This window comes from Glutamicibacter sp. X7 (assembly GCF_054889245.1).
In genome coordinates, this window is the sequence record NZ_CM142678.1 from 503,357 (window position 1) to 734,042 (window position 230,686).

Annotated in this window: 198 protein-coding genes, 12 tRNA genes, 7 rRNA genes, 1 pseudogene and 4 riboswitches (2 of these 222 cut by a window edge); of the genes and pseudogenes, 126 read left to right on the plus strand and 92 right to left on the minus strand. The window is 60.6% G+C overall.

From position 1 onward, the window contains the following. The 4 genes in view from ACYU0X_RS02620 to ACYU0X_RS02635 are tightly spaced (at most 9 nt apart) and all read left to right on the plus strand, a layout consistent with a single transcriptional unit that may run on beyond the window. A protein-coding gene (locus tag ACYU0X_RS02620; protein ID WP_461902073.1) for a tape measure protein crosses the window boundary here: on the plus strand, positions 1-406 show its end. It extends 2,306 nt beyond the left edge of the window; 406 of the gene's 2,712 nt are visible here — the last part of the coding sequence; its start codon lies off the left edge, out of view; its stop codon occupies positions 404-406. Continuing rightward, positions 403-1,167 (plus strand): hypothetical protein, encoded by a 765-nt coding sequence (locus ACYU0X_RS02625; protein WP_461902074.1) that lies wholly within the window; start codon positions 403-405, stop codon positions 1,165-1,167. Before ACYU0X_RS02620 ends, ACYU0X_RS02625 begins: the two co-directional genes overlap by 4 nt. A 9-nt stretch (positions 1,168-1,176) precedes the next feature. Continuing rightward, complete coding sequence (locus tag ACYU0X_RS02630; protein ID WP_461902075.1) at positions 1,177-3,831, plus strand: phage tail spike protein; 2,655 nt, start codon at positions 1,177-1,179, stop codon at positions 3,829-3,831. An 8-nt stretch (positions 3,832-3,839) separates the two neighbouring features. Continuing rightward, positions 3,840-4,628 (plus strand): phage tail fiber repeat family protein, encoded by a 789-nt coding sequence (locus tag ACYU0X_RS02635; protein ID WP_461902077.1) that lies wholly within the window; start codon positions 3,840-3,842, stop codon positions 4,626-4,628. A 27-nt stretch (positions 4,629-4,655) separates the two neighbouring features. On the opposite strand, the gene ACYU0X_RS02640 is transcribed toward ACYU0X_RS02635, so the two are convergent. After that, positions 4,656-4,862 (minus strand): hypothetical protein, encoded by a 207-nt coding sequence (locus ACYU0X_RS02640; RefSeq protein WP_461902078.1) that lies wholly within the window; start codon positions 4,860-4,862, stop codon positions 4,656-4,658. A 74-nt stretch (positions 4,863-4,936) separates the two neighbouring features. Between ACYU0X_RS02640 and ACYU0X_RS02645 the strand changes: the two genes are divergently transcribed. The 6 genes from ACYU0X_RS02645 (at position 4,937) to ACYU0X_RS02670 (ending at position 9,749) form a co-directional block, all read left to right on the plus strand. Continuing rightward, positions 4,937-5,407 (plus strand): hypothetical protein, encoded by a 471-nt coding sequence (locus ACYU0X_RS02645; RefSeq protein WP_461902079.1) that lies wholly within the window; start codon positions 4,937-4,939, stop codon positions 5,405-5,407. A 2-nt stretch (positions 5,408-5,409) separates the two neighbouring features. After that, positions 5,410-7,494, plus strand: coding sequence for a glycosyl hydrolase family 18 protein (locus tag ACYU0X_RS02650; RefSeq protein WP_461902080.1), 2,085 nt, complete (start codon positions 5,410-5,412; stop codon positions 7,492-7,494). 1 nt (position 7,495) lies between these two features. Then, entirely contained in the window at positions 7,496-7,906 is a 411-nt protein-coding gene (locus tag ACYU0X_RS02655) for a hypothetical protein (protein ID WP_461902082.1), read from the plus strand. 97 nt (positions 7,907-8,003) lie between these two features. Next, positions 8,004-8,837, plus strand: a complete 834-nt coding sequence (locus tag ACYU0X_RS02660; protein WP_461902083.1) for a M15 family metallopeptidase — start codon at positions 8,004-8,006, stop codon at positions 8,835-8,837. A 13-nt stretch (positions 8,838-8,850) separates the two neighbouring features. Then, complete coding sequence (locus ACYU0X_RS02665; RefSeq protein ID WP_461902084.1) at positions 8,851-9,264, plus strand: hypothetical protein; 414 nt, start codon at positions 8,851-8,853, stop codon at positions 9,262-9,264. Between the two features lie 83 nt (positions 9,265-9,347). After that, entirely contained in the window at positions 9,348-9,749 is a 402-nt protein-coding gene (locus ACYU0X_RS02670) for a peptidoglycan-binding domain-containing protein (protein WP_461902085.1), read from the plus strand. A gap of 72 nt (positions 9,750-9,821) precedes the next feature. Here ACYU0X_RS02670 and ACYU0X_RS02675 read toward each other — a convergent pair whose 3' ends face one another. From ACYU0X_RS02675 to ACYU0X_RS02700, 6 genes are all read right to left on the minus strand, one after another. Beyond that, the gene (locus ACYU0X_RS02675; protein WP_461902086.1) at positions 9,822-10,283 is read right to left on the minus strand and encodes a hypothetical protein; all 462 of its coding nucleotides are present in this window, start codon (positions 10,281-10,283) and stop codon (positions 9,822-9,824) included. 57 nt (positions 10,284-10,340) lie between these two features. Next, entirely contained in the window at positions 10,341-10,535 is a 195-nt protein-coding gene (locus ACYU0X_RS02680) for a hypothetical protein (protein WP_461902088.1), read from the minus strand. Beyond that, positions 10,528-10,704 (minus strand): hypothetical protein, encoded by a 177-nt coding sequence (locus ACYU0X_RS02685; protein ID WP_461902089.1) that lies wholly within the window; start codon positions 10,702-10,704, stop codon positions 10,528-10,530. The genes ACYU0X_RS02680 and ACYU0X_RS02685 overlap by 8 nt, the downstream gene beginning before the upstream one ends. Positions 10,705-11,041: 337 nt before the next feature. Beyond that, entirely contained in the window at positions 11,042-12,172 is a 1,131-nt protein-coding gene (locus ACYU0X_RS02690) for a tyrosine-type recombinase/integrase (RefSeq protein WP_461902091.1), read from the minus strand. A 125-nt stretch (positions 12,173-12,297) separates the two neighbouring features. Beyond that, positions 12,298-12,385: transfer RNA gene (locus ACYU0X_RS02695), tRNA-Ser, on the minus strand. 66 nt (positions 12,386-12,451) lie between these two features. Continuing rightward, positions 12,452-12,928 carry a nucleoside deaminase gene (locus ACYU0X_RS02700; RefSeq protein WP_309408943.1) on the minus strand — a complete coding sequence of 159 codons (477 nt, stop codon included), beginning with the start codon at positions 12,926-12,928 and terminating at the stop codon, positions 12,452-12,454. 135 nt (positions 12,929-13,063) lie between these two features. On the opposite strand from ACYU0X_RS02700, the gene upp reads away from it, so the two are divergent. Beyond that, on the plus strand, positions 13,064-13,711 hold the full coding sequence (upp, locus tag ACYU0X_RS02705) for a uracil phosphoribosyltransferase (protein ID WP_309408941.1): 648 nt from the start codon (positions 13,064-13,066) through the stop codon (positions 13,709-13,711). An 8-nt stretch (positions 13,712-13,719) separates the two neighbouring features. On the opposite strand, the gene ACYU0X_RS02710 is transcribed toward upp, so the two are convergent. Beyond that, entirely contained in the window at positions 13,720-15,222 is a 1,503-nt protein-coding gene (locus tag ACYU0X_RS02710) for a sensor histidine kinase (protein WP_418908324.1), read from the minus strand. Next, complete coding sequence (locus ACYU0X_RS02715; RefSeq protein WP_309408938.1) at positions 15,219-15,959, minus strand: response regulator transcription factor; 741 nt, start codon at positions 15,957-15,959, stop codon at positions 15,219-15,221. Before ACYU0X_RS02715 ends, ACYU0X_RS02710 begins: the two co-directional genes overlap by 4 nt. Before the next feature lie 593 nt (positions 15,960-16,552). On the opposite strand from ACYU0X_RS02715, the gene ACYU0X_RS02720 reads away from it, so the two are divergent. Beyond that, entirely contained in the window at positions 16,553-17,338 is a 786-nt protein-coding gene (locus ACYU0X_RS02720) for a winged helix-turn-helix domain-containing protein (RefSeq protein ID WP_418908325.1), read from the plus strand. A gap of 99 nt (positions 17,339-17,437) precedes the next feature. Continuing rightward, positions 17,438-17,959, plus strand: a complete 522-nt coding sequence (locus ACYU0X_RS02725; RefSeq protein ID WP_418908326.1) for a SixA phosphatase family protein — start codon at positions 17,438-17,440, stop codon at positions 17,957-17,959. Positions 17,960-18,034: 75 nt separating this feature from the next. Here ACYU0X_RS02725 and ACYU0X_RS02730 read toward each other — a convergent pair whose 3' ends face one another. From ACYU0X_RS02730 to ACYU0X_RS02740, 3 genes are read right to left on the minus strand one after another with little or no spacing between them, the layout of a single operon-like run. After that, the gene (locus ACYU0X_RS02730; protein ID WP_418908327.1) at positions 18,035-18,637 is read right to left on the minus strand and encodes a TetR/AcrR family transcriptional regulator; all 603 of its coding nucleotides are present in this window, start codon (positions 18,635-18,637) and stop codon (positions 18,035-18,037) included. A gap of 2 nt (positions 18,638-18,639) precedes the next feature. Continuing rightward, positions 18,640-21,012, minus strand: coding sequence for a YhgE/Pip family protein (locus ACYU0X_RS02735; protein ID WP_418908328.1), 2,373 nt, complete (start codon positions 21,010-21,012; stop codon positions 18,640-18,642). After that, on the minus strand, positions 21,009-21,893 hold the full coding sequence (locus tag ACYU0X_RS02740) for an ABC transporter ATP-binding protein (protein WP_418908329.1): 885 nt from the start codon (positions 21,891-21,893) through the stop codon (positions 21,009-21,011). Before ACYU0X_RS02740 ends, ACYU0X_RS02735 begins: the two co-directional genes overlap by 4 nt. A 146-nt stretch (positions 21,894-22,039) precedes the next feature. On the opposite strand from ACYU0X_RS02740, the gene ACYU0X_RS02745 reads away from it, so the two are divergent. Further along, positions 22,040-23,995 (plus strand): ExeM/NucH family extracellular endonuclease, encoded by a 1,956-nt coding sequence (locus ACYU0X_RS02745; RefSeq protein ID WP_418908330.1) that lies wholly within the window; start codon positions 22,040-22,042, stop codon positions 23,993-23,995. 68 nt (positions 23,996-24,063) lie between these two features. Here ACYU0X_RS02745 and ACYU0X_RS02750 read toward each other — a convergent pair. After that, positions 24,064-24,137 (minus strand) — tRNA-Arg (locus tag ACYU0X_RS02750). 138 nt (positions 24,138-24,275) lie between these two features. Between ACYU0X_RS02750 and ACYU0X_RS02755 the strand changes: the two genes are divergently transcribed. Further along, positions 24,276-25,541 carry an MFS transporter gene (locus ACYU0X_RS02755; protein WP_418908331.1) on the plus strand — a complete coding sequence of 422 codons (1,266 nt, stop codon included), beginning with the start codon at positions 24,276-24,278 and terminating at the stop codon, positions 25,539-25,541. A 79-nt stretch (positions 25,542-25,620) separates the two neighbouring features. Here the strand turns inward: ACYU0X_RS02755 and ACYU0X_RS02760 are convergent. After that, positions 25,621-25,697: transfer RNA gene (locus ACYU0X_RS02760), tRNA-Arg, on the minus strand. 303 nt (positions 25,698-26,000) lie between these two features. On the opposite strand from ACYU0X_RS02760, the gene ACYU0X_RS02765 reads away from it, so the two are divergent. Then, positions 26,001-27,833, plus strand: coding sequence for a phosphoenolpyruvate carboxykinase (GTP) (locus tag ACYU0X_RS02765; protein WP_418908332.1), 1,833 nt, complete (start codon positions 26,001-26,003; stop codon positions 27,831-27,833). Between the two features lie 73 nt (positions 27,834-27,906). Here ACYU0X_RS02765 and ACYU0X_RS02770 read toward each other — a convergent pair whose 3' ends face one another. After that, complete coding sequence (locus ACYU0X_RS02770) at positions 27,907-29,130, minus strand: multidrug effflux MFS transporter (RefSeq protein ID WP_461902095.1); 1,224 nt, start codon at positions 29,128-29,130, stop codon at positions 27,907-27,909. A 120-nt stretch (positions 29,131-29,250) separates the two neighbouring features. On the opposite strand from ACYU0X_RS02770, the gene ACYU0X_RS02775 reads away from it, so the two are divergent. Next, entirely contained in the window at positions 29,251-29,778 is a 528-nt protein-coding gene (locus ACYU0X_RS02775) for a PadR family transcriptional regulator (protein ID WP_309408920.1), read from the plus strand. After that, the gene (locus ACYU0X_RS02780) at positions 29,775-30,695 is read left to right on the plus strand and encodes an alpha/beta fold hydrolase (RefSeq protein ID WP_461902097.1); all 921 of its coding nucleotides are present in this window, start codon (positions 29,775-29,777) and stop codon (positions 30,693-30,695) included. The genes ACYU0X_RS02775 and ACYU0X_RS02780 overlap by 4 nt, the downstream gene beginning before the upstream one ends. Here the strand turns inward: ACYU0X_RS02780 and ACYU0X_RS02785 are convergent. From ACYU0X_RS02785 to ACYU0X_RS02800, 4 genes are all read right to left on the minus strand, one after another. Beyond that, positions 30,692-31,864, minus strand: coding sequence for an FAD-binding oxidoreductase (locus ACYU0X_RS02785; RefSeq protein ID WP_418908335.1), 1,173 nt, complete (start codon positions 31,862-31,864; stop codon positions 30,692-30,694). The two genes, ACYU0X_RS02780 and ACYU0X_RS02785, sit on opposite strands and share 4 nt — an antisense overlap. 128 nt (positions 31,865-31,992) lie before the next feature. Then, positions 31,993-32,442, minus strand: coding sequence for an RrF2 family transcriptional regulator (locus ACYU0X_RS02790; RefSeq protein WP_418908336.1), 450 nt, complete (start codon positions 32,440-32,442; stop codon positions 31,993-31,995). 3 nt (positions 32,443-32,445) lie between these two features. Continuing rightward, positions 32,446-32,925 (minus strand): hypothetical protein, encoded by a 480-nt coding sequence (locus ACYU0X_RS02795; RefSeq protein ID WP_418908337.1) that lies wholly within the window; start codon positions 32,923-32,925, stop codon positions 32,446-32,448. Between the two features lie 6 nt (positions 32,926-32,931). After that, a complete protein-coding gene (locus ACYU0X_RS02800; protein WP_418908338.1) occupies positions 32,932-34,362 on the minus strand; it encodes a phosphomannomutase/phosphoglucomutase in 1,431 nt (476 codons plus the stop codon). Between the two features lie 145 nt (positions 34,363-34,507). Here ACYU0X_RS02800 and ACYU0X_RS02805 point away from each other — a divergent pair, with 145 nt between their 5' ends. Next, entirely contained in the window at positions 34,508-36,628 is a 2,121-nt protein-coding gene (locus ACYU0X_RS02805) for a RecQ family ATP-dependent DNA helicase (RefSeq protein ID WP_461902099.1), read from the plus strand. A gap of 30 nt (positions 36,629-36,658) precedes the next feature. Next, the gene (locus tag ACYU0X_RS02810; protein WP_418908340.1) at positions 36,659-37,630 is read left to right on the plus strand and encodes a hypothetical protein; all 972 of its coding nucleotides are present in this window, start codon (positions 36,659-36,661) and stop codon (positions 37,628-37,630) included. Positions 37,631-38,055: 425 nt separating this feature from the next. Here the strand turns inward: ACYU0X_RS02810 and ACYU0X_RS02815 are convergent. Both ACYU0X_RS02815 and ACYU0X_RS02820 read right to left on the minus strand, forming a co-directional pair. Further along, positions 38,056-38,147: transfer RNA gene (locus tag ACYU0X_RS02815), tRNA-Ser, on the minus strand. Between the two features lie 64 nt (positions 38,148-38,211). Further along, positions 38,212-40,302: a prolyl oligopeptidase family serine peptidase gene (locus tag ACYU0X_RS02820; protein ID WP_418908341.1), complete on the minus strand. Its 2,091-nt coding sequence runs from the start codon at positions 40,300-40,302 to the stop codon at positions 38,212-38,214. 38 nt (positions 40,303-40,340) lie between these two features. Here ACYU0X_RS02820 and ACYU0X_RS02825 point away from each other — a divergent pair, with 38 nt between their 5' ends. Continuing rightward, positions 40,341-42,386, plus strand: a complete 2,046-nt coding sequence (locus ACYU0X_RS02825; protein ID WP_418908342.1) for an FAD/NAD(P)-binding protein — start codon at positions 40,341-40,343, stop codon at positions 42,384-42,386. 57 nt (positions 42,387-42,443) lie between these two features. On the opposite strand, the gene ACYU0X_RS02830 is transcribed toward ACYU0X_RS02825, so the two are convergent. Continuing rightward, positions 42,444-42,531 (minus strand) — tRNA-Ser (locus ACYU0X_RS02830). Positions 42,532-42,593: 62 nt separating this feature from the next. Here ACYU0X_RS02830 and ACYU0X_RS02835 point away from each other — a divergent pair. The 3 genes from ACYU0X_RS02835 (at position 42,594) to ACYU0X_RS02845 (ending at position 45,043) form a co-directional block, all read left to right on the plus strand. Further along, positions 42,594-43,577, plus strand: a complete 984-nt coding sequence (locus tag ACYU0X_RS02835; protein WP_418909290.1) for an NAD(P)H-quinone oxidoreductase — start codon at positions 42,594-42,596, stop codon at positions 43,575-43,577. Between the two features lie 97 nt (positions 43,578-43,674). Further along, on the plus strand, positions 43,675-44,127 hold the full coding sequence (locus tag ACYU0X_RS02840; protein WP_309408902.1) for a hypothetical protein: 453 nt from the start codon (positions 43,675-43,677) through the stop codon (positions 44,125-44,127). Between the two features lie 73 nt (positions 44,128-44,200). After that, the gene (locus ACYU0X_RS02845; protein WP_461902100.1) at positions 44,201-45,043 is read left to right on the plus strand and encodes an aldo/keto reductase; all 843 of its coding nucleotides are present in this window, start codon (positions 44,201-44,203) and stop codon (positions 45,041-45,043) included. A gap of 77 nt (positions 45,044-45,120) precedes the next feature. On the opposite strand, the gene ACYU0X_RS02850 is transcribed toward ACYU0X_RS02845, so the two are convergent. From ACYU0X_RS02850 to tmk, 4 genes are all read right to left on the minus strand, one after another. Next, positions 45,121-45,192 (minus strand) — tRNA-Thr (locus ACYU0X_RS02850). A gap of 84 nt (positions 45,193-45,276) precedes the next feature. Beyond that, complete coding sequence (locus tag ACYU0X_RS02855; RefSeq protein WP_418908344.1) at positions 45,277-46,815, minus strand: alpha/beta hydrolase; 1,539 nt, start codon at positions 46,813-46,815, stop codon at positions 45,277-45,279. 35 nt (positions 46,816-46,850) lie between these two features. Continuing rightward, positions 46,851-48,002, minus strand: coding sequence for a DNA polymerase III subunit delta' (locus ACYU0X_RS02860; RefSeq protein WP_418908345.1), 1,152 nt, complete (start codon positions 48,000-48,002; stop codon positions 46,851-46,853). Further along, positions 48,002-48,655 (minus strand): dTMP kinase, encoded by a 654-nt coding sequence (gene tmk / locus ACYU0X_RS02865; protein ID WP_418908346.1) that lies wholly within the window; start codon positions 48,653-48,655, stop codon positions 48,002-48,004. Before tmk ends, ACYU0X_RS02860 begins: the two co-directional genes overlap by 1 nt. A gap of 117 nt (positions 48,656-48,772) precedes the next feature. Here tmk and ACYU0X_RS02870 point away from each other — a divergent pair, with 117 nt between their 5' ends. From ACYU0X_RS02870 to ACYU0X_RS02885, 4 genes are all read left to right on the plus strand, one after another. Further along, entirely contained in the window at positions 48,773-49,936 is a 1,164-nt protein-coding gene (locus ACYU0X_RS02870; RefSeq protein ID WP_418908347.1) for a trans-sulfuration enzyme family protein, read from the plus strand. 17 nt (positions 49,937-49,953) lie between these two features. After that, positions 49,954-50,265 (plus strand): DUF2516 family protein, encoded by a 312-nt coding sequence (locus ACYU0X_RS02875; RefSeq protein ID WP_309408892.1) that lies wholly within the window; start codon positions 49,954-49,956, stop codon positions 50,263-50,265. A gap of 66 nt (positions 50,266-50,331) precedes the next feature. Then, positions 50,332-51,078 carry a phosphoglyceromutase gene (locus ACYU0X_RS02880; protein WP_309408889.1) on the plus strand — a complete coding sequence of 249 codons (747 nt, stop codon included), beginning with the start codon at positions 50,332-50,334 and terminating at the stop codon, positions 51,076-51,078. A 190-nt stretch (positions 51,079-51,268) separates the two neighbouring features. Continuing rightward, positions 51,269-51,571, plus strand: coding sequence for a DUF4193 domain-containing protein (locus ACYU0X_RS02885; RefSeq protein ID WP_309408888.1), 303 nt, complete (start codon positions 51,269-51,271; stop codon positions 51,569-51,571). A 115-nt stretch (positions 51,572-51,686) separates the two neighbouring features. Here the strand turns inward: ACYU0X_RS02885 and ACYU0X_RS02890 are convergent, their stop codons facing one another. Further along, positions 51,687-54,254 carry a hypothetical protein gene (locus tag ACYU0X_RS02890; RefSeq protein ID WP_418908348.1) on the minus strand — a complete coding sequence of 856 codons (2,568 nt, stop codon included), beginning with the start codon at positions 54,252-54,254 and terminating at the stop codon, positions 51,687-51,689. Positions 54,255-54,437: 183 nt separating this feature from the next. Then, positions 54,438-55,091, minus strand: coding sequence for a phosphate signaling complex protein PhoU (gene phoU, locus ACYU0X_RS02895; protein WP_418908349.1), 654 nt, complete (start codon positions 55,089-55,091; stop codon positions 54,438-54,440). 195 nt (positions 55,092-55,286) lie between these two features. Here phoU and ACYU0X_RS02900 point away from each other — a divergent pair, with 195 nt between their 5' ends. Together ACYU0X_RS02900 and ACYU0X_RS02905 are read left to right on the plus strand one after the other, a co-directional pair. Beyond that, entirely contained in the window at positions 55,287-56,501 is a 1,215-nt protein-coding gene (locus tag ACYU0X_RS02900; RefSeq protein ID WP_309408882.1) for a sensor histidine kinase, read from the plus strand. Further along, positions 56,498-57,178 carry a winged helix-turn-helix domain-containing protein gene (locus tag ACYU0X_RS02905; RefSeq protein ID WP_418908350.1) on the plus strand — a complete coding sequence of 227 codons (681 nt, stop codon included), beginning with the start codon at positions 56,498-56,500 and terminating at the stop codon, positions 57,176-57,178. Before ACYU0X_RS02900 ends, ACYU0X_RS02905 begins: the two co-directional genes overlap by 4 nt. A gap of 148 nt (positions 57,179-57,326) precedes the next feature. Here ACYU0X_RS02905 and ACYU0X_RS02910 read toward each other — a convergent pair whose 3' ends face one another. Next, positions 57,327-57,866, minus strand: a complete 540-nt coding sequence (locus ACYU0X_RS02910) for a hypothetical protein (RefSeq protein WP_418908351.1) — start codon at positions 57,864-57,866, stop codon at positions 57,327-57,329. A gap of 352 nt (positions 57,867-58,218) precedes the next feature. On the opposite strand from ACYU0X_RS02910, the gene ACYU0X_RS02915 reads away from it, so the two are divergent. From ACYU0X_RS02915 to rrf (ACYU0X_RS02990), 16 genes are all read left to right on the plus strand, one after another. Next, on the plus strand, positions 58,219-58,704 hold the full coding sequence (locus ACYU0X_RS02915; protein ID WP_309408876.1) for a CarD family transcriptional regulator: 486 nt from the start codon (positions 58,219-58,221) through the stop codon (positions 58,702-58,704). An 83-nt stretch (positions 58,705-58,787) separates the two neighbouring features. After that, on the plus strand, positions 58,788-60,014 hold the full coding sequence (gene ispD / locus ACYU0X_RS02920; protein WP_418908352.1) for a 2-C-methyl-D-erythritol 4-phosphate cytidylyltransferase: 1,227 nt from the start codon (positions 58,788-58,790) through the stop codon (positions 60,012-60,014). 39 nt (positions 60,015-60,053) lie between these two features. After that, entirely contained in the window at positions 60,054-61,508 is a 1,455-nt protein-coding gene (gene cysS / locus ACYU0X_RS02925; RefSeq protein WP_418908353.1) for a cysteine--tRNA ligase, read from the plus strand. Between the two features lie 42 nt (positions 61,509-61,550). Continuing rightward, positions 61,551-62,540 carry a 23S rRNA (guanosine(2251)-2'-O)-methyltransferase RlmB gene (rlmB, locus tag ACYU0X_RS02930; RefSeq protein ID WP_418908354.1) on the plus strand — a complete coding sequence of 330 codons (990 nt, stop codon included), beginning with the start codon at positions 61,551-61,553 and terminating at the stop codon, positions 62,538-62,540. 564 nt (positions 62,541-63,104) lie between these two features. Beyond that, positions 63,105-64,632, plus strand: a 16S ribosomal RNA gene (locus tag ACYU0X_RS02935). Positions 64,633-65,172: 540 nt separating this feature from the next. Then, a 23S ribosomal RNA gene (locus ACYU0X_RS02940) occupies positions 65,173-68,303 on the plus strand. Positions 68,304-68,442: 139 nt separating this feature from the next. Then, positions 68,443-68,559 (plus strand): 5S ribosomal RNA (gene rrf / locus ACYU0X_RS02945). Together the 16S, 23S and 5S rRNA genes form the textbook arrangement of a ribosomal RNA operon. Before the next feature lie 1,420 nt (positions 68,560-69,979). Further along, the gene (locus ACYU0X_RS02950; RefSeq protein ID WP_461902101.1) at positions 69,980-71,377 is read left to right on the plus strand and encodes an FAD-binding oxidoreductase; all 1,398 of its coding nucleotides are present in this window, start codon (positions 69,980-69,982) and stop codon (positions 71,375-71,377) included. Positions 71,378-71,492: 115 nt separating this feature from the next. Further along, a tRNA-Pro gene (locus ACYU0X_RS02955) sits at positions 71,493-71,566 on the plus strand. A gap of 198 nt (positions 71,567-71,764) precedes the next feature. Then, positions 71,765-71,836 (plus strand) — tRNA-Gln (locus ACYU0X_RS02960). A gap of 43 nt (positions 71,837-71,879) precedes the next feature. Further along, a tRNA-Glu gene (locus ACYU0X_RS02965) sits at positions 71,880-71,952 on the plus strand. 911 nt (positions 71,953-72,863) lie between these two features. Continuing rightward, positions 72,864-74,391, plus strand: a 16S ribosomal RNA gene (locus ACYU0X_RS02970). A 540-nt stretch (positions 74,392-74,931) separates the two neighbouring features. Next, positions 74,932-78,062: ribosomal RNA gene (locus tag ACYU0X_RS02975) — 23S ribosomal RNA — on the plus strand. 139 nt (positions 78,063-78,201) lie between these two features. Next, positions 78,202-78,318, plus strand: a 5S ribosomal RNA gene (rrf, locus tag ACYU0X_RS02980). Between the two features lie 664 nt (positions 78,319-78,982). After that, positions 78,983-80,713, plus strand: coding sequence for an ABC1 kinase family protein (locus ACYU0X_RS02985; RefSeq protein WP_418908356.1), 1,731 nt, complete (start codon positions 78,983-78,985; stop codon positions 80,711-80,713). Positions 80,714-80,854: 141 nt separating this feature from the next. Next, positions 80,855-80,971 (plus strand): 5S ribosomal RNA (gene rrf / locus ACYU0X_RS02990). A gap of 138 nt (positions 80,972-81,109) precedes the next feature. On the opposite strand, the gene ACYU0X_RS02995 is transcribed toward rrf (ACYU0X_RS02990), so the two are convergent. The 3 genes from ACYU0X_RS02995 to ACYU0X_RS03005 form a co-directional block, all read right to left on the minus strand. Then, a complete protein-coding gene (locus tag ACYU0X_RS02995; protein ID WP_418908357.1) occupies positions 81,110-82,177 on the minus strand; it encodes an ABC transporter ATP-binding protein in 1,068 nt (355 codons plus the stop codon). A 66-nt stretch (positions 82,178-82,243) separates the two neighbouring features. Beyond that, on the minus strand, positions 82,244-83,023 hold the full coding sequence (gene otsB / locus ACYU0X_RS03000) for a trehalose-phosphatase (RefSeq protein ID WP_461902102.1): 780 nt from the start codon (positions 83,021-83,023) through the stop codon (positions 82,244-82,246). Beyond that, entirely contained in the window at positions 83,020-84,501 is a 1,482-nt protein-coding gene (locus ACYU0X_RS03005) for an alpha,alpha-trehalose-phosphate synthase (UDP-forming) (protein WP_461902103.1), read from the minus strand. Before ACYU0X_RS03005 ends, otsB begins: the two co-directional genes overlap by 4 nt. A gap of 332 nt (positions 84,502-84,833) precedes the next feature. On the opposite strand from ACYU0X_RS03005, the gene ACYU0X_RS03010 reads away from it, so the two are divergent. The 3 genes from ACYU0X_RS03010 to ACYU0X_RS03020 all read left to right on the plus strand — a co-directional run bounded on the left by ACYU0X_RS03010 (position 84,834) and on the right by ACYU0X_RS03020 (position 87,082). Next, positions 84,834-85,697 carry a DsbA family protein gene (locus ACYU0X_RS03010; RefSeq protein WP_461902104.1) on the plus strand — a complete coding sequence of 288 codons (864 nt, stop codon included), beginning with the start codon at positions 84,834-84,836 and terminating at the stop codon, positions 85,695-85,697. Positions 85,698-85,865: 168 nt separating this feature from the next. After that, a tRNA-Thr gene (locus tag ACYU0X_RS03015) sits at positions 85,866-85,939 on the plus strand. 198 nt (positions 85,940-86,137) lie between these two features. Continuing rightward, positions 86,138-87,082 (plus strand): DUF808 domain-containing protein, encoded by a 945-nt coding sequence (locus tag ACYU0X_RS03020; RefSeq protein WP_461902105.1) that lies wholly within the window; start codon positions 86,138-86,140, stop codon positions 87,080-87,082. Position 87,083: 1 nt separating this feature from the next. Here the strand turns inward: ACYU0X_RS03020 and ACYU0X_RS03025 are convergent, their stop codons facing one another. Further along, positions 87,084-87,620: a GNAT family N-acetyltransferase gene (locus ACYU0X_RS03025; RefSeq protein ID WP_461902106.1), complete on the minus strand. Its 537-nt coding sequence runs from the start codon at positions 87,618-87,620 to the stop codon at positions 87,084-87,086. Between the two features lie 341 nt (positions 87,621-87,961). Here ACYU0X_RS03025 and ACYU0X_RS03030 point away from each other — a divergent pair. Beyond that, positions 87,962-88,035, plus strand: a tRNA-Val gene (locus tag ACYU0X_RS03030). A gap of 217 nt (positions 88,036-88,252) precedes the next feature. Here ACYU0X_RS03030 and ACYU0X_RS03035 read toward each other — a convergent pair. Further along, positions 88,253-88,633: a hypothetical protein gene (locus tag ACYU0X_RS03035; protein WP_461902107.1), complete on the minus strand. Its 381-nt coding sequence runs from the start codon at positions 88,631-88,633 to the stop codon at positions 88,253-88,255. 328 nt (positions 88,634-88,961) lie between these two features. Between ACYU0X_RS03035 and ACYU0X_RS03040 the strand changes: the two genes are divergently transcribed. Continuing rightward, positions 88,962-90,647 carry a threonine/serine exporter family protein gene (locus ACYU0X_RS03040; protein WP_309408859.1) on the plus strand — a complete coding sequence of 562 codons (1,686 nt, stop codon included), beginning with the start codon at positions 88,962-88,964 and terminating at the stop codon, positions 90,645-90,647. Here the strand turns inward: ACYU0X_RS03040 and ACYU0X_RS03045 are convergent. After that, on the minus strand, positions 90,644-91,414 hold the full coding sequence (locus ACYU0X_RS03045; protein WP_461902108.1) for a uracil-DNA glycosylase: 771 nt from the start codon (positions 91,412-91,414) through the stop codon (positions 90,644-90,646). The genes ACYU0X_RS03040 and ACYU0X_RS03045 overlap by 4 nt on opposite strands. Positions 91,415-91,603: 189 nt before the next feature. On the opposite strand from ACYU0X_RS03045, the gene ACYU0X_RS03050 reads away from it, so the two are divergent. The 3 genes from ACYU0X_RS03050 (at position 91,604) to groL (ending at position 94,430) form a co-directional block, all read left to right on the plus strand. Further along, positions 91,604-91,861 (plus strand): DUF3263 domain-containing protein, encoded by a 258-nt coding sequence (locus ACYU0X_RS03050; protein ID WP_309410470.1) that lies wholly within the window; start codon positions 91,604-91,606, stop codon positions 91,859-91,861. 51 nt (positions 91,862-91,912) lie between these two features. After that, on the plus strand, positions 91,913-92,509 hold the full coding sequence (locus tag ACYU0X_RS03055) for a LytR C-terminal domain-containing protein (protein WP_418908365.1): 597 nt from the start codon (positions 91,913-91,915) through the stop codon (positions 92,507-92,509). A gap of 283 nt (positions 92,510-92,792) precedes the next feature. Then, on the plus strand, positions 92,793-94,430 hold the full coding sequence (gene groL, locus ACYU0X_RS03060) for a chaperonin GroEL (protein ID WP_418908366.1): 1,638 nt from the start codon (positions 92,793-92,795) through the stop codon (positions 94,428-94,430). 77 nt (positions 94,431-94,507) lie between these two features. Here the strand turns inward: groL and ACYU0X_RS03065 are convergent, their stop codons facing one another. From ACYU0X_RS03065 to ACYU0X_RS03085, 5 genes are all read right to left on the minus strand, one after another. Beyond that, positions 94,508-95,413, minus strand: a complete 906-nt coding sequence (locus ACYU0X_RS03065) for a DUF4031 domain-containing protein (protein ID WP_418908367.1) — start codon at positions 95,411-95,413, stop codon at positions 94,508-94,510. Between the two features lie 37 nt (positions 95,414-95,450). Then, complete coding sequence (locus tag ACYU0X_RS03070) at positions 95,451-95,741, minus strand: WXG100 family type VII secretion target (RefSeq protein WP_309408850.1); 291 nt, start codon at positions 95,739-95,741, stop codon at positions 95,451-95,453. Positions 95,742-95,846: 105 nt separating this feature from the next. Then, entirely contained in the window at positions 95,847-97,343 is a 1,497-nt protein-coding gene (locus ACYU0X_RS03075; protein WP_418908368.1) for a sensor histidine kinase, read from the minus strand. Between the two features lie 42 nt (positions 97,344-97,385). Beyond that, on the minus strand, positions 97,386-98,093 hold the full coding sequence (locus tag ACYU0X_RS03080; RefSeq protein ID WP_309408848.1) for a response regulator transcription factor: 708 nt from the start codon (positions 98,091-98,093) through the stop codon (positions 97,386-97,388). An 89-nt stretch (positions 98,094-98,182) separates the two neighbouring features. Next, the gene (locus tag ACYU0X_RS03085; RefSeq protein ID WP_418908369.1) at positions 98,183-98,401 is read right to left on the minus strand and encodes a hypothetical protein; all 219 of its coding nucleotides are present in this window, start codon (positions 98,399-98,401) and stop codon (positions 98,183-98,185) included. Between the two features lie 248 nt (positions 98,402-98,649). Here ACYU0X_RS03085 and ACYU0X_RS03090 point away from each other — a divergent pair, with 248 nt between their 5' ends. Beyond that, entirely contained in the window at positions 98,650-99,033 is a 384-nt protein-coding gene (locus ACYU0X_RS03090; RefSeq protein WP_309408846.1) for a cold-shock protein, read from the plus strand. 3 nt (positions 99,034-99,036) lie between these two features. After that, the gene (locus ACYU0X_RS03095) at positions 99,037-99,681 is read left to right on the plus strand and encodes a DUF3027 domain-containing protein (protein WP_418908370.1); all 645 of its coding nucleotides are present in this window, start codon (positions 99,037-99,039) and stop codon (positions 99,679-99,681) included. Between the two features lie 76 nt (positions 99,682-99,757). Here ACYU0X_RS03095 and serC read toward each other — a convergent pair whose 3' ends face one another. Beyond that, positions 99,758-100,879 (minus strand): phosphoserine transaminase, encoded by a 1,122-nt coding sequence (serC, locus tag ACYU0X_RS03100; protein WP_418908371.1) that lies wholly within the window; start codon positions 100,877-100,879, stop codon positions 99,758-99,760. Between the two features lie 274 nt (positions 100,880-101,153). Here serC and ACYU0X_RS03105 point away from each other — a divergent pair, with 274 nt between their 5' ends. The 5 genes from ACYU0X_RS03105 to ACYU0X_RS03125 all read left to right on the plus strand — a co-directional run bounded on the left by ACYU0X_RS03105 (position 101,154) and on the right by ACYU0X_RS03125 (position 106,944). Then, positions 101,154-101,852: a metal-dependent transcriptional regulator gene (locus tag ACYU0X_RS03105; RefSeq protein WP_309408842.1), complete on the plus strand. Its 699-nt coding sequence runs from the start codon at positions 101,154-101,156 to the stop codon at positions 101,850-101,852. A gap of 104 nt (positions 101,853-101,956) precedes the next feature. Beyond that, positions 101,957-102,113: riboswitch (cyclic di-AMP (ydaO/yuaA leader) on the plus strand. Between the two features lie 5 nt (positions 102,114-102,118). Beyond that, positions 102,119-103,126: a M23 family metallopeptidase gene (locus ACYU0X_RS03110; protein WP_461902109.1), complete on the plus strand. Its 1,008-nt coding sequence runs from the start codon at positions 102,119-102,121 to the stop codon at positions 103,124-103,126. A 122-nt stretch (positions 103,127-103,248) separates the two neighbouring features. After that, a riboswitch (cyclic di-AMP (ydaO/yuaA leader) is annotated at positions 103,249-103,417 on the plus strand. Positions 103,418-103,420: 3 nt separating this feature from the next. Then, entirely contained in the window at positions 103,421-104,287 is an 867-nt protein-coding gene (locus tag ACYU0X_RS03115; protein WP_418908373.1) for a C40 family peptidase, read from the plus strand. A 421-nt stretch (positions 104,288-104,708) separates the two neighbouring features. Then, positions 104,709-105,005, plus strand: coding sequence for an HNH endonuclease (locus tag ACYU0X_RS03120; protein WP_418908374.1), 297 nt, complete (start codon positions 104,709-104,711; stop codon positions 105,003-105,005). Between the two features lie 70 nt (positions 105,006-105,075). Then, entirely contained in the window at positions 105,076-106,944 is a 1,869-nt protein-coding gene (locus ACYU0X_RS03125; protein ID WP_418908375.1) for an ABC transporter ATP-binding protein, read from the plus strand. Between the two features lie 68 nt (positions 106,945-107,012). On the opposite strand, the gene ACYU0X_RS03130 is transcribed toward ACYU0X_RS03125, so the two are convergent. Next, positions 107,013-107,438: an NUDIX hydrolase gene (locus tag ACYU0X_RS03130; RefSeq protein ID WP_418908376.1), complete on the minus strand. Its 426-nt coding sequence runs from the start codon at positions 107,436-107,438 to the stop codon at positions 107,013-107,015. Between the two features lie 189 nt (positions 107,439-107,627). Between ACYU0X_RS03130 and ACYU0X_RS03135 the strand changes: the two genes are divergently transcribed. Beyond that, complete coding sequence (locus tag ACYU0X_RS03135; RefSeq protein ID WP_418908377.1) at positions 107,628-108,857, plus strand: ROK family transcriptional regulator; 1,230 nt, start codon at positions 107,628-107,630, stop codon at positions 108,855-108,857. Between the two features lie 141 nt (positions 108,858-108,998). Here the strand turns inward: ACYU0X_RS03135 and ACYU0X_RS03140 are convergent. Both ACYU0X_RS03140 and ACYU0X_RS03145 read right to left on the minus strand, forming a co-directional pair. Beyond that, positions 108,999-109,072, minus strand: a tRNA-Arg gene (locus ACYU0X_RS03140). Between the two features lie 66 nt (positions 109,073-109,138). Then, complete coding sequence (locus ACYU0X_RS03145) at positions 109,139-109,771, minus strand: hypothetical protein (RefSeq protein ID WP_418908378.1); 633 nt, start codon at positions 109,769-109,771, stop codon at positions 109,139-109,141. Positions 109,772-109,832: 61 nt separating this feature from the next. Between ACYU0X_RS03145 and pcrA the strand changes: the two genes are divergently transcribed. The 3 genes from pcrA to sucD all read left to right on the plus strand — a co-directional run bounded on the left by pcrA (position 109,833) and on the right by sucD (position 114,533). Continuing rightward, on the plus strand, positions 109,833-112,202 hold the full coding sequence (gene pcrA / locus ACYU0X_RS03150) for a DNA helicase PcrA (protein ID WP_461902110.1): 2,370 nt from the start codon (positions 109,833-109,835) through the stop codon (positions 112,200-112,202). Positions 112,203-112,437: 235 nt separating this feature from the next. Continuing rightward, positions 112,438-113,610, plus strand: a complete 1,173-nt coding sequence (sucC, locus tag ACYU0X_RS03155; protein ID WP_309408831.1) for an ADP-forming succinate--CoA ligase subunit beta — start codon at positions 112,438-112,440, stop codon at positions 113,608-113,610. Positions 113,611-113,624: 14 nt separating this feature from the next. Further along, on the plus strand, positions 113,625-114,533 hold the full coding sequence (sucD, locus tag ACYU0X_RS03160; protein ID WP_309408829.1) for a succinate--CoA ligase subunit alpha: 909 nt from the start codon (positions 113,625-113,627) through the stop codon (positions 114,531-114,533). Positions 114,534-114,765: 232 nt separating this feature from the next. Here sucD and ACYU0X_RS03165 read toward each other — a convergent pair whose 3' ends face one another. After that, complete coding sequence (locus ACYU0X_RS03165; protein ID WP_309408828.1) at positions 114,766-115,050, minus strand: hypothetical protein; 285 nt, start codon at positions 115,048-115,050, stop codon at positions 114,766-114,768. A 161-nt stretch (positions 115,051-115,211) separates the two neighbouring features. Next, positions 115,212-118,583, minus strand: a complete 3,372-nt coding sequence (locus ACYU0X_RS03170) for an SNF2-related protein (protein WP_418908380.1) — start codon at positions 118,581-118,583, stop codon at positions 115,212-115,214. 87 nt (positions 118,584-118,670) lie between these two features. On the opposite strand from ACYU0X_RS03170, the gene ACYU0X_RS03175 reads away from it, so the two are divergent. Next, a complete protein-coding gene (locus ACYU0X_RS03175) occupies positions 118,671-119,864 on the plus strand; it encodes an LOG family protein (protein WP_418908381.1) in 1,194 nt (397 codons plus the stop codon). Between the two features lie 108 nt (positions 119,865-119,972). Further along, a complete protein-coding gene (locus tag ACYU0X_RS03180) occupies positions 119,973-120,770 on the plus strand; it encodes a 5'-nucleotidase, lipoprotein e(P4) family (protein WP_418908382.1) in 798 nt (265 codons plus the stop codon). 2 nt (positions 120,771-120,772) lie between these two features. Here the strand turns inward: ACYU0X_RS03180 and ACYU0X_RS03185 are convergent, their stop codons facing one another. The 4 genes from ACYU0X_RS03185 to ACYU0X_RS03200 all read right to left on the minus strand — a co-directional run bounded on the left by ACYU0X_RS03185 (position 120,773) and on the right by ACYU0X_RS03200 (position 124,500). Next, on the minus strand, positions 120,773-121,879 hold the full coding sequence (locus ACYU0X_RS03185; RefSeq protein ID WP_418908383.1) for a VIT1/CCC1 transporter family protein: 1,107 nt from the start codon (positions 121,877-121,879) through the stop codon (positions 120,773-120,775). Between the two features lie 55 nt (positions 121,880-121,934). After that, positions 121,935-122,201 (minus strand): hypothetical protein, encoded by a 267-nt coding sequence (locus ACYU0X_RS03190; protein WP_418908384.1) that lies wholly within the window; start codon positions 122,199-122,201, stop codon positions 121,935-121,937. A gap of 15 nt (positions 122,202-122,216) precedes the next feature. Next, positions 122,217-122,327: riboswitch (SAM riboswitch) on the minus strand. A gap of 44 nt (positions 122,328-122,371) precedes the next feature. Further along, positions 122,372-122,896, minus strand: coding sequence for a DinB family protein (locus ACYU0X_RS03195; RefSeq protein WP_418908385.1), 525 nt, complete (start codon positions 122,894-122,896; stop codon positions 122,372-122,374). Positions 122,897-122,985: 89 nt separating this feature from the next. Next, the gene (locus tag ACYU0X_RS03200; protein ID WP_418909291.1) at positions 122,986-124,500 is read right to left on the minus strand and encodes a sodium:solute symporter family protein; all 1,515 of its coding nucleotides are present in this window, start codon (positions 124,498-124,500) and stop codon (positions 122,986-122,988) included. Positions 124,501-124,675: 175 nt separating this feature from the next. Between ACYU0X_RS03200 and ACYU0X_RS03205 the strand changes: the two genes are divergently transcribed. From ACYU0X_RS03205 to ACYU0X_RS03220, 4 genes are all read left to right on the plus strand, one after another. Next, positions 124,676-125,239 (plus strand): helix-turn-helix domain-containing protein, encoded by a 564-nt coding sequence (locus tag ACYU0X_RS03205; RefSeq protein ID WP_309408817.1) that lies wholly within the window; start codon positions 124,676-124,678, stop codon positions 125,237-125,239. A gap of 86 nt (positions 125,240-125,325) precedes the next feature. Beyond that, positions 125,326-125,751, plus strand: a complete 426-nt coding sequence (locus ACYU0X_RS03210) for a hypothetical protein (RefSeq protein ID WP_418908386.1) — start codon at positions 125,326-125,328, stop codon at positions 125,749-125,751. Between the two features lie 150 nt (positions 125,752-125,901). Then, entirely contained in the window at positions 125,902-126,891 is a 990-nt protein-coding gene (gene speB / locus ACYU0X_RS03215) for an agmatinase (protein WP_309408814.1), read from the plus strand. A gap of 5 nt (positions 126,892-126,896) precedes the next feature. Next, positions 126,897-128,558 (plus strand): thiamine pyrophosphate-binding protein, encoded by a 1,662-nt coding sequence (locus ACYU0X_RS03220; protein WP_418908387.1) that lies wholly within the window; start codon positions 126,897-126,899, stop codon positions 128,556-128,558. Between the two features lie 100 nt (positions 128,559-128,658). Here ACYU0X_RS03220 and ACYU0X_RS03225 read toward each other — a convergent pair whose 3' ends face one another. Both ACYU0X_RS03225 and ACYU0X_RS03230 read right to left on the minus strand, forming a co-directional pair. Then, entirely contained in the window at positions 128,659-128,871 is a 213-nt protein-coding gene (locus ACYU0X_RS03225; RefSeq protein ID WP_309408810.1) for a hypothetical protein, read from the minus strand. Positions 128,872-129,259: 388 nt separating this feature from the next. Beyond that, on the minus strand, positions 129,260-130,117 hold the full coding sequence (locus ACYU0X_RS03230; RefSeq protein WP_418908388.1) for an inositol monophosphatase family protein: 858 nt from the start codon (positions 130,115-130,117) through the stop codon (positions 129,260-129,262). 96 nt (positions 130,118-130,213) lie between these two features. On the opposite strand from ACYU0X_RS03230, the gene ACYU0X_RS03235 reads away from it, so the two are divergent. The 3 genes from ACYU0X_RS03235 to ACYU0X_RS03245 all read left to right on the plus strand — a co-directional run bounded on the left by ACYU0X_RS03235 (position 130,214) and on the right by ACYU0X_RS03245 (position 133,527). Continuing rightward, a complete protein-coding gene (locus ACYU0X_RS03235) occupies positions 130,214-130,693 on the plus strand; it encodes a MarR family winged helix-turn-helix transcriptional regulator (protein ID WP_418908389.1) in 480 nt (159 codons plus the stop codon). Next, positions 130,694-132,241, plus strand: a complete 1,548-nt coding sequence (locus ACYU0X_RS03240; protein WP_418908390.1) for an MFS transporter — start codon at positions 130,694-130,696, stop codon at positions 132,239-132,241. Positions 132,242-132,351: 110 nt separating this feature from the next. After that, entirely contained in the window at positions 132,352-133,527 is a 1,176-nt protein-coding gene (locus tag ACYU0X_RS03245) for a CaiB/BaiF CoA transferase family protein (protein ID WP_418908391.1), read from the plus strand. Here the strand turns inward: ACYU0X_RS03245 and ACYU0X_RS03250 are convergent. Then, the gene (locus ACYU0X_RS03250) at positions 133,524-135,062 is read right to left on the minus strand and encodes a PucR family transcriptional regulator (RefSeq protein WP_418908392.1); all 1,539 of its coding nucleotides are present in this window, start codon (positions 135,060-135,062) and stop codon (positions 133,524-133,526) included. The genes ACYU0X_RS03245 and ACYU0X_RS03250 overlap by 4 nt on opposite strands. Before the next feature lie 115 nt (positions 135,063-135,177). Here ACYU0X_RS03250 and ACYU0X_RS03255 point away from each other — a divergent pair, with 115 nt between their 5' ends. Both ACYU0X_RS03255 and ACYU0X_RS03260 read left to right on the plus strand, forming a co-directional pair. Further along, on the plus strand, positions 135,178-136,350 hold the full coding sequence (locus ACYU0X_RS03255; RefSeq protein WP_418908393.1) for an acyl-CoA dehydrogenase family protein: 1,173 nt from the start codon (positions 135,178-135,180) through the stop codon (positions 136,348-136,350). A gap of 24 nt (positions 136,351-136,374) precedes the next feature. Next, the gene (locus ACYU0X_RS03260; RefSeq protein ID WP_418908394.1) at positions 136,375-137,832 is read left to right on the plus strand and encodes an aldehyde dehydrogenase family protein; all 1,458 of its coding nucleotides are present in this window, start codon (positions 136,375-136,377) and stop codon (positions 137,830-137,832) included. Between the two features lie 13 nt (positions 137,833-137,845). Here the strand turns inward: ACYU0X_RS03260 and ACYU0X_RS03265 are convergent, their stop codons facing one another. Continuing rightward, on the minus strand, positions 137,846-138,280 hold the full coding sequence (locus ACYU0X_RS03265; protein ID WP_461902111.1) for a pyridoxamine 5'-phosphate oxidase family protein: 435 nt from the start codon (positions 138,278-138,280) through the stop codon (positions 137,846-137,848). Positions 138,281-138,375: 95 nt separating this feature from the next. Here ACYU0X_RS03265 and ACYU0X_RS03270 point away from each other — a divergent pair, with 95 nt between their 5' ends. From ACYU0X_RS03270 to ACYU0X_RS03280, 3 genes are all read left to right on the plus strand, one after another. Next, the gene (locus tag ACYU0X_RS03270; RefSeq protein WP_418908396.1) at positions 138,376-139,461 is read left to right on the plus strand and encodes an App1 family protein; all 1,086 of its coding nucleotides are present in this window, start codon (positions 138,376-138,378) and stop codon (positions 139,459-139,461) included. Between the two features lie 29 nt (positions 139,462-139,490). After that, entirely contained in the window at positions 139,491-139,925 is a 435-nt protein-coding gene (locus tag ACYU0X_RS03275) for an acyl-CoA thioesterase (protein ID WP_418909292.1), read from the plus strand. A gap of 61 nt (positions 139,926-139,986) precedes the next feature. Beyond that, positions 139,987-140,835 carry a siderophore-interacting protein gene (locus ACYU0X_RS03280; RefSeq protein ID WP_418908397.1) on the plus strand — a complete coding sequence of 283 codons (849 nt, stop codon included), beginning with the start codon at positions 139,987-139,989 and terminating at the stop codon, positions 140,833-140,835. A 324-nt stretch (positions 140,836-141,159) separates the two neighbouring features. Here the strand turns inward: ACYU0X_RS03280 and ACYU0X_RS03285 are convergent, their stop codons facing one another. After that, positions 141,160-141,768, minus strand: coding sequence for a DNA-3-methyladenine glycosylase I (locus tag ACYU0X_RS03285; RefSeq protein WP_418908398.1), 609 nt, complete (start codon positions 141,766-141,768; stop codon positions 141,160-141,162). Between the two features lie 57 nt (positions 141,769-141,825). Here ACYU0X_RS03285 and ACYU0X_RS03290 point away from each other — a divergent pair, with 57 nt between their 5' ends. The 4 genes from ACYU0X_RS03290 (at position 141,826) to ACYU0X_RS03305 (ending at position 146,474) form a co-directional block, all read left to right on the plus strand. Further along, positions 141,826-142,179 carry an ArsR/SmtB family transcription factor gene (locus tag ACYU0X_RS03290; RefSeq protein ID WP_418908399.1) on the plus strand — a complete coding sequence of 118 codons (354 nt, stop codon included), beginning with the start codon at positions 141,826-141,828 and terminating at the stop codon, positions 142,177-142,179. 2 nt (positions 142,180-142,181) lie between these two features. Continuing rightward, positions 142,182-143,105, plus strand: a complete 924-nt coding sequence (locus ACYU0X_RS03295; protein ID WP_309408784.1) for a cation diffusion facilitator family transporter — start codon at positions 142,182-142,184, stop codon at positions 143,103-143,105. Positions 143,106-143,232: 127 nt separating this feature from the next. Further along, the gene (locus tag ACYU0X_RS03300; RefSeq protein WP_309408783.1) at positions 143,233-143,982 is read left to right on the plus strand and encodes an ABC transporter ATP-binding protein; all 750 of its coding nucleotides are present in this window, start codon (positions 143,233-143,235) and stop codon (positions 143,980-143,982) included. 5 nt (positions 143,983-143,987) lie between these two features. After that, a complete protein-coding gene (locus ACYU0X_RS03305) occupies positions 143,988-146,474 on the plus strand; it encodes an ABC transporter permease (RefSeq protein ID WP_418908400.1) in 2,487 nt (828 codons plus the stop codon). 281 nt (positions 146,475-146,755) lie between these two features. Here the strand turns inward: ACYU0X_RS03305 and ACYU0X_RS03310 are convergent, their stop codons facing one another. The 3 genes from ACYU0X_RS03310 to ACYU0X_RS03320 are packed head-to-tail and all read right to left on the minus strand — an operon-like array spanning position 146,756 to position 152,208. Then, complete coding sequence (locus tag ACYU0X_RS03310) at positions 146,756-150,085, minus strand: ATP-binding protein (RefSeq protein ID WP_461902112.1); 3,330 nt, start codon at positions 150,083-150,085, stop codon at positions 146,756-146,758. A 3-nt stretch (positions 150,086-150,088) separates the two neighbouring features. Beyond that, complete coding sequence (locus tag ACYU0X_RS03315) at positions 150,089-150,754, minus strand: DUF4194 domain-containing protein (protein WP_418908402.1); 666 nt, start codon at positions 150,752-150,754, stop codon at positions 150,089-150,091. Next, the gene (locus ACYU0X_RS03320) at positions 150,751-152,208 is read right to left on the minus strand and encodes a DUF3375 domain-containing protein (protein WP_461902113.1); all 1,458 of its coding nucleotides are present in this window, start codon (positions 152,206-152,208) and stop codon (positions 150,751-150,753) included. Before ACYU0X_RS03320 ends, ACYU0X_RS03315 begins: the two co-directional genes overlap by 4 nt. A 293-nt stretch (positions 152,209-152,501) precedes the next feature. On the opposite strand from ACYU0X_RS03320, the gene ACYU0X_RS03325 reads away from it, so the two are divergent. Then, complete coding sequence (locus tag ACYU0X_RS03325; RefSeq protein WP_418908404.1) at positions 152,502-153,770, plus strand: polysaccharide deacetylase family protein; 1,269 nt, start codon at positions 152,502-152,504, stop codon at positions 153,768-153,770. Positions 153,771-153,780: 10 nt separating this feature from the next. On the opposite strand, the gene ACYU0X_RS03330 is transcribed toward ACYU0X_RS03325, so the two are convergent. Further along, entirely contained in the window at positions 153,781-157,242 is a 3,462-nt protein-coding gene (locus ACYU0X_RS03330; protein WP_461902114.1) for a TM0106 family RecB-like putative nuclease, read from the minus strand. Between the two features lie 84 nt (positions 157,243-157,326). Further along, on the minus strand, positions 157,327-157,638 hold the full coding sequence (locus ACYU0X_RS03335; RefSeq protein WP_309408773.1) for a hypothetical protein: 312 nt from the start codon (positions 157,636-157,638) through the stop codon (positions 157,327-157,329). Positions 157,639-157,754: 116 nt separating this feature from the next. Between ACYU0X_RS03335 and ACYU0X_RS03340 the strand changes: the two genes are divergently transcribed. After that, positions 157,755-158,486 (plus strand): M50 family metallopeptidase, encoded by a 732-nt coding sequence (locus tag ACYU0X_RS03340; protein ID WP_418908406.1) that lies wholly within the window; start codon positions 157,755-157,757, stop codon positions 158,484-158,486. Here the strand turns inward: ACYU0X_RS03340 and ACYU0X_RS03345 are convergent. From ACYU0X_RS03345 to ACYU0X_RS03365, 5 genes are all read right to left on the minus strand, one after another. Beyond that, complete coding sequence (locus tag ACYU0X_RS03345) at positions 158,466-159,650, minus strand: YihY/virulence factor BrkB family protein (RefSeq protein ID WP_461902115.1); 1,185 nt, start codon at positions 159,648-159,650, stop codon at positions 158,466-158,468. The two genes, ACYU0X_RS03340 and ACYU0X_RS03345, sit on opposite strands and share 21 nt — an antisense overlap. Before the next feature lie 100 nt (positions 159,651-159,750). Beyond that, on the minus strand, positions 159,751-160,578 hold the full coding sequence (gene phnE / locus ACYU0X_RS03350) for a phosphonate ABC transporter, permease protein PhnE (RefSeq protein WP_461902116.1): 828 nt from the start codon (positions 160,576-160,578) through the stop codon (positions 159,751-159,753). Then, positions 160,575-161,351 (minus strand): phosphonate ABC transporter ATP-binding protein, encoded by a 777-nt coding sequence (locus tag ACYU0X_RS03355; RefSeq protein ID WP_461902117.1) that lies wholly within the window; start codon positions 161,349-161,351, stop codon positions 160,575-160,577. Before ACYU0X_RS03355 ends, phnE begins: the two co-directional genes overlap by 4 nt. After that, the gene (locus ACYU0X_RS03360) at positions 161,351-162,274 is read right to left on the minus strand and encodes a phosphate/phosphite/phosphonate ABC transporter substrate-binding protein (protein WP_461902118.1); all 924 of its coding nucleotides are present in this window, start codon (positions 162,272-162,274) and stop codon (positions 161,351-161,353) included. Before ACYU0X_RS03360 ends, ACYU0X_RS03355 begins: the two co-directional genes overlap by 1 nt. Before the next feature lie 43 nt (positions 162,275-162,317). Beyond that, positions 162,318-163,499 carry a TIGR03364 family FAD-dependent oxidoreductase gene (locus ACYU0X_RS03365; RefSeq protein WP_461902119.1) on the minus strand — a complete coding sequence of 394 codons (1,182 nt, stop codon included), beginning with the start codon at positions 163,497-163,499 and terminating at the stop codon, positions 162,318-162,320. Between the two features lie 164 nt (positions 163,500-163,663). Between ACYU0X_RS03365 and ACYU0X_RS03370 the strand changes: the two genes are divergently transcribed. The 3 genes from ACYU0X_RS03370 to ACYU0X_RS03380 all read left to right on the plus strand — a co-directional run bounded on the left by ACYU0X_RS03370 (position 163,664) and on the right by ACYU0X_RS03380 (position 166,178). Further along, on the plus strand, positions 163,664-164,419 hold the full coding sequence (locus tag ACYU0X_RS03370; RefSeq protein ID WP_461902120.1) for a GntR family transcriptional regulator: 756 nt from the start codon (positions 163,664-163,666) through the stop codon (positions 164,417-164,419). Positions 164,420-164,449: 30 nt separating this feature from the next. Further along, positions 164,450-165,133: a phosphonatase-like hydrolase gene (locus ACYU0X_RS03375; protein WP_461902121.1), complete on the plus strand. Its 684-nt coding sequence runs from the start codon at positions 164,450-164,452 to the stop codon at positions 165,131-165,133. A gap of 313 nt (positions 165,134-165,446) precedes the next feature. After that, on the plus strand, positions 165,447-166,178 hold the full coding sequence (locus ACYU0X_RS03380) for a transglycosylase family protein (RefSeq protein WP_461902122.1): 732 nt from the start codon (positions 165,447-165,449) through the stop codon (positions 166,176-166,178). A 53-nt stretch (positions 166,179-166,231) separates the two neighbouring features. Here the strand turns inward: ACYU0X_RS03380 and ACYU0X_RS03385 are convergent, their stop codons facing one another. Together ACYU0X_RS03385 and kynA are read right to left on the minus strand one after the other, a co-directional pair. Next, positions 166,232-167,077: a PaaX family transcriptional regulator gene (locus ACYU0X_RS03385; protein ID WP_461902123.1), complete on the minus strand. Its 846-nt coding sequence runs from the start codon at positions 167,075-167,077 to the stop codon at positions 166,232-166,234. Next, positions 167,064-167,915, minus strand: coding sequence for a tryptophan 2,3-dioxygenase (kynA, locus tag ACYU0X_RS03390; protein WP_461902124.1), 852 nt, complete (start codon positions 167,913-167,915; stop codon positions 167,064-167,066). The genes ACYU0X_RS03385 and kynA overlap by 14 nt, the downstream gene beginning before the upstream one ends. 138 nt (positions 167,916-168,053) lie before the next feature. Between kynA and ACYU0X_RS03395 the strand changes: the two genes are divergently transcribed. From ACYU0X_RS03395 to ACYU0X_RS03415, 5 genes are all read left to right on the plus strand, one after another. Beyond that, a complete protein-coding gene (locus tag ACYU0X_RS03395; RefSeq protein ID WP_461902125.1) occupies positions 168,054-168,737 on the plus strand; it encodes a CE1759 family FMN reductase in 684 nt (227 codons plus the stop codon). A gap of 90 nt (positions 168,738-168,827) precedes the next feature. Further along, positions 168,828-169,040, plus strand: a complete 213-nt coding sequence (locus ACYU0X_RS03400; protein ID WP_461902126.1) for a hypothetical protein — start codon at positions 168,828-168,830, stop codon at positions 169,038-169,040. A gap of 624 nt (positions 169,041-169,664) precedes the next feature. Then, positions 169,665-170,450 (plus strand): 2-oxo-hept-4-ene-1,7-dioate hydratase, encoded by a 786-nt coding sequence (gene hpaH, locus ACYU0X_RS03405; RefSeq protein WP_418908413.1) that lies wholly within the window; start codon positions 169,665-169,667, stop codon positions 170,448-170,450. After that, positions 170,435-171,244 carry an HpcH/HpaI aldolase family protein gene (locus ACYU0X_RS03410; protein WP_461902127.1) on the plus strand — a complete coding sequence of 270 codons (810 nt, stop codon included), beginning with the start codon at positions 170,435-170,437 and terminating at the stop codon, positions 171,242-171,244. The genes hpaH and ACYU0X_RS03410 overlap by 16 nt, the downstream gene beginning before the upstream one ends. Before the next feature lie 77 nt (positions 171,245-171,321). Beyond that, positions 171,322-172,620, plus strand: coding sequence for a cell division protein PerM (locus ACYU0X_RS03415; protein ID WP_461902128.1), 1,299 nt, complete (start codon positions 171,322-171,324; stop codon positions 172,618-172,620). A gap of 99 nt (positions 172,621-172,719) precedes the next feature. Here ACYU0X_RS03415 and ACYU0X_RS03420 read toward each other — a convergent pair whose 3' ends face one another. After that, complete coding sequence (locus tag ACYU0X_RS03420) at positions 172,720-173,244, minus strand: DinB family protein (RefSeq protein WP_418908416.1); 525 nt, start codon at positions 173,242-173,244, stop codon at positions 172,720-172,722. Between the two features lie 71 nt (positions 173,245-173,315). On the opposite strand from ACYU0X_RS03420, the gene purN reads away from it, so the two are divergent. After that, complete coding sequence (gene purN, locus ACYU0X_RS03425) at positions 173,316-173,897, plus strand: phosphoribosylglycinamide formyltransferase (RefSeq protein WP_418908417.1); 582 nt, start codon at positions 173,316-173,318, stop codon at positions 173,895-173,897. 74 nt (positions 173,898-173,971) lie between these two features. Here purN and ACYU0X_RS03430 read toward each other — a convergent pair whose 3' ends face one another. After that, complete coding sequence (locus ACYU0X_RS03430; RefSeq protein ID WP_418908418.1) at positions 173,972-175,480, minus strand: nucleobase:cation symporter-2 family protein; 1,509 nt, start codon at positions 175,478-175,480, stop codon at positions 173,972-173,974. A gap of 270 nt (positions 175,481-175,750) precedes the next feature. Here ACYU0X_RS03430 and ACYU0X_RS03435 point away from each other — a divergent pair, with 270 nt between their 5' ends. Beyond that, on the plus strand, positions 175,751-177,109 hold the full coding sequence (locus tag ACYU0X_RS03435) for an 8-oxoguanine deaminase (protein ID WP_461902129.1): 1,359 nt from the start codon (positions 175,751-175,753) through the stop codon (positions 177,107-177,109). On the opposite strand, the gene ACYU0X_RS03440 is transcribed toward ACYU0X_RS03435, so the two are convergent. The 4 genes from ACYU0X_RS03440 to ACYU0X_RS03455 form a co-directional block, all read right to left on the minus strand. Continuing rightward, complete coding sequence (locus ACYU0X_RS03440) at positions 177,106-178,188, minus strand: lysylphosphatidylglycerol synthase transmembrane domain-containing protein (RefSeq protein WP_461902130.1); 1,083 nt, start codon at positions 178,186-178,188, stop codon at positions 177,106-177,108. The two genes, ACYU0X_RS03435 and ACYU0X_RS03440, sit on opposite strands and share 4 nt — an antisense overlap. Beyond that, a complete protein-coding gene (locus ACYU0X_RS03445; protein ID WP_418908421.1) occupies positions 178,185-179,021 on the minus strand; it encodes a glycosyltransferase family 2 protein in 837 nt (278 codons plus the stop codon). The genes ACYU0X_RS03440 and ACYU0X_RS03445 overlap by 4 nt, the downstream gene beginning before the upstream one ends. 83 nt (positions 179,022-179,104) lie before the next feature. Continuing rightward, positions 179,105-182,104, minus strand: a complete 3,000-nt coding sequence (locus ACYU0X_RS03450) for an alpha-mannosidase (protein ID WP_461902131.1) — start codon at positions 182,102-182,104, stop codon at positions 179,105-179,107. A 131-nt stretch (positions 182,105-182,235) separates the two neighbouring features. Beyond that, positions 182,236-183,573 (minus strand): MFS transporter, encoded by a 1,338-nt coding sequence (locus tag ACYU0X_RS03455; protein ID WP_418908423.1) that lies wholly within the window; start codon positions 183,571-183,573, stop codon positions 182,236-182,238. A 129-nt stretch (positions 183,574-183,702) separates the two neighbouring features. Here ACYU0X_RS03455 and ACYU0X_RS03460 point away from each other — a divergent pair, with 129 nt between their 5' ends. Next, on the plus strand, positions 183,703-184,446 hold the full coding sequence (locus tag ACYU0X_RS03460) for a hypothetical protein (RefSeq protein ID WP_418908424.1): 744 nt from the start codon (positions 183,703-183,705) through the stop codon (positions 184,444-184,446). A 161-nt stretch (positions 184,447-184,607) separates the two neighbouring features. Next, positions 184,608-186,278, plus strand: coding sequence for a bifunctional phosphoribosylaminoimidazolecarboxamide formyltransferase/IMP cyclohydrolase (gene purH, locus ACYU0X_RS03465; RefSeq protein ID WP_461902132.1), 1,671 nt, complete (start codon positions 184,608-184,610; stop codon positions 186,276-186,278). 73 nt (positions 186,279-186,351) lie between these two features. On the opposite strand, the gene ACYU0X_RS03470 is transcribed toward purH, so the two are convergent. Beyond that, entirely contained in the window at positions 186,352-186,963 is a 612-nt protein-coding gene (locus ACYU0X_RS03470) for a TetR/AcrR family transcriptional regulator (RefSeq protein ID WP_418908426.1), read from the minus strand. Positions 186,964-187,064: 101 nt separating this feature from the next. On the opposite strand from ACYU0X_RS03470, the gene ACYU0X_RS03475 reads away from it, so the two are divergent. The 6 genes from ACYU0X_RS03475 to ACYU0X_RS03500 all read left to right on the plus strand — a co-directional run bounded on the left by ACYU0X_RS03475 (position 187,065) and on the right by ACYU0X_RS03500 (position 191,473). After that, complete coding sequence (locus ACYU0X_RS03475; protein WP_418908427.1) at positions 187,065-187,850, plus strand: SDR family NAD(P)-dependent oxidoreductase; 786 nt, start codon at positions 187,065-187,067, stop codon at positions 187,848-187,850. A gap of 146 nt (positions 187,851-187,996) precedes the next feature. Beyond that, the gene (locus ACYU0X_RS03480; protein WP_418908428.1) at positions 187,997-188,479 is read left to right on the plus strand and encodes a universal stress protein; all 483 of its coding nucleotides are present in this window, start codon (positions 187,997-187,999) and stop codon (positions 188,477-188,479) included. Next, positions 188,476-188,910, plus strand: coding sequence for a fluoride efflux transporter FluC (locus tag ACYU0X_RS03485; protein ID WP_418908429.1), 435 nt, complete (start codon positions 188,476-188,478; stop codon positions 188,908-188,910). The genes ACYU0X_RS03480 and ACYU0X_RS03485 overlap by 4 nt, the downstream gene beginning before the upstream one ends. Then, positions 188,907-189,284 carry a fluoride efflux transporter FluC gene (locus ACYU0X_RS03490; protein WP_418908430.1) on the plus strand — a complete coding sequence of 126 codons (378 nt, stop codon included), beginning with the start codon at positions 188,907-188,909 and terminating at the stop codon, positions 189,282-189,284. Before ACYU0X_RS03485 ends, ACYU0X_RS03490 begins: the two co-directional genes overlap by 4 nt. Positions 189,285-189,415: 131 nt before the next feature. Then, positions 189,416-190,636 carry an NRAMP family divalent metal transporter gene (locus ACYU0X_RS03495; protein WP_418908431.1) on the plus strand — a complete coding sequence of 407 codons (1,221 nt, stop codon included), beginning with the start codon at positions 189,416-189,418 and terminating at the stop codon, positions 190,634-190,636. A 27-nt stretch (positions 190,637-190,663) separates the two neighbouring features. Then, positions 190,664-191,473, plus strand: coding sequence for a putative hydro-lyase (locus ACYU0X_RS03500; protein ID WP_418908432.1), 810 nt, complete (start codon positions 190,664-190,666; stop codon positions 191,471-191,473). A 47-nt stretch (positions 191,474-191,520) separates the two neighbouring features. Here ACYU0X_RS03500 and ACYU0X_RS03505 read toward each other — a convergent pair whose 3' ends face one another. The 5 genes from ACYU0X_RS03505 to ACYU0X_RS03525 all read right to left on the minus strand — a co-directional run bounded on the left by ACYU0X_RS03505 (position 191,521) and on the right by ACYU0X_RS03525 (position 197,306). Then, positions 191,521-192,195 (minus strand): GntR family transcriptional regulator, encoded by a 675-nt coding sequence (locus ACYU0X_RS03505; protein WP_418908433.1) that lies wholly within the window; start codon positions 192,193-192,195, stop codon positions 191,521-191,523. Positions 192,196-192,250: 55 nt separating this feature from the next. Beyond that, on the minus strand, positions 192,251-193,990 hold the full coding sequence (locus ACYU0X_RS03510; protein ID WP_418908434.1) for an acetyl/propionyl/methylcrotonyl-CoA carboxylase subunit alpha: 1,740 nt from the start codon (positions 193,988-193,990) through the stop codon (positions 192,251-192,253). Positions 193,991-194,001: 11 nt separating this feature from the next. Beyond that, on the minus strand, positions 194,002-195,627 hold the full coding sequence (locus ACYU0X_RS03515) for a 5-oxoprolinase subunit B/C family protein (protein ID WP_461902133.1): 1,626 nt from the start codon (positions 195,625-195,627) through the stop codon (positions 194,002-194,004). Beyond that, positions 195,624-196,382, minus strand: coding sequence for a LamB/YcsF family protein (locus ACYU0X_RS03520; RefSeq protein WP_418908436.1), 759 nt, complete (start codon positions 196,380-196,382; stop codon positions 195,624-195,626). Before ACYU0X_RS03520 ends, ACYU0X_RS03515 begins: the two co-directional genes overlap by 4 nt. Positions 196,383-196,511: 129 nt before the next feature. Continuing rightward, positions 196,512-197,306 carry a class I SAM-dependent methyltransferase gene (locus ACYU0X_RS03525; protein WP_418908437.1) on the minus strand — a complete coding sequence of 265 codons (795 nt, stop codon included), beginning with the start codon at positions 197,304-197,306 and terminating at the stop codon, positions 196,512-196,514. A gap of 185 nt (positions 197,307-197,491) precedes the next feature. Between ACYU0X_RS03525 and ACYU0X_RS03530 the strand changes: the two genes are divergently transcribed. Next, the gene (locus ACYU0X_RS03530) at positions 197,492-198,271 is read left to right on the plus strand and encodes a helix-turn-helix domain-containing protein (protein ID WP_418908438.1); all 780 of its coding nucleotides are present in this window, start codon (positions 197,492-197,494) and stop codon (positions 198,269-198,271) included. A 96-nt stretch (positions 198,272-198,367) separates the two neighbouring features. Here ACYU0X_RS03530 and ACYU0X_RS03535 read toward each other — a convergent pair whose 3' ends face one another. Continuing rightward, positions 198,368-199,798, minus strand: a complete 1,431-nt coding sequence (locus ACYU0X_RS03535) for an MDR family MFS transporter (RefSeq protein WP_461902134.1) — start codon at positions 199,796-199,798, stop codon at positions 198,368-198,370. A 107-nt stretch (positions 199,799-199,905) separates the two neighbouring features. Here ACYU0X_RS03535 and ACYU0X_RS03540 point away from each other — a divergent pair, with 107 nt between their 5' ends. Together ACYU0X_RS03540 and ACYU0X_RS03545 are read left to right on the plus strand one after the other, a co-directional pair. Continuing rightward, on the plus strand, positions 199,906-200,523 hold the full coding sequence (locus tag ACYU0X_RS03540) for a TetR/AcrR family transcriptional regulator (RefSeq protein ID WP_418908440.1): 618 nt from the start codon (positions 199,906-199,908) through the stop codon (positions 200,521-200,523). Positions 200,524-200,720: 197 nt separating this feature from the next. Beyond that, entirely contained in the window at positions 200,721-202,943 is a 2,223-nt protein-coding gene (locus ACYU0X_RS03545) for an NADP-dependent isocitrate dehydrogenase (RefSeq protein ID WP_418908441.1), read from the plus strand. Positions 202,944-203,018: 75 nt separating this feature from the next. On the opposite strand, the gene ACYU0X_RS03550 is transcribed toward ACYU0X_RS03545, so the two are convergent. Next, complete coding sequence (locus ACYU0X_RS03550) at positions 203,019-203,597, minus strand: hypothetical protein (protein ID WP_418908442.1); 579 nt, start codon at positions 203,595-203,597, stop codon at positions 203,019-203,021. A 122-nt stretch (positions 203,598-203,719) separates the two neighbouring features. Between ACYU0X_RS03550 and ACYU0X_RS03555 the strand changes: the two genes are divergently transcribed. The 5 genes from ACYU0X_RS03555 (at position 203,720) to ACYU0X_RS03575 (ending at position 207,563) form a co-directional block, all read left to right on the plus strand. Then, positions 203,720-204,322: a hypothetical protein gene (locus tag ACYU0X_RS03555; protein ID WP_418908443.1), complete on the plus strand. Its 603-nt coding sequence runs from the start codon at positions 203,720-203,722 to the stop codon at positions 204,320-204,322. Positions 204,323-204,356: 34 nt separating this feature from the next. Beyond that, entirely contained in the window at positions 204,357-204,836 is a 480-nt protein-coding gene (locus tag ACYU0X_RS03560) for a GNAT family N-acetyltransferase (protein ID WP_418908444.1), read from the plus strand. Positions 204,837-204,929: 93 nt separating this feature from the next. Beyond that, positions 204,930-205,253 (plus strand): hypothetical protein, encoded by a 324-nt coding sequence (locus tag ACYU0X_RS03565; RefSeq protein ID WP_461902135.1) that lies wholly within the window; start codon positions 204,930-204,932, stop codon positions 205,251-205,253. 140 nt (positions 205,254-205,393) lie between these two features. Continuing rightward, positions 205,394-206,824: an APC family permease gene (locus tag ACYU0X_RS03570; RefSeq protein ID WP_459274946.1), complete on the plus strand. Its 1,431-nt coding sequence runs from the start codon at positions 205,394-205,396 to the stop codon at positions 206,822-206,824. A gap of 160 nt (positions 206,825-206,984) precedes the next feature. Beyond that, a complete protein-coding gene (locus ACYU0X_RS03575; protein ID WP_461902136.1) occupies positions 206,985-207,563 on the plus strand; it encodes an LOG family protein in 579 nt (192 codons plus the stop codon). Between the two features lie 24 nt (positions 207,564-207,587). Here ACYU0X_RS03575 and ACYU0X_RS03580 read toward each other — a convergent pair whose 3' ends face one another. Continuing rightward, a complete protein-coding gene (locus ACYU0X_RS03580; RefSeq protein ID WP_461902137.1) occupies positions 207,588-208,301 on the minus strand; it encodes an ArsR/SmtB family transcription factor in 714 nt (237 codons plus the stop codon). Between the two features lie 67 nt (positions 208,302-208,368). On the opposite strand from ACYU0X_RS03580, the gene ACYU0X_RS03585 reads away from it, so the two are divergent. After that, entirely contained in the window at positions 208,369-209,040 is a 672-nt protein-coding gene (locus ACYU0X_RS03585) for a flavin reductase family protein (protein WP_461902138.1), read from the plus strand. Here the strand turns inward: ACYU0X_RS03585 and ACYU0X_RS03590 are convergent. Together ACYU0X_RS03590 and ACYU0X_RS03595 are read right to left on the minus strand one after the other, a co-directional pair. Then, the gene (locus ACYU0X_RS03590; protein ID WP_461902139.1) at positions 209,037-210,569 is read right to left on the minus strand and encodes a deoxyguanosinetriphosphate triphosphohydrolase family protein; all 1,533 of its coding nucleotides are present in this window, start codon (positions 210,567-210,569) and stop codon (positions 209,037-209,039) included. The genes ACYU0X_RS03585 and ACYU0X_RS03590 overlap by 4 nt on opposite strands. Positions 210,570-210,636: 67 nt before the next feature. Then, positions 210,637-211,212, minus strand: coding sequence for a YdeI/OmpD-associated family protein (locus ACYU0X_RS03595; protein ID WP_461902140.1), 576 nt, complete (start codon positions 211,210-211,212; stop codon positions 210,637-210,639). Between the two features lie 124 nt (positions 211,213-211,336). On the opposite strand from ACYU0X_RS03595, the gene ACYU0X_RS03600 reads away from it, so the two are divergent. Together ACYU0X_RS03600 and ACYU0X_RS03605 are read left to right on the plus strand one after the other, a co-directional pair. Continuing rightward, positions 211,337-211,486: a hypothetical protein gene (locus ACYU0X_RS03600; RefSeq protein WP_461902141.1), complete on the plus strand. Its 150-nt coding sequence runs from the start codon at positions 211,337-211,339 to the stop codon at positions 211,484-211,486. Positions 211,487-211,893: 407 nt separating this feature from the next. After that, the gene (locus ACYU0X_RS03605; RefSeq protein WP_461902142.1) at positions 211,894-212,388 is read left to right on the plus strand and encodes a hypothetical protein; all 495 of its coding nucleotides are present in this window, start codon (positions 211,894-211,896) and stop codon (positions 212,386-212,388) included. A gap of 512 nt (positions 212,389-212,900) precedes the next feature. On the opposite strand, the gene ACYU0X_RS03610 is transcribed toward ACYU0X_RS03605, so the two are convergent. Continuing rightward, positions 212,901-213,878, minus strand: coding sequence for an SMP-30/gluconolactonase/LRE family protein (locus tag ACYU0X_RS03610; RefSeq protein WP_418908454.1), 978 nt, complete (start codon positions 213,876-213,878; stop codon positions 212,901-212,903). 138 nt (positions 213,879-214,016) lie between these two features. On the opposite strand from ACYU0X_RS03610, the gene ACYU0X_RS03615 reads away from it, so the two are divergent. The 6 genes and pseudogenes from ACYU0X_RS03615 to ACYU0X_RS03640 all read left to right on the plus strand — a co-directional run bounded on the left by ACYU0X_RS03615 (position 214,017) and on the right by ACYU0X_RS03640 (position 217,921). Further along, positions 214,017-215,207 carry a sensor histidine kinase gene (locus tag ACYU0X_RS03615; RefSeq protein WP_461902143.1) on the plus strand — a complete coding sequence of 397 codons (1,191 nt, stop codon included), beginning with the start codon at positions 214,017-214,019 and terminating at the stop codon, positions 215,205-215,207. After that, positions 215,204-215,827, plus strand: a complete 624-nt coding sequence (locus ACYU0X_RS03620) for a response regulator (RefSeq protein ID WP_461902144.1) — start codon at positions 215,204-215,206, stop codon at positions 215,825-215,827. The genes ACYU0X_RS03615 and ACYU0X_RS03620 overlap by 4 nt, the downstream gene beginning before the upstream one ends. 124 nt (positions 215,828-215,951) lie before the next feature. Further along, on the plus strand, positions 215,952-216,131 hold the full coding sequence (locus tag ACYU0X_RS03625; RefSeq protein WP_461902145.1) for a hypothetical protein: 180 nt from the start codon (positions 215,952-215,954) through the stop codon (positions 216,129-216,131). A 311-nt stretch (positions 216,132-216,442) separates the two neighbouring features. Further along, complete coding sequence (locus tag ACYU0X_RS03630) at positions 216,443-217,039, plus strand: hypothetical protein (RefSeq protein WP_461902146.1); 597 nt, start codon at positions 216,443-216,445, stop codon at positions 217,037-217,039. Positions 217,040-217,093: 54 nt separating this feature from the next. Beyond that, a pseudogene (locus ACYU0X_RS03635) lies at positions 217,094-217,452 on the plus strand (integrase core domain-containing protein); the annotation flags it as partial. Positions 217,453-217,546: 94 nt separating this feature from the next. Beyond that, entirely contained in the window at positions 217,547-217,921 is a 375-nt protein-coding gene (locus ACYU0X_RS03640; RefSeq protein ID WP_461902147.1) for a hypothetical protein, read from the plus strand. A gap of 521 nt (positions 217,922-218,442) precedes the next feature. On the opposite strand, the gene ACYU0X_RS03645 is transcribed toward ACYU0X_RS03640, so the two are convergent. From ACYU0X_RS03645 to ACYU0X_RS03655, 3 genes are read right to left on the minus strand one after another with little or no spacing between them, the layout of a single operon-like run. Further along, complete coding sequence (locus ACYU0X_RS03645; RefSeq protein WP_461902773.1) at positions 218,443-218,973, minus strand: flavin reductase family protein; 531 nt, start codon at positions 218,971-218,973, stop codon at positions 218,443-218,445. Positions 218,974-219,007: 34 nt separating this feature from the next. Further along, positions 219,008-220,048, minus strand: coding sequence for a methionine synthase (locus tag ACYU0X_RS03650; RefSeq protein ID WP_461902148.1), 1,041 nt, complete (start codon positions 220,046-220,048; stop codon positions 219,008-219,010). Positions 220,049-220,065: 17 nt separating this feature from the next. Next, on the minus strand, positions 220,066-221,058 hold the full coding sequence (locus tag ACYU0X_RS03655; RefSeq protein WP_461902149.1) for a DUF1852 domain-containing protein: 993 nt from the start codon (positions 221,056-221,058) through the stop codon (positions 220,066-220,068). A gap of 123 nt (positions 221,059-221,181) precedes the next feature. Here ACYU0X_RS03655 and ACYU0X_RS03660 point away from each other — a divergent pair, with 123 nt between their 5' ends. The 4 genes from ACYU0X_RS03660 (at position 221,182) to ACYU0X_RS03675 (ending at position 227,012) form a co-directional block, all read left to right on the plus strand. Next, on the plus strand, positions 221,182-222,123 hold the full coding sequence (locus ACYU0X_RS03660) for a LysR family transcriptional regulator (protein WP_418908468.1): 942 nt from the start codon (positions 221,182-221,184) through the stop codon (positions 222,121-222,123). A 233-nt stretch (positions 222,124-222,356) separates the two neighbouring features. Further along, positions 222,357-222,447: riboswitch (SAM riboswitch) on the plus strand. 283 nt (positions 222,448-222,730) lie between these two features. Beyond that, positions 222,731-224,056: an O-acetylhomoserine aminocarboxypropyltransferase/cysteine synthase family protein gene (locus tag ACYU0X_RS03665; protein ID WP_418908469.1), complete on the plus strand. Its 1,326-nt coding sequence runs from the start codon at positions 222,731-222,733 to the stop codon at positions 224,054-224,056. After that, positions 224,053-225,255 (plus strand): cystathionine gamma-synthase, encoded by a 1,203-nt coding sequence (locus ACYU0X_RS03670; protein ID WP_461902150.1) that lies wholly within the window; start codon positions 224,053-224,055, stop codon positions 225,253-225,255. Before ACYU0X_RS03665 ends, ACYU0X_RS03670 begins: the two co-directional genes overlap by 4 nt. Before the next feature lie 89 nt (positions 225,256-225,344). Then, positions 225,345-227,012: an HNH endonuclease signature motif containing protein gene (locus tag ACYU0X_RS03675; RefSeq protein WP_461902151.1), complete on the plus strand. Its 1,668-nt coding sequence runs from the start codon at positions 225,345-225,347 to the stop codon at positions 227,010-227,012. Positions 227,013-227,033: 21 nt separating this feature from the next. On the opposite strand, the gene ACYU0X_RS03680 is transcribed toward ACYU0X_RS03675, so the two are convergent. Further along, complete coding sequence (locus ACYU0X_RS03680) at positions 227,034-227,552, minus strand: gamma carbonic anhydrase family protein (RefSeq protein WP_461902152.1); 519 nt, start codon at positions 227,550-227,552, stop codon at positions 227,034-227,036. Between the two features lie 129 nt (positions 227,553-227,681). Between ACYU0X_RS03680 and ACYU0X_RS03685 the strand changes: the two genes are divergently transcribed. Next, positions 227,682-228,164 (plus strand): GtrA family protein, encoded by a 483-nt coding sequence (locus ACYU0X_RS03685; RefSeq protein WP_461902153.1) that lies wholly within the window; start codon positions 227,682-227,684, stop codon positions 228,162-228,164. 6 nt (positions 228,165-228,170) lie between these two features. Here the strand turns inward: ACYU0X_RS03685 and ACYU0X_RS03690 are convergent, their stop codons facing one another. Continuing rightward, positions 228,171-228,458, minus strand: coding sequence for a hypothetical protein (locus ACYU0X_RS03690; RefSeq protein WP_461902154.1), 288 nt, complete (start codon positions 228,456-228,458; stop codon positions 228,171-228,173). A 585-nt stretch (positions 228,459-229,043) separates the two neighbouring features. Between ACYU0X_RS03690 and ACYU0X_RS03695 the strand changes: the two genes are divergently transcribed. Next, the gene (locus tag ACYU0X_RS03695) at positions 229,044-229,649 is read left to right on the plus strand and encodes a hypothetical protein (RefSeq protein ID WP_309408653.1); all 606 of its coding nucleotides are present in this window, start codon (positions 229,044-229,046) and stop codon (positions 229,647-229,649) included. 7 nt (positions 229,650-229,656) lie between these two features. Here ACYU0X_RS03695 and purU read toward each other — a convergent pair whose 3' ends face one another. Together purU and ACYU0X_RS03705 are read right to left on the minus strand one after the other, a co-directional pair. Then, positions 229,657-230,502 (minus strand): formyltetrahydrofolate deformylase, encoded by an 846-nt coding sequence (gene purU / locus ACYU0X_RS03700; RefSeq protein WP_461902155.1) that lies wholly within the window; start codon positions 230,500-230,502, stop codon positions 229,657-229,659. Positions 230,503-230,598: 96 nt separating this feature from the next. Then, positions 230,599-230,686, minus strand: the end of a protein-coding gene (locus ACYU0X_RS03705) for an NAD(P)-binding domain-containing protein (RefSeq protein ID WP_461902156.1). The gene runs 1,025 nt beyond the window's last position; 88 of the gene's 1,113 nt are visible here — the last part of the coding sequence; its start codon lies beyond the right edge, outside the window — the gene reads right to left on this strand; its stop codon occupies positions 230,599-230,601.

The window sequence follows — 230,686 nt, forward strand, 5'->3', positions numbered from 1 at the left end:
GTTCAGCCCGGCCAAGGAAGGCCCGTTCTCTGGCCGTGGATGGGTCGCGTACTCGGGCTTGTCTGTCGGTAAGACGTTCAGCGAATCGGTGGCTGGCGCGCTCCATGACGGGCGTAAGAGCATCGGCAATGAAATGTCGGGCATTCAAGACGAGATCAACGGTCTAGACGAGCCGCAATTCAGTGTCGGTGCTGCCGTCCCTGAGTTTGCCAGCGATCTGTCTACCGGTGGTGGTTCAGGCGACATGTCTCCTGTCGATCGCATCATCGAGGCGCTGCGTGAGCTTGCCGACCGGCCGGTGTTTGCGGAAGTCAGCGTGGGTGAAATGTCTCGCGGGCTTCGCGCTCGTTCCGGGCGCACGGGCCGCGCTAATGGGCGACCAGATCTAGGAGGGCCGACCGCATGAGCTTCGTCTTTGGCGGCGTAAACTCGGGCAGCCTCGCTGGGGTGACGGCCACGCTTACCGCGTGGCCGTCGCTCGGAGGATTAGCGCTGGATGCCGTAGACCTTCCACGCGGTGGACGGTTTTTCGCACAAATCCGGCAGACACACAGTACATTCGTGTTCGACGTGATCATTCAGGGTCCCACTCCTACGGAAACGGCGATGCGGCGCGATAACTTCGTCGGAATGATCGACCCTAGCGTCGGGCCGCGAGATCTGGTTGTGGAAACCGATCAAGACTGGAAGTTCCCCGATGTTGTGGTGTCTGGTCAGGTTGATTGGTCTCGGATGGGCTGGCAGCGCGATATCGGGTTCACGTTTCGGGCGGAGGTCACGTTCGAAACCACCAGCAAACCCCACGCGGTCGAGGTGGCGCCGGAGGTTTCAGCTTTCGTCGATAACGTGACCTTCACGCCGACCCGCGGTAACACGTCGTGTTTTCCTCGCGTTGAGTTCCCGGCCGGAGAAGAAACACTAGTCAAGATCGGTACGTGGCAGGTCGTTGTAGCGAAGCCGCGCACCGCATCGGGGACTGCGGTACTGGACTATTCCACGTGGGACTTCTACATCCACGATGGCTCAGGCAACAAGGTGGAATCTTTGGTTCCCCACATGTCGCACTTTGACCGGCCGGTGCTTCGGCAGGGCGTGCCGGTGGTTGTGTCCTGCGCTGGTGCGCCGACTGGTACGCGCCGCTTGTATCCGAACTACTGCCGCATCTAGGAGGTTCGCGTGTTTGATAACCGGTTCATGTTTTCGGGAGAGATCCCGCTGAACTTCCCGGGCTTGAACCCGGTCGCGCTCCAGCGCATCACGCCGGACACCGGGGCGTTCTACGCTGACTCCGTGGATCCGTCGCGGATGTGGGAGCGTATCCCGGGCGGCGCGAACGACGGATACCTGGCGGGCCAGTGGGGCAAGCAGATGGGCTTGAATACCGTCAACCCTGCCACTGATAAGGGCCGGTTCGAACTACCGCACTTCGCCGGACTCTGGCCCACCTCGGGGAAGTTGCTCATGGGCTTGTGGGTGAAGCAGGCCTACACCATGAGCTTCAATCCGCTCATGTCTACCCGTGGCGGCTCTGACCCGGTGGCGTATATTTCCACCGCGTCATCCTCCCAGCGCATCCGACACAATGTCTACGGTGCCGGTGGTGCCTCGGTGCTGGATCAGTACGAGACCACACCGTGGACCGGCACTCTCGGGTTCCAGTTCGTCGGCGTGCTGGTGGACTATGCCGCTCTGACGAGCCAGATGTTCAGTGTCAACGCTGACACGAAAGCCTCATGGGTCGGGCCAGCGCGGGCACTCTCCGGCGCACCGAACACGGCCAGCACAGCGAACCTTGACATTTTCAGCTTGCAGACCGCTGGCTACTGGACGGGCGGAACCTTTGACGAAGCGATCGTGGCCCACCCGGGCACAAGCTTCGACCTCGCCGGGTTCGCCGATGCCATGGCCCGCGGTCTCTGGGCGGACGGGCAAGCGGCCGGGCAAGAAGCCTACTTCGCAGTGTCCGACACGTCGGTGACTGCGCTCAACTCCCGCACCCTGAACACCGGCGCCGAACATGTCTCATGGACGATTGACCCTGTGGTGCAGGGCGCGCCGGCGGGCACTACCGCGCACTGGTCCTCCGATGGTGGGGCGACATGGACGAGCGGGGCCACGCTGCCGTCGAGCTTCACCGGCCTGCTGCGCTGGTCGATCCCGTTGGAATCCGGAGAGGTATTCACCGGCATCGAGATCACCGAGCCGACCGGACCACCGCCCACACTGGAGCCGATCGCCGCGCAGAACATGGAGCAAGGCGAGCTGGTCAATGTGCCGCTGACTTTCACAGTGGAGGGCGCCCCGCGCTGGCAGGTGGACGCGCCGGATCTGGTGACCGGGCAGGTGACCAATGGCAGCCTATCGCTAGCGGCTGGATTCAAGACCGGCACCGGCCTTGTGACCGTGACGCTCTACGACGATCTGGACCGATCGGCCACACAGACCGTTGAGGTCTACGTGAACCCGCGAGAGTATCCGGAGCCGCAGACACCACAGTATGCTGAGGCACCGATTATCCTGTGGGACGATGCCCTGCCCAATGCTGTGCTGGCCGATCCGGTGGCCGCTGTGGTCACTAACGAGGTCAACGGCGAGCAGTTCATCGAGTTCGCGATCCCGTCCGGGCACAAGCACGCGCACCTGATCCAACCTGAACGCGTGGTGCAGGTTGCGGGCGAGCCGTACCGTATTCGACGGATCACCGATGAACGCACCGGTGGGCTGGTGCTGAAACAGGTGTATGCGGAGGCGCGCTTCTATGATCTGGCTTATGCGGGGCAGATCCCGGCGCAGGAGTTCCGGCAGGTTGCCGCGGGTGACGTGATGATGCTGGCGCTACAGGGCACCGGTTGGACGCTCGGCGTCGCCAACGTGACCACGTTGCGCACCTACAGCATTGAGGACACTAACCCGCTGGCGTTGTTACGCACTGTGCAGTCCGCGCATGGTGGAGATCTGATTTTCGATAACAAGGCCAAAAAGGTTTCGCTGGTCACCAAATCCGGGCGAGACCAGGGCGTGGGGTTCTTCTACGGTAAGAACCTTACCGAGGCGAAGCGTGTTGTGGACACCACGAGCCTGATTACCCGGATCTACGCCCGTAACGCGGACGGTTTGACGATCGCCAGCGTGAACGGCGGCAAGGACTACGTGGAGGACTACAGCTACACCACCGAGTTGCGTGTGGCCGTGTATGACTTCAAGTCTGGAACCTCGCCGTTCACGATGCTGGCGATGGCGAACGCGACGCTGGCGAACCGGTCTAAGCCGTCGTACTCCTACGAGGTGACCGTGGCGGACATGTCCGCTAAGACCGGCTCGGATCTTGACCGGTTCGACGCCGGCGACTTCGTGACGGTGGTCGATTCTGAGGTAGGCATCAGCGAGAAGCAACGCATCGTAAAGCTGGAGTACGACCTGATGCGCCCGGAGAACTCGGGCATCACCCTCTCGGCGAAGCTGCGCGAGCTGGGCGGCGGATCTGGCGAGGAAGCCGGGAGTTTGGAGACCGGCGCCGGGGTCGGAACCTTCGACCTGGTGCCGTTCAATCTCCTGCTCAACGGGCGCTTCGATAATGACCGGGCGCACTGGGCACACTTTGGTGCCGAGATCGTACCGGGCAACGGTACCGGCGATTACGCGGTCGAGTTCTCTGGAGCTGGCGAGCGGTGGATCGAGCAAACCGTCCAACCCGATAACCGGACCGCCTACGCGTTCAGCATGGACGTGGAATCGGACGGGCCAGCCGGGTGGGTGCCAGACCTCGCCGTCATCGCCGAGATCACCTATGAGGACGGCACTACGGAGACCGTCACCCTAGAAATCACTTAGGAGGTGCCGTGCAAGGATCGCTGAATCTTTCGGGGCGTCCGGCCAAGGTGCGGTTGCGGGTGCGTGTGCGAGATCTTCCGGCTGGGGCATCGGTTCGGGTAACTGATCTGATGCTCCAGCCGGGGGCCGCAACCTCTGGATGGCTCCCACATACTACTGAACTGCCGTGGGCGGCGGGCATGACCAGCGACAACACGGGAGGGAGCACGCCAGTGTATTGGGACGAGATTCTGGGCAAACCTAGCCTGTTTCCGCCTACGTCGCATCAGCATTCGATCGGTGACGTGTCCGGCCTACAAGCCGCCCTCGACGGCAAGGCCTCGGCCAGCCACACCCACGCGATCGGGCAAGTCACCGGGCTACAGAGTGCGCTCGACGGGAAGTCCAACACCGGACATACCCACGCGGTCGGGGACGTGAACGGGCTTCAAACCGCGTTGGACGGGAAATCGAACACGAGCCACACTCACGCGGTGGCCACCCAATCGGCAGCGGGGTTCATGTCGGCCGCAGACAAAACGAAGCTGGATAAGACCGATCTCGGGTATCGGCAGAAGGCGGGCACTGATGCGCCCTCAACTTATCCGGGCGGCGTGAGCGTAGGTCTTGTGTCCCGCTCTGATGGCTGGCCCGCGGCTACATCATTCTGGACGCTGGTCAACTTCGGTTCCAGTACATTCGTTGCGGCCAAGGTGCAACACCTGTACCCATACAATGACCCGACGATTGCCCCGCTATATCGGATGGCGCAGACCGATGACACGTGGTCGGCCTTCGAACCTCTGCGGGGCGCATAGTCTGCCGGTCTGCGTATCTATTGCATGTTATGCAATCACGGTTACCCACCTGTCGCCAACAAGCGCCTGCGTGACATAGGCGTCGAACCATTTCTCAACTCTCAACGTTTCCAATGCTTTTCGCGCAGATATACGTCGTAGGCGAGACAACTCAATTGGTTCACCTCTCGTGTCGATCTCGAACTCTTCGCCGTAGACCTCACCGGTGGCATTAGAAACATTTCTATATTTCATTATTTGTTCCTTTAGTTTTCGTATATTACCTAACAATTATAGCATTAACTAAACAGGTTAGAATTGGCGGATTAATGCGTCTCCAGCAACCGATCTTCGCATCTAAGCCACTCGCCTCGATCAAGCTGCGCATCGTGGCCACCGATGTTCCGGACTCGGCCGCGGTGCGCATCACCGACGTGCAACTACAGGCGGGGGAGCAGGCCACCGGCGTGGTGCCGAACCCCGTCGAGGTGGCGACCACTCGTAACCGGGCGCAGTACCGCAACGGTGTGGTGAACCCGGGCATGGACGTAGTGGCCCTATCCAACGGGGATAAGGCCGCGCCGGTCCGGATGCGCGTTCTCGACGCGCAAGGCCAGACGCGCATCGGTTCGTACCGGTTCGGGCGGCTCAACGGATCAGCCACGGCCGACAGTGGGGCGCACGCCGCCACCGCTGGATGGGGCCGCGCTCCGATCATCACCGAGCGTCAAGACCTCGCCCTCGAAACCGAGATCGAGAACCGGCTACACCTTCGGCTGATGTGGAACGAAAGGACCTAACAATGGCGAACGTATGGTGCTGGGTCGGCCTCAGCTGGACCGAACGAATCCGGATGGTGCTCCAGGAGTTTGGGGATCGGATCACTGATATTTCGATCTTTGGCTGGTCAGTCTCCGCTGACGGCACGCTGACGCAGACGTTCGATCCGGCACTGCTCGACCAGTACCGGGAGAAGTGGCCACACATCCGCTTCTGGGGATGCTTCCGCAACCTCGATGACCCGAACGACGGGCCGCACGCCATCTTCGAAGCGTTGCGCGATTCCGCGACCGCCCGGGCGCACCTCGCCGACGAAGTGGCTGCGAAGATGTTCGGACTCTACCCGTGGCTGCACGGCGTGGATATCGACATGGAAGGCGGCGGAAACTTCCGCTCGGCCGACTCCGAGGAAATTTTCCGCATCGTCTCCGACCGGGCGCACGCCCTTGGCAAGAAGTCGAGCGGCGCACTGCCGGCACTCACGGCCACCGGCTCGGTCGGCGGCGAGAACTGGGTCCGCTACAAACAGCTTGGCGAGATCCTCGACCACGTTTCGGTCATGTCCTACGATTTCGCGTGGTCCGGCTCCGCGCCCGGCCCAGTTAGCCCGGGGTTTTGGCTCGAGCAGGTGTACGACTGGGCGGCCTCGCAGATCACGCCCTCCAAGATCAGCATGGGCCTACCGCTCTACAGCTATTTCTGGCAGATCTACGACTACCCGAGCAACCTCGGCGAAACCCGCCGCGGCGTGTCCGGCACCTACTATGCGGCGTGGCAATACTTCACCGGCGCCCGCGCATGGTCCGATTCCGGCACACACCACCCCATCGGGTGGATCTGCTACCGCGAACCGTCCAGCAAGTCGATCTGGGGATTCTTGGACGTATACGACTGGCTGGAGCCTACCCAGTGGGCGGCCGCATCCGGTGTAGCCTCCGGGATCTTCCAGAACCGGAAGTACGCGGTCCGCTACGGACTACCGGCCGGCACTCCGCAGTGGTCGATCGCCGACAACAGTGTGGGCAGCTCGCATATCGATTATGCGATGAACCCGGCCATGGTCATGAGCGCGGAAGGAAACCTGGTCTCACCCAAGAAGGGCTTCACTCTCACGGCTGAGATCATCCAGCGCGACCCGGTGGCCGCGACCATCATCGATGACTACGCCACCAGCCAAGCCCAGCTCGATCAGATCTACACGCAGTCCGGGGGATGGAAGCACCACGACGTGACCGACACCTACCGGCAGTATCGCGGCTCGGATGCGCTGACATTCAACAACAACTTCGGCAGCCAAGGCCTCTACGCGATGGCGCGGTTCCAGTTCGCCACCGTGGGCACGTTCTCGATCACCTCGCAGGGCATCACCGCAGAACTGACCAACGGCGGCGCGCTCCGACTCAAGCGCGGCTCCACGGTGCTGGCGTCGAAGAACGTCGGCGGGCAGATCGTCGGCGGTGCCCCGCAGGTCGGCCGGTGCGTGCTCGCGTTGCGTGTGCGTGAAGGCTCCGCCCGCGTGTACTTCTCCAACGCGGAAACCAGCGTGCCGTTACAGCTTGAGGCGCAGACCACGCCGCCGGGTGGGCCGACCGGGTACAACTCGACCGGCACCGCATGGATCGATCACGTCTACCTCGGCGATGCGTGGTGGTACATGCCGCGTGAAGCCATCGAGGTGGAAATCAACGGGCAGACTCGGGTGCTTGGCCGCATCGAACGAACCGGTGTCACGTGGGACGCCAAGAACCGGTTCCGGCCCACCACGGACGTGGACGAGCGCGCCACCCGCACAACCGGGATCGCGCTCGACTGGGTTTACGCGCACTGGAAAGACGTTCCCGTGCTGCCCGACAACGACGTGACCGTGCGCGTCCGTCCACTCGATCATGACCTGTGGCTCGGACGCATTCACCTGCTCGACCGCGACGGCGCATCCATCGTCTACATGACCGACGCAACCACGATCACACACTGGCTCTCCCGCGCCCGCCTCGACTGGGGACTACAAGGCATCGCCATGTGGTCACTCGGACAAGAAGATGTACGCGCATGGTCGGCCATCGCAGGCGGAGAACTCACCCCAGACACCAAACGATTGGATTCATGACATGCCCGGATGGGTGACAGACCTACTAGTACCCGAGCGGATGTTCACCGCCGCGTTGGTGATCTTCGTGCTGTGGCTGTGCGTGCGAACGCTTTTCAAGTCGTGGCCGTTCATCCGAAAGTTCGTCGGCCTCGTGAACGCGCTGGTCGGCACCGACGAAGAGCCAGGTATCGCCAAGCGCATGGACGCCCAAGCGGACAAGCTCGGCGAGTTGCAAGAGCGGGTGGAGAAGATCCACCACGAAGTGACGCCGAACCACGGCGGATCTATGAATGACGCCCAGCGCCGAACTGAGGCGAAAGTTGGGAGGCTTGCTGACGCGCTCGATAAGCACATCAGCGAGACCGCCGAATGGCAGCCGATGCTTCGCGAACTACATGCAACGTGGCGCACTAAGCCCCGCAACAACTGACAACCACCCAACCCACGCCCCGGATCTCACGCCGGGGCTTTTTCTATGCCCTTAGGAGGGGATCACTATGGCGGTAAGTCGCCTTGGCTGGGACGTAATGACCAGCTCCGACACTCGGCTTGTCAGCTTCGAATGGATCACCGGCAAGGTACGCGGCGGCGACCACGCTGTCGTGCTCGATTACATCTGCGCCCGGTGGGACGCCGAAGTGGAGCCGATCAAGCCGTGGCAGTCATGGGGCTTCGCATCCCGTGACGTGCGCGGCAACGCTGGAATCATCTCCGAGCACGCCACCGGCTGCGCGGTCGATATCAACGCGCCACTGCATCCGCTTGGCGTGGCCACCAACAAGACTCTGACTCGAAAGCAGATCCGCACTATCCGCCGCATCATCAAGGACGTGGACGGCGCGGCCCGCTGGGGCGGCGAGTGGTCGCGCCCGGACGCGATGCACATCGAGCTGATGGGCGGCAACGCGAAGATCAAGCAGGTGGCGGACAAGATCCGCGCCGGTGCTCTCGGCAACGTGAAGCCGACCGGTGGCAAGTCCAGCCCGAGCCAGACCAAGCCTTCCACGAAGCCAACCGACTTCAAGGATCTGGCCGTGGACGGCGTGATGGGCAAGCAGACCGTGAAGGCCGTTCAGATCGTGATGACCGCGATTGACGAGTATCACCGAGCGATCGACGGAAAGGCCGGCTACTACACGTGGGCTGCTGTTCAGAACTGGCTGCGCGGCCTCGGCTATTATCCGCAGGATCAGTGGCGCATCGACGGCGATCCCGGCCCGGCCACGATTCGCGCTCTCCAGCAGTTCCTCGCGAAGAAGGGCCACCTGGACACCCGCAAGTGGCTGATTGACGGGAAGCTCGGCCCGGCAACGATCCGAGCGTTCCAGAGCTACCTCAACACCCAGAACCACATGAAGTAAAGGAGCCAATCACATGGCTAAGCACGAAGCAACCACAACTCAGGGCACACACCCGTGGCGCGCCACCGTCCGAACCCTGTTCGCCGCAGTGATCGCGCTGGCCGGACTGGCACCGCTGATCTATGAAGCGGCCGCCCAGCAGTTGCCTGAGATGGCCACCGGAGCCGTAGGTGGCGTGCTGCTGGTCGCCGGTGCGATCACCCGCATCATGGCGCTGCCCGGCGTCGAGGCGTTCCTCCAGCGGTTCCTACCGTTCCTCGCGGCCGCGTCCCGTGACGAGCCTCTGACGTTCGATCAGGCCGTGCAACGCGCCGCCCGAGCTGCACGCACCGCGCACCCTATCAGTGGCCCTCATGCGCCCACACAGGCCGACCCGGGACGCTACGAACCTGGCGACGGTGAACCTACGGAGTACACGCACAAGTAGGACACCTCCAAAAAACCAGCCCCGCAAGAAAGTCTTGCGGGGCTTTTACATGCCCACGAACGGGCAGAAAGGAGCCATAACCCATGGCTAACTATCTCCCTCGAAAGACTTCTGTCGATGGCACATGGAGCTTCGGCGATACCGTCAACCTGCAAAACTATCTGAAGGATGTCGGTTATTACTCAAAGTCCCGGGAAGCGGACGGCGTATGGGGATATTGGACAACCCTTGCGCTTCAAGGATTCCTGCGGGAAAAGCGCAAGCACTTCTACCCCTATGACCGCTACTACGAAGGCTTGGTAGACGGCCAATTCGGCAACATGACCAAGGCGGCCATGGGTGACGCGGCTTACTACCTGCTCGGCAGTGGTAATTACATGATTGGCTACTGCGCCGGCGGTAGCTGCACAATTGGCTGGGCGCATACCGCCGTAGTCAAGACTTGGCAACTGTACCTGAATCGAAACTACGGATTCGCCAGCTAGCCATTGAGAAAACGAGGGCAACCACCTGAAACATCGGGCGGTTGCCCTCGTTTCTTACGTTACAACACGAATCTATTTGATATCCGAAATGGTTCGCGTTGCTCCCCAGCTATCCTCATTGAGGACAGTCGCACTGTAAAGATCGTTCTCATAGAACGTGCGTTCAAGAAAATCTTCCGCCAGCCAGCTAAAGCGGTTTGCGTCGTTCGAAACCACGATAACGAACGTCTTGCCGTCCGACTTCAAGTACCAATCTTTGATTAGCTGATGTGGGGTACCGTCTGAGAACTGGTCAAAACTGGTTCGATCGTAGGAAGCCAGGAACTGGTCCATGATCTTGTCGGCGCGCTCCTGCGAATCGTCTACCGAGGTTTTGGCCTTTGAGGCTGGCTCGGCCACGGGCTTACTGGCCTTCGGCGCGTCGCTGGGGACGGCTGGGGCGGTCTCTGGGGCTGGCTCGACCTCGACGGGCGTGCACCCGGTGAGCGCGAGTCCAGCAGCCACCACAGCGGCGGCGATCTTCCAATGCTTCATGACGTGCCTTTCTGGGGGGATCGAGTCTGAGTCTAACCGAGACGGTGGACGAAATAACTACCTGCGACGGTCGCGAATCTGATAGATACGCGGCTTCGAAATGCCAGAGTGCTTAGAGACCGTCGCAACCTCAACACCGTTTGCGAGCGCATCACGAATCGCGTCGTGCAATTCTTCGCGGGCGGACTCATGCTCTGCGCGCCGAACCGCCAGCTGATCCGCTAGCATTCGCAGTCGATCCAGATCACTCATGGCGACCTGCTAAGCGATAGGCAACGATTACAGCGACGGCAACGACACCTAGGACTGACCACAGGGCAACGAGTAGCCCCGGTGCTGTGCTTGTGCCCCAGGTTGCGTAGGCGGCGAGAATTAGCACCACAACCGAACCGCCTAGTAGGTTCTTCTGTTTCTTGTTCATAGCTTCACCTTTGCTTGGTAACCTAGAGGGGATTCCCCCTAACCGTGGTAGCTGGAGCACCACGGGTAGGGGGTTTCCTTATTTCGCCTTACGCTTCCCGTTTCCGTTCCTTGGCCAGTCTTTGAAGATTTCGAAGATGACCTTGATTCCGTAGAACCCTGCGGTAACGATTGCCGCGATTCCTGCTAGGTTTTCAATGATAGTTCCCTTTCTGTTGTGCTTACATAAATATTATAGCGCGCTATAAAACGTAGAGCAAGCCCACAAGGGAGAAATTTAGCAAAAAACTTTACTCGCCCACCTCACGACGAGGTGGGCGGCATTTTTGCGTTAACACCTAGTCCAGCGCGTCGGCGGCGTTGGCGTCTGCGTCGAACCTTAGATGCCCGTAGGTGCCGATCGTCGTAGTGATCGACTCGTGCCCGAGACGCTCTTGAATGGTCGGCAGATCGACACCTGCCTCGATCAGCATGGAAGCGTGCGTGTGTCGCATGTCGTGCGGTGTAGGCCGTGCGTGAAGCTTCGGCTTGCCACCCTCGGCGGGCTTCATGAGAGTGTCGATAGTAGGCCGCCAAATGATCCGAGAAAAGTAGGAGCTGGTGATCTGCGACCCGGTGGACGGCACTGTGAAAATCAGATCGTCACCCTTGACCTTTTCCAGCCATGGCACGAACCTCTCCGCCGCGGCCTTCCCGAGCGTGACTGTGCGTGTGCCCTTACTGGTTTTAGGGGCGCCGAGGGGCTGGCCGTCCTCTTTCCCTGCGTGACGCTTCCACGCTTCGCGCACATCGATCAGGTATCGTCCGCGCACGAATCGCACGTGACTTCGGCGCAGAGCGGTGATTTCCCCAAAACGCAGCCCAGTGTACGCTTTCAGGTCAATCATGCGTCGGTAGACCTCGGACGGCAGCGCGTCGATTAGCGTTTGAAGCTCGTCCTTCGATAGGAATACGGGGTCGCGGGTTTTCTTCGTGGACTTTGGCGTGCGGATGCCCTCGGCGACGTTTGCTTCGATCCATGAGTCTTTGCGCCGTAGCTCGGTGCGCAGCGCGGCAGATAGGAGCGCGTGGACGTTCTTCTTCGACTTCGGGGCCAGTGCCATAGCGTCAAACCACGTGCGCACATGCGACGTGGTGAGCTGGTCCACCGGGATCCCGCCTAGATCGGTGAAGTGCCGGCGAGCAAAGGACCGGTAATCGCGTGCGGTACCCGGCTCGATATTGCCGCCGAGTCCGTCAATGTGGCGATCGATGATCTCGCGCACGGATGGTGCCTTGGACTTTACTCGTCCCTTGGCTTCGTTTGCGAGCTTGAAGCTGTTCCCGTTCGCGTTGAGGAACGCTTGCAGATCCTTCGCCTTGTCTGGATCAGGGAAGGTTCGCGACATGAGACCTTCGTCGGGATCGCGCCATTGAACGCGATATGAGACGGCACCAGACTTCTGTTTTCGTTCGCTGATGGTTGCCATAGCTCGATTTTGCCTTTCGTATCCGACGTTTTGCCGTGGCAACAAATTCGCGCTTCACGGCAACAAGGGGATTTTCGAGCAAAGAAAAACCCCGGAATCACAAGGATTCCGGGGTTTAATCTACGCGGTGACGGTGGGATTTGAACCCACGGTACGGGGTTACCGTACACAACATTTCGAGTGTTGCACCTTCGGCCGCTCGGACACGTCACCAGACCTGATTACTCTATACCGGTCATGGTGCGAACACCAAAACGAGTGGCCGGTAACACATTCGGGTTAGTGGCGCTTGCTCTGGAAGAAGCTTTTTAGGAGTTCGGCACATTCGGCTTCGCGTACCCGCGGGTACACCTCGACGAGGTGATTTAGCCGTGGTTCACGCACGATGTCGAAAACCGAACCGCAGGCACCAGCTTTCTCATCCCAAGCCCCGAACACCAGCTTCGGAATGCGAGCCAGGACGATGGCTCCGGCGCACATGGCGCAGGGTTCGAGAGTCACCACGAGGGTGCAGTCCGCTAGCCGCCAACCATCTTCTTGCCCACGGCGCTGTAATTCCTGCACGGCGTTACGGATAGCCACCACTTCGGCATGCGCCGTGGGATCGAAGCCTGCTTCTCGTTCGTTCCGTCCGGTGGCCAAGACGGTGCCGTCGGGGGAGAGAATCACCGCGCCAATGGGGACATCGTCGGTCGCCAACGCGGCGCGTGCCTCGTCGAGCGCAAGTTGCATCCACTGATCCATCACATCGGCCATAGTTCACTACTTTAGGACGAACTGCGCTGCGGGCGGCTCGGCGGCTGTTTCGCTGGGCACAATTCTTGGCGGTGAGCCGCGAATTTTCGCGCTAGGAGCGCTGTGCAGCTGGTAACCGGCTGGTAGATTTTAGGCATGCGCGTACAGGTAGTTGACCACCCACTGGTGGCACACAAGGTTTCGGTTCTTCGAGATAAGAACACCCCGTCCCCGATTTTCCGCCAGTTGACCGATGAGCTGGTCACCCTGCTGGCCTACGAGGCAACTCGTGAAGTTAAAACCGAGCAGGTTGAGGTCATCACGCCGGTTGCGACGACAATCGGTACCGCTTTCGCCAAGCCGACCCCTCTTGTTGTGCCGATCCTGCGAGCCGGTCTGGGCATGCTCGAAGGGATGACGCGGCTGGTGCCGACCGCCGAGGTGGGTTTCCTCGGGATGGCGCGTAATGAAGAAACGCTCGACATCATCACCTATGTTGACCGCCTGCCCGATGACTTGACCGGCCGTCAGGTCTTCATTCTGGACCCGATGCTGGCTACCGGCGGAACCTTGGCCGAAGCCATCAAGTTCATTTTCGACCGTGGCGCCGACTCGGTGACCTGCATCTGCCTGATCGGTGCTCCCGAAGGCATCGAACGCCTTCGCAAGAGCCACGGCGACGATGACCGCGTGCACCTGGTGCTCGCTTCTCTCGATGAGCGGCTGAACGAGAAGTCCTACATCATCCCCGGCCTGGGAGATGCCGGTGACCGCCTGTATGGCGTGACCCCGCCACTGGTCTAAATCCCGAGCTAGTTCCGCGCCGGGCCGGTCGAGGCTGGCCCGGTGGAACGCTCGGTCGGCCCAGAGGCCACCGGCAGGCGCACCTCGAAGGTGGTATCCCCGGGGCGGGAAGACACCGTGATGGTGCCCGAGTGCGCCTCGACAATACTTTTCGCGATGGGCAGACCCAGCCCGGTGGTGCCATCAGACCCCGAGCGTGCGGTGTCGGCGCGGGTAAAGCGCTCGAAAACGCGGGGGAGGAAGTCCTCGTCGATGCCTTCCCCGGTGTCATGCACGCGCACGATGGCCTGATCGGTGGCCGCGTCCCGTGCCACGGTGACGGTCACCGTATTGCCCGCCGACGTATGTTTGCGCGCGTTGGCCAACAGATTGGTGATCACCCGGCGAAGCGACGCGGCATCCGCGTCCACGTACAGTTCCTCGGCCTGGCATTCGAAATCCCAGTTGTGCTCCGTCGCGGTGATCTTGAAATCCTCGGTGATATCCGCCGTCAGCAGGCCTAGATCCACCCGTTCGAGGGTGAAGCCTTCGCGTTCATCCAGGCGAGCCAACAGCAAGAGGTTTTCCACGAGGGTGCTCATCCGGTTGCTCTGCTGGAGCACGCGGTCCACCGACCGGCGGCCGTCTTCGGAGAAGTGCTCGGTGGCCGAGAGCAGTTCGGTGTAGCCGCGGATCGCCGCCAGTGGGGTCCGGAGTTCATGTGAGGCGTCGGCGACGAATTGGCGCATTTGCGCCTGAGACTTTTCACGTGCGGTCAACGCGGTGGAGACGTTATCGATCATGGCGTTCAACGCCCAGCCCACGTTGCCCACCTCGGTACCAGGAATGGCGTCCTCGCTGGATACCTTGTCCATCGGCGCCACGGTGCCGGTCTTCAAATCTTCGCTGGCCACCGAGGCGGCGACCGAGGCAACACGCTTGAGCGGCGCGAAGGAACGGGTGATCCACCAGGAGCCAGCCAACCCGGCCCCCAGCACACAGAACAAGGCGATAAACAAGGTCAGCCACGACATGCGGAGCAGCGCCGCATCGGTGGTGTGCAAGGGCAATCCGACGATCAGGGTTCCACCCGAGCCGGGGTCCTTGGTGGCCAGCAGCAGGTAATCGCCGATGGAAAGGTGTTTGCGCACCGGTTCGTCGCCCACCTTGAGGGTGACCAGCGGGGTGGTGTCGGCCTGCGTAATCTCCACGCGTTCCCCGGAGGAATCATCCAGAATCGCGCCGGAGAAGATGTACGGGTAGATGTAGCGGGCCGTGAGGGTGCCCGGGCCCTGACCCGGGGCAAAGAGCTTGTCTCCGGGCTTGTTCAAGTTATCCGAGTACGCCGCGGCTCGGGCAGCTGTTTGGTAAAGCTGCTCGTTGAGCTGGGCCATCAGGGTTTGCCGCACGCCGGCGTTGTAGAGCAACCCGAGGAGCACCGCCACGGTGGTCAGCGAGCCGAGCAGGATTACCAGCAGGCGCCGTTGCAGCGCATGCGGATTTCCTCGCAGGGTGCTGTTGAACAGACTCATGCCGCCGGCTTCAGCACGTATCCCACGCCACGGACGGTGTGAATCATCGGTTCGGCATCGACGTCGATCTTCTTGCGCAGGTAGGAAATGTACAGTTCCACGATGTTGGCCTGGCCATCGAAGTCGTAGTGCCAAACGTTATCGAGGATCTGCGACTTGGACACGACGCGGCGAGCGTTGCTCATCAGATAGCTCAGCAGGTCGAACTCTGTGGCGGTCAGGGAGATCTGGCGTCCGGCGCGTGAAACATCGTGCGAGTCCATATTCAGCACGAGATCGCCGACGACCAGTTCGGAGGTATCGGCGCTGGTAGCACCCGAGCGTTCCACAAGTCGATGGAGCCGAATGAGAACCTCTTCGAGGCTGAAGGGTTTGGGCACATAATCGTCGGCTCCGGCGCCGAGGCCTTCGATGCGGTCCTCCACGGCGTCCTTGGCGGTCAAGAAGAGCACCGGAACTTCCGGCAGGTAGGTGCGGACCTTGCGGAGGACCTCGGGACCGTCGAAGCCCGGAAGCATCCAGTCCAGTACCAGCACGTCGGGGGAGAGGCTGCGTGCGGTGGCAACCGCCTGCGGCCCGTCGTGGGCGATTGTGGCCTCCCAGCCGAGCATGCGGGTACCCATGGAGACCAGTTCGGCCAGCGACGGCTCGTCGTCGACCACCAGCACCTTGATGGGAGTGCCATCCGGGTGGGTAAGACGTGGCAGCTGCGAGGGGGAGAATCGGGAATCGCTCATGTTTACCAGCTTCCGCTATTGCTTTGAGGTGTCTTTGTGATTTACCTGTGCAGACCCTATGTGCGTTAGCGATGATTTTATGCGGCTTCCGCGTCTACAACCAGTGAATTATTTGGTCAAGGTAGGACTTATGCGAATGTTTGAGGGGTGGACTCGGGTTAACTGTGAATGAATATTCATAGGCGTGAATGGTGTGGTCAGATTGATCGATTGTTTTGGAATCACTGCTCACTGCGCATAGTTAAGCGCTTGATGTTTGTAGTTTTGACTAAAGTGTCACTCGTCACAAATGGACACATCTGTCTCACATTATGGACGCCTGTGGTTTATGTTACTTGCAAGTTGTGAATGTTACGGGGAAACTAGAAGAGTGAGTACAGCGCAAAACACCGAAATCGGCGGAAATGGCACCGACGTGCACACCGCAATGCGGTGTTGCCGAATGCTCGGCGCCAACGGATCTCATCATTCGTAGATGATTCGTTGGCGGGACACCCAACTGTTGTTCGTGGAAGAAGGCCGCGGGCAACGCAAGTAAAACCCGAAGCATCGGCGCCAAGTCACTTGGCCTTCGCAGCAAAAGAGGAAAAAATATGTCGGCAGGATCCGGATACGTCCACGTTTCAATTCGCAACGCACAGAATCGTGCCGCGGCGGCGCAGCGCGCAGCCGCCGGTAACTATGCACCGGCCGGTTATCGTCCGCTGCGTGCCGTATCGAATATTCATGAAACTCGTGAGGCCGCCGGCGCAAGTACCCCGGCACCGGTACAGAACGCCCCGGCACCTGCTGCCGATACTTCGGCTCGTGGCTTCGTGCTCTACGTCGGTCTGGATGAGACCGTAGCCCAAGAGCAGGGCACCTCGCTGGGTAAGCTGGCCACCCAGGTACGTTCCTTCCTCGCAACGCTTTCTCCGCAGGCGCAGACCCACGCTGCCGTGGCGCTGGCCCCGGCGAGTGCGCAGGGTGAGCCTATCGATGTAGTGCGTCAGGCTCTGGGTGATCCGACGCTGACCCGCCGTAACCGCGTCGAGAACCGCCCGAGTGCTCCGCGTCCCTCCGGTGTGCTGATCGACCTGTCTCGCCGCGAGGTATACCTCGATGGTGAAACGCTGAACTTGACCTTCAAGGAGTTCGAACTGCTGAACTTCCTCGTTGAGAACGGTACGCGCACCGTGGGCCGTGATGAGTTGCTGGAAAACCTGTGGCGCAATGCCGAAGAGGTTCCCAACGAGCGCACCATTGACGTGCACATCCGTCGCCTGCGTTCGAAGCTGGGCCGTCTGGCCAACACCGTGCGCACCGTGCGCGGTCAGGGCTACCGCTTCTACGAGCACCCCGAGGTCGTCGTCTGGGCCGCCCCGGAATACTCCATCTAAAGCATCTGCCGCGGAAGCGGCACCCGAAGGGGACGTTCGAATCGCAGTGCGCGAGGCGGGCGTCCCCTTTTTGTTGGCTGGCGATGGCATGCTTGAGATATGACAGTGCACACTCGCCGCCTCATCCTCATGCGTCACGCTAAAAGCGACTATCCCTTGGGAGTTGACGATCACGACCGGCCGCTGGCTGCCCGCGGGGACCGGGAGGCCCCGGCGGCCGGACGCTGGCTCGTCGAGCACAATCTAATACCCGACTACATCATTTGCTCGGATGCGCTACGGGCGCGTTCCACCTGCGCCTGGGTGCTTTCGGAACTCGGGGAGCAGGGGCCAACGCCCTATATCGACACGCGTATCTACCGCGCCGGGGTCAGCGAGCTCTGTTCGATCATCAACGAAACTCCCGCTTCTGTTTCCACCTTGTTGGTGATCGGCCACCAGCCGATCCTGCAAGATCTCGCGTTGCGCTTGGCCTCGGCCGACTCGGATCAGGAGGCAGTGTATGAGCTGGCTATGAACTACCCGACGCTGGGGACCACCGTGTTGGAAACCGAGCATCCTTACTCGCATCTGGACGCGCGGGACGCCCGGGTAACATTCTTCGCCGTGCCACGCGACTAGCCGGGCGCCCGGTTTACACCCGTGCAGATTCCGCCCCTCAGGTCTGCCGCTACACGGCGCCAGTGGCGGATCTGGTCAACGGGTCGTGCCGCCGGCCATCAGCCCGTCGATGATCAGCATTGTGGCCCGCACCGCAGAGTCCTTGTCGCCGGGGCGTTGCGGGCTGGCGCTTTGCCGCACGGCGAAGAGCGCCGCACCAAATAGGGCTGCGGACACCGTGCTGCGCAGTTCGCTGGGCAACTCGACCAAACGCACCAGCACCCGCTCGATCACCTCGACGACCTGGGTGTGCAAAACCTGTAATTGCATCGCCCACCGTTCGGTACGTCGCTCGTTGAGCAACAGCTGAGCGTAGGCCGGGTAGCGTTCGATGAAGTCGACCGCTACCTCGATCATCAGACGCAGGGCCTGATACGGGTCCTCATGCGAGGCAGCCTCGTGTAGCGCCGAAAGCAGCGTCTCGGTACCAAAGTCCAGCATTGCCTCCAACATCTGGTCCTTCGACCCGAAGTTGTAGTACACGGTGCCTTTGGAGACTCCGGCGCTGGCGGCGATCTCATCCACGGTAACCGACTGCGGGCCGTGCACGCCCATCAGCTGCATGCCGGCGGCGAAGAGCCGCTGCTTGGAAGCGGTGGCGCGAACCCGCTCACGTGGGGTAGGGGCTTCGGCGACCATGCTCATTCCCCTAGCTCCGGCTGCAGCGCCTTCAACGTCCACGTCTTGTGCTTACGTACCGCCAGAGTGGAGAGCACTAGACCAAGGATGGTGTATCCGATCAGACCCAGAATAACCTCGCTGAGCACGCTCAGGTCAGCCCCGTACATCAAGTGCCGCATACCCACGACCACATGCCCCATGGGCAGAATGCGGTGCAGCACATGCAACGGTTCGGGCAGGGTTTCCCACGGGAAGGTGCCGCCGGCGGTCACCAGCTGCAGCACCATCAGCACGAGCACCACGAACTTGCCTGCTGTGCCCAGCAGCGCGCAGATGCCTTGAATGAGCGCGGTAAAGGCCATCGAGGCGAGGAAGAACAGTCCCCAGGTCATCCATGGGTGGGCGGTATTCAGGCCGAGCCAGAAGATCACCACGCAGTACAGAATCGAGGACTGGATCACCGAAATCAGGAAGAAGGGTAGCCAGCCGCCAATGGCGATCTTCCAATTCGGGGCGTTCGAGGCCAGCGCACGCTTGGTGATTGGGCGCATCACCTGGGTGAGAATGAAGGCACCAATCCAGGTGGCCAGAGTCATGAAGAACGGGGCAAGACCCTCACCGTAGGCCATGGCCTTGGTCTGGTCCGTGCGGGTGACCTCGACTGGGTCACCGATGACCTCGGAGAGCTTTTGCTTGGTCTGGTCATCCGGGTTCGGTACCTTCTTGGTGCCGTCGCTGAGCCCATTGGCAAGCGTGTTGGAGCCGTCGGAGAGCTGGCCTGCGCCATTGGCCAGGTCGCCTACACCGTCGCGCAGGGTGTGTAGCCCGGTGGAGAGGGTGCCAGCACCCTTCTCGAGCTTCGCAGCACCGTCGTCGAGCTTGGCGGCCCCCTTGTCGAGCTTGGCGGCACCATCGTTGAGCTTAGCGGTTCCCTCCACGGCGCTCTTCTCACCCTTGTAGAGGGTGTTGGCGCCACTGTCGAGCTTGGCCGCGCCCGTTGCCAGTTGCTTACCACCATCGGCGGCCGAGGCGATGCCGTTGACCAAGGTCGGAACCGAGGCGTTGAGCTGGGCGGTGCCATTGGCCAGCGTGCCTAGGCCGCCGGAGAGCTGCTTGGCACCCTTGGCCACCGCCTCGGAGCCGTCGGCCAGCTGTTGGATTTGCCCCTGCGCCGTCTTCAGCTGGGTCTTGACCTTTTTAGCCTCGGCGACCACCTTGGAATCGGCCGCCGCGCTATCGATGGCGGCGGAGACCTCCGAGGTAATCGAATCGGCCTGGTCCTGGGTGATGACCCCGTCGGCTACAAGCTTGTCGAGGCGCACGGTGGCCTGGGATTCGGCCGTATCGAGTCGGTCGGCGGCGTCCTGCTCGAGAGCGGTGATCACCCCGGCAGCGTCCTGAACCTTTGCATTGAGGGCCGCGTTTCCGTCGGCCACCTGGCGGGCACCGGAGGCGAGCTGCTTGGAGGCGTCGGAAGCCTTGGCGGCCCCGTCGTTCAACGCCTTGGCGGCAGCTGGCAGCTTCGCGGTCTTCTGCTTCATTTCGGACAGCCCATTGGACAGCTTGTTGGCGCCCGTGGACAGCTCACCGGTGCCGGATGCCAACTGCTTGGAACCATCGCGCAGCTTCTTCTGCCCGGCGAGTAGTTCGCCCGTGCCGGAGTGCAATGTTGACGTACCCGAGTGCAATTCTCCGGTACCCGAATGCAGATCGCTGGTGCCCTGGGCGAGCTGGTCGCCTCCGTCCACGAGCCTGTTCACGCCGTCCGACAGCGAGCCGACACCGTCCACAAGTTTGACCGATCCGGTGTAGAGATCACCGGCTCCGTCGGCCGCTTTTTTCATGTTCTTGTGAATGTCGACAAACCCGGTCAGCAGTGCATCGGCGGTCTGGGTGCCGACTTCGGTGGCCACCGAGTCGTGCACTGTTTTCGCGAGCTTATCGGCGAAGGTACCGACCATGTAGTTGTTGGCATCGTTGGTGGTGATCTTCAGAATGCCTTGTTTGGCCTTCTCGAAGTCGGCCGGTGAAGCGAGATTCTTCGAGAAGTCCTTGGGGATGGTCATGGCAAAGGAATAGTCGCCGCTGGCAACCCCGGCTTCGGCCTCTTCCTCGGTGTCCACCACAACCCAGCCGAAGGTACCGTCCTCGAGTAGCGACTCGGTGACGTCGTCGCCGACCTGCAGCTTCTTACCGGACTTTTCGGCCCCTTCGTCGAGGTTGACCAGTGCTGCCTGCACTCCGGAAAGGTGCGATTGTGGATCCCAGTTGGCGTAGAGATAGAGGGCACCGTAAATCAGCGGAACACAGCTCAGGGCGATAATCGCCAACTTGGGCAGGGTGCCGCGGGTCATGCGCTGAAGTTCGGAGAGCGCTAACCGAAGCGTGGTCATGAATTGTCCTTTGCGCGGGTCGTCTCGCTGGGTTGGTCGGGCGCCGCCGGAAGCGGTGTGGTGCCTTGCTCCGCGGACTCGCCGTCCGCGACCTGCTCCTGCTCGGCCTCAAGGTTTTGGGGTGATTCAACGTTTTCGTCCGTGGTGTCAACCGGTGCTGGGGTGGCGGCCGGGGGCGCCTCGGGCGTTGGGGTGGGTGGCAATACGATGGCTTCGGTAGCGGCCGCCGGTTCTTCGGAAGGCAGAGACATTTCGAGTACTGGTTCACGCTGGCCCATGACGACCGCCGGTCCTTGCCAGCAGTCCGGGATGCGGGAGACCACCGCGACCACGGCGAAGGTTTCGTCGTCCTGAGCGATCCCCTCGAGGAGTTCGAGCCAGTCCGCGTCATCTAATCCGTGTCGTTCCGGGGAGTCGAAGACGGCTAGGCGAACTTCGTGATATTCCGCGGCTAGTCGGGCCATGATCTGGAGCCGGATAAGCGGGTCGAGGCTGTCGAGCCACTCGTTGGCGACCTTGCGAAAGCCATTGCGGTCGAGCCAGTCATCGATACTGCGTTTGCGCCAGAGCGGTACGGGGACGAGCGAGAGGTCTTCAGCCACCAGATCGCGAACCTTCAAGTGCTGTTCCGGGGCATTGATTTCGGGGGAATCGACCAGTGCGCTGTGTTTGCGCAGGGAGGCGAGCTTATTCGAGTGATTCCATGCCACGCTGCCGGTGGAAGGGGCCATTCGACCGGAGAGTACTAGGCTCAGCGCGGTCCGGGAAATTTGGGTTCCGGCCTGCACCACAAGTAATTCGCCGAGCTTCACCTGCAAAGAGGTGGGGTCGACAAGCTGTCCGTGGCGTCCGGCGACGGTGATCTGGTCTGCAACTAGCACACTTCCACACTAATTGAACTGACCGGTCAGTTCAATTAGTGTGTCTGTTCTTCTGATCACCTCTCGTTTTGGTAGACCGAGCCGAATTCACGTGTCGTTTACCAAAGTGTGGGGAAAGCCACCTAAGATCGGTAAATCATTCATCCATGACTACGATCACAAGGAACCTTATGGGTAAGCACCCCACACGCACCTTGGCTACGGCTGGCATCACCGCCGTGGCACTGGGACTCGGCTTCGCTCCGGTGGCTACCGCTACCGGAACCGAACCCACCTTGACCGAAATTTCCGCCGTGCAAGGCACCGGGGAGAGCACTCCCATGGACGGCGCCGAAGTTACCGTGCGCGGTATCGTAACTGCCGCTTATCCCACCGGTGGGATCAACGGTTTCTACTTGCAAACTCCTGGAACGGGCGGTGACGAGCTTCCGGAGGCCAGCGAAGGCATCTTCATCTATGCCCCGGGTCAAACAGAAAAGGTCAGCACCGGTGACTATGTTCAAGTCACCGGCGAAGCCACCGAATATCACGGGCTGACCCAAATTCGCGCAGCACGCTCTACCGTTGCGGTGCTCGACGAACCTACCGAAGCGGTCAAGCCGTTGGATATTGAACTTCCAGCGGGCGCTGCTGAGCGCGAGGCACTTGAATCAATGCTGCTGGCCCCCTCCGGCAATTGGACCTTGGCCGATAATTACTCGGTAAACCAATACGGTGAGCTCACACTGGCTTCCGGCACCAGCGAAATCTTGCCCGGTGAAAAAGCACTACGTCAGCCCAGCGATGTTTTTGCTCCGGGAAGCAGTGACGCCCTAGCCCTGGAAGCTGAAAATAGTCGCCGCTCCATCACTCTGGATGACGGTGCGACCCTTAATTTCATGGGGGCAACTTCGTCGAAGAACAATCCGCTACCGTACCTTGAGGCTGGGACCGCATTGCGGGTCGGGGCGCCGGTGAACTTTCAGACCGGTGTCATTCTGGACTACCGCTACGATCAGTGGCGCTTGCAGCCCCTCGGGCAGGTTAGCGGGACCCAGCGCAATAACCCGATCAGCGTCGGGGATACCCGTAGCGAACAGCCCGAGGATGTGGGCGGGAATGTCACTGTCGGCACCTTCAATGTGCTGAATTACTTCACCACCACCGGCGACAAGCTTCAGGGTTGCAACTACTACACCGATCGCGAGGGGAACCCGGTGACCGTGCGACGTGGTTGTGACGCGCGTGGTGCGGCCAATGCTGAAAACCTCGAGCGACAGGAAGCCAAGATTGTCTCGGCGCTGAACGCCATGGATGCTGACGTTGTCATGCTTCAGGAAGTCGAGAATTCTGCACACTTCGGTCAGCCACGGGATACCGCCTTAGCAACACTCGTCGATGCGCTGAATGAAAAGGCCGGGGCGGGCCGTTGGGCCTATGTGCCAAGCCCCGAGGAACTGCCTGCCTCTGAAGACGTGATCCGGAGCGCCGTGATCTATCGCCCTTCGAGCGTCAAGCCCATTGATGAGTCCATCATCGATGATCATGAGGCTTTTTCTAATGCACGCCAGCCGCTAGCGCAGGCATTCCAGCAAGTGGGTGGAAACTCCAAGACGCGATTTGCTGTCATCGCGAACCACTTCAAGTCCAAAGGCTCGGCACCCAGCGACCCCAATGATCCGAATGCAGATCGCGGCGATGGGGCAGGGGCCTGGAACCAAGCGCGAGTTGAGCAGGCCTCCGAACTTGTCTCCTTTGCCCAACGTGTGAGCAAGGAGCGCAACACCGATAAGGTATTGCTCGGTGGCGACTTCAACTCCTATGGTGCCGAGGATCCGCTACGCGTCTTGGCTCAAGCCGGCTACTCCGATATCACCGCCGCTAGTGGCAAGCACAGCTACCTCTATGGCGGCCGGGTGGGTTCGCTCGACCACGTCTTCGCCTCTCCGGGCGCGGCCGAAGTCGTCACTGGCAGCGACGTTTGGCAGATCAACGCCAATGAACCAGTAGCGCTGGAATACAGCCGCTTTAACTACAACGCCACCGACCTGTACGTGGCCGATATGTTCCGTGCCTCGGACCACAACCCGGCCGTGGTGGGTTTGCAGTTGAGTAAGCGCTAGGCGCGAACCGAGTGCAAAGCAAAGATCCCGGAACATTTGGGTAAGTGTTCCGGGATCTTCGTGATTTGTGCGCCCAAAGGGATTCGAACCCCTGACCTTCTGTTCCGTAGACAGACGCTCTATCCAGCTGAGCTATGGGCGCATATTTAGTTTTCATCGTCGTGACGACTCGTATAACTATACACAGCGCGCCGGGGGCCGTCGAACCGAAATTGCCAAAAGTGGCTCGATTCACATTATGGTGGGCTCAGTAGGAGGTTCGTCCGGTGAAGGAGGCGCAGTGCCAGTAATCGAAAGCCTGAAGGCTCAGCGCCGCCTACTGTTCTCAAATGCTTTCGATGCGGCGGGTCGCTCGGTGGCAGACTTCGCCGCCGACTTGATCTTCGTCCTGTTACTTGGAGCGAATGCCTTCCAAATGGGCTTGCTCAATGCCTTGGGCTCGGTGGCTTTCGTGGTCGTGGGAATTCCATTGGGCCACGCGGTGGACCGTTTTACGCCCTTGCGGACCTTGCGGGTCGGACTTGCCGCGAAGTTCTTTCTGTTGCTGGCGATGGTATTGCTGCTTATCTTTGGGGCCTTACAGATACCCATAGCGTTACTGCTGGCCACCTTGCTTGGAGTCTGTAACGCCCTTAGTGAGACTTCGCAGGTTAGTCTCGCCCCCGCATTGAGCGCAGCGGAAGGAACCGACCGCGAACGAGAACTGGCGCCACTACTGGCCAGATTGGCCGCGGCGGATCAGTCATTGGCCATCATTATTCCGGCAGCCGCCGGAATCGGATTCACCATACTTGGGGCACCGGCACTCTTGACCGTGGCGATCGCACTGCTGGCATTGGCGCTGTACTTCGCCTTATTGCTCAGTGTGCCGTCTCGAGGCGAAGGCCACGAGGTGCCGGAAGAGCATCATGAAGTTGGTTCCTTTATGCGCCGAGCTCTGGCCGGCTTCTCCTACTTGGGGGCACAGCGGCCGCTTCTGATGATCACGCTGATCGCAGCCTGCTCGAATCTGGGATTGGCCATCGGGTCCTCGGTGGAAGCGATTTTCGTGTTGAACTATCTGGACTTAGGTCCTGCCTGGTTTGGTGTACTCGGGGCCGTTGGCGGAGTCGGCGGAGTCGGCGGCGCCTGGCTGGCCCCACGGATCGCCCAGCGCTACCACGCCGTTGGCCTCGTTCGTGGAACGACGGTGCTTCAGGCAGCGCTTGCCGGACTAGTATTCCTCGCCGCATTTCTACCGCCGTGGGCGGCGTTGAGCCTCCTGGCCGTACATAGCTTGTTCTGGGGAGTGGCGGTTATTGCCATGAATGTTGCGGTGACGACATGGTCGAGCCTGTTGACGCCCGAACGACTGCTTGGCCGCGTGGTGAGTGCCCGCCGCACGCTGACTTTTGGGGTGGTTCCGCTGGGAAGCTTGCTCGGGGGCTGGGTAGGGTTGCACTTCGGGGTCCCCGTCGCTCTTGGCGGGTGGGTCGTGGCTACCCTCTGTGCCGCTGGGTTTGCTGTCGGAGGTTTGCGAAGCGGGGCGCAAGAGGTTGCCAGCTGATCCCGCCAGCGGAACCGGTGAGCTGAAAACTTTGCGGATAACAAAAATTCCCCCGGCCTGTGACCGGGGGAATTTTATTTGGTGCGCCCAAAGGGATTCGAACCCCTGACCTTCTGTTCCGTAGACAGACGCTCTATCCAGCTGAGCTATGGGCGCATCTTCAGTTTTCGGCTCGCCGTGACGAACCTCGAATAACTATACAGAGATTTTCGCGCCCGTCAAAATCCATCCTGCGGCCCATACGAGGGAGCCGGGTAGCACCAGAAAAAGTATACCGGTCTACGTGACCTTAATCACAGAAAGTCGATGTTGATTAGTTCGAAATCCCCGAGATTTAGCGGAACTCAGATTCTCGAGCGGTCCAAGGCCGGTCCGCTGAGGTTTGTGTCACAGAATCCGTCGGAGCCCACCACCTAGCCTTGATTTATTGCTAGTTCAGCCCAATGGAGGGAATGGATAATGAGCCCGAGCTCGGATCAGAACGTTATCGACGCAGCGCCAACCACGCACGCCAAGCTGGTGTCGTGGGTCGAGGAAGTCGCCGCACTGACGAAGCCGGACCGGGTTTATTGGGTTGATGGTTCCGCCGAAGAGAACGACCGCCTGTGCGCGGAACTCGTCGAGGCCGGAACGCTGATCAAGCTGACCGATCCGAACTTCCCGAACTCCTACGCGGGTTTTTCTGACCCCAAGGACGTGGCCCGCGTCGAAGAGCGCACCTTCATTTGCTCCAAGGAGAAGAAGGACGCCGGCTTCACCAACAACTGGGAAGACCCAGAGAAGATGAAGGCCAAGCTCGATGGTCTTTTCGACGGGGCCATGCGCGGTCGCACCATGTACGTTATTCCGTTCGTGATGGGCCCCCTAGACGCCGAGAACCCCGCCTACGGAGTCGAGATTACCGACTCTGCCTACGTGGTCGCCTCGATGCGCATCATGGCCAAGATCGGCACCGAGGTGCTGCGCAAGATGGAAGCCGAAGAAGCCTTCTTCGTCCCAGCGTTGCACTCTGTCGGTGCCCCGCTTCAGCCGGGCGAAGAGGATGTTCCGTGGCCGTGCAACGAGGATAAGTGGATTGTGCACTTCCCCGAAGAGCGCGCCATTGTTTCCTACGGTTCGGGATACGGCGGCAACGCGCTGCTGGGCAAGAAGTGCTACTCGCTGCGTATTGCTTCGGCGATGGCTCGCGACGAAGGCTGGTTGGCTGAGCACATGCTTATTCTGAAGCTCACCAGCCCACAGGGTAAGGCTTACAACATCGCTGCGGCCTTCCCGTCGGCCTGCGGCAAGACCAACTTGGCCCTGCTGGATCCGACCATTGAGGGTTGGAAAGCCGAAACCTTGGGCGACGACATCAACTGGATGCGCATCGGCGCCGATGGGGAACTGCGTGGCCTGAACCCGGAATACGGCCTGTTTGGTGTTGCTCCCGGCACCGGCTGGTCCACCAACCCCAACGCAATGCGTGCCATCGCCAAGGGTAACTCCATCTTCACCAACGTCGCGTTGACCGATGAGGGTGGCGTCTGGTGGGAAGGCATGACCGACGAAGCGCCGGCGCACCTGACCGACTGGCTTGGTCAGGACTGGACCCCGGAGTCCGGCACCCCGGCCGCTCACCCGAACTCGCGCTTCTGCACGCCGATCGACCAGATCGACATGCTGGCCGACGAGTACTACTCGCCTAACGGTGTGAAGATCGACGCGATCCTCTTCGGCGGACGACGCAAGACCACCATCCCGCTGGTCACCGAGGCGCGTAGTTGGACCAACGGTGTGTTCATGGGTTCGACGCTTTCCTCGGAGACCACCGCGGCCGCTGCCGGCGCCACCGGTGTGGTCCGTCGTGACCCGATGGCGATGCTGCCATTCATTGGTTACAACGCCGGTGACTACCTCAACCACTGGGACAAGATTTCGGCGAAGCTCAATCCCGAGCAGGCTCCGAAGGTCTTCCTGGTCAACTGGTTCCGTCGCACCCCGACCGGTGGATTTGCGTGGCCAGGCTTCGGTGACAACTCGCGCGTGCTCAAGTGGGTTATTGAGCGCATCGAGGGTACCGCCGAGGCTGCCGAGACCCCGATCGGCAATGTGCCCACCGGTGAGTCGTTGGACCTGACCGGCCTGGAGAACTTCACCCCCGCCGATGTCGAGGTTGCCGTGAACGTCGATAAGGATGAATGGTTGGCCGAAGTTGCCAGCATCGAGGAATGGTACGCGAACTTCGGTGAGGCCCTGCCCGCTGCCCTACGCGCTGAGCTCGATGGCCTGAAGCAGCGCTTGAGCGCCTAGTCGCACAGGATCGCGAAGGCACCCAAGCTCCCCGCACCACCTCGTGGTGCGGGGAGCTTGCTTTAACCGAACCTTAGGAACGCGCCGGGAGAGTGAGCCCGGCGGAGTCTGAGTGGAAGCGATCGGCCGTGTAGATCAAGGCTGCGAATGACACTGCGGCGCAGCAGAGTAGCACCACGGCCAAACCCAGCGCCGAGTTCTCCCCGCGCATGCCGACCAGCGGCGTCGCCATCGCACCCACCGCGAACTGCGCCGCGCCGAGTAAGGCCGAGCCGGATCCGGAGACTTCGCGGACCTCGGCCAGCGCGAGTCCGGTGGTGTTACCCGTGGTGAAACCGATGCTCGCCACCAAAATAAAAATCACCGCCGCCAAGGCCAGCGAGCGTACGCCCAGTAAGACGAGGATCAGTAACAGTAGGCTCGCGCCAAGCATGACGCTCAGCGCCACGCTGATGGTACGGCGCAATGGAACGCGCGTGGCCAAGCGAGCCGAGGTGAAACCAGCTGCAATCAAGCCCAGGGCATTGACGCCGAAGGCAAGGGCATAGAGCCGAGGGCTGAGCCCCATCACATTCTGGTAGACGAAGGGGGAGGCCGAAACATAGGCCATCATGCAGGCGAACCCGAAGGCGAACTGGATCATGTAGCCCACAAAACGAGGACGTGAGATGGCCTGTCGCAAAGGAGCGAGATACCTTCCCGAGCTACGAGCCGTGAGCGGAAGTGTTTCCTTATAGAACGCCAGACAGCCGGTGCACATGATCGCGGCAACTGCGGCCAAGGTCCATAGCACGGCACGGAATCCGCCGATCTGGGCAATGAAAGAGCCGAGAATTGGCGCGACAGCCGGTGCAACACCACCGATAGTCATCAGGATGCTAAACATCCGTGCGGTGCGTACACCGCTGGTGGTGTCGGCGACGATGGCCTTGGAGATCACCAGACCGGCGGCGGCTCCTAGTCCCTGCAGGGCACGGGCGGCAATCAGTGATTCCAGGGTCGGGGCCAGCGCCGCGCCGACACTTGTCAAAACGAACAGGCCGGTGCCTAGGCGCAGCGGCAGGGCGCGCCCCAAGCGGTCGGACAGTGGCCCCCAGAGGAGCTGACCCGCTGCCATTCCCAGCAGAAAAGCTGTGAGCGTTAGCTGAATCCGCGTGGCCGAGGCGCCGAATTGGGTTGCCATCGCTGGAAACGAGGGCAGATACATGTCTACTGCCAGTGGGCCCGTGGTGCCCAACACCACCAGCAAGATGAACAATATGGGGGTCAGTTTCGAATGTTCAGCGCGGGCGGACATGCTCCCATTCTAGATTCCATAACAGGCGAGCTCCTGCGGCCGATCGCTCGAACCGGAATTGCTCCCCGTAAACGCAGGTCGGGTGGGTGTGTTATCCACTATCTGTGACAAGATGTGATTATGGTTTTGGCACGATTAATCTTGGGTCTGCTCTGTTTATCGCCGATGACAGGCTATGAATTGAAGAAGCATTTTGACTCGTCGATTAACCACTTTTGGAATGCGGACAAGGCGCAGATTTACCGAACCCTGGCCCAACTGGTTGACCAGGGCTACGCGACTGTGCGTACGGTAGAACAGAGCAACTACCCGGATCGTCAAGAGCATCACATCACCTCTGCGGGCCGTCAGGCACTGGTCGCTTGGCTTTCTCAAGGCCCGGCGAGCGGTACCGAGCGTGATCCCTTTATGGGACAGGTATTTTTTGCCGCAGAGCTTGGTAAGGAACAAATTCAACAGTTACTCACCGAGCGGAGGAACGCGACCCAACGTGTGCTCGACGACTACCTGTCGCAACGGGAAGGGATCGATATGCGTGCCGCAGCCGACCGGCGCAGCTTTCTGATGGCTGCCACCCTTGATCATGCCATTCGGCAGCAGGCCGCCGAGTTGGACTGGCTTGACGCGGTCATGGAGTATCTCCCATGAGCGGCGATCAGCGGAACGAAGCGCTAGACCCTAACGGCTATGCTCAAGTGCACCCGGCTTCCTCCGGCTCGGCCGCTAGCGGTTCCGAACAGACCCTGGTTCTGTTGCACGGTGGCTCGGTGGGCAACTGGGTATGGGAACCGCAGGTACGTGCCTTCGCACGAGCCACCGTGCTCACCCCGCATCTGCCTTCCTTTGGCGCGCGAAGCGACGAGGACTGGGCCGGGCTGCAATCTGCGGCCGACGACGTTGCCGCGCTGATCGCAGAAGAAGTTCCCAGTGGTGGCGTCCACCTCGTCGGGATGTCCGTGGGAGGGCTTATCGCCGCCCACGTGGCCGCGCGGCATCCCGAGCTCGTGCAGAGCCTTCTGCTCAGCGGCACCCCCGCCTCGGGTGTCCCGACGTTGGCTCGCAACCTGAACCGCTGGCAGCTGAAGCTAGCCGGCAGCCCCTGGTATTGGCGGTTCCAGGCCGGGGCCTATGGGATGGTCGACGACGAAAAGGAGCTTTTCGCGCGGCATGGGGTAACGCTGAAAGAGCATAACCTGCGAGCAATTACCGAAGAACTGGCCGCGGGCGGACTGCCCGAAGATCTGAACAACTACACGGGTTCCGCCTTGGCGCTGGCCGGGGCGCTCGAACCAAAGCTCGTGGCCTCCTCTTTCCCCGCTCTACAGGCCAAGCTTCCGCAAGTAGCGACCCGACTCGTTCCCGGTGTGCACCATCAATGGAATATTGAAACTCCGTTGCTGTTCAATGCGGTTCTGCGCCAATGGGCATTTGAAGGCAGGATTCACTCGAAGCTTACCGAAGCGCCCGCACGGGCGGGTAAGAGTTCGTCCCTGGGGGCCAAGTTCGGCAAACGCCCTGCCACCGACCCGGCCCCTGGAACTGAAACGCAAAAGCCAGAGGACTAGGCGGCCAACCAGACATCTGGGCCGAAGACTTCATAGTGAATCTTCTGGGCCGGTACCCCAAGGCTCAGTGCCTGCGAGCGCAGCGCATGCATGAAGGGCAAGGGTCCGCAGAGGTACAGTTCGCTGTGTTCATCAACGTGTCCGGTCAGATCCATGAGTCCCTGACGCGACTGGTAGGCCTCGGGCAATGGTCCGTGCTCGAACCACGTGCGGAGCGTCGCCTGCGGAAGTTGCCGCAGCGAATCGAGCATCTGGTGTTGTAGCGCCCACGCCTCGACGCTAGCCTCCGCATGCAGGATGCTCAGGCGTCGTACTGAACCTGCGGCAGCGAGGCTGGAAAGCGCCGCGGCCGCCGGAGTGCACCCAATGCCAGCGGTGGCAATTACGAGTGGTGTGCCCTCGGCATCAATGACCAAATCTCCGTAAGGGTTCGACAGCTCCACCACGGCCCCCGGCTGCAAGCTATGCAGGGTCGTGCTCACCTCTCCGTCGACATCCAGCTTGACCGTGATATGGCGACGGCTCGTTGCTTCCGGTTGCTGACTGAGTGTGTATTGACGTACCTGACGGGTGCCATCGGCGACCGGCAGGCGTAGGGAGACGAACTGTCCTGGACGTGCCGCGGCCACGGGGGTTTCGTCGAGCGGTTCGAAGCTAAAGCTTACGCAGTCGGTGCTTTCGGTCTGTCGCCGCACGAGTCGCCAGGCACTGTAATCGACGCTATTGGGTTGCGCCGCGTAGAGCTCACGCTCCAACTTGATCAGGGCGTGTGCCATGAGCCAATAAACCTCGGTCCAGGCCGCCGTGATTTCTGAAGTCAGGGTATCGCCTAAGTCTTCGGCAATGGCGGCGAACAGGTGCTCGTAAACCACCGGATATTGCTCCTCGCGGACGCCGAGCGAGGCATGCTTATGGGCGATGCGCGAAAGCAGGGTTTCGGGAAGTGCCTGCGGGTTGGCCAGCAGGTAACTGGCGAAGGTGGCGATGGAACCGGCGAGGGCCTGCTGCTGTCGTCCATTGCGCTGATTCGAGCGGGAGAAGGTTCCGTCGAGCAATTCGGGGTGGGCGGCGAAAAGCCGGCGGTAGAACACCGGGGTGATCTGCCCAATGCGCTCGCCGATCAGCGGCAAAGTGGCTTCGATGAGCGGGCGGGATTGGGTGGACAGCATGGGAACCTCCGGAACACAGGGATTTACTTGCATTTGATATGCAAGATTTACACTATAGTTCTACGCCTTGTAGAAGAGATGTGCAAGTGCCTCGAATGCCGCTCGGGTGCCACGCCTCGGCGGCGGCGCTAGTTGGGAAGGCGCGGCGAGGGGAAGGGGAGCGTCTGCAAGGCTGGTGAGGTGCAGACTTCGCGGACGGTCAGTTCGTCCAGACTGGCGTAAAAGGCTTCACGGGCCGCGCGCAACGCCTGGCGCAGACGGCAACCGGCGGCTAAGGGACACGCGCCCGCGTTGGTGCTGGGGGAGCAGTCGACAACATCTTCACGCCGGTCGAGGTGGCGTAGCAGGGTGCCCACGGAGCTGTTCAGGCCGGCCTCGGTGATGCTGGCGCCCCCGGAGCGCCCGCGCGTCACCTCGATCAGGCCGAGCGTTCGAAGTTCGAGGACGGCCTTAGTGACGTGGTTGTACGGGGTATTTATCAGCTCGGCAATTTGCCGACTGGTCAGCTGACCCGCGGACGGTGCCCCGAGCACCATGATGGTGCGCAGGCACACGTCCGCGAAGGCTGACAGACGCATGAGCTAGTTAGCGTCCTGCGACCAGATCGAGGCGGTGGCAGACTCTGCGGACGGATCCTCGAACTGCCACGGGCCACCTGGCTCTTCAGGCATGGCGTAAGGCTGAACAATTGCCAGCGCTAGGCCCTGACGATGCTCGGCAACCACATGGATTGCGTCGCGCTCATCTTCCTGCAACAACACATCGGAGGCGATGGCTACGGCGCTGAAATCGGTACCTTGCTGGTTAAGTACTTGCACCAGATCGGCTGCCATGCTCTCGGTGTCGATGTCGGCCTCCGGGTCCTCCGGATCATCCGTCGGTGGCACCGCGATGAGACGCAATTCGCCGTCCTCGCCCTCGGTGCCGGGCTCCAAACCGATGGCGAAGGGCAGGAATACTCCCTGCTCCTCGAGCTGTTCGCGGGCCACACCCAGTGCGGTACCCAGGACCTTATTCAGATCATCCTTGACCTCGTCGGTCATGTCCTCAACGTTCATCATGGCTCCTTAGGAGTTGGGGTCGGTGTCGCGAACGATCCCCAGCACGCTATCACGGACCGGCTCAATGATCGCCGCAGTGAGACCCTCACCATTGAAACGCAAGAACGGCTCGGTATTCGACGGACGGAGGTTAAACCACCAGCTACCATCCTCTGCGCTAAACGTCGTGCCGTCCATGGTGCTCACGCTCACCGGCTGACCCGCGAAATGCGCCGCCACACGGGCGATCGCCGCATCCTTATCCTCGACCCGGGAGTTGATCTCCCCAGTGGCGGTGTACGGCTCAAAACGAGCCCCCAGTTCCGAAAGCGGCAACGTGCTCTCACCCAACGCGGCCAACACATGCATCGCCGCCAACATCCCGGTATCAGCGTTGTAAAAATCACGGAAATAGTAGTGCGCCGAGTGCTCACCACCGAAAATCGCCCCATGCTCGGCCATCTTGGCCTTAATGAAGGAATGACCCACACGTGTCTGCACCGGCACCCCGCCGACCTGCGTGACGAACTCCGGCACCGCCCGCGAGGTAATCAAATTATGAATCACCACCGGGCTCGACTCCCCAGCAGCCTGAGCCCGCGCAATTTCACGCACCGCAACCAGCGCGGTCACCGCCGAGGGAGACACCGGGTTACCCCGCTCATCGATCACAAAGCAACGATCAGCATCCCCATCGAACGCCAAACCAATATCCGCCCCGTGCTCACGCACCGCGGCCTGCAGATCCTTAAGATTCTCCGGCTCCAACGGATTCGCCGGATGATTCGGGAAAGTCCCATCGAGATCGAAATACAGATCCACAATCTCCAACGGCAACCCGGCCAACACACTGTCACCCAGCACGGCAGGAGTCGTCAGCCCGGCCATACCGTTACCGGCGTCCACGACCACCTTCAACGGCCGAATCCCCGACAGATCAACCAAGGAACGCAGGTAGGCCGCGTAATCAGCCAAAACATCCAACTCACGCACCGTACCGGAGGGGGCCTCGGTCGAAACCGGCAGCCCCTCGGCCAGATAGCTCTGCGCGAGATCACGAATATCGAACAGGCCAGTATCCGACGAAATCGGCACGGCCCCGGCCTTGGCCATCTTCAACCCGTTGTATTCCGCCGGATTGTGGCTAGCGGTAAAAACTACACCAGCGGCGTCGTAGCGGCCCGCCGCGAAGTACAGTTCGTCGGTGGAGATCTGGCCCAACAACACCGCGTTCGCCCCGCGATAAGTCACGCCACGGGCGAAAGCCTGAGCGAAGTCGGCGCTCGAAGGCCGCATATCTCCGCCAATGAGCACATCCTTGCCGGAAAGCGCCAGCACATCGACAAAGGCAGCTCCAATAGCCTCGACGGCTTCGGCGTTCAATTCCTGCCCAACGATGCCACGCACGTCGTAGGCCTTGAAGCTCTCGTGTAGATCAATATCAACAGTCACGTCCATCAGCCTACCGGGTTCATCTGCCGGAGCGCCGTTGCCGGGGGCGTAAAGACGGTAGGAGCTGGCTAACATTTTCTTCCCACGGACAGCGCCCACAGCCCGAGAGCGCGGTGTCGAACTGTCCGAAGCGACTGCAATACTTGGGTACATGAACGCCACTGGGAACCAGCCGTTGTATCAGGAGGCCCTAGCTAAGCTCCGGGCTCTCGTGCAACGCGAGGACGCGCATTTTCACGACGGTCAGTTCGAAGCCATTGAGGCGCTCGTAGCACATCGCCGGCGTGCGCTGGTGGTGCAGCGCACCGGCTGGGGAAAGTCCGCCGTGTACTTCATTTCCTCTCTGTTGCTTCGAGCCCAGGGACGTGGGCCGACACTAATCGTCTCCCCGCTGCTGGCGCTTATGCGCGATCAGGTGGCTGCAGCCGAGCGTGCAGGAGTGCGCGCCGCGGCCATTAACTCAGCGAACGTTCTGGAATGGCGTGAAGTACTTGCGAAGCTGCAACGCGATGAGATTGACGTGCTGCTGGTCTCACCCGAACGTCTGAACAATCCGTCCTTCCGCGAGGAGCAGCTGCCACTGCTGCTGGATCGTCTCGGGCTGCTGGTGATTGACGAGGCTCATTGCATATCTGACTGGGGCCACGACTTCCGTCCCGATTACCGCCGAATCCGCGAGCTGATCAACCGGTTGCCGGCCAGCCTACCGGTATTAGCCACCACGGCCACGGCCAATTCGCGGGTCGTTGAGGATGTGGCGGAACAGTTGGCCGCCGATGGCGCCGAGGTCTTCACCCTGCGCGGATCGTTGGCCCGGGACTCTTTGCGGTTGGGTGTGTTGAAGCTCGCTTCACCACGCATGCAGTTAGCTTGGCTACTTAGCCATATCGAGAGCTTTACCGGTTCCGGGATCATCTACACGCTCACCGTCTCGGCGGCTGAAGATGTGGCCCGGCTGCTTTCCGAGGCCGGTCACCGAGTAGCCGCGTATACCGGACGGACCGATATCTCTGAACGCGAGCAACTTGAATCCGCGTTGAAGAACAATGAAGTCAAAGCCCTCATCGCCACTAGTGCGTTGGGGATGGGATTCGATAAGCCGGATCTGGGGTTCGTTGTCCATCTCGGCGCGCCAAGTTCCCCGGTGGCCTACTACCAGCAGGTCGGTCGTGCCGGTCGTGGAAGTATCAATGCCGACGTGTTGCTACTGCCCGGGCCCGATGACTCGGAAATCTGGCAGTATTTCGCCACCAGCTCGATGCCCGACGAGCAGCGTGCGCGGCAGGTGCTCGACGCTCTTGCCGCGGTGGATGGCCCGGTCAGCGTGCCCGCACTAGAGAGCGCGGTCAACCTCCGACGTTCCCCCTTGGAACTGTTATTGAAGGTGCTTGCGGTGGATGGGGCGGTGCAGCGTGTCGCGGGAGGTTGGATCCGCACCGATATGCCGTGGGTTTATGACGCGGACCGTTATCGCCGGGTCGCGCAGAGCCGAATTCATGAGCAGAACCTCATGATCGATTACGAGAATACCGCCCGTTGCCGGATGGAATTCTTGACCCAGACACTCGACGACCCGCAGGCGGGCCCGTGCGGAAAGTGCGACAACTGTGCCGGGGCGTGGTACGACGATCACATTCCGCAGGAGTCTAAGGACAGCGCACAGGCCGCGCTGGTCAAGGCCGGTGTCCGGATTGAACCTCGTAAGCTCTATCCTTCGGGTCTCAACAAACTCGGTTATTCCCTCAAGGGCAAGATCCCCGAGGACGAGCAGATTCTTGAAGGACGTGCACTGGCGCGCTTAACGGATCTGGGCTGGGGAAATAGACTGCGCCAGCTCTTTGCGGACCCGACCGATGCTCCCGTGCAGCAAGCCATGCTCGACGCATGCGTCAAAGTGCTCGCCGAATGGCAGTGGCCGCAACGACCCGTGGCGGTGGTGGCTATGGCTTCAGCCCACCGTCCGCAACTCATAGAATCGCTAGCGCAGTCCCTGGCCAGCGTTGGCAGGCTGCGTTACCTCGGAGCGCTGCAGTATCGGATGGGCCCGCCGGAGGGCGGACCCGGTGGAAACTCGGCTTTTCGCCTCGCAGCGGTGGCTGATGCTTTTGAGATTCCGCCGCAGATGGAGGAACTCTTGGCTAATGCTCCTGGGCCCGTGCTTCTCGTGGATGACCTAGCTGATTCCCGGTGGTCTTTGGCCATGGCTGGACGAGCCTTGAGGATCGCGGGGGCACCGGGTGTGTTGCCTTTCACCTTGGGCTTAGCTGGGTGATCATTCAGTTAAAAGAAGTAGGCTGGAGGTATGGAGTTTCTCATCATTATCGGCGTTGTTGTGCTCGTCCTTGGCGCGGGCTACTGGTGGCTGCAGTCACTGCGTAAGCGGAACAGCGCCGAAATCTCTAAAGCAGTGAGTCGTGAGGCCGCGCAGGCGGCCAGCGCCAAGCTTGATGAGGCTTCCCGGAAGGCCATTTATCGTAATCTCGCCAAGGGAGACGTCTTGGCGGCCGTGCAGAATTATCGTGCGGTGACCGGAGATCCTGTCAAGGATTGCGTTATCGCAATTCGTTCCTTAGACGCGTACCCGCAGGTGGCTGAGCAGCAGAAGCCGCAACCGGTCAGTGAAGAGGATATTCAGGCGCTGCGCGCAAAACTGGAATCACACGGTAATGACGGTGAAGAAGAGCCTCCACAGTCTGAGAAGGATTCGGAGCCCGCCTCCAAAGACCCCGAGCCGTCGCCAGCGCCAGCCAGCGGTGAAATTCAAGCCATGCTACCGAAGGATGATGCGTGGGTCGTGCCCGAAGAATGGAGCGAACAGTTCGGGTCGCAGAACGAGCCAAGCTCGACACACTTCAAACTTGCTTACGAGGTTGAAGGTGTACAGCATGAGTTCTCGAGCGAACAATTGCCACCCAACGAGTACGATCAACTGTTCTCGATGCTTCGCGACGAAAACTATACGGAGGCAGCGCAGATCCTCAACACCCATACCGGGTTGCCGGTTGAGGATCTAGAGCGCATGATTTCCACCTCCCCGATGGCTGCCCACGGCGGTAATGCAAATGTGGCGGACTTTCGCTTCGAGGGGCAGGGGCCCGATGGCCCGGTGAGTTTTGACGCGGCGGAATTGCCGGAGGCCGAACGTGCCGAACTCTTTGCCGCCATTGCCGACACCGATTTAGACCGCGTGGCGGCCATCGTGGTCCGGCATACTAACCTTCCCGAAGATATGGTGCGCAACATGTTGCGCAACTTCGTCGAGCGCGACAAGTAGAGTCGCGGGGCACTACCGGCAGACCACGACGCCGGCGCGTATGGAAGTGCTAAATACCAAGGGTAGTTAGTCGTCAGGATCGGGTCATTGCGCTGGCGTGTGCTGTGCCAGCGCAATCCTCAATTGCTAAAGTGCGGCCGTCATGACTTGTCCTCGGAGTGCGGAAACCCCTATTTGAGTAGGGGTTTTTGGAGTATGCGGGGATACGAGCCGCCCGCTTTCCCCACGTGAATCCGTGACTTACCGTATCTAAGTGCTCGCAATAGAGGTTATTACGCGTAGCTCTCGGCAACTTCTGAGACAAGTTCGGTCACTATGACAACCGCTCGGAACCTTGGCGGAGCATCGAGTCGACCGTGCATGAGCACGATGGGGGGGATTTCATGACTATGCAAATAAAAAACCCCTACCTGAGTAGGGGTTTTTGGCGGACACGGGGGGATTTGAACCCCCGGTCGAGTTTAACCCCGACCCTTCATTAGCAGTGAAGTCCATTCGGCCGCTCTGGCACGTGTCCATCCGCTGTTTCCAGCGTTAATAAGCCTACCCGAACTTCCCTCCGTGTTCCAAAACGGGGCACGCTAGCGAATTTGGCGCCAAAGATATTCGTAGCTTGTGGCCAGCATGCGTGCGGTGGATTCGTTGTCAGTTGAACCAGCGTGGCCCCCGTCCTGCGGCTCGTGGTAACGAACATTGGTGATACCGCGATCCATCATGGCTGCGGCCAGCTTGCGAGCCTGTGAAGGTCCCACCCGGTCATCGGTGGTAGTGGTCCAGATGAGGCTCGCAGGGTAGCTATCAGGATGCTGTGGCTCGTCGAAAATGCGGTGAAGCGGTGAGAAGGTGCGTACGTACTTCCACTGTTCTGGGATTTCGGGATCGCCATACTCGGCGATCCAGGAGTGCCCGGCCGCCAGTCGGGTGTAGCGGCGCATGTCCAGTAGTGGGACCCCGCAGGAGATAGCACCAAAAAGCTGCGGGTAGCCGGTGATCATATTGCCCATCAGCAACCCACCATTGGATCGTCCGGTGGCCGCCAAGTGTTCGCGACTGGTGACCTGCCGTCTGACGAGGTCCTCCGCGATCGCTGCGAAATCCTCATAGGCACGGTGCCGGTTGGCCTGCAGCGCGGCCTGATGCCATCGTGGTCCGTATTCTCCGCCGCCACGAATATTAGCCAGTACATAGCTGGCACCACGCCCGTCGGCGGTACGACGTTCAAGCCAGCCCCGCCCAAGGGCCGGAGAATACCCCGGGGTCATACTGTGCTGGAAGCCGCCGTATCCGTCCATGAGCACTGGATTTCGTCCATCTAACACTAGGTCGCGGGGCGAGACTTGGAAATACGGTATTCGGGTCCCATCGGCCGAGATCGCGAAGTGCTGGCTCACTTCGAGATCGTCCGCCGAAAAACGAGCCGGGGATGACTTTACGGGAGTGAGCTGAGCTCCTACTGGCCCACGCGACAATATGGTCGGCGTGGTGAAGCCGGTGGAGGTCATCCAGATCTCGTCGGCGCAACTTTCATCTTCATCATCCACAGCGGATACCGAAACGCTACACAAGGGGTCATCCAACGTGAGGCGCTGCGGCTCGGAGTTAGAGTGCAGATCCAATACGTGAACTTCGCTACGCACATCGGTCAGTAGCGTGAGTAATAGGTAGTTGGCCGTGAAGTCCATCCCCTGCAACGAGGAGTTCGACTGCGGCGTGAACACCACGCGGTCTATAGTGCCCGATTCCAAAAACCTGTCCACCGTCGTCATAATCAGGCTTCCGGCCGGGTAGGTATTTCCCGCGTGTTGCCAATCGGTGCGTGGGGCAAACAGGAACCATTGACGATGCAGAAAGACATTGACGTCAGTAGGAACGTCCACCGCGATGTTCTTTCCGGCGATCTGTAGATAGGTGCGGCTGTTGTAAAAATCGAGCACGTCGGTGAAAATCGTGCGTTCAAAACCCGGAGTGGAATCGACTTGAACCCCGGCCAACACGTGCTCAGCGTCCACCTCGAAGACCACCGGAGCGTCGCGTAGCTCGGCTCCTCGGGTGAGCGAGCGGACGGTGCGGGCATACGTTGAACGCGTGGTGTCCAACGGATTTGTCGCGCTAGCTACCAATAGGGTGTCGGCATCTAACCAACTTGCGGAGGTCTTGGCCACCGGAAGTTGGAATCCTTCGGGCACAAAGACTTGGTTCTCTAGGTCGAACTCGCGGATTGCGACTTGGTCACCACCGTCGGGGCTGAGCCGCACTAGCGCTTGGCGATAAGGCTCTCCGGGTGCCGGTCGCAGGAGCTGGGCGCCGGCGAAGTGCCAGTCCTGGCCTTCTTTGACTGCGAGATCGTCGAGATCTAGCAAAATTTCCCAGTCGGGATTATCCGTGCGGTAGGACTCCCACGTGGTCCGTCGCCATTGGCCCAAACGGTGCGCGGCGTCTTTCCAGAAGTTGTAGTAGTGCTCGCCGCGCTTGGTCACCATCGGTATGCGATCAGGTGAATCCAGTACCTCGCGGATCCGGTCGACTGTGGTGTGGAACTGCGCGTCGTAGAGTTCGCGCTCCGTGCGCTCGGTGTGCTCGCGCACCCAAGCTAGGGCAGTGTCCGATTGAACCTCGTCGAGCCAGTCATATTCTTCGGTTGGGTCGCTGGTCTGTACCGATGTTTCGCTCATAAGCCACAGTCTAGGGCCCGAGGCATTAATCTTGGATGGTGAGCAGCGCAACAGATACCTCGGATCCCCAGTTCAGCGTCGCCGTCGTGGGTGCAGGCCCACGCGGGACAAGCATCGTGGAGCGGATGGCAGACCTGCTGCGACGTAGCACGCGAGTGCCGGTTCAATTGCAGGTGACCATCTTTGACCCTTACCCCGGTGGCTCGGGCATGGTGTGGGACCCTGGGCAATCGCCAAACTTCTGGATGAACACACCAATGTCCTACCCTACAGTGGCCCCCGAACGGACGGGTGATGGTCCTGGGCTGAGCTTCGAACAGTTCGTGACTTCCGGAGGCGACGGGGCACCTCTTACCGCACGGGAGGCCGAGGAAATTTCCTCGCTTGGACCCGGTAGTTACCCCACCCGAGCGTTGTATGGCAGATATTTGCAGCATGTCTTTCAGCGCAGCGTGGCGCAGCTAGCAGCGCATCCGCAAGTCAACGTCGCGCAGATTCAGTCCGAGGTGCTTGCGGTTCGTCCGGAGCTCACCGGCTATCAAGTGGAATATCGCCATCCAGACTCGGAGGCTTCTGCCACGGCACGGTTATCGGTGGATTGCGTGGTGCTGGCCCTAGGCCACCAAGATTCGGCCGTGAATCCGTGGCAACGACAGCTCGCGGAGGCGGCCGATCGCAACGGGCTGACCTACCTGCCCCCGAACATTCCAGCGAACGTCGATTACGCTCAATTTCCGCCTGGAGAGCCGGCTTTGATTCGCGGGCTAGGCCTGAACTTTTTCGACGCCATGGCAGAGCTCAGCCTGGGCCGCGGTGGTCGGTTCGTGACCGATCTCGATGTGCCCGGACACCGACTTCGCTATGAGCCCTCGGGCGAAGAGCCACGCCTGATGGTGGCCTCACGCCGCGGCACCCCGTACTGGGGGAAGCCGGTGGCCGACGCGTTTATCCCCGAGCAGATACAGCTCGAGTACATGGACGCCGAGGAACTGATGGATTTGGTCGTGGAGGCACGGACCTCGGGCAACCCAAACGCGTCCTTGAGCTTTTCACGGCATATATGGCCACGTTTGCACCGCGATATCCTGCTGGCCTACTACAGCCAAAGTGCGCGAGTATATGAGGATCAGCTACCGCAAGGAAGCGAAGCATTCATCGCGAAGGTTCGAGAGATCCTTGATGCCGAGCACCATGAAGGTGTCCAGGTTTGGTTGAGTCAATTGCATGAATACATTGACCGGTTCCCACGCATTGGGTGGCTGGACGTTCCCTTGTTGGCCCACCCTTTCGACCAAGTTGGCTTTGAGTCCCACGCGCACTACCAACAGGCGGTTCGTGACTACCTGGTGCACAATGCCCAACGCAGTGAGCCAGGGATCGAAGATCCGCTATCACGCGCCATCATGACGATGAATGCTGGGCGCATGATAATCAAGGAACTCATTGCCCGGAATCTGGTAGACGAGCAGTCCCGTATTACCGAAATACAAGGGAAATTTGAGCCCCTGGTCGAAGGTCTGTCTTCCGGGCCACCCCTTGAACGTATCGAGCAGCTCTTGGCGCTTTCACGGGCAGGATTGGTCGAATTTATTGGTCCGGACCCACAGTTTGGCTTCGACGAAATTACTGGACTGTTCACCGCCTCCTCCCCGTGGGTCGACGCCGACGAGTTCACCGCCAAGGTGCTTTGCGAAGCGATGATGCCAGCCAACCGGGTGCTACAGAACAAGACACCACTGATGCGGCAGCTGCTTGGGGAGTCTGTGGCTCGAGTGCACACATGGACCAATGATGATGGAGAAACGGTACCCGGTTCCGGCTTTGAGGTTCGTGGAACACCCTATCGACTCGTCGACGGCCAAGGCCTGGCGCACCGCGGTCTCTTTGTCCTCGGTCTGCAATTGTCCTCGGCACAGTGGGGTACGGCAATTGCCGGTCAGGCTGGCGATCTCGCACGGCCGGGCGCGCGGACCCTACGCGATGCACAGGACATTGTGAAGGGAATTGCCCGACTGGCGGGCATTGAAATTCCGGAAACACCGACCGAATTCGACCGGGTGGATCGCATCGGCGGGCGGGTCTAAGCTGAAAATAAAGCTAGGCGGCCTCCCCGAAAATTCGAGAAGGCCGCCTAGTCAACGCGGATGGTATGGGATTTGAACCCATGAGACGGGGTTACCGCCTACTGGTTTTCAAGACCAGCTCCTTCGGCCGCTCGGACAACCATCCAACCCGAACGAGTATACGGCATCGATACCTGCACAGGAGAATCAGCAATGACCGGAGAACAGATGGACGCCTATATTTATCGCGGTGCCGGTGGGACCGAGGTTATTGAGCAGACGCGTCGCGAAGTTCCCGAACCAGCCGCCGGAGAGGTCCTGGTTCGTACCGCCGCCTTTGGTCTTAATCGGGCGGATGTACAGCAGCGCCGTGGATACTATCCGCCGCCTCCGGGAGCCAGCGACATTCCGGGACTGGAAGCCTCAGGAACCATCGTAGGAGTAGGTCCGGGCGTCACTCGATGGCAGATCGGCGATCGTGTGGCGGCGCTGCTTAGCGGAGGCGGGTATGCACAATATATTGCAGTGCCCGAGGGCCAACTACTTCCGGTTCCCGAAGGAATAGATCTGGTTGCTGCCGCCGCGGTACCTGAAGTGACGTGCACTGTGGTGTCTAATCTGTTTCTCGAGGGCGACCTGAGAAACGGTCAGAGCGTTCTAATTCATGGCGGGGCCGGAGGGATTGGCTCGATGGCCATCCAGCTGGCCAAGGACGCCGGGGCGACGGTCTACACGACAGCATCCGATGCAGGGAAGCTGCAACATTGCCACGCGTTAGGTGCGGATCATGGCATCAACTACCGCGCCGAGGACTTCTCAACCGAGATTGAACGACTGACCGAGGGGAGGGGAGTTGACCTCATTCTCGATGTCGTGGGGGCCAAATATCTAACACAGAACGTTAGCGCGCTCGCCGAAGGTGGCCAGTTAGTCATCATTGGGCTACAAGGCGGGGCCAAGGCCGAGCTGAATATTGGCCAGCTGATGAGTAAGCGTGCCCGGATTATCGGAACTACCTTGCGTTCGAGGAGCGTGGCGGAAAAGTCTGAGATCGTCCGACACACCATTGACCGGATCCGCCCACTGCTTGAAACAGGCACTCTAGATATGAGCGTCGGTGCGACCTTTGAATTCGACGAGCTTCGAGAAGCTCAGGATTATTTCGATTCCGGTGAGCATCGCGGGAAAATCTTGGTACGAGCTCCTCGCTGAGTGCACGGTAATTCGGCTTTTACGGCGGTGGCGCGAAGTGCTACTCGCAGGCCGTAAGGTAATAAGTGGCAGGCACCATCGACCCGTAAAGAGTGCAATGGTCTTTTTCTCTAGGCTCCGTGCCGAACGCGCGGCCAACCGCGACCTCGGCAATGGCGTGTGGCGTCGCGCCCATGACCGGTTCAATCGCTCGCTTGATCGCGTCTTTCAGGTCATTGAGGGTATCGAGGATGATCGGCTACATAACGAGTTCGTGGCCCGAGCCAATGACCTTGCCGAACTACTGCCTGTCGTGCGCGAAATATGCCGCGAAGCTCAGGCGCTGACTCCTAGCGAAGACGAACAGATTCCGCAGCGAACAGCTCGGATACATCGGGCCCTGACTAAGTCGGCCAATGACCTGGCAACCACCGCTCAAGCTATGGCGATGCTTCGGATTCAGGCCGAAGCAGGAGGGGCGGACATGCTCTTTGCTGTAGATAATCGTGCGCGCATCGTCACCGAGGAAGTAGGCCAAGCTCAGCGGCTCCTGCGCGAATTATTCGACTAGGGTTCATTACGCGTTGGGCGCAAGGTGGCTGAAGTCACCCCATCTGTCACCTTCGGGCAATAGAGTATGTCTTATGACTTATTTCGTACCCGAAAAAGTGTTCCGTGATGGAAACTCCATCGACCAGCTCGGCTACGGCGTGTGGCAGGTCGCCGATGACGAAGCAGAAAAGGTGGTTGGGCTAGCCCTCGAAACGGGCTATCGCCACATCGATACCGCCATGATCTATGGCAATGAGGCCGGTGTGGGACGCGCTGTAGCTGCCAGCAGCGTGCCGCGTGAAGAAATCTTTGTGACCACCAAGGTGTGGAACGCGGATCAAGGCTACGAGCAAACACTTGCCGCGATGGACGCCTCCCTTGAGCGCCTCGGCCTCGATTACGTGGATCTCTACCTGATTCACTGGCTTCAGCCGAAACGGGGCAAGTACGTTGACACGTGGAAGGCACTCATCGAGCTGCAGAAAGCTGGAAAAGCCAAGTCCATTGGTGTCTGCAACTTCACCATCGAAGCTCTCGACGAACTGTACGCCGAAACCGGGGTGCGGCCAGTAATCAACCAAGTTGAAACGCACCCCTACTTCCCGCAGAACGAATTGCGTGAATACGAAGCCGCGCACGGGATTCTGCACGAGTCGTGGTCGCCGCTGGGACAGGGTGGTGAGGTGTTGGAGGATGAGGCCGTAGTCGCTGTGGCCCGTAAGCACAACGCGAGCCCGGCGCAGGTCATCATCGCTTGGCACTTAGCCAAGGGCAATGTCGTGATCCCGAAGTCGGTCACGCCGGAGCGTATCGAAGAGAACTTCAATGCTCTAGGCGTCACATTGGATGCCGAAGATCTGGAAAAGATTGACGCTCTGGACCGAGGTGCGGAAGGTCGTATTGCGGCCGATCCCGCCACCGCTGACTTCCAGTAACCATTTCGGTGGTTTACTAAATGCGAAAATCCCCCGGTATCGCGCAGTGCGATACCGGGGGATTTTCTTCACATCGGAGCCCCCGGCCGGATTTGAACCGGCGACCTGCTCTTTACGAGGGAGCTGCTCTACCCCTGAGCTACGGAGGCCTGCGCCCGTTACCGGGCACCACGTTAATCTATCCGAGGTGGCAGATGAACGTCAAAACGAGCACGAAACGGTGTGCGCGAAAGCTAGCAGCGAGTACCTTCTGCTGGCAGGGTACCCTCGAGCAGGTAGTTATCGACAGCCTCATTAATGCAGTCACTACCTCGTCCGTACGCGGTATGGCCCTCGCCCTCGAAGGTTAGCAACCGGGCGTTATCTAGTTGCTTGGCCAGCGACTGTGCCCACGCATAGGGCGTGGCTGGATCGCCGGTGGTCCCAACAACCAAAATCGGGCCCGCGCCCGTCGCCGATAGGTTCGCAGGTTTTCCGGTCGGTTCATATGACCACGTATCGCATCCGATGGCACCGTAGGCAAGGTACTTGCCGATGGTAGGAGACGCCTCGGACAATCGCTGTGCTTGTTTCTCCATGGCCGCCTCGGATGCATCCATCGGGCGGTCAAGGCAATTGATCGCGGTGAACGCATCCATCGAGTTTGAAAGGTACTTGCCCTCTTCGGTGCGTTCGTTCGATAGATCCGCGAAGAACAGGATGCCATCCACATCACCGTTCATGGCTCGTTGCATGGCGGTACGCAACAACGGCCACGAACTATTGTCGTAAAGCGGGACGATAAAGCCAGTAACGAAGTCAACCACCGGCACCTGACGTCCGTCAGAGGAAGTCATGGGTGTGCCTTCGAGGCGGGAGAAAAAGTCCCGCAATTCGGTCTTGGCTTCGTCAAGGGTTCCGGAGAACGGGCAGTCCTCGTATTCCAGGCAGTCGGTCAACCAAGCATCGATCGAATCTTCAAAACCCTTGGCCTGTCCCAGCGTGACTTCTTCTTCGGACAGTGCAGGATCCATAGCACCATCGAGAACCAATCGTCCGGCGCGCTGCGGGAAAAGATCGGCATAGGTTGCCCCAAGGAAAGTTCCATAGGAGAAACCGAGATAATCTAACTGCCGGTCACCGAGTAGCGCCCGAATAATATCCATGTCGCGGGCGGCCGAGATGGTGTCGACGTGACCAAGCAATTCGCCGGTGTGCTGCGCACAGTCTTGAGCATATTTTTTGCCTTCGGCGACGATTTGCTCACGGTCGGCTGGATCCCAAGCATGGAGGTTCGATTGGCGGGAGTCATCCTTTTCCGCATCGCTTTGACAAGTAATGGGGCTGCTTTCGCCCACACCCCGGGGGTCAAAACCAATCAGGTTGTAGGACCTTTGTAGTTCGGGGGTAAACATTGACGTGGCGGACTGGGAGACCAGCGTTAGCCCAGAACCACCGGGGCCGCCCGGATTAACTAATAGATTTCCCTTAGCGTTCTGCGCCTTGCGCCGGTTCAACGTTAGCTCGATGCGTTCGCCATCGGGTTTCGCGTAATTCAGTGGTACCTCAACCGTGGCGCACTCCAAGGTGCTACCGCAGGCCTCCCACTTCACGCTCTGCGTGTAATAGTCTGCTAGCTCGGCGGGAAGGTTCGCGTCGAGGACCGTGGATGGTTCCGTGGCCGACGGCGAGCTCTCATCGTTCGTGACAGCAGTGCAGGAAGTCAGTAGCAGCGTAGCCGCCATGGCAAGGGCCGTTGCTTTGCTCAGCGAACGACTCACGGTGTAAGGCACGAAAGGGTACTCCTAAGGTAGGTGCGTCGACTGCTTCAGCGACGTGCCGGGTTAGCCAGCAGACGCGTCATGAGAGCCTCTAAAGCGAGCAAGGGGGCGACGTTGGCGCTCAAGCGGCGCCGTGTCTCATTGATGGCATCGATCTGTGACAGGGTCTTTTCACTTCGCTGGGCTCGAGCATAGTGCTCGATGTCCTCGCGGCGATGCTCATTGACCAACTCCACCTGGCTGCCCAATTGGATGCTGAGCACATCACGAAAGAACGTGGTCAAATCGATCAAGGTGCGATCCAGCGCATCGAAGGTGGCGCGCCGTGCCTGGCGTTTGGCCGTTTCTTCGAGCGCTTTAAATTGACTACGCAGATTTGGCGGAATCGGCTCGTCTTCGCTCAGGCCCGTGGTGTGTCGCAGCGCGGCGGTCTGTTGCGCAAGTTGCTCACCGGTGATGGCCTCGGCGTTTTCATTGGCTAGTGCAACAATGTCGGCGGCGGCACTCATCGCTTGGGGGAGGGTGCTCATCCGTAATGGGAGGAAGACCGCCTTTTCGCGTCGGTCGCGGGCGGCAGGATCGCGCGCAAGCAACCGGGCTACGCCGATATGTGACTGTGCCGCGCGTGCAGCAAACTCCGCCAACTCCGGGGCGACACCGTCGCGTTCGATTAGCAGGCTCGCGACTTCGGCGGTCGAAGGAATGGCAAGGCCCACCGAACGGCAACGAGAACGGATAGTGACCAGCACATCTGCAGGGGAAGGCGCGCACAACAACCAAATCATGCGTTCGGGCGGTTCCTCAATCGCCTTCAGCAGCACGTTTGTGGTGCGCTCGGTCATTCGGTCGGCGTCTTCAATGATGATGATGCGCCACCGCCCTTGGCCGGCCCGTTCTTGGGCGCGACCAATGAGTTCGCGAACGTCATCAATCTGGTAAGCGACCTTCTGGGTGCTGACGAAAGTGACATCTGGGTGGCGCCCCTCGAGTACTGAGACGCATCCTTGGCAACTTCCACAACCGGCCGGCGAACTCGTGCATTCGAGTGCTGCCGCGAAGGCGCGGGCGGCCGTACTGCGTCCCGAACCAGGAGGGCCGGTAAACAGCCAGGCATGCGTCGGGTTTCCGGCGTCGACTTCACGGGTAAGTGCGTCGATGACGCGCTGTTGCCCGGCGAGCGAAGCAAATACAGGGCGCATTAGAGCAGCTCTTCCAGACGCTCGCGAATTAGATCCTGTAGCTGTTCGGCCGAAGCGGTGGCGTCCAGCACGAGATAGCGTTGCGGGGCTGCCTTGGCCAGCTCGAGGAAGGCGTGACGGATGCGTTCATGGAAATCGTCGGGTTCGGCTTCGAGACGATCCGAATCATCCACGCCACCGGTGTGCGTCAGTCGGCGCAGCCGGCCTTCTGCCGCCGAAATATCTAACAGGATCGTCAGATCTGGGCGCAGGCCGTCCGTGGCGAATTCGTTGATCGCGGCCACTTTCTCCACGCCCAAGTTGCGCCCGACTCCCTGATAAGCCAATGAGGAGTCAACGAAGCGGTCGCAGAGCACATGCCGGCCGGCCTGCAGGTTAGGTGCGATGAATTGCTGAACATGCGCTGCTCGAGCAGCGGCGTACATCAGCGCCTCGGTTCGCTCATCGATGGTGCCATGCCCGTGCTCCAGCACAAGCGAACGTAGCTTCTCACTGATCTCGGTCCCACCTGGTTCGCGAGTACTGAGCACTTCACCGCCGTTGCGCTCCAACAGTTGGCGCGTCAGACGTACCTGGGTAGATTTGCCGGCTCCATCGCCGCCTTCGAAGACAATAAACAGACCGCGCGCAGGCGTTGATGCATCGCTATTCACATGCTCTAGCCTAGCGAAGAGCTGGCCCGAAACCGGCACCGTGCCCGCGGTGTACCGCCATGAAATCTTTGGAAATCGACAGCGGCGCTTTGCCTACCGAGGCGTAAGGTTTTGGCTATGACTAGCACCGCATCACCCGTGGGTGGCCCTGACCGCCTAGACCCGAAGACTCTTGTCGTGGCGGGCGGCCGCCCAGCCCATGGGCACGATGGTGCCGTAAACCACCCGGTGACTTTTACTTCGACCTATGCCTATGCGCCGGAGCGTAACGACCCGGCGCGCACGTACGCGCGATTCTCCAATCCCACGTGGGATCCGTTCGAAGAGGTACTGGCCACGCTCGAAGAAGCCGAGCTTCCGGGTCTGTTGTTCGGTTCGGGGATGGCGGCGATTGCTGCGGCACTGAATCTCGTGCCTGCCGGTGGTCTTATGGTGATGCCACGTCACTCCTACAACGGCTCACTAGCGCTAGTGCAGGAGCTTGAAGCTGCTGGCCGGCTTCGGGTGCAGTTGGTTGATGTCGCCGATACCGACCAGGTAGTGCAGGCACTTGAGCAAGCAGATGTGTTGTGGATTGAGTCGCCGACGAACCCAATGCTTGAGGTAGCAGATGTGCCCCGCTTGCTCTCGGAAGCCCGTGGGAAGGGTGTGCTCAGCGTCGTTGACAACACCTTCGCCACCCCACTGCTTCAGCGCCCGTTGACGCTGGGAGCCGATGTAGTGCTGCATTCGGTGACCAAATATCTTTCCGGACATTCGGACGTCATTCTCGGTGCGGTGCTGACGAGCAATGAGGAGCTCCACGCGAAACTGCACGGTTACCGCACCCTGCACGGGGCAATCGCTTCGCCCATGGATGCGTTCTTGGCTCTGCGCGGGCTGCGAACGCTTTCGGTTCGGTTGGAGCGCTCGCAGGCCAACAGTCAGTTCTTGGCCGAGGAGTTAGCGAAGCACCCAGCCGTGGGTGAGGTCCGCTACCCGGGACTCGTAGAAGACCCGGGCCATCAGCGCGCTGCCGCCCAGATGCAGGGCTTTGGCTCGGTCATTTCCTTCACCGTAGGGGACAGCGCCGCCGACGCAGATCAAGTCGTTGCCGCATTCGGGCTGATCACTGCGGCCACCTCGCTTGGTGGTGTCGAATCGTTGGCCGAACGCCGGGCACGCCATGCCTCTGAACCACAGTCGGTGCCGGAGAATCTCATTCGTCTTTCCGTCGGCATCGAAGCCGCCACTGACTTGTGGGCCGATCTGGCCCGTGCCTTGGACACGCTCAAGCGGTAGGGACGTAGGATAGAACTATGCAGTGGGCGATAACGATTGAGCACTTTCTCTACTACGGGCTGTCGTTGGTGATCCTTGGACTGGCAGTGTGGGCGCTTCTGGACGCTTTGCGGCACGGTGCGCAACGCTACCTCGAGGAAGGCAAACGCACGAAGGGCTGGTGGCTAGGCTTAACTGGCGCGAGTACCTTTGTCGCGCTGCTTTCGGCACTACCGTCGATGATCGGTGGTCCGCTGTTCCTCCAGCTCATTGCCGCATGTATCGCCTGTGTCTACCTCGCCGATGTCCGCCCGGCGGTCAGCGGCAAGAGCGGAAACTGGTACTACTAGCTCTTACTGGCGACATACTTTGACGCGACCCGAAGGCTGAGGACCCAGTTCGCTAGGATGGACTGTATGAGCCATACTTTGATTTTGCTCCGCCACGGGCAGAGCGAATGGAACGAAAAGAACCTATTCACTGGTTGGTACGACGTTTCTCTCACCGAGAAGGGACGCGCGGAAGCTACGCGCGGCGGTGAGCTGATGGCAGAGGCCGGCTACAAGCCGCAGGTTTTGCACACCTCACTGCTAACCCGCGCGATCACCACCGCAAATCTTGCACTCGAGGCCGCAGGCCGTTCGTGGATCCCGGTGAAGCGCGACTGGCGTTTGAACGAGCGCCACTACGGAGCCCTGCAGGGCAAGGACAAGGCAGAAACCTTGGCCGAGTTTGGTGAAGATCAGTTCATGCTGTGGCGCCGCAGCTACGACACCCCGCCACCAGCGTTGGACGACAACTCGGAGTTTAGCCAGATCGGTGAGGAGCGCTACGCCGACTTGGGAGATTCCGCCCCGCGTACCGAATGCCTGAAGGACGTGCTTGAGCGCATGCTTCCTTACTGGGAATCGGACATCAAGGCAGACCTGTCGGAGGGCAAGACCGTCCTGGTCACCGCTCACGGTAACTCCTTGCGTGCGCTGGTTAAGCACCTTGACGGAATCAGCGATGACGATATCGCCGCGCTGAACATTCCTACCGGCATCCCGCTGGTCTACGAACTGGACGAGAACTTTGCCCCGATCACCCCGGGAGGCACTTACCTCGATCCGGAAGCCGCCGCCGACGCCATCAAGGCAGTGGCCAACCAGGGGCGCAAGTAGTCTGTAGCTCTTTGCGGCGTGGGCTGGGAACGGCATGTTCTCCGGCCCACGCCGCCGCTACTTTAACAGGAAGTTGCCGGGAAATAACCGCTGTGAGCGAAATTATGGAAACGGATTGTATTTTCTGCCCTCGTATGCTGTAATCTCCTATCTCGAATAGGCTCAATGGCTCACGTTAGGAATGCAATTCGTGGCAACTGATTACGATGAAGTCCGCCCGGATGTTGCCGAGGCGCGTAAGGCTTCACTAGACGCGGTAAAGTCCGCTAATGCACCGGACGCCAAGAGCGTTGTGCGAGAAATGGACGAGGCCGACCACACCGACGGCATGGATCTGCCGGGTGCGGACCTGTCCAACGAGGAACTGACCGTGACCGTCGTCCCGCAGAAGGACGATGAGTTTATCTGTGGTTCTTGCTTCTTGATCCGCCACCGTTCGCAGCTGGTGCACGAAGACGGCGGAATTGGTTACTGTGTGGAGTGCGAGGGCTAAGACCCACTGACACTTCGCCACCGAAGATCTGCGGCGCCCAAGTGGCGCCACAAAGCGGGGGTCTTGACCAAACACAGTGTGTTTGGTCAAGACCCCCGCTTTTTATGAGCCGGTTCTAGAACCAGCCGGTCCTAATATTCTGAACTCGGGGCTCGCCTTCTTCCCACTGAATTTCTCCACGGAAAGTCACGCTGATTTCATGTGGGTCAAACTCGAGAGTGCCCAGATCGCTCTTCTTATATCGAAAGGTCACCTGTCCGGCGGTGAAGGAGTCCTTATCGAGATCGATCACCTCGGTCGCACGCTCCACTACGGAGAAGGATTCAAGGTCGGACTGCCGCAACTGGTATGGGCAATAGGCTTCGGTGTTGCTAGGTACTTCTACACAGGCCTCGGCTGCTTGGTTGACGGCATCTAAGACCACCTTTTCTAGGGCATCCGTCGGTTGGGTTTTGACATCGGCCCTGAGCACTCCGGTGGTGGGATCCAGCACGCGCAACTGAGCATTTGAAGCTTGCTCATACTTTGTTGACTCGCCTGTGACCTCGTACAAACCCGGGTACGCGTAGAACGTACCGCCGTAGCCCTGCCCACGATGTAGGAGGCCACCGCTGTCTTCCCGCAACGGAATCTGGGTGCCCGAGACCTTAACCGTTTGTTGCCCGGAGCGTAGCTGAACTTCGGCGATCAGCGGATCCTGAATGTGCCACGTCGTCAGTAGGCCGTACTCTTTCGGCCCGCGCGCCACTTGAAAGCGGTGAGTTGCTTGCTGGCCGTTGACCGAATAGACCGCCTCGACGCTCGCCGCGCGAGCCGTTTCGGATACCAGACGTACCGATTGCGGCTCGAGGCGAGCTTCACTGGCCTGAAGTACCTCATCGCTGAGTAGCACACGCTGGCCGTAATCGACCCCGGGATCGACCATATCGCCGGCCTGCGTGGCGTGCCCCTCGGAGAGCAACTGTAGGTAGCGTTGCACCTCGGCCTCGGGCTTACGTTGCGAATTCAAGAAGGCGACCGCCCCGAAGCCCAGCGCTAGCAAGATAATCACGACCAACAGACCGATACCGGCGAACCGGAGTTTCTTTTTGGTCGTCGCCGAGAGGGGCTGGTCCGGCACTACATCGTGAGGCACCGGCGAGGGCGAGACCGCTGAGCTAGCGTCCTTCGTTTGGTCGCCGGCAGGGTGCTCGCCGGTCACCGGATCGGGGGTGGCGAAGCCAGCAGGCCGCGCGGCAGGTTGGATCATCCAGACGGTGGGTGTGCCGGCGGCCCAACTGGCGGTGGCTTTCCGCCCACCACACAGGGTCAGCACCCAGGGTGCAAAGCGGTAGCACCAGTACGGTGCGAATTCTGCGAGCACCGAGATAAGTGCGGCAGCTAAGGTCAGGAAGATCGGCGTGAACCACAGTAAGCTCATCCGGAAACCCAGCTCCGGCAAAATAGAGCCAGCGGGAGACGGATCGCCGCCCCAGACGCTGAGCGCCGAAACGTTGATTAGGACGAGCCACAGGATCAGCACCCCTGCTGGAAGCTGCCAGATGCGCCGCGGATTGAACCGCTGCTGCGTACGTCCTCGGCGCACCCCCAGGGCAATGGAAGCGATAACCACCGATAGCGCGGTCGCAACCAGGAGCCAAGCTCCCAGCCCGCTACCGAGATCGAACATGTCGATATTCTGTGCGGCATCTGCATCCGTTGCTTGAACATCAAGCGGCCGATAGAGCTGGGCTAGTTCGGGAGGGACGTAAATTGACAGCTGCCCGAAGAAACCTAGGCCACAAAGGATCACCGCAGCATTGATGAGCAGGGCGAGAAGCAGCAGTAGATACTCGAGACTTTCACTGACCGAAAGTGAGCCCTTGACCGAGAGCACCACGAAGAAGACGAACGCTGCAACCGAGAATAGGCACAACGCAATACTGGTGAACACGGTAGTTTCTCGAATGAGCGCGGTGAGGGCTGTCCATCGACTCGCTGAGCGGGCTGGAAGAGCTAGAAAGGTGCCGATGGCACTGCTGATAAAGACGGCGAGAAAGACCGTCCCGAAGTTTCCGGAGATCATCACCTGGTTTCGCTCATCACCCAGGCGTATCTGGCCAATCAACGAGAGCGCCGCAAAGACCAAGGCAAGTATCACGGAGTTTGCTAGGGCAAACCAGCGAGGAGCGATACCGGCCAGACGTCGGCGGGCATGCCAGCGGTAGAGCCCGAAGACTCCCACACCCACGAGGGCCAAGAAGGTGAATTGGCTCAGCCCCAGACCGAGGTCAAAGGAGAACGGTCCGGTAAAGAAGACTTCGGCTCTAAGTACAACGTCGAGTCGACCACCGAGCACAAAAGAGCACAGCAGCAGAAAACTTTCGAAGCTATTCGCGATGGAAGTCGTCTCGGAACCGAACAGCTGCTCGCTGACGAGGTTATCGATCGCGCGCCCGAAAAATTGCTGATAGCACAGCGCGAGCAGAGCGGTCGCCAGCGCAACGAATGCGGCATGCAACGCGAAAAGTCGTAGGCCGGGTCCGGAGAGCAGGAAGCGAAAATAGCCTTGCAGGATCGTACCGGCTCGAGCCCCGATGGCACCGTGCTCCGTGGAGACGGGCACCGGCGGCTCATGGGCTTTGCCCGCCGGAGCGCTGGTTGGCGGAGTCTTCTCGGATTCGGGTTGCTGGTCGGAGCCCATAGGTCCTCTCCTGAATGGTTGTGGCACACAAATCGCCACATCACACCCGCACGTGTCGGTGCCTTACCACTACAGGTTAGTCGAGCTATACGATCATTTCCTGACTGAAAGCTTCCGGGCACAAAGAAAACCCCGCCGATGCGTAGTGGCATCGACAGGGTTTCTGCTTTGTTCGGTGCAGCCCTACAGGCTGGTCGGCTCCCATTCGCCGGTGACCAAGTAGGTCACCTTGCGGGCCACGGATACCCCGTGGTCGCCGAAGCGCTCTAGGTACCGGCTGGTGAGCGAGACATCCACGGTCGTCGGTGCATCGGCACTCCACGACGGATCGGCCACGGCGGTGAAGACCGATGCATGCAACTTATCGACCTCATGGTTCAGGCCGATAATTCGCGAAGCAATGGACAGATCGCGGGTGTCCAGCAGTTCGCCGACCGCCTGGGCGATCTGGATATCAAGCTGGGCCATTTCGTTGAAGACGCCGCTGATTTCCGAGGGCAGTGCCCGCTTCGGGAAGCGCAGGCGCGTTAGCTGTGCCAGGTGGCGGGCCAGGTCGCCCATGCGCTCGAGTGAGGCGGACATCCGCAAGGAGCCGACGATCATGCGCAGATCGCTGGCCACGGGGCCCTGCAAGGCTAGGGTGTCAATAGCTCGTTCGTCGAGCTGGTTCTGCAGGAAATCGATTTTGGCGTCGGCGGCGATAACCTCTTGGGCAATCTCCACGTCGGCGTTGGCCAGCGACTCCCAGGCCCGGTCCATGGCGACTGCTACGAGATTGGACATCTCGATCAGTTCTTCGCCAATCTGCTGCAGATCGGCCTGAAATACCTTGCGCACTCGGCAGTCCTTTCGAATGTTTACGGATCGTCCCCACCTGATTTCGGGCAGGGCGGAGGGTCGATCTCAAGCTTGTCAGCCTAGCGTAAACGAGGGGGAGGGGAAAAGTGAACGTTCGGTGAACAGCGTGTTGAATTGGGCGCTTTGCGGTCATTTCGTCCATCGTCGGGGCGCAAACACCGATACGCTAAAAGGGTGAACGACGTCTTCTCGATCATCATCGCCGGGCTGATCGGCCTCCTGCTGGGTGTGGTGGGTGTAGCCGCCTACCGATACTCCCAGTCGCGCGCCGCGAAGCTCCCCGCGGTCGACGAGCCCGTGTTGCCCGAAGGAGCAGCCGCAGTGCTCTCCGTGATCGGTCGCGCTTTCGTGATCCTCGATGACGTCGACGGCGTGGTGCGGGCCAACCCGTCCTCTTACGCCTACGGGTTGGTGCGCGGGCATACCCTGGTGCACGACCAGCTCCTGGATCTGGTGCGCCGGGTCAGGGCCGACGGGGTGATCGCCGAAGCGCAGTTCGAGCTGCAGCGTGCCACCTTGGGCGCCGGGCAACTCATTGTGCACGTGCGCGTCGCACCGCTGGGTGACGAGTACATCCTGTTGTTGGCCGACGACCGGACGGAAATTACCCGCACCGAGGCCATGCGCAACGACTTCGTGGCCAACGTGTCCCATGAACTGAAAACCCCGGTCGGTGCCATCTCGCTGCTGGCCGAGGCCATTACCGATGCCGCCGATGATCCGGTGGCCGTACGCCGGTTTTCCACCCGCATGGACAAGGAATCGCGACGGCTGGCCGCGCTGGTGCAGGACATCATCGAACTTTCGCGCTTGCAGTCCAGCGACGCCATTGTGCACGGACACGAGGTGAATATGGACTCGGTGATTGCCGAGGCCGTGGACCGCAACCAGCTACTGGCCGAAGAGAAGGCAATCCGCATCTCGGTCGGCGGCTCGCTTGAGGCCCCGATCCACGGTGACGCCGACCTATTGATGACCGCGGTGCGCAACCTCATCGACAACGCCATCCGCTATTCGCCACCGAACACCGCGGTCGGCGTCGGATTACGTCAGCGCGATGGGTACGCACAAATCTCCGTGACCGACCAGGGTCCGGGTATTTCCCTTGAGGAGCAAGAACGCGTCTTCGAACGTTTCTACCGGGTGGATGCCGCCCGCTCCCGCTCTACCGGCGGCACCGGCCTGGGTTTGAGCATCGTGAAACACGTGGTGGCCAACCACGGCGGTGAGGTGACCCTGTGGTCGCAGCCCGGACAGGGCTCGACCTTCACCCTAAGACTTCCCCTAGTGGATGAGGAAGAGACCGCGCTGTCTCGCGCGGACTCGCAGACGACAAAGGACAAGACGGAATCCGCCTCCGCGGCGGACCGTGAAGGAGGACGCCGATGACCCGGATTCTGATCGTCGAGGACGAGGAATCGCTCTCTGACCCGCTCTCATACCTTCTGGAGCGCGAGGGTTTCGAGGTGAATATCGCCGACGATGGCATCGTAGCGGTCACCGAATTTGAACGCCATGGCGCCGATCTTGTGCTGTTGGACCTGATGTTGCCGGGGCAACCCGGTACCGAGGTCATTCGCCAGATTCGAGCTACCAGCCAGGTGCCGGTCATCATGCTGACCGCGAAAGACTCGGAGATCGATAAGGTCGTGGGTTTGGAGCTTGGCGCCGACGACTACGTCACCAAGCCCTACTCCTCGCGGGAACTGCTGGCGCGCATTCGTGCCGTACTCCGCCGTCAAGGCGAGAGCGACGAGTTGATCAGCAACGTCGTAACCGCCGGTCCGGTGCGGATGGACGTCGAGCGTCACGTGGTCTCGGTGCATAACACCGAAATCGCCATGCCGCTGAAGGAGTTTGAACTGCTTGAAATGCTCCTGCGCAATGCCGGACGTGTGTTGACCCGCGGACAGCTCATCGACCGGGTATGGGGCAGCGACTACGTCGGTGATACCAAGACGCTCGACGTCCACGTCAAGCGGCTACGTTCGAAGATCGAAGCCGATCCGGCGGTACCCGAGCACCTGGTCACCGTGCGCGGACTGGGCTACAAGTTCGTCGCCTAGGGCCGACTGAGCCGAGGCCGACCCCGCCACCGCTTCGCTTTGCCGGAGGGGTGGCGGGGTTTTCGATTCCTGAACATGCAAAACGACGCCCGTCGCACCCCAACTGGGGCGACGGGCGTCGTGATGTTGCGCGAAATGAGCGCTGAGTTTAGTGGTGTGCCTCTTCGCTCTTCGGCGACGGAGTCAGGTGGTCACGCACGTGCGGATCGGAACCGCCCGGCACGAAGTCGCGGTACTCGGGAAGGGTGCCGTCAACCACCGGAATGCTGGATTCAACGCTTTCGCCACCTACGCTCAAGGTCACGTCGATGTGCTCACCGGGAGACTTGGTCAGGTTGCTAACCAGCTGCTCGTTCGCATCGTCTTCGAGCTTCAGCGCGGTATCGGCCGGAACGTTCAGGCGAATGGGAGCCAAGCCCTCCGGAGCGATGCTCAAGGACAACGCGGAATCGCTTCGGTTGACGACCGAACCAATGAGGCGTGCTTCGTTGCTCTCGTCGTTGACGACGAGCAGGATGTTGCGGGCCTTCGCCTCGGCAACGGTGATGTTCGAGCCATCGCTGGCGGCGTAGTTGGTGGTGGTTGCCTGCTGGTTGATGGCACCACAGCCAGTGGCGCCGAAAGCCAAAGCAGTCAGAGCAATAGACGCGGCGATCCGGCGTCCAGCGGTCATGCGTGCGGTGATCACGACACTAACTCCTCGGTGAGACTAGGAAAGTTGCATGGTTTCGTGGCGGCCTGCGGGCTGCACTCAGCGCGGGGCACGGGGCACACGAGGACCACGACTAGTACCTAGCCTAACTGTTCTGGCCCGAAAAACATGATTTCGCGACCTGCGCCACAAACTTTTCGACAGGCCGTAGAGGATTTGGGAGTGGAAAGGGGTGCAGGCTCCGCCGCACTTGCCCTCCTTTCTTACCACGTTTCTCTCCCATTTGGAAGAGGTAGTTCCCCGTGATTTCGCGGTTATTTGGGGCACATGAAGGTCGTGGGCAAAAACGCCCGTGGTAGACTTAATACTGGGAAAGGGGTTAATTCACATGGTTTTTGAGGTTGGCGAGACTGTTGTCTACCCGCACCACGGCGCAGCAATGATTGAGGAAATCAAGATGCGCAAGATCAAGGGCGAAGAGAAAATGTATCTCAAGCTCAAGGTGGCGCAGGGTGACCTGACCATTGAGGTCCCGGCCGAGAATGTCGATCTAGTCGGCGTTCGTGACGTGGTGGGCCAGGAAGGCCTAGATCACGTCTTCGATGTACTGCGTGCGGAGTTCACCGAAGAGCCGACCAACTGGTCGCGCCGTTACAAGGCAAACTTGGAAAAGCTTGCTTCGGGCGATGTTATCAAGGTCGCTGAGGTCGTTCGCGACCTGTGGCGTCGCGAAAATGACCGAGGCCTGTCTGCCGGAGAAAAGCGGATGCTTTCCAAGGCGCGCCAGGTACTCATCAGCGAATTGGCCCTGGCCAAGGATCTCGATGAGGTCAAGGCCGAAGGCTTGCTTGACGAGGTTCTGGCTTCGGCATAACGACGCAGCGGCATTAACTGGGACCGTGGGACGCTTAGCGGCCCACGGTTTTTGCTGTTAAATCCCACGATAAGCTGTAGGGCGTGAGTACAGAGCAGAAAAGCGCCGCCGTCATATTGGTAGCTGCCGGCCAAGGAACTCGGCTGGGCGCGGGTATGCCCAAAGCCCTAGTGAAAATTCACGGCACCTCGCTGGCGGATCACGCACTGGCTCGCATCTCGCAGGTTTCGCGCGTGGAGCACGTGGTGGTGGTGTGCCCCGCAGGGGATAACCGCTTGGCTCGGGAATTAGACACCTGTGGCGTCTCGGTGAGCTTTGTTGACGGAGGTACGAGCCGCGCTGCCTCGGTACGGGCCGGTCTTGCGGCGGTACCGGAACGATTCCCGCACGTACTCGTGCACGACGCCGCACGCGCTTTCACCCCGCCTGAGGTCTTTAACCGCGTGCTTGACGAACTGGAACAGGGTGCCGCTGCGGTCATCCCCGCGCTCGACGTCACCGACACCATCAGCGAAACCGAACTCGGTGCCAACCAGGTACGGCGGATTGTCCGGACTCCGGCTCGCGCGAACCTCCGTGCCGTGCAAACACCGCAGGGGTTCAATTCGCAGCTACTTTCCGCGGCCCATGCGGCGTTGGGGGAGCTGTCCGAGCCGGAGCTCGAAGCCCTGACGGACGACGCTTCGGTGGTGGCAAATCAGGGTCACCCGGTGCACGTCGTGTCCGGCGCGCCACAAAGCCTGAAAATCACCCGCCCCGAGGATCTGCGGGGCATCGAACAGTTACTTGGTCTATCTCAGGAGCGCACCATGGATCAGCACCCCCTTATCCCGCGGGTGGGCAACGGTGTCGACATCCACCAGGTGTCCACCGACCCGAACCGCCCAATGTGGTTAGCTGGCTTGCACTTCCCCGACGATATTGGACTGGCGGGGCACTCCGACGGCGATGCCGTGGCCCACGCCGCCTGTGACGCCCTTTTCGCCGCCGCCGGAATCGGCGACCTCGGCACGCATTTTGGGGTCGATCGGCCCGAATTCGATGGCGCCAGCGGGGTGAGCCTGCTATCCGAGGCCGGACGCCTGGTCCGCCAAGCGGGATTCGAGATTGGCAACGTGAGCGTGCAGTTCGTGGGTCGCCGGCCACGCTTTGCCGAGCGTCGTCTCGAAGCGAACCAGGTACTGAGCGCCGCGCTCGGCGCCTCGGTGGACGTAAGTGCCACGACGAGCGATGGCCTGGGCTATGAAGGAGAGGGCACAGGAATCACGGCCTACGCCACAGCCCTGGTGTATCCAGTTCCACGCAACTAGGCGGGTGTAGGGCAGCGATCTTCAGCTAACCTTAAAGACGTGAGCCTGCGATTTTATGACACCAAGACAGCTACCATCCGAGACTTCAAGCCCCTGAGCGAGGGCGAAGCGTCGGTGTACTACTGTGGTGCCACAGTTCAGGGCATGCCGCACGTAGGGCACGTACGCAGTGCAATCGCCTTCGATATCCTGACGCGCTGGCTCGAGTACCGCGGCTTCAAGGTCACCACGGTTCGCAACGTAACCGACATCGACGACAAGATCCTGCAAAAGTCTGCGGCCTCCTTCGCAGAGGACTTTGTTCCGACCGAGGACTACCCGAGCGAGGAACCGTGGTTCGCACTGGCCTACCGCTTTGAACAAGAATTTGCGAAGGCCTACGAAGTTCTTGGCGTACGCCGCCCGACCTATGAGCCGCGAGCTACCGGCCACGTCCCGGAAATGCTGGAGCTTATCGAGCGGTTGATCGAGCGGGGCCATGCCTATCCGGCCACCGATGGCTCGGGAGACGTATATTTCGACGTGCGCTCCTTTGCCGGCTACGGGGAACTGACGCGCCAGAAAATCGATGACATGCAGGCGGCGACCGATGCCGACCCGCGGGCGAAGCGCGATCCGCGCGACTTTGCGCTGTGGAAGGGGCATAAGGAGCAAGATCCGCAGACCGCGTCCTGGCCTAGCCCTTGGGGACGCGGGCGCCCGGGGTGGCATTTGGAATGCTCGGCCATGGTCACCAAATACCTGGGCACGACTTTCGATATTCATGGTGGTGGCCTCGATCTTCGGTTCCCGCACCATGAGAACGAACTCGCGCAGTCCGCGGCTGCGGGACATGGCTTTGCCAACTACTGGATGCACAACGGCATGGTGACCTATGCTGGCGAAAAAATGAGCAAGTCGATCGGCAATACGATCTCGCCTGCCGAAATGCTGGAGCTAGCCGCACCTCGTGTAGTGCGCTACTTCCTCGGGCAAGCGCAGTATCGATCGCAACTGGACTACCGCCCAGATTCGTTGGCCGAGGCGGGCGCCGCTGTGGAACGGATCGACACCTTCCTGACGAACGCCCGTTTTGCCTTGGACGCTGCGGCGCGTGAGTTGCCCTCGGCCTCCGACGTACCTGCAGGTTTCGGTGAGGCCATGGACGATGACCTCAACGTGCCAATGGCCTTGGCGGTACTGCACGATACGGTGCGCCAAGGGAATACCGCCCTGGATGCAAGGGATCTTGACACGGTCGCATCTGCCTATGCTCAAGTTAGTGCGATGACCCGGGTCCTCGGGCTCGACGACGCTGGCGCGGACACCCACAGCCAAGACGATGAACTTACCAATGTGCTTGATGCCCTCGTACAGGCGCAGCTAGCCGAAAGGGCCGAGGCGCGCGCCGCAAAAGACTGGGCCCGTTCGGACGCAATCCGTGACGCGTTGGCCGCCGTCGGTATTACGGTCCTCGATTCGGCCGAGGGCGCGCGCTGGACTCTCAACAAGTAGCCTCACGGCGAACCTAAACTCAGACCAAAGGACAATGAACTCATGAGCACTTCCAAGGGACGGCCCGGAGCCGTACGGAAAACTAAGAAGGGCCCGACCAAGGGTAGTGGCGGCAAGGGCCGCGCCTCGCTGGAAGGCCGCGGACCTACGCCTAAGGCTGAAGACCGCCCGTACCACAAGGCCTACCGCGCCAAGCAGCTGGCCGAACGTTCGGCCGCGAAGCACTCCGGCAATCGTCGTAGCGATCGACCGAAGGTCAATGCCGAAATGGTTACCGGGCGCAACTCGGTTCTTGAGGCACTACGGGCTGGGGTGCCTGCAAAGGCCCTGCATGTGGCAATTCGAATCGACGTGGACGACCGCGTGCGCGAAGCCCTCAAGCTTGCCGCCGAGCAGGGCATTCCATTGATGGAAGCTAGCCGACCAGAGCTGGACCGCATGACCGATGACGCGATCCACCAAGGTTTGGCGCTACAGATCCCTCCCTATGAGTACCAAGACGCAGTGCGACTGGCGCTGAAAACGGTTAAGGACTACGACAAGGGCTACCGGCGCACGCAGCCACTGCTTCTAGCCCTAGATGGAATTACCGATCCGCGTAACCTCGGCGCGATCGTCCGCTCGGCTTCCGCCTTTGGCGCAGATGCCGTGATCATTCCGGAACGTCGAAGCGTCGGTATGACGGCTTCGGCGTGGAAGACTAGCGCCGGTGCCGCCGTTCGCGTTCCAGTTGCCAAGGCCGGCAACCTTACGAGCGCCTTGAAGGAAATTAAGGCTGCAGGCGTATTCGTCGTTGGATTGGATGCCGGCGGGGATATGCAATTGCCGAATTTCGAATTGGCTACCGGTCCGCTGTGCATTGTGGTTGGTTCGGAAGGCAAGGGACTTTCCCGTTTGGTTCGCGAGAACTGCGATGCGATCGTGTCGATCCCAATCGATTCCGCGATGGAATCACTGAATGCATCGATGGCCGTGGGCATCACTCTCTATGAGGTTTCGCGGCTGCGAGCCGAATCCGGCACGTCCAGCTGATAACCGCACAAGCTCCTCGTCCGATCCATCGGGCGGGGAGCTTGCTGTTTGTGCCCCGCTTCACATCAGTTGTTTTTGGGGGCCACGGTCCCGCTGATACGTGGCAGATTGGGAAAACCCTGATGTTTTCGGGGATTTCTGGGGGTCGCTCGGCGAGCCTGCCCGATTTTGCGTTGCTCTGGAATCCGTGTATAGTTTTTCTCTGTCGCCGGAACGGCCACCACGGATTTCACGAGGTGTTCACCGGTTGATGAGCTTCCAGTCAGGAACTGCTCACCGGTTCGGATTTGCGTCCGACTCGGGGTGGTGGTAGGCTAGGAAAGTTGCTCCGAAGCGAAGCAGTCACCCGTGATAGTGGGTGGGTGTGGTGTCGAGAGTGTTTGTTGTTTGAGAACTCAATAGTGTGCCAAGTTTGTTGATACCGAATGTTTATTTATTTGGTGAATACATAACATTTTGCTTGGAATGATGCACCCCCGTGTGTTGTTCCGAGTGTTTTTTATTCGCCAGGATGTACGCTGGTTCGCCTTTATTTTCCGAAGGGTTCTAGCGGCTTTTTATTTTTTTATGGAGAGTTTGATCCTGGCTCAGGATGAACGCTGGCGGCGTGCTTAACACATGCAAGTCGAACGATGAACCAGGTGCTTGCACTTGGGGATTAGTGGCGAACGGGTGAGTAACACGTGAGTAACCTGCCCCTGACTCTGGGATAAGCCCGGGAAACTGGGTCTAATACCGGATATGACTGTTCACCGCATGGTGGGTGGTTGAAAGATTTATCGGTGAGGGATGGACTCGCGGCCTATCAGCTTGTTGGTGAGGTAATGGCTCACCAAGGCGACGACGGGTAGCCGGCCTGAGAGGGTGACCGGCCACACTGGGACTGAGACACGGCCCAGACTCCTACGGGAGGCAGCAGTGGGGAATATTGCACAATGGGCGAAAGCCTGATGCAGCGACGCCGCGTGAGGGATGACGGCCTTCGGGTTGTAAACCTCTTTCAGTAGGGAAGAAGCGAAAGTGACGGTACCTGCAGAAGAAGCGCCGGCTAACTACGTGCCAGCAGCCGCGGTAATACGTAGGGCGCAAGCGTTATCCGGATTTATTGGGCGTAAAGAGCTCGTAGGCGGTTTGTCGCGTCTGCCGTGAAAGTCCAAGGCTCAACCTTGGATCTGCGGTGGGTACGGGCAGACTAGAGTGATGTAGGGGAGACTGGAATTCCTGGTGTAGCGGTGAAATGCGCAGATATCAGGAGGAACACCGATGGCGAAGGCAGGTCTCTGGGCATTTACTGACGCTGAGGAGCGAAAGCATGGGGAGCGAACAGGATTAGATACCCTGGTAGTCCATGCCGTAAACGTTGGGCACTAGGTGTGGGGGACATTCCACGTTTTCCGCGCCGTAGCTAACGCATTAAGTGCCCCGCCTGGGGAGTACGGCCGCAAGGCTAAAACTCAAAGGAATTGACGGGGGCCCGCACAAGCGGCGGAGCATGCGGATTAATTCGATGCAACGCGAAGAACCTTACCAAGGCTTGACATGTGCCAGACCGCCTCAGAGATGGGGTTTCCCTTCGGGGCTGGTTCACAGGTGGTGCATGGTTGTCGTCAGCTCGTGTCGTGAGATGTTGGGTTAAGTCCCGCAACGAGCGCAACCCTCGTTCCATGTTGCCAGCACGTAATGGTGGGGACTCATGGGAGACTGCCGGGGTCAACTCGGAGGAAGGTGGGGATGACGTCAAATCATCATGCCCCTTATGTCTTGGGCTTCACGCATGCTACAATGGCCGGTACAATGGGTTGCGATACTGTGAGGTGGAGCTAATCCCTAAAAGCCGGTCTCAGTTCGGATTGGGGTCTGCAACTCGACCCCATGAAGTCGGAGTCGCTAGTAATCGCAGATCAGCAACGCTGCGGTGAATACGTTCCCGGGCCTTGTACACACCGCCCGTCAAGTCACGAAAGTTGGTAACACCCGAAGCCGATGGCCTAACCACCTTGTGTGGGGGGAGTCGTCGAAGGTGGGACTGGCGATTGGGACTAAGTCGTAACAAGGTAGCCGTACCGGAAGGTGCGGCTGGATCACCTCCTTTCTAAGGAGCTAAACCATTATGGTTGCCTGTTTCTGTCACGAGTGTTGGCAGGCGGGTTGCTCATGGGTGGAATATCAATGAATCGCGGCATCCTGTGGCGCCCCGTTGGTGGGGTGGTGTGGGGTGTTGGCTGTGCTTGGTGCTGTTGGTTGATGCGTGCGTAGTACGCCGTGCCGTTGCTTCGCTCCACTGTGGTGGGGTGTGGTGGTGGTGTGGTTGGAATCGTGGTGTTGGCCGGTGGTGCTGGTGTGGTTTGGCATGCTGTTGGGTTTTGAAGCAACAAGCCTTTGGGTTTGGTGTTTCGGTGTTTCCTGTGTCTGTTGGACGCGTACCCCTTGGTGGGTGTGTGGTCGGTGGGTGTGGGGTTGTTGTTTGGGAACTGTATAGTGAACGCGAGCATCTTATAAGATGACCCTTTTTCCTGCCCCCTTTGTGTGGGTGGGTTGCTGATGGCACTGTTGTCCTGATGGTGTTGTTGGTGGGTTGTTTTGTGATTTTGTTGATTGTTTTTGTTGCTCATTTTTGAGGACTTTGATTTGTGTTGAAGTTTTTAAGGGCGCACGGTGGATGCCTTGGCATCAGGAGCCGATGAAGGACGTGGGAATCTGCGATAAGCCTGGTGGAGTCGATAACCGGACGTTGAGGCCAGGATTTCCGAATGGGGAAACCCCGCACCATGTTATGTGGTGTGACCTGCAGCTGAATGTATAGGCTGTGTGGAGGGAACGCGGGGAAGTGAAACATCTCAGTACCCGCAGGAAGAGAAAACAATAGTGATTCCGTTAGTAGTGGCGAGCGAACGCGGATGGGGCTAAACCGGTTGGTGTGTGATAGCGGATAGGCGTTGCATCATCGGTGTTGTGGGGTCCGCACGTTACCAGTTCTATCTACGCTGGTGGGATGAGGTGCAGGCGTATAGGTGAATCGGTTGGAATGCCGGACCATAGAGGGTGATAGTCCCGTAGGTGTAATGCGTGCTGCCGTTCTTGTGTGGATGCCCGAGTAGCACGGGGCCCGTGAAACCTTGTGTGAATCTGCCAGGACCACCTGGTAAGCCTGAATACTACCTGATGACCGATAGTGAATCAGTACCGTGAGGGAATGGTGAAAAGTACCCCGGGAGGGGAGTGAAATAGTACCTGAAACCGTGTGCTTACAATCCGTTAGAGCAAACTTGTTTTGTGATGGCGTGCCTTTTGAAGAATGAGCCTGCGAGTTAGTGCTGTGTCGCGAGGTTAACCCGTGTGGGGTAGCCGTAGCGAAAGCGAGTCTGAATAGGGCGTTTGAGTGGCACGGTCTAGACCCGAAGCGAAGTGATCTACCCATGGCCAGGTTGAAGCGCGTGTAAGAGCGTGTGGAGGACCGAACCCACTTCAGTTGAAAATGGAGGGGATGAGCTGTGGGTAGGGGTGAAAGGCCAATCAAACTTCGTGATAGCTGGTTCTCCCCGAAATGCATTTAGGTGCAGCGTTACGTGTTTCTTGCCGGAGGTAGAGCTACTGGATAGGCGATGGGCCCTACAAGGTTACTGACCTTAGCCAAACTCCGAATGCCGGTAAGTGAGAGCGTAGCAGTGAGACTGTGGGGGATAAGCTTCATAGTCGAGAGGGAAACAGCCCAGAACGCCAACTAAGGCCCCTAAGCGTGTGCTAAGTGGGAAAGGATGTGGAGTTGCTGTGACAACCAGGAGGTTGGCTTAGAAGCAGCCACCCTTGAAAGAGTGCGTAATAGCTCACTGGTCAAGTGATTCCGCGCCGATAATGTAGCGGGGCTCAAGCACACCGCCGAAGTTGCGTCATTCAAATATTTGCTTGGTTTCGATCGAGCGTTTGGATGGGTAGGGGAGCGTCGTATAGCGGGTGAAGTCGCGGTGTAAACCAGCGGTGGACGCTATACGAGTGAGAATGCAGGCATGAGTAGCGAATGACGGGTGAGAAACCCGTCCGCCGAATGATCAAGGGTTCCAGGGTCAAGCTAATCTGCCCTGGGTTAGTCGGGACCTAAGGCGAGGCCGACAGGCGTAGTCGATGGACAACGGGTTGATATTCCCGTACCGGCGAAGAACCGCCCATACCGTAGCGACGGATGCTAACCACCTCTGAGACCGTGCTCAGTGCCTTTCGAGGTGCTGGTGTGGTGGATGGGCTGGGAACCGATGTTGTGAGGTCAGCGTATTAACAGGTGTGACGCAGGAAGGTAGCCGAGCCAGGCAATGGAATTGACCTGGTCCAAGGGTGTAGGAAGAGTGGTAGGCAAATCCGCCGCTCATTGATTCTGAGACCTGATAGGCGCCCCTTTGGTGGGGTGATTCGGTGATCCTATGCTGCCTAGAAAAGCATCGGCGCGAGGTTCAAGTCCGCCCGTACCCTAAACCGACACAGGTGATCAGGTAGAGAATACTAAGGCGATCGAGAGAATCATGGTTAAGGAACTCGGCAAAATGCCCCCGTAACTTCGGAAGAAGGGGGGCCTGCCTCGTGACGGAGATTTACTCTCTTGAGCGGGTGTGGGCCGCAGAGACCAGGGGGAAGCGACTGTTTACTAAAAACACAGGTCCGTGCGAAGTCGCAAGACGATGTATACGGACTGACTCCTGCCCGGTGCTGGAAGGTTAAGAGGACTCGTTAGTGCTTTGGCGCGAAGCGGAGAATTTAAGCCCCAGTAAACGGCGGTGGTAACTATAACCATCCTAAGGTAGCGAAATTCCTTGTCGGGTAAGTTCCGACCTGCACGAATGGAGTAACGACTTCCCCGCTGTCTCAACCATGAACTCGGCGAAATTGCAGTACGAGTAAAGATGCTCGTTACGCGCAGCAGGACGGAAAGACCCCGAGACCTTTACTATAGTTTGGTATTGGTGTTCGGTGCAGCTTGTGTAGGATAGGTGGGAGACTGTGAAGCTCAGACGCTAGTTTGGGTGGAGTCATCGTTGAAATACCACTCTGGCTGTATCGGTCACCTAACTTCGGACCATGATCTGGTTCAGGGACAGTGCCTGATGGGTAGTTTAACTGGGGCGGTTGCCTCCCAAAATGTAACGGAGGCGCCCAAAGGTTCCCTCAGCCTGGTTGGCAATCAGGTGTTGAGTGTAAGTGCACAAGGGAGCTTGACTGTGAGAGTGACAGCTCGAGCAGGGACGAAAGTCGGGACTAGTGATCCGGCGGCACCTCGTGGAAGGGCCGTCGCTCAACGGATAAAAGGTACCTCGGGGATAACAGGCTGATCTTGCCCAAGAGTCCATATCGACGGCATGGTTTGGCACCTCGATGTCGGCTCGTCGCATCCTGGGGCTGGAGTAGGTCCCAAGGGTTGGGCTGTTCGCCCATTAAAGCGGTACGCGAGCTGGGTTTAGAACGTCGTGAGACAGTTCGGTCCCTATCCGCTGCGCGCGTTGGAAATTTGAGAAGGGCTGTCCTTAGTACGAGAGGACCGGGACGGACAAACCTCTGGTGTGTCAGTTGTACTGCCAAGTGCACCGCTGATTAGCTACGTTTGGAAGGGATAACCGCTGAAAGCATCTAAGCGGGAAGCCTGCTTCGAGATGAGATTTCCATGCACCTTGAGTGTGTGAGGCCCCCAGCTAGACCACTGGGTTGATAGGCAGGATGTGGAAGCAAGGACTAAAGACTTGTGTAGCTGACCTGTACTAATAGGCCGATGACTTACAACACACAACATAACGATCCTTTGAAAAAGACAAGGTTTTGTTCGCGTTCACTATACGGTTACGAGACAACAACCCCCTCAAACACACGCGTGTGCGTGTGTGGGGCAGGTTGTATCGGTAACACATTTTTGCTTCGAGACTGTTACGGCGGTCATAGCGTGGGGGAAACGCCCGGTCCCATACCGAACCCGGAAGCTAAGGCCCACTGCGCCGATGGTACTGCACTCGTGAGGGTGTGGGAGAGTAGGACGCCGCCGGACTAAACTTATGATGTGGTTTGAGGCCCTAACACACAGTGTGTGTTAGGGCCTCACCCGTTTAACCACACAACCCACACAGGTGCCCGCGACTACCCACGGGGGCGGCACCATCGGAGGTTGGGGTGGACGCCCGTGGTGGGTCAACCGCGGACTAGACGCCAGCGAACCACGATTGCTTCGACCTGGATCACTTCTACGGGGAACTTACTTACTGCAAACGTGGCATCACGCTCATGCGCGGGGCCGAGGTCGCGGACGACTTCCATTCGATAACACGCCTTGAGAACAGCGCGGGCGCGTGAGCCGGACGTGTAGGGAATTAGTTTCTATCGAGTACCAGTTTCCGCACGTCATAGCAGGTAGCACCGCAGAGTACGGCTAATAGCAGTCGGCATCGTTTGCTCATCTGTATGGCCATGATGCCGGGTCAGGCGATAGCCGGCTACCGTCAGAAACTATCGGCCTGAGAAGCGGCCCATGTGCATCGTTATGATGGGCCGCGTTCAAGCCAGAAATTAAGCAGTCGTCGCTGTGTCTATACAGTCGCCGTTTGGGATAGGCACCCCACGATGTCAATTGCAGCGCTGGCGAGTAGGTTCGGTAGTTCCGGAAGTTGCTCGGGCGCATCGCACGATAGCTTGCCAAGATGGCTATACCGCTTGTTTGGCGCGCATCACTTTGAGTTTCGCCGGCAACTGGAACGCGAGGGCCGGTCTCGTGGAAGTCATAACAGAGTCATTGTGAGTTAAAAGCGCTTGGTAGCGTGGCTCAAATCGCGGTGGAAGCCGCAACAACGAGTCTAAGAGAGCTGGAAGTGGTCGATGACCACAAGCTCTCGGCGCCCGAAGGCCTATAACCCTTCTCCAACGGGATGCTGCAGACCTAAGAGCTGGCCACGCATGGTTGTGAACTGTCCCGCGCGTGGGATTGCAACGGCTGGACTAGCCAATGTAGCGACAACGACCTCTTAGTGCCTCATTCTCGTATTTGAAGCATCAGGAACCACCACAAGCTATTTGCAAAACCTGCCACCGTGGCGATCGTTGCCATCACGCTCTTCTTGGATGCTGTCAGTACGACGTCGATTCCGGCTTGTTGTTTTGGTACTCAGTCTCTTTCACCCATGGACTTCTTGCGGACTTAGTCAGGACGGACGACGAGACGGAACTTTCAGCTGAGAATGGTCCAGGGTCAATGGCTGCGCTTCGAAGCAGACGGCAGAGGAATCCGCGCACAGATCATGTCATGTTTTGACCGCTTCTGCCTACCGCTGTACTCGCCTAAACGGCATTTCCATCTGGCTACCGGGCGGTACCGATACGCATTCGAGCAGTTGAAGAGTAATCGTCGTGGAGAAGTGCACTGATGTAGATAACCTGTCAGTAGGCTTGGACAGGACGGAAGGCGAGTAATGAGGGCTATGGCCTCTGACAGTTTTGCTGAATTTCTAGAAACCCTGCGAGGTGCACTTCCAGCAAACCGCATCGAGAGCAATCTCCAGACGTTGCGTGAGAATGCGCGTGATCTTGGCCAGCTAATCGGAGAAGCCATACCGCCACGTGCCGTCTTGTATCCGGAGTCGGTTGAGGATGTACAAGAAATTATGCGGACCGCTACTCGGTATCGCGTCCCAATTATTTCGCGTGGCGCGGGATCTGGCGTTTCGGGTGGGGTACATGTGCTCGGGCCGGCCGTGGTTCTCAACCTGAGCAGAATGAATCGAATCCTGAATGTCAGCCCGGAGAACGAAACGGCGACCGTCGAGCCAGGAGTTATCAACCATGACCTAAATGCAGCGGTTGAAGAATTCGGGCTTATGTATGCACCCGATCCTGCAAGCTACCGGATCTCGACGATAGGTGGGAATATCGCCACCAATGCTGGTGGACTGAGATGCGCTAAGTACGGCGTCACTCGCGAATCAGTGCTTGCCCTAGATGTAGTACTCAGCGATGGTCGGCTTATCCATGTGGGGCGCAAAAGCTTTAAGGGCGTTGCCGGATATGATCTCGTGGGTTTGTTTACGGGGTCAGAAGGCACATTAGGCGTCGTGGTCGGGGCTACCGTCAGACTCCGATACCTACCGGTCCAACAGCGAGACCTTTTCTGTGTGTTCGACTCAGTCGAGACTGCAGTACGTGGCCTCCAGCATATTGCCCAAGCACGCGTTCAACCAGCAATTCTTGAACTTGTAGACGGAGCGACGATGAGAGTTCTGGATCAGTCTTATGGAACAAGTGTCTCGCGTGAGGGCGGTGCGCTCCTCTTGATTCGTCTCGATGGCTACGGTGCAGAGGCCGAAGAACAAGCGATTCGTCAGGTGCTTGGGGCGGTTGCGTTGCGTCTGTCCGTGGCAGAGGATGAGTTCGCCACAACTTTGATTGAGATGCGGCGAACCAGTCGTGGTGACACCCAGGACGATGCTTATCGGATGGGCGAGGACGTGGCCGTTCCTAAGGGAGAGATGCTCAGGTTTGTGCGCCAGCTCAACAGCATTGCGCTCCGAAATGAAGTGAACCTACGGCTTATCGCCCATGCCGGCGATGGTAACTTCCATCCGACATTCTTCGTTGATCCCAGCACCGGGCAGGCAGGGTTATCCAGGCTGAATGCTGCACTAGAAGAATCGGTACGGGAAGCGCTGAGACTTGGTGGAACGATCACCGGCGAGCACGGTGTTGGATCGGTGAAATTACCATGGCTTGAGTGGGAGCAAGAGCCGGATGTTATCTCGCTACAGCATGCTCTTAAAGAAGTCTTAGACCCACTGGGGATTCTCAACCCGGGCAAGGCAATTCCAGATCTTTCAGCTCGATAATCGTGCCGGCAAGGGCTGATCCGTGAATGCACGATGTACGGAAATGTCGCGACGACGGCTTCTCGATTATGCGATCTGAAGGCACTCGGTGTAGAGTATTCACGTTGGCCGATCACGGGATATGGCGCAGTTTGGTAGCGCGCGTCGTTCGGGACGACGAGGTCGCAGGTTCAAATCCTGTTATCCCGACTCAACACAAAAGAGGGAACCGATAGGTTCCCTTTTTTGCTTTAACTAGTTACGGGCTGCTCCTCCAAGAGAGGCGTAGATCACGCATCCATGGGCGTCTTTCGATGTGGCAGTTCGGCGAAAATTCTGTATAGTTAATTCCTGTGCTGAGGTGTTCAGCCGATGAACCTTAGTTCAACGGAAGGCATCTAGACACTTTGGGATATGGTGTAATTGGCAACACAACGGTTTCTGGTTCCGTCATTCTAGGTTCGAGTCCTGGTATCCCAGCGCTTCGCTGACGAAAGTTAGCGAGCTGAGTAAGTCAGCATACGGCCCCATCGTATAGCGGCCTAGTACTCCGCCCTCTCACGGCGGCAACGCGGGTTCGAATCCCGCTGGGGTCACATTTACAAGATCCTCCCTGATTCAGGGAGGATCTTTTTGTATCTGCTGTTGGGCACTCCCATATTCTCTTTCGCCCCCGCCGCCTGGCTTGCGGCCTCTGCCCAACTCCCTCTCCGTTGCCAGGCATCAGGGGGCAGGTTCTATATATGGAGACGTGTCACCGCAGCACCGGGGACATGCCAAGTACTGAACGGGTAGTGGCAGCATTTGGTTCACCCTCTTTTCAATGGACAACTAGCTCTGCCTCTCGTTAGGCATCGGATCTTCAACTGCGACCAGGCAGCAACGTTCAAACTCGAATTCCAGTGGACATGGTGCGCGTCCGGTTGTTCTCGGGTAACGCTTGGATAGCTCGCCCCGCGCTGTATGGGGAGGCAGAAGACGGTCGATACCTACCTCGGCTATCACTGGATGACATGTAACGACGATCACGGTCATAAAGTACCCCACCGATTTGCACGACCCCCCAAACCCCTGTATAGTTTTTCTTCGTTGCCGCAAACAGGCCGGACAAAAAACCGGTACAAAAAGAGGCAACAAAACCCCAGAAAAACAACGCTTTTACACAGGTCACTGTGGAAAAGAATTGAAAGAATGGGACCCGAAAATACGGTTCAGATCACAAAGAAACGATTTGACACCGACGAAATAATCGGGATAAGATAAATGAAGAACGCTGGACGAAACGCCGCCGAAGATAACGGTGGTTGCGGAACCGGTAAGTGTTTGTTGTTTGAGAACTCAATAGTGTGCCAAGTTTGTTGATACCGAATGTTTATTTATTTGGTGAATACATAACATTTTGCTTGGAATGATGCACCCCCGTGTGTTGTTCCGAGTGTTTTTTATTCGCCAGGATGTACGCTGGTTCGCCTTTATTTTCCGAAGGGTTCTAGCGGCTTTTTATTTTTTTATGGAGAGTTTGATCCTGGCTCAGGATGAACGCTGGCGGCGTGCTTAACACATGCAAGTCGAACGATGAACCAGGTGCTTGCACTTGGGGATTAGTGGCGAACGGGTGAGTAACACGTGAGTAACCTGCCCCTGACTCTGGGATAAGCCCGGGAAACTGGGTCTAATACCGGATATGACTGTTCACCGCATGGTGGGTGGTTGAAAGATTTATCGGTGAGGGATGGACTCGCGGCCTATCAGCTTGTTGGTGAGGTAATGGCTCACCAAGGCGACGACGGGTAGCCGGCCTGAGAGGGTGACCGGCCACACTGGGACTGAGACACGGCCCAGACTCCTACGGGAGGCAGCAGTGGGGAATATTGCACAATGGGCGAAAGCCTGATGCAGCGACGCCGCGTGAGGGATGACGGCCTTCGGGTTGTAAACCTCTTTCAGTAGGGAAGAAGCGAAAGTGACGGTACCTGCAGAAGAAGCGCCGGCTAACTACGTGCCAGCAGCCGCGGTAATACGTAGGGCGCAAGCGTTATCCGGATTTATTGGGCGTAAAGAGCTCGTAGGCGGTTTGTCGCGTCTGCCGTGAAAGTCCAAGGCTCAACCTTGGATCTGCGGTGGGTACGGGCAGACTAGAGTGATGTAGGGGAGACTGGAATTCCTGGTGTAGCGGTGAAATGCGCAGATATCAGGAGGAACACCGATGGCGAAGGCAGGTCTCTGGGCATTTACTGACGCTGAGGAGCGAAAGCATGGGGAGCGAACAGGATTAGATACCCTGGTAGTCCATGCCGTAAACGTTGGGCACTAGGTGTGGGGGACATTCCACGTTTTCCGCGCCGTAGCTAACGCATTAAGTGCCCCGCCTGGGGAGTACGGCCGCAAGGCTAAAACTCAAAGGAATTGACGGGGGCCCGCACAAGCGGCGGAGCATGCGGATTAATTCGATGCAACGCGAAGAACCTTACCAAGGCTTGACATGTGCCAGACCGCCTCAGAGATGGGGTTTCCCTTCGGGGCTGGTTCACAGGTGGTGCATGGTTGTCGTCAGCTCGTGTCGTGAGATGTTGGGTTAAGTCCCGCAACGAGCGCAACCCTCGTTCCATGTTGCCAGCACGTAATGGTGGGGACTCATGGGAGACTGCCGGGGTCAACTCGGAGGAAGGTGGGGATGACGTCAAATCATCATGCCCCTTATGTCTTGGGCTTCACGCATGCTACAATGGCCGGTACAATGGGTTGCGATACTGTGAGGTGGAGCTAATCCCTAAAAGCCGGTCTCAGTTCGGATTGGGGTCTGCAACTCGACCCCATGAAGTCGGAGTCGCTAGTAATCGCAGATCAGCAACGCTGCGGTGAATACGTTCCCGGGCCTTGTACACACCGCCCGTCAAGTCACGAAAGTTGGTAACACCCGAAGCCGATGGCCTAACCACCTTGTGTGGGGGGAGTCGTCGAAGGTGGGACTGGCGATTGGGACTAAGTCGTAACAAGGTAGCCGTACCGGAAGGTGCGGCTGGATCACCTCCTTTCTAAGGAGCTAAACCATTATGGTTGCCTGTTTCTGTCACGAGTGTTGGCAGGCGGGTTGCTCATGGGTGGAATATCAATGAATCGCGGCATCCTGTGGCGCCCCGTTGGTGGGGTGGTGTGGGGTGTTGGCTGTGCTTGGTGCTGTTGGTTGATGCGTGCGTAGTACGCCGTGCCGTTGCTTCGCTCCACTGTGGTGGGGTGTGGTGGTGGTGTGGTTGGAATCGTGGTGTTGGCCGGTGGTGCTGGTGTGGTTTGGCATGCTGTTGGGTTTTGAAGCAACAAGCCTTTGGGTTTGGTGTTTCGGTGTTTCCTGTGTCTGTTGGACGCGTACCCCTTGGTGGGTGTGTGGTCGGTGGGTGTGGGGTTGTTGTTTGGGAACTGTATAGTGAACGCGAGCATCTTATAAGATGACCCTTTTTCCTGCCCCCTTTGTGTGGGTGGGTTGCTGATGGCACTGTTGTCCTGATGGTGTTGTTGGTGGGTTGTTTTGTGATTTTGTTGATTGTTTTTGTTGCTCATTTTTGAGGACTTTGATTTGTGTTGAAGTTTTTAAGGGCGCACGGTGGATGCCTTGGCATCAGGAGCCGATGAAGGACGTGGGAATCTGCGATAAGCCTGGTGGAGTCGATAACCGGACGTTGAGGCCAGGATTTCCGAATGGGGAAACCCCGCACCATGTTATGTGGTGTGACCTGCAGCTGAATGTATAGGCTGTGTGGAGGGAACGCGGGGAAGTGAAACATCTCAGTACCCGCAGGAAGAGAAAACAATAGTGATTCCGTTAGTAGTGGCGAGCGAACGCGGATGGGGCTAAACCGGTTGGTGTGTGATAGCGGATAGGCGTTGCATCATCGGTGTTGTGGGGTCCGCACGTTACCAGTTCTATCTACGCTGGTGGGATGAGGTGCAGGCGTATAGGTGAATCGGTTGGAATGCCGGACCATAGAGGGTGATAGTCCCGTAGGTGTAATGCGTGCTGCCGTTCTTGTGTGGATGCCCGAGTAGCACGGGGCCCGTGAAACCTTGTGTGAATCTGCCAGGACCACCTGGTAAGCCTGAATACTACCTGATGACCGATAGTGAATCAGTACCGTGAGGGAATGGTGAAAAGTACCCCGGGAGGGGAGTGAAATAGTACCTGAAACCGTGTGCTTACAATCCGTTAGAGCAAACTTGTTTTGTGATGGCGTGCCTTTTGAAGAATGAGCCTGCGAGTTAGTGCTGTGTCGCGAGGTTAACCCGTGTGGGGTAGCCGTAGCGAAAGCGAGTCTGAATAGGGCGTTTGAGTGGCACGGTCTAGACCCGAAGCGAAGTGATCTACCCATGGCCAGGTTGAAGCGCGTGTAAGAGCGTGTGGAGGACCGAACCCACTTCAGTTGAAAATGGAGGGGATGAGCTGTGGGTAGGGGTGAAAGGCCAATCAAACTTCGTGATAGCTGGTTCTCCCCGAAATGCATTTAGGTGCAGCGTTACGTGTTTCTTGCCGGAGGTAGAGCTACTGGATAGGCGATGGGCCCTACAAGGTTACTGACCTTAGCCAAACTCCGAATGCCGGTAAGTGAGAGCGTAGCAGTGAGACTGTGGGGGATAAGCTTCATAGTCGAGAGGGAAACAGCCCAGAACGCCAACTAAGGCCCCTAAGCGTGTGCTAAGTGGGAAAGGATGTGGAGTTGCTGTGACAACCAGGAGGTTGGCTTAGAAGCAGCCACCCTTGAAAGAGTGCGTAATAGCTCACTGGTCAAGTGATTCCGCGCCGATAATGTAGCGGGGCTCAAGCACACCGCCGAAGTTGCGTCATTCAAATATTTGCTTGGTTTCGATCGAGCGTTTGGATGGGTAGGGGAGCGTCGTATAGCGGGTGAAGTCGCGGTGTAAACCAGCGGTGGACGCTATACGAGTGAGAATGCAGGCATGAGTAGCGAATGACGGGTGAGAAACCCGTCCGCCGAATGATCAAGGGTTCCAGGGTCAAGCTAATCTGCCCTGGGTTAGTCGGGACCTAAGGCGAGGCCGACAGGCGTAGTCGATGGACAACGGGTTGATATTCCCGTACCGGCGAAGAACCGCCCATACCGTAGCGACGGATGCTAACCACCTCTGAGACCGTGCTCAGTGCCTTTCGAGGTGCTGGTGTGGTGGATGGGCTGGGAACCGATGTTGTGAGGTCAGCGTATTAACAGGTGTGACGCAGGAAGGTAGCCGAGCCAGGCAATGGAATTGACCTGGTCCAAGGGTGTAGGAAGAGTGGTAGGCAAATCCGCCGCTCATTGATTCTGAGACCTGATAGGCGCCCCTTTGGTGGGGTGATTCGGTGATCCTATGCTGCCTAGAAAAGCATCGGCGCGAGGTTCAAGTCCGCCCGTACCCTAAACCGACACAGGTGATCAGGTAGAGAATACTAAGGCGATCGAGAGAATCATGGTTAAGGAACTCGGCAAAATGCCCCCGTAACTTCGGAAGAAGGGGGGCCTGCCTCGTGACGGAGATTTACTCTCTTGAGCGGGTGTGGGCCGCAGAGACCAGGGGGAAGCGACTGTTTACTAAAAACACAGGTCCGTGCGAAGTCGCAAGACGATGTATACGGACTGACTCCTGCCCGGTGCTGGAAGGTTAAGAGGACTCGTTAGTGCTTTGGCGCGAAGCGGAGAATTTAAGCCCCAGTAAACGGCGGTGGTAACTATAACCATCCTAAGGTAGCGAAATTCCTTGTCGGGTAAGTTCCGACCTGCACGAATGGAGTAACGACTTCCCCGCTGTCTCAACCATGAACTCGGCGAAATTGCAGTACGAGTAAAGATGCTCGTTACGCGCAGCAGGACGGAAAGACCCCGAGACCTTTACTATAGTTTGGTATTGGTGTTCGGTGCAGCTTGTGTAGGATAGGTGGGAGACTGTGAAGCTCAGACGCTAGTTTGGGTGGAGTCATCGTTGAAATACCACTCTGGCTGTATCGGTCACCTAACTTCGGACCATGATCTGGTTCAGGGACAGTGCCTGATGGGTAGTTTAACTGGGGCGGTTGCCTCCCAAAATGTAACGGAGGCGCCCAAAGGTTCCCTCAGCCTGGTTGGCAATCAGGTGTTGAGTGTAAGTGCACAAGGGAGCTTGACTGTGAGAGTGACAGCTCGAGCAGGGACGAAAGTCGGGACTAGTGATCCGGCGGCACCTCGTGGAAGGGCCGTCGCTCAACGGATAAAAGGTACCTCGGGGATAACAGGCTGATCTTGCCCAAGAGTCCATATCGACGGCATGGTTTGGCACCTCGATGTCGGCTCGTCGCATCCTGGGGCTGGAGTAGGTCCCAAGGGTTGGGCTGTTCGCCCATTAAAGCGGTACGCGAGCTGGGTTTAGAACGTCGTGAGACAGTTCGGTCCCTATCCGCTGCGCGCGTTGGAAATTTGAGAAGGGCTGTCCTTAGTACGAGAGGACCGGGACGGACAAACCTCTGGTGTGTCAGTTGTACTGCCAAGTGCACCGCTGATTAGCTACGTTTGGAAGGGATAACCGCTGAAAGCATCTAAGCGGGAAGCCTGCTTCGAGATGAGATTTCCATGCACCTTGAGTGTGTGAGGCCCCCAGCTAGACCACTGGGTTGATAGGCAGGATGTGGAAGCAAGGACTAAAGACTTGTGTAGCTGACCTGTACTAATAGGCCGATGACTTACAACACACAACATAACGATCCTTTGAAAAAGACAAGGTTTTGTTCGCGTTCACTATACGGTTACGAGACAACAACCCCCTCAAACACACGCGTGTGCGTGTGTGGGGCAGGTTGTATCGGTAACACATTTTTGCTTCGAGACTGTTACGGCGGTCATAGCGTGGGGGAAACGCCCGGTCCCATACCGAACCCGGAAGCTAAGGCCCACTGCGCCGATGGTACTGCACTCGTGAGGGTGTGGGAGAGTAGGACGCCGCCGGACTAAACTTATGATGTGGTTTGAGGCCCTAACACACAGTGTGTGTTAGGGCCTCACCCGTTTAACCACACAACCCACACCACCGTCAGAATCCGCATGAGTGGCGGAGCTACGCATCTCGGCGGGATCACCGCAACCTATACGCGGAAGTAGGAGCTGGCGGACCTAGACTCTGCGCGTTCCTGCGGAACAAGGGTTGCGGATTCTGCAGACGTGCCCGTTACCGAAGGCTAGGGGGCAACCGCTCGCAGCTTTCCCTAGACACTACTGGGGTTGCGTTGTCGCTGGACTGGGATTGCGGCGTTGCCGCTGGCCAGCATTCGGCCGTTCCGGCACGGCTCATCCTGTCGATATCATCCTTTTGACGGTCACTATTGGCCTGGAGCGCCCCCAGAATAGAGTCATGGCGTCCTTGTCTACAGCAGTTTTCGTATTAGTGACCACCCTGCTTACGGCGTGGGCCGTAGGCATCGGTATGCGAAGGATCCTTGGGCAGCCAGTAGGACGGCCACGAACCTATCTCCTGTCACTTCTCTTGGTTTCGCTAGGCGGAAGCGCAGTCACGTCCATTGCCTCAAGCATGGGACTGAAGAATTCCGAGGATTTCGTAGACCTTGGCTGGGGTCAGATTCTCATGTTGAGTTCAGTGTGGCCGTGGATTTTCGTGGTGACGCTGGCGGTACTGCTCCTTCTTGAAGTTCTATTCCCCACAGGAAGTATTGCGCCTCCCTGGATGGCTGTACGTTCTCTTCGCGAGGGAATGCGGAACCTGCGACGCTATTTCCACATCATCTGGATTCTTGCGAAGCATGGGCTGCTGGGTTTTCTTGGACGAGGTTCGGGGCGGCGCCGGGCCCGGTCGTTCCGGAACGCGGAGTTGTTTCGCTCCTTAGCGGTGAGTTTGCGATCGGCACTGACCGAGGCCGGCGTCGTTTACGTCAAACTCGGACAGATGTTGGCCACGCGCATCGAGCTCTTTCCTCCCGCGTTCCGTGAAGAGCTCGGGAAACTGCACAGCGGCGTACAGCCCATGGGGGAGACGGACGTGCAGTCAGTACTGGAACACTCGTACAAACGCCCCGTTTCGGAAGTTTTCGCATCCTTTGAGAGCACACCACTGGCTGCCGCTTCCATCGGGCAGGTACATCGAGCACGATTACACGACGGCACCCAGGTCGTGGTCAAGGTGCAAAGGAGGCAGGCTCGTGCCCAGCTCGTACGCGACACGTCCATCATTCGCTCGCTCGCCCGCCGAATGGAACGAGACACCGTATGGGGACGCGAGATGGGAGTTGAGGAGCTTGGTCGTGGTTTCAGTGACGCGTTGATGGAAGAACTGGACTTCACGCACGAAGCGGCAAACACGATGCTGCTTCGCTCTGAGAAACAGGATGCGGATCTCCTGCGTATTCCTAAGGTCTATCCGGCGCTCAGCAACTCGAATGTACTGGTGATGGAATGCCTACAAGGAGTAGCGCTCGACGCGGCAGCCTCGAGGCTACGCAACCATACTCCCGAGCGCCGGCGGGATTTGGCGGCTGGTTTGGTGGCCGCAGTGATGGACCAGGTGGTGCTGCGCGGAGTATTCCACGCTGACCTGCATCCTGGAAATATCATGTTGCTCGATCAGGGAGGCCTAGCTCTCTTGGACTTCGGTTCCGTTGGGAGGCTGTCACGCGCCGAGCGGCATGGAATTCTAGCGCTGATGATGTCGACCAAAACCGGCAATGAAGTTGCTGCAGTTCAGGCCATGAATGAACTATTCGGAAGGAGCGAGCAACTTACGCAGATCGAGTTGGAACGACTGGTAGGTCGCATGTTGACCAAGTACCAACCGTCAGCATCGTTTTCAGCTGAGATATTCGCAGACATTTTTGAGATCGCCAGCGTTGCCGGCTACCGTGTGCCGGATCAACTGGGGGCGCTCTTCCGTACTTTTATTGCCCTGCAATCTTCGCTTGAGGTTCTGGATCCCGGCCATGACCTCGTTGCCAGCGTGACTTCACATGCGCCCAGTCTGATCGCCCATCTGACGAATGTCCGTCGTCTCACAGATGACGTTACGAGCCAAGCGCTGTCGCTACTACCCGAAGCCCAGCGGATGCCCGGGCGGCTCGCCTCGCTACTGGCCGACCTTGAAGCAGGCCAGCTCAAGGTAGCTGTGCAAATGGGACCAGATGAAGTTACGAGCCGAACGGTGGGGCCGGTGGCCCGTCTGGTGGTGACAGCGCTCTTCGGTAGTCTGTTTCTCATCGCAGCAGTGTTCTTGCTAGCAACCCCGGGGGTAGCCGTAGCTGGTGGCGTCCCCTTGAATTGGCTCATCGCGTCGCTGACAGGGTTACTCGGTTCGGTACTGGCCGTACGGGCCCTGTTTCACGTGGTGCATCGAAGCCGATAACGTATCCAAGTGTGGCGGACGGCACGTCTAGGGCAGGCTCATCGATTCGTCTTCTCGCGCGGGACGATGCTATATTTAAGTAGTTGCCGCGAAAGCGATCGACACCGTAGTTTTCCCACGGTTTACCGTGCGGGTTAGAGTTACGGCGATCATAGCGTGGGGGAAACGCCCGGTCCCATACCGAACCCGGAAGCTAAGACCCACAGCGCCGATGGTACTGCACTCGGGAGGGTGTGGGAGAGTAGGACGTCGCCGAGCATATTTGCCAGAGGCCCCGAGATTTTCTCGGGGCCTCTGATGTTTAAGATTTGGCCCTTGCGCACCAGCTAAGCACGCAAAAGGTAATGCCCGGTTAGTCTCGAACTGAGACCAACCGGGCAGGAGCCTTACAGCTTATTAGTCGGCCAAACGCAGTCCGGACTCGGTATCGAACAGGTGGATGTGGCGGAGTTCCGGCACAATCTTCAGCAAGTCGCCGCGCTGCGGGGGAGTGCGCCCGTCCACACGAACGACAATCGTCTGAGCCTTGCCGGCCAGCTCAGCGGTTGCGTAGATGTATGCGTCGGCGCCCAATTCCTCAACCACGTCGACGGTGAGAGTCACGCCTGGATCGCCAGGCTCTGCCATCTGGATGTCTTCCGGACGAATGCCCAGAGTGACCTTACCTGATGCGCCAGGGGCTGCGATGATCAGTTCGCCAAGCTGCACCTGGCCGTTTGCGGAATCCAGCTCAACCAAGTTCATGGCCGGCGATCCGATGAAGCCTGCGACGAAGACGTTGTTCGGGCGGTCGTACAGTTCACGCGGAGTGCCGACCTGCTGCAGAAGCCCATCCTTGAGTACCGCTACGCGGTCACCCATGGTTAGCGCTTCGACCTGATCGTGCGTCACGTACACGGTCGTCACGCCCAAGCGGCGGGTCAACGACGCGATCTGAGTACGGGTCTGCACACGCAACTTGGCGTCCAAGTTCGACAGGGGCTCATCCATCAGGAAGACCTGAGGGGAGCGGACGATGGCTCGTCCCATGGCTACACGCTGACGCTGACCGCCGGAGAGCGCCTTGGGCTTGCGGTCGAGGTACTTTTCCAGGTCCAGAAGCTTCGCGGCTTCACGCACGCGTTCGTTGCGCTCTTCCTTGCTGACACCGGCGATTTTCAGGGCGAAGCCCATGTTTTCGGCGACCGTCATGTGCGGGTACAACGCGTAGTTCTGGAAAACCATTGCGATGTCGCGGTCCTTGGGAGGAACGTTGGTGACGTCGCGGTCGCCAATGAGAATACGACCCGAGTTAATCTCTTCGAGACCTGCGAGCATGCGCAGGGTGGTCGACTTGCCGCAGCCCGATGGGCCAACAAGTACGAGAAACTCGCCATCCTTGATCTCAAGGTCGATTGCATCGACGGAAGGAACGAGTGCGCCAGGATAGACGCGGGTGGCCTTTTCGAAGGTCACTGATGCCATGATGACATTCCTTTCACGGGCAGGTACGTGCCCGACGATCCGTAGTGAAAGTGAAGTGGAACACAACTATCCTCGCATGAAAATCAGCGATTCCAAAAGTGCAGGTAGGTCGGCAGCCTCGTCGATGCGGAATTGCGCGGCTGTTTCTCCCGCTCCGACCTTCACGCCGAGATCATCCCCGGTAAGCACCTTAAAGCCGTCCTCATCTGTAACATCGTCACCCACGAACAACATTGCCGGAACGTCCAGAGCCTCCTTGAGCCAGCGCAGCGCAAGACCTTTATCCGCTTCGTGCACCGAAGCTTCAATCACGGACTTTCCTCGTAATAGTTTCACGCCATCGAAGGATGCGAGGGCGCTGAGGGCCTGCTCGGTCGCCCGTTGCGCGTCACCGGCATTGGCTTGGCGTGTATGCAACACCGTGGATGCCGGCTTGAACTCCAACGTGACGCCCTCAAACCGATCACTGACTTCACCGAGGGCCTCGGTGATGGAAGCTAGAAGGCTCGCCGCGTGCTCGTCGAGGGCTATGTGCAGTTCGGACTCCTCTGCCAAATGCGGTACCACACGCTCGGCTCCGTGAGAGCCAATGAGATTATCCGGACGACCTTGCGGGTAGACCTCGGCAAGGGAGTCAAGGTTTCGGCCCGACACGAGGGCCGTATGTACGCCCGGTAGCCGTCCGAGTCGAGTCAGCGCGCTGGCCGTTGCCGGCAACGGCCGCGCGTTCTCTGGCCGGTCGACCAGGGGTGAAACGGTGCCATCAAAGTCGAGAGCTACCAGAATTTGCGCATGCGCCGCAAAGGTAGCTAGCGCCTTATGCAACTCCGCGTTGAGTTCACTCATACTTCGGAAACCTTCGTGGGGGAGGTCGGGCGGTGGGTTTCGGCAAGCTCATTGAGATCATCGAGGAAATGCCGTGACCAGTGCTGAACGTCGTTGTGTTCCAGATGCTGAATCATTCGCTGCATTCGTTCTGACTGTTCCGACTCATCCATCGTCACGGCGGCAATGATCTTCCGCTTCATGCCGGCAATGTCATGGGGATTGACCAAGACGGCATCATTGAGCTGGTCGGCAGCGCCGGTGAATTCGGAGAGCACGAGTACGCCACGGCCGTCCTGATGACTGGCAACGTACTCCTTAGCCACTAGATTCATGCCATCGCGCAAGGCCGTGACGAGCAGAACATCCGCAGCCAGGTAGAGCGCGATCATTTCGCGCAACGGATATGAATGGTGCAGGTAGCGCAGCGTTGTGTGGCTAATCGTGTCGTGTTGCCCGGTGATTTGCCCGACCATGAGCTCGACCTGATTGCGCAATTGCATATATCGACCGACGTTCTCGCGGCTCGGGCTGGCGACCTGGATCAGGCACACCTCGCCGGCTTGAAGTGCCTGATCGGAGAGCAGTTCCCCGTAGGCCTTGAGGCGGTGGCGAATACCCTTGGTGTAGTCCAGCCGATCCACGCCAAGCATCACAGTTTTGGGATTGCCCAGCTCATGTCGAATTTGTGCCGCACGCGCGATGATTTGCGGGTCACGGGCCAGGCGGGCTACTTCACTGGTGTCAATGGAGATCGGGTGCGGGGCTGCGGTGCAGATGTTCTGGGTGTCATGTTCGAACGGCGGTGTCGCTTCGAACCCTTGGATTGAGTAATCCGTGAAGTTCTGCAGGCAGTTCATGAAGTTATCGGCATCGTCCTTACGCTGGAAGCCCACGAGATCGGCGCCGGCCAGGCCCTCGAGGATTTGCGTGCGCCAAGGAAGTTGGGCGAACAAGCTCATGGAGGGGAAGGGGATGTGATTGAAGAAGCCGATCTTCAGATCTGGGCGTGCCATCCGCAAGATGCGCGGTACTAGCTGGAGCTGATAATCGTGCACCCAGACCGTGGCCCCGGGGGCAGCAACGCGGAGGGTGGCATCGGCAAACCGTTGGTTGATGGCCTTGTAGGCGTCCCACCACGTTCGATGGTACTCAGGTGGAACGATGACATCGTGGTAGAGCGGCCAGAGAGTGGAGTTCGAAAAGCCTTCGTAGTAGAGCTCGACGTCCGCTTCGCTTAGGGCGACGGGAACCAAGTGAATACCGTCATTGTCGAAATCTTCGAGAGTCTCGTCGACTGCTCCATGCCAGCCTACCCAAGCGCCGCTCGAGGCCGACATGATGGGGTGAAGGGCGGTAACGAGACCGCCGGGAGCCCGCCGGAATCCGCTGGTCCCATCCTCGTTAGTGACGCGGTCGACCGGTAGTCGGTTGGCTACTACAACAAAGTCGTACTGTCCGGTTTCGGTGGTCGCGGAACCGGGTCTGTCGGTATTCACGATGAACCTCCTTTAGTCTGCCGCTATTGGCCGTTTTATTAGGCCCTCCAGCGGCTGCTGGCGAATATTTCGGTGGTTGCTCGGTAACCTCTGTTACTCATGACACTAGTTGACACGGGCTCACAGGCAGAATAAACCGTAATTATTGTTTCGGCTTGTATTTACGCGGTGCCGCTACCGTACCGCGGACTTTGCTAGCAGTTGGCGAATCTTATGTAGCTGCTGTGAAGGTGCGCTTTTCACAAGATTCCGGGGCAATGACACCAGGTCTTTGGCTAAGCTTGAAGAAAGCTTTCTGATTATCGTTATATTCCAAAGGACCGTATACACCTATGGCATCGAACAACGAGCGCCCGTCCAAGGCCGAGCGCAATGCGAACGCACGGGCCCAGGCCGCGGCGCGGCAGGCGCAACTCGAGGCTTCACAGAAGCGCAAATCGCTGATGGTAAAACTCGGCGTACTGGCCGCAGTGGTTGTGGTTATCGCTCTGGTGGTGGCGCTGATCGTGCAAAACAACAATGGCAAGATTGCCGAAGAGGGTGCCATCCCCAGCGGTGGAACCAACGGAGGCGGTATTCTCGTTACCTCTGCCACCACCTTAGGCGGAACCGGTAGCGGCATGGTCAAGGCATCGGACGAAGATCCTGCTTCGCCGAAGAATCCGGCAGATCCTCGTGACCTTGTCGTTGGTAAAAAGGGTGAACCGGTTAACATCACCATGTACGTGGACGTGAATTGCATTCACTGTGCAGAATTCGAAGCGAAATACGGTGAGCAGATCAACAACTGGCTGGCAGATGGCAAGGTAACTGTCGAGTACCGTAACGTCGGCTTCCTGGACGGCGGTTCACCGACCAATTACTCCTCGCGTGGAGCTAACGCACTGGCCTGCGTGGCCGATAAGTCGCCTGAGTCCTACACGAAGTTTGTGTCGGCGCTCTGGGGACATTACAGCCAGGGAGAAATGAAGAACTCCGAGCTGATCAAGATGGCTCACGACAGCGGAGCCAGTGACGCGGTGGACTCTTGCATCAATAAGGGCGACTACCGTCCGTTCGTCGCATACACAACCGCTGCCGCCCAGGCCGATGGTGTACGCGCTACGCCGACCATCTACATTCAGGGCAAGGAATTCCAGCTGGGAACCGATGACTTCGTCACCGAGGTTGAGGCCGCGATCAAGGCGAATGCCTAAGTTTCAGTTGAAATATCTGTAGCAAGCGGGTGGGCGTCGGGTAAAATATCGCTCATGATCTCGCACCCTAGCGATGGGGGAGGCCACCGGTGAAGGTGTCCTTCCCCATCGCTATTTAAGCTCACCGATTCGCGGAGTCGCGGGGCGTCCGATATTCTTAGAGGGCTTGCCTCCTTAGCTCAGCTGGCCAGAGCAGCTGTCTTGTAAACAGCAGGTCACCGGTTCGAATCCGGTAGGGGGCTCGGAGTGAGAGGTCCTACATCCGAGATATGGATGTAGGACCTCTTTTTGTCTTCTTTGGCTGTAAACGCTGTGAATGTCATTGGATGAGCCCTGGGCAGAGAGCTTTGGCGCGTGTTGTTTCACGTTAGTGACACCTTGACCCGCAGACGGCCACGTACCATTGGACCAACGAGTCGACTTTATGAAAAGGAACGCACATGGCCGGTGGTCTAGTAGCACTGCTTGACGATATTGCGGCGCTAGTGAAAATCACTGCCGCTTCCATCGACGATATTGCCGCTGGCGCGGGACGGGCCAGTACGAAGGCGATGGGCGTGGTTATCGACGACGCAGCAGTGACGCCGCAATACGTCGAAGGAATATCGCCCAAACGAGAACTTCCGATTATCTGGAAGATTGCCGTTGGGTCGATCCGCAACAAGCTGGTTTTCATCCTTCCCTTAGCGTTGCTGCTGTCGCAGTTCGCACCGTGGGCGTTGACCCCGATTCTGATGCTCGGCGGTTGTTACCTCGTCTTCGAGGGCGCCGAGAAGCTATTGGAAGCCGCAGGAATCTTACGTCACCACGCCGAACACGGGGAGGCAGTGCGCGATGAGAAGTCCATAATTGGGGCCGCCGTGCGCACGGACCTCGTGCTCTCGGCTGAAATCATGGTGATTTCACTGAACGAAGTCGCTGACCAGCATTTCTGGATGCGCACCGCGATCCTTGTTGTCATCGCACTGCTAATGACCGTGGTTGTGTATGGAGCCGTGGGGCTGATCGTCAAAATGGATGATCTGGGTCTGCGGTTGGCTCAGCGCGACTCGAAGGCCTCACAAAGCTTTGGTCGAGGACTGGTCAAGGCGATGCCAATTATCATGTCGGTGCTGAGCAAGGTTGGGGTTATCGCAATGTTGTGGGTGGGCGGCCACATACTGCTCACCGGGCTCGATGAATTAGGTTGGCACGCTCCTTATGGGTTCGTGCATCACCTTGAGGACCTCGTCCATCACGCCACCGGTGCATTTGGTGCGTTTCTTGGCTGGTGCGTCAACACGGCGTTCTCATGTATCGCGGGAATCCTCGTAGGCACCGTGCTGGCGTTCGCCATTACGGCCGTGAAGAAGGCCCGGGCCAAGGACGGCGCTACCAAGCACTAGCTCAGAGCGCTGGCACGGCAAGGACTTGTGAGTCCACTTGCGGAGCGACGCTCGAGGACGGTACGAGAATCGGCGCAGGAGCCCTCCGTGGCTCACGTAGGGCACGGTAGATGAACTTGGTGGTCTCATCTTGCTCAAAGACTCGCTCGCGTTCCCAGGCATCACTTCGTTCATAGAACGCCCACGAGGCAGGGTTAGCCGCGTCGATGACCGTGATCGGAGTACCACCCAGCGCTCGCGCACGTTCGAGGCGCAGCGCTGTTACGCGTTCACGGATTCCCAACTTACGAAAGGCCGGGTGCACCGCCATGCACCCCAACTCGAGGGCATCCATCGATTCTGTGGGAGCCAGAACTGAATCGTGAACGATGCCGGCCGCTATGAGTCTTCCCTCATGGCGGACGGTGACAAGGCAGAGGCAGCGGTCCATCTTCTGATGCCAGCGCTCGCCGGTGTGTGGGTAGAGTGAGGCCAGCTCTTCACGAGCGAGCCCCGCAGGGGAGGAAGAAGCCACGGCAAAGCTGAGGGAAGTGCGCACTGGGGACGGTCCTAAAAATCAGAACGAACGAAAGGGTCGTGATGCCCGGGACGCCGGGCGGTTTCGTTGGCCTTGAGGGGACCGTTGTCAGTGGATTCCGACAGCTTCCTTGTAGGGCCCAGTTTTTGGCTCTGTGAGCTAAGAAAATTATGAGGTTCCGACGGGTGCGGCACAAGAGGGAAATTCGGCTTTTTTGTGAACACTCGGAGAATATTTTGCCGCCCTTGAATGGACATGTGGTGACGCGGCTAACAAGCGGTGCCGAGTCCTCGATTTGGCGCTGGACGAGGATTGCCGCTAAGATCATTTAGGTGCTGAACCGCGAGGTCGGCATCGAAAATGGATCTTTAGCTCAGTTGGTTAGAGCGTTCGCCTCACACGCGAAAGGTCGCTGGTTCGAGTCCAGTAAGATCCACCCATTGCGTCTTTCGGGAACACGCGACATAACAAAATGTTGCGGGTTCCCGTTTGTCGTTTCCGGGGTCCTCACCAGCGCTGGTCGAAGCCCAGCTGGCAGCAGAAGTAGATTCGGTAATCTGCCGGCGAACGCGTGCCAGGGCTCTGCGCATCGTCTGGGCAGGGCACCACTCGAAGCGCTCCCCTCCGGTTGGACAGAACTCGGAATCCGAGCCCTATTTCTCAAGAACGCGCCGTATGGCTTCGAGCGTCGTTTCGGGCGAATCGTTGAAGCAGAACAGCGTGCCCGGCTGCAGGGCGTTCACCACGTTGATGACCCGTTCGAAGATGGCCGTGAACTCTGTGGAGGTCCGCACGCCGGCTCCGACCTCGACCACGTCGAATCGGGCTCCGGCCAAGAAGGTCTTCAAGGTTGGCTCCACATCGTCGGGGCCATCAGACAGCAGGCAGACCGTCACATCGAAACCGTTGGTTTGCAGCAGTGTGGCCGCGTCGTTGATCCGCGCGCGAAGGTGGTCGGCATCTTGCCCGGGCCACGGCGAGAAATCGATGACCGCTGGGTCCATCCCGACCTGGAGCACACGTAGCTTCCTCATGTACCAACAGTAGTCCCGCAAGCTTCTGGCTAGAGCATGCTCACGTCTTCGCCTGCCCCTGCCTTGGTGAACCGAGAGAACCGGCGCGATGGCCGCCCCTTGCACCCACTAAACGCAAATGCGCCGAGAGTCCTCGGACGTTTCGCGGCCTTCTGCAATTCACAAGCGGGGCACCTTTCGGTTCTCCCGGTACGTAGCGGGGGAGTAGTGCTAACAAGTGTGTGCGGCGTGACGTCTTCTCTGCCGATATTTTGCCTCCTTCGGCGAAGACTCCGTTGTATCGTGAAGCAAGAGGAGTAGTTATCGGGTGTGAGAGGGGGAAATCGCCGTGGCGCAACAGCAGTCGGACGAACCGGAGGGCCAGGTGGAGCAGTCCGCCGGTCAGGACCCGGCGCCCGCCGTTAGCGCCCTACCACTAGTGACGACGAACCAAATCAACGTGAATGTGGGTAGTCAAGAGCCCGACCCAGAACCGGCTCCTGAACCGGTGCGTGCTTCGGCCCTACCACCAACTACGGCACTTAGCGCCACACTGACCACGGCCGACGCCGATGATGCCGGTTCGTGGCTCGGACAAATGTCGATCACCGACGAGGGCGTGACGGTTTACCCGCAACGCGCCAACCCGGTGGCTCGTCGTTTGCTGGCCAAGATTTGGGTGTCCGATGCGCCCCCGACTCAAGCCCTCAATTTGGTTGATCGGCTCCAGGGCACGCCCTATGCCAATCCCAAGGTCAACGAGGAGCATGACGCGTCGACGCGCCGTACCATCGAGTTTGCGCTGGATCTGGGCGAGACGCTTATCCGCTACGGGGCAGGGGCCCTGGAGGTAGAAACCAGCGTCATTGCGGTGACTGCCGCCCTTGGGGTCAGCCACTTGGATATGGACACGACCAATCAGTCCTTGCACCTGAACTACAGCCCACCTGATGCAGAGAGTTTCTCCGTACTGCGCGTCGTTCGCTCGTCTACGGCCAACTACGCCGGTCTGGTGTTGCTCCACGAACTAGTTTCGGACATTATCGCCGGTGGCGTCTCGCGACAGACTGCGGTGTCCCGGCTGAAGAAAATCCAGCGTCAGCCTAAGCCGTTTCCGCGTTGGTTGGTCGCCACCGGACGCAGCGTCTTCGCGGCCGCCTTCGTGTTGTTCATCGGAGGTACTTGGCTTGGTGCCCTGATCGCGATGGCCTCGTCCGTCTTGGTCTCGGAAATCGGCAAATACGGTAGTCGGTGGCGCGTGCCCGAATTCTTCACCATATCCGCTTCGTCCTTTGCGGTGACGGCCATTGCGCTACTTGGCTTTCAGGCCAACGCGCCGCTGGATCCGGCCCTGGTCGTCTCGGGCGGTATCTTGCTGCTCTTACCCTCGGGCAAGTTCGTTTCGGCTCTACAAGATGCGATCAACGGATTCCCGGTGACAGCGATCGGGCGCCTGTTCTCGGCGGGTTTGACCTACATGGCCATAGTTGTGGGTATTTCCGCGGCTCTGGTGGTGTTTTCATTATTTGATGCTTCGGCCGTTGACGTTCATGAGATCAAGACCATCGACTACCCCATCTGGTTCATGGCTCTGCTGGTGGTCATTGCCATTATTGCCGGCGCCGTCACCGAACAAACGGCGCGGCGACTGTTGCTGCCCACAGCCGGGATCGCGTTGCTTGGCTATTTGGTGTTCGTCGTGATGGAGGCAGTGGGCATGGGTGAGCGTGGTACCCCCGCGGTTGTTTCAACCGTCATTGGCTTCGCGGCACGCTATTTGACCGACCGGCTCAACAGCCCCCAACTGGTTCTGGCAGCTCCGGCGGTCATGTTCATGTTGCCCGGTCTGATGATCTTCCGTGCCATGTATGTGATCGTTTTTGAGACAACGAACATGTCGGGTGGTCTGGTTGAGATGTTCAACGCTTTGGGCATCATGCTTGCGATCGCCGGCGGCGTGGTCTTGGGCGATACGCTGTGTCGCCCGTTGACCTCCAGCGCACGGCGCGAACGTCGCCGGATTCGCCGCCGCTAGGCCGGAATCTTCCAGTCAATCGGTTCGCGTCCGAGCCGGGCCAGTGCCTGATTCGTGGCGGAGAAAGGGCGCGAGCCGAAGAACCCGCGTGAGGCCGAGAGCGGTGAAGGATGCGCGCTACGAATCTGAATAGACCGCGAGAGCATCGGAGCAAGGGTTTGTGCCTTCGCGCCCCAGAGGATGGACACCACCGGCTCCGCGCGTTCGTTCAGCGCCCGCAGGATCGCCTCCACAATGGGTTGCCAACCGAGCTTTTGATGTGAGCCGGCCTCTCCGGCCGTGACGGTCAATACCTGGTTCAGGAGTAAGACGCCACGCTGGTGCCACACACTGAGATCGGGGTGTGCTGCCGGTGGAATGCCTAGATCTGACTCGAGTTCCTTATAAATGTTCGACAGGCTGCGTGGAAGTGGGCGGACATGGCGTTCGGCGGCGAAAGCCAAGCCGTTGCCGTGCCCCGGAGTGGGGTACGGGTCCTGGCCCAGGATAAGTACCTTTACCTCGTGGAGTGGCAGTTGCAGGGCCCGCAGGATGTTCTCAGGCCTCGGAAGGATGCGCTCGCCGGCGGCGGAGCGCTCCGCTAACGCCGTGGCTAGTTGCCGTAATTGCGCATCGACCGCACGCAGCGCAGGAACCCAATCGGCCGCGATGAGCTGCAGCTCAGCGAGGTGCGCAACACCGTAATAGAACGGGAAGTCGGTGGCCTGCAACGGGTTGTTCGGCGAGAAATCTGCCTGGTCGAAGAGCGTCTGCTGCGGGTTGTCCATACATTCAATTGTGCCTTTGCGCGCCGACAGGGTGTAGCTCACACGGCGTTTTGGGACGCCAATGGGTAGAATATCTGTGGCGTCCCGGCTGCACGCTGGGTCACCATGAACGAGTAGAAGCCCACAGGCGAGAGCAGAGGAATCGAGGTGAGCGTGGTGTCAGAGCAAGAGTTCTTAGCTGATTTCGTGATGAATCCGGACAGCGAATTAGACGAGCGCTCGCAACAGATTCTTTACATGGAGCGCCTGTGGTGGAAGTACGCCGGTGCCAAGGAACAGGCCATTACGCAGCAGTTTTCGATGTCCGCGACCCATTACTATCAGCTGCTCAACCAGCTGATCGACACGGACGCTGCGTTGGCCTATGACCCGATGCTGGTCAAGCGGTTGCGTAGACTACGAACTACGAGGCGACGCGTGGGCGGCGCCGTCGGACAGGGACGTTGAGTCACTCCCGCACACCGACCGCCGCCAGTTATCCATCGAACAAGGACGAGAATGACCAACTACCCGCGTGATGAGTTTGATCGCGTTCCGGAGTTCAACACCCGAGTGGGATCGCACCATGCCCATGGATGGGCGCAATCTGCTGCGGCAAAGTCCGCGGGCGGGTCGCTACGCTGGGTGATTATCGCCGCGGTGTCCGTGCTGATCATTGGAGCCATATCGTTCTTCGTCTTTAACCAGCAGCCTGCCTCGCCTACCGCTACGGAGCCGACCGCGACGACAACGGCAAGCGAGGAGACGAGTTCCTCGCCAACCCCGAGCGAAACCGAGGAGCCCTCGCCCAGCTTTAGCATCGACGACTCCGAAGTGCTCTACGGGCAGCGCGTGGGTATCTACAATGCGTCCGGGGTACGCGGATCGGCCGGAACTGCGCAAGAGCAGTTGCTCGAAGAGGGCTTCACGAATCTGCGCACCGGCGATTGGTCGCGACTGGAAACCGAATCCGCCGTTTACTACGCGTCTAACGCGTACGAGATGACTGCTCAGAAGACGGCGGCTGCGCTCGGTATTGAGGCGGTACTGCAAACCAGCAATATTCCCGACCGAATCTCGATCGTTATAGGTAGCGATGTGACCGAGGAACAGTAGCCTCGAATAAGTCTTCGCCTAGAGCCGACCGGCTTGCACTCGCACCGCGAGAGTGCCAATATTTGTATTAGCACTCGCGCGTCGAGACTGCTAATTCCGGTCGGTTTCCGGTTTAACCGTTTCCTTCCGGAAGCACGGTCACGTTGCGCCGAGGCGAATTACCTCAGATAGCGAGAGCTGGTTCGTCTCCGGTCCGATGCCGGAAACGGAACACTCGTCCGTCGCGGGCGCTGTCTGTCGGTTGAACTTTCGCATGATTGTCCCGAAAGGACCGTAAGCCACTATGGCCAAGATGATTGCATTTGACGAGGAAGCACGCCGCGGCCTCGAGCGCGGCCTGAACACCCTGGCCGACGCCGTGAAGGTTACCCTGGGCCCGCGTGGGCGCAACGTCGTACTTGAAAAGAAGTGGGGCGCACCGACCATCACCAACGACGGTGTCTCCATCGCCAAGGAGATCGAGCTCGAGGATGCCTACGAGAAGATCGGCGCCGAGCTGGTCAAGGAAGTAGCTAAGAAGACCGACGACGTCGCAGGTGACGGTACCACTACCGCAACCGTGCTGGCTCAGGCACTGGTCAAGGAAGGCCTGCGTAACGTTGCCGCAGGCGCCGACCCGATCGCACTGCGCCGCGGCATCGACAAGGCCGTTGAGGCCGTCACCGCCGAGCTGTTCACCGCTGCCAAGAAGATCGAGTCCAAGGAGCAGATCGCTGCTACCGCGTCGATCTCCGCTGGCGACACCGAAATTGGTGGTCTGATCGCTGAGGCTTTGGATAAGGTCGGCGAGCAGGGCGTTATCACCGTCGAGGAATCCAACACCTTCGGCCTCGAGCTTGAGCTCGCTGAGGGTATGCGTTTCGACAAGGGCTACATCTCGGCCTACTTCGTCACCGACGCGGAGCGCCAGGAAACCGTCCTGGAAGACCCTTACATCCTGATCGTCAACTCGAAGATCTCCAGCGTCAAGGACATGGTTTCGCTGCTGGAGAAGGTCATGCAGTCGAACAAGTCGCTGCTGATCATTGCCGAGGACGTCGAGGGCGAGGCTCTGGCAACCCTGATCCTGAACAAGATCCGTGGTCTGTTCAAGTCCGTCGCCGTCAAGGCTCCGGGCTTCGGCGATCGTCGCAAGGCCATGCTGACCGACATCGCTATTCTGACCGGTGGCCAGGTTGTTTCCGAGGAAATCGGCCTGTCGCTGGACAACGTCGGCCTTGAGGTCTTGGGTACCGCCCGTAAGGTGGTTATCACCAAGGACGAGACCACCATCGTGGAGGGCGGCGGCGACGCCGACGCCATCGAGGGTCGCAAGAGCCAGATCGCTGCCGAAATCAAGAACACCGATTCGGACTACGACCGCGAGAAGCTGCAGGAGCGCCACGCAAAGCTCTCCGGTGGTGTGGCCGTGCTGAAGGCCGGCGCCGCTACCGAGGTGGAGCTCAAGGAGCGCAAGCACCGCATCGAGGATGCCGTGCGTAACGCTAAGGCAGCCGTGGAAGAGGGCATCGTCGCCGGTGGTGGCGTGGCTCTGATCCAGGCTGGCGAAGCCGCCTTCGGCAAGCTCTCCCTCGAGGGTGACGAAGCCACCGGTGCGAACATCGTACGCGTGGGTATCGAAGCTCCGCTGAAGCAGATCGCCCTGAACGCTGGTCTCGAGCCGGGCGTCGTTGCTGACAAGGTCAAGGGTCTGCCTGCTGGCCACGGTCTGAACGCCGCCACCGGCGAGTACGTTGACCTGCTGGACGCTGGCGTCAACGACCCGGTGAAGGTTACCCGTTCGGCACTGCAGAACGCCGCCTCGATCGCTGGTCTGTTCCTGACCACCGAGGCGGTTGTGGCAGACAAGCCGGCTCCGGCTGGCGCTGCCGCTCCGGGCGGCGATGAGATGGGTGGCATGGGCGGAATGGGCGGCTTCTAAGCCTGACCCGTTTGGCTCAATAGGCCTCAAGGCGCGGGGTCGTATCCTTTGATGGATACGGCCCCGTGCCGTTTCATTTAACGCTCTGCTGTGGAGCTCAGTCCGCTATTCAGTCGTCGAATCTCGCGCTCGATATTGGCTCGAGCCGCGGACTCCCAACGTTTTTGGGCCTCTGGCGTGGCGTAGATTGCCGGACGTTGCAGAAAATCGTCGAGTATACGTAACCGCCCCTGAGCGAAGAGCACGGGGTCCAAGTGGGCGTATTCTTCGGCTATGGCAGCTACGTAGCGATCGTAGGCAGGTTGGGGACGGGCAAGAACCTCAAGATCCGCGTCGCAGAGCGACATGGCCACATTGTCCGAAGGGCTGGCGCGATGTGTGGCGGTCACTAACACCAGGGCACTGACCCTTTGGCGCTCTTCCACAGGCAGGATCCCCGCCAACAATGATTCGGCCAGTTCTGCCGATTCCTGCTCGTCGCTCGGGCTTCCGTTATAGACGGCGTCATGAAACCAAGCGGCCAAGTATGCCGCCCGGCGTTCGCTGTGCGATATGCCCTCCGGAAGCAACAGATCGAGTCCCTCGAGTATTGCCAGTAGATGCACGCGATCATGGTAACGCCGATGAGGCTCACTCCACCGGGTCAATAGAGCTCGTCCCAGGGCCAGCTCTAAACCGACCTCACGTTGCCATCGGTCGAGCAACACCCGATCCAACTTCTCCGGTCGATACCGCGCCGGAACCCTTAGCCCGGATGTCATCAAGGCGCGGACCAGTTCCGTGCCGCTCACTTCGTGGGCACCGGCTTCAACTAGCTGCTGGTACCGTCGGGCAGGAACATCGTAATGATCTCTGTCGAAGGCACGGGCATCGATGCCATTGGCGGCGGCGAATGCGTGGAGCTCTGCGAGCGACTGATCGGAGATCAAGTGGGAGAACTCGGTGCCGTGGGCGGGCCAGCGTGGCGGGTCAATCAGGATCATCGCCTCAGCGTACCTAATTGACCCGCCCGGTGGGATATCAGTACCGGAAGAGCGAGGCGTTGACTTGCTCGACTTCCTCATACTGTTGCGAGGCGTGGGTCAAAGCACCTGCGATGTTGCTGAGCGCTTCTTCGATCTTGATATGGGTTCCCCGCCATTCGGCCACGATGGCATGGAAGGAAGCGGCCGCCGAGCCCTGCCATGTGCCCTGCAACTGGTCGAGGTTCATTTGCATGGCGGCGACCTCGCTGCGAAGCCGATCGATGGTGCTCAATACGGCTTGCGATTTAACCTGCATGTCGCCGGTGTCGGTGGAAAATGTACTCATAGTGCCCTCCTAGGCCGTGGTGATGTCGATGGTCAACTCACCCTAGGGGGCATGGAGGTACTCGTAGGTCGAGATCGGCGGATTGTGGATAGCTGCCGATTGGTGTCAGTTTTCTGGGGGAACGAAGGGCAGCGAGATGCTCATCGTGGTCCCGCCGCCAGGCGTTTCGCTGACCGCGACGGAACCGCCATGCTGTCCGGCGATCGCCGAGACAATCGCCAGCCCGAGCCCCGAGCCGCCCGTCTCGCGCTGACGTGAGGAGTCGGCGCGGTAGAAACGTTCGAAAACGCGTTGGGCGTCTTCTTCCGGTATGCCGGGCCCATGGTCGCGGACTTCGAGTACGGCGTCGCTGGCACCAGCCACGAGCGAGCGTACTCCTACCGCAATTTCGATTGGGCTTCCCTCCGGGGTATAGCGCAGCGCGTTTGTCAGCAGGTTGGCAATGATCTGGCGGATCCGCGCATCATCACCAGTGGTAGAAGCCGGCGCGGGCATGGGGCCATCGAGACCGACGAGCGTTACCGTGCGTTCCGGGGCACGTACTCGAGTATCTTCCACGGCGTCCTGGCCGATGACCAACAGGTCCACCGGGTTCATCTCTAGCGGGCGCTGTTCATCAAGTCGCGCCAACATGAGCAGGTCTTCGACCAACTGCGCCATTCGCTTCGATTCCGCCTCGATGCGGCCCATGGCGGAGCCCACGGCTTCCTCACTGGCAAGACCGCCATGACGATAGAACTCGGAGTACCCCTGGATGGTGACCAGCGGTGTGCGCAGCTCGTGCGAAGCGTCTTGGATAAAGCGTCGCATTTTGCGTTCGGATGCTTCGCGATCCTTGAACGCGCGTTCGATCTGCGCCAGCATGGCATTCAGTGAACGGGATAGCCGTCCTACCTCGGTCTCTGGCGGGTAATCTTGCACGCGTTGCGTCAGATCTCCGTCGGCGATGAGCGAAGCCGTGCGCTCTACCCGCAAGAGCGGAGCTAACGCGCGCGTGGTAACCCCGTAAGCGATCATGGACATCAGCAGAGTCGCCAATAGGCCGGTGGAGAGCACGAGTGCGGCAGTCTTTTGCACGGTGTCACTGACCGTGTCCAAGGGCAGGGCAAGATAAAAATGTAGACCGCTGGTTTTGAGGTCCAAGGAGATCGCACGCCAGCCTGCTGACCCGGTGTAGCTACCGGGCACCGTGATCGGTGTGCGGGGATTCGCGTTGAGTTCGGCGATCTGTTTAGGGCCCAGCAACGGAAGCATCGAATGCTCGCTGGCCACACGGTTGGTGGGCATGATGTATTCGATGGTGCCCTCGGCATCACGAATATCGGCGTAGGCGCGGTTGAGCCCTAGCAGGCTCGGATCGACGCCACCGGTATTGCCGTTATCGGCGTCCAACGAATACAGGTAGGCCTTGTTCAGGCCATAGCCGAGGGGAGGAGCAGCACTAATTAATTGCTCATCGAGCTGCTTCGTCAGTGAAATGCGCAAGGTATGTGCCGAACCGACTGCGGTGGCCAGCACTCCAATTGTCATCAGCGCACACATGAGCATGACCAGCTTGGTGCGCAACGAGGTACGCCGCCACGATCTTCTCAGTGCCTGCATCTGAAGATTCTCTGTTCCTTCCCTCGGGTGGTGCGATCGTGATTAGCGACGGTCTGGGGTGCGCATCAGGTACCCGACGCCTCGTTTGGTTTGGATCAGCGGCGTCCACTCCGGTCGATCGACCTTGCGGCGCAGGTAGGAGATGTAGGACTCGACGATCGAAGCATCGCCGTTGAAGTCGTACTCCCAGACGTGGTCCAGAATCTGCGACTTGGACAGTACTCGATTTGGGTTCATCATCAGGTAGCGAAGTAGCTTGAACTCGGTCGGGGAGAGGTCGATGATCTCACCGGCACGACGGACCTCATGCGCGTCATCGTCGAGTTCCAGATCGGCCACGACGATCGAGGCGTTTTCTTCCTCGCCAGAGGCCGTGCGCCGAAGTACGGCACGAATGCGCGCGACGACCTCGTCGAGGCTGAAGGGCTTGGTGACGTAGTCGTCGCCACCAACGGTTAGTCCCGTGACCTTGTCGCTGGTGTCATCACGTGCGGTAAGGAAGAGCACCGGGAAGTGTCGGCCCGCGGCGCGCAGCTTACGGGTGATGGTAAAACCATCCATATCCGGCAACATGACATCCAGGACGGCGAGGTCTGGTTCTTCGTTTTCTACGGCGGCTAAGGCTTCACGACCATTGGCCGCGGCCGTTACCTCGAAGCCGGCGAAACGCAGAGAAGTTGAAAGCAACTCGCGGATATTCGGCTCGTCGTCGACAACCAGCAATTTTGCTTCAGGGCTTTTTGCATTCATGCGTCTCAGTCTGCACGCGTTATCTGGGAGTCTGCTGAGCGCGTCCTGTACAGGGTAGCGTCGGAAGAAGCAGTGTGGTTGCAGAAACCTCAGCTGTTGCGGCGTTGAAGAATATTGTTGACCACCACGACGCCTCCCAGAATGAAAGCGATGGGGAGCCCGAAGATGCCAATGGCCATCACGACAGCAGGGATCGACATTTCGGCGAAGTAGAGGACGAGAATCGCGATAAGTGAGACGGTCGAAAGAGCCGCGATGACAATGGCGGTGCGGGAAATCACTGAAATGACGGTCGAAGAAGTGCTCACGGAGTCCAACTTTACCCGGCTTTGGAGCGTTGTCTGTCGGAGCGGTGAACATCCAACTGTGAACAATCTAGCGCTGGATGACATAATCTAAGGTATTCGACTTGATTCGTGCCCAGTGGTAGAGCACCCGGATGAATGAAATGTAGATTCCCGGTTGGATGCTCCCTGCGGCTCGAACGCCTGAGCACGCGCCGGTCACCGCGAACGCGGAGCGCGATAGATACGAGAAATGAACGAGGAGACCGATCATGCCTACCGGCAAGGTTAAGTGGTATGAGAAAGCCAAAGGTTTTGGCTTCATCACCGCCGAGGACGGTAAAGAAGTGTACTTGAACGCCGCAGCATTGCCTGCCGGTGTGCAAGATTTGCGCGCGGGAACGCGCCTGGAGTTCGGCGTTGCAGATGGTCGCCGCGGTCCGCAGGCACTGGGTGTGCGCATTCTTGAGGCTGCCCCTTCCGTGGCCCGGGCCAAGCGCAAGAAGCCAGAACAGGAAGCGGCGCTGATCGAGGACCTGATCAAGTTACTGGACTCGGTGTCGAACACGTTGCGCAAGGGGCGTTATCCTGATCAGGCACACGGAAAAAAGGTTGCCACCGTGCTGCGCGCAGTGGCCGACGATCTGGACGTATAAAACATGCCCCGTAAACCCAAGCTGGATCAAATCCTGGCAGATGCCGTGGCCGAGGCTCGAGCTGCCCTTGTTGAGGTGACCGAAGAAGGCGAACTCGGCGAGCATGTGGCAGCCGAAGCGACTGGTGAGCGATTAGTCACCCATCGATTTGTCTCCCATAAGCGTGGGTACCGGGGCTGGACGTGGTTCGCAACTCTGGCACGTGTGCCACGGGCTAAGGCTAAGGATTTGACCGTCTGCGAGGTAGGGATCATCCCCGGGGAAGACGCACTGCTCGCGCCGGCCTGGGTTCCGTGGGCCGAACGTCTGGAAAAGGAAGAACTAGAAAAGGCCCAGCGGGAGCAAGAAGACGAAGCTAACGCCGAAGAAGCCGCCGAGCCAGGCGCTACGGCCGATGCCACGCCCGACGCAACCGAGGAAGCCGCACAGGATTCCGTTGAGTCCGAAGCAGCTGCACGTTCGGTAGCCGAAGACACGACCGAAACGTCAGATACCGATACGCCGAGCACTCAGGAGCCGGATATCGGTCAAGCGCAGACGGTAACGGCTCGTAAGAGCACGCGTCGTCCCGTGCGCCGCCGCCGCACGGCGCAACGCACGGCAGCGCGCCGCCGCGCGGCACAGCGTCAGCGGGGCAACGATTCCTAGCTGCTAGATGCCTTAACGCACTGATGGCATCGAACCAATTGGTTCGATGCCATCAGTGCGTTAAGCCCAGCTGTGATTAGAGCTGCTCGATCACGTAGTCAATGCAATTCAACAAGGCCGCAACATCGGAGGGTTCGATGGCTACAAAAGTCGCGATGCGCAACTGATTCCGGCCAAGCTTGCGGTAGGGCTCGACATCAACGACACCGTTGGCGCGAAGCGCCTGAGCGATGGCGTTGGCATCAATTGAGTCATCAAAGTCGATCGTGGCAATCACATTGGAACGGTGCTCCGGATTGCTCACGTAGGGCGCCGTTGCTTCGTTGGCCTCGGCCCAAGCATAAATCTGACCGGCGCTCTGAGCGGTACGTTCCGCGGCCCACTTCAGTCCGCCATTGGAATTCAGCCACTGAATCTGCGCATCGAGCGACACGAGCGTTGTGAGCGAGGGCGTGTTGTAGGTCTGATTCTTCAGCGAGTTATCTAGTGCGGTCTTCAGATTCAGGAAGTCAGGAATCCAACGGTCCGAGGCCGCAATTTCCTCGATGCGTGCAATCGCCGCGGGGGACACCATGGCGATCCACAAGCCCCCGTCGGAGGCGAAGTTCTTCTGAGGCGCAAAGTAGTAGACGTCGGTTTCGCTGAGGTCGACATCCAGGCCGCCGGCGCCGCTGGTAGCGTCAACGACAACGAGGGCGTCCTCGTTAGCGCCAGCAACGCGCTTTACCGGAGAGGACACACCGGTGGAAGTTTCGTTGTGCGGCCAAGCGTAGACATCAACGTCGGATTCGGCGACGGGCGCTGGTAGCGAGCCGTTCTCCGAGGTGATGATGCTGGAAGGAGCGAGGAAAGGCGCCTTGTCCGTAGCCTTGGCGAACTTCGAACCGAACTCGCCGAAGGAGAGGTGCTGAGCCTTGTTGCGCACTAAGCCGAAGGCAGCAGCGTCCCAAAACGCGGTGGAACCACCTACGCCAAGCAACACTTCGTAGCCTTCAGGAGCATTGAAAAACTCTTTCAGGCCGTTTTGTACCGATGCCACAAGGTTTTTCACCGGGGCCTGGCGGTGCGAAGTGCCGAGGAGGGTCGATCCAGCATCGACAATCGCCTGTACCTGCTCCGGGCGGACTTTAGAAGGACCTGCACCAAATCGACCGTCTGCGGGCAGTAGGTTTTCCGGAATGATGATTGCTGTGCTCATCGCGCTCCTAAGCGTTTTAGCGACTGGGTCAAAACCTTGCCCCTGGCGCTCGCCGAGTTACGGCGGGCGGAGGAATAAACCAAACAAGGTTTTGCGTTGCAACTACCATCTTCGCAAATAGCGGTGGCCGTTGGGGAAAACGGGAGCTTGGGTTACGCCGGTGCAACATCGAGCGTTGAAAGGCGAGCTGGCGGTCTAAGCAAGTAGAGTGGACTATGACGTCTCGTTTTCCTAAGCGACCTTGAACTGATGTTAATTCCCAGGAGCGACTACCGTGTCTGACCTCATCGATACCACAGAGATGTACCTGCGTACCATCCTCGAATTGCAGGAAGAGGAGATCGTCGCGCTGCGTGCACGTATCGCGGAGCGTCTTGGCCATTCGGGACCAACTGTTTCCCAGACCGTGGCGCGTATGGAACGTGACGGTTTATTAGTCGTGTCATCGGATCGTCACCTTGCCTTGACCGAAAAAGGTCACGAATTGGCAACGAGCGTGATGCGCAAGCACCGACTCGCGGAGCGACTCCTAGCGGACATGATCGGCTTGGATTGGGAATACATCCATGAGGAAGCGTGCCGTTGGGAACACGTGATGAGTGAGCGCGTCGAACGTCGCCTTTACGAGTTGTTGGGCAACCCGACGGTTTCGCCGTACGGTAACCCGATTCCGGGTCTCGAGGTTCTCGGTGGCCCCAATGTGAGCAAAATCTCAGTTGACGTGCAGAATCTAGATACCGCGCTACTCGAGGGCAATCACGGGCCGGTTACCATTGAGCGTCTGGCCGAGCCCATTCAGACCGACCCAATCCTGCTCGGACAACTGAATGAAGGTGGAATTACTCCGGGTGCGGTCGTCACCCTGGAGCGCGCGGATGACTATGTCGTGGTCCGTGTGGATGGCATCGAAGGGGCTCTGGAGCTACCGGTAGAGGTCAGTAGCCACGTCTTTGTGCGCTCTCTCAAAAGATAACGAAATTGTAACTTTACCGTTCGACCGGTAGGCTAGATATGGCTCCGCACGTCTGTGTGGACTGCTAATTCCGGACACTACCGCCGAGTATTGCCCTGTGTCCGGATGCGTTAGGGACAAAAGTAGGGCAATAGCGGGGGACCCACATCTTTTGGCGCGACTGCGTCTTGGGGTGAAGCCATGTTCTTGGGGGATCATGGCAGGCCTTTTCTCAGGGGCCGAACCCGACAGCTAACTTCGCAGGCGCGAACGTGAGAGGGAAAGTTTTGGCAGAAACCAACGTTTCGGGGCGCCGTGCTGCGGCGACCAAGGTAGACGAGGTGCAAGAAATTGCCGCGGCCGCAACCGAGCAGGTTGGCGGACGTCGTGCGCGACGCGTAGCCGAGGTCTCCATGGAGGCGCCTGCGCCCACCCATGCCAATTATGTCGGCCGCCGTTTCGAAACGGTGCGTCGATACGGTGTTGCTCCTCGTCAGGCGGATCTGCATGCCGCAGAATCGGTTGAAGGCAATGTCATTGCCTTCCCGGCGCCGACGCCGAGTGTCAATGAAGCTAATGGTGCTCTGGTTCAGGAGCTCAAGCTAGCTCCGAAGAAGAGCCTCAACCTAGGATTTACGCACAAGGTTGCCGCAGTGGCCGCCGTGTCCGGTCTTGCCCTAGCCGCGGTGAGTCCGCAATTGGCAAGTTCGGTAGACAAGCAAGAACATACTGTCCAGGCTGAGCGCGCTGCGAACTCGGCGGTTGTTGACGTCAAGGCTCCAAATGCTGGTGGGCTTGACGTTCAGCGAGCTTCCTTTAAGTCTGAGCGCAATCCGGAAGTTGCCGCTGAGGAGAAGTTCTCCGAGGTCATGTCCGCTTCAGGTGGCGATGTAACGGCTATTGAGTCGGCTGGTCTGCTAAATGCGCCGGTGAACTCAAACCGCATCACTTCTCCCTTTGGACACCGCAAGAACCCGACCGGACCCGGTTACATGATTCACAGCGGCATGGATTACGGCGTAGCGTGCGGCACCGAGGTGCGGGCTTCTGCGGCCGGAACTGTTACCGTTGCGGGCTGGGCTGGTCACTCCGGCAAGCGCGTGACAATCGAACATGGCAACGGTCTTGAGACTGGGTACAGCCACAACTCGCAGCTTTTGGTCAATGTGGGGGATAAAGTCGAGCGAGGCGATCTCATTGCATTGAGCGGTACTACCGGCAATTCGACGGGGTGCCATGTGCACTTCGAGGTCATCGTCGATGGTGACTTCAAGGACCCGCGCGGCTGGTTATAACGATCTTGGTCACCAATTCGTGACCAAAATGTGACAATTGGAGTTCGCTCCTATAGACTTGAACTCGTGCCCAGGGAATCGCTGGGCAACATCGCGTGAGAACCGAGCACTGTCAACACGCGGTGGTAGTTATACACAACTCGTACGGCAGTGGCGGGGGAACCAACATCGGGTGATTGGCTAGGCCAATAACCCTAGGGGTGAAGTGGAAGAGAAGGAAACTTCGAATCCACCGAGGTAACTCCACTTCGAACCCGACAGCTTACCTCGTAGGTATCAAGGAGAGGCTTTATCGTGACCAAGCGCCAGTCGCAGGGACGCCACCGCGCCCCATCGGCAAGCACCAACCCGCTTGAGGTTATCTCTCAGGCAGTGTCCTCGAATGCAGGATCGGTTGGACGCCAGGCAGCAGTAGTAGCTGCCGCATCCGGTTTGATCGTCGCATTGGGTGTGCCAGGCCAGGCCACCGCACCGCGCGATGTTTCCGCATCCCCGGTTGACACCATTAACCCGGAACGAGTTTCCGTCAAGGCAGTGAAGGTTGCCAGCGACAAGTCTGAGAAGGTTCAGATTGAACGCGCCGGCTTCACCGCTGAAGCGAAGCCGGAGCCTGTAGTCGTGGCCGTGGCCAACGACATCACTCCGACGACTCGTCAGAACCGTAGCGGTGGGTCCACCACCACTACCACCAGCAGCAACTCCAACGGTGGCGGAAGCTTGGCTCCGACCACCCGCCAGAACCGCAACGGTGGCCAGGACACTTCCGGAACCACGCAGAGCACTGTGACGAAGGAAGAATCCAGCGTCCAGACTTCCAGCCTGTCGGGTATTGCTGCGACCGCAGCCAAGTACGTCGGCGTTCCTTACGTGTGGGGCGGTTCCTCGCCTTCCGGTTGGGATTGCTCGGGCTTCGTGAAGTACGTTTACGCTCAGCACGGCATCAACATCGCCCGTGGTACCTCGGCAATTCTGGGCTCCGGCCAGTTCAAGCGCACCAGCAGCCCGAAGCCGGGTGACCTTGTCTTCCAGAACGGTGGCGGTCACGTTGGCATCTACCTAGGTGGCGGCAAGATGATTGGCGCGCAGAACCCGACTGTGGACACCATGATCCACTCGGTGACCCGTAACCCGCTCTACGGTTACTACACCCTGGCTCGCTAGAATCATAGCTTTGACGCGGCCCCCGAAACCTCACGGTTTCGGGGGCCGCGTCTTTTCTACGGTGAACTTTTGTCCTAACGTAGGTGAAATGTTCTTTGTCAGGGACCGTATCGCTGACATTAGTACTAGTCTTCGCCTAGGCTACAAGTGGAATGAGTAGACGAAGCGAAACAGGCACTGCACTGAAAGAGGTGCACAGCAGACGCCGGAAAGAAGCACGCGCATGAGAACACTGGTTTTGAACGCAGGGTACGAGCCACTCGCCGTGGTTACCTTTCGTCGAGCGCTCCTTCTTGTGCTAGCCGAGAAAGCTAGCATCGTGGTCGAGGATGTTGCAGCACCTGTGCGGAGCACGCACGGCCAGCTGCCGCGGCCCACAGTTATAGTTCTCAAGCGTTATGTTAGACGCCCCTACAGGAGCATGAACCATGTCTCCCGTAGGGGCGTTCTTCGTCGAGACCACTTTCGTTGCGCCTATTGTGGACGCGCGGCGAACACCATAGACCACGTGATACCGCGGTCGCGCGGCGGGCTCAATACGTGGGAGAACCTGGTAGCAGCCTGTCTGCCTTGCAACAGCCGTAAGGCGGACAAGACGCTGGCCCAGCTGGGGTGGAAACTCAAATTTACCCCGCGTGAGCCCAGCTACGGTGGGCATTTGATCAGCGGCCTGGACCGCATCGATGAGACGTGGAACGAGTACTTGCAGGCTAGTTGAGAAATAGAATCGCCGCCTAGAGAGTTATGCCTAGGGATCTTGGCCTAGGTAGGAAGCGGGTGCGGCGATTATGAGCATGGAACATGCGGCGTGGAGTTCTTTGTGGAAACTTCAGCACGAAGGTTCCGAACGGGCGTACGACGAGCGGACTCCGCGACGTGTGCTACGTTTTGCCGCCGCCTACAAGCCTCGCCTGGTCATCTTCGTCCTATTTTCGATTATTTCTGCTGGGCTCGCGGTGATCACCCCGGTGTTGGCCGGCCGAGTGGTTGATGCGATTGTTGGGCAAGACAGTTGGGAGACCATACGCAATCTGGCGATGATCATCGCGGGTGTTGCGGTGCTCGACGCCGTTGTGTCGATGTTGGTGCGCTGGCAGTCCTCCAACCTTGGCGAACGCATTATCTTTGACTTACGCACTCAGGTGTTCGATCACGTGCAACGCATGCCGGTCGCGTTCTTTGCTAGGACGCGGACCGGGGCCCTGATCTCTCGTCTTAATTCCGATGTGATTGGCGCGCAAGCGGCCTTCGCGGGAACGCTGTCGGGTATCGTCTCCAACGCGGTTTCACTGGTGTTAACGGCGGTTGTCATGTTCACCACCTCATGGCAGGTTACCCTGCTGGCCTTGCTGTTGTTTCCGATTTTTGTGCTTCCAGCTCGCCGCTTCGGTCGGTCACTCGCTGGGCTGCGGAAGCAATCTGCAGACCTGAATGCGTCTATGAGTACGCAGATGACCGAGCGTTTTTCTGCGCCAGGTGCCACCTTGATCAAGCTGTACGGTCGTCCCGCCGAGGAGTCCGCACAGTTTGCTTTGCGCGCAGATAAGGTGCGCGATATCGGCGTGAAGATGACCATCCGCCAGTTCGCCTTCGTTACCGCGTTGAGCCTCGTGGCCGCCCTGTCGCTGGCCATGGTGTACGGACTTGGCGGGTTCTATGCGCTGCGCGGGCAGATGGCCGCAGGCGACGTCGTGACACTAGGCATGCTCATCGTGCGCCTTTACACACCGCTGACGGGACTGGCCAATGCTCGAGTCGAGATCACGAGCGCGTTGGTGAGTTTCGATCGAGTCTTCGAGGTGCTTGATCTTGAGCCGCTAATCAAAGACCGCGATGATGCGCGCGAGCTTCCTGCCGGGGAACTCAACGTGCGGTTCAACCACGTGAATTTCGCGTACCCCAGTCCCGAGGAGGTGTCGCTTGCGTCGTTGGAAGATACTGCGGTGCTCGACACTCGCGGGGGCGAGCAGGTGCTCCATGACATCGACTTTGAGGTGCCCGCTGGACACACGGTGGCATTGGTCGGTTCCTCGGGAGCCGGAAAGTCCACGATTGCCCAGTTAGCGTCACGGCTCTACGACGTGAGCTCCGGAAGCGTGGAGATTGGTGGCCGCGACGTTCGAGAGGTGACCTTGCAGTCGCTGCACGCCGCCTTGGGCGTCGTCACGCAGGATGGCCACCTGCTTCATGAGACGATCCGAGCAAATCTCCTGCTAGCAAACCCCGAAGCAAGTGAGCAAGAGTTGTGGGAGGCGTTGAGCGATGCCCAGCTTCGGGCGCATGTGCAGAGCCTGCCCGACGGTCTCGATACTGTCGTGGGGGAGCGCGGTTACCGACTGTCGGGCGGGGAACGGCAACGACTGACTATCGCCCGTATGATTCTGTCGAACCCACGCTTCGTGATTCTGGACGAAGCGACCGCCGCGCTCGATTCGCGGAATGAGCGACTTGTGCAGCAGGCACTCACCCGTGCCCTGGAGCGGCGCACCGCGCTGGTGATTGCCCATCGGCTTTCAACCATCCGTGATGCGGACGAAATTCTCGTGGTGCACGATGGGCGTATCGTCGAACGCGGTACCCATGAGCAGTTGCTTGCCGTAGGAGAGCACTACGCTCAGTTCTATCGCACCCAGTTTCAGGAATCCGGCTCGTCCTAGGCAGTGCTCGAGTTCGCCGCGACGAGGCATCAGAAAGTATTTACACGGAGAAAAAACTTATTGAGGGGTTAGCGGCTCGTTGCCTGCTGTCGTTGCTCGGCAATGAGGTTGGGAAGAACTCGGTCGCGGAGCAACGGCGCAATATCATCGCGAGCGAGCGCCAACTCTGGGCTTATCCAGAGAACTTCTTCCAGCTCAGCTTGCGGTTTTACCTGACCGTGGAATGCTGACTTGAATAGGTGAGCCACGATTGAGGTGTCCAATTCATTGGCGGCAGGTCCTTCCCAAAGGCCCCAATTTTCGAGATCAGCCTCCTCGAAGCAAAGGCCCAACTCCTCCTGGATTTCGCGTCGCACGGCCGATCGAGCCGATTCGCCTCGTTCTAGCTTGCCGCCAGGCTGCATGAAATACGACGTGCCGCGTTTGCGGACGAGAAGGATTTGCCCATCATCATTCACTAAACATGCGGCCGCGATAGTCAAAATGTTTTCCACTTAATCAGCATATCGCGTGTGATTATGTGTCAGAGGTGGTAACGTGCTGAGGAGGATCTCCAACGTTTTTAGTTGAGACGAATTCTGGCCCACGACTCGCACTCAGGGGCCGCATAGAGCTCGCCAGCAACCAAGAGCATTGGAACGAAAGATCGATCCATCTAATTTAGAGACCAATGGAGCAGTCATATGCAACGGGGTACCAACCTAGGCCGTCTTGGGGACTTTAACCAGGCCGTAATTTTGGAATCCATCCGCCGAGCACCGGACGGGATCAGCCGAGTTGAACTCGCTGGATCCACCGGACTCTCACCACAGACCATTTCGAATGTTGTGCGTCGACTTCTGGACGATGGAATCGTCCGCGAGGATCGCACCATCGTTTCCGGTCCAGGCAAACCACGTACCGTACTGGAGCTTGAAGGCAATCGCCTGATCTCCATCGGCATCCACCTGGACCCAAGTGTTATCACCTTCGTGGTGATGAACCTGCGCGGCGAAGTGATTCGCCAGCGCAAGATTGAAACCCCGAACCTGGAGGTCATTTCCGAGACCATCCAGACCATGGCGACCAACGTCAAGGAGCTCATCGCAGAGATCCGAGTGCCGAAGAAGCACGTGGTCGGCGTCGGAATTGCCGTACCTGGCCCGGTGAACGTTGAAGACGGCATCGTACTGAACCCACCGCTGCTGGACGGCTGGGCCGACGTTGAACTTGTCGCACCGTTGCGTAAGCTGCTACGCCTGCAGGTAATCATCGAGAAAGACACCATCGCCTCGGCTGTTGGGGAACTCTGGCACGCACGTGAAGATCAGGAGCAGGATTTCGTCTTCGTGTACTGCGGCCATGGCTTCGGCGCTGGCCTCGTGCTCGGCTCGGACGTGCACCGCGGCTCGAGCAACAACGCCGGTGAGATCGGGCACCTGTCCACCGGGTACAAGTCCGTACGCTGCGAAGAGTGTGGCGCGGATGACTGCCTCGCGGCAGGAACCTCCTACGAATACCTCGCCAAGGTGGGTAACGAACGCGGACTGAACCTGCCTACCCCTGAGGTCATGGGCCCCGAGCAGCGCGCCGAAGGCATGAAGCAGCTCGTGGAACTGGCCAAGGACGGCAACGCTGTAGCCAAGGAAGTTCTTGTGGACTGCTTAGTCAAGGTCGGCGAAGTCGCCGGTCAGCTGGCAAACACTTTCGACGTGCGTGAAGTCGTCTTTGGTGGGCCCCAGTGGGATGTCGTACGAGAGCTTGTTGAGGACGAAGTGAACGAGGCAGTTCAGCGTCGTTTCGCGCTGCGCGGTGTGCATGATGTCACCACTCGCACCTCTACCCTCGGGTCGCAGGTCGGCGCCGTTGGCGGTGCCTGCGTCGTGATGGACGCGTCGTTGTCGCCAAAGGCAACCGCGTTGCTTCTGCGCTAATAGCCGGAAAGCAAAGCGTGAGGTCCCGCCCGGGAATTCCTGAGCGGGACCTTTGCGCCATATGCCCTAAGTGGTCGTTATCTACAACAAAAAGCGCCGCTTGACTGGAGAATCCAGCGCAAGCGACGCCCGTAGTGAGTGTGCCCCTGGCCGGAATCGAACCGACGGCCTACCCTTTAGGAGAGGGTCGCTCTATCCTACTGAGCTACAGAGGCAACGGCCCCGAAGAGCCGTTTTAACAGTATCCTATTGCGCTCCTAGGCCGTGAATTAGACCCGAACCTAGCCCTGGGCCTCGGCGATTTTGGATCTAACCGTCGCAAGAATACGGCGAATAGCGAATCCAACCACTAGGGCCGCGGTAATCAGCAGGGTTACCCAGCGAACCGTCGTGAGCAATGAAGCGACAAACACCGCACCGGCCGTGGGATCGCCGGTGAACAACGCATCGATCACAAAGTTTTCGATGATATCGCTGACGGCAAAAAGTAGCGGGGCGCTAAAAGCCAGCCAGCGTTGCTTCCGCACCGGTATCCAGCGAGCCAGCGCAAGCATCGAAAACAAGGCCGCGATCAACGGGAAGAGCAAGCCGGCCGTCTTGTGCAGGTAATTCAACTGCCCGATGGCATCGTCATCCATGACCGACTTCAACGCCTGGATATCGGAGAGGGTGTACCCGAAGATACGCTGATCGGGCATGGCTAACCCGTTGCTGAGGTCTGTCATTTGGTTCAACGTCAGCACGTGATAGTAGACGAAGAGAAACACAGCGGTAAAAAGACCGGCGGAGATCAGCAACATCGGGTTGGACTTAGCGTCGCTGCTCGGGGAGGGAGTCGGCGCCGCCGCTGGCTGCGTCGGCGCGGTGTTGTCCGGGCGACGGTACACTTTGCTCTTCTTGATCTTTTTAGCCATACCCCCATTATGGTGGCTCGGGAGGCCAACTGTCCGACGCCCCACGTAGACTGTCAGGACCATGGATTTCCTTTTCGATGACTTTTCCCAGGCTCCTAAGGCACCAGTGATGCCCACCGCCGACGAGTTGCTCGTAGGCATGAATCCGCAGCAGGAAGAAGCCGTGCGCTATCAGGGCGGCCCCCTTTTGATTGTTGCGGGAGCGGGATCGGGCAAGACTCGTGTGCTTACCCACCGCATCGCCTATCTCTTAGCGACGGGGCGAGCACGGCCACATGAAATTCTTGCTATTACCTTTACCAACAAGGCGGCAGCGGAAATGCGCGAACGCGCTTCCGAACTGATCGGTGAAACGAACGCGAATAAGATGTGGATCTCCACCTTCCACTCCTCCTGCGTGCGAATTCTGCGTCGTGAAGCCTCCGCCATCGGTCTGAAATCCAATTTCTCCATCTACGATTCGGCCGATTCATTGCGCCTGATCACGATGGTGGCCAAGGGCCTCGATATCGACCCGAAGCGGTTTACTGCCAAATCCATGGCACACAAGATTTCCTCGCTCAAGAACGAGCTCATTGACGAGGAAGACTATGCGGCGACGATCAATGAGAACGACCCATTTGCCCGGGCCGTCGCCCAGGTCTACCGGGGATACGCTCAACGAATGCGCTCGGCCAACGCGCTGGACTTCGATGACCTGATCGGCCAAGTCGTGTACATGTTCCGCGCCTTCCCGGCCGTGGCCGACAACTACCGGCGGCGTTTCCGGCACGTGCTGATTGACGAATATCAAGATACGAACCATGCGCAATACGCTCTGGTGCGTGAACTTACCGGCCCAGACGGCCTGACTCCGCCCGGTGAGCTCACCGTGGTGGGTGACTCGGATCAGTCGATCTATGCATTCCGCGGGGCCGATATTCGCAACATTGTGGAGTTCGAGAAAGACTACCCCGACGCGGCCACCATCAAACTCGAGCAAAACTACCGGTCTACGCAAACCATTCTGACCGCGGCGAATGAGGTCATCAAACGCAACCCGGATCGCAATGACAAGCGGCTTTGGACCGCAAGCGGTGAGGGCGAGAAAATCGTCGGTTACGTCGCCGAGAACGAAAGCGACGAGGCACGTTGGATCGCCGAAGAGATTCTGCGGCTCAACGACGAAGAGCAGATTCGCCCCGGCGATGTAGCGGTGTTCTACCGCACCAATGCGCAGTCGCGCGCCTTGGAAGAACAGCTGATGCGCGTGGACCTGAAGTATCGGGTTGTCGGTGGAACCAAGTTCTACGACCGTAAGGAAATCAAAGACGCGCTGGCCTACCTGCGCGTCCTGGTCAACCCCGATGATGACATCAACGTCCGCCGAATCCTCAACGAACCCAAACGCGGCATCGGTGATCGTGCGGAAGGTGCCGTGGCAGCGCTCGCCGAACGCGAACGCCTGACATTCATGCAGGCACTACGCCAAGCCGACCAAGCGCCGGGCTTAGGAACCCGTGGCATCAAAATGGTCGGGGCCTTCGTTGAACTCATCGACGACCTGCACACCGTGGCCGAAGGATCGGGTCCGGCCGAGGCACTCGAGGCTGTACTGGAGCAGACCGGGTATCTGGCGACCTTGCGCAGTTCCACCGACCCACAAGACGAGTCGCGCGTGGAGAACCTGGCCGAACTGGTGGCCGTTGTGCGTGACTATGTCAAGGACGAACCGGAAGGCGGGCTTGAAGGATTCCTCGAGCGTGTTGCGCTGGTCGCTGACGCAGACCAGATTCCGGAACAGCCTACCGACGCCGAAGGTGCCGATATGGCCGCACAGGAGGGCATGGTCACGCTGATGACCTTGCATACCGCCAAGGGCCTGGAATTCCCGGTGGTATTCCTGACGGGCATGGAGCACGGGGTGTTCCCGCACCAGCGTTCGATGACCGATGAGAAGGAGCTCGCCGAAGAGCGGCGACTGGCCTACGTGGGGCTGACCCGGGCGCGCCAGCGGCTCTACCTCTCCAGGGCTGAGCAACGCAGTCTGTGGGGGCAGTCGCAGTACAACCCGGCGAGCCAATTTCTCGGGGAAGTGCCCGAGACGTTGATCGATTGGAAGCGAGAAGGTTCGGCCACTAGCTGGTTGAGTACGGGTGCGTCGAATTTCACTTCCAGCCGTTTCGACGGCGGATCGCACTGGGGTGCAAGTGCCGGCGGGAACACCCGATCCGTCACTCGTCCGGGGCTGACCGTGTCCAAACAACGTGTCCAACAGCAAAAGGAAATCGTCATTCCCAAGGTTGGGCAGCAGGTCAAACACGCTAGTTTTGGCCAAGGCGTGGTCATTGCGCTGGAAGGGGCAGGCGACAAGACTGTGGCGAAAGTCCAATTTCCCGAGGCGGAGAAGCGACTGCTACTACGCTACGCCCCGTTGGAAATCATAGACTGATCCGCACCTTTAGCTTCGGTCTCGGTGTCCGCCGGGCGCATTTTTAGCGCGTTTGAGCTTTCTCTACACGCTGTAAAACTGGGAACTTGCGGGATGAAGGGCTAGTCTGAGAGGTGCGCACGGGCTACGGCGCTTGAACATGGCCGTTCAGTTGCGTGCGCTCTCTATGGCGTGGCATGTTTTGGCATGTTCGCGCCACGAGTCAGCATGAACTTCGAACGAAGGACACAAACCCGTGGACCTGTATGAGTACCAGGCGCGCGATCTATTCGAGGCACACGGCGTTCCCGTGCTCGCCGGAATCGTCGCCTACACCCCTGAAGAAGCCAAAGCAGCAGCCGAGAAGATCGGCGGCGTAGTTGTCGTCAAGGCTCAGGTCAAGGTGGGTGGACGTGGCAAGGCTGGCGGCGTGAAGGTCGCTAAGACTGCCGACGAAGCCTTCGAGCATGCCAGCAACATCCTCGGCATGGATATCAAGGGCCACACCGTCAACAAGGTGATGATTGCTCAGGGCGCCGACATTGCCGAGGAGTTCTACTTCTCGGTGCTGCTGGACCGCGCAAACCGTAACTACCTGGCCATGTGCTCCGTTGAGGGCGGCATGGAAATCGAGCAGCTGGCAGAGGAGCGCCCGGAGGCGCTGGCCCGCGTTGCCGTTGACCCGCTGGTGGGCATCGACGCAGCGAAGGCAGCCGAAATCGTTGAGGCCGCAGGCTTCGCCGAAGAGCTGCGTGGCAAGGTTGCCGAGACCCTGCAGACCCTGTGGACGGTATTCAAGGAAGAAGATGCCACCCTCGTCGAGGTCAACCCGCTGGTGAAGACCGGCGCCGGCGACATCGTGGCGCTGGACGGCAAGGTCTCCCTGGACGACAACGCCTCCGAGGTGCGCCACCCGGCTCACGAGGAACTCGAGGACAAGGGCGCAGCCGATCCGCTGGAAGCCAAGGCCAAGGAAACCGGCCTGAACTACGTCAAGCTCGACGGCGAAGTCGGCATCATCGGTAACGGCGCCGGTCTGGTTATGTCCACCTTGGACGTAGTGGCCTACGCGGGCGAGAACCACGGCGCAGTCAAGCCAGCGAACTTCCTGGACATCGGTGGCGGCGCCTCGGCCGAGGTCATGGCCAACGGTCTGGACGTCATCCTCAACGACCCACAGGTCAAGAGCGTATTCGTTAACGTCTTCGGCGGTATCACCGCATGTGACGCAGTAGCCAACGGCATCGTCGGTGCGCTGAACACCCTGGGTGACTCGGCCAACAAGCCACTCGTGGTCCGTCTAGACGGCAACAATGTCGAAGAGGGTCGCCGCATCCTCTCCGAGGCCAACCACCCGCTGGTGACCCTGGCCGCAACCATGGATGAGGGCGCCGACAAGGCCGCCGAGCTGGCCTACGCAGCGAAGTAAGAGGATACGCGAAAATGAGCATTTACCTGAACAAGGACTCCAAGGTCATCGTCCAGGGCATCACCGGCGGTGAAGGCACCAAGCACACCGCACTGATGCTCAAGGCTGGCACCAACATCGTCGGCGGTGTCAACGCCCGCAAGGCCGGCACCACCGTGACCCACGGTGACAAGGACATCAAGGTGTTCGGCACCGTAGCCGAGGCTAAGGCCGAGACCGGCGCCGACGTATCCATCGTCTTCGTTCCGCCGAAGTTCACCAAGGACGCCGTCATCGAGGCCATCGAGGCCGAGATCGGTCTGGTCGTTGTCATCACCGAAGGTGTGCCGGTCCAGGATTCGGCCGAGTTCTGGGCATTGGCCCAGTCCAAGGTTGACGCCAACGGCAAGCAGATCACCCGCATCATCGGGCCGAACTGCCCAGGCATCATCACCCCGGGTGAGGCACTGGTGGGTATCACCCCGGCCAACATCACCGGTAAGGGCCCCATCGGCTTGGTTTCCAAGTCCGGCACCCTGACCTACCAGATGATGTACGAGCTGCGTGACCTCGGCTTCTCCACCGCCATCGGTATCGGCGGTGACCCCGTCATCGGTACCACCCACATCGACGCCCTGGAAGCCTTCGAAGCTGACCCGGAGACCAAGGCCATCGTGATGATCGGTGAAATCGGTGGCGACGCCGAAGAGCGCGCGGCCGAGTACATCAAGGCCAATGTCACCAAGCCGGTCGTCGGCTATGTTGCCGGCTTCACCGCTCCCGAGGGTAAGACCATGGGCCACGCAGGCGCCATCGTTTCGGGTTCGGCCGGTACTGCGCAGGCCAAGAAGGAAGCTCTCGAAGCCGCTGGCGTGAAGGTGGGCAAGACCCCGTCGGAGACCGCGCGCTTGCTGCGCGAGGTTTTCGCTTCGGTTTCCGCTTAATCGCGAAACGCAAAGAAAGGCTCTCCTCGCCGTGGGCCGGTGCCATCATTGGCATCCGGGCTGTGGCGAGGGGAGCCTTTCTCGTTAGTTTCTAGGTGATGCCAAGGCCGAACCTCGGTGTGTGTCCGGCTCGGGGAGGCCCCACGGACCTTCGCAGGAGCGAAAGTCCGCTAGGGCTAAGGAAACATTCTCTGGGGCCGATAAAGGGCCGCAGGATGGCGGTAGGACCTTATTAGTCCCGTAACCCGCCCGCAGCGTCCGAGTCGACGCGCAGGAAGGACGAGCCGATTACCGCGAACGCTCCAGGGATGAGGAGCATGCGGTGCTTGGGATTGTAGAAGATCTCCTCCAGCGGCGAAGCGATGATACGCCTGATTTTCTGGAGCAGCGGCTCGTTCTGCAGGGTAATGCGTCCCTGCTCAGTTTCAATCACTACCCGATCCACGTCGGTGCTGATCTGAGCATCCAACCAGTCATCGCTGTCGGTACCCACGGCCTCCGATTTGATCAGTGACACGGTTATCCACCTTAGTTGTGCGTTGCGTCTGTCGCAGAAGTCCCGCGACAAACGGGCTGGAATACCAGCGATCCGTCGTGGAAAGCCAGTATGTCAGCCATATCGAATATAACCCCCGGGGAGGGAAATATGCTCCCTTTGGCCCCGCATTAATCAAGCTGTTACTCGAGCAGCTCTCGAATATCTTGCGCCGAAAGTGCCTTGGCAAAGCCATCTCCGTCGTCCATAACCGTGGAAATCAGCTCACGCTTGGCCTGTTGCAGGGCCACGACCTTCTCTTCAATAGTGCCCTTGGAAATCATCCGGTAGACCATTACATGACGTTTTTGACCAATGCGGTGCGTACGATCGACGGCCTGGGCCTCGACGGCAGGGTTCCACCACGGGTCCAGCAGGAAGCAGTAGTCCGCTTCGGTGAGGTTTAGACCGAACCCACCGGCCTTCAACGAAATCAGGAACAGCGGTGCCCGCCCCTCCTTGAACTGGTTGATGACCTCGGAACGATTGCGCGTATTGCCATCGAGGTAGACAAAGTCGATGCCGCGTTCTTCGAGCTGCCGGGCAAAGACCTTTAGGTACGAGGTGAATTGCGAGAACACCAACGCGCGATGCCCCTCGCTGAGTACGTCCTCTAACTGCTCGAACAGTGCGGCGAGCTTCGACCCGGGAACACTGGCCAACTCGGGGTCAACCAGCGACGGTTCCAAGGCCAACATGCGCAGATGGGTGAGCGACTGGAAAATGGTGAACCGGTTCTTATCCAGATCGTCAATGAGACGCAGGATCTTCTGCCGTTCACGGTTCAGATGGGTGTCGTAAACATGCTGATGCTCTTCGGTCAGCGTGACCAGCACTTGCTGCTCCTGCTTGGCTGGGAGGTCGAGCACCACCGATTCCTTGGTGCGGCGCAACATGAAGGGTTTGATTCGCCGCTGCAACAAGTTCAGGGTATCGGTGTCGCCGAGCACCTCGATGGGCCGGGCGAACTGCCGGTTAAACTTCGCGGTGCTAATAAACAGCGCCGGGGCGATCAGGTGCAGTAACGAGCCCAGCTCGGTGAGGTTGTTCTCCATCGGGGTACCGGTGACCGCGAGCTTGAACGGGGCGTCTAGATTGCCAGCGACCCGGTAGGCCTTGGTGGAGCGGTTCTTCACGAACTGTGCCTCATCCAGCACCAGACCAGCGAAGCGCTGACCTTCGTAGAGTTCGTCGTTGAGCCGAAGCAGCGTATAGGTGGTCAAGACGATGTCATTGCTCGCACAGAGTTGTGCAAGGTCTTGGGCCGAGGCAAGGGTGCCTTCCACGCTGGCCACATCGAGCCCCGGGGCAAAACGGCGAATTTCGGTTTCCCAGTTGGAGACCACCGAGCTGGGAGCCACCACCAAGAACGGGGCACGCTGCCGCTGGGCGGCAGGTAGCTGTTTCTTGGCCGTCGCGTCGGCCCAGACCTCGTGGACGTGCAGAATCAGGGCGATGGTCTGCAGCGTTTTACCCAACCCCATGTCGTCGGCCAGAATTCCGCCGAAACCACCGTGGTAGAGCCTGGTCAGCCAGGCGTATCCCTCGCGCTGGTAGGGGCGCAACGTGGCATCTAGCGCCGCCGGGACCTCCGGGTCGGGCGCTTCGGCGATGTTCAATAGCGCACGCATGCGCGCAATGAACAAGTCCGCCCCGTCCACCCCTTCGGCCAGCTCGTCGAGTTCGCCGAAGAGCGAGACCTGCATCAAGGTGACGCGGAGGTCTCCTTCCGGAGGCACATCGTTGAGCCGCTGTGCCTCGTCGACAAGGGCCTTAAGCTTGGCAAAGAGCGGCTGGTCCAAGGAGAACCAGGTGTCATCGGGCAGTTTGACCTTCATCGCTCCGGTGCTCAGCGCCTTCACAATGGTGGCGAAGGGCACCTCATAGGAGCCAATCGTGATCAACAGCCCCAGATCTAGCCAGTCGTTTTGTTCGGAGGGGACCGCGTTAATTTTCAACTGCGGCAGCTCGGAGAGCTGACGAAAAACCGGTCGGGTTCCGCGTTCGACAACCTCGATACGTTCGGTGCTCTGTAGCGCCGGCAGAAGCGAGGAGACGAAGTCAATGAGCTGTTCACCGGTAAAGAAGCGTGGCGAGAGATCCGCGTTGTGCAGACCGGTCTGCTCGGTGAACAGGTCGTCGACCAGCGCAATTAGTTCACGTTCGGCGGCGGCATCATGAACATCGTGGCGTTCATCGATCCCCGGGTACTTGATGGTGAAGGACAGCTCGGCCGTATCTTCGGTGCTACCGCTGGCGGTACTGCGCTTATAGTCCACCCGGGCACGCACCACCGGGGGTTGCAGCTCGGGCAGTTGCAGCTGCTCATCGATGCTGCGCACCGCGAAACGGCGAGCGAGTAAGGGGTAGCTGTCGGCGAGGAAATGCTCGCGGTCATCCTGCGGAATCTGAAGTGGCTCGCGGTGGGTGAACCAACGCCGCGTCTCGGTCGGCAGGGGTTCCCGGCTTGGGGCCAACAGGATCTGCGATGGCTGCTGACGTTGTAGGTAGTAACCGTGGTTGCCGATGGTCCCTGCGGGGGTGTCGGCGGAGAGCGGGATGATCTCCTCGCCCAGCCGCAAGGCACCGGTCAAATGTATATCACCGGTCTCATCGCAATGCGCCTGAAGTTCATGGGTGGCTGGCTCGAGCAATGCGATGCTGGTCTCTGCGCGCATCGGCAAGAGCTCGATGCCCAGCGCCGAGGTTTCCTCGAGCATCGACCACAGTAACGGCGAGGAATACTCGTCGAGGTACAGCCAGTCCTCATCCACCTTGAACTGCAGCTGCGTGTTGGCATGGGCCAGCGCCGCAAAACGGGCGAACCAGTGATGCTGGGTGCGCAACAGGTTCCAGCCGAAGGTTTTGTACACCAGCGTGGTCCAGCGCAGTTGGCCGCGCACCCAGCGACCTTCGGCGTTGCGCACCATGGGGCGTACGCCGAGGCGGAAGCGCTGATGGCGCACCGCGGCCGGCAGCTGATGCCCGGTCGGCGCCCACTGGGTGGCGGAGGCGTCATGCGCGTCGAAAAGCATGACCTGCAATGCCATCGGTGTGACCGGATCATTGGCCGAACCGGTCAACCCCGCTTCCGGATCGTTTTCCAGTGGCTCATACCAGGAGTTAATGGTTTCTTCCCAAGCCGCGTGGGAACGTTCGACGGTTGCCGGGGTGCCGGTCGCGGGGGTGGCGCTGGCCTGCTTGCCACTGGCGATGGCCAAGGCGGCGACATGCTTGCATTTCGGGGCTTGCTCGCAGTCACACCAGGCTTCGTCTATCTGCCAGCCGCTACCAGAACGCACCAATTTCAGGCCCGGCTCGGCCAGTAACTGAGGCTCTTCTTGCTCCTCGGCGGTCTCCAGAATCCGCCCCGTGATGGTGTGCTTCTCGTTGTCGAACTCGCAGGAGATCGTCACGGCCTCCTGCGCCGCTAACTGCTGGCCATAGAAATAGGGCGCATTGCCCAAATAAGCCAGAAGCACTCTGGAATCGAGGATCGGTGCGGCATCGTTCATCCGTATATCGTTTCACGATCCGCGCCGGGGCCGAAATTTCGGTGTCGTCTTGATGCGTTCGGCCTCCGGGGCGCGTAGCGTAGTGCCATGTCGCAGTCCTACTCACTGTTGCCCTCACGGGCCGTGAACATCACGAGCCTGGCCGAGTTCGATCGGTTGGCCACTACCGCGGTGGAAACCGATGCAGCATTGGCCCGCAATTGGCGGGTTCATCAGCTCGACTTGCGCGAGCGTACCGGGATGTTACGTCGCTTGGACTACACGGGGTGCCTTTTCATCGGGTGCACCTTCGCCGACGGGGTGCAAGAACAGGTGCAACTGCACGGGGCACTCTGTCTGGGGCAGTCGACCGAGGTCGCACCCTTCAACGCCCAACGCCGTGCGCTGTACACCGCCGAGGAGCTGTATGCCGGAATTGAACAACTCCGGTACCGGCAGGTGCCCGACGCGCTGATCTACGCCTTTGCCCAACAACAGGCGGTGCCCGGCCGGCCGACCGAGGAATTCGCGCTGGCCACAACCTTGCATGATCACCACGTCGCTCGAGCATTGGAGCACGAGGTGTATGAGGGCAGGTTTTCGCGCTCGCCGATCGTTGGGGTGATGGGCGGACATGATTGTGTTCGCGGAAGCGAGAGCTACGCCCAAGCAGTACGCCTCGGCGCGTTGCTAACACGTAGCGGGTATAGCGTGGCCACCGGGGGAGGCCCGGGTGCGATGGAGGCGGCGAATGCCGGAGCCTGGCTCGCGGGGTACGAAAACCCGCAAATTGATCAGGCCATCGACATGTTGGCCGAGGCACCCCTGGCACAGGATAGTCGCACCGCATGGGCGCGGAGCGCGCTGGCGGTGCAACAACGTTTTGCCCGGACGGGCTGTTCGCTGGGCATACCGACCTGGTTTTATGGGCACGAGCCACCGAACTTGTTTGCCAGCCACATTGCGAAGTTCTTCGCCAACTCGATGCGTGAATCGATCCTTCTCGAGCAGTCCAACGGCGGGATCATCGTGCTACCCGGATCCGCCGGTACGGTGCAGGAGATTTTCCAAGATGCGTGCGAAAACTACTATGCCCCCTCGGCCCGCGTGACCCCGATCGTCTTGGTCGGCGTCGAACATTGGACGAAAACCCTGCCGGTGTACCCCCTGCTCAAAGCGCTGTCCGCCGGTAAAGCAATGCGCTTCCGGATTGCCCTGGTGGACTCGGGGGCCGCGGCCGTGGAGTTCCTGCAGTCGGTCCAACCGCTACGCCGTCGTACCCGTGCGACGCTGCAAAGCTAGCGCGTGTACACATCACGGAACGCCCTGTGACGTGGGCAACTATCTTTGCTAGCGTAGGCGCGGTCAGGCCGGTCGGAGTACCGGTTCGTACCGCATGGAGGAAACGATATGAAGAAGATGATTGCTGTGGCAGCCACCCTCGCCATTGGTGGTTTGGGCGGGTACGCGCTAGCCAGCGGTGAGCCGGCCGCCGCGGGAGCCGAGTCTCACTGTGAGGTCGCGGAATATGCCATGGGGTTGCGCTGGCAACAACAATCGGCCGAGGCCATGGCCTTGCAGGGACAAACCTACGCGTTGGCCACGCAGCAACTCGAAAAAGTGGTCCAACAGGCCTCCAAGGGACGAAGCGGCAAACTCCGCGAAGACCTGGCCATCATCACCGACCTCGATGAGACCGCCATCGATAACAGCGCCCTGCTAGCGCGCGATCTAGAAAACTGCCACGACTACAGCACCTGGGACACCTGGGACCATTGGGAACGCGAAGGCGATCCCACGCTCATCCACGGGGCCCTGGACTTCTTTAAACGAGCCGACGAGCTCGGGGTGCACATCTACTACATTTCCGATCGGACCGAAGCGAACCTCGACGATACGTTGGCGGACCTGCAGCGCCTGGGCCTACCGCAGGCCGTTGAAGACCAGGTGCTGTTGCTCGGGCCTCCCAAGGAGGAACGACGCGCTGCGGTAGAGAGCGAGCACCGTGTGGTCATGCAACTGGGCGACACGATGCATGACTTCGACGCTGCCTATGCCGGAAGCGATCTGGAAACCCAGCATGAACTGGTGCAGCAGCAAGCCGACAAGTTCGGCCGGGAATGGTTCGTCTTACCGAACCCAACCTACGGCAGCTGGTCCAAGGCCACGCTCGAGAGCTGGGATGTGGAGCCAAGCGAAGGCCGGTGAGGTTAGACGGCGGTGGTCCCGAAGAGCAGACCAAGGCAGTAGGTGACCGCCGCCGCCCCCAACCCGATGCCGAGCTGACGCAAGCCGCGCTTGAGCGGAGAGGCGCCGGAGAGCAGCCCCACCACGCCGCCGGTACCAAGCAGCGCCAACCCGACGAGGACCAGCGAGAGCACGACCGCGCCGGTGCCCGACAGACCGAAGATATACGGCAGGATCGGGATGACGGCGCCGGAGGCGAAAAAGGCGAAGGAGGAAGCTGCCGCGCCCGGGGCCGAGCCAAGCTCCTCGTGCTCCTTCTCAAGTTCTTCGGCGCGAGCCTCTGGATGCAAGGAGAAGGAAGGGTTGCAGTCACAGGTAAAAAGGCCCATGCGTTCGGCAACTCGGTGCTCGGCATCTTCGTCGCTCATGCCGCGCGCCTTGTAGATCAGCACAAGCTCATTTGCATCGAGGTCCAGGTTCGGGGCCGCCGCGAGAGTGACCTGTGTGGGCCGCGAGGCGGTCAGCAGCTCGCGTTGCGACCGTACCGACACATACTCACCGGCTGCCATGGACAGCGCGCCGGCCAAAAGGCCCGCGATACCCGAGAACAGCACGAAACCAGAGGCCACGCCGGTGGCCCCGACGCCCATGACGAGGGCCAAGTTGGAGACCAAACCGTCGTTGGCCCCGAAAACCGCGGCCCGGAAATTGCCCGAGAGGCGTGCCCGTCCCGCCGTGGCTAGCGCCCTGATGACTTCCTCGTGTACCTGTTCGTCCGCCGCCATCTGTGCGGTGGCGTCGGCATCCTTTTCGTAGGGGGAGCTACTTTCCGCGCGCTGAGCCAAGGCCAGCACGAAGACCGACCCGAAGTGACGTGCCAACCAGCGCAGGAACATGCGGCGGGTCGACGGACGCACATGGCGTGCATGCTCGCCGAGTTTGGTCCGCCAATAGGCCTCATGCCGTTCTTCGGCCTCCGCGAGCCCCAGCAGGATCTGCCGTTCTTGCCCTGTGCGGCGTTCGGCCAGCTCTCGATAGATGGCGCCTTCGGCGATTTCATCGGCCAAATAGCGCCGCCAACGGCGGATCTGTGCCGAGGTGGGCTGTGCTGACGAGCTGTCGCTACTCATGCGTTGTTGCTCCTGGGGCAAAGCCGGGCTGCTACGCCCGGCGAAGGCGAACTTCTCAGCTCCCCACACTAGCCAGCGAAGCGGGACTGGGGAATTTGGCAAGACTAAATACGCGCAGCCGGCCTCCGCGGGCTCCACGCGCGGCGGTGCGGATCAACAATTGCTGTGTTTCGGCGTCGAAGCGTGGCCGATCGACCGCGCGCGAGAGCGTACCTAGCAGTTCGTCGGGATTGGCTATGCCCCATTCTTCCCAGCGGCCCTGTCTCCGGAATCGGACAACATTGGCATGGGTATCGATCAAGGGAAACACGGCGTCGGCCATGGGCGATCCTTCGCGCTTAAGCTCTTGCCCGTGGCAATGGCACACGGACCGCTTCCTCATCCGAACCACCCATGAACTTGGGGTTGGTGTGTGGCCAGTCGGAGCTTGGCGCCACATCTCGTGAAGCTACACGGCCGATATTACCGTACGGCGTGGCCTACCGAATTCTGTTACGGCAGATTCGGGGCATGGGCGTACAGTCCGGCGAAGCCGTCGAGCTGTTCTCGCAAGATGTCGATATGACCGGCATGGCGGGCTGTTTCGCCGAACATGTGAGTGACGAGGCGGGCCAGATTGGTGTGCCGGTGTGTGACCCACCAGGTTACTTCGGCCGCGGTGGTGGGCTCGAGCTCGTCGCAGGCGGCTTCGGCGAAAGCGATGGCGCGGCGGTAGCTTTCGCAGACCTCGCGCAGGGTCAGCTCCTTTGGGACGGTGAATTCTGCCTGTGGGTCGTCGCTGGCCAGCACCTGACGCATGTGTTCGTCCTGCGGAGTTCTGCCCAGGCATTCGCCGAAGTAGGCGTACTCCGTTGCCGTCAAATGATGCACGATCCCGATGATGCTACTTCCGGTGGCGGTCATTTCCTGCCGGGCGTGGGCCTCCGACAGGTCGGCGCATTTCCATAACACTGCTTCTCGCGCCTCGTTGAGGTACTCTCGAACGCGCTGCGCGCCTGGATCCTGACTAAGACTCATGGTCCACAGCCTAGGAAGATCTCCAGCAAAAGAACAGGGGCCGCGAACCAAGTGGTTCGCGGCCCCCTGCCGGTCAGCGGGTGCCCCGGCTAGCTGCGGCGCACGCCTTCCTCGGTCGAGCGACCGGACAAGCGTTCGCTCCAGTGTGCGAGAACCGAGTCATCGGTCGGCTTGGTGGCCAAGGAAACGACCACGTAAACGATGGCGGAAATGGCCAGGCCGTAGTAGATCGGTTCGTTGGCGTACACGCCTGCGAAGGGCGCTTCGGCCTGAATCTCGAGGTAGATCATGGTGCCAAGGGTCACCAGTGCCCCGGCGGCCATGGAGGAGGCCGCACCGATTCCGGTGCCGCGGCGCCAGATCAGTCCGCCGAGGATCGAGACCAGTAGACCGCCGACGAGGATGTCGTAGGCAATGGTCAACGCGGCCACCACGTCGGTAAAGACGATGGCCAGCAACATGATCAGCACGCCGAGCCCCAGCACCCAGTAACGGTTGGACTTCACGTCTTCTTCCGGGTTGCTCTCGTGATCCACCTGCACCGTGCGACCGAATAGGTTGGCCACGACAGGCAACACGTCGTTGCGAGCAACGGTTGCCGAGGCAATCAGGGCGCCGGAGGCGGTGGACATCATGGCAGCCAAGGCGGCGGCCAGCACGATGCCGCCCAGACCGATGGGCAGCAGGTCGCTGGCCACGGTACCGAAGACAACGTCCGGGTTGTCCTTCGCGGTTTCGGCCAGTCCCGGTAGCGCCACACGAGCGCCCATACCCACCATCGCGCCGGCGACGCCGTAGATGATGCAGTAGATTCCGGAGGTCAGCCCACCCCATTGGGCGACCTTGTCGGTACGGGCGGTGAAGACGCGCTGCCAGATGTCCTGGCCGATCAACATGCCAAGGCCATAGACGACGAAGTAGGTGATGATGGTCTGGGTGCCAATGCCGTCCCAGGTGAAGAACTCGGCTTCGAGGCGGTCGCGAATAGCTGAAAGTCCGCCGGCCGACGACAGCGTGAAGGGCAACATCAGGGCAAAGACACCAACGGTGGTGATGAAGAACTGGACCTGATCAGCCAGGGTAATCGACCACATGCCGCCAATGGTGGAGTAAATCAGCACAATGGCGCCGCCGATGAGGATCGCCAGCCAGCGGTCCCAACCGAAAATGACGGTGAAGACCGTGGCGTAGGCGCCGGTGGAGGTAGCGGCCAGCATCAGCGTGTAGCCGAGCATCACCACGCCAGAGCCGTTCGTGGCCGTCTTCGAGCCATAACGCAGGCTCAGCATCTGCGAAACGGTAAAGATCTTCAAACGCTGGATTTTTGGCGCGAAGAAAAGCGATAGGGCGGCCACGCCGATACCGATGGCCGCAACGAGCCAGGCACCGGAGAGGCCAAATTTGTAACCGAGTCCGACGCCGCCGACGGTGGAGGCGCCCCCGAGCACGAGGGCTGACATGGTGCCGGTGTAGAGCACGGGGCCGAGTCGACGGCCCGCGACGAGGAAGTCCGAATTGGAGTGCGTGCGGGTCTTGCCCCACCAGCCGAAGGCGAGCATCCCTAGGAGATAAATGATGACGATGGCGCCATTGACGATTTCCATCATGGTCCCTAACTTACGAGTGCGAGTGTGTCTCCGCGTGGATGATTGCGGAAACAAAATATTTCTATTGGTAAACGAATGGTAGTTTACGATGCGTGGGCATGTAACCCCTTCCGGCGAAAATTACGTTGGATTGAACCTGGGGCACCCACCCGAGGAAAGGGGAACTGCCCGAATGAAGGCGTTGCCGGTTGAGCCGAGTGGCTCGGCCATCAATATTGGATCCCGACTGCGAGTCGCACGTCAGGCTCGTCGCCTGACCATTGAGCAGGTTGGCGAAATGACGGGCCTGACCAAGGGCTTTCTTTCGCGCGTCGAACGCGATCTCACCAGCCCGTCGGTCGCTACGTTGCTTTCGCTGTGCGAGGTGTTGGGTATCGAGGTCGGGGAGCTGTTCAGCGTGCCCGAGACGCAGATCATTCGGCTGGCCGATGCTCCGCGAATTTCCTTGGGCGGCGAGGGCATTACCGAGCAGTTGATTACGCCGGGAACCGAAAAACGAGTCCAGGTTATCCGTGCGGAGATCGCTCCACACGGAGCCGGCGAGGACGATCTGTACTCGATGGATTGTCAGGTCGAGATTCTGCATGTGCACTCGGGAAAGTTCATCCTCATTCTTCCGGAGCGACGCATTGAGCTCAGCGCCGGAGACACCGTCACCTTCCCGGGCCGCGAACCGCATAGCTGGATCAATCCCATCGATGAGCCCTGCGTGGTCACCTGGACAATGGTGCTCTAGCCTCCGCTGACCGCGTATTCTTAAAGTCGGTGTCCTCTGTGTTGACTACGGCGGAGGAAAAGTAGCGGCGCGGGAGGGAGGAATGCGTGAGCAAGGATAAATCCAACTCGACCCCGAAGAGTATTGGCTGGGGGTTGGCGTTATTCACCGGCCTGTTGGTTGGCGTGACCTTCACATTCCTGCGCACGCAACGAAACTTCTTCATTATCGGGGCGGCTATTTTGGCCGTCGTGATTATCGCCCTCGGAGTGGCTACGGTGCGCCGCAGGGCGCGGTACCCGCAGCTCTTTGGGGCACATACCTCCGCGATGTATCTGCTCTGGAGCATGTTCATTCTCGTGCTGGCCGGACCGGTGCAACTGGTCTGGGTGGCGTACTCGCTGGAGCAACTGATGATTAAATCTCTGGCGGTGTCCCTGGCCTTTGGCATAGGGATCCATGAGGTCGACAGGGCGTTGGTCCGCGGGGCTCGGCCCCCTGTGAGTGCCGCAGATGGCCGAGTCGACGGCTAAAAATTAACCCGGGTTCGCCCGGGTTTTTTCATGTCTTGGCGGCGTAGCCTTGACGTGACCCTGCCCTCTAAATAGCATGGTAGAAAACCTACGTTTCATATTTGACAACTCACCGTGGAGTGTCAGATCGACAGTGAAAGGATCTTCGCCATGGAAGAAATTCGCATCGAAGACAACGGCAACCTTGGCCCAATCAACGCCGCGCTCACCCCGCGCTACGCCGGCCTGGGAACCTACGCCCGCCTGCCACGTTTGGACCAGGTAAAGCAGGCCGACGTAAAGATCGTCGGCGTACCCTTCGACTCCGGCGTCTCCTACCGCCCCGGAGCCCGCTTCGGCGCCAACCACGTGCGCGAAGCCTCGCGTTTGATCCGCCCATACAACCCGGCCACCGACGTTTCCCCGTTCGCGTTGAGCCAGGTCGCGGATGCCGGCGACATGTCGGTCAACCCCTTCAACATCAATGAAGCCATCGAAACCATCCAGCAGAACGCCCTGGACCTGACCGCCGATGGCTCCTCGCTGGTCACCATCGGTGGCGACCACACCATCGCCTTGCCGCTGTTGCGTGCGGCCACCGAGCGTGCCGGCCAGCCGGTCGCCATGCTGCACTTCGATGCCCACCTCGACACCTGGGACACCTACTTCGGTGCCGAATACACCCACGGCACCCCGTTCCGCCGCGCCGTCGAAGAAGGCATCCTGGATACCGAGGCGATCAGCCACGTGGGTACCCGCGGTCCGCTCTACGGCAAGAAGGATCTCGAAGACGACAAGCGTTTCGGCTTCGGTATCGTGACCAGCTCGGATGTCTACTACCAGGGCGTGCGCGAAATCGTCGACAAGCTGCGCGATCGCATTGGCAACCGCCCGCTGTACATTTCCATCGACATCGACGTCTTGGATCCGGCCCACGCACCGGGCACCGGCACCCCGGAAGCTGGCGGCATCACCAGCCGTGAGCTGCTCGAAATCCTGCGCGGCCTGCGCGGCATGAATGTGGTCGGCGCCGACATCGTTGAAGTTGCCCCGGCCTATGACCACGCCGAACTGACCGGTGTGGCCGCCTCGCACGTCACCTACGACCTGATCTCCCTGATCAGCGAGTTCCGTCAGAACAACGGCAAGAACAAGCGGTAGCGGTTATGGCACAGCGCAACGGCGGCGACCTCGTCGTCGAAACACTGTCGGCACTCGGCGCCAAGACCGTCTTTGGCATTCCCGGGCAGCATGCCCTGGGGCTCTTTGACGCGCTCTCGCGTTCCGAGCTGCAGTTCATTTCCTCGCGCGTGGAAAACAACTCGGCCTTCGCCGCCGACGGCTATTCACGAGCGACCGGGGAAGTGGGCGTACTCTTCCTCTCCACCGGTCCCGGCGCCTTGACCTCATTGGCCGGTTTGCAGGAAGCCTACGCCACCGGTGTGCCCATGGTCGTGGTCGCCAGCCAGATCCCATTGGATGGACTCGGCGCCCGCCGCAAGGGGATGCTGCACCAGCTGGATGACCAGAAGGCTTCGGCCGCGAACGTCACCAAGTCGCAGCGCACCGTGCACCACGCCTCGGGTATTCCCTCGGCCATCCAGGATGCGTGGGCGGATGCCATTACGGTACCCATGGGCCCAGTGTGGGTCGAGGTTCCACAGGATGTGCTGTTGGCACCGGTTATGGTGCCACCGGTGCGCGATGCGCTAGCCGAGGCCTATGAGCATCCGCCGCGGGTGGAGCTCGTGGCCGAGGCCGTACGCTGGCTCGCCGAGGCCAAACGCCCGGCCGTCGTTGCCGGTGGCGGCGTGCGCCGTGCAGGGGCCAAGCAGGCGTTGCTCGAGGTCGCCGAACTGCTACAGGCCCCGGTGCTGTGCTCACCCGGCGGCAACGGCGCGTTCCCGTGGAACCATGAGCTATCCCTGCAGTCCTGGGTAGAGGACCGCTACGTGACCGAGGTGCTCGAGGACGCCGATGCGCTCATCGTCATCGGCTCCTCGTTGGGCGAAGTGACCAGTAACTACTTCACCCTCACCCCGCGCGGCAAGATGATCCAGATCGACGCCGAACCCCGGGTGCTTGAGTCGAATACCCCGGCCTTGGGTATCCGCGCCGATGCGCGCGCCGCACTGGAGTACCTGGCTCAGGCGCTTCGGGATGCCGAGCATCAGGCGGCCGTGGACTGGCATGGGGAATCGGCGGCCGAATTGGTCGCGAACACGCTGGATAAGGTCAAGGGCCGCCTCGATGCGCAGGATCTGGCCAAGGAACGTAAGTTCATGGCCGACATCCGCGAAGCCGTTCCATCGACCATGCAGACCTACTGGGATATGACCATTGCCGCCTACTGGGGTTGGAGCTGCTGGGACTCGCGCGAGGGTGAATTCCACTCCGCTCAGGGTGCCGGTGGACTTGGCTATGGATTCCCTTCGGCGATCGGCGGTGCCATTGGCCTCGAGGTCGCCGGCGCGTCGCACAGCGACGCGCGCGTCTTGGCGGTCTCGGGCGACGGGTCGTCGATGTACTCGATCGCGGAACTGGCCACTGCCAAACAGCACAACGCGCCGGTGACTTGGCTGATCGTCGATGACGGCGGTTACGGGATCTTGCGTGAGTACATGGAAGGCGCCTTCGGTAAGGCGACGGCAACCGAGCTGTCCCGCCCCGACTTCGTCGCCTTGGCCCAGTCGTTCGGGGTGCCTGCCCGTAAGGTGGCCCCGGAAGACATCGGTCCCGCGCTGCGCGAATCCTTCGCCGCAGACGGCCCGAACGTCATCGTCGTGGAAACGCTACTGAAGATGTTTGCTCCGACGCATTTGGACTAAGCGCCACCTGAGCTAAAGTCTCGGGACAAAGATGTGGCCCGCTGCCGTGAGAACCTGTTTCTCATTGGCGGCGGGCCGCGTTGCGCTCACCTTCTCGCCGTTAGTGCGTGAAGTGGTAGACCGTGCCGAAGAGCACGGCGGAAATACCCATCGATACTCCGATGAGCATTGGCTCCCAATCCAGGGCTCGGGTAGCCAACATCACCGCGAAGACACCGAAGAGCAAAATTGCTCCGATGCCGCCGAGGATCACCCCTCCGCCTCCATGGTGCCGCACGGCGGAGTGTGCGGTCCGATGAAATAGTGGTGCCATACCGCGGATGATACGCCGATCTGCGCGAAGTGCAAGGGGTGCTGACGCTACGGCCAATCACCGGTGCCCAGCGACCTTGTCGTCGTCAGGACGTAAAGAGTTCATTCGGTACCTCCAGAGATTGCCCTCAGGCCCAAGAAGGCTCGACCGTTGCGACGGATCCACCGAATATACCGAGGTCACAGGGGGATTATTGCGAGGTCGGCGCAGTAGGTGGGCTGTGGATCGTCTGCGGAGTGGGCGTAGATTTCTTTCCTTGCGCCGGTAGGAATATCGAGTCTGGGCCCTAGCGTTGGCCGAGCCTGCGCAGCACGTGGCCGCTGGCGACGAAGTGTGAACTATCGTAGGCGATGTGCCCGCAGACGGATGCTGGGGTGATGCGACCTGCTCATTGAGCGTCGCGTCGTGCGGCGATGATGCGATCGGCCGCGCGCGCCAGCGAGGGATAGTTAGCTCCCGGTCCTTGGGCGATGAAGCCGGGGGCGGCGTGGGCCGGTCCCTTCGTATCGTCATAGCGCAACCCACGGTAGCTACCGCCGGTGACCGTCACTAGGTGCGCTCCGGCGGCCACATCCCAAATTTTGGTGTCGAAGCCGATCACCGCATCGCACCAACCGGCGGCCACATGGGCCAAGGAGAGTGCGGCGCACACCTTGCGTCGAACGGTGGCGAAATCAACGATCCACTGTCCTAGTAGTTCCAAGGCGAGCGTCCCGTCGACTCCGATGGATTCGGCTCCCGGGTAGTCCGTCATGAGATTCGCCCTGGTCTGCTCCGGGCGAGGGCTCGGGTGAAGCGGCTGGTCGTTGAGGAATGCGGTGTCGAGGTTTGCGCTGAATTCGTCCTGCGAGATGGGATCCACAATAGCCGCAGCGATGAGCTGACCGTCGACTGCGGCAGCGATCGAGATTGCGAAGAACGCCACGCCATGGACGAAATTGCTGGTGCCGTCGATGGGATCGACAATCCACTGCACCGCACCGGCGGCATGGTTTTGCGTGCTGTCATCGCCTTCTTCGCCCAGAACCCACGAACCGGGCAGGCTCCGTAGCAAGTGGTCGGTGATTATCTCTTGGCTCTGGCGATCGACCGAGGTCACCAGGTCGTGCGGATTGCTTTTCTCATCGGCGTGCACGCCGAGCCGGAAGTTCTGATTGACCACGAGGGCCGCGGCCCGAGCCGCCTGTAGCGCATCGAGGCGACGATGTTCGGCGAATTCGGGCGTGACGTTCGGTGGAATGCTCACGACAATAAGCCTATCCGGTGCCCGGTGGCGATTTAGTTGACTAGGTCAACGAATCGCCATACTGTTGACCTAGTCAACAGTTGGGAGTTTCAACTAATGGAGTCACGCAGCTCGGCCGCACGACTGATCGAGGAATTATCCCGTGGATCTCGTTTGCTCCACGTGCTCGCGCAGCTAGACACCACCGCTCAGGCCGTGTCCAACGGGGCCTTTCACGTGTTGCACGTGATCTCGAAGAAGGAACCCACCCACGCAGCCGACGTAGCTTCCGTCATGGGCATTGGGACGGCAGCCGTGAGTCGCCACTTGACGGAGCTCGAAGGAGCCGGGCTGATCGCTCGACACACCTGCTTCGATGACGCGCGTCGGGCCATCCTGGCTTCGACTGAGGCCGGTCGCACCGCACTGGCCACGCGCGAAGCCCACCGCGCCCAGCGTTTGACGGCCGCGTTACCTCAGTGGTCTGCGGAGCAGATGAACGCTTTGGGGCAATCGTTGGGTGAGCTCAACGACGCGCTGCGTGAGGCGATTGATGACTATCGGCTACGAACGACGGACCAGGAGAAGCAGGCGTAGATGAACCCATCAGAGAAACCGGTCGATCGCACTGAACGCACCGCGGACAAGGCGCAAATGAATCAGCGCGAAGTTTTGCGTTCGATCGCCGGGGTGCTGGCCTCGTTTTTTGCGGCCATGCTGGCTACGACCATTGTTTCTATTGCCCTTCCCACGATCATGGACGAGCTGGGCGGATCACAGACCGACTTTAACTGGGTGCTGACGACCACACTGTTGGCTAACGCTGCGACCACTCCCATATGGGGGAAACTGGCCGACCTCTTCGATAAGAAAAAGCTCCTGCAAGGCGGCATTCTTCTTTTCGTGCTCGGATCGGTCCTGGCCGGGTTCGCGATGAACATTCCCATGCTGCTATCCGCCCGTGTCATCCAAGGCATTGGAATGGGTGGGCTGACCGCGATGGGAATGGCGGTTATCGGCACCGTGATCGCGCCGCGCGAACGAGGCCGTTATTCGGGGTACTTCGGCGCAGTGATGGCAGTGTCCACAGCGACCGGTCCGCTCCTCGGCGGGCTATTGGTCGATTCACCGCTGGGCTGGCGGTGGTGTTTCTTCTTTGGCGTACCTATTAGCTTGTTCTCGATATGGCTTATTCATCGCACGTTGCACCTCAAGCACCTCAAACGCAAAGTGCATATTGACTGGTTAGGTGCGATTTTGCTGACCGTCGCCGTCAGCGTGTTGCTGATCTGGGTTTCTTACGTTGGCAAACCCACAGCCTTCGGATGGAATTCGTGGCAGACCTACACCATGGTGTTTGGGGCGTTGTTCCTCGCGGTCTTTTTCGTGCTGGTCGAGAGACGAGCCATTGAGCCCATTATTCCGTTGAACATTATCGTTACTCGCACCACGGCGCTGGCCATTGTGGCCTCAATCGCCATCGGCGTGGGGATGTTCGGTTCCGGTGCCTTTATCGGTCAATACTTCCAGATTGCCCGCGAAGCCAGCCCTACGCTGGCCGGGCTCATGACCCTGCCGATGATCGTCGGAAACTTTACTGGTTCGGTGACCTCCGGACAGCTGATTTCCCGCTTCGGTCGCTGGAAAGTATTTCTGGTGATCGGTTCGGTCACCAACGTGCTGGGACTCGGACTGCTGGGCAGCATGAATGCGGACACCGCGTATCCGCTGTTGGCCGTTGGCATGTTCCTCAACGGAGTAGGGATGGGGTTCATGTTGCAGAACCTCGTGTTGGCGGTGCAGAACACCGTAAAGGTCACCGATATCGGTGCGGCCAGTTCTTCGGTGGCCTTCTTCCGTTCGGTGGGAGGATCCGCTGGTGTGGCGGTACTCGGCGCGATGCTCTCGGACCGGGTGACAGATTTGGTGGCCGCGGGCCTGAACCGCCAAGGAGTCGGCGGGATACCGGTCGGTGGCGGTGATTCGTTGAACCTTTCGGCCATGCCCGAGCCGGTGCGGCTGATTGTGGAGAACGCTTATGGTCAAGCAACCGGCACCGTTTTCATGGCTTCGGCCGCGGTGGCGGCCGTTGCGATCCTCTGCGTGCTGCTCATCAAGGAAGTGCCCCTGCGTCAGTCGGTGTAAGCCACCGGTTTTCGTACAGTTCGCACAATAAGTTGGTCGGGGCCGCGAACTCTCCGGAGCTGAGAGCACGTAGGGTGGCATTGACACATTGACGTGGGAAGGCTGTGCAGATGACCGGGATTCGGCCGCTTGAAGGGCTCGTCGTCGCGGATTTTTCGCGGGTGCTGGCTGGACCATTGTGCACGATGACGCTTGCGGATCTGGGCGCTACCGTTATCAAGGTGGAGCGTCCGGAAACCGGGGACGACACGCGCAGCTGGGGACCGCCCTTTTCCGCGACGGGCGCGACCTACTTCGAATCGGTCAATCGCAACAAGCAGTCCATCGCTCTTGACCTTCAGGATCCCGCCGATGCTGCAATCGCCCGTGATCTCGCGCTACGAGCCGACATTCTGGTCGAGAATTTTCTCACCGGCGGTATGGAGAAACTGGGGCTTGGTTATACCCAACTTAGTGAGCAGAATCCGGGGCTGATCTACGCGTCAGTGACCGGGTTTGGGTCGGCGGCCGGGGCGCAGCTCCCCGGCTATGACTTCATTGTCCAAGCGCTGGGTGGGCTGATGTCCATTACCGGTGCCCCGGAAGGGGAACCGATGAAAGCTGGAGTGGCGCTGGTCGATGTACTCACCGCGAAGGACGCCACGATCGCGATTCTCGCTGCGGTGCGTCACCGAGAACAAACGGGAAGCGGTACCCACATCGAGGTGAACCTGCTCTCGAGTCTGCAGGGGGCCTTAGTCAACCAGGGGCAGGCCTACCTCGGCGCCCAATCGGTGGCGCAACGGATGGGAAACGAACATCCCTCGATCGTCCCCTATCAACTTCTGGACGCCGCCGATGGACCGGTGGCCGTCGCATGTGGCAACGACCGGCAATTTGCCCGGCTCTGCGCCGAACTGGGTGCCCCCGAGCTAGCCTTAGACACGAAATTTGCCACCAACACGCAACGCGTTGCCCATCGCAGGGAACTGGTGGACCTCTTGGAAGGTCTGCTTCAATCCGACACCGCCGCAAACTGGCAGCACCGGTTGACCGCCGTCGGTGTTCCTGCCGGCAAGGTGGCGAATATCGCCGAAGGTCTGGCCTTCGCAGACTCGCTCGGGCTGGATCCTGTCATGGATGTCCTCGACGCTGATGGTGGGATCGTCGGTCGTCAGGTACGCCATCCGGCCACCTGGTCACCGCCACTGGATAGTCCGCGCTTGGCACCACCAAAGCTGGGAGAGCACAACCAGGCGGTGCGTAGCTGGCTCGCAGCGCAGACCGAAGACGTGGGGCGAGGCTAAACGGATTCGCGGTGACGGGCCAACGCCAGCCAAAGATGTGCGGCGACATCGGGGTCATCCAGGTCAACCTCCAGCAGGCTTTGGGCCAGTTGAATGCGGTAGCGCAGCGTATTGCGGTGTACACCCAAATGTCGAGCGGCTTGATCCCACACGCCTCGACAACGCAGATACCCGGTCACCGCTCCGAGCAGATCTGCACGCTGATAGCTGGATAAGGTGAGCACCCACGCATCCGCCTGGGCCTGCGAGGACGCGGCCAGCAGATGCACGCAGCCGGCCGGTACGTGAACTAGGTCGGCCGCGAGAGTCGCGAACTTCTCCGCCACGTTGCTTGCATCGCATCCAGTGGCGAGCATCGCCGTAATGCCGGCACCGCCCAGCGGAATGGAACCGGCGTCGGGTGGCGAAGTATTCGGGCTGGTGTCTGCTCCGTCGGTGGTGGCGGACACGGTGAGTAGGGATTCGTCCAGAACGTAATAGGCGGCATCGTCGGTGCCAAAGTATGGCGCACCCGCGGCCAAGGCCTGCGTGAAGTGCAGTTGGTCGCAGGCCGGCAGCGTCTCGAGTATGCCCCCAAGCTCGGCGGGGGATAGCTCTGTTGGTGCGCCGCGGACCCCGAGGATTGCCACGCGGGCGGGAATATCCCCCAGACCGGCGTCCGCCGCAAGCAAGCGAGCCGCCTCCAGGTGGCCGTTGACCACTAGTTTTGCTGCGGCGGCTGCCAACGTGGCGTGAGTTTGAACCTGCTGTTCATGGTTGCGCGCTCGCAGGGTGAGCAGCACCGTTACCGTCAGGAGCACCTGGCGATCCGCGGGAGTCAGGCGGCGACCGGGGCCGATGCCGAGTACGCCATGCACCTTAGCGCCTAGGTGAATTGGATAGAGCACCGCCGGATGGTTCTGCAACTGGAAGGTCGCCGCCGATGGCGCGGCGTTGCGGCTGAGCCGCTGTGCTTCGGCGCGCAAGGTTGGCAGGTAACCCTGTGCGGTCTCGGGCCAGACCAGGTCACGACCGTTCTCGTCGGAAAGGTAGGCGGCCCAGCCGCCCAATGCTTGGGCCAGCGCCTTCAGTACGGCTAATCCGGCATCGGGGCGTATGGCGGCGCGGGCCAAGGCGGTTTGGGTGCCCACCAGTCCGGAAATTCCCTCGCTTGAGCCGGCCATTGATAACGACCAGAATCGGCGGGTTACTTCTTGGAACGCGGCTTGTTCCGGAATGAGCACGAGATCGAGTTCGTACTTCTGGCATGCCTCGAGCAACGCCGTGGGTACTTCACGAAGGCTCGGGCCTAGTCCCAGCCCTAAGGCGGCCACACCGTGGTCCTTCAGGCGTTGAACGTAGGGCCCGGGGCTTAGCTGACCACTGGCCATGAGTAATCCAGTGGTGAGCAGCAGCTCTCCACCATCTAAGTAGTCGGTGGGATCGGCAAGTTCGGAAATATGCACGCCGCCGATTTCGCTAGCTGAATAGCTCTCCGGGCTCAACGGTTCAAGGGAATCGCCTAGGGCTTCGCCCAGTTGCCGCAAGGTGATCATGGTGAGAGTGTCCGATTCGTTCCAGGTTTTAGGTCAATGTGTCTAATGTTCTCATGTGCTTGAGGTCATAAGTTAGAGAGGTAGCCTCGCCGAACCTGACAAAGGAGCCAGAACCGTGACCGAACAACTGCTGGACCCCTCGGACCTGATTAATCTCGATTCGTTGCTCACCGAACAGGAGCTGAGCTGGCGGGCCACGGTGCGTGAATTCGTCACGGAGCACATCAAGCCGAATATTGCCGCCTGGTACGAGAAGGCCTACTTTCCCCGCGAAATCGTTCCTGAGCTGGGCTCTCTTGGAGTCCTAGGCATGCACCTGGACGGACATGGTTGCGCCGGGCGAACGGCGGTTGAGTACGGGCTGGCTGCAGCGGAGCTCGAAGCGGGGGATTCGGGTCTCAGGACCTTCGTCTCCGTGCAGGGCTCACTGGCCATGAGCGCGATCCATAAGCATGGATCAGAAGAGCAGAAGTCACGCTGGCTGCCAGCCATGGCCGCCGGTGAAGCGATCGGCTGTTTCGGGTTGACCGAGCCGACCGCTGGCTCAGATCCCTCGAGCATGAAGACCTTTGCGCGCCGCGACGGCTCGGATTGGGTGCTCAACGGAGCCAAACGATGGATCGGTTTGGCGACGCTTGCCGACGTTGCGGTCATCTGGGCGCAGACCGAGCAAGGGGTGCGGGGATTCTTGGTACCCACCGAAACTCAGGGATTTAGCGCCACACCCATTGAGCCGAAGCTCTCCATGCGTGCCTCGATCCAATGTGACATCGAACTGACCGAGGTGCGGCTACCCGCCGACGCGGTACTGCCGGATGTGACCGGACTCAAGGGTCCCTTCAGCTGCCTCAACGAGGCGCGCTACGGCATCATTTGGGGATCCATGGGGGCTGCCCGCGACGCATTTGAGGATGCTTTGGCCTACGCGCAGCAACGTTTGCAGTTCGATAAGCCGTTGGCCGGATACCAGCTGACCCAGCAGAAGCTCGTGGATATGGCCCTGGAGATCAATAAAGGATTCTTGCTGGCCGTGCACATCGGGCGACAAAAGGATGCTGGGACTCTGGACCTGCACCAAATATCTGTCGGCAAACTCAATAACTGCCGGGAAGCCATTGAGGTCTGCCGGGAGGCCCGCACCATTTTGGGTGGAAACGGCATCACCATGGACTACTCGCCGCTGCGTCATGCCAACAACTTGGAGTCGGTTCGCACCTACGAAGGCACCGATGAGGTGCACACCCTAATCCTGGGGCAACGACTCACCGGTGTCCCGGCCTTTCGCTAGGCCGTTAGAGGAAGGAACACGACCATGAGCACCTCGCCGTCCGCAACAGAGCTGCGTCATTACCTTGATGGGCGTTGGCTCCACGGATCGGGGCCTGTCATTGAGTGCCGCTCGGCCGTCGACCCGGACCGGGTCCTTGCCGTGGGCCGCTCGGCCGATACCCAGCAGATCGATGCGGCGTTTGCCGCGGCCGGAAAGGCCGCGGGAAGCTGGGCGGCGCTGCCCATGGCGGAGCGGGCCACCTATCTGTTGCGAGCGGCGGATCAACTCACCGGACAAGCTGACGCGCTGGGTGCGGAACTCGCCGTGGAAGAGGGGAAAACCATTGCCGAAGGCATTGCCGAGGTACATCGGGCGGCACAGGTCTTGAACTATGTGGCGGGCGAGGCGCAACGTGAGGCGGGAAGCATCTATCACTCCCCGCGAGCCAATGAGCAAATTATTGTCGGATATCGCCCACTGGGAGTAGTTGCAGTAATTACCCCGTTCAATTTTCCCATCGCCATCCCCGCCTGGAAGATCGCTCCGGCGCTCATCTACGGCAATACCGTCGTGTTCAAGCCGGCGAGTGCCGTGCCGCTGCTGGCTACCCGACTGGTACAGGCTCTCGAAGCCGCTGGTTTGCCGCACGGAGTGCTGAATATGGTGTTGGGTCCCGGCTCCCTGGGCGACGAGCTAATGGCGCATCCGCGACTACGGGGCGTCAGCTTTACCGGATCCACCGAGGTGGGGCGCCAGCTCTGTGCCGCGGGCGCGGCGCGTGGAATTCCGGTGCAAGCAGAAATGGGTGGGAAAAACGCGGCCGTCGTGCTCGCGGATGCCGACCTCGAGATGGCCTGCGAGCAGGTGCTCTTGGGCGCCTTTCGTTCCGCCGGCCAAAAATGTACGGCAACGTCGCGCCTCATCGTCGATCACCGAGTAGCCGACGAGTTGATTGAACGCCTCTGTGACCGCCTCGAGACATGGGTTACCGGGGATCCGCTGGCCGCGGACGTGCACATGGGCCCGTTGGTCGATGAGCGTGCGGCATGTTCGGCGCGGGACCGCCTCGCCCGTGCGTTGGCCTCCGGAGCCACCGAAGTGTTCCACGGGACGGCACCTGCGGGGAAGAACTTTTTGCCTCCGACGCTGTTGGAAGTGACGAATGATGCCGTGGGCCGTGCGAATCCGGCATGGAATGAGGAGTTCTTTGCCCCGGTGCTCACGATCGTGCGCGTGGATGGTGAGGCGCAGGCCTTCGCGGCGGCCAACGACGGTGAATATGGCTTGAGCCTTGCCCTCTTCACCAAAGACCTCGGGGCGGCATTGCGTGCGCAACGCTCGGTCGATGTCGGAATCTTGCATGTGAATTCCGAATCGGCAGGTGCCGAGGTGCACGTGCCCTTTGGTGGCGCAAAGTCCTCGGGTTACGGTCCGAAGGAGCAAGGGCGGGCGGCGCGTGAATTTTTCACGCACAGCACCACCGTTTATTTGCGGGCCTAGCGCGTAGCGGAGCTTAGACGTCCATCTCTGGCTGGGCACCAAGCTGGAAATGCCTGCCGTGAATTTCGGCCACGGTGATACGCACCCATACTTCCTTCAAGGTAGGAATCCAGGGGCTTACACCGCTGGAACGGGCTTCGTTGACGTCGGCCTCGTGCTCGAGAATTTCGGCGCGGCCACGGACCACTACGGACCAAGCCTCGTCGGAGAGGATGCCATCGGCCTCGAAAGCCACTGAGTCGTTGATATTCAGCGCCGCAAGCTTGTTTCCCGGGGCGGTGCGCAGGTAGAGAACGCGCTCCTTGACGCCATAGTTGACCGGGACGATGTCGATAAATCCCGCGGCACTTGTCGCCAACCGTCCATGGGAGGTGTGGCTTAGAAGTTCCCAAGACTGTTCCTCGGAGAGAACGAGGACCGGTTCGTCGCTGGCATGTGTGTATCTCATGATCCTAGTTTTCTACGACTTGTAGAAAAAGGCAAGGGGTGGCGTTGCTTCTTGAAAGTTATCTCCGTGCGGCCACTCGTGAAAGACTGGTGTTCATGAGTCACGCACCCATGGATGGCGCCGCGCGGCATATCGCCTCCCGACTGGAGGACAATTTCCACCTTTGGCGCGCCCGGCGCGCTCGCGCCCGCGGCCTACAACCGGTCATCATGCCCTATCCCGGCTATGGATTGCACCGAGTGTCTGGTGGATGGGTGCGCGTCTTCGCTCGCCTCGTGCTGGCGCGCCCAGGCGCATTCGAAGGTGGCCGCCATCAGGCCCAGGTGATCGAGGACGGCATCCGCGGATTCCGAAATTTCGTCTCTCCGGTGCTCCCTTTCGGGCACGTGACGGTCACGATCGGCGGGGACCGCTTTGAAATACAGGCAGATCGTGGTGGCGTGATCGACGTCAAACTCGCCGCCAACCTGGCCTCGGGCTGGAATTCGGTGAAATTGCAGGCAGTCGGAGGGGAATCTGCCACCGCTGAGGTGTTGGTGATCGACGAGGAACAGCAGTTCGGAGTGATCAGCGACGTTGATGACACGGTGGTGGTCACTGCGCTTCCACGTCCGCTGCTAGCTGCCTGGAATTCGTTCGTGCTCTCCGAACACGCACGCGTGGCGACTCCGGGGATGGCCGTGATGATGCAGCGCGTACTGGATCATCATCCGCACAGCCCCACAATCTACCTCTCGACCGGCCCCTGGAATGTCGCTCAAACGCTTTCGCGTTTTATGTCGCGCAATCTCTTCCCGCGCGGACCAATACTTCTGACGGATTGGGGTCCCACCGATCGGGCATGGTTCCGTAGCGGCATGCAGCATAAGGTGGATCAGCTGCGCCGCTTAGCCGAAGAGTTCCCGCAGACCGAGTGGTTACTCATTGGTGATGACGGACAGCATGACCCGGCGATCTATGCGGAGTTTGCCCGCCGCTATCCCGAGCGCGTGAAGGCCATTGTCATTCGTCAGTTGACGCCTTCCGAAGCGGTGCTGGCTGGTGGACGTTCGAGCGAGTTGCGGCGTGCGACGCCCGGTATTGAATGGGTGTACGAGCTGGACGGATCGCGCATGCTGGCGCGGCTCAAGGAGCTTGGTTTGGTCGGGGAGGATGTTCAGTGGCAACAAGAGATCAAGTAACGCCGCAGAAACTGCGTGTACAGGTGCCCATGCGCTGGGGCGATATGGATGCCTATGGGCACGTCAACAACGTGAATCTGATTCGACTGATGGAAGAGGCACGAATCGCGGGCTTCGGGGTGCCCGGCGGTACCGGCGCGCCCGGTGTCGAACCGGCGGTGCAGATTTTTTCGGCCGTTCCGGCCGGCGTGCAGATTCTCGTGGTGGAACACCGGGTGCGCTACGCCCGCCCTCTGGAATACCGCAACGTTCCGGTCAACGTTGACCTGTGGATTGCTTCCGTCAAGCCGGCAAGCTTTGATATTTGCTACGAGTTCCGGGACCCGGTGGATGGTGCGCTGTGCGTGCGAGCCAGTACGACCCTGGCGTTTTTCGACACTTCCTCCTCGCGCGTGCAGCGGCTCACGCCAGCCGAGCGGGCCGGACTCGAGCCATTTATGGGGGCGCCGGTTTTTCCTAAATAGCCAGGGCCGTCGAATCGAAATAGGATAGAACTATCTAACGTATTCGACAGGAAGTGGTCTTGTGTCTAACTCTCGTGAATCCCGACCGGCCCGTCCGCAAGTAGTTCTGCAAGTCTTAGCGCGCCGCGAAGTCTCTGCGCATTTGGTCAGCCTTACCCTCGGAGGCCCTGGGTTCGCCGACTTCGTTGATAAGCCGGTAACAGACCGCTACGTCAAGCTACTCTTTGCCAAGCCAGAGCTGGGCCTCGAGCCTCCCTATGATATGGAGGCGCTGCGCGAGCGGCTAGCCCCGGAAGATATGCCGGTGCGCCGCACGTACACCGTTCGCCGGGTGAACCCGCAAGAGCAAAGCATTGATATCGAGTTCGTGGTTCATGGTGATGAGGGGATCGCCGGACCGTGGGCGCGCAATGCGCAACCCGGTGACACGCTGTGCTTCGTGGGACCTGCGGGAATCTACGCTCCCGATGCAAGCTTTGATCGTCACCTATTGGTCGGCGATGAGACGGCGATTCCGGCAATCAGTGCGGCGCTAGAGTCCATGGATGACTCATTTGTAGCCACTGTGCTGCTTGAGGTTGCTGGCCCCGAAGATGAAATCGAACTACCCCACGCAAAGAGTGTTGATGTGCGCTGGGTGCATCGTGGCGAGGCCTTCTCCCCGGAGTCGACGATCCTTGAACGCGAGGTTCGGGCCCTGCCGTGGCCGGAGGGGCGGATGCAAATCTTTGCCCACGGTGAGCGTGAAGTGATGAAGAACCTTCGCCGCTATTTCCACAATGAGCGAGGGGTGGATCGACGCGACATGTCCCTCTCGGCCTACTGGGCTTTCGGGCGGGCCGAAGATGCTTTCCAGGCCGAAAAGCGCACCCCAGTTGGGCAAATCTTCGAGGAAGCGCCCATCAGCTGACCCTAACTTAGTTCCGCCTAAGAATCTTTTCGAAAAAATACGAAAGTTTCTATTGACCTTATTGGGGGTCGCTGGGCTAAGCTTTAGTCAACGCCTTCTCCGTGTGTGGTCGGAGAAGGCTAAAACTTCGCCGATGACCTCGGCGGGTTTGCCGCCAGGGAATTGCTCAGCCCCGGCGGTCGTCGGGAAACCGGCATCTGTAAGGGGAAAGGGGCTTTGGTGACCTGCTCAGTCACCGGGTCGCATGCAGAATCCCGCCAGGTTTGCACACCCTGGCGGGATTCTGTGGTTAATTGCCCTAGCTTTCCGCGCGGTCCGCGCGCATTAGCCAGGCCAGATTCCGGAGCATCCGCGTCGGTGGGAGCCGAGCAGGTGTGTGTCGATAAGGCCCACCGCTTCCATGAGAGCGAACATCGTGGTGGGTCCGACGAAGCGGAAGCCACGCTTCTTCAATGCCGCGGCCAGCGCCTTCGACTCGACGCTTTGGGTGGGGATTTCATCCATGGCCCGCGGGCAGGGTGTGCGCTCGGGTTTGAAGGACCAGATGAACTCGGCCAAGCCGCCGTCGGCGCGGAGGTCGAGTGTTGCTCGCGCGTTGTTGATCGTCGCCTCGATCTTCAGTCGATTGCGCACGATGGAAGAGTCCTGCATTAGCCGTGTGACATCGTGTTCGGTGAACTGGGCTACCGCCTCAGGTTCAAAGTTCGCGAAGGCTAGGCGGAAATTATCGCGCTTCTTCAAGATGGTGGCCCATGAAAGTCCCGACTGAAAGCCTTCGAGGCTCATGCGTTCAAAGAGCCCCTGCTCATCGCGTATGGGCATGCCCCATTCGGTGTCGTAGTAGTTGCGAAGGATTTCACTGCTGGTGGCCCAGGCGGGGCGGGCTAGGCCGTCGGGTCCCATGATTAGGTCGTTGCTCACGCCGTTAATCATGGCACTTTCGCTGCGGGAGGGGTGGTTTATTGGGGACAAACGGGCTATCATCGCTATATGGCGATAATAGAGTCACTTGGCGATGCAAGGGAACGCGTCGAACTGGCTGCCGTTTTTCATGCACTAGCCGACCCCACGCGTCTTCTGATATTGGAGCACCTGCGCACCGGGGAACACCGCGTGAAGGATCTCACCGAGCATTTGGGTCTGGCGCAAAGCACCGTGAGTGCGCACCTAGCCTGTCTGCGTGACGGTGGATTGGTCTCGGCGCGTAGCCAAGGGCGGGCGAGCTATTTCTCGCTCGTGGACGAACAGCGCATCGCCCGGCTGCTGGCCGAGGCCGGTGCGGCCGCACAACCGCGCGGGCACGAATGGCACGAACACCACATCGAACATGCCGAAGGGAGCTAGCTGTGGGACATAACCACTCGCATCACCAGCACGACTCTGCAGGATCGAATCGCACTCGTCTTGCGTGGGCTTTTGGCATCACCGCCAGCATTCTCGTGGCCGAAATTATCGGCGCCCTGCTGACCAACTCACTCGCCTTGCTGGTGGACGCGGCGCATATGCTCACCGACGCCATGGGGCTCTTGTTGGCGTTGACCGCGGCCCACTTGATTCTGCGTAAACCCACCACCAAGCGAACCTGGGGTTTTCGCCGCGCTGAAGTGCTCTCGGCGACCTTGCAGTCTTCGCTCCTCTTGGCCGTAGGCATCTACGCTGGGATCGACGCCATTCGGCGCCTTTTCGAACCCCCGGAGGTGCAAGCTGCCGGCCTGCTGCTTTTCGGTGTCATCGGTCTCGTTGGCAACTTGATATCCATGTGGATTATCTCGGCTGGAAAGCACGAGAATCTCAATATGCGCGCGGCCTTCCTCGAAGTGCTCAATGATGCGCTCGGCTCGGTGGCTGTCATTATCGCCGCATTGGTTATCGAATTCACCGGTTGGACACGGGCCGACTCCGTGGCCGCCCTGTTGATTAGCGCCTTGATTATTCCTCGAGCAGTGCGACTGCTGGGGGAGACAACCCATATCCTGTTGGAATCCACCCCGCGCGGGCTCGACCTGATTCAGGTGCGCGCCCACCTCGAGGAACAGCCCGGCGTGCTGGCGGTTCATGATCTGCACGCGAGCCAGATCGCTTCGAACCTTCCCGTCCTTTCGGCACATGTGGTCGCCGAGGACGCCATGTTTGACGCGCAAAGCGCAGGAGCCCTGCTCCGAGACTTGCAACGCTGCGTGGCCGACCATTTCGAGGTCAGCATTGAGCACTCGACCTTCCAAATTGAACCTGAGTCACATCACAGCAGCGAACATCACGCACAGTGCTAAAGTGCGCCAGGGATCCTGCGGGGGAGTGGGCGGCAGGTAAATGTCCACCCTAGGTATGAGCCCGGGCGCGCTAAGACCGGTCGCTGGGTCGATCAGATTTGATACAGCTAATTTATAGGCTGTTCATATGACTACAGAAACCCTGAACTCGACCAGCTACGCCGTGCAGGCGCAAGGTCTGTGCAAAAGCTACGGCCATGACTCCACCCGGGTCGACGCCCTGCGCGGCGTAGACGTTGCCATCGAACGATCCCGCTTCACCGCGATCATGGGCCCGTCGGGTTCGGGCAAGTCCACTTTGATGCACTGCCTTGCCGGGCTCGACACGGTGGATGCCGGTGACATCATTATCGGTGGCGTCAATCTCAGCCAGCTGAATGATGACCAGCTGACCACGATGCGCCGCGAACAAATCGGCTTCGTCTTCCAGGCCTTTAACCTCGTGCCCACGCTCAACGCAAAGGACAACATCCTCTTGCCGCTATCGCTCGCGGGCAAGAAATACGATCGTGCGTGGTTCCGCACCGTGATCGACACGTTGGGACTCGGGGAACGCCTCACCCACAAACCACATGAACTCTCCGGCGGACAGCAGCAGCGCGTGGCCGTGGCCCGTGCCCTGCTCACCCGCCCCGAGGTGGTCTTTGGCGACGAGCCCACCGGTAACCTTGACTCGCGCACCGGCGCCGAGGTGCTTTCCCTGCTACGTGCCTCCACACGTGAAATGGGGCAGACCATCATCATGGTGACCCACGATCCGGTAGCCGCCTCCTACGCGGACACCGTGCTGCTGATGAAGGACGGCGAGCTCGTGGGCACCCTTGCGGACCCGACCGTTGCCTCGGTGAGCGAGGCGCTGGCCTCGCTGGCGGAGTAAACGTCATGTTGCAAGTAGCCTTAGCGAATATCAAAACCTATGCACGGCGCTATATTGCCGTGTTGTTGGCGGTGGCCATTGGCACCGCGTTTCTTGGCGCAACGCTCGCGGTGAACTCCTCGACCACCGCGACGCTGAAAAATAGCCTCGGTGATCAGTACAAGAACGCCGACCTCGTGCTGAGCCAAGATCGAAAAACCGCTCCCGATACAGCATCGGCCCTCACCCTGAAAGATGTTGAGGGGCTGCGTGCACTGAATTCGGTGGCCAGCGCCAACGGAACGGCCAACTCGATGGCCTCCATGCGTACCAGCCAAGACCGGTTCGACGTGTTCACCCAGCCGGTGGCCGCCAAGCCGGCCGCATCCCAGACGCTACTCGAAGGCCGCGCGCCCAAGGGCGAGCGAGAGGTGATCCTCGACGTCGAACACGCTAAGTCGATGGAGGTAAACATTGGCGACACCGTCGCCATGGAATTCCCGGGCGAGGAGACCGTAACGGCCGATGCGAAGGTCGTCGGTCTGCAGGCCAGCTCTACGAACCCGATGCGCTCGGGTTATGCTCAGGTTGGTCTGGCCGAGTCGTGGTGGCAGACCGTGACGCCTGAACCGTCGGCTGAGTTTGGGCAGATCGTGATCGACGCCAAGGGCGATGACCCTAGCGCCGCGCGCGAGGAGGTCTCGAAGTACTTCGCCGACCAGAACATCTCCTACATCAAGGTGCTGAGCGCCGACGAGCAAGTAGTTCAAGACGTCGCCCAACTGACCGGCGGCAACGACCAACTCACGATCATCCTGCTGGTATTCGCGATGGTGGCATTGGTTGTCACCGGCCTTGTCGTGATGAACACCTTCTCCGTGGTGATTGCGCAGCGCACCCGCGAACTTGCACTATTGCGAACACTGGGGGCCAAGCGCGGTCAAATCCGCTCCTCGGTGCTCCTGGAGGCTTTGCTGATCGGTATCCTCGCTTCCGCGGTCGGAGTGCTATTGGCGATCGGTCTGCTCGCCGGGCTGATTGCGGTCCTCAAGTCGCTGGTGCCGACCATGAGCTACGCGACGTTGGACTACTCAATGACCGCGATTTGGGTGCCGCTCCTGGTCGGTGTGCTGATGACCGTCCTAGCGGCCTGGGTTCCGGCCCGCCGCGCCATGAAGCTTGCCCCGCTGGCGGCGCTGCGTCCCTTCGACGCGGCTAGTGTCCGCAACCGTGCCGGTGTGCTGCGGATCGTCTTTGGCTCGTTGCTCACCCTTGCCGGAGCCATTGGGCTCGCCGCCGGCATGGTGCTACAGAACCTGCTGATTGCCTTCGCCGGAGGACTCCTGTCCTTCCCCGGCATTTTGATGCTGGCCTCTCTGTTTGTTCCGGGCGCCGTGTTCGGTGTTGGCAAACTGGTTACCTCGGGGTCGGTGGCCGGACGCCTCGCGGCACTGAACTCCGTGCGTAACCCCGGGCGCACCACCGCTACGGCCACGGCACTGCTCATCGGTGTGACCCTCGTGTCGATGATCATGGTTGGCGGGCAAAGCGCCAAGTCGACACTCAATGAAGGCGTTATGGCCGAGTACCCGGTCGACCTGAGCGTCTACTCGGAGAAGCCGTTCAGTGACGACACACGGCAGCAACTTGAGGCTCTGGAATCCGTGCAGGCCACGGCCACGCTACAAATGAAGCAGGCCGAGATCAGCTACTCGGACGGCACCACCATGGAAACGGAACTACAGGTCGTGGATCCGGAAGCCATGCGTAAGGTCGCGCTGAACCAGGACATCGTCCCGGCCGAGGGCCAGCTGGTCTATACGCCATGGAGCGATGAGGAGCTTACGGCGACCATCAGCGGCACCAAGCTTGAAGCCAAGGCTTCTGGAGCGTTGATTTATGCTCCATACATCAGCAAGCAGACCGCCACACAGCTGGGCCTGAAGGATTCGCCTTCGGCCATGGGCGCCTTGATGCTCAAGCTCGATGCCGACCTGAGCCCGTCAGAGGTGCAACAGGCTGCGCAGGATATCGCCGATATCGCCGGCGTCGAAAGCTATCAGGTCTCCGGTGGAGCCATTGAGAAGTCGATGTTCGGTCAGGTCATCGACGTGCTGCTGATGATCGTTTCGGGTCTGCTCGCGGTGGCCGTACTCATCGCGCTGATCGGTGTGGCCAATACCTTGAGCCTGTCGGTTCTCGAACGAACTCGAGAGAATGCGCTCCTGCGTGCGTTGGGCTTGAAGAAGGGCCAGTTGCGTTCCATGTTGGCGACCGAAGCCGTGCTGATCGGCGGGGTCGCGGCACTGCTCGGCATCGTACTGGGCGTCGCTTACGGCTTGATGGGCGCCTATAGTGCCTTGGCCGCCGTGGGTACCGTGCACTTCAGCATCCCTTGGCTGCAGCTGCTGGTGGTGCTGGCTGTGAGCGTTGTCGCCGCGCTGCTGGCTTCGGTCACTCCGGGCCGCAAGGCTGCCCGACTCTCACCGGTGGAGGGTCTAGCCACCGAGTAGGTCTCGTAACCCGGAGTTTGAAAGGGCCCGGTGCCCGTCAACGATCCCATGCGGGAGAGCTGACGGGCACCGGGCCTCGTTCTGTTACCGGCCGGTATCAAGGAATCTCACAGACTAGTTTCCTAAGCTGATGACGATCGTTCTTTTTACTACTGTGTAGAACGTTCCCGTGCTTTCTGGGGAGAAAGCACCCTTGGGGTTCCGGGCCAGTTCGTATATGGCCGGGCTATGCCCGGACCTCAGGGAGAAACTGGCCCGCAGTAGCAGGCGAACCCATTGTTTTAGTCACCCAGCCTGATTGTGGTGGCCACCGCCGGCGAACGCCCCGTAGTCACGAATCCCGAAATATTCGACCCGGGATGTTTGATGATGTCGGTAATCGATCCCAAGTGCCGGCTCAAGTCGATCTTGTCTTCGGGCGCGGCCAAGACCAGGTGGAAACCGAACTCCTGCAGGGCGCGAATGCCCGCCGCCGCATAATCGGCGTTGGCCTGAATGAAGGCTTCATCGATCATCACCGTGCCGTACGAGGTAAAGCCTGCGGCCGCAAAGCCCAGCTGGTAGGCCAGGGCTGCACCCATGATAAATGAGGTGAAGCGCTGCCCCTCGCCACCGGAGAGCGTTCCGGGCTCCAGCCCGGTTTCGATCTCGCCGTTGGTTTTGTGTTCATTGCAGCTGATCACCACATGTTGGCGCACGTCGAGCACGGTAGAACGCCACGCGCTGCGCTGCGGGTCGCTCAAGGCCTGCACGAGTGCTTCGAGCGCCTGATACGAACTAGCGAGGGTGCTTTCTTCCTTGGTCGTATAGGCCTGAGCCAATGCCTGCTTCAGTTCGTTTCGGAACGTCCCGGCTTCGGCAGGAATCGAGTTGCTGACCTCGAGGCGCAGCACCGATCCATGTTCGAAGGGCACATCGGCCAGAATCTGATTCAGCGGCTTAATGCGCTCGGAAATCATCCGGCGTTCCTCATCGAGCAATTGCAGCAGGTCGCTGAAACGCTCGTAGGAACGGTTGGCAAAGTATTCGCGGAACTGCTCCTCATGGTGCGGCAGTCCGTCGGCAACGATTTGCGCGTGAAGCTTGGCGTAATGCTCTGCGGCTTGGGGAGACGTACCGTGCGTTTGTGCCTGAGCCGGACCGAATTCCCGGGCGAAGCGTTTGAAGGTTTCGCTCAGTTCACCGGCGACTTCCTGACGTTCGCTACGCAGCTGATTCAGCTCGGTGCCGAGACTCAACTTGAGATCGGCGAAAATTTCGGTGATCGAATCATTGCTCGGGCACTGTCCTTCGGACAGCTGTGCCAGCAACTGATGGATCGTCGGCTGCTGTGCCAGCTCGGCCGGTACCTGTCCGATCCAGTCCTCGGCGTCCTCGCCGTTGGTGCTGGCAAGCACCTTTTCTGCTCGGGCGATCTGGACAGTGGTATCTTCAATGCGGGCCCGAGTCAGCGCCAGCTCTCCGACTACCGACTCGCTTTGCGCGGTGGCTTCTTCGATATCGGCGCGCACCCGGTGCGTATCACCGGTCAACGTCATTGCGTCGCCGAGCTGCTGCTCCTTGGCGCGGAGTTCGGTCAAAGCGGCCGTGGAGTCCAGTTGCGCGAAGCTACGGTCATCCTGCATAAGGGCGGTGAGCAGCCGCGTCTTGGCCGCCATCTTGTCCTTGGCCGCGGTCCGCTCGGTGGCGGTCTGTTCAGCCTGGGCAATTTCGTCCTGCAGCTTGCGCGCCTTGGCCTGAAGCTCAGAAATCTTTGACTCGTTGGTAAAACCGAGCAGGTACTCGCTGGCCGGCAAGGTTCGGGTATCGCGTTCGTAGCTGCCCTTCCCCGACTTGATCGTGCCGGCTGGGGTGATTGCCTTGGCGTGTAGGTGCATCTGCGCATCAGAATCCACGCACACCAGTGGGTAGTCGGCCGCGATCTTGGCGCGAAGCCACCGCCCCGCCGGCGTGGAGGCGAATTCCAGCTTGCTCACCAGATCGTTGGGTCCTTCGGTGGCTTCACGAGGTGTGGTGGACATATCCGCCCAGCGCACGCGTCCCAGGCCGGAGAGCTGGTCAATGGCGTGGGTGACCTTGGACAGATATTCGCCGGGTACCAGAATGGTGCGCGCCAGCGTTCCCAGTGCCTTCTCGGCGGCCAGGCGCCAGTCGTTCTGCGTGCCGGCCACATCCATGAGTTCACCGGCAAAGGGCAGATCCGATTCGGATAGGGAGCAGGCCGAGGCGATGGCGCGTCGAGCGGCCACCGACCGGTCGTCAATGTTGCTACCTCGGCGCTGGTAAGAGACGATCTGCTCGTTGAGCGTATCGGCACGCTTGCGCAGATTAACCAGTGCGGCCATGGCCTCGTATTGCACCGTTTGCACGTCGGCGGCGATCGATTCCAACTGCTGAAGTCCGCGCGCAGCATTCGCACGAAGCTCATCAAGGCCGGGTCCGCTGAACTCAAACTTCAGCCCTGCCTCGCTGGCCTGCTCCTGAAGTTCGTGGATGACCTGCTGCTTTTCCGCCAAGGTTTTGCGCGCCGCGTCGGCCTCGCGCTCGAGAAGCATCAGTGAGGTGGTACCAGAGTCATTACTGGCCGCGTGCAGGGTTTGCAGCCGGGAGTCGAGCTCCTCTTTACGGGCCACCAATTTTGCCTCGCTGGCCCGCAAGGATTCCAAGCTTTGCGTGTGCCGCTGTAGGTCATTGCGCAATACGTGACGGTGCACCTGGGCTTCGAGCTGGGCGATGTCTGACTCAAGGAGTGTGCTGGTGGCCTCGATCTTGGCACCGAGGGCTCGGTACGTCGCGTCCTGGGCCGGGACCTTGGCCAACACATCGCGTTGCGCCCGAGCGGTGTCCAGCTGCCGGTAAATTCCTCGCAAGTGGGCAAAATCTTCGACCGCGGCGGCGGCGGCCTTCAACGTGGCCGGTTCAGCGAGCACCTCATGACGGAAGAACAGGTTAACGCCCTTGGCTAAGCCCTTGCCGTTCTGCAGGGTACGCAGCAGCGCGAAGGCCTTATCGGATTCGACACCAAGCCGGCGGCGTACCTTCTCAATAAACGCCTTATGCGTATCAAAGGCCTCGGCCGGAGCCAGCGCCTTGGCCAACGAGGACATCGTGAAACGGCGCGGACCGTGATCTTCCAAGTCGGAGATCTGCAGCGGACCTTCACACAGCAAATAGTGCTTCGAGACCTGAGACTCGAGACCTGCATCGGGCAGGTCAAAGACGGCGCCGGCGCTCACCACGTTGCCGAGGCCGTCTTCATAACTCAAGATAATGGCGCTCCAGGTCGCCCCTGGCCGCTGATAGACGGTCCCGGCAGCGGTCTTGAACTTTCGTCCGCGCATGTAGGAGAACGTGGTGCGGCGGTCCTCGCGCGAGACTGCCTCGTTCGCCGATTCATTCAGTCGTGGGCTGGCGAAGAACACATGCCCCATGGCATCGAAGAGCGTGGACTTGCCTACCCCGGGGTGACCGGTGATCAGTGTTCCACGCCGGTCGATCTCCAGGGAATGCAAACCATGGAAGGTTCCCCAGTTGACGATTTGGATACGGCTGAGGCGATGCTGGCCCGGGTTCAGTCCGCCGCCGATGGGCAGGGTCATCTCAATGCTCATGGGTTACTCCTGCACCAATTCGATGGTTTCTTGCGCGGCAGACTCACCATCTGAGCTCACATCCAGCGTGGCTTCATTGGCGTCGATGGCCGCGATATAGGCGGGAATGTCGGAAATGCTGGCTAACGGCAATGCCATGGCGAGCGCCGGCGAAATCCGGTACTCGTCCGGGATTTCCGTGCCAGTCAGCAGACGCAAGGTCAGCAGACGGCCAATAGCCGCGTCGCAGGACTCGGCGAAGCGCTTGTCGTCCCGGTCCCCGGCCGGTCGATGCTCGGCGAGGATCTCGTGCATTGCACTTCGCGATATGGAGGCGTCGCTGCCGGTACCGGCATGCTGCTCGAGCAATAGTCGTAAACGTAAAGCCAGCAGAGTTTCGTCGCGGCGCAGGGCGCGCCGCGGGGCGATCGGTGCGGTATGCGCGTGATCGATCTCAGCTGGGGTGAGCATCGCGATCTTGCGTTCGGCATCGATCGTCAAGAGCAGAAAAATCTCGCTGACGTAGGCCTCGATGCTTTCGCGCTGATCAAGCAGAAGCTGCCAGCCCGTCGGATCGGTGGCACCATCGAGGTAAGGACCACGCAGAAGTCGCACCAGTAGCTGGCGTAGTGCCAGATCGAACCGGCCGCGGTCGCCTTCGAAGAGGGGGTCGGTGATCGGCTGGTTCATAGCGGCTCCTTCGTGAAACTCAGGGCGGGGACTGCGGCGGTGCGGATGCTGCCATCGATTTGGGTGAACTCGAGGGTCAACATGTGGTGTGTATCGAGCGGCTCGGAGTTGACTCGGCCGATCTCGATCAGCGCTCTGATGCTGTTCACATGGCGATCGCTCGGCGGCAAAGAGTGGAACACCTCATCGAGCCCGACCTGACTACCCCGGTCGGTCAGCCGGTCGGTGATGTGTTGGCGAAGCGCTGGCATGTTGGCCTGCGGGGTGCTTGGGGTGCGCACGATATCTTCGGCACTGAACTCGGGAGCCGCAGCCAACGGTGGTGGCGCCACATGCTCGGAGGGATCGTAGATTCCCAGCCCGGATAATGTCACGAACTGTGGGGCGAATAGGCGTAGGGGAGTGAGGGCACTACGTGGCTTGAGCGCGGTGGACCGAGCTACGGCTGTTTCGGCCTCGCGTACCGCGTGGCGTAGTAACTGCGACTCATGGTAGTCCTCGGATTGGATGAAGGCGTGCAGCGATTCGGAAAGCTTGCCGTAGGACTCATGCACCTCGGCAGCCTGACGGCGCAGTTCACGTAGCAGGTTGGTCAGAATATGGCGTTCGGGTGCCTGCAAGTCATCGACGAAATCGCGTTCGAGAACCTCGGCCACGGCCTCGCGGAAGCGCCGCTGCGCTTCGGGAGAGTTGAGGAATTCGGTGAACCCTTGGAAGGTTTCGCCCTCTGCGGTGGAGCGTAGCTGCTTATCGGCGGCCAATACCTGACCAATGGCGACACCCTTAGCCGTGGAGGCATCGACAATATCCTCACGCAGCGAATGCAGCATTTGCAGAACGCCGTCACGCATCCGCTTAAAGTCGGCCGGCAAGCTTGACGCGAGGTCCAGCACCGAACGCGTGGCCGAGAGCGCGCTGGAACGGGAGAGTACTTCGGTGCCATCGCCACGGCGGAGGGCATCGATCTGTGCTTGGCGGGTCGCGATTTGAGCTTCTAAGGCACGGATTCGCGCTTCGGGATCCGGGTCGGTGTCGTGCGCCAAAGACTCCAGCGACGAGAGCAAGGTGTTGAGCCGTGAGGAGTTCAGATGGGAATCCTCGGTGGAAAAGTCGGCCAAGAAACGCAGCACGCGCAAAGTGTGTGCACTGGGTTCATAGACGAAGTGCCCGTCTCGCAGCGGGCGCGCCAAGATGCTCTGGCGTACCCAGAGCTCGGCGTAATCCGCCGCCGTATAGCTAGTGGCCAGCTGTTCGCCGCTCTCGCGCACGACCTTCAGAAATGAATCCAGCGAGGCGTGGAATATTTCCAAAGCCACCTGCGGCTTGTTCGCGGAGAACTCGGCCTGCATAAAACCCAGGGCCCACGGTTGCGTGGTCAACAACCGGTAGGCCGCGGAATTCCTGAACGATTCGGCTTCTTGCCACAAGCGCTTCGCATGCTGCGAGGGCTGCATACTTTTCCTTTGACTTCCGAGGGCCTAACTTGTCAATTCTAGTTCATCGGCGCACCCGTCTCCGAGCGATCTGCGGGCATCGGGCTGGGAGCTAACGCACAGTACCGGTTTGCCCACGCCACGAAGCTCGCCACTGGCTCCGTGGTGTTTGCGGGCACCACACCTCACGCAAAGTGAATTCATGAAGTGGATTGTCAGTCTTTATTCCTTCACGTGACCACCGAAAATGTGTAGGGTCGACAGCAAGATAGCGATGTGGTGCAAGAAGGCACGAAACAGCGAAGGGGCCTGGGATGCGGAGCTCGCAACTAGTATCGGCATTACTCATTGGCGCTCTAGTGCTCAGTGGCTGTAGCGCTCAGCCGACGAGCGACCCGACCGAATCGTCCTCTGCTTCATCCTCCGGGCCAACCGCCCAAGAAAAAGAGGCTGCCCGGGTTAGCCAGGTGAAGGAAGAGATCAACCGTCTTGCCGATGGTTACGATCTAGACGCAGCCATCAAGCTGGCCGAGAGCGACTCCAACGAGCAGATCACCTCGATGGTTCGGGGCCTGAAAGAGGAAAAAGAAGATCTCGTGGCCTGGAAGTCGCCGCAGAAAATTTCGCATCTGTTCTTCCACTCGCTCGTGGTTGATCCCAAGCGTGCCTTCGATGGCGACGAAGACGCGCAGGGATATAAGGACTACATGGTGACGCAGAAAGAGTTCGAGGCGATATTGGCCGAGCTCTACAAGCGTGACTACGTACTCGTGAACCCGCATGATTTCGCTGGACTCAATAAGAAGGGAAAGATGGCCTACCGGAAGATCAAACTTCCCAAAGGCAAAACCCCACTGGTCATATCGGTCGATGATCTGAGCTATTACGAGTACATGGAGGACGATGGATTCGCCAGTAAGCTCATCATCGATAATGACGGCAAGGTCCGTAACCTCTACGTGGACGGAAAAGGCAAGGAACATGTAGGCGCTTACGACGTCACGACGTTGATTGACGACTTCGTCGCCGAGCATCCAGACTTTTCCTACCGCGGAGCCCGTGGCATCGTGGCGCTGACCGGCTACAACGGTATTTTCGGCTATCGCACCTCGGCCAGTCAGTACAAGGACAGTAAGACGCTGAAGAAAGATCAGCAGACAGCACAGAAGATCGCTGAAGCAATGAAGGACACCGGTTGGGTGTTCGCGTCGCATTCCTGGGGCCACATCGCCACCGGAACCGTAAGCATGGACCGTTTTGACCGTGACCGCAAGCTTTGGCGCAAGGAAGTTCGCCCTCTGATCGGAGACACCGATCAGTTCATTTTCCCCTTCGGCTCGGAACTGGCCGGCGTGGGCACCTATCATTCGGCACGCTATCGTGCACTGGCGAAAGATGGGTTCGACTTTTTCTATGGAGTCGACGGCACCACCACCTCGTGGATGCAGCAGGGTGAGAAGTATCAGCGGCAGATGCGGATCAACATCGACGGATTGCAGTTTGCCAAGCAACGCAAAGGCGACCGGCCCGTGCTGGACGATTTCTTTGATGTCGACAAGGTTATCGACCCAGCACGGAAATAGTCGTTGGACTCTATGAGAGATTGAGGAACGCGCCGAGCTGCTCCAACGCTGGAATGCTGGTGGGCAGGAAGTTTGTCAGATCGGGCGACCGTACGATCACCGCGCGCCATTGACCACGTGAGATGGCAACGTTGATGCGGTTGCGATTGAGCAGAAAGTCGATACCACGGGCCGCATCCTCGGCCGAAGAGCATGCCATGCTCACCAGCACGACCGGTGCTTCCTGCCCTTGGAACTTATCCACTGTGCCGACCTTTACACCGGCTAGGCCATGAGCCTGAAGAGTTTCGCGCAGCAGATTGACCTGCGCGTTGTAGGCTGCCACGACAAGTATGTCCTCTTCCGCTAAAGGTCGGGTCTCCTGCGACTCATCAGCGGCCCAGGCCAGCCCCAGGTGCTCCTGAACCATCTCCACGATGGCCGCGGCTTCTTCGGGGCTACTGGTGGTATTTCCTCGGTGCGGTACCAGGCGTGTCTGCACTCCGGCGCTTGGGCCGCGCAACGTACGGGCAGCAGCGGCCGGAGTGGACCCCAACTGGCGGTCATAGCTCAACGCCGAGACCTTGGAACAGAGCTCGGGATGCATCCGCCACGAATTCGCAAGGAAATAGCCCAGATGTGGTGGAAGCGTGGGATGGCCTGCGGACAGCCACCCCAATGCCGACTCGTCCACCGGTTGTGGGTGAGAGCCCTGAGTGACCTGCGGCAGCTGCTGTGGATCGCCCAAAAGCAGCAGGTTGCGCGCTGCTACGGCCACGGCGAGCGTATTGGCTAAGGAGAATTGCCCTGCCTCATCGATGACTAGCAAGTCCAAGCTGGCGCGGGGCACCGAGGAGCCGGTGAGCGTCCAGGCGGTACCGCCTATCAATCCGCCACCGTCGGCGGCGAGTAATGCCGCCACGTCCTTCTTTGTGCGCGCCTGCCAGGGAACGTTGCGTTCTGCCGGCACCTCCTTGGCGACCAGATCTTGGGGCAATCCGGCGGCGATCGTCTTGATCAGTACGTTTTCGACTACCGCATGAGATTGGGCCACCACCCCGACCTTCCAGCCCTCTAGTACCAATTCCTTGATCACATGCGAGGCGACGAAGGTTTTTCCGGTTCCGGGAGGGCCCTGTACCGCCAGATACGAGTGGTCAAGGTCGCGTACGGCCGTCAGGACCGCTGGATACACCTGCGGTAGTTCATCGACCACCGCAGGGGTCGGAGGCTCACTCAAGGATTTGAATCGCGGAGGAAGCCGGCGCAGGAGATCCAAGGCCGCATTGCGCGGCAGTTCCGGAACCGTCGCGCCGACCGTCTGGGCTATTTCGCTGAGTGCCGCTTCGATGCTTTTGGTGGCGATAGGACTCGGCGGAGTTAATGCCAGCGGAAACGCTCCGTACGTCGGAATCTTCGCGCTACTTTTTTCCTTAACCTCCAAATACCCCTTGCCGATGCTGAGCACGGTGGTGTTAAAGGCGCCGCCGCGTTCGGCGGTCTCGTTCTCCATACCTTCGGGCAGTGGGGAGGCGAACATGGCGAAAAATGCGCTCCCTGGCGCTACCAATGAGCCCTCAGCCAGTGTGCCCCGTAACCGGGTAATGCGTGTGAACGTGCGGGCTCGCTCGGTCTCCTTATGCCAGTCCTCCAGGACTTGAGCACTGCTCACGGTGAAGACTCCGCGCTGCTCGCTCCAGTCGTCCAGCGGGGCGGAGAGCCTATCGAAATGCTCCCACCAATACTGCTTGCGTTCGCGGCGGTGATAGCCGGTGGCGGCCGCCACCATGGCGATAGCGCGCTCATCGTCGCTGAACTGGTGGCTTGCCGGTAAGGCATTCAAATACTCATGTAGCCGCTGTTCTTCTGGGCTTGGTTCGGCTTCGGAATTAGGTAGCGGTTCTTCGATGGCTCGAGGCCCGCGGCAGTTCTCCGGGCCACCGATCAAGTCCAACAGCCAGTCGCGCAGTCGCAGGGTCGACAGGCAGTCGTACTCGTTGTAGTCGGCGATGGAATCCAGGATGTGCTGAGCGCGGATCGAATCGCCGTTGGCCAGCGCATCGCTGTAGTGAGCGTAGGCGACGACCGAGGCCCCGGCATCCGTGACCTCTCCTGACCGCAGGTGCTCACCCATGTAGAGCGGCTCGAGTTTTTTGATGGAGTAGGAACGAGCCGAGACCAGCAAAGATTGGCGTACCGTCTCATAGAGATCGACCAGTAACCCGTCGCGAAGCCATTGGTCGATATCGTCTTCGGCGCTAACATGGATCTGCGAAAGTTTACGCAGAGCCGTTTTTTCATAGGGTGCGTAATGGTAGACGTGCATCTGCGGGAAACGACGTCGTCGTTCGTTGACGTACTCGACGAAGTCTAGGAAAGCCACGCGTTCCTCGGCGCGGTTATGCGCCCAGAAAGGCCGGAACACCGGTTCCCCGGTGTCGTACTCGATCACGCCGAAGAGATATTCCAGACCCCACGAGAGGTCATGAGGGTCCTGATACATTGGGTCGCCCTCGAAGTCGAAGAAGATGTCCCCGGCATCGGGTTGCGGTAGCCGCTTAATGCTCTCCGTGGATTTGAGCTTGTACCGCACCTGGTCAACGGCCCCGTCGTATTCGATGGTGCCCAACTGCATTTGCGCCTGCTCGACATATCGGGCGCGTGAACTGCCAGCGGTGGCAGTGGCCTGGGCGAGCTCGTCAATCGTGAAAATGCCCTCTTTACGCAGGGTCGCACGTTGCGCCAGCGACATACCGGCGACGAGAAGCAGATCGCGGTGTTCCGCAACCTGTTCGGCACAAAAATCGCAGCGCCCGCACACGCGCAGCGAGTCGCCGTCCCAAGGCACCTGGCGATCTGCTTCCCGGTGAGCCCGAACGAGATCTAAGAAGTGGCGACGCTGTGCGTGGAACACCGGAAGAATTTCCGCGATTCGGTGTTCACTCGTGCTGTCATCGCCCAGGACGAGACTGGCCACCGGGTGCACGGCGATCCCCTCGGCCTGCAGCTGGTCTGCGTAGGCGGCGAGTTGTAGTAGCGCAGACACGCGAGCATGTCTGGCCAACTTGGTGTCCCACACCGCCCAGCTGCCGTCGGGTTGGCGCACGAGGAAGTCGGCAAAGCCCACCATGTGCCCATCGAAAAACGTCGCCTGAAAGACCACGTCGGCCCCGGAACGCAGCACCTCCATAGTCGCTTCATGGGCTGCCCGAAGCGCGGACTCACTCATTTCAGGACGGTCGGCAAATTCCTTGACCCCGGTGGCGGTGACCGGATCGTAAGCGCCGAAGCGTTCGCGCAGCCGAGCAAGCACCCGTTGCTCATGTGCGTCGCCAAGGACCGCAGTGCGCTCGAGCATTTCGTCGGTTGCGAAGTCTGGTTTCGCGCGGCGTCCGAGCTTCACATCCAACAGATAGAGGCACTGGTATTCGCAACCTACGGCTACCGAGATATCACTGGGGGAGTAAATGAAGTTTTGTCCCTGAAAAAACACGGTGACCAGTGCCTCTCATCGAGCCGGAGTGTCAGGAATCAACTTAGCATTGGGAAACGACGGTTTGTCACTGACCAGTGAAGCTTAGTCTTTCTGGCGACGCTTGCCACCAAGCAACAGAGACAAGACAGCGACCGCGCCGGTCACGGCATTGACCGCCGGCCATGCACCCATTTTCTTGGCCAAGGGGTGCGAACCGCCGAAGGCCGCGAGGTAGCAGACGGTGAGCAAGCTAGCTCGCCCGGCGCCGGCGTCCTTCTTCCATATCGCGAACGCTCCGGTTCCGGCCGCGGCAAGCACGGCCCCGCCCAGCGGCCGATTCTTTGTGCTTCGCGCCGTAGCAAAGCCACCGATCAATCCGGTAACGGCTAGTGCGGTCGATGCAATACGGGCCATGGTGACTCCTAAACTCGGGATGGGAATTATTCTTGCCCTTCATCTTAGGCGCTTGTCCGAAAGCTTCGGCGTGCTCACCTCTGGCGCTCAGCGAGAGCTGGAAAGATGAATGGATTATGGAGGAGTTCTTCACGCACCTGCTCGAACGGTTAGGGCAGATGCCCGCGCAGCCCCCGACGGTGCTACAGCTCGTGATCGTCGCAGCCCTAGTGGCGCTACTGGTGCTTCCGCGTCCGCTTTGGCGGGTCACCGGCATGTACTGCACACTGATTCACGAGCTGGGGCACGTTATTTTCGCGCTCTTTACCGGTCGTTTCGTGACGAGCCTGCAATTGGGGTGGGACCACTCCGGTCAGGTGGTGAGCCGAGGCCGACGCGGATGGTCCTCGGCCATTTCTGGTGTTGCTGGATATCCAGCGCCCTTGTGGTGCGCCGCGGGGCTACTTGCGGCGGCTGCGGCCGGTTACTCCGGGTGGGCACTGTTGGCCTTCGCATTGCTCTTTTGCGGCGCCCTAGTATTCGTGCGTAATCTACCGGCCATCCTCGTCTGCGGCAGTAGCGCCGGCGCCGCACTGGCGATTTTGGTTTTCGCCCCGATCCCGTATTTCACCTTTGCGGTGTTGTTCATGGGCGGATTTCTATTGCTCGCGGGGCTACGCGACATGCTGAAGCTTCTTTCGGTCCACCTCTGGCGAAGGCACCATCGTGAACAGTCCGATGCGGTGCTGATAGCACGTTCGACCGGTGGGTACGCGTGGATCTGGTTATGGCTGATCATGATCCTCTGCGCCTGTGGAGCATGGGTCGCGGTGCTAGGTGTATTGCACCTAGTCGCGCTCGCCGGGTGAGTGCTTCCGAGAAGTGTGTTTGGCCCGCGACCACCGGGTGAACCCCCAACCGGCCGCAAGGGCCACGGCAACCGGTAACCAGCGTGTTTTACGTTTGCCTGAGTCGCGCGGCTCCTCCCAAGACAGCCGCATCAGCGGATCTCCGCCGTGCTCGACCATGATGTTCTGCGCGTTGGCGTTGTCCTTGTGCTCACCGAACTCCTGCTTGCGAATTTGCGTGTCGTCACGCACCGGTAGTTGGAGGTGCTCGGCGGCCGGAATGCCGGCACGTAGCTGACGTAACCGGGCGAATTCGATGTCGACCATGGCCCCGTAAAGCAGGGCGATATTACTGATCCACCCGGCCAAGACGAGCACGATGACACCACCGATGGCCCCATAGGTGGCCGAGTAGCTGGCAAAGCGGGTGAGGTAAAAGCCGAATCCGAGTACGGCTAAGACCAAGGTGGTCAGCGCGGTCAGCGTACCGGGGGAGAACCAGCGGAAGCGCTCGCGTTTCACATTCGGGGTTAGGTAGTACAACAACGCCAAAATCAGCAGGAACATCACGAGCATGATTGGCGGCTTCGCCCAGTTCCACAGGGTCACGAAGTTATCGCCCAAGCCAATAAGGCTCCCCAACCCGCGTGCGATCGAACCCGAGGTTACCAGGAACACCAGCGAGATGACCGCGACGAGCATCATCATGAGCGTGATCATGAACATCTGAGGCCGGCGCTTCCACGAGGGGCGACCTTCCTGTACTCCGTACATGCGGTTCATGGCCCGGGAGAAAGCTTGGACGTACCCCGAGGTACTCCAGATGGCACCGAGCGAACCGATCAGTATAGCGATCGTGGTGCCGCTGGCTTCGGAGGCGAGCCCTTCCAGTAGCTGCCGGGCGGTGTCGAGCAATTGCTGCGCATCGCCCTGCAGCGGTTCACCGTTCGGTGACATGGATCGTTCCAGCAGGTCCATGATCCACTGCGAGCCGCCTTCGCTGGCCCCCGCGAGCGACAGCAAGGAAATCATCGCCAGTAAGCCGGGGAACATGGCAAGCACCAAGAAGTAGGAGAGCGCGGCGGCGGCATCCAGCCCACCAACGCGCAGGAATTCACGTAGCGCCCGCGGAAAACAATCCAGTGATTCGCGGAGTTTCTGGTGCTTCGCTTGCGTTCCGTTCATACGTGCCTCCTCGCAGCGCCGCCCGGCGCTTTTGCTGGTGCTCTGTGCAACACCTTAGCGAAAGAGCCGGGCGGAAACGATGCGAAATGAATGCTATGTCCTACACAGCAACCCTTTTGCGAATGTAGGCCGAGAGCTGATCAACGAGAATGATCAGGACCAATACCACGAGAATTTGGGTGACCATGGCATCGAATTGGAACGACTTAATGGACTGGTTGATAAGGAGACCGATGCCCCCCGCGCCGACAAGGCCCAGCACTAGCGAGGAGCGTACATTGACGTCAAAGCGGTAAAGGAGCAGGCCTACAAAGGATCCGGTCACCATGGGCAAGGAAGCATGCATAACTTGTTGCAACCGAGTTGCTCCAGCGGTTCCGAGCGCCTGTTGTGGCCCTTGGTCGGACTCTTCCAGAGCTTCAGCCCAGAGCTTCCCCATAACACCCGTATTGTGGCAGATCAATGCCAAGACTCCGGCAAACGGGCCGAGTCCAACGGCGGTGACGAAGATCAGCGCGAAGACCACGTCGGGAACCGCACGAAAGAACGAGAGGAGCGCCCGGGCCAGCTGGTAGACCACCTTGTTTCCGCTAGTCGTTCTGCTACCAAGGACGGCGAGTAACAGGGCCGCCGGAATTGACAGCGTCGTGCCCAGAAGGCCGATCCAGAGGGTTATCGCCGTGGCAGCTAGCGCCGGGGCCAGAACCGTGTCCCAATCAAAATTGGCGGGGAATGCGTCGGACAGAAATGCTCCCATGCCTTCAGCACCTGCGACCAGCTCGCTAATCCTAAAACCGGTGTCGCGAAGCGCCACAACATGCAGAATCACGAGGACAGCGATGGAAATGCCGGCGGTGGTCCAGCGGCTGACCGCTCGGGGCCGCGGCGGTACGTGGGAACGGCGGATTTCAAATGTTTGCTGACTCATGCCGCAACCGCTTTCGCTGCGTAGAGACGTTCGCGCAGGCCGTTAGTCAGGCCTTGGACCGGCCCTGAATACTCGATTCGACCGTTGAGCAGTCCAATCGCTCGATCTGCATGCCGCAAGGCAAGATCAGGCTGATGCAAGACGGCCGCGACTGCTAAGTTCTCCTCGTGCGCCAGATCGTGCAGCAAAACCATAACCTCCTCGGCGGCGGCCGGGTCCAGCGCGGAAACTGGTTCATCCGCTAAGAGCACTTCCGCACGTTGGCACAGGGCTCGCGCCACGGCAACGCGTTGCGCCTGACCGCCGGATAGTCGCCCAGCTAATTCATGGGCGCGGTCGGCCATTCCCACGCGTTCTAGCGCAGCCATGGCTTCTTCTTGTAACTCACGTCCGAAGAACAACGGAGAAACACTCGCACTACCGGATAACCGCCCGAGCGCCCCAGCACATACGTTCTCTAGCGCAGTGCGTCGCGGAACCAGGTGGATCTTTTGGAAGACCATGGCAATGGGTCTACGTGCGCTACGCAAGGATCGCCCGGAAAGGGTTTGTAGATCACGACCGTGTAAACGGACACTACCGGAATCAGGCGCTTCCAATCCCATCACACATTTGAGTGTGGTGGACTTTCCTGAGCCGTTGGCCCCGAGGAAGGCCACCACTTCTCCACGATGTAGGGAAAAATCCACTTCATGGAGCACTTTGCGCTCGCCGTAGGATTTGGCCAGAGAACTAACGCGTAAGATTGGGTAATCCTGATCGAGTGAGCGCATTAGATATCGTCCTCGGTGAGCTTCATGGTTTTCGCTAGGTCGAAGAGCGGGGCGTACGTCTCCTTAGTTACCTTTTGCAGGTTTCCCGCGGGCTTTACATCGAGGAAGTTCGCAACCTCCTGAATGGTCTCGGGCTCGAGATTCAACAGGGCTTGCGAGATTGCATCCTTGAGTTTCGGATCCATATCTGGAGCCACCGTAATCGGGTCATTAGGAATCGGCTCGGAGGTCCAGATCTGACGATAATCCTCGACGGTGAAGCTTCCTTCGGAGGTGGCGGTTTCCAAGGTCTGGGAATTGATTTCTGCGGCGTCGACTGTGCCGTTGGTCAGAGCAAGCAATGCTTCGGGGTGCCCACCGGCGTAATTGACGTTCAATTCGTTTTCTGCGATGCCGGCCTTAGCTAGCGCATAACGGGGCAGTACATCTCCCGAGGTGGAACCCACCGAACCAAGCGCAAGATCTTTACCGCGCAGGTCCTCCACGCTTCGGATGGGTGAATCCTTGGGAACCCAAATTCCGCCGGTATAGGTGGAGAGTTTGCCGTCCGCAGTGCCGAAGGACACAAGTGGCTCAGCGCCTGCTTTGCCATCGGCAAAGACGTAGCCCATAGGTCCAAATTGTCCGAGGTCCAATTTGCCGTTTCGCATTGCCAGAACTTCCGCAGCGTAGTCCTCGACGATTTGGACTTCAACGGGACAATTGAGCTTTTGGCTCAGAGCCTCGGCAAGGGTGCGGTAAGCCGGCTCCAATTTGGTCGGGTTCTCATATGGTTCAACGCCGAAGCTTAGTCCTTCTGCCGGGCAGAGACCATCGTTGTTCCCTTGCCCTTGCGGAGTTGCCTCAGAAGCAGGCGAGCAGGCGGCGAGGCTGAGTGCCGAGAGGGCTAGAAGCATTCCGGTGAGGATTTTTTGAGGTTTCATGAACATGTTCCTTTGCGAGGTTTATGGCGAGCTGTGGGAAAGATTATGAGTGGCTTGGGGTGAACACGCGGGATTTGAGGTTCGCTTCAGCCAGTCCGAATCCAATGGTCATGCCGATCCCGCTGGTTACGGAGACCACCGTGAGTCCGTCACGGAGGTCACGTATCAACAGTGGGCCATGCGTCGATGAGGCATAGACGCCCTGCCAGCGTTCGCTCGGCGCATCGGTAGCCGGCAAGACCTTAGCCAGTTCGCTCAGGAGCACGTTTGATACGTCCTCCTGCAGAAAAGGCGGCTGAGTGCTGGCGTATGAGTGGGAATCGCCGAGTAAAAATGTGCCGTCAGGCCGCTGGGTGTACATGACGTTGGCACCAATTTGCATAAGCTCGGGCTGGTTAGCCGAAATCTCCCGCTGCAACTGGGGGTAGGAAGGCATATGGCTAAAAGCGTCGTAACGGAGCATGGACGTTCCCGTCAATACGGCCGGAGTGACGTCGACCTGTTCGGTAGGCTTAGCGGCAACCATCTGCAGTGCGCACCGAACGAGGTCGTGCTCCTTAGCAATCTGGGGGAACAGATAATCAACGTCGTGCCCCACGCATACAAACACGTGATCTGCTTCGAATATCCCTCGTGTAGTTTGCACCGCATGACGACGATGCATACCGGGAGCAAAGTTCGTTGCAGCGGTCCCGTTAAGCACTTCGACCTGAGGGTGGCCGGCCAACCAGAGATTGAGTGATCCGGCGGCAGTCCGGGGATCGACGCGTAGGTCGTCGCACAGGAAAGCTCCACCGATAAGGGTCGTTTCTGCTGGCAACCTGAGTTGCTCAAGTACTTCGGAACGGTTGAGCAGACTTACCTGCCCCTGTGGGCGCGAGGCGGAGAATTCCCGGAGAACCTGCATCTCCACTTCACTTCGGGCAATGACGACCGAGCCGGTAGGAGCGGCCCAGAACCCCGCCCGTTCGGAGAAGTACAGCCAGTGCCGGCGGGAAGCCTGAGCTAGTTCGTAAATCTCGCCGTGTTGAGCTGTGATGCAGGCATGCCCGAAGTTTCGAACCGAGGCACCGACCGGTCGGTGATCTCGTTCGAGCAGGATCACTCGGTGACCGGCCTCGGCGGCCAGTGCCGCGTGAGCGAGACCAATGATGCCCGACCCGACGACCAGCACGTCGGCTTGTGATGGTGCGTTCGTGGTTACGGCGGTGTCGTAGAAGTTCATGATTTGATCTAATCCGACCGATGACTGTTCGAACAAGCCAAATCGCATGTTGTACGTACATGTTCATTTACGGTTCATTTGAGCAACCTAGAACTACGAAAAGTTCACCTTGGATTTACCTCAGCCCTAGAATATCGCGAAATATAGGGGATATGCTGACGAACATGTCCACTATTGCCATTCCCATGCATCAACAAGTGAGCGACCATATGCGTCAGGAAATCGTATCCGGGCGCTGGTCTGAGGGCTCGATGATCCCTGGCGAAATTCAGTTGTCCGAACAATACGGGGTTTCACGCTCCACCATTCGCCAGGCGCTGGCGAGCTTGCGGCAGGAAGGGCTGATACGCGGCGTTCAGGGCCGGCGTCCGATTGTCTGCAAAGCGGTTCCATCACAACCCTTCTCCGTATTTATGTCTTTTAGCGAGTGGGCCAGCGCTATGGGGCGCGTGCCTGGGCAGCGAACCGTGGAAATCGCCCGGCGCTCGGCTGACGCGGAGACCGCGGACCTCCTGCAAGTAACGGAAGGAGATCCGGTCGTGCAACTTCTGCGTGTGCGGTCTCTTGACGGGGCTGTGACAATGCTCGAACGAAGCCGTTATCTACGGGAAGTGGGCGATCTGCTGTTTGAGATGGATCTCGACGCCGGATCGATCTATGCGTACCTACGTCAACGCGGAGTCGACTTGGCTAGCGGACGTCACGTAATAGACGCAGTCGCCGCCGATGCGGTGGACGCTGAGCACCTTGGCGTGGTCGCTGGCTCGCCGCTCTTGCGGGCTAGGCGTACCGCCGTAGACGCGCAAGGCAAGGTCTTGGAAGTCGCCGATGACCGGTACCTTCCAGAACAAGCCAACTTCGTTATTGAGAACCACTACAGCGCCAACACTGGCATGGCCCGTGTGGCCTTGGTCGGCTAAGGCATCGAGACAATCACATCAAGGGGAAAAATGTTTGAACTTGTAGTTATGGATATGGCCGGAACCACGATTGACGAGCACGGCGACGTGTATCGAGCCCTACGATCAGCCGTTGAGGAAACCGGTGCCGAGGTTACGGCGGATAACCTGCAACGGTGGATGGGGGCAGATAAGGTGGAAGCCATTGAGGCCCTATTGCGTTTGGGCGGGATTGAAGCCAGCGATACGCTCGTCCGTCAGCAATTTGATCGCTTCAGAGAGCTCTTGGCAGGACTGTATGAGCAGAATCCTCCCGTTGCTCTCGACGGCGTCGAGAAAGCCCTGATGGAACTGTCGTCCCGCGGCATGAAGATAGCCTTGACGACGGGTTTCTCCGCAGACGTCGCGGAACCACTTTTGCGCGGCCTTGGTTGGGGTGTGGGGGAGGGAGAACTGCTGGATGCCGTGGTCACCAGCGACGAAGTTGCCGCTGGTCGACCTGCCCCGTATATGATCCACCGCGCTATGGAACGCACGGGCGTCCAAGATGTTCACTCGGTCATTTCGGTGGGCGACACCATCGTTGATGTGCTCTCGGCGCATCGCGCCGGGGCGCATCCCGTCGCAGTCTTGACCGGAGCTCTAGTGGAAGACGATTTCGCGGGCTACCCCACTCGGTGGATCCTTGACGGCGTGCGATCTTTACCACAACTACTGACGGCAGAGCCAGTTTAGCCCGATAACGTTTCGGTAGGGTAGGGACGTCGCGAGGCCCCTGTTATGGGGTCTCGCGAAAATTTTTTTAATGCGTTTTGACCTGTATTTTAGCTATTTCTGATGGTTTCCTGAGTTGCAAGGTGCCCGCAACGTCCCGTTATCGTGGTTTGTAACGTTTCGATAACACTCGCAGTGTTATTGGGGAAACAAGCGTCGGACGGTCTTCACATCGCCTGCCGAGACGGCGCTTCATCGAAGTCGAAATGCGACGCCGGGCGATGCACCACGAAGGTCTGGGAAGACCTGAGTGTCGAAGGGCCACTGGAGAGCTATGATCCAGCAGAAGACCAAGAAGATTGTTCGCCGCGGTTCGGCTACCCTGGCCGCCGTCGCCGTGGCAGGTGGCGCCCTCGTAGCCACCACCGCGCCAGCCAACGCTGCCGGCACCTGGGACGCACTGGCACAGTGCGAATCCAGCGGCAACTGGAGCATCAACACCGGTAACGGCTACTACGGTGGCCTGCAGTTCTCGCTGTCGACTTGGCGCGCCTTCGGTGGTTCCGGTATGCCGCACCAGGCTTCCAAGGCCGAGCAGATCCGCATCGCCACCAAGGTTCAGGCATCGCAGGGCTGGGGCGCATGGCCTGCCTGCTCCGCCAAGCTGGGACTCAGCGGTAAGCCGACCGGTAGCGTGACCCCGCAGGAAACCTCGGTTAAGAAGACCGCTCCGACCAAGCAGAGCACTTATAAGTCCACTACCAAGAGCGTGGCACCGAAGAGCACCGCCAAGAAGCAGACCGTGCAGCCGAAGTCCGTGCAGCGCACCACCGTGAAGAAGAGCACCGGCAAGCGCGTCGCCCAGGCACCGCAGCAGAAGGTGTACAACGTGAAGGTGAGCGATTCGGGTAAGGACTACACCGTCAAGAGCGGTGACACCCTGTTCACCATCTCGCAGAAGCTGGGCTTGGATTCCTGGCAGGCCCTGTTTGTCCTGAATCAGGACGTTGTGGCCAACGCCGACCTGATCTACGTGGGTCAGACCCTGGATATTCCTGCCAAGTAGGGATTCCGTCAACCGCCCCGCGCCGCCTAAAGCGGCGCGGGGCGGTTGCCCGTTTAACCCACCGCCGCGAGTACACTGTGCGCAAAGTCGTCGGCCCCGGGACGCAATTGCTGCATGCGTTCCATAAACAGCAAGCGGCTCTCGGTTCCGGGCCATCCCGCGGGCAGCATCTGCGGAGGCAACCCTGGATCCAAGTATGGAATGGCCCGCCATGAATCGATGAGCCGGACGAAGGAGGCGTAGTCCTCACGGGGTACGCCACTGACCGGTAGATCTTCAGCGTTCGCGATGAACTGCTGATGCCGTGCGGCAAGATCCGTCAGATTCCACCAACTCTGCGCCGACTGCTGGGCCGAGATCGGATACTGGGGGTTCTGACCGATAAATAGGGTCGCGTTATTGCGTAGCTCGAGTGCCTCGAGTACCTCACTGACTTCGCCGTGCAGATACTCGGGAAAAATCCACAGTCCGGCATTGACCAGTCCACCGCCGAGGTTCAGTAGGTGACGGCGTAACTGATGTCGGGCGGCGCGCTGTGATTCAGGTACTGAAAAACTCAGCAGGAGCCACGAGTCCGCGTCGGCCATTTGGCGAGGAGTGAAAATACGTCGGTCCCCGCGTGCGAACATGGCTCGCGCCGCCTCCGTGACCTCGATCTTCGATGTGGTCCCGGTGGCGGCTAAGAGGCCGCGTTCGCAGAGGCGAGTGATCGCAGTCTGCGCGGTGCCCACCGAAACATTGGCCGCGGAGAGTAGCTCAAGAACGGTTGCTCGCGCGACGGGAGCTGGATGATGCCGAAGGTATAGCCCGCCGATCGTGCGCAATAACGAGGTGGCGCTGCCGATGCGCACCTCGAAGTCGTCGAGGGCGAATGCCGCGAGAGGTTTACGAGACTCCAATTTCCGTCCGCACCGCAAAAAGCTCGGGGAAGAACGTCAGATCCAGGGCGCGCTTGAGGAAGTTGACGCCGGAGGAGCCCCCGGTGCCGGTCTTGAAGCCAATGGTGCGCTGCACGACCCGTAGGTGGCGGAAGCGCCAAGCTTGGAAATTATCCTCCACATCCACCAGATCCTCGCACGCCTGATACAGGCTCCAGGCGGTGTCTTCGGACTCGTAGATGTCCTTAAATACCGGGACGAGCTCCTCGGTGAAATTCCACGGCTGGGTTACATCGCGAGTCAGCACCGAGTCTGGGATGGCGTACCCGACCCGATGTAACGCAGCAAGGAAAACGTCATAGAGCGACGGCTCATGCAGGAGCTTCTCGAGCATTTCGTGGGCCTTGGGATCGGACTCGTGAACCTTAAGCATGCCGGCATGCTTATTGCCCAGAATGAATTCCACTGCGCGGTACTGATACGACTGAAAGCCCGAAGAGGACCCTAGGAAGCCGCGGAACTGTGCGTACTCCCGCGGGGTCAGCGTGGCTAGAACAGACCATTGCTCCGTGAGGGTCTTCTGAATGTGTTTCACGCGGGCAAGGCACTTGAGTGCCTTGCCGAGTTCATCGACCGTTATGAGTCGTCGAGCTTCGACGAGTTCGTGCAACATCAGCTTCAGCCACAGCTCACTGGTTTGATGCTGAATGATGAATAGCATTTCATCGTGGTGCTCCGGCTGGCTGACCGGGTGCTGGGCCGAGAGCACGCGCTCAAGATCCAAGTAGCTGCCGTAGGACATCGTGTTGTGGAAGTCGGTGCGCACTCCTTCTTCGATGTCGCGCTGGTTGGAACTCATGGGGCATTGCGAGGTCATGCGCCGATGGTATCAAAATCAGAACGAGCGTCACAATAGTGAAACTGCTAGATGGGAATATCACGTGGCGTCCCTGCGTTATTACATGCAAACGCATATAACTAAGGAAAGGTGGATACGATGAGCGCCTCGATCGTCGTTATTTCCGGTGGCCTAGGCACCCCTTCAAGCTCCTCGCTACTTGGCGGACAGCTTGGACGGTCGGTCAACGAGCAACTGGCCAGTTCCGGGCTAGAAGCTGATGTTCAGCTCGTCGAGCTGCGCGAGTATGCCGCGGACATCACTAACAACATGCTCACCGGTTTCGCGGCACCCGCACTGCAGCAGGTGATCGATGCGGTGGCGGCAGCGGATGTGTTGGTAGCGGTATCACCGGTGTTCACCGCATCCGTTTCGGGCCTGTTTAAGTCCTTCCTCGACATTCTCGATCCCAAGACCTTGGAGTCAAAGATCGTGATACTCGCAGCCACCGCGGGGACCCAGCGGCACCAATTGGTCATCGACTACGCCATGCGGCCCATCTTCGGCTACTTGCGAGCGCAAGTCATGCCCACCACGTTATTCGCCGCTTCCGAGGATTTCGCGGGACAAGGCCTGAGCGGCACCCTTGAGCAACGAGTGCAGCGTGCTTCGCGCGAGGCCGCGTTGGCTCTGGGGGCCACTGCGCCGCAGCTGGGCGCCAAACAGGATCTGGGTGACACTCGCTCGATCACGCCAAGCGTCAGCGAATTCGCCGATCCCAACGACACGATGTCATCGCTACCCTTCGAGGCATTGCTCGCCAGCGTCCAAGCCGGACGCTAACCAATACTCGGCCCCACGCATTGCATCGAGCACTGTCGTTAGGGTGGAAAGCAGGAGACGGCGCCAGAATGAATCGAAGGAGCGGCCAACATGGAAGCAGATCTTGAGCCAACGAAGCGATATGGCACATCCACTGCGGCGCTGGTCGTGCGTATCCTCGCCGGTACGCTCACTCTAGCCGCGGGCATTGTCTGGCTCACGGGAGCCAGCACCCCCTGGTGGTGGGGTGTGCTTTTGTTGGCCTCGGGCGCGCTGGTACTCGGGGACGCGGTGCTTGCGTGGCGCGCACGCAGTAGACGGTAGGCCGCCGCGGTTCGTCTTTTGCCAGCAATTTCGCCGGGTGGAACCCGAGGAGCGAAGGGGTTGAGCCGCCGCGTTGGGCTAGCTCATCAAATTCACGCTCATCGTTACGACCCCGGAGACCCCGAAATATAGGCCAATGAGCATTAGGGTCCGAAACTTTCTGGTGGTCTCGTTATCGCTATTGGGTTGAGTCTTCGCGATACGAGAAGCGAAGAGGCAGAGGCCGCTGAAAATAAGCATGCATAAGATTCCAAGAGCTAGCGTGGGAGTCATGAGGTCGGGGCCTTTGGGGTGATGATGGCGTGTATTGCGGAGCGGGTCGTTTCCGTACCTCGGCCGTTGGGCCGGCACTGTATCGCCGGGTAGGCGACCAATAAGGTTGTCTTTTTGTCTTTAAACACGCTAGTCAGTAACCAAAGATATGCGCATCGTACTTTGGGATGATTTTTGCGATGCTCACCTATCGTCTAGGGATGATCTTCCCGGAGCAGCGGCACCGCTCGCGGCCGACGGGCGAAATCTAAGTACGATGTGCCAGCCCTGCCACCGCTCGATACCATGGGCGATGTGAGCCAAGCCATGAATCGGCTCGCGCCACAGTGCCATGCGTGCGAAAGGTGAACCATGCTGCCCGAGGAAACAATTACGGCGATCGCCGACGAATTGGTCGCGGCCGGGGAGACCCGAACCCCGGTACCGTTGCTGACCGCCCGATACCCAGAGATGACGGTGGAAGATTCCTACCGTGTCCAGAATCTGTGGCGTCAGCGTAGTGAAGCCAAGGGCCGTGTACTGGCCGGGCGAAAAATCGGGCTCACCTCACGCGCCATGCAGATGGCCACGGGCATCACTGAACCCGACTACGGAATCATCTTCGATGACATGGTGCTCGAAACCGGTTGCACAGTGCCCTGGGACCAATACACGCACCCACGCATTGAGATGGAGCTGGCGTTCAAGCTCAAAAAGGATGTTAGCGGACCCAACGCGACAATTTTCGATGTGCTGGACGCGACAGACTACGTGATCCCGGCCCTTGAAATCCTCGATTCCCGCATTGAAATGCAGGGCCGCACGATCGTCGACACGATCAGCGACAACGCTGCCATGGGCGCGATGGTGATCGGCGGCAACCCGGTGCGCCCCGAAGCGGTCGACCTGCGCTGGGTCGCCGGCATCCTCTACAAGAACCAGACGGTGGAAGAGACCGGCGTAGCCGCCGGTGTGCTGAACCATCCGGCCTCGGGTGTGTACTGGCTGGCCAACAAGATCGCTCCGCATGGCGATAAACTCTCGGCCGGCGAGCTGATCCTCGCGGGCTCCTTCACCCGCCCAATGTGGGTGGATAAGGGCGATACCGTCATGGCCGACTATGGAGCATTGGGGACGGTGACATGCCAGTTCGTGTAGCCGCTGACCGCTCGTTCAAGGATGTGCTGGCCTCCAGCGACCGCCCGCTGGCCGGTGTGTGGGTATGCTCCGCCTCGACGGTCAACGCCGAAATCTGTGCCGGGGCAGGGTTTGACTGGATTTTCCTCGACGGCGAGCACTCGCCTAATGATCTCGGAAGCCTGCTGACCCAATTGCAGGCCGTGGGTGGTTACCCCACGGTGCCGGTGGTACGTCCTCCGGTCAACGATCCGGTGATAATCAAGCAGTACCTGGATCTGGGCGCCCAGTCACTGATCATCCCGATGGTGCATACCGCCGAAGACGCCGAACAGGCGGTGGCTTCCTGCCACTACCCACCACGCGGAGTCCGCGGGGTTGGCTCGGCCCTTGCCCGCTCTGCTCGCTGGAACCGCATTGACGGCTACCTGCAACGGGCCGGCGATACCATCACCGTGATCGTGCAGATCGAATCCCAGCAGGCCGTGGATAACGTCGAGGCGATCCTCGCTACCGACGACCTCGATGGGGTGTTCATTGGGCCTTCGGATCTGGCCGCCACCATGGGCCTCATTGGACAGCAAGGGCACCCGCAGGTGGTGGAGGCTGTCCTGAAGGTGATCGCCGCAGCCCGCGCGGCTGGTAAGTACGTGGGCGTCAATGCCTTCGACCCCGCGAGCGCCCAGCGCTATATCGAGGCCGGAGCGCAGTTCGTGGGAGTTGGCGCCGACGTTGCGTTGCTCGCCCGGGCCAGTGAACAGCTTGCCGAACGGTATCGCGGAGAGTCCGACGCTCCCATTACCTCCAGCTACTAGCCGATGACAAGTACGGCCCAGCGACCCTTGCGCGTCGCTGGGCCGTACTTGTGATGCGCAGTGGGATTATTGAAGGGATGAGCCGCGAAAAGAAACCCATGAAAGCCGTCATGTTGCGCCTGCGCAATGGTTGGCCGATGCCCCTGGCGCTGCAGGGTGCCTTCGAGATCCTGCAGTCGGTCGTATTCTGTCTGGCCATCTTCGTCGTCCCGTTGATCGCCGTATATTTCTCCGGCGGCTTCCTCGAGGAGTCCTTCAACGTCATCCTGCAGTTCGGCGGCCAATTATGGTTGCATGCGCACGGTGTTCCCGTTGAAGTGCTCAACCTGGGCGAGGGGCAAGGCAGCGGATGGATCACGTTGGTTCCACTCGGACTGAGCCTCTTGCCGCTGATGTTTTGTTGGCGTGCCGGGCGCCGCATCGCACGTGCCTCCTACACCGATCAACTGTGGCAAGGACTGGCCGGTGCGTTGCTGACCTATGCCCTGCTGGGGTTGGCCGCCGGGTATCTCTGCACGAATCAGTACGCACGAGTGAATGTGGTGGCAGCGGCGCTGATCCCCATGGCGATTGCCTGCGCGGGCCTGATTATCGGCGCCCGGCGCGAAGCCGGCTCTTGGGGGCGGCTGATCGGTGTGGATACGGCCAGCTACCTGCAGAGCATTTCGCCGCACCGGCGGTGGGCCGGATCCTATGTATGGCACGTGATAGTTGCTGGTTTCCTCGGTTATGTGGCGGCCGTGGGTATTGCCGGCGTGCTGGTATCGGTATCCGTGGGCACGCACTGGGCGGATGTAGCCAACGTCTATCAGGATCTGCGCCCCGGCCCGCTGGGGTCCTTTGCGCTGACCCTCTTGCAGTTGGGCTTTATCCCGAACGCGGTCTTTTGGGCGCTGTCGTGGATTTCCGGTGGCGGATTCAGCCTCGGCGTGGGTAGCACTCTTTCCACCCTTGAAACCACGGTGGGGCCGCTGCCGTCCCTACCGTTAATGGCTGCGCTTCCTTCTGGCTCCAGCAGCTACAACTGGCTGTTCCTGCTCCTGCCGGTGGTGGCTGGCATTGTCGCCGGGTGGTACTTCCTCCGCGTGGGCGAGAACCACCTCGAAGATTGGTTCGCGCGAAGGATTCCCTACGCGGCACTTTCGTTGGGTGTATCGACAGTTTGTCTCTCGGTGTTTACCGGCCTTGTTACCGGCCTGTTTAGCCTTCTTGGTTCCCTGCTGGCCTCCGGGTCGCTGGCCATTGGCCGGCTGACCGAAATCGGGCCACATCTGTGGCTCACGGCCGGGGCGTTGGCCTTGCAGATCGGTGTGGGCACCGCCATCGGCTATCTGATCGCCCCGCTCTTTGAAACCGACCCGGTGCTCGAAGGTTAGCTAGGGCCGGTTATGCTCACGCGCCATTCGTGGTGAGTAACCGGCACCGGGTAGTGGTGGCTGGCCACCGCCAAGCGCTTCGCTCGTGCTGCAGTTGGCTCAGTCCGCCTGCACATCCCAGAGGTGATGGAGCACGTCATGCCAGGCATATTGAGTCAGGCTCAGCACCGTGAAGGCCGCGCCGTTTGAGCGAAGGCCACGGCGCGTCAGGTCGGCTTCGGGTATTTGGGCCAGTGCGGCGCAGTAGCGCTCGCTCGCGGCCCGCAGTGCCTCTCGCACGGCCTCGCGACCCAGCGCGTTATAGTCGCCGTCCTGCGCGGCTCGATCTTGGTCCCAGTCGGGAAAAGTCGGGGCGTCCATGGTGCGCATCATGGTCAGCCGCTCGATCATCACCGGTAGCATCTGTGCCACGTGCATGACATATTCTTGATCGCTCCATCGGGCGGGGTCGGTGCGTTCGGCGGCAGCCGGCCGCTCAAGTACCACTAAGAGCCGTTCAACCGCCTGCGGCAAGTGCTCGATGACGTCATCGAGGGTTGTCGCGCGCACATCCTGACCGCACTGGGTGCAGGGCTCGCGCAGGACAACCGTCCAGTCTTTGGTATCGGGAACGATCTGGCTCATATGTGCTTCCTTCACGGAGACCGAGGGTTCAGGGCCAGTCTATGCCCGTGGTCAACCGTAGAATGGTAGCTATGCGCATAGTAGTTCTGGTTTCCGGCACGGGTTCGAATCTTCAAGCGGTTATCGACGCCGTGCAAGCGGGAGAGCTACGCAATGTCGACATTGCGGCCGTTGGCGCCGATAAAGAAGGCACCTACGGGGTGCAACGCTCGGCCGAGGCCGGGATCGAAACCTTCGTCGTGAACTTCAAGGATTACGCCGATCGTGCCGAGTGGAACCATGCGCTGACGCAAAAGTGCCTGTCCTACGCGCCGGACTACGTGATCTCCTCCGGGTTCATGCGCATTGTCGGCGAAGAGTTCATCAACGCCTTCGACGGCACCTACATCAACACCCATCCGGCCCTGCTGCCTTCCTTCCCCGGGGCTCACGGGGTGCGAGACGCTCTAGCCTACGGGGTGAAGATGACCGGGTGCACCGTGCATATTGCCGACGCCGGGGTGGATACCGGACCGATCTTGCGCCAGGAGGCGGTGGAGATCCTGCCCGACGACACCGAACAGTCGCTGCACGAACGCATTAAGGTCGTGGAGCGCCGCCTGCTGATTGCGACCCTGCAGGACCTGGCCAACGAGACCGAAGCCGCCCATTAAGCTAAAAACCTGGGGTGCCCCCGAGCTTGGCTCGGGGGCACCCCAGGTTAAGCCAGCGGCGCTGGCGGCGGAGTTTACTTCTCGTTGGGGGAGTCGTTCTCGTCCGCGGTCAGCACCGGCACCTCGTGGCCGCTTGCGTCAATGATTTTGCCGTTCTTGATGGTGTCGCCCTCGGCGAGGATGCAGTCGGTTTCCAGCAGACGCGTAAGGTCTTCCTCGCGAATCGCGCGCCCGGTGCCGGCCACGAAGACCGAACGATCCGAGCGGTCCTTATCCTTCTGCCCAATGTGGTTAAAGAGGAGGTTCAGCAGCACGGCCATAATGGCGGCCGAGGAGATCCCCGAGTGCAAGATGATGCCGACCCAGTCGGGGAATGCATGGTAGAAATCCGGGTTGATGATCGGAATCAGACCAAAGGCGATGGATACCGCGACGATGATCATATTCAGATTGCCCTCATACTCCACCTTGGCCAGGGTGCGGATACCCGACGCGGCCACGGTGCCAAAGAGCACGATGCCCGCGCCGCCGAGTACCGGCGAGGGAACAGCGGCGACAAGTCCACCGACGATCGGCAACAATCCGAGAATCACCAGAATCACGCCGCCGGCGGTGACCACGAAACGTGACTTCACGCCGGTGATGGCCACCAGGCCAACGTTTTGCGCGAAGGCGGACTGGGTGAAGCTGTTGAACACCGGGGCCACGGCCGAGGAGATCATATCGGCGCGCAGGCCGGCGGCGATGCGCTTGGAGTCGACCTTGGTGCCCACGATCTCACCCACGGCGATAATGTCGGCGGTCGTTTCGGTCATGGTCACGATGATGACGATGAACATGGAAATAACTGCCGCCACCGATACGGTGGGCCAGCCAAAGGCGAAGGGTTCAGGGAAGGCCAGGTAGCCACGGGCGGCGACGTTGGAGAAGTCTGCCCAGCCAAAGATGGCGGCGATGATGGTACCGATGACGATGGCGAGCAAAATGGACAGTCGCGAAATGGCCGCGAGGCCAACCCGGCTGAGGATCAGCACGATGCCCAAGGTCAGCGCCGCGAGCCCGATATTGCGCAGGCTTCCGTAGTCCTCGGCGTTGGCGTTACCGCCCATCACCCAGCCAACGGCTACGGGCATCAGCGAGAGCCCAATGGTGGTAATCACGGTGCCGGTGACCACCGGAGGGAAGAAGCGCACGATCATGGCGAAGAACGGGGCGATCAGCAGGCCCATCAGCGAGGCGACGATGACCGAGCCGAGGATGCCGGGAATGCCTTCACCGCCAGCGAGAATGGCGGTCATGGTGGCCACGCCGGCGAAGGAAACGCCCTGCACCAGCGGCAGCTGGGAGCCGAAGAAGGGCAGGCCGACCGACTGCAAAATGGTCGCCAGACCACCGACGAACAGACAGGAGGCGATCAGCACGCTGATCCCGTTGGGGTCGAGCCCCGCGGCGTTGCCGATGATCAGCGGTACCGCGATGATGCCGCCATACATCGTCAAAACGTGCTGCAAACCGTACGTGGCTAGTTTGCCGAGGGGGAGTTTTTCATCCTCCGGTCGGCGTTGTTGCGCGAGTGTAGTCATTATGTCTCCATCAAATGCGAGCCGCGAGGACTGGGCTTGCGCCCACCGCGGGACGGCTCATGGAATTTCGTATATCGGAAAAGATTTTCCCTTTTTGAACCGCTTGAGTTCTACCATAGGGCAATTTGTGATTTGCGCAACACCTAAGAGGTTGTGTTACCGTCCTTAGGTATCGTCGATGAACCCATCGACCGGCGGAACAGCAGACGCCGATAAACCTGAGCTGGCGGTCTACGCCTCCGGCTCGTGTCGCCAGCAGAGAGGCGACACATGTCAAAACTATGGATTCGCAACCCTCGCGCGGTGCACCTCGGAGCGGAGCTCGATTCGAGCCAAGCCGCCGGAGGACTGGTCATCAACGCCGGCAGCGGACTCATCGAGGCTTTGGTGCCTGCCGGCGTGACACCGGAGGTCGATGAGATCTTCGACGCCACCGATCTGGTGCTCACTCCCGGCTTGATCAACACGCATCACCACTTTTATCAAACGCTGACCCGAGCGTGGGCTCCGGTAGCCGACCTGCCGCTCTTCGGCTGGCTGACGAATCTGTACCCGGTGTGGGCTCGACTGACCCCGCGGGCGCTCGAGCTGGCGACCACCGTGGCCATGGCCGAGCTCCTCGAATCCGGATGCACCACCGCGGCGGATCACCACTACCTGTTCCCTTCCGGAATGGATCAGGCCATCGATATCCAGGTCGAGGTGGCGCAGCGTCTGGGAATGCGCGCCATGCTCACCCGCGGGTCGATGTCTCTAGGGACCGACGACGGCGGGTTACCGCCACAACAAACCGTCCAAGATCCCGAGATCATCCTGGAAGACTCGCGGCGGTTGGTGGAGCAATACCACCAGCGGGGTCCCGGAGCCATGATCCAAATCGGGCTGGCCCCCTGCTCCCCGTTCTCGGTCACCACCGGGTTGATGCGCGAGAGTGCAGCCCTAGCGGAGGAACTCGACGTACGCCTGCACACGCATCTGGCCGAAACCCTCGATGAAGAGCAGTTCTGTCGGGAGCGCTTCGGGATGCGCACGGTAGAGTATCTCGACTCCGTAGGCTGGCTCTCCGCGCGGACATGGCTGGCCCATGGCATTCACTTCGACGATGCGGAAATCGCCCGATTGGGTGCGGCGGGAGTCTCCGTGGCGCACTGTCCCACCTCTAATATGCGCTTGGCCTCCGGCATCGCGCGGGTGATTGAGCTTGAACGCGCCGGAGTCGCGGTAGGTCTCGGGGTGGACGGTTCGGCCTCGAATGACGCCTCGAATATGATTCGCGAGGTACGCCAGGCCCTCTACCTCCAACGACTACGCTACGGGACCGAGGCAGTGACCAGCGCCCGGGTGCTGGATTGGGCCACCGCGGGTTCGGCCGCCGCCCTGGGCCGCGCCGATATCGGCAGAATTGCGGTGGGGCGACAAGCCGATGTGGCCATGTTCCGGCCCGAGGGCTATGCCTTCTCCGGGGCGCACGATCCGATCGCCGCCCTGGTACTCTGCGGGGCCGAACGCGCCGAACGGGTTATGGTGGCCGGTCGCTGGCGGGTGATCGACGGCCGAGCGTTGGGCATCGACCGCGAAGCGCTGATTGCCGAGCACCAGCATCATGCCCACCGTCTGGTGGCTGGTTAAGTGTCTTGCTGTTCCGGAAGCTCGGTCAGCTTAGGTGATCCGGACTTGATGACGCTGTGCTGGTAGAAGCCATACCCGAACAGTATGGTGCCCAGCAGCAGGATCACCCGCGAGAGGGCGATCGCCGCGATGGCGGTTGCCCCGGGCACTCCACCGGCGGCGAGCACCGAAACCATCACCACTTCGTAGGCGCCTAGTCCGTTGGGGGTAACGATCACCATCGAAGCTACGGTTGCGGCCCCGTAGGCCACGAACACCAGCGCGAAGTCGGCCTGATAACCAAAGGAAGCCAGCGCCACCAGAAAAAGTCCGGCATCTAGCGCGTTGACGGCAAAGGATAGGAGGAAGGGCACCAGCAGGGCGCGCGGTTTCGCGGTGACCTCGGCGAACTCGCGATACATGTGATCGACGAAGCGTACGAAATGCGCCACGTTGAGCCTGTCTTGGCGACCAAACCAAGACAGCACCCGGTAGGCCACCGAAAAAATAAACCCGGCGATGCGGTGCAGTAGGCGACGTCGACGGAAAATGATGGCTCCGCCCACGGTGACCACCAGTGCCAGGGTGCCGACGATGGCCATGGTCACCATCACCAGCATGGTGCCGCGGTGGGTCAGCAGCAACCAGAGGGCGGCCGCGGCCAGCATCAACACGAAAGAGACAAAGGTCAGCGCGAAGCGGGTCAGCTGCGCCAAGGTGGTGCGACTGGCCGGCACCCCCAGCGTGCTCAGCTTCCAGTTGGTGTAGGCGATACCGGCTGCCCCGCCCGAGGGCAGCATGTGATTGGCGAAATTAAACTCCAAGGACATGCGCATCGCCGCGGCCGGATGCATGCCATGTAACTCACCGCGGCCACGTAGATAGGAGAAGAGTACTTCGCCGGTAAACCAGAAACTCGCTAACTGCACCGGAACCAGCAGGGCCAGAACGCCCAAGTTGACCGTGGCCAGCGATTCGAAGGCCGCCCGCACATGCTCCCACGCCCCGGCGATCACCAGGCCGACCAGCACGAAGGTCAGAACACTGACCCAGAATCGCAGCGAGCGGTACCACGGACGGTGCTCGGAAGCCGAACTCACTGTGCGGAAGCTTCCGCCTCGAGAGCAGCCCGGCGCTTGGGATTCCCATAGCAATGCCGTGCAAGTGTCAACGAGTCGGTCCGGTAGTATCGTTCGAGCTTTTCCCGGTCGATGGAGCGGAATAAGTGGGCCTTGACCAACAGCCGAGGCTCAAAGGCCAGCCGATGTCCGCTACGCAGCAGGGCGATGGTCAAATCCAGATCCTCGCTGACCTGCTGGTCATCCATGGCGACCAGCTCGCGGGCCTGCCACCAGGCGCTGGTGCGCATCGCCCCATTGAAGCCGTAAATCATCGGCCGCACGCCGATGCTGCGCTGGTGCCACCAGCGGAATCCGCGGTACCACACGGAGAACCAGAAAAAGGCGGCCGGTGACAACTCGGCAATGGCCGCGCCGCCACCGACGGCATCCAGTCCGCTGCCCGGGGCTAGTCGCTGGCGGATCAGGGTGGCCCAATTGCGTGTCACCCGGGAATCGGCGTCAATGCGGGCAATGAGTTCGCCGCGGGCCGCGTCGAATCCGGTGGTGCGGGCGTAGGTGATGCCCTGACGGGCTTCGCCGAGAACCCGCACGGTGGGAAAGGACGCGGCGATGGCCGCCGAGTCGTCGGTGCTGGAGTTATCCACCACGATGATTTCTTCTGCCGGGTCGTCCATGGCGAGCAGGGATTCGAGGCAGGCTTCGAGAATACCCGCCTCATTGAAGGCCGGAACTACGACGGATAGCGTGGGGAGCCCGTCGCTGCGTGCGGGTAGCTGCTCGGGCTGGTGGTCGTCAAAGGGCATATGCGTGTAGTGGTACTTTCGCTCTACGTCGTTCGGGCGTCCTACCATCCTATGTTGCTCCGGGGCAGAGTTACCTCATCCCGTGGGTGGAATAATTCGCTACGGGCCATCCCGCCCGAGCCGGAGACACTCTAGGTCAACTTCAAGCGCAGCGTGCGTACTTCAAAGGGACGAAGGGTGAAGGCCAGCCCGTCGGCTTGCTCGAGTTCGTCTTCGATGAGGCTTGCCACCCGGATTTGGTGCACCGGCTGCGAGAGCTCCAGACGTGCTTCAGTCCGCCGACCCAGCGCCTCGTAGACGCGCACCACCAGGTCTCCGGAGCGGTCCGCCGCTAACTTCACCGAGCTCAGCTGCACCCCGGCGCCGATCACCTGCACCAGCGGTGCCACCTGCCTTGCACCGTGGACGGTACGTGGTGTGCTGTTGAGCCGTTGCCCGGAGGCTACGGTTTCGGCGAGGTCGGTGCCGATCAACAGTCCAAAGCTGTGTTCCTGTACACCCCGATCCGTGCGCGGATCGGGGTAGCGTGGAGCGCGCAAAAGCGAGAGGCGCAGCGTGGTGCTCACCTCGCCGTCCACGGCATCGCGGCTGACGTCATAGCCATAGATTGAATCGTTGACCAGTGCGGCGGCGAAGCCCGGCTCCTGAACATAGACGAAGCGGTGCATCGAGGTCTCGAACTTTGCGGCCTCCCAGCTGGTGTTCACATGGGTCACCCGGCGTTGGTGTCCGAACTGCGTCTCGGCCACCGTATGCTCGGCATGCAGATCGAAGGGGAATGCGACCTTGAGGAACTTCTCGGTCTCTTGCCAATCGGTCACCTGATCGATCCGGACCAGTCGTTCGCCAGGGGCCAGGGTAAGGCGTTGGGTCACCGTGGACTTCGAGAAGTGACGCTCGATGTGGATGCTCACCTCGCCGTGTGGGCCCCGCTCGGCCCGGATCGCGTGAAGCTCGGTGAGATCTGTGCAGTGATTCCGGTAGAACTTGTCGACGTCCCAGGCATCCCACATGTTCGGAAAATCCTGGTGCAGTTGGAGCAGATTACCGGCCCGCCCGGCGGCGATCGCCTCACGACCGGTGCGAAGGTCAACGGCGGAGGTCAGCAAGCCGCGCCCGTCGATGCGCAGGCGCACGAGGGAGTTTTCCAGGATGTAGTCGGCACCATCCCGGTAGAGCTCTACCGCCTCGGCCTGCGTTTCGGGGCATGCCGCGATACTTGCCGCCGGCAGCTCGCCGCGCGCGGTAAAGGCCGAGTTGACCTCGAGACGGGTGTCTCCCTGACCCACCAGGGCGCGCACGGCGGTATCGATGAGCTGTTCGGCCTCGGCCGTGATGCGCTCATATTCGGCTACCGCCTCGCGGTGCACCCAGGCGATCGAGGTGCCAGGAAGAATGTCGTGGAACTGGTGCAGCAGCACCGCCTTCCAGAGCCGGTCCAATTCCTCGTAGGGGTAGGGCAGTCCCACGCGAAGGTTCGCGGTGCTGGACCACAGCTCGGCCTCGACCAACAACTGTTCGGTGCGGCGGTTGCCCTGCTTCGTGCGGTGCTGGCTGGTGAGCGTGGCGCGGTGCAGTTCCAAATACAGTTCGCCCACCCATACGGCCGGGTCGGACATTTCGGCGCGGGCGCGGGAGAAGAAATCATCCGGGTCTTCCCAGCTCACCCGGGCGCTACCCTCCAGATCCGCCAGCCTCCGGGCGATTCCAGTCATTTCGCGGGTGGTGCCACCACCACCGTCGCCCCAACCCACCGGAGCGATGGAGCCCGAGGACTGGCGTGCATCGCGAAATTGCCGGGTGGCCTTGGCCACCTCCTCGCCGGAGAGCTGCGCGTTATACGTGTCCATGGGCGGGAAATGCGTGAAGATCCGCGACCCGTCAATACCTTCCCAAAGGAAGGAATGATGGGGAAAGACATTGCGTTGATTCCACGAAATTTTCTGGGTGAAGAACCACTCGAACCCCGCACGCTTCATCAACTGAGGCAGGGCCGGGGAGTACCCGAAGGAGTCCGGTAGCCAGACACCGTGGCAACTAATCCCGAATTCTTCGCGGAAGAATCGTTGGCCGTAGAGGAATTGGCGGGCCAGCGCCTCACCGGATGGCATGACGGTGTCCGACTCCACCCACATACCGCCCAGGGGGATGAAGCGGCCTTCGGCCACGGCGCGTTTCACACGTTCGAAAACCTGCGGACGATGCTCCTTGAGCCATTCGAACTGCTGGGCGCTGGACATTCCGTAACGGAACTCCGGGTCCGTTTCGAGCAGCTCCACCATCGAAGAGCAGGTGCGTGAGACCTTGCGAATGGTTTCTCGCACCGGCCAGAGCCAGGCGGAATCAATATGAGAATGGCCAATGGCCGACAGTCGATGGGCGCTCGGCTCGGCCGGTGTTTCGAGTACGGTGCGAAGTGGTTCACGCGCGGCGCGTGCGGTGCCGGGGATATCCTGAAGATCTAGCGCATCCATGGAGCGATCGAGTGCCGCGAGGATTTGGGCACGTCGGGACCCGGCCGGTAGCTGCTCTTGTAATTCGAGCAATACCTGTAGATCGAGCGACAGTTCGTACACCTCGGATTCGAAGACCACCAGATCCAGCCTGGCCAGCCGGTAGAGCGGTGCGCGGCTGGCGGTGCGCACATCACCCTGTTCGGTGGGCAGGAAGGGATGCTCCTCCAGCAGTACCGGGTTGGAGGCGGCCTCCAAATACAGCTCCACGTGCTCGCCGCCGGTGGCCGCATCGGTGATCGGCACCCACTGGTTGCGTGGGTTGATCGCCTTGATGGTTTCGCCGTTACCCCTCAGCACGAGGGCTTCGCATTGAAAGCCCGTGCGATTGACGTCAAAGCCGAGATCGATGACCGCCTCGACCTTACGCCCGGCCCATTCGGCGGGGACTTGTCCGGTGAGTTTGAACCACGTGGTGCCCCAGGCCGGACCCCATGCCTCGCCCACATGCACCGGGGCGAAATCAAGGCGCAACCCGTCGGCGATCGGCACCGGTTCGCCGGGTAGTTCATGCCAACTGGCGTCCAGTTCCACATATGTGCCGTGAATGGCTGGCCGTATGCGCTCGGTCAACACCCGATGAACTCTGCCGGTAGTCAGGGTGATGTCCTCGTGCATGACGGCCTTTCGACGAAGGGGACTAAACCGCGGGAAGCTACGTGAAGGTAGCTCCTCGTGGCTAGACTATCGCACGATAGGCACCTGTCGACAGTAATGAATTCTCAAGTCACAAGGTGGTCTCTGGTGATCTAGCCCAGGTCCCGACCCCGTGTCTCGGGGGCTTGGAATGCCATCAACAGCACCGCCAGAAGTACCAGGACGGTTGCTGCGCCGAAGAGCGTGGGGAGTCCCAGCACGGGCCAGAGCGCGGCGAAGAGCAATGGGCCGAAGCCGGCGCCGAGCCGGGACATCGTCGAGGCCCAACCGAAGCCCGAGGCCCGCAGATGCGTGGGATAAAGTTCCGAAACATAGGTGTAGAGCACCGGAATCGCAATCTGCACCACGACCCCAAATACCAGCATCCAAGCCACCGCGGCGGCCGGAACGTCGAGGCTCAGTCCCACGATTACCAGCACTAATCCGGAGAGTGGGGCGCTGACCCCGAGCACCCATTTACGTCCCACCCGTTCAACGAGCGTGGCAGCGATCAGCACGCCGATGAGCCCCGCCAGCGCCATGACGCTGGTGGCAAAGAAGGACACCGACTGCGCTAGACCGGCCTCGGTGAGAATCGAAGGCAACCAGGTCAAAGCCAGATAGTAAATGAGCAGCACGGTGACAAAGAGCAACCAGCTGGTGGCGGTCAGGCGCGGCGAATACGCCCACAGCCCCGCCAGTTGCTCCCACCAACGGTTCCGCTCCGGCAAGCGTGACCCGGAGAGCGTGTACTCTACCGGGGTGGCCCCGGTGCGCTTCACGAGCCGATCGATGATCGCGCGGGCCTCGCTATCGCGTCCCACCGAGACCAGATACAGGGGCGACTCGGGCACCTTGCGGCGTACCACGTAGACCAGCAAGGCGGGCAGGATCATCACGGCCAGAATCAGTCGCCAGTTCTCGGCGGTGGCCATCACCCAACCGGAGACCACAAAGGACAGTGCGGCACCAATTGGCCACCAGCCATCCATGGCCGTCAGCACCCGGCCGCGCAAGCGTGCGGGGGTGAATTCGCCGACCAGCGCATAGTCCACCGGGATGCAGCCGCCCAGCCCCATGCCGGCTAGGAAGCGGAAGGCGATGAAGAAACCAAAGTTCGGGGACAGCGCCCCGAGCACCGTGAAAATGGAGAACATCAACAAGGTCAGCGAGAAGGCCTTGGTCCGCCCGTAGCGATCGGCGATCCCGCCCCAGAGGAACGCCCCAACGGCCATGCCCACCAGGTTTGCGGTGCCCAGGAGGGCGGCGGTGGGTCGATCCAAGCCCCATTCGGCGGCCACCAACGGGATGAGCGCCCCGTTGAGCGTGACATCCCAGGCGTCGAACATGAAGCCCAGCCCGCCAATGATAAAAATGCTGCCCTGCACCGACCATTTAAAGGGCAGGGACTGCACCACGTGGGTGCCAGAAGGTACGGCGGTTGTCGACACGGTTTATGGCGCCTTTCGTGGGAAACGGGGATGGCCCGCAGGTAGCATACCCGGAATCTCGCGCAATACGCCTAAAAGTCGGTCGCGTCAAGGCTGTCATGTGCCACGGCTTGGGAGTAATCTCGGGGCATGGGAGTAGATTGGACCGCTCTCGAAGAGGCGCTACGGGTGTCCGCCCTTCGACATGCGGCGGAAGTGATACGAGAACACCCGGACCAGGATTTCTACGCCATCGCGCTCTACGGGGTGAGCACCGATCCGGATACTCCGGTCGCCATGCCCCTGCTGGCGCTTAATTCACTGCAGGCTTTGGAACGGGACCGCCGAACGGAGCTTCGCGAACAGCTGGTTGAACGCGGCGAAGACCTGGATGATGAGCCGACTTACGAGGAACGGCCCGACGCCTTCGATGAGCCCATCGACGACGCGGACGCCGCCGATGCCGAAGACTCGGACTATGAGGCCGACGCCGAGGATCTCGACGAGGTGCTTAACGCGCTCGAGGCCGAACTCGAGGGCGATGATCAGGAGAGCTTCTACTCGGATAAGTGGGAGCCGAGCGATTGGCATTGGTCCTCGATCGACCTCTGCGAGGATGTGGCCGCACAGGTATGGAGCGAAGCCATCATGAAATTGGCCGAGCTCGAAGGCTGGGAAACCACCATCCGACGCTATTACAGTTCCTTGGTCAACGTGGCGATTTCGCTTCGTGAAGAGCTCACCGTCAAGGTCAAACCGGATCTGGTGACCTATGTGGCCGACGACGATCACGCGCAGCGGCTGTTGGAGTTGTGCCTGACCCCGGCGCAGTTGGCCGAACATTTCCCGCAGCTCGAACGCGGAGACAAGGAGCTCAGCGGGCAGCAGGGGTAGTGTTCACGCGTCGTGGCACCCCGGTGAACTTCGTGCCGGATCCCGGTGCGCGAGGGGCGGCTTAACGCCAGCGGGTAATGGCGCGGGCAACCGATAGAATGTCTTCGGTGGCCCGTCCACTGCATCGAACCCCCATCGCCAACGCCGGGAGAGCATTTTTCGTGAGCACGATCGATTTGGATCGCTTGGCGATCCGCCGCGCCTTGATTTCCGTTTACGACAAGACCGGGTTGGAGGAACTTGCCGCGGGCCTGCACGCCGCCGGAGTGCAGCTAGTCTCCACCGGTTCCACCGCCAAGAAGATCGCCGCCGCCGGTATTCCGGTGACCGAAGTTGAGCAGGTGACCGGTTCCCCCGAGATGCTCGATGGGCGCGTGAAGACCCTGCACCCACGGATCCACGGCGGCATTCTCGCCGACCGCCGCGTGCCGGAGCACATGGACACCCTCGCCGCGATGGAAATCGACGCCATCGACCTGGTTGTGGTGAACCTTTACCCCTTCGTACAGACCGTTGCTTCGGGTGCGGCCCGCGACGAGGTCGTCGAGCAGATCGACATTGGCGGCCCGGCCATGGTGCGCTCGGCGGCAAAGAACCACGCAGCGGTTTCGATCGTGGTGGATCCAAGCTTCTACCCACAGGTTATCGACGCTGCAGCCAATGGCGGCTTCGATTTGAAGACCCGTCAGCGTCTGGCCGCCAAGGCCTATGCCCACACCGCCGCCTACGACACCGCGGTCGCCACCTGGACCGCTAGCCAGTTCCTCGACGAGGACGGCGACGGAGTCATCGAGTGGCCAGCCTACGCCGGTGTCGCGCTCGAACGCGCCGAGGTGTTGCGTTACGGCGAAAACCCGCACCAGCAGGCCGCCCTGTATGTGGATCAGGCCGCCCCGGCCGGTATCGCTCAGGCCGACCAGCTGCACGGTAAGCCAATGAGCTACAACAACTATGTCGACGCCGACGCCGCGCTGCGCGCCGCCTTCGACTTTGAGCAGCCCGCCGTGGCCGTGATCAAGCACGCCAACCCCTGCGGTGTGGCCGTGGCTTCCCCGGATGCCGCCGACCCGATCGCCGACGCCCACGCCAAGGCCCACGCCACCGACCCGGTATCTGCCTTCGGCGGGGTGATCGCGGCAAACCGCACCGTCACCAAGGCCATGGCCGAGACCGTCAAGGGCATCTTCACCGAGGTTGTCATCGCCCCGGACTTCGAGGACGAAGCCGTAGAGATCCTCTCGGCGAAGAAGAACATCCGCCTGCTGGCGCTGCCCGATGGCTACGGTCGCAACCAAAATGAGTTCCGCCAGGTTTCCGGCGGCATGCTCGTGCAAGCCGGCGACAAAATTGATGCCGCGGGCGATGCGACCGAGGGCTGGACGCTGGCGGCCGGTGAGGCCGCCGATGAGCAGACCCTCGCCGATCTGGCCTTCGCGTGGCGTGCGGTGCGCGCCGCGAAGTCCAACGCGATCCTGCTCGCCAAGAATGGTGCGGCCGTGGGTATCGGCATGGGCCAGGTGAACCGCCTGGATTCCTGCAAGCTGGCCGTGGAGCGTGCGAACACCCTCGGCGTGACCGTTGATTCCGGGGCCGACGCCGCCGGCGGTGCCGAGAATGCCGACACGAGCGCCTCCGAACAGCGTGCGCTGGGTTCGGTGGCTGCCTCCGACGCGTTCTTCCCCTTCGCCGATGGTCTGCAGATTTTGATCGACGCCGGCGTCAAGGCCGTGGTGCAGCCCGGCGGTTCGGTGCGTGATGATGAAGTGATCGCCGCCGCGAACGCCGCGGGCATCACCATGTACTTCACCGGTGCCCGCCACTTCTTCCACTAGGAGTTTCGCCTCTAGGCACAGCTACGGCGGCCACAGCCCAGTATGGGCTGTGGCCGCCGTAGCCTTTTAACTACTATTCCTGAGACAGGCCGGCGCTGAGCAGCCGGAAATTCTCGCGCGCCCAGGTGGCGACCGGAGCCTGGGTCTGCGCAGAGTCATCGGCCCAGGATTCAATGGCCAGCCGAATGGAACAGGTTGCGGCGGCGGCCCACAGTAGCGCACGGTGCGGCGCGAGCTCCGGTTCCACCTCGCGCAGCAGCGGACCGAGGGCCTGTTCGGAGCGGGCGTTGACACGGTGCCAGATATCGATGACGCCTTGATGGCCATGTCGCTGACGCAACAGAACCCGGGTGGCGTCGGCATCGCCGGTCTGTTGCAGCGCTCCGGCGTCGAGAACCTCGGCGATGGAGCGGTCGATGCGCTCGTAGAGGCTCAGTGCCGTACCGCTGCGCAGGCTTTGCTGCCAGGCCTCGGCCCCCACCTGCAGTAATGGGGCCAGTGCCTCCTCCTTGGTGGGGAAGTAGCGGTAGAAGGTGCGCAGAGAGATACCGGCGCTCTGGGCAATGCGTTCGACGGTGGTTTGGTCGAGGCCATGTGCTGCGAAGAGTTTGGCGGCGGCCCGGGCAATCTCTAGCTCGGTGGCAGCGCGGCGGCGTTGGGTGAGGTTCAACCGTTCTGAGGACACAACTTAACCATAGGCGCTATCCCTAATGTCACAATCTGCATTTATGGCACGTTGTGCCACAAGGGCGTATCGTGAAGATAACTACCGAGGAAGGGAATCTCATGAATCGCTATGAAAACCGTCGCGTGATCGTCACCGGAGCAGGATCCGGAATTGGGCAGGCCACCGTGTTACGGATGCTCCAGGAAGGCGGTCGGGTGGTCGCCGCCGATGTGTCCGCTCCGGGCCTTGAGGACACCGTGCGCGCCGCCGGGGCGGCGGCCGAGCGGCTGCATACCGTGCAGATCGACGTCTCTGACGAGGGGTCGGTACAGTCCGGAGTGGCTCAGGCCGTGCAGTGGCTTGGAGGTCTCGACGCGCTGGTCAACGCGGCAGGCATTCTGCGCTCGGCGCACACCGAGCAGATGAGCACCGAAGCCTTCGAGACCATCCTGCGGGTCAACTTGGTCGGTACCTTCCAAATGATCCGCGAGTCCCTAGCCCACCTGCGGGGCGGGGATCAGCCCTCCGTGGTGAACTTCAGCTCCACCTCGGCCGTCTTTGCCCACCCCTATATGGCGGCCTACGCCGCCAGCAAGGGCGGGATTCAATCGATGACCCATGCGCTCGCCGCGGAGTACGCCAAGGACAATATTCGCTTTACGGCGGTGCAGCCCGGTTCGATCGCTTCGGGCATGACCGATGGGTCCGGAGCCAGCGGACAGAGCAAGGGCCCGGGGTTGCCCGAGGATGCGGATATGTCGCTCTTTGCGAAACTTGCCCCGGCCTTGGGGCAGGGGTTTGCCGGACCCGACTCCGTCGCCAATGTGGTGGCGCTGCTCGCCAGCGCCGAGGGGTACTTCATCACCGGTACCGAGGTGCGCATTGACGGAGGCACGCACTACTAGGCCGAACGCAGCCTAACGGCGGGGTCGTCGGGCCGAGCCTGGTCCGCGGTGACCCCGCCGTGGTATTGCCGCTTTGCTAGACTCAAAACGCGCGATTCACGGCCTTTCGCGCGCCCAGCGCCCGCGGTCGGCAGGAGGAAATGCCCATGAACGAACGAGGTTCAACCATCGTTCTGGGAGTAGTACCTGGCCAACCCGCCGAGGTGCTCGAGCAGGCGGCGGAGCTAGCCCTTGCGCTCGACGCTCAGTTGATTTGCGCCACGGTGGACGACTCTCGCTACACCATCGCCCGGCAGGCCGACGGGACGATCCGCTCGCTACCCATCGATCCGGATCTCGTCGAGGACGAGGCCGGCGGATTCGACGCAGACCTCTACGCGCACCTGGCCTCAGTTTTGCAGGACCGAGGCGTGCGCTGGTCGGTGCGCGCGTTGGCCGGTGGTGCCGCAACGGAACTCGCTTGGTTGGCCGATGTGCTCGGGGCGCGAATGATCGTGGTGGGTACCCGCGCGGGAGGATGGCGTGGTTCGGCCCGCGAATTGTTCAATGGCTCGGTCGCCGCCCAGCTAGCCCACCAACAGCATCGACCGGTGATGGTCATTCCGCGACGCACGGGTGATGTGCAATGAACCAACGGCGTCCGGCCTACCTGCAACCTTCGTCCTTAGCCCTGACCTTTGTCGGTGGAACGCTTGGGGCCGCGGCCCGCGAGGGGATTTCGCTGGCCTTTCCCGCGCAGGACGGTATCGACTGGGCGGTTTTTGCCATTAACCTCAGTGGCGCCTTCCTTCTCGGGGTGCTCCTGGATGCACTGGCTCGGCGCGGACCGGACCAAGGACGCCGCAGGGCCCTGCGGTTATTGGTGGGCACCGGGTTCATGGGCGGATTTACCACTTTTAGCACCTTCGCCGTGGGGCTTGTCGCTCTTCTGGAAGCCGGCTCCATCTCGGCGGCACTGTTCTACGGGCTCGGTACCGTGCTCCTAGGTGCCCTGGCCACCCTGGCCGGAATTTCGATCGCCACGTGGATGCATTCGAAGTCCGGGGAGGGCACGGAATGACGTTCTGGCTTTTCGTGGGCATCGCCGTGGCCGGAGGGCTGGGGGCGTGCTGTCGACTCGTGCTCGACGGGGCGGTGCGCTCGCGGGTGGCAGGTGCCTTCCCTTGGGGGACCGTGCTGATTAATCTTTTGGGTTCTTTTCTGCTCGGATTGCTCACGGGTCTGGTCTCCGCGCAGATATTGCCCGAAGCCATTCGACTCGTCGCTGGCGTCGGTTTTCTCGGGGGATTTACGACCTTCTCCACCGCAAGCTTTGAGACCGTTCGGCTTCTGCAAGCGCGCAAGTGGGTGGCCGGGATACTCAACGGTCTCGGCGTCATGGCCGGCACCGGGGCACTGGCTGCTCTCGGCCTCTGGGTGGGCAACGCGCTATAGTTCTGCGCCGCCATCAATCTCGCCCCAAAATTGTTGAACAACCCCTTGCCTAGATTGTTCAACAACATGTAATGTTCTGTGCGTTACACGAATGTGTGGCACCCGTCACCGCATCTGCAACGGAGAACACCATGGCGCACTCGCAGTCACCCGCTAAGCCAAACGCCTCAGCACGCCGTACGGCGTTGCTTGGCGCGATGTTCCTGATGGCCACCAGTGCCATTGGCCCGGGATTCATCACACAGACCACGGAATTCACCGTTCAAATCGGTGCTTCCTTTGCCTTCGCCATCCTGGTCTCGATCCTCGTCGACATTGCCGTGCAGCTCAATGTCTGGCGCGTCATCGGTGTTTCCGGACTGCGCGCCCAAGAGCTGGGCAATAAGGTTCTACCCGGTGTGGGCTGGTTCCTCGCGGCCTTGGTTTTCCTCGGCGGCGCGGTGTTCAACATTGGCAATATCGCCGGTACCGGGTTGGGGCTCAACGCCATGCTCGGAGTGGACCCCAAAATCGGCGGGGCGATCTCCGCGGTCATCGCGATCCTCATCTTCCTTTCGAAGAAAGCCGGCATGGCTCTGGACCGCATCGTCGTGCTCCTCGGCGCCATCATGATTCTGCTGATGATCTACGTGGCCATTGTCGCGGCCCCGCCGGTGGGCGAGGCCCTGCGCAATACCGTGCTCCCCGAAAAGGTGGACTTCCTGATCATCACCACCCTGATCGGCGGCACTGTCGGTGGATATATCACCTATGCCGGTGCGCACCGCATGATCGACTCGGGCGTCAAGGGTGTGGGGGACGTGAAGGAGATTTCCCGCGGCTCGGTGCTCAGCATTATTGTCACCGGCGTGATGCGTGTGCTGTTGTTCCTCGCCATCCTCGGCGTTGTGGCCGGCGGGGTGGCGCTCACCGGTGACAATAAGGCGGCCGAGGCCTTCGGGCACGCAGCTGGTGAAATCGGCATGCGGTCCTTCGGGGTCATCCTCTGGGCTGCCGCGTTGACCTCGGTGATCGGCGCCGCCTATACCTCGGTGTCCTTCGTAACGCGCTCGAGCACCCCGGAACGTACGCGCAATCTGATTACCACCGGCTTCATTGCCGTGTGCGCGGTCATCTTCCTGCTGCTGGGCAAGGCCCCGCAGACGCTCTTGATCTTTGCCGGAGCCGTCAACGGCTTGATCCTGCCCGTGGGCTTCGCGGTGCTGCTCTACGTGGCCTGGCGTCGTCGCGACCTGCTCAACGGCTACAAGTACCCGCTCTGGCTTCTGGTCATCGGCGCCCTGACCTGGCTGCTGACCGTCTACCTAGGCATCAATTCGCTCTCCGGGCTCTCGGCCCTCTGGGCCGGCTAAGACGCACGCAGAGAACAGGAAATGAGTATGGACTCGATACATCCACCGGCCCGGGCCGAACGCGCAACCCTATCTCCGGCGCAAGCCCGCACGTTGTTCCGTGCGGGGCTTGAGCTACCCACGGCGGGGTTCAGCGACGGTTACGCGCAAGCGAATCTGCTCATCGTACCCCGGCAGCTGGCCTTCGATTTCTTGCTCTTTGCCCAGCGCAATCCCAAGGCTTGCCCGATCTTGGGGGTACTGGAGGCCGGAGAAACTACCGGTGAGCTGCTACGCGACGGAGATATCCGCACCGACGTGCCGCGCTACCGCGTATTCGACGGCGGGCAGCTGGTGGCCGAGCCCACCGACCTGCTCGACTACTGGCGCGATGATCTCGTGACCTTCATCATCGGCTGTTCCTTCACCTTTGAATCCGCGCTACTGGCCGAAGGGATCGAGGTGGCTCACATCGCCCAGGGCGTGAACGTCCCGATGTATCGGACGAACCGTTCCACCACCCCGGCCGGGTCCCTGCACGGTCCACTGGTGGTCTCCATGCGGCCGATCCCGGCGGAGCGGGTCGCCGACGCCGTGCGCATCACGTCGCGCTACCCGGCCGTCCACGGCGCGCCGGTGCACGTGGGCGAGCCGCAGCGGCTCGGCATTGCCGACCTGGCGCATCCTGACTTTGGGGATCCGGTGCACATTCCGGAGGGACACGTCCCGGTTTTCTGGGCTTGCGGGGTCACGGCGCAGGCCGCGGTGATGGCTTCGCGCCCGTCCTTTGCCATTGCTCACGCCCCGGGGTACATGCTTATCACTGATGCTCCCGACCGGCGCTATCAGGTGCCCTAACGCTCGCTCCACACAACCCGCAGCCCACCTAGGCTGCGGCTTGCGTGTTAGTTCTCCTGTGCCGCGCGCAAATGTTCGAGCAGCTCCGCCTCGGCGGTATCCAGATAGCGACGCAGCGCCTCGGCCGCCTCGAGGCGCTTTCCGGCCTCAAGCAGCTCGAGCACATGCGCATTGCCCTGCACGTAGTGGGTGTGAAAGTCCGGCGCGTCGCGCATGGCGTGGAAGACTAGGCGCATCCGCGCCAAAACACGTCCCATGAGTTCGCCGAGCAGTGAGCTGCCCGATGAGGCGACCAAAAGTTCGTGGAAGCGCTGATTGGCTCCGGCCATCCCGGGCACGTCGCCATTTCTCTGGGCGCTCCGGGCGGTCTCAACAATGTCTCGCAGGGTGCTCAGATCCAGTGTGCTACCCCAGGCGGCCGCGGCCGGTTCGACGGTGCGGCGCACCGCATAGATCTCTCGGACGTCGTCGGCGGTGGGCGAGGCGACGAACACGCCCCGGTTGGGAATGCGGGTGATGATCAGTTCGCTGTCGAGCAGCGTGAAGCCTTCGCGCAACGTATTGCGCGAGACTCCCAGCGCCTGAGCCAGTACCTGTTCCGAGAGCTTGGTGCCCGGTAGCAGTTGGCCTTCGGCAATTTGCCGACGCAAGGTGGAGGCCACCCAAGCACTGGTGTGTGCGTGGGTGGCCTCTTGGCCGAGGTCGAGGGTTGAAAAATCCATGGACGCATTCACCCCTCTAATCTAGCGGCTTCGGCTACGGTGAGCCGTGTGCGTGTCAGTCGATGCGTCCGAGAACATCGCCTTGAGCTACGGCCTGTCCCGGGTTGAGATCCGCCCGGCTGAAGGTGCCCGAGCGGTGTGCCTGCACCGCGGACTCCATTTTCATGGCCTCCAACACCGCCACCGTCTGCCCGGTTGTGACCTGCTGACCGTCCTCCACGCTGAAGGAGACGAGGTTACCGGCCATGGGAGCGGTGAGCTCTTCCTCCTCCGACGTGTCGGCGCTCTGTGCGGCGCTGCTCGGAACGGAATCCGACCCGCCGGTGCGTAGTGCGGCGAGCAGATCGGCCGGCACGGACAGCGTCATTGCTTTTCCGTCGATGCCCACGGTCAGCTGCTCGCGCGGCCGGTCCGCCGGCGTGCTGGCCAACTGGTCGCTGGCTTCCAGCTGTTCGGTGAACTCATCCTCGATCCAGGTGGTGTAGATCCCCAGATGATCGGGCGCCGCGAAGGCCGGGTGAGCGATGGCCGCTCGATGGAAGGGCAATACCGTGGGAACCCCTTCGATGACCATTTCCTCCAGGGCGACCGCGGCACGGCGCAGCGCCTGCGGGCGGTCGGCTCCATGCACGATGAGCTTGGCCATCAAGGAGTCGTAGTGTCCCGGGATGAGGCTGGCGGAACGCACCCCGGAATCCACGCGAATCCCGGAACCGGTAGGCGCTTCAAAGCGAGTGATGGTGCCCGGCGCCGGGAGGAAGCCGCGGGCTGGGTCCTCGGCATTAATCCGGAACTCGAAGGCATGACCCTGCGGCTCGGGGTCCTTAGTCAGGCTCAGTGGATGGCCGTCGGCGATGCGGAATTGTTCGGCCACCAAATCGAGGCCGGTGGTCTCCTCGCTGACCGGGTGTTCAACCTGAAGCCGCGTGTTGACCTCGAGGAAGGAGATCAGCCCGTCGGCACCCACCAGATACTCCACCGTACCTGCGCCGGTGTAACCGGCCTCGCGGCAGATGGCTTTGGCCGAGTCATGGATCAACTGCCGCTGTTCCTCGCTGAGGAAAGGGGCCGGGGCCTCTTCGATCAATTTCTGATGGCGGCGCTGCATGGAGCAATCTCGGGTGCCCACGACCACCACATTGCCGTGACTGTCGGCGAGCACCTGCGCCTCGACATGGCGCGGCTTATCCAGGAAACGTTCGACGAAGCACTCGCCGCGGCCAAAGGCGGCCGTGGCCTCGCGGACGGCAGAGTCGAAGGCCTCCTCGATTTGCTCCATGCTGCGGGCAACTTTCAATCCGCGCCCGCCACCACCGAAGGCTGCCTTGATGGCCACCGGAACCCCGTGTTCCTCGGCAAAGGCTCGTACTTCGGCCGCGTCGGCCGCTGGTTGCTCGGTACCTGGCACCAGTGGGGCGCCGGCGCGCACCGCGATCTGGCGCGCCGTGACCTTATTTCCGAGGGCCTCGATGGCCTCGGGGCTGGGTCCGATCCACGTCAGTCCGGCGTCTTGGACCGCACGGGCGAACTCGGCGTTCTCGGAGAGGAAACCGTAGCCGGGGTGCACCGCGTCGGCACCGCTGCGGGCGGCGATGGCGAGAAGCTTTTCGATGTTGAGGTAGGTATCCGCGCTGGCACTACCCTCGAGCGCGTAGGCCTCATCGGCGCGGCGCACATGGAGGGCATCGGCATCCGGGTCCGCGTAGACGGCCACGGAACGCAGCGAATTATCGGCCGCGGCACGGGCAATGCGCACGGCGATTTCGCCGCGGTTGGCAATGAGTACTTTTTTCATTCGGCAGGTCCTTAGCGTGTGGCCGGGTTGAGTGCCCCGGGAGAATCGAGGGTAAAACGCACGTGGGTGCCCGGGGGCAGTTGTGCGGCGAGTGCTACGTCGGCCTCGCGCACGGTGGCGATGACCGGGTATCCGCCGGTGACCGGGTGATCGGCGAGGAAGAGTACCGGCAGCCCATTTGGGGGTACCTGCAGGGCCCCGAGCGGTACCCCCTCGCTTTGTAGCTCGCCGGTGCGGGTGCGCTCCAGCGGCTGCCCCTGATCGGTGGTGGATAGTCGCATGCCCACGCGGTTGGAGTCGCTGCTGACCACCCAGTCTTGTTCGGTGAGGCGGGTCAGCCCCGAGGCACCAAACCAGTCGGCCCGTGGTCCGGGGGTGATGCGTAGCAGGTAATGCCCCTCCGCCTCGGGTAGCGGCAGGGTGCTGGGTTCGGGCGCGCCAACGATATGCCCGGAAAGTACCGGGGTCACCGGTAAGAAGTCGCCGCCGCACAGCGGCGCCGGCCCGAGCCCAGAGAGCGTATCGCTGGAGCAGGAGCCAAGTTCGGCTTCGACGGCGAAGCCGCCGCGGATACTCAGGTAGCTACGGAGCCCGGCCGCACCGGGGGACAGGCGCAGTCGCTCACCATCGAGCAAGGCGAAGGGTGCGTTCAGTGGTGCCGGCCGGGGGCGGCGTAGCTCGTCGTGCTCGGCCGGGGTGATGTCGGCGCAGACGTCGGCACCGGCGAGCGCCAACACCAGATCTCCCTGGGCTTGCACCTCCAGCCGGCCGGTGAGATTCTCGATGGCCGCGCGCGCCGGATGGTTGCCCACCAGTCGGTTGGCCTGATGCAATGCGGTCAGGTCCGCGGCCCCGGAGCGCGGGACGCCGAGGTGCCCTAAGTGTGCCCGGCCCTCGTCCTGCAGCAGTGACTGCAAACCGGCGTCGAGGATGCGCAAGCCCGGTCCCTTCGCGGCAGACTCGCCGTTACTCGGTGGGGTGCTCGGTTGCGCCGTGGTCGGCTCGGACAGGGTTGCGCGGGCCGGGACGGCACGAAAACGCACAATATCTCGCGGGGCGATGAGCGCCGGGTTCTCCCGGTGCGAATCCCACATTTGTAGCTCGGTGTGTCCCAGTAGCTGCCAGCCGCCGGGGGACTCGCGGGGGTAGACCGCCGAGTAGTTGCCGGCCAGCGCCACCGAACCGGCGGGGACCGCGGTGCGGGGGCTGTCGCGGCGGGGGACCTGCAGGGTGTCGTTCTCGGCGGCGAGATAGGCGAAACCGGGGGCAAAGCCACCGAATGCGGCCGTCCACTGCTGTGCACAGTGGGCGTCGATGACCGCCGCAACGCTCAGCCCGGTCAGCTCGGCCACCGCGGCGAGGTCGGCACCGTCGTAGTGCACCGGGATTTCGATCAGGCGACCGGTGCTCGCAGCGGACTCTCCGAGCGCGATGTCCGCGGCGAGGTGCATCGCGGCACGGGCCTGTTCCGGGGTGTTAAAGCTGAGTTGGACCGTGCGGGCCGCCGGGAGTACTTCGGCTTGTCCGGGCAGCGGGTGATCGAGCAGGGTGCCGTTCAGTGCCAGCACCGAGTCGAGGTCGGATAGCTCGATGAGAAGCGCGCGTTCGCCGGCCGGCCGCACCTCGAGGATGCTCATGCGAAGCTCCGGATCTGCACGCCGGCGGCCTCGAGCCCCTCGCGTACCGCTGCGGCCATGGCCACGGCTCCCGCGGTGTCCGAGTGGACGCAGATACTTTCGGTGGGCATCTGGATGAGGCTGCCGTCCACGGCCCGGATCGTGCCCTCGGTGGCCAAGCGCACCATATTGTCGGTGACCTGCTGTGCATCGTGAATGACGGCATCGGGTTCACGGCGCGAGAGCAGGGTGCCTTCGGGAGTGTAGTTGCGGTCGGCGAAGGCCTCGGCCACACCGCGCAACCCGGCGGATGCCGCCTCGTTGAGGGCGAGCGACCCGGGTAGCAACAGCACCGGGAGGTCCTCGCCGAAGGCCTTAATTCCGTCGATGACCGCGCGGGCATGAACCTGGTGGTGCACGATGGTGTTGTAGAGCGCGCCGTGGGGCTTTACATAGGAAATCTTGGAACCGGCGGCCCGGGCCATCGCCTGCAAGGCCCCGAGCTGGTAGAGCACGTCGTCGGCCAGCTCGGTGGCCGTGCAGTCCAAGAACCGGCGCCCGAAGCCGGCCAGATCGCGGTAGCCCACGTGGGCGCCGATGGTGACTCCCGCTGCGACGGCCTCACGGCAGGTTGCGGCGATCACGCTGGGGTCCCCGGCGTGAAAGCCGCAGGCGACATTGGCCGAGGAGACGGAACGGAATATCGCGGCGTCGTCTCCCATGCTCCAGTTGCCGAATGATTCTCCGACGTCTGAATTCAGGTCGATAAATGGCATTGTGATCCCCGTCTCCTTGGAAGTCTTTCTCCTAGCATGCCGCAAATCACAGGATTGTTCAACAATCTTTTCGTGCGCGAGGCGTTGTGACGAGATAATAGAGTCGGGAACCGCCGTAGTGGACCGGAGCTACGGGATGCGGCAGAGGATTTCACCGTGCACGAGGGTGAACCATCCGTCGTCGGCGCGCGCCCACTTTTCCCAGCCGTGGCTGATGCGACGCAACTGCTCCATCGTGGCCAGCTTTGAGTCAATAATTTGCCGCGCCATCGCAGACTCCAGGATGCGCTCCTGCCACATCCCGCCCCACCATGCACGGTCCGCATCGCTGCTATAGCACCAGGTGCTCGCCGTTGCCGTGATCTCGCTCAGGCCTGCCTGGTGCGCCCAGGACTTCAAGCGACGTCCCGCATCGGGCTCCCCGCCGTTCGCGCGTGCCGCCGCCTGATACAGCTCCATCCATTCCTCAAGCTCGGGCACCATGGGCCACCACGCAAATGCGGAGTAGTCGCTGTCACGGGCGGCCACTAAGCCACCGGATTTCGTCACCCGGGACATTTCCCGCAAGGCCCGCACCGGGTCGGCAACATGCTGGAGCACCTGATGGGCATGGACCACCTCAAAGCTCTGATCCGCCCAAGGTAAGGCGTGAATATCGGCGACCGCGAAGTCGATGTTGTTCAGTTTGCGTTCCTCGGCGGTCTGCCGAGCCAAGTCCAGCTCGTCGGGTCCCACCTCGGTGGCGGTGACACGCCGGACCCGGGTGGCGAAGTCCGCGGTGATCGTTCCCGGTCCCGCACCAATGTCGAGCAACCTGTCGCTGGCCCGCAGGTGCGGTAACAGGTATGCGGCCGAATTCTCGGCGGTGCGCCAACGGTGCGAGCGAAGCACCGATTCGTGGTGGCCATGCGTATAGGAAGCCATGGGAATTCTTTCTGTCGTGCCCAGCCCTACGGTCCAATCCGTGGGCATGAACTTGCCTGGGGTGTAGCGCATCGGGCATTCTGCCACTGCGGTAACTCCATCTTCGGCGCGGCAGCATGGACGCGGAAGGCCGCAGTTTTCCTAGGAGTCGCACACCTACCCGCGAGGTCGAAAGGATTGCCGCCATGGCCAGTGAACTGGGATCCTTTTTGCGCGCCAGACGCACCGACCCACGGCTTCGGCCGGAGCAGCAAAGCCTCGGAGTGCGGCGCGTCAGTGGGCTACGTCGCGAAGAGGTCGCCGCTGCCGCGGGTATCAGCATCGACTACTACACGCGGCTCGAGCAGGGCCGCGAAACCAATCCGAGCGATGCCGTGTTGCGTGCCGTGGCGCGCGTCTTGCGCCTGAAAGGGGACTCGCTGGAGTACCTCTTTTTGCTGCGCTCCACCCCTGAGGTCGCGGTGCTCTCGGTGGATGACGGCACGGACTTACGCCGACGTGCCGAAGCTCTGGTCGCGGCCGTGCGTCCCAACCCGGCCTATGTGCTGGATCGGTTGAGCAATGTCTTGGCGATCAACGCCGAAGGGTTGGCGCTGCTCGACGGGCTGGAGAGTGAACCGGCCGATGCGCGCAATATGTGTACCTACCTGCTGACTCATGCGCGAGCCCGCGAAATTTTCGTGGACTGGGAAGATATTGCCCGCGGGGCCGTGGCACAATTGCGGGCCGCCAATGCTGGAAATCTGCGCGAAGCGCGACTGCAAGAACTGGTGGATCAGTTGGCGGCCCGAAGCTCGCGTTTTGCCGGCTGGTGGTCCGGGCACCTCGTGGGGCGGCGCCGGTCATCAACCAAACGCCTGCGCACCAACGCCGGTGAGGTCGAACGCCAGTTAGAAATCCTTCAGATGCCCGACGAAGGGCTGCGGATGACGCTGTGGTTGCCCGCCTCGGCAGCCAGTGCCTGAAAGTTAAGTCGAGGCAGGTGGCGTCTGAGCGCCAGTCCCGCCGCTGGTATTCAAGAGTTAGGCGGCGCCGCGCGTAGCGCAGCGCCGCCGACAGGGTTATCGGCTCTGCCGCTTGAGGGTAATCAGCGGGGCGATCGCAATAGCCGCCGTGGTGATTATGGCACCGACGATGAAGGCACTATGTGCCCCGTCGAAGAGTGCCGCCGTCGCCTGCTCTCCGGCGGTGAGCTGGCGTGCGGAGAGCATGGAGAAGATCGTGACGAACATGGTGGTGCCGATGGCGCCGCCGAGCTGCTGGGCGGTGGTGAAAATCGCCGAACCGTGGCCATAGTGCTGTGGCGGAACGGTCGACAGTGCCGAGGACATCAGACCGGTCATCAACAATGCCATGCCGATGGAGAACACCACGTGAATCGCGCCGAAGGTCCAGAGGGGCGTTTCCGCGTTCACGGTGAGATACAGCCATTGGCCCGCGGCCAGCAGGATGGCTCCGGGGATCAACACCGGGCGCGGTCCGTGGCGGTCGAAGACCCGACCGAAGATGGGGGCACTAATGGCCTGGGCCAAGCCGCCGGGCAGCAACATGAGGCCGATGGCCAAGGTGCTATGTCCCGCCCCGGACTCCAGGATGATCGGTAGCATCATCAAGGTGCCCAGCAGTGTGCCCATGCCGATCATGATCAGCAGCACCGAGAGCGTAAAGCTGCGATTGGTAAAGGGCGACAGATTCAATAGTTCTCGGCCCTCTCGCGTCAGGCGTAACTGACGGCGGATGAATAACCCGAGCGCCACGAGTCCGATGAGGAAACTGGCGATGGTCATGGTGAGGTTATCGACCGCATGCTCAAGGCTTGAGATGCCATAAACCAACAGGCCAAAGGCCAGTGCGCTGAGAATGACCGAGGCGATATCCACCGGGGTGCGTCGTGTAGCGTCCGGCACCCGGATGAAGATGAGGCCCGCCACGAGGATCACGGCGGCTAACGGCAGCATGATCAGGAAGATCGCGTTCCAGCTAAAGGCGTTGACGATGGCCCCCGACACGGTCGGACCGACCGCCGGCCCCACGGAAATCACGATGGAGTTCAGCCCCATTACCGTGCCGCGGCGTTCGCGCGGAACCAGTTGCAAGGTTGTGGTCATTAGTAGCGGCATGATGATCGCGGTGCCAACGGCCTGAATGATTCGGGCGATCAGAAGCACCGCGAAACTTGGGGCCAGGAAGGCGATGAGCGTGCCGATGATGAAGCTAAGCAGTGCGAAAGCAAAGAGCGTGCGGGTGCGGAAGCGCTGAATCAGGTACCCGGTGAGGGGTATGAGTACCGACATGGTCAGCAGGAATCCGGTGGTCAGCCACTGTCCGGCCGCAGCGGAGACCTGAAGATCTTCCATGATGGCCGGCAGCGCGACCGACAGCACGGTTTCATTTAAGATCATCAGGAAGGCCGCTAGGGCGAGTGAACCGATAATGCCGGTCAGCTTCGTTGCCGCCGGTGGTGCCGGGGGTGCGGCGTGGGTTGTGCTCACTGAGCCTCTTTCTCGCGATGCAAAACAAGTTCTGTCACAGTCTGACAGAAAATCGTCTAAATTCTGTCAGAGTGTGACAGAAAACAATCGTGCGTCACAATGGAAGGGTGAATGCGAGTGATCAGCCTCGGCCCGGCGTTCGGGCGCAACGCAAAGCGGAAACGGCCCGACAGGTGCATTTGGCGACCCTGGACCTTGTGGAAGCGCAGGGGCTCGAGCGTGTCACGGTGGCGCAGATCGCCGCACGCGCCGGAATTTCCGAGCGGACCTTCTTTCGCTACTTTGACTCCAAGGAAAGTGCAACCTTGATCGGGCATGACACCTTGCTCGACATGCTTCAAGAATTTCCTATCCCTGCCGGAACTCCGGGGCAGATCTATGCCGCGCTCCTTCGGGTCAGCCGCGAGCAATTTGAGGTTGCCGTGCGTCCTCATGAGTTCACGCGGGTGTCGCGGATTATTCTCGAGGAACCGCGGCTGTTGCGTGCCATCGCACAGCGCGAAATGGAGCTGATGGCTCGGTTGGGAACGGTGTTGACCGAGCAGTACGGCGTCGATGCCGTGGATGGCATGCTCGTTGCTGAACTGTTGGCATCGGGGTGGCGTGTGGCGTGGATTAGCGTGGCCCGCGAGGTTGCCGCAGGCCGCGATTTTGAACCGCAGCAGGTCTTTGACCGCGTCTCGAGTCGGCTCGCCGCCCTTGCTAGCACGCAACTACCTGACTGAGTTATGGGCCATTAACTTAAATGTGACGAATACGGTGTGGGCTATTCAGCCCGGGATTTCGGGCGAGAACTCATCTCCCGCGGTTTCTCGGGCTCGGTGGAATCGTGTCAAAGGCCGCAAAATCGGGTAAATTGGGAACGTTGAGTTTAGGGCGATTAACCCCGCTTCCACACGACGTTCAGGGAGAAGCCACACCTATGGCCAAGATTATTTACACCCACACCGACGAAGCGCCCATGCTGGCGACTCACTCGTTCCTTCCGATCGTCGAGGCCTTCGCCTCCACGGCAGGCGTGGAACTCGAAACCCGCGACATCTCGCTGGCCGGACGCATCATCGCCACCTTCCCCGATTACTTGAGCGAAGAGCAGCGCATCGGTGACGCGCTCGCCGAACTGGGTGACCTGGCCAAGACCCCCGAAGCAAATATCATCAAGCTGCCGAATATCTCGGCTTCCATCCCGCAGCTGAAGGCCGCCATCGCCGAACTGCAGGCCGCCGGCTACGCACTGCCGGACTACCCGGACAACCCGGCTTCGGATGAAGACACCGACGTCCGCGCCCGCTACGACAAGATCAAGGGTTCGGCCGTGAACCCGGTGCTGCGCGAAGGTAACTCCGACCGCCGTGCCCCGCTGAGCGTGAAGAACTACGCACGCAAGTACCCGCACTCCATGGGGGACTGGGCCGCCGATTCCAAGACCAACGTGGCCACCATGGGTGTTGACGACTTCGCGTCCAACGAGAAGTCGGTAGTCATCGACAAGGACAAGAGCATCTCCATCCGCTTCGTCGGCGAAGACGGCGAAGTCAAGGTGCTCAAGAAGCCGTTCAAGGTGCTCGCCGGCGAGGTCGTCGACGGCACCGTCATGCACGTGGCCGCTCTGCAGGACTTCCTGAAGTCCTCCGTGGCCCGCGCCAAGGAAGAAGGCGTGCTCTTCTCCGCTCACCTGAAGGCCACCATGATGAAGGTGTCCGACCCGATCATCTTCGGTCACGTCGTCAAGGCATACTTCTCCGAACTGTTCGAGACCTACGGCGACGAACTGGCCGCCGCCGGGCTGAACCCGAACAACGGCCTAGCAGCCATCCTCGGCGGGCTCGACGAGCTCTCCGACGAGGTACGTGCCGGCGTGGAAAAGCTCATCGCCAAGGGCCTGGAAGAGGGACCGGCCGTGGCAATGGTCGACTCCGATAAGGGCATCACCAACCTGCACGTGCCATCCGACGTGATCGTCGACGCGTCGATGCCGGCCATGATTCGTCTCGGCGGCAAGATGTGGAACGCCGAGGGTGCCACCGCGGACACCCTGGCCGTGCTGCCGGATTCCTCCTACGCCGGGGTATACCAGGCGGTTATCGAGGACTGCCGCGCCAACGGCGCCTACGACCCGACCACCATGGGCACCGTGCCGAACGTTGGCCTGATGGCCCAGAAGGCCGAAGAGTACGGATCGCACGATAAGACCTTCGAACTGGCCGCCAACGGCCACGTACAGATCCTCGATGAGTTCGGTACCGTGCTCATCGAACACCAGGTCTTCGCCGGTGACATCTGGCGCGCCTGCCAGACCAAGGACGTGGCAATTCGCGACTGGGTCAAGCTGGCCGTGAACCGCGCCCGCGCCTCGGCCACCCCGGCCGTGTTCTGGCTCGACGAGAACCGCGCCCACGACGCCGTGCTGATCGCCAAGGTCAACGAGTACCTCAAGGAGCACGACACCGAGGGACTGACCATCGAGATCCTCTCGCCGGTCGAAGCCACCAAGTACTCCATCGAGCGCATTCGCCGCGGTGAGGACACCATCTCGGTGACCGGTAACGTGCTGCGCGACTACCTCACCGACCTGTTCCCGATTCTCGAATTGGGCACTAGCGCCAAGATGCTCTCCATCGTGCCGCTGTTGGCCGGTGGCGGACTGTTCGAGACCGGTGCCGGTGGTTCGGCTCCGAAGCACGTGCAGCAGCTGGTCTCAGAGAACCACCTGCGCTGGGATTCCTTGGGTGAATTCCTCGCGCTGGCTGCTTCCTTTGAGCACCTGGCGGTGAACAACGACAACGCCCGTGCGCAGGTACTGGCCGACACCCTGGATGCGGCCACCGGCACCTTCCTGCTGGAGGACAAGTCGCCTAAGCGTAAGGTGGGCGAGCTGGATAACCGCGGCAGCCACTTCTACCTGGCCAAGTTCTGGGCCGAGGAACTGGCCAAGCAGGATCAGGACGCCGAACTGGCTTCCGCTTTCGCTGCTGTAGCCAAGGCCTTGGGTGAGAACGAGCAGACCATCGTCGCCGAACTCGCCGAGGTACAGGGTCAGCCGGTGGATATCGCCGGCTACTACCGTCCGGATGAGGCCAAGACCGCTGCGGTGATGCGTCCGAGCGCCACGCTGAACCAGACGCTGGAACTGCTGACCAAGTAGTCACCGGTTATTACCGCCGTTGGGCGTCACCTCACCTCGAGGTGGCGCCCAGCGGCCTTTAACGCGTGGCGCGATTTACAGCCACGGAAAACCGTCGGGTTCGTCGGCCGCACGGCGACGGACCAGATCGGGGTCATGCCGCCGCGGGCGCAGCGGTAAGTTCTCCGGCGTCACGGGGATCTCGGTGACCACGGGCACCGGTTCGGTGGCGATCCACTGGCACTCGGTGATATGCCCCAGTTGGCGGTCCGTGTAGCTGGGCATGCGGCGGAACTGGGCGGCCGGAAGCACGTAGACCACCCCGGGACTCAACGGCCATCGGCTCGAGGCGGTGCGAGCGTAGGAGAGAAAGATCCGGCGTGCCGACCACTGCCCGGCACGAGCAGCGGGGTAGAAGCAGGCGTTAAGAAAGGGGCTGGATTCCGCCGTGCGCAGCGCATAGCCCATGGCCCATGTGGGATCCTCGGTCGCGTAGACCGCCGTTGTCTTCGAGAAGTCATCGACACTGAAGTCAATGGGAGCGCGCGGTTCAAGGACGCGCAACCCTGTGGTGCGCGAACCATGTAAGAGGTAGTCGCCGCCGTGCACATAGGAGACCAACTGGTCGAACACCGCGTCCCCACACATTGGGGATGGTACATGCCAGGTCCGCATGGGGCCAGCCTAGCCGCCGCGCAAGCCAGCCGCGAGCCGAGGATCAGTCCCGCGATGGACCCGGCGAGAGTTACCGTTCGGTAGTGTTGAGACAGGACCGATGCACTAGCTCTAGAGGACTCATGACTACCGTCGCCGCACCACCGAAGGCCGTTACCGCCGCTCAGCTTGTCTCGCATATCCTGACGCCCGTGGTTCTCGGCAGTGCTCTGCTCCTGAGCACCCCCGTGCGACACCCCGAGGTTTCATGGCTATCGGCGGCTCTTGGGACCGTATTTACCATGCTATTGCCCTGGTCGATTCTCGCGGTGGCTCGGCTGCGGGGCAAGGTCAGCAATATCCACGTTTCACAACGTCACCAGCGACACTGGATTTACGCGGTGACGGCGCTGTCCATGGTCGGCGGGCTGGCCCTGCTCACGGTGATCGGTACCGCTACGGCCCTATACGTCGAAGTCGGGGCCTTCGCGGTGGGCCTGCTGCTCGTTAGTCTCATCAACCTCTGGTGGAAGGTCTCGGTCCACCTGGCCGTGGGGACCTACGTGGTGCTTCACGCCTTTGCCGACGTGGCACCAACCGCGGTGATCGTGCTCTTCGTGGCCCTGCTCTCCTGGGCGCGGGTGCGCTGCTCCGAGCACACCGCCTCGCAGGTATTCGGCGGCGTGCTGGTTGGCGTGGTGGTCAGTTACCTAACTCAATGGGCGAGTCAGTTGCTCCTCTCATGAGGCCGCTTGGCTTCCCACCGAACGAAGGAGACCGATGAGCGCGCCACACTCGCCTCTGGTCCGGATTGCCGAACAGGCCGATGCCGCGGCCATCGACGCGTTCTGTCAGACTCTAGGCATCCACAACTGGTCGTCGCTGCTGCCCGAAGCGGAGGAACGTTGCTTCACGGTTGCCTACCTTCCGCCGACCGGGCAGGTGGTCGGGATTGCCAAGATCCATCATCATCCGCTACCCGCAGGCGATGCTCCGGCCGGCTACTACCTCGGCGGTATTTACGTTGCCGAGCAATACCGGCACCGGGGGATCGGGCGCCGTCTGACGGAGTTTCGTCTGCGAAAGATCGCGGAGCACGCAAGGCAGGCGTACTACTTCACCAACGAGCGCAACATCGCCTCGCAACGTCTGCACGCGGGCTTGGGCTTTGAACGCATCGCGGTACTCTCACAGATTTTCGCGCTACGCCCAGATGATCCGGACACGCGGTTATGGTTGTACCGACTTCATTTGCCGTGACCCGAAGCATGGTCTCCGTCAAGCTCCACCGCCCTCGGCCCCGTAGGGATGCCGGGTAATGTCATCACTCAGTAGCGACCCGAGGAGCCGATGGTGCGTACCTACTTTCCAGAGCTGACCGAGGCCCGGTTACCGACCGCAGGGCCAAGTTTGGCGAAAATCTGCGGACCGCATGACTTCGACACCAATCAGTCCACGAAATTCGGTGGGGCGCCCTATTGGACCGGCAACGGTGTACCGGCGGAGATCGCGTCGGACATGCGTGTACTGGGGCAACTCAATAGCTGGATCTGCACTCTGGAACATCCCGAAGACTACGTCGAAATCGGTAACCTGTGTTTTGACGGGATCGGCTATCTTTACGACCAAACGCCCGAGGCTTCCCGACCCGACCTGAGGTTTGTCATCAGTCGATAACCGCCCTGGGCACCGTTCGGCGCAATGTTTCCGGCGCAATATCCTTTCCTCGAATTTATGGCAGTAATGTCTATCCCACGAGTCGGTGACGTTGAGCCTTGCCGACCGGACTCGCATCAGGGGATGGAAAGGATACTGCGGTGAATACGACACATGCAGAATCGTCGGGCCTAGCAAAGACGCTAGGCAATTTCGACGCATTGGCGCTGGGCTTTGGCGCCATGATCGGCTTCGGTTGGGTGGTGTTGACCGGTGGCTGGCTGGAAAACGCCGGCACCCTCGGCGCCGTACTAGCCATGGTGGTCGGCGGTGGCATTATGGCCGTCGTCGGCTTGACCTATGCCGAACTGACCGCCGCCATGCCCAAGGCAGGCGGCGAGCACAACTTCATTTTGCGTGCCTTGGGCCCGCGACCCTCATTCATTGGTTCATGGGCGATTACCGGTGGCTATGTCACCATTGTGGCCTTCGAAGCGGTCGCGCTCCCGCGCACCGTGGAATACATTTTCCCGGGCATGAGCCAGATCCCGCTGTGGACCGTGGCGGGTTTCGAAGTAAACCTCACCTGGGCCTTGGTCGGCGTGCTTGCCGCCATTCTGATCACCTGGATCAATATCCGTGGTGTTAAACAGGCCGGTGTGGTGCAGACCTTCGTGGTGATCTTCCTGCTGGTCATTGGCTTGCTGCTGATCTTCGGTTCCTTCATCGGCGGCGAGGTGCAGCATATGCAGCCGCTGTTCAACAACGGAATCAACGGCTTCTTCGCCGTGCTGGTGGCCGTGCCGTTCCTGTTCATCGGTTTCGACGTGATCCCGCAGTCGGCCGAGGAAGTCAACATCCCGGCCCGACAGATCGGTAAGCTCGTGGTGCTGTCGGTGGTGCTGGCCACCGCCTGGTACGTGATGGTCGTGCTGACCACCTCCTCGGCCATGCCGGCGGGCGAATTGGCCGGGGCCGACATTGCCACCGCCGACGCCTTCGGCTCACTGTTCGGCTCCGCCCTGATGGCCAAGGTGCTGATCGCCGGTGGTGTGGCCGGCATTTTGACCTCGTGGAACTCGTTGCTGCTGGGTGCCTCGCGCCTTGTCTACTCGCTGGCTCGCAGCGGCATGCTGCCGGCATGGTTCGCTACGCTGCACCCGAAGTACAAGACTCCACACAATGCACTGATGTTTATCGGTGGTATCTCAATGCTGGCCCCGTTCTTCGGGGTGCAGATGCTGGGTTGGCTCGTGGACTCGGGCGCGCCGAGCATCATCATCGCCTACCTGCTGGTATCGGTGACCTTCTTGGTATTGCGCAAGCGCGACCCGCAAATGGTCCGTCCCTTGCGTGTGGGCGGAGCCGGGATCGGCGGCGAACTGATCGGCTGGACCTCGGTGCTGCTCACCGCGGCCTTGTTCACGCTCTATATGCCCGGGATGCCGGCCGCCCTGACCTGGGAGCCTTGGCTGATCTTCGGCGTCTGGTGGCTGCTGGGCGCGGTGTTCTTCTTCAAGGTCCCTGGCGGCATTAAGGCCGGACCGGACGCCGAGGAACAGGTGCTCGCCGTGGTTCGTGCCCGCAAATAGACTCCATTTCGACACCGCATGACGGACCGCTCTCACGTTCCCACGTGGGGGCGGTCCGTCGTGTAGTACCCGTGATGGTGTCTCGAACCTCACCCGGAGCTTCGGTTGGTTCGGTGTGCCAGATGATCGGCCGGAAGGCCGTGGTCGATAAGATTCTTGGGTGCAATCTCCTGATTTTCCGCGTTCAGTGACCGTCTTTACCGGATCGGCGACCGGAGCATCTGCGATCTACGCCGAGGCCACGACCGAACTTGCCCGGGCCTTGGCCGAACAGGGGGTCGAAATAGTCTATGGCGGAGGCCATGTGGGGCTGATGGGCACCTTAGCGGATTCCGCCCTCGAGGCCGGAGGCCGCGTGCGGGGCGTGATGCCGCAGTCGCTCGTGGACGGCGAGATTGCCCATCCCGGGCTGAGCGAACTCGAAATCGTGGCCGATATGCACGAGCGGAAACAGCGGATGGCCGAGCGCGCCGAGGCCTTCATCGCGTTGCCCGGCGGCGCCGGAACGCTCGAGGAGTTCTTCGAGGTCTGGACGTGGCAGCAACTAGGCCTGCACCGCAAGCCCGTCGCACTGTACGACGTCAACGGCTTCTGGCAGCCGCTACTGTCCATGATCGAGCACTTCGTCGCCGAGGGATTCCTCGCCGAACGCTACCGTCAGGCACTGATTGTCGTGCAGACACCTGCCGAACTGCTAGCGGCGTTGCAGCAGTGGGCACCGGCCCCAGCGAAGTGGTAATTTCCCTGGACTAGCTCCGCACACTCACGACATCCGAACTAACGCCCAGTCGATACCTAAATGCTCGCGGAACCCGTGACGTCCAGCGTCAGTCAGTACTACTTCGCGGCGCTTCGCCCCGTGGGACACCCAGCCCAAGTGATGGAACTGCTGGAGTAGCGCGGTGGCGAGCGAACCGGCTAGATGTTCGCGGCGTTCGGTCCAATCAAGACATAGACGAGCGAATGGTCGCCTGCGCGAACGAACGGTGTCTAGGTCAACGCCGAGTCCGGTGCACCACTTTTCCCCAGCGACGGTAAGTACCGGGTCCGGGTCCAACGCGAGGTAGTCGAGGCCCAACAAACGGTCCAGCAGGGCGACTCCCAACGAACCGGCGAGATGATCGTAGCAGGTGCGCGCGGAGCGTAAGGCAGCGTCGGACCGAGCGCCTTTTAGGGACTTGGTCGGCGGTGCCGGAAGGGTCGCCAGCGACAAGGTCTCGATCAGTGATGCGGAGCGGGCGTCGGCGAGACGCAGGTAGCGGTGTCGACCCGAGTAGCGCTCCTCGAGAAGCCCGCATTCCACCAACGTATGCAAATGCGCGGTGGCCGTTGAGCGGGCGATGCCTGCATGGTCGGCAAGTTCCGTTGCGGTCCAGGCTCGTCCATCGAGCAAGCCAAGCAGCATCGTGGCTCGGCTCGGATCCGCAATGGCACCTGCAATCCGTGCGAGCGACTCACCGTTTTGTCGATCGTTCACCCCACCCATTATTCCGTAGGGACCCTTCGGCGCCGACCGAACAATGGTCGTCGAACAATGGTGAACTATGTCAGACACACCAACTCAATACGAGCGCCCGACCACGGACCTCGGTTCGGCACACCGAAGCATCACGCCCTCCATTTTGTATTTTGGAACGCCGGTCGGGGTCATCTCGACTCTCAATGAGTCGGATTCTACGAACCTCGCGCCGATTTCCTCCTACTGGGCTCTGGGCGATTTGCTGGTCATTGGTCTAGCGGCGACGGGACATACCGTGGCCAACCTACGACGGCATCCCGAACTTGTCCTCAACCTCTGTTCTGTCTCGCAGTGGGAGGCCGTTGAACGCCTCGGGCGCCTGACTGGCGCACACCCCGTGCCGAGGCAGAAACCGAGCGGGACGCAATTTGCTGCGGATAAGTTCGGCGCTGCCGGATGGACACCGCTTGCCTCCACCTCTGTCATTCCGGAGCGAGTGACCGAGCTTCCGGTGCATCTCGAAGCAGCGGTGACGGGTATTCGGGACGAAGCCGACCAACTCGCCGTCGTGTTCGCACGGTGCCAGGCAGTGCACGTGCTCGACGAGCTTACGGTCGCCGGGACCTCACACATTGACCCGGGGAAATGGAATCCACTGATCTATAACTTCCGGCACTATTTTGGGCTTGGCACACGACTCGGAATCGCGGCGCGCGCCGAGGTGCGTGCCGCGGGACGTTGCGAAGTGGAAGCCTAGAGCCCGCGCCCGGCTTCCCATAGCGCCTCGGAAGTGCCCGACAGCATCGAATTAATCGAGATGGCCTGCGCATCGGTCAGCGACGCAATATAGTCCACGATGGCCCGCGCCTGACCGAGCCGGCGAATCTCTCCGGCATCGGTCTGCGGCAAGAGTTCGGGGGCGTCCGCGAGCACCTGCTCGTATTCGACGGTGGCCGCTTCGATGGAGTCCAATAGGCGTCGCGGGGCGCGCGCCGCATCATGCGGATCGTTGAGCCAGGCGTTGAAGCCCTCGGCCAGCGACCGCAGGATCCTGGTTTGGCCCCGCTGGTACACCGCCAGATCCGGGCGGTCGAGCACGAAGCGTTCGTGTACGAACTTGAGCACCACCACGTCATGCCAGGCCGCATCGCCCAGCCGGGCATGTCCACTGCGCACACTCGGTTGGCGTTCCACGGTCACCGAGGCCTGGAGCCGGGCCATCCAACGCCGGGTGAACGCCTTGACCATGCGGTCGGCGTCCAGCCCGCCGTCGTATGGCACCGCCAGCAACCCGTCGACCAGGTCGTGTCCCACACGCTGCACCGACTCGCGGAAGGCCTGAGCATCGGCGATCCACGGATCTTTCGCCTGAAGGTGACGCCAGGTACGCTCCAAGGCATGGCCCGGGCGACGCAGATCCAACTGGGTGGTGTCCAGTGCCGCCAGTTCACGACCGTGTTCGAGCCAGCCGCGGAACTCCTGCGAAATTTGGGTGTACTGCAGAATGCCGGCACGATAAAAATCATCGAGATCGTGCACCGCGTAGGCGATATCATCGGCCAAATCCATCACCGAGCACTCAAGGGTTTGCTGGTGCGGCGCGATGGCACCGAAGACCGAACGCGCATCGGCCATTTCGGCGGCCTCAATGGCGTAGGCCGAGAATTTCGCCGCCCCGATCTGCGGGGTGATCCCCACCCCACGCGGCAGGTCGTGCGGTTCGGCACGAGAACCGGCGAACTCGTGGCGGGTCCACGGGTACTTCAGTACCGCGGCACGCACCGCGCGGCTCAGATTCAATCCGCGCGCGGTGGCATCACAGCTATCCAACGCGGTGAGAATCCGGAAGCTCTGCGCATTGCCTTCGAACCCGTCCGGGAGCCCCAGCATGCCGCGGGCAACCCGGTCCAGCTCCTGCTCGCCCAGATGCCCGAATGGCGGGTGCCCCAGATCGTGGGCGGCCGCGGCGGCCTGCACCACCACCGGGTCGCAACCGCCGAGCTCGCGCACCAGCGCCACGGTGCGCTCATCGGCGTTGTTCAGCGCGATGGCAATGGTGCGCGCCACCGCGGAAACCTTCAGCGAATGAGTCAACCGGTTATGAATCAACGCCCCGGAGCCAGCTTGCGGGATCACCTGAGTGACCGCGGACAGCCGCGAAAAATAGGGGGAGAAACGGATGCGTTCAACATCGACACGGAATTCATCCGCTCCGGGCTGCGCGGCCTCGGGGATCGTCCGATCGCGGCCACCGGTGGTGTGGTTCATCTGCCTACTGCTGCTCATAGTGCCTTCAGCCTATGCGACGCCTGCCCGTGCAAGCAGGAACAACGCCATATTTGTGCTCGACGGTCTATCCCGTGGGCCCCTGCCCTTGCTCCAGGTCGGCGAGGAATTTCTGCAGCCTGGCCGTGCGGGTGCGTTCGGTGCGGGCAATCATCAACTGATGCAAGATGTGATATCGGGGCTGGGACTTCAGCGCGGCGAAGGCGGCCGCCGCCGTCGGTGAAGCATCCAAGGCGGCCTGCAGATCCTCCGGGACCGTGGCGGTGGCCTGCCCCTGGTAGGCCTGCTCCCAGCGGCCGTCGGCTTTCGCCTTGGCAACTTCGGCCATTCCGCGCGGACGCATCCGCCCCTGCGCGATGAGTTCTTCGACGAGCTGGGTGTTACGTTCGGACCATACCGATCGGGCCCGGCGCGGCGTGTAATGCTGCAGGAAGGTCGCATCGTCACGGCTGCGACGGCGCCCGTCGATCCAGCCGCTGCACAGAGCCTCGGGAAGCGCCTGATCCACCCGCAGAGTTGTCGGGGTGGTGGTGCCCTTTTTCGCCACCACGATCCACACCCCGTCGCTGGACTCCTCGTGCTCGTCCAGCCACGCCCGCCACGCGGCGACGTCGGGCAGGATCATTTCCGCAATCTCGACCATGGGCACATTGTCACCCGGCGGCGCGGATAAAGCCACCGGCGGCCTGCGCGAATTGCCGGCACGCCGAGATTCGCAGTGAGGGGAGCTGGCGTCGCAGCCTATTCATCGCGGTATCCACTTAGGAGTGTTCGTCCTAGCCAACGCGCTGGCGCACGATGGGAAGCTCAGTGCGGAGGACGACCAACACTGGCGGTCCGTGAACTGTTGGTACACCCAGCGGTTGTACTCCACGCTGGGCTACTGCACGCCGGTGGAGTTCGATGAACTCTATTAAGTTGAAATCAACGGCTTGTCGCTCGATGCTGCCGTTAGTGAATGAGCGGCATGATTTTCGGGACGATTCAGGTTTTGTCAGACGCTAGAGCGAGGTGACTCGCCAAAATTTGATTATTCTGGTGCTGTTTCGATAAAAATAGTCCCTGTTAGGCGTCCTATGTAATGTCTATGCCATTGCTCTGGTGCGCGTGAGTGCACGGGATCCCATAGATAGTTGGGGAAACCTGACTCCGAGGCAAGTTGTTGGATTATGAAGCGTGCAACTGTGCGGTTCGGGGCTGCGGCGTTGACGATATGTTCGACGGCGCTGGTTAGAGGCGTTGCGAATGCTGCCCCGCAGCCGTAGCCTGACGCGGTGCAACCTGCGTCGGAGCACGGCATTAACACGAAGGGCTGAGTGTTGATATGTCTGGTGTCGACCTAAAAACCATTGAAGCTCAGGAGCGTCATACCTTGGGTTCACTGGCTCAGCATGTTGAACTGCAGGGTGGAGATGACATTTTTAGCGCGGAGTCCGTAGAGTGCGTGCCCGAGCAAACTGGGATCGCGCCAGCGGCAGCTAAGCTACCAGGCGGGGGCCATCTGGAAACGGGCTCCTTCCACTCGCCGAATAGCCGTCATTGCAGCAAACTGATCGGGTGGGCCACGAACTATTATTATGGCGCGTTTTCTCACACGCTCGATAGCGATATCCGAAAAAAGAAGGCTGGTGCGCCAGACAGTGGAACGATCGTGGCCAGCGAAACGGCATTTGACGAAGACGTACACATGAGCGACACCCGCAATACCGGATACGTTGCGGAATTCAACGCAGAATCTGAGGGACGAGTCACGAATGCTGGTACGCGCTATTTGGCAGAGCGAGCAGCCGGGTGGAGGCTTTTTCCCTGTGGTGGCTAACAGACCAGGCGGAGGGAGCTTCGCAGAATACACTCAGGACGGGCACCTTGAACCGGCGTTCAGAGAACACCGGTTGTCAGTATTGCGCGAGCAATGCCTCCCGCTGCCCGAACTAGGAACTGTCGTTTCGTCTATGTCGCAGGCTATCGGCCGTAATGTGCATGAAGACATAACAGCGCATCATCTGCGTGGACTTGCTATTTCCTACCTCGAATCACTGAGAGGTCAGCAACTTGAGAGGCCTCGGCAAAATGAGGCAATCATGAACGTGGCAGCTTCAGCGGTGTCTCTGCGCGAGCGGTTGGGGCTACCTAAAGATGTAGAGACGGTGGATTCTATGCTCTGGAGGGTCTACCTATACTTCCTCCTTGAGGAACCGTCAGCGAAGGAATTGTTGGACGATCTGCGTAATTAGAGGTACTCCAACCTTCTGACGATTCTGGCCGGGAATCGAAAACGTACTAAATCGTGTGGGCAGGGTGAAAGCCCTGCCCACACGATCTTTAGCGGCCTTAGTCGGCCAGCGGTTCGGTGATGATCTGGAAAGGCCCGGTGGCCACGGCTTCGTCGAACTTCGAATCCACGTACAAGCTTTGCCCGTGAAGCTTCGCCACGGTGGTCAGCACGCGCTGCGGGTCGGTGGCCCGCTGACTGATCTGCCGGACCTTGGTGCCATCGGCGCTGACCTGCAGTTCGGTGAGTAGCTGGCTGAAGTTTTGCACCACGCTCAACCGGTTCCCCTCGCGCAGTAGCCCATCGGCGTTGACCAGGTTCAGGCCAGTGGTGTCGATTTCGCTCACCTTTCCGGTGCGTGCCTCGAAACGGAAGAGCTTGCCGGTGTTGCCCTGAGCGACGATGAAAGCCGAATGATCGGCGCTAAGCACGATCCCGCCCAGGTTAAAACCCTCGCGGCGTTCGACCAGCTCGCCGGCGTCGGCCCAAAGCTCGACGGAGTACGCCTCGTCACTGGCCGCCACCCGGAAGATCTGCGGGTCGTTGGAATTGGTGAAGTAGGCCGCCCCATCGGCCCCGATGGTCACATCGTTGAGGAACACATCGTCCCCCGGGGCCTTCAGTGCGGCCAAGAGCTCACCGGCCGGGCTGTAGACCCACAAGTCCGGGCGCTCATTGCCCAAACCGTTGGGGCCACCGGCGATATAGACATTACCCTGAACGTCCACGGCGATGCCGCGGGCGGTGTAGCGACCGTCGGTGCCGTCGCCGGCCAACCATTCCTCGGTCTGCGCCACCCCGGAGAAACCGCGGTGAATTTCCCCGCCGGTGACCTCGGAGACGTAGAAGCTGCCACGGCGCTCATCGGCGCCGATGCCTTCAAACTTCGAATTGCCCTCGGTGCTGGTCAGCTCGTAGTTGGTCACCCGCTCCTTAGCTGCGGCCGGTGCGGCGAGGGCCGAGCTGGCGATGCCGCCGGCCAGTAGCGTGCTGGTGAGGATGCTGGAGGCCACAACGGCCTTCGGTGAAATACGCATGGTGCGCTCCTGTCGCTTGGTGAACTACTTTCTATCCTCCCCGCGCGGCACCCGTGGCGGAATCGGGCGAGCGGCCACCGGTAACTAGCCGATCGGACGATAGTGTGCCGCCGGTCCCGGGACGTAACCTAGGAAGTTATGGACAACGAACACCGGTCCGCGCGGCGCGGCATCCTCGGGCAGTTCTCCCGACTCGACGGCTGGCTACACCTGATCTTCCTGGTGTTGGTGACCACCAGTGCGCTGCGCTATCACTTCCGCCACGACCTGTTGGCCGACGGCTGGTTGATTCTTGCCGGGGCGCTGGCCCTGGTGATCGGCTACCTGCTTCGCCCGGTGGCGGCCGCGCACCACCTGACAGTGGTTTGGAGTCTGTCGGTGGTGCTGCTCTGGGCCGCGCTGACGCTCAAGGCCCCCAGCTTCGCCTGGTGTGCGGTGCCCATCGCCTTCGCGGTTCTTCAAGTGCTCAGCTTTCGGGTGGCCACCGGCATTGTGGTGGCCATGATGCTCACCGTGAGCGTGGGCTGGATCCGCGTGAGCAACGATGTGGATCCGACCCTGGTGGCCGGGCCTGTGGGCATCGGCCTACTCACCCTGATCGCCTACCGGGCCCTGGAACGCGAGGCCGCCGCCCGGCAACGGTTGGTCGATGACCTGTTGCGGGCCCAGGAACGCTTAGCCGAGGCCGAACGGCAAGCCGGAGCACTGGCCGAACGTGCCCGACTCTCCCGCGATATCCACGACTCCATCGGGCAGGATCTGTCCAGCATCAATCTCTTCCTGCAGGCCGCCGAGCAGTCCTGGGGCGAGCCGCAATCCCGCGAGCGGGTGAACACCGCCGCGCGTACCGCCCGTGGTGCCCTGGACGCGGTGCGCCGCGTCGTGCACGACCTTGCCGATGAACGACTGGCCGGGGCCGCCGCACCGGAAATCACTCGCCGGCTCCAGCAGATCGCCGAGCAACCCTGCGGCGATACCCGGGTGCAGCTGCGCGTGGACGGTGCCAGCCGCCCGCTCTCGGCCCCCTTAGCCGAGGCAGTGATCTTCACCGTGCGCGGAGCCTTGGCCAATGTGCGCGATCACGCGCGGGCAGAGCGAGCCATGATCACCCTGACCTACGACGATGACCGGCTACGCCTCGACGTGCGCGACGACGGATGTGGCTTTCAGCCCGGCACGATCCGGGCCCCGCGCAGCGGAAACTTGCGCGGACATGGGCTGGCCGGACTGCGTCAACGCGTCAGTGCCTTGGGCGGTACCCTCGAACTAGATAGTTCCCCGGGCGAGGGGACCACCCTCTCGGCCGTTTTCCCGCTGGAGGCTTCATGATTCGCGTAGTGCTGGTTGACGATCACCCGGTGGTCCGCGCCGGAATCAAAGCCCTCTTGGAAGGCGCCGAAGACCTCACGGTCGTCGGCGAGGCCCACGACGCCGACAGCGCCCTGCAGGTGGTCGCCGAGCAGACCCCGGACGTTGTGCTCATGGACCTGCATCTAGGAGCCGGCCCCGGTGGCATCGAGACCACCACGCGGGTACGTGCCCTGCCAGAGGCCCCGCAGGTGCTCGTGCTGACCACCTACGACACGGAGTCGGACATTCTCAAGGCACTCGACGCCGGCGCGCTGGGCTACCTGCTCAAGGACGCTCCGCCGGCCGAGCTCTTCGCCGCCGTGCGGCAGGTCGCCAAGGGCGATACTGTGCTGGCTCCGACGGTGGCAGCCACTCTGGTACGTCGTAGCGCCAACCCGGCCCCAAGCATCACCGCCCGCGAGGTCGACGTGCTGGAGTTGTTGGCCAAGGGCATGGGCAATAAGGAGATCGCCAAGGCGCTGTTCGTCTCCGAAGGCACCGTGAAATCACATCTGGCGCACATCTACACGAAGCTGGGCACCGACACCCGTGCCGGGGCGGTGGCCGCGGCCATCGAGCGACGCATCATTCGCGCCTAGTGTCGCCACCGGGCGTGGAATCGACAGGAGTTGCGCGGCGGCAACGTGAGCGGCGCGGTGGTGCGCGGCGGCTAGCGCCAGCGTGCAGCACTATCTCCACGCCTTGCACCGAGCGGGAGTGGACGTGCCCGAACCACTTGGGCAAGACGAAGCCGGCCGGCAGGTTCTGGAATTCATTCACGGGGCACTAGCGATCGACTCGGCGCCACTGACCGGTAGCGAGTTGCGCCGTGTCGGGGCGCTCCTCAGCCATCATCACGCTGCCATTTCAATCTCGGTGGCAACACTCCAGACTATTGGCTAAGCAAGCGCAAGACACCATGCCGAGATTGGTCGATCGATAGCACCAGTATCCTCAGGGTGAGCAGCTAACCAGCAGGGTAACGGATCTAGCGCCGTTCAGACGATGGAGCCAACTTTCTGTTCCTTCGCTGAACCGCTTTGGTTTTGAACTGCCGACTAGGCAATACAACATAGCCAACTAGGTGCAAAAACCGCATACTAGTCAAGCGCCTAAAGGATTGTTGTGGGAAAGCGATGTTTTTTGCTAGGGCGGTAGACGATTTGACGCTACGATTTCGAATTATTCAGTTCTCACGGAAATAGGTGAATAGTGTGTCAAAGGCAAAAATGACCGCGGTTGCTGTTCTAGCATCAGCATTCCTCTTGGTATCCGTGCCTTCGGCAGTCGTCGCACCATCTACCGTCGACAGGCAGGGCCAGACGGCAACTATTCCCGAAAATGGGCAGATAGATTCACAGATCATGGCCACAGCACAGGAAGTAGGCGCCTACCTGGCCGGTGAACTACAAAAGATCGAAGACTCAACGTGGAACAAGGAAGCGCAGAAAGAAACCAAAAAATTCTCAGTCAAGCAATCCAAGTACCTTTCAAAACACTCGGCTCAACAATTGACAACTCTGGCGAGCGAACAACTAGGGGTTGATCCTGGAACTCTCGAGAAAGTACCTGTAACGGGTTCCAAGGTCGTCATTGAGGACACTCGGATACTCTCACAGGGCGCCGAAGCGAGCACGGTGGAATACATCATCCGCACGACTCGAGATATCAACGGTGCGAGTGACGAAGAAGACTGGATCGAAGCCACCCCCTACGAGGTGACTATTGATGGCCGGGAACGAATCACCAATATTCTCGTCAAGGACGATGCTTACATGATCGAGCAGGCGGTACTCGCAACCACGCCATAAGAAGAAGTTCCAACTCTCAACCCTTGCCACGAGGGAGCGAAAGCCCGCTCGGGAGCACTGCTGGAGGGCATCATCACGGAGACTGATGCCGCCCCGGCCTACATCAGTTGTGATAGCGGGCTGGAATTCACGGCCGCGGCGCTGGTCGAGTGGTGCGTTACCAACGGTGTGGTTACCGCGTTCATCGACTCTGGCTCGCCCTGGCAGAACGGCTTCATCGATTCGTTCAACGCTTGGTTCAGGAGAGAACAGCTCTGGGGTGAACTCACGGCCACCGTGGCCGAAGCGCAATATCTGGTCCAAGGATGGAAAGCCGTTTACGAACATGAACGGCTTCAGGATCCCTGAATGGCATGACGCCGAAACGTTACTGGGATAACCGGACGCTAGAAAACCAATTAGCTTTGGCATAGACGCTGGACGGCTAACTGGGCCCCGCCACTTCCTCCCGCAAAACGTTTATGTGAAAGCGTCAACGGGAGGGGTATGGCATGTATGAAGCGGACGATGGCATTCACACTGGTAATAGAGGAGGAATTGAATATGAGTGGACCTCAAAGAGAGGAGCACTTATATGAACGCCTCGAATCGATTCAGTCAATGATGTTCCCGCCGACCACATTCGACGGAAAGATTGAAAAAGAATTGAATCTATCTGAAGAATTCGTAGATTCATACGTGATCGCATACGGCATCCTTGACGAACTGCTCTCTATGCTTGCCTCCAGCCGAACAGCATATTCGGAAGTGATTGCGTTCTGGAAGGCAATTGCATCTGAAACATCTGAGAACGACCGCGCGGATGAGTATGCGTTACTGAAAAAATCAGAATTTGGTCGAACCGTAATCCATGTGATCGGATCAGCGATGCATTTGAAGTAGCCGCTGTGGGAGGGAACATGAGGTGACTTCAATGCTAATTGAAGTTGATTGGCCCGACTAGGACTATCACCGTGAACTCCAAGAGGGCCCCAGTTGTTATGTACCTATGTTGATGGGTTACAGGTCCAGAATTTCGTGTACTCGACGACAGGAGTGCAACCTGAACTGAATAAGGGTCAAGGGAATGTTCTAAGAGGAACGATAACTGTCCCAAGTCTCAAGAATGGTGCGGCCCGCACTAATACGCCGGGAAAGGCCAGAACGCTGGCAGCCTTTTCTTATAATGCCGAAGCGGGCCGAATTAGTCGACCAAAGTGGTTGTAGGGTCGTGTGCGCGACGTGGATCTATGAATGAGCAGTGCTTTGAAAATGCTCAGACTTAGAAACGACGTCGCGCTACCGCAGCCGCGTTCTGTCACCGTCTGCGCCGTGGTTCCAGCGTCCTACAGATCTCGCTGTGATTCGCCGATACTTTCTGGAAAAGCACGGTGCCGGAAACGGGGCAGGTCAGCAGAACGTCCTCAGCCCTCGAGGCGGGAATGATTACCTAGACGGTGCCAGGTGCGGTTGTGATAGACCAGTGCATCTCCAGCGCCGCCCGGCTGCGCGTCGCGCGCAATCTGCGATTCCACGGCGCGAGCGACCACAATCGTCGAGGTTCCGGCCTGCATCCGATCGACGATCACGCAACGCACCCAGGCGCGCACCCCGTCAAACACGGGTTCGCCGGTCTCCAGGCGCGTCCAGGTCTGGGCCTGCGCGAAGCGGTCGATGCCACTGGTGGCACCCAGCTTCGCCACCTCCACGTCGTTGCCGTCGAGGAAATGCACCACAACGCTCTCGGCCCGCAAAAGAGCTTCGGCGGTCGAGGAGAGCGACGAGATCGAGAACACGAGCAGTGGAGGCTCGGCGCTCACCGAGGCGACCGATGAGGCGGTTAGGGCCACCGGCCCGTCGCCAGCATCGGCCGTGATGACCGTGACGCCGCTGGGGTGTCCGCGAAAGACGGCCTTGAAGTCCTCGGCGGCCAGAGAGGATGCCGAAGCGTGCATAGCGTCACCGATCGGTGCCTCGGTGGTCGTAATTTCAGACGTGGGCACCGACAAGCTCCTCGCGGAGGATGGAGGCACCCGCGCTCAGTGCGCTCAGCTTAGCCAGCGCAACATCCCGGGGGAACGGTGCCATACCGCAGTTGGTGCTTGGGATCAGCTTGTCCGCGTCGACGTACTCAAGCGCCGCCCGCAAGGTCTGGGCGACCTCGTCCGGGGTTTCGATCTCCACATTGGCCACGTCGATCGCGCCGAGCATGACCTTCTTGCCGCGTACGAGCTCGACAACCTCGAGCGGAACGTTCGAGTGATGCGACTCCAAGGAAACGGTGTCGATTGAGGAGCGCTGCAGCAGCGGGAAGGACTTCTCGTAGTGGCGCCACTGGGTGCCGAGAGTCGCCTTCCAATCGTTATTTGCCTTGATGCCGTAACCGAAGCAGATGTGCACCACGGTCTCTGCCTTCAGTCCCTGGCAGGCACGTTCCAGCGCCGCGACGCCCCAGTCGGCGACCTCATCGAAGAATACGTTGAACGCTGGCTCATCAAACTGGATGATGTCGACGCCGGCGGCCTCGAGCTCCTTCGCCTCCTGGTTCAGGATGGTTGCGAATTCCCACGCAAGCTTCTCGCGGCTGCGGTAGTGCGCGTCGTAGAGCGTGTCGACCATCGTCATCGGGCCGGGAAGGGTCCACTTGATCTGGCGGTCGGTACAGGAACGCAGGAAGGCCGCGTCCTGGACGAACACCGGCTTCTCGCGCTCGACGGCGCCGACGACGCTGGGAACGCTCGCGTCATAGCGGTCGCGGATGCGCACGGTCTCGCGCTTGTCAAAATCAACCCCGGTCAGGTGCTCGATGAAGGTCGTGACGAAGTGCTGGCGGCTTTGTTCGCCGTCGCTAATGATGTCGATGCCACGGTGGGTCTGCTCCAGCACGGCCGCGCGCATGGCATCGTACTTGCCTTCGCGCAGTTCGCTACCCTCGAGTTTCCAGGGGGACCAGAGCGTCTCGGGCTGAGCCAACCAGGAGGGCTTGGGTAGGCTGCCGACGATCGAGGTCGGAAGTAACTTGTTAGTCATGGTGCGTCCTTGGATCTTTAAGCGACGGGAGTCGGGTAGGCGGCGGCCCACTGTTCGAGTAGTTCGCGGTTCGGCGTGATGAAGTGCTCCTCGGTGTACCGGCCCTGCGTCGCCCCGAGACGGGTGCGCTCCTCGCGATCGTAGGAGATCAGGGTCCGCGAGAAATCATGTGCGCTCAGGCTGGGGCGGTAGACCGCCGGCGCGGCCGAGTTCGCATTGTAGATCTCGGGGCGGTAGATCTTCTGGAACGTCTCCATGGTGCTGATGGTGCTGATCAGCTGCAGGTTGGTGTAGTCGTTGAGCAGGTCGCCACGGAAGTAGAAGGCCAGTGGTGCGACGCTGCCGGCAGGCATGAAGTAGCGCACCCGCAGACCCATCTTCGCGAAGTACGCGTCGGTGAGCGAGTAGTCTTCCTGCTGGTACTCAAGACCCAATACCGGGTGGCTATTGCCCGTGCGGCGGTAGGTCTTGGAGGTGGAGACGCTGATGCAAATCACCGGTAGTTGCGCGAAGCGCTCCTGGTAGGCCTCGGAGTCGAGGAAGTGCTGGAAGAGCTGACCGTGCAGGTCACCGAAATCCTGCGGGAGCGCCGGGGTGCCCGACTCGTCGACCGCGGCGGGCAGGACCACGCTGAAGTCATAGTCGCGTACGTAGGAGGAGAAGTTATTACCGACGATGCCGTGGGTCCGGGTGCCGGTCTGCTTATCGAGAATCCAGGTATCGAGCACCTCGAGCAGCGGGAACTGCTGAGGCCCGTCGTTGGAGGTGAAGTGCACATTGGCCGAGATGATCTTCAGTTCGAGGGCGTAGCGGTCCCCGTCCGGGTTGTCCCAGTGTGCCAGCGCGTTGAAACGGCGGTTGATCATCGTCAACGCGTTGCGCAGGTTCTCCTGGCGGTTCTCACCGCGGGCCAGGTTGGCGAAGTTCGTCGTAATGCGCGAGCTCGCCGACGGGGTGTAGTGCTCGTCGAAGTCAGTGGTGCTGATGCTAAAGGTAAACGCGTGTGCCATGGCGGCCAATCTGGTGCTAGGGGGCCTGAAGTAAGGCCGGGGGAAGTCGTTTCGTCAATCATGCAGGGAATCGGCGGATATCAGGTAACTCGACGTGACTATGGATTCGTATAGACTAAATCTATGGCTCAAGGAGTGAACGGTCTCACGCTGCAACAGCTGCGCTATTTCCTCACGGTTGCCTCCGAGGGGTCGATCTCCGCGGCCGCCGACCTGCTCTACGTCGCACAGCCAACGATGTCCGCGGCGATGAAGGAACTCGAAACCCGGGTGGGGCGCAGACTTCTGGTCCGCTCCGCGCGGGGCGTGGCACTGACCGTCGAGGGCGGGGAATTCCTCGGCTACGCCCGGCAGGTACTCGAACAGGTCGAACTGCTCGAACAGCGCTATCTCGACCGGCCGCCGGCACCCCGCCTCCTCGGGATCTCCACCCAGCACTATTCTTTCGCCGTCGATGCCTTCGTGAAGATGGTCCAGGCCAGCGGGGCCGAGCAGTACGAGTTCTCGCTGCGCGAGACACGCACCGAGGACATCATCGAAGATGTCCGCACACTACGCAGTGAAATCGGCATTCTCTACCGCAACGACTTCAACCGAAAGGTCATCGACAAACTGCTGCGCGAGTCCCGGCTGGTGTTCCACCCGCTATTCCTCGCCGACCCGCACATCTTCATCTCGCGTAGCAACCCGCTGGCCTCGCGGGAGCGGGCGACCCTCGAAGATCTCGAGGAGCTACCGCGGCTCACCTTCGACCAGGGGGCGAGCAACTCCTTCTACTTCGCCGAGGAAATCCTCTCCACGCTCTCGAGCAAACGCGAAATTCGGGTCTCCGATCGTGCAACCATCTTCAACCTGATGATCGGACTCGGCGGGTACACGATCTCGACCGGCATCATCAGCGACGAACTCGACCCCTCGATCGTGGCCATCCCGCTGGATGTGGACGAACGCATCGAGATCGGCTGGATCGACCACGCCGCGGTCCCGCTCACCGACCAGGCCCAGCGCTACCTCGACGAGGTGCGTTCGGTGGTCGCGAGCTTCGGAGTTCACCTGCTCGGCTGACGTCTTCCCTGCGCGTCATGAACTGTCATCGGGCGACCCGGCGCGACATCTTTTGGCGCTTAGACCCCGGAATTTCGCGGATTTTGGCTCACCGCGCATGTCATAAAGAGGCGTTAACCGGGCCGTCAATATGACGACACTGCGACATATGACGCGGATTGGCGTTGTGTGAAGCACGGGGTTCGGTGCCGTTTGCCTCGTCGGGCGCCCATGCCGAACCATGGACATACAACACCCCATCAAGAGCGACCGAGAGATCTGGCTCGTCGACGTCGCAGCAACCATCGGGAAACCGAAAGGTGCTACCGCCAGGAACGATGGAGCAGTTCCGACAACGCCCTTGGACGTTGCGCTGTGCCTCGTACCGTGAAGGGGAGGGCAGCAACCCTCCCTACCAGGTACCTCGCATAGACGCCGATCGGTGCACTCCCTCGTGTGACGAGAAACGAGGAGGAGACATGAGCGAAGCAATGGCATCGCCACCGGGCCAACACGCACCGGTGCGCCACGTCGCCACCAGTATGCAACGCACCGGCATGCGCATCAGCGCGCACGCCTGATCTCCGCCCACCCCACCCGACATCCAACCGGCAAGGAACACGCACATATGTCACAGCCGAACAGCACCTGGCACGGGGCCACCTCAGCAGTCCACGCCGGATACTCGCCCGAGGGCCCCTACCGTCCACTCACCGTCCCGGTCTACGCCGCCGCGGCCTACGAATTCGGCTCGCACGCCGAGGCCATCGAAAAATTTGCGTTGCGCGAACCCGGATTCACCTACTCCCGCACCGGCAATCCCACGGTCGCTGCCCTCGAAGCACGCGTCGCCACCCTCGAAGGCGGGGCCCAAGCGGTGGCCACCGCCACCGGGCAGGCCGCCGTCGCCCTCTCGCTGCTGGCGCTGACCCAGGGCGCGAAGCACATCGTCGCCTCGAATAAGCTCTACGGCGGCACCGTGGACCTGTTCACCGACTCCTTCAACGACTTCGGAATCCGCGTGAGCTTTGTCGACCCGGAAGACCTCAGCGCCTGGGCCGACGCCATCGAAGAGGACACCCGCGCCTTCTTCGTCGAATCGGTCTCCAACCCGCTGTGCACGCTGCTCGACCTGCAGGGACTCTCCGAGCTAGCACACCGCCACAACATTCCGGTGGTCGTCGACAACACGTTGGCCACCCCCGCGAACTACCGCCCGATCGAGCACGGGGCCGATATCGTCGTGCACTCGGCCACCAAGGCGCTTGCCGGACACGGCCAGGTGCTTGGCGGACTGGTCGTCGACGCGGGAACCTTCGATTTCTCCGACGCCGCACGCTGGCCGCAGATCGCCGCGCCGCGTCCGCGCTACGGGCAGTACTCCCTGCTCGAACGCTACGGCAGCGCCGCCTACGCCATGCTGGTGCGCTCCAAATTCCTGCATGACCTCGGGCCCTCGCTGTCGCCGGCCGCCGCCTCCGGCATTCTCACCGGCATCGAGACGCTCAATGTGCGCACCGAACGGGTGCAGCGTACCGTGCTGGAACTTGCCGAGGCCGCCGCCGGGCACGCGCTGGTGCGCCGGGTGCACCACCCGAGCCAGCCGGGGCACCAGGACCACGAGCTGGCCGCCCACGTCGCCCCGCGCGGCACCGGCTGCGTGCTGGCCATCGAACTGGCCGACGCCTCCCTGGTCTCCCCGGTGCTCGACGCCCTGCAGCTCTTCACCCTGGCCGCAAACATCGGCGACGTGCGCTCGATGGTGGTCCACCCGGCCACCATGACCCACTGTCGACTCAACGACGAACAACTGGCCGCCGCCGGACTCTCCAAGGCAACGCTGCGCCTATCCATCGGTCTCGAGGAGCCGGCCGACCTCATCGCCGACCTGTTCCAGGCCCTGGATCACGCCGCCGCACAGATCACCCTCGCCCCGGAAGGAGCCTTCGCATGAGCACCTCACCACGCCACGGATTCAACACCCTGGCCGTCCACGCCGGCCAAGGCAAAGACCCGCACACCGGGGCGGTCATCCCGCCCATCTACCAAACCAGCACCTTCATCCAAGACGGCATCAACGTGTTGCGTGCCGGGCATGAATACTCGCGCGGCTCCAACCCCACCCGGGGCGGCTTCGAAGAGCAGCTCAGCGCCCTCGAAGGCGGGGCCGCGGGTTTCTCCTTCGCCTCCGGCATCGCCGCCGAAGACGCCCTGCTGCGCGCCGTGCTCGCCCCGGGCGATCACATTGTGCTCGGCGCCGACGGCTACGGCGGCACCAACCGGCTGATCACCCGGTTACACCACAAGTGGGGGATCAGTGCCAGCACCGTGGATATCACCAACCTCGATCAGGTGCGCGGCGCGCTGCGCCCAAACACCGCCCTGCTCTGGCTGGAAACCCCCTCCAATCCGCTGCTGGGCATCGCCGACATCGCCGGGTGGGCCGCGCTGGCCCACGAAGCCGGGGCGCTGCTCGTCGTCGATAACACCTTCGCCACCCCCTACCTGCAACGCCCGCTGGATTTTGGGGCGCATGCGGTGGTGCACTCCACCACCAAATACATTGGCGGGCATTCCGACGTGCTCGGCGGTGCGGTCATCGTCGCCGACTATCTGCACCGCGGACAGTCGCTGGCCGAGGCCGTGGGCTACCAGCAATTCGCCGGCGGCGCGGTCTCCGGGCCGCAGGATAACTATCTGGCCGCCCGCGGGCTGAAAACCCTGGGGTTGCGCATGGAACGGCACTGCGCCACCGCCGTCCGCATTGCGCACTGGCTCACCGAACAACCGCAGGTGGCCGAGGTCTATTACCCGGGACTGGCCGACCACCCGGGCCACGAACTGGCCGCCAGCCAGCAGCGCGGTTTCGGCGGAATCGTCTCGCTGCGGCTGCACAGCGAACCCGCCGCGCGGGCGCTGGCCGAGTCGATGGAACTGTTCCAGCTCTCCGTCTCGCTTGGCGGGGTGGAATCGCTCGTGTGCTACCCGCGCGAGATGACCCACGCCAGCCTGATCGGCACCCCGCTGGAAATCTCCGGCGAACTCGTACGCCTCTCGGTGGGAATCGAGGATACCGAGGATCTGCTGGCCGATCTCGAACGTGGGCTGGCACTGGCCGAACGCGCGGATCAAGGGGCCGTGCTCACCGTCTAACACGCCATCCAGGCGCGCCACCGCGGCGTTGTCCACAGCTCGCTCGCGCCCCGATGCCGGTCACGGCGTCGGGGCGCAGCCTTGTGGTTATGAGTACCGACGACGCGACCGTTCTGGCCCAGCTGGCCACCGCGGTCAGCACCCTCGAGCAGGCGAGTCTTGAGCTGCTGGGGCGCGTGATGGCCCCCGGGCATGCGGCCTACCTCGCCGTGCTCACCGACCGTGCCGAGGCGGCGTTGTCCCGTACTTACCCGGTGGTGCTCGACGCACTGGAGCGCAGCGCCGCGCATCGGCTCACCACCGCCTCGCTGGATCGCCTGGCCGCGCTGCCACCGGCCCCGTCGCCCCAAGAACTTCGCGCGATCGCCGGCACCCGGGCCGGCGGCCGCGGCGCTTATGCGAACAGCATCGACATGCTCACATCTTGGCTGGGTGTTTCCGTCGGTGTGGCCCGGGGCCGTCAGGCCTCGGCCCGCGCGCTGATTGGCTCCGTCGCCGCGGACGGCACCCGCCGCGCCCCGCGCTTCCCACTGCTAGCCGAACGATTCGCAACGCCGACCGCCGCCGCCACACCCGGTTCCGGCGCGACCCCCAACGCGGGCGCGGCACCCTCGGCGGATCCGCGCACGCTACGCACCGCGGCCAGCACGCTGGAGCGGATATCCAACGACCTTCCCGAGACCGACGCCGCTGTGCAGCGTACCGAGCTTGAGCACACCGCCCTGCGGCTGATTGCCGAAGACCCGAGCACCGCATCCAAACGGCTGCGCGACGAGGGGGCCGCCCGGGTGGCGCAACAGCGCAGCATGCGCGCGCTACTGGCCGAAGCCGGTCTATTTAAACGGGGTCTGCGCAATGGGCTGATGTACTACACGCTGAAGATGCTGCCGGACCAGGCCGAGGTATTCGAGCGAACCGTCGACGAGGGCGATAACCCGCGCACAGGGGTCGGAAACCGGCTCGAGCTGGCCTCGCAGGCGCTCGATAGCGTCGCCCAGGCTACCGGTGCCCTCGCCGCGCCCTCGTGGGACGACGAGGAATCGATGCCGGACTGGGCCCGCGACGCGAACCCCGCGGCTTTCGACGCTGGCGCGACCGATCCCGGCCCCGAGCCGACGGGCACCGAGATAGATAAACCCGAGGCCAGCTCACCGACGGCACAGAATGAGCCGCTGACCGAACTCCCCGAGCTGACCGTAGAACTACGCCGACTGACCGCGCTGGTCACCGCACTGCGGACCCGCGGCGGCCGCCGCGGAACCGGCAGCCTGCCCGGCGCCAGCGTGATCGTGCACCTGGACTACGAGAAGATGCGCGCCTGCCACCCCGGGGCCGCGGTGACCGAACACGGGTTGCCGTTGACCGCGGAGGAGCTACGGCTTGAACTGTGCCGGTCCGGAATCTACCCGGTGGTCTTCGGCGGCCAGGGCCAAGCGCTCGACGTGGGCCGCGCACAACGTCTCTTCCCACCGCATATGCGCCGGGCGTTAGCGGCCCGCGACCGCGGCTGTATCTACCCGGGCTGTCATATGCCCGCCGGGCGCACCGAGGCGCATCACATCAAGCACTGGGAAGACGGCGGAGAAACCTCAACGGATAATGGTTGTCTGCTCTGCCCGATGCACCATATTGCGGTGCACGCCGGACTGTTTAAGATCGTTACCTATGAGGACGGATCGCCGCCGGCGGTGGTACTCCCGGACTATTTGGGGCGTGGTTCCCCGCCGGTGCGCAACAGTTACTGGTTCGCCGCCTAATGCAGATGGAGTGGGTAGTGCCTAGCTCTGCGCGGCGCGGTGCTTCGCCTGCAGGTGCAGATAGGTCGCCGAGTTCTGCGCCAAGCCGGCCACTTCCTCGTCGGTCAGCTCGCGGCGCACCTTCGCCGGCACCCCGGCGACCAGAGAGCGTGGCGGAATCTGCGTGCCTTCCAGCACGAGCGCGCCGGCGGCGATGAGTGACTGTTCGCCCACAACAGCACCGTTCATCACGGTGGCGCTCATGCCGATCAGGCATCCGTCGCCGATGGTGGCCCCATGCACCACTGCCGAGTGACCCACCGACACCCGGTCGCCCAGGGTGCACGGGAAACCGGCGTCGGCGTGGAGTACGACGTTGTCTTGCAGATTGGTGCCGGCCCCGACCCGGATGGGGGCGGAGTCTCCGCGAACGGACACGCCGTAGAAGGCGCTGGCCTCGTCGCCTAGTTGCACGTCGCCGCTGAGAACCGCGGTGACGGCGAGGAATACGTCCTGACCGACGGTTGGGGTGTGGTTATTGATGGTAATGAGGTGAGCCATAGCACTACTGTAGGCGCCGCCGGGGCCCGCTGGTCAATCCGTGCCAACGCATGTCGCCGATACCCGACGAGCCGATGACTGCTAGGCTGACATGGGAATTTATCCGCTGGACGAAAGATGAGGGGTGTTGTGGCGGCAGAAAATGACGTACTGAGGCGGCTGATACGTTTCGCCGGCGTCGGAGGTTTCTGCTTCGTGCTCACCCTCGCGGTGAACTACGGTCTGAAGCTGACCGTGTTGGGGACGCATCCCACCACCGCCTTTCTGATTGCCAACTGCGTAGCCACCGTGGTGTCTTTTCTTCTTTCGCGGCACTACACCTTCCAGGGGCGCAACAGCGCCCTCGCCAAGCGCTACCAGGCCCCGGCTTTCGTAATCGTCTCGGCGTTGGCCGTGGTGATCAATTCGGCGCCCCTCTACCTCTCACGATGGGTGTTCGGCTTTCATACCCCACGGGTGAGTCTCTGGGTGCAGGAAACCGCAGACTTTCTTGCCGGGCCGATCATCGGCACCCTGCTGGCGATGGTCTTTCGCTGGTGGGCACTACACCGTTTCGTTTTCCCCGAGCAGCTGGCCGGGACGCCGACGCCGAGGGCCGACGTACCGGCCTAACTCCGGTTAGAAATCGGCGCCGGGCACAACTAACAGGAGCTTACCCGTGCCGACCTCCATGTAGAGGGTGGCCGGCGCGCCGGAATTCAGCAGCTCTCGCTCTTCGGCGGTGAGATTCAACGTCGCCGTGCTCTGCGAGTTCGATACGGTTTCAGGGATAAAGAGCGACTCGAGTGGCGCGTGCATCAATGGTCCCGACTGCCAGGGAACCGCCCCTGCCGGGGCGGCGACCAGTGCCAGACCCGCCATCGGTACGGCGACTAGCGCGACCCCTCTTTTCCAGCTGCTGCGCATTACAAATCCTTGTCACATGGTATTTATGCGGTGAGTCCATCAGATCATGAGGCGAGTGAAGGTGCCGGGGTTCACGGCGCGTGTCGAACCGTTGGCATTTTTGAATTCCGCCCGGTGGGCCTTGGTGCTCTACGATACGACGCGCAGCACGCACCAAGCCACCGCGAGGAGGGAGCCGAGTAGTGCTGCGTATATAACAGCAATTCGCCGTTGCCCGGAGCGCCGAGCAGCGCGCAGGTCGTCATAGTGAATGGGCCGAGGATCGTCGCACATCGAATGCTGGTAACGTTCGAATTCGGAACCCAGAGCCAAGCAACGTGAGCAGCAACCGCAGGCATAGTGACTCGGCGGCTCATAGCTAATGACCGCGAAGGCGCCGACGATAAGCACTACCGCAGCAAGTGCGCCGAGAATCAGCGTGAGCGCGCCAGGAGTCACTGTGTCCGCCCCTTCACGGCGTTTTCTCTCCGTTCCATTGACTTTTAGCCTAAGTAAGCAACGTGACTAGCAGGTGAATGACCTGTAAATGAGCTCCCAAAGCTCGGTAGGGTGTAACAAATACCGCCGATGGATGCTGGGAGGATCATGAGCAACGACAAAATCTACGATGATACCCGGACTAGGGTTTTGCCATGGGGAGCGGCCTCCTGCGTGCTGGTAGGTCCACAAAGCGGGCCCGAAATAGACCGACTTCGACGAATCTCCGGAGGGATTAGCCGCATCGGAGTGCCGATCCGGCTAATCCTCGGCGGTCTGGCTGGCTTGATTGTCTCGCTCCTCTTGCCCGCTTTCAGGGGCGACCCGCAAATCATGACGGCTGCGCTTATTGGGTTCGGCGTGATGGTACTGGGTGCAGGTTGGATCGCGTTATCCGGAAGGGCTCAGCGTTCCGCGCTAGGCGCGGTGGAGCAGGCCGAGTACTTCATGCCCGTCGCGGTGCAGGGATTCGTCCGCCCGGCGGTTCGAGTTCCCGCCGACTGGGTGGAAGAAGAACCGAAGCTACTCTTGCGTTGGTACGGTGCGCTCTCGGCCGCGGAGCAGGCCGAAGCGGAACTCGCTGGGACCTCGCAGACGGCGTCGAACGAAAAATTGCGTAGCCATTTGGCTGAGGAGCTTCGGCGGTACCGCGACGACGAACAGCGGCTGTGGCGCAGCCTACAACGCCGCAACGCATCAGATAACGACGGGTGAAATTCGTTCAGGAGAACACGATGGTGCGCTGACCGTCGAGCATCACCCGGTGTTCGGCATGCCACTGTACGGCGCGGCTCAGGGTGCGGCCCTCGACGCTGCGGCCCAACGCGACGAGCTGCGCCGGGGTGCGCTGATGGGTCACAGAGGTGACCTCCTGGTCGATAATTGGGCCCTCGTCGAGGTCGGCGGTGACATAGTGGGCGGTGGCTCCGATGAGCTTTACACCGCGTGCATGGGCCTGATGGTAGGGCTTTGCCCCCTTAAAGGAGGGCAGGAAGGAATGGTGGATGTTGATCACGCGACCGGCCATGCGTTCGCAGAGCCCGTCGGAGAGAATCTGCATGTAGCGGGCGAGCACCACCAGTTCGATTTGGTAGTCGTCGGCCAGCTTTAGCAGTTCGGCCTCCGCCTGCTGCTTGTTTTGCGGTGTGACCGGCAGGTGCACGAAGTCCACACCATAGAACTCGGCCATCGGCTGCAAGTCCAGGTGGTTGGAAACGATCACCGGCACGTCGATGGCCAGCGTGCCGGCACGCTGGGCGAAGAGTAGATCGTTGAGCGCATGCCCGGCCTTGGAGCACATGATCATCGTGCGGGTGCGCGCGCTTGCGTCGTTGACCTGCAGGCTCATGGCGAACTCGTCGCGCGTGGGGGCCAGCGCGGCCCGCACCTGCTCGAGCGACTGTTCGGTGGCCACCTCGATACGCATGAAGAAGGTGTTTGAATCGGGCGATTCGTACTGTTGTGACTCGGTGATATTGCATCCTGCGCCGAGTAGACCGCCGGAGATGGCATGCACAATGCCGGGTCGATCTTGGCAGGACAGGGTCACGATGTACTGATTGCTCATGGTTTCTAAAGGTACGCATCCCGGTGCGCGGGCGCCACTTGGTTGCCGAAGATCACAATGCAGGCGCTCCCTTGGTGCGCATCAGGCGCCGCGGTTTTAGTCGCCGACGCCGGCGGGTACCGCCAGTCGCTCGCCGTACGGGGTGTGCGGATCGTCGGGTAGCAACCCGCCGTCGCGCAACTGC

Bases quoted from the DNA above. Each gene is read 5' to 3' on its own strand.
- ACYU0X_RS03260 (WP_418908394.1), top strand. From the start codon at position 136,375: ATGAGCACCTCGCCGTCCGCAACAGAGCTGCGTCATTACCTTGATGGG.
- ACYU0X_RS03035 (WP_461902107.1), bottom strand. From the start codon at position 88,633: ATGAGGAAGCTACGTGTGCTCCAGGTCGGGATGGACCCAGCGGTCATC.
- ACYU0X_RS03355 (WP_461902117.1), bottom strand. From the start codon at position 161,351: ATGCGCTCACTCGATCAGGATTACCCAATCTTACGCGTTAGTTCTCTG.
- ACYU0X_RS03395 (WP_461902125.1), top strand. From the start codon at position 168,054: ATGAGCGCCTCGATCGTCGTTATTTCCGGTGGCCTAGGCACCCCTTCA.
- ACYU0X_RS02880 (WP_309408889.1), top strand. From the start codon at position 50,332: ATGAGCCATACTTTGATTTTGCTCCGCCACGGGCAGAGCGAATGGAAC.
- ACYU0X_RS03605 (WP_461902142.1), top strand. From the start codon at position 211,894: ATGTCTGGTGTCGACCTAAAAACCATTGAAGCTCAGGAGCGTCATACC.
- ACYU0X_RS03335 (WP_309408773.1), bottom strand. From the start codon at position 157,638: ATGGCCCGTATTGCATCGACCGCACTAGCCGTTACCGGATTGATCGGT.
- ACYU0X_RS02795 (WP_418908337.1), bottom strand. From the start codon at position 32,925: ATGATGAACGTTGAGGACATGACCGACGAGGTCAAGGATGATCTGAAT.
- purU (WP_461902155.1), bottom strand. From the start codon at position 230,502: ATGAGCAATCAGTACATCGTGACCCTGTCCTGCCAAGATCGACCCGGC.
- ACYU0X_RS03290 (WP_418908399.1), top strand. From the start codon at position 141,826: ATGGCGATAATAGAGTCACTTGGCGATGCAAGGGAACGCGTCGAACTG.
- ACYU0X_RS02655 (WP_461902082.1), top strand. From the start codon at position 7,496: ATGCCCGGATGGGTGACAGACCTACTAGTACCCGAGCGGATGTTCACC.
- ACYU0X_RS02860 (WP_418908345.1), bottom strand. From the start codon at position 48,002: ATGCGCCCTGTATTTGCTTCGCTCGCCGGGCAACAGCGCGTCATCGAC.
- ACYU0X_RS02995 (WP_418908357.1), bottom strand. From the start codon at position 82,177: ATGGCATCAGTGACCTTCGAAAAGGCCACCCGCGTCTATCCTGGCGCA.
- ACYU0X_RS02625 (WP_461902074.1), top strand. From the start codon at position 403: ATGAGCTTCGTCTTTGGCGGCGTAAACTCGGGCAGCCTCGCTGGGGTG.
- ACYU0X_RS03650 (WP_461902148.1), bottom strand. From the start codon at position 220,048: ATGACTAACAAGTTACTTCCGACCTCGATCGTCGGCAGCCTACCCAAG.
- ACYU0X_RS03620 (WP_461902144.1), top strand. From the start codon at position 215,204: ATGATTCGCGTAGTGCTGGTTGACGATCACCCGGTGGTCCGCGCCGGA.
- ACYU0X_RS03660 (WP_418908468.1), top strand. From the start codon at position 221,182: ATGGCTCAAGGAGTGAACGGTCTCACGCTGCAACAGCTGCGCTATTTC.
- ACYU0X_RS03360 (WP_461902118.1), bottom strand. From the start codon at position 162,274: ATGAAACCTCAAAAAATCCTCACCGGAATGCTTCTAGCCCTCTCGGCA.
- ACYU0X_RS03670 (WP_461902150.1), top strand. From the start codon at position 224,053: ATGAGCACCTCACCACGCCACGGATTCAACACCCTGGCCGTCCACGCC.
- ACYU0X_RS03200 (WP_418909291.1), bottom strand. From the start codon at position 124,500: ATGGAAATCGTCAATGGCGCCATCGTCATCATTTATCTCCTAGGGATG.
- ACYU0X_RS03050 (WP_309410470.1), top strand. From the start codon at position 91,604: ATGAATCCGGACAGCGAATTAGACGAGCGCTCGCAACAGATTCTTTAC.
- ACYU0X_RS03460 (WP_418908424.1), top strand. From the start codon at position 183,703: ATGGGAGTAGATTGGACCGCTCTCGAAGAGGCGCTACGGGTGTCCGCC.
- ACYU0X_RS03195 (WP_418908385.1), bottom strand. From the start codon at position 122,896: ATGAGTCTTAGTCAGGATCCAGGCGCGCAGCGCGTTCGAGAGTACCTC.
- ACYU0X_RS02660 (WP_461902083.1), top strand. From the start codon at position 8,004: ATGACCAGCTCCGACACTCGGCTTGTCAGCTTCGAATGGATCACCGGC.
- ACYU0X_RS03475 (WP_418908427.1), top strand. From the start codon at position 187,065: ATGAATCGCTATGAAAACCGTCGCGTGATCGTCACCGGAGCAGGATCC.
- ACYU0X_RS02905 (WP_418908350.1), top strand. From the start codon at position 56,498: ATGACCCGGATTCTGATCGTCGAGGACGAGGAATCGCTCTCTGACCCG.
- ACYU0X_RS03045 (WP_461902108.1), bottom strand. From the start codon at position 91,414: ATGGACAACCCGCAGCAGACGCTCTTCGACCAGGCAGATTTCTCGCCG.
- ACYU0X_RS03135 (WP_418908377.1), top strand. From the start codon at position 107,628: ATGCAACGGGGTACCAACCTAGGCCGTCTTGGGGACTTTAACCAGGCC.
- ACYU0X_RS03055 (WP_418908365.1), top strand. From the start codon at position 91,913: ATGACCAACTACCCGCGTGATGAGTTTGATCGCGTTCCGGAGTTCAAC.
- ACYU0X_RS02875 (WP_309408892.1), top strand. From the start codon at position 49,954: ATGCAGTGGGCGATAACGATTGAGCACTTTCTCTACTACGGGCTGTCG.
- ACYU0X_RS03220 (WP_418908387.1), top strand. From the start codon at position 126,897: ATGGCACAGCGCAACGGCGGCGACCTCGTCGTCGAAACACTGTCGGCA.
- ACYU0X_RS03120 (WP_418908374.1), top strand. From the start codon at position 104,709: ATGAACCATGTCTCCCGTAGGGGCGTTCTTCGTCGAGACCACTTTCGT.
- ACYU0X_RS02640 (WP_461902078.1), bottom strand. From the start codon at position 4,862: ATGAAATATAGAAATGTTTCTAATGCCACCGGTGAGGTCTACGGCGAA.
- ACYU0X_RS03070 (WP_309408850.1), bottom strand. From the start codon at position 95,741: ATGAGTACATTTTCCACCGACACCGGCGACATGCAGGTTAAATCGCAA.
- ACYU0X_RS02745 (WP_418908330.1), top strand. From the start codon at position 22,040: ATGACTACGATCACAAGGAACCTTATGGGTAAGCACCCCACACGCACC.
- ACYU0X_RS02710 (WP_418908324.1), bottom strand. From the start codon at position 15,222: ATGAGTCTGTTCAACAGCACCCTGCGAGGAAATCCGCATGCGCTGCAA.
- ACYU0X_RS03240 (WP_418908390.1), top strand. From the start codon at position 130,694: ATGAACCCATCAGAGAAACCGGTCGATCGCACTGAACGCACCGCGGAC.
- ACYU0X_RS03545 (WP_418908441.1), top strand. From the start codon at position 200,721: ATGGCCAAGATTATTTACACCCACACCGACGAAGCGCCCATGCTGGCG.
- ACYU0X_RS03125 (WP_418908375.1), top strand. From the start codon at position 105,076: ATGAGCATGGAACATGCGGCGTGGAGTTCTTTGTGGAAACTTCAGCAC.
- ACYU0X_RS03555 (WP_418908443.1), top strand. From the start codon at position 203,720: ATGACTACCGTCGCCGCACCACCGAAGGCCGTTACCGCCGCTCAGCTT.
- ACYU0X_RS03365 (WP_461902119.1), bottom strand. From the start codon at position 163,499: ATGAACTTCTACGACACCGCCGTAACCACGAACGCACCATCACAAGCC.
- ACYU0X_RS03310 (WP_461902112.1), bottom strand. From the start codon at position 150,085: ATGAGCATTGAGATGACCCTGCCCATCGGCGGCGGACTGAACCCGGGC.
- ACYU0X_RS02685 (WP_461902089.1), bottom strand. From the start codon at position 10,704: ATGAACAAGAAACAGAAGAACCTACTAGGCGGTTCGGTTGTGGTGCTA.
- ACYU0X_RS03550 (WP_418908442.1), bottom strand. From the start codon at position 203,597: ATGCGGACCTGGCATGTACCATCCCCAATGTGTGGGGACGCGGTGTTC.
- upp (WP_309408941.1), top strand. From the start codon at position 13,064: ATGCGCGTACAGGTAGTTGACCACCCACTGGTGGCACACAAGGTTTCG.
- phnE (WP_461902116.1), bottom strand. From the start codon at position 160,578: ATGAGTCAGCAAACATTTGAAATCCGCCGTTCCCACGTACCGCCGCGG.
- pcrA (WP_461902110.1), top strand. From the start codon at position 109,833: ATGGATTTCCTTTTCGATGACTTTTCCCAGGCTCCTAAGGCACCAGTG.
- ACYU0X_RS03340 (WP_418908406.1), top strand. From the start codon at position 157,755: ATGGAGGAGTTCTTCACGCACCTGCTCGAACGGTTAGGGCAGATGCCC.
- ACYU0X_RS03595 (WP_461902140.1), bottom strand. From the start codon at position 211,212: ATGGTCGAGATTGCGGAAATGATCCTGCCCGACGTCGCCGCGTGGCGG.
- ACYU0X_RS03010 (WP_461902104.1), top strand. From the start codon at position 84,834: ATGGCATCGAACAACGAGCGCCCGTCCAAGGCCGAGCGCAATGCGAAC.
- ACYU0X_RS03175 (WP_418908381.1), top strand. From the start codon at position 118,671: ATGTCGCAGTCCTACTCACTGTTGCCCTCACGGGCCGTGAACATCACG.
- ACYU0X_RS03525 (WP_418908437.1), bottom strand. From the start codon at position 197,306: ATGGCTTCCTATACGCATGGCCACCACGAATCGGTGCTTCGCTCGCAC.
- ACYU0X_RS02845 (WP_461902100.1), top strand. From the start codon at position 44,201: ATGACTTATTTCGTACCCGAAAAAGTGTTCCGTGATGGAAACTCCATC.
- ACYU0X_RS02650 (WP_461902080.1), top strand. From the start codon at position 5,410: ATGGCGAACGTATGGTGCTGGGTCGGCCTCAGCTGGACCGAACGAATC.
- ACYU0X_RS03445 (WP_418908421.1), bottom strand. From the start codon at position 179,021: ATGGTAGGACGCCCGAACGACGTAGAGCGAAAGTACCACTACACGCAT.
- ACYU0X_RS02690 (WP_461902091.1), bottom strand. From the start codon at position 12,172: ATGGCAACCATCAGCGAACGAAAACAGAAGTCTGGTGCCGTCTCATAT.
- ACYU0X_RS03450 (WP_461902131.1), bottom strand. From the start codon at position 182,104: ATGCACGAGGACATCACCCTGACTACCGGCAGAGTTCATCGGGTGTTG.
- ACYU0X_RS03145 (WP_418908378.1), bottom strand. From the start codon at position 109,771: ATGGCTAAAAAGATCAAGAAGAGCAAAGTGTACCGTCGCCCGGACAAC.
- groL (WP_418908366.1), top strand. From the start codon at position 92,793: ATGGCCAAGATGATTGCATTTGACGAGGAAGCACGCCGCGGCCTCGAG.
- ACYU0X_RS03585 (WP_461902138.1), top strand. From the start codon at position 208,369: ATGTCAGACACACCAACTCAATACGAGCGCCCGACCACGGACCTCGGT.
- ACYU0X_RS03435 (WP_461902129.1), top strand. From the start codon at position 175,751: ATGTCAAAACTATGGATTCGCAACCCTCGCGCGGTGCACCTCGGAGCG.
- sucD (WP_309408829.1), top strand. From the start codon at position 113,625: ATGAGCATTTACCTGAACAAGGACTCCAAGGTCATCGTCCAGGGCATC.
- ACYU0X_RS03515 (WP_461902133.1), bottom strand. From the start codon at position 195,627: ATGAGCATCCTCGAGGTGCGGCCGGCCGGCGAACGCGCGCTTCTCATC.
- ACYU0X_RS02700 (WP_309408943.1), bottom strand. From the start codon at position 12,928: ATGGCCGATGTGATGGATCAGTGGATGCAACTTGCGCTCGACGAGGCA.
- ACYU0X_RS03065 (WP_418908367.1), bottom strand. From the start codon at position 95,413: ATGATCCTGATTGACCCGCCACGCTGGCCCGCCCACGGCACCGAGTTC.
- ACYU0X_RS03645 (WP_461902773.1), bottom strand. From the start codon at position 218,973: ATGCACGCTTCGGCATCCTCTCTGGCCGCCGAGGACTTCAAGGCCGTC.
- ACYU0X_RS03480 (WP_418908428.1), top strand. From the start codon at position 187,997: ATGAACGAACGAGGTTCAACCATCGTTCTGGGAGTAGTACCTGGCCAA.
- ACYU0X_RS03665 (WP_418908469.1), top strand. From the start codon at position 222,731: ATGTCACAGCCGAACAGCACCTGGCACGGGGCCACCTCAGCAGTCCAC.
- ACYU0X_RS02725 (WP_418908326.1), top strand. From the start codon at position 17,438: ATGACAGTGCACACTCGCCGCCTCATCCTCATGCGTCACGCTAAAAGC.
- otsB (WP_461902102.1), bottom strand. From the start codon at position 83,023: ATGAGTGAACTCAACGCGGAGTTGCATAAGGCGCTAGCTACCTTTGCG.
- ACYU0X_RS03275 (WP_418909292.1), top strand. From the start codon at position 139,491: ATGCGCTGGGGCGATATGGATGCCTATGGGCACGTCAACAACGTGAAT.
- ACYU0X_RS03265 (WP_461902111.1), bottom strand. From the start codon at position 138,280: ATGAGATACACACATGCCAGCGACGAACCGGTCCTCGTTCTCTCCGAG.
- ACYU0X_RS03090 (WP_309408846.1), top strand. From the start codon at position 98,650: ATGCCTACCGGCAAGGTTAAGTGGTATGAGAAAGCCAAAGGTTTTGGC.
- ACYU0X_RS03500 (WP_418908432.1), top strand. From the start codon at position 190,664: ATGGACTCGATACATCCACCGGCCCGGGCCGAACGCGCAACCCTATCT.
- ACYU0X_RS02720 (WP_418908325.1), top strand. From the start codon at position 16,553: ATGTCGGCAGGATCCGGATACGTCCACGTTTCAATTCGCAACGCACAG.
- rlmB (WP_418908354.1), top strand. From the start codon at position 61,551: ATGAGCACTTCCAAGGGACGGCCCGGAGCCGTACGGAAAACTAAGAAG.
- ACYU0X_RS03205 (WP_309408817.1), top strand. From the start codon at position 124,676: ATGAAGGCGTTGCCGGTTGAGCCGAGTGGCTCGGCCATCAATATTGGA.
- ACYU0X_RS03375 (WP_461902121.1), top strand. From the start codon at position 164,450: ATGTTTGAACTTGTAGTTATGGATATGGCCGGAACCACGATTGACGAG.
- ACYU0X_RS02840 (WP_309408902.1), top strand. From the start codon at position 43,675: ATGGTCTTTTTCTCTAGGCTCCGTGCCGAACGCGCGGCCAACCGCGAC.
- ACYU0X_RS03410 (WP_461902127.1), top strand. From the start codon at position 170,435: ATGCCAGTTCGTGTAGCCGCTGACCGCTCGTTCAAGGATGTGCTGGCC.
- kynA (WP_461902124.1), bottom strand. From the start codon at position 167,915: ATGAGTTCCAACCAGCGCGACATCGAAGAAGGAGTGCGCACCGACTTC.
- ACYU0X_RS02785 (WP_418908335.1), bottom strand. From the start codon at position 31,864: ATGCTGTCCACCCAATCCCGCCCGCTCATCGAAGCCACTTTGCCGCTG.
- ACYU0X_RS03380 (WP_461902122.1), top strand. From the start codon at position 165,447: ATGATCCAGCAGAAGACCAAGAAGATTGTTCGCCGCGGTTCGGCTACC.
- ACYU0X_RS02915 (WP_309408876.1), top strand. From the start codon at position 58,219: ATGGTTTTTGAGGTTGGCGAGACTGTTGTCTACCCGCACCACGGCGCA.
- ACYU0X_RS02780 (WP_461902097.1), top strand. From the start codon at position 29,775: ATGAGCGGCGATCAGCGGAACGAAGCGCTAGACCCTAACGGCTATGCT.
- ACYU0X_RS03610 (WP_418908454.1), bottom strand. From the start codon at position 213,878: ATGCGTATTTCACCGAAGGCCGTTGTGGCCTCCAGCATCCTCACCAGC.
- ACYU0X_RS02820 (WP_418908341.1), bottom strand. From the start codon at position 40,302: ATGAGCGAAACATCGGTACAGACCAGCGACCCAACCGAAGAATATGAC.
- ACYU0X_RS03315 (WP_418908402.1), bottom strand. From the start codon at position 150,754: ATGAACCAGCCGATCACCGACCCCCTCTTCGAAGGCGACCGCGGCCGG.
- hpaH (WP_418908413.1), top strand. From the start codon at position 169,665: ATGCTGCCCGAGGAAACAATTACGGCGATCGCCGACGAATTGGTCGCG.
- ACYU0X_RS03285 (WP_418908398.1), bottom strand. From the start codon at position 141,768: ATGATTAACGGCGTGAGCAACGACCTAATCATGGGACCCGACGGCCTA.
- ACYU0X_RS03615 (WP_461902143.1), top strand. From the start codon at position 214,017: ATGGACAACGAACACCGGTCCGCGCGGCGCGGCATCCTCGGGCAGTTC.
- ACYU0X_RS03170 (WP_418908380.1), bottom strand. From the start codon at position 118,583: ATGAACGATGCCGCACCGATCCTCGATTCCAGAGTGCTTCTGGCTTAT.
- ACYU0X_RS03690 (WP_461902154.1), bottom strand. From the start codon at position 228,458: ATGCGCAGCAGCTGGAAAAGAGGGGTCGCGCTAGTCGCCGTACCGATG.
- ACYU0X_RS03695 (WP_309408653.1), top strand. From the start codon at position 229,044: ATGAGCAACGACAAAATCTACGATGATACCCGGACTAGGGTTTTGCCA.
- ACYU0X_RS03490 (WP_418908430.1), top strand. From the start codon at position 188,907: ATGACGTTCTGGCTTTTCGTGGGCATCGCCGTGGCCGGAGGGCTGGGG.
- ACYU0X_RS03250 (WP_418908392.1), bottom strand. From the start codon at position 135,062: ATGATCACCTTGCGGCAACTGGGCGAAGCCCTAGGCGATTCCCTTGAA.
- ACYU0X_RS03495 (WP_418908431.1), top strand. From the start codon at position 189,416: ATGGCGCACTCGCAGTCACCCGCTAAGCCAAACGCCTCAGCACGCCGT.
- ACYU0X_RS03180 (WP_418908382.1), top strand. From the start codon at position 119,973: ATGAAGAAGATGATTGCTGTGGCAGCCACCCTCGCCATTGGTGGTTTG.
- ACYU0X_RS03560 (WP_418908444.1), top strand. From the start codon at position 204,357: ATGAGCGCGCCACACTCGCCTCTGGTCCGGATTGCCGAACAGGCCGAT.
- ACYU0X_RS03235 (WP_418908389.1), top strand. From the start codon at position 130,214: ATGGAGTCACGCAGCTCGGCCGCACGACTGATCGAGGAATTATCCCGT.
- ACYU0X_RS02715 (WP_309408938.1), bottom strand. From the start codon at position 15,959: ATGAGCGATTCCCGATTCTCCCCCTCGCAGCTGCCACGTCTTACCCAC.
- ACYU0X_RS03400 (WP_461902126.1), top strand. From the start codon at position 168,828: ATGGAAGCAGATCTTGAGCCAACGAAGCGATATGGCACATCCACTGCG.
- ACYU0X_RS03420 (WP_418908416.1), bottom strand. From the start codon at position 173,244: ATGAGCCAGATCGTTCCCGATACCAAAGACTGGACGGTTGTCCTGCGC.
- ACYU0X_RS03300 (WP_309408783.1), top strand. From the start codon at position 143,233: ATGACTACAGAAACCCTGAACTCGACCAGCTACGCCGTGCAGGCGCAA.
- ACYU0X_RS02765 (WP_418908332.1), top strand. From the start codon at position 26,001: ATGAGCCCGAGCTCGGATCAGAACGTTATCGACGCAGCGCCAACCACG.
- ACYU0X_RS02790 (WP_418908336.1), bottom strand. From the start codon at position 32,442: ATGCGTCTGTCAGCCTTCGCGGACGTGTGCCTGCGCACCATCATGGTG.
- ACYU0X_RS03345 (WP_461902115.1), bottom strand. From the start codon at position 159,650: ATGAACGGAACGCAAGCGAAGCACCAGAAACTCCGCGAATCACTGGAT.
- ACYU0X_RS03270 (WP_418908396.1), top strand. From the start codon at position 138,376: ATGAGTCACGCACCCATGGATGGCGCCGCGCGGCATATCGCCTCCCGA.
- serC (WP_418908371.1), bottom strand. From the start codon at position 100,879: ATGAGCACAGCAATCATCATTCCGGAAAACCTACTGCCCGCAGACGGT.
- ACYU0X_RS02735 (WP_418908328.1), bottom strand. From the start codon at position 21,012: ATGACCACGCTTCGGTTAGCGCTCTCCGAACTTCAGCGCATGACCCGC.
- ACYU0X_RS03590 (WP_461902139.1), bottom strand. From the start codon at position 210,569: ATGAGCAGCAGTAGGCAGATGAACCACACCACCGGTGGCCGCGATCGG.
- ACYU0X_RS03680 (WP_461902152.1), bottom strand. From the start codon at position 227,552: ATGGCTCACCTCATTACCATCAATAACCACACCCCAACCGTCGGTCAG.
- ACYU0X_RS02810 (WP_418908340.1), top strand. From the start codon at position 36,659: ATGGAGTTTCTCATCATTATCGGCGTTGTTGTGCTCGTCCTTGGCGCG.
- ACYU0X_RS03415 (WP_461902128.1), top strand. From the start codon at position 171,322: ATGAGCCGCGAAAAGAAACCCATGAAAGCCGTCATGTTGCGCCTGCGC.
- ACYU0X_RS03370 (WP_461902120.1), top strand. From the start codon at position 163,664: ATGTCCACTATTGCCATTCCCATGCATCAACAAGTGAGCGACCATATG.
- speB (WP_309408814.1), top strand. From the start codon at position 125,902: ATGGAAGAAATTCGCATCGAAGACAACGGCAACCTTGGCCCAATCAAC.
- ACYU0X_RS02835 (WP_418909290.1), top strand. From the start codon at position 42,594: ATGGACGCCTATATTTATCGCGGTGCCGGTGGGACCGAGGTTATTGAG.
- ACYU0X_RS03075 (WP_418908368.1), bottom strand. From the start codon at position 97,343: ATGCAGGCACTGAGAAGATCGTGGCGGCGTACCTCGTTGCGCACCAAG.
- ACYU0X_RS02775 (WP_309408920.1), top strand. From the start codon at position 29,251: ATGGTTTTGGCACGATTAATCTTGGGTCTGCTCTGTTTATCGCCGATG.
- ACYU0X_RS03430 (WP_418908418.1), bottom strand. From the start codon at position 175,480: ATGACTACACTCGCGCAACAACGCCGACCGGAGGATGAAAAACTCCCC.
- ACYU0X_RS02805 (WP_461902099.1), top strand. From the start codon at position 34,508: ATGAACGCCACTGGGAACCAGCCGTTGTATCAGGAGGCCCTAGCTAAG.
- ACYU0X_RS03505 (WP_418908433.1), bottom strand. From the start codon at position 192,195: ATGGATTTTTCAACCCTCGACCTCGGCCAAGAGGCCACCCACGCACAC.
- ACYU0X_RS02890 (WP_418908348.1), bottom strand. From the start codon at position 54,254: ATGGGCTCCGACCAGCAACCCGAATCCGAGAAGACTCCGCCAACCAGC.
- ACYU0X_RS03675 (WP_461902151.1), top strand. From the start codon at position 225,345: ATGAGTACCGACGACGCGACCGTTCTGGCCCAGCTGGCCACCGCGGTC.
- ACYU0X_RS02665 (WP_461902084.1), top strand. From the start codon at position 8,851: ATGGCTAAGCACGAAGCAACCACAACTCAGGGCACACACCCGTGGCGC.
- ACYU0X_RS02770 (WP_461902095.1), bottom strand. From the start codon at position 29,130: ATGTCCGCCCGCGCTGAACATTCGAAACTGACCCCCATATTGTTCATC.
- ACYU0X_RS02645 (WP_461902079.1), top strand. From the start codon at position 4,937: ATGCGTCTCCAGCAACCGATCTTCGCATCTAAGCCACTCGCCTCGATC.
- ACYU0X_RS02950 (WP_461902101.1), top strand. From the start codon at position 69,980: ATGGCCTCTGACAGTTTTGCTGAATTTCTAGAAACCCTGCGAGGTGCA.
- ACYU0X_RS03245 (WP_418908391.1), top strand. From the start codon at position 132,352: ATGACCGGGATTCGGCCGCTTGAAGGGCTCGTCGTCGCGGATTTTTCG.
- ACYU0X_RS03080 (WP_309408848.1), bottom strand. From the start codon at position 98,093: ATGAATGCAAAAAGCCCTGAAGCAAAATTGCTGGTTGTCGACGACGAG.
- ACYU0X_RS03520 (WP_418908436.1), bottom strand. From the start codon at position 196,382: ATGCCATTTATCGACCTGAATTCAGACGTCGGAGAATCATTCGGCAAC.
- ACYU0X_RS02680 (WP_461902088.1), bottom strand. From the start codon at position 10,535: ATGAGTGATCTGGATCGACTGCGAATGCTAGCGGATCAGCTGGCGGTT.
- ACYU0X_RS03020 (WP_461902105.1), top strand. From the start codon at position 86,138: ATGGCCGGTGGTCTAGTAGCACTGCTTGACGATATTGCGGCGCTAGTG.
- ACYU0X_RS03640 (WP_461902147.1), top strand. From the start codon at position 217,547: ATGGCATTCACACTGGTAATAGAGGAGGAATTGAATATGAGTGGACCT.
- ACYU0X_RS02800 (WP_418908338.1), bottom strand. From the start codon at position 34,362: ATGGACGTGACTGTTGATATTGATCTACACGAGAGCTTCAAGGCCTAC.
- purN (WP_418908417.1), top strand. From the start codon at position 173,316: ATGCGCATAGTAGTTCTGGTTTCCGGCACGGGTTCGAATCTTCAAGCG.
- ACYU0X_RS03225 (WP_309408810.1), bottom strand. From the start codon at position 128,871: ATGGCACCACTATTTCATCGGACCGCACACTCCGCCGTGCGGCACCAT.
- ACYU0X_RS03185 (WP_418908383.1), bottom strand. From the start codon at position 121,879: ATGAGTAGCGACAGCTCGTCAGCACAGCCCACCTCGGCACAGATCCGC.
- ACYU0X_RS03655 (WP_461902149.1), bottom strand. From the start codon at position 221,058: ATGGCACACGCGTTTACCTTTAGCATCAGCACCACTGACTTCGACGAG.
- ACYU0X_RS03190 (WP_418908384.1), bottom strand. From the start codon at position 122,201: ATGGCCGACGCCGTGTTTCCCTTGATCGATACCCATGCCAATGTTGTC.
- ACYU0X_RS02870 (WP_418908347.1), top strand. From the start codon at position 48,773: ATGACTAGCACCGCATCACCCGTGGGTGGCCCTGACCGCCTAGACCCG.
- ACYU0X_RS03485 (WP_418908429.1), top strand. From the start codon at position 188,476: ATGAACCAACGGCGTCCGGCCTACCTGCAACCTTCGTCCTTAGCCCTG.
- ACYU0X_RS03095 (WP_418908370.1), top strand. From the start codon at position 99,037: ATGCCCCGTAAACCCAAGCTGGATCAAATCCTGGCAGATGCCGTGGCC.
- ACYU0X_RS03530 (WP_418908438.1), top strand. From the start codon at position 197,492: ATGGCCAGTGAACTGGGATCCTTTTTGCGCGCCAGACGCACCGACCCA.
- ACYU0X_RS02675 (WP_461902086.1), bottom strand. From the start codon at position 10,283: ATGAAGCATTGGAAGATCGCCGCCGCTGTGGTGGCTGCTGGACTCGCG.
- ACYU0X_RS02670 (WP_461902085.1), top strand. From the start codon at position 9,348: ATGGCTAACTATCTCCCTCGAAAGACTTCTGTCGATGGCACATGGAGC.
- ACYU0X_RS03325 (WP_418908404.1), top strand. From the start codon at position 152,502: ATGCGGAGCTCGCAACTAGTATCGGCATTACTCATTGGCGCTCTAGTG.
- ACYU0X_RS03305 (WP_418908400.1), top strand. From the start codon at position 143,988: ATGTTGCAAGTAGCCTTAGCGAATATCAAAACCTATGCACGGCGCTAT.
- ACYU0X_RS03510 (WP_418908434.1), bottom strand. From the start codon at position 193,990: ATGAAAAAAGTACTCATTGCCAACCGCGGCGAAATCGCCGTGCGCATT.
- ACYU0X_RS03320 (WP_461902113.1), bottom strand. From the start codon at position 152,208: ATGCAGCCCTCGCAGCATGCGAAGCGCTTGTGGCAAGAAGCCGAATCG.
- ACYU0X_RS02730 (WP_418908327.1), bottom strand. From the start codon at position 18,637: ATGGTCGCCGAAGCCCCTACCCCACGTGAGCGGGTTCGCGCCACCGCT.